Genomic DNA, 230,686 nt, shown 5'->3' with positions numbered 1-230,686 from the left:
CGAGTTCGCCGTGCCGGACGGGCCCGCGCGGGCCGTGCGGTTGCCCGTGGTGCTCGCGTGCGTGGCGGGGCTGTTCACCGTCGGGCAGCGGGAGGCACTGCGGCCCGTGGACGCCACGGAGGACCCGGCCAGGGACGCCTACACGCTGGCGGAGGCCCTCGCCGCCGAGTACCCGGACGACCCCGAGGTGCTCGGCCTGCGCGCCGTGTGCCGGCTCGGCCTGGCGCGGCGCCCCGGCCGCGTGCGCGACGGTGTGGCGCTCCCGCTCGACGAGGTGGACCGCACGGCCTGGGACCAGCGCCTGCTGCGTGCCGGCCTGGACGACGCCACGGCGGCGCTCACCCGGTCCTCCGCGCCGGGTTCGGTGCCGCCGGGCAGGTTCGCGCTCGAGGCGGCGATCTCCGGGGTCCACGCGACCGCGCCGGACGCCGTGGGCACGGACTGGCCGCGTCTCGCCCAGCTCTACGACGTGCTCCTGGCCGCCTGGCCGTCTCCAGCCACACGTGTCGCCCGGCTCGTGGTGCTCGGCCGGCTCGCGCTGCGCGACGGCGGCGACCTCGCGCCTGTCGAGCACGATCTCGAGGAGCTGGTAGCCGACGGTCCGCCGTACGCGGCCCGGGACGCGAGCCTCGCCCTGGCGGACCTGGCCCGCAGGTCCGGGCGCGCCGACGAGGCGGCGGGCCGGTACCGGGAGCTGCTCGACGTGGTGCCGGAGGGACCGCTGCGGGAGTTCTGCCGGCGGTACGCGGGATAGGGCGCTGGCCGCCGGCCTGCCTCATGGTCGACGCTCAGAACGGCGGTTCGGTCGGGGTGCTTGAACCCGCATCAGCGCCCGCAGCCGCCGCGCTGTCCTCCTTCGTCGAGTGCCGTCGGGGCGGACGCTTCCTGGACACCGACCGCAGCGTCAGGTCGTAGCTCGTGTCGGCATCGGCCGTCTCTGCCGCAGTTCCTTCGGTGGCATCGGCCTTGGCGGCGTCGGCCATGTCGATGTGGGTGTCCAGCACGGTCGGCGGGCGCGTGTGCACCCGGCCCGAGGGCGCGGTCCAGGTCGTGACGCCGGTGGTCGCCTCACGGACGACGCTCCAGCCGCCGTGCGTCTTCAGCAGGTGATGCCGCCGGCACAGGGGCTGGAGGTTGTCGGCACGCGTCTGCCCCGGGGTGCCCGGGGGCAGCGTCTCGGTGTCGAGGTCGTGGTCGAACGGCACGATGTGGTCCAGGTCGTCTTGGTCCGCAGGCTGCTCGCAGTGCGGGAACTCGCAGGTCCCGTCGCGCGCGACCACCGCCTGGCGCAGCACCTTGCCCGGCCGGTACGAGGTGGTCGAGTAGTCGGTGAGGATGCCGGTCAGCGGGTCGGTGACCAGGCGCTGCCAGGTGGCGTCGGCTGCGATCCGGCCGGCGAGATCCGCGGTGACGGGCCCGAAGCCCTCCAGCTCGCCGGGGGCGTCGTCCTGGCCCAGCAGGGCGCTGGCCGGCACCGTGACCCGCACCACGGGCCTGGTCGGCACCACGCGCACGATGGTCGGCCGCGCCGGGGCCCGCCCGCCGCAGGTGCAGCCGTGGGTGCCCGCGGCCTCGCTGGTCTCGTCGCTGCCCGCGCCATCGGCCGTCCGCAGCCGGCCCGTGACGATCCCCGTCAGGCAGTCTGCCCGCAGCTGGCCCAGGTCCCGCTCCTCGCCGGGCGTGCGCCGGAGCTGGTGGGCCAGGTCGTCGAGCACACCCCACACCGCCGCGGCGTCGACCGCAGGCAGGTAGGCCGACAGCCAGCCCATGTCGTCCCCGGCCCGGTCGATCTGCACCGAACGACGCGCCGCCGCGGCCTTGGCCGCTTCCTCGGCGCCGTGCCGCGACTTCGCGAACGCCAGCAGCTTCGACCGCAGCCAGCGCCACGTACGGAACGGTGCCTGGGGCAGGTACCGCGCGATCGCTTCCGCGCGCTCCTCGAGGGTGAGCTGCGAGGCGGACCGCAGCAGCGTGTGCGCCTTCTTCACGTCGATCCGCCCGGTCGTCAGGGCGCGGATCACGGAGGGATGGTCCACCCCGGACTCGCCGCGCACCACGACCTCGGACGCCTCCGTCCCGGTGACCACCAGCTCGCCCGTGACCTGCGCGACCAGCGAGCTGTGCGCCAGCGGGCTGTTCTCGCGGCTCGCCCGCTCGGCCACGGTCCGCGCCTGCAGGCCCGCGGCCCAGGACTGCAGCCGGCCGCACGCGATCATCAGGTCACCCAGGGCGGCGTCCGGGAGCTCCGCCAAGAGCTCCGCATCCGGGTCGGTGGCCTCGGCGACCACGTGCGCCAGCTTGATGCCGATCGCACCGGTCAGCGCGGCGCACAGGTGCTCCACCGGCCACAGCGCGACCGGTACGGCTTCGGACGGCCAGTCCGGCCCGCCCTCCAGCTCGTCCAGCCTGACCAGCTCGGCGAAGACGTCGTCGTCCAGGAGCGTGTAACTCATGCCCTCGTAGTTCTGCCCGTCGTCCATTCCACCAGCCCTTCGCCTCATGCACCACTTAACCTTGTCAAACCTGCGGATGCTCGTTCGACGGTAGCCGCCGCCACCGACATCCACCCGGTATCCACAGGTGTTTCTGCCTGCCTCGACCCCAAGAACCCCAGTTGCCTCGGCCCGTGTCGGTGTCCAGTGGTTGACTCCAGCACATGACCGACGACCAGCCCTACGAGTTCTCCACCGACCCGGCCCGCATCGACGCCGCCCGCGTGCACGAGCTCGTCGCCCGGCACACCTACTGGGCCAAGGACCGCCCACGCGAGGTGATGGACGCCGCGATCGCGGGTTCCCGGCCCTACGGCGTCTACCGCCGGGCCACGGGTGAGCAGGTCGGGTTCGCCCGCGTCGTGACCGACAGCGCGACGTTCGCGTGGCTCGCCGACGTCATCGTCGACCCGGGGCTGCGCGGGCAGGGCATCGGAAAGCTGCTGGTCGCGGGTGTGGTCGCGGAGCTCGACCAGCTCGGGCTGCGCCGCACGATCCTCGCGACCGCCGACGCGCACGGGCTGTACGAGCAGTTCGGCTGGACGGCGGTCACCGAGGAGTACAAATGGATGGAACGTCCCGGCGGCGCAGCGGGCGCACCGGCAGCCACATCCCACCCAGGAGCAGCCACATGAGCCTGTCCGTCGAGATCGGTGACCTCACCCGCGTGGAGGCCGACGCCGTGGTCAACGCCGCGAACTCGCTGCTGCTGGGCGGCGGCGGGGTCGACGGCGCGATCCACGCCGCCGCCGGGCCCCGCCTGCTGGAGGCCTGCCGGCGCCTGCGCAAGACCACGCACCCGGACGGCCTGGCGGTCGGCGACGCCGTGGCGACCCCCGCGTTCGACCTGCCCGCGTCCTGGGTGATCCACACGGTGGGGCCCAACCTGCACCGCGGCCAGGACGACCCGACCCTGCTCGCCTCCTGCTTCGCGCGGTCGCTCGACGTCGCCGCCGAGCTCGACGTGCGGTCGGTCGCGTTCCCAGCGGTGAGCGCGGGCGCCTTCGGCTGGCCCGTGTCCGACGTCGCGCGCATCGCCGTGGCGACCAGCCGGAGCTGGCTCGCCGAACACCCGGACGGCAGCCCCCGCGAGGTGCGGTTCGTGGTGATCGACGAGCGGGTGCAGCGCGCGTTCGACGACGTCCTCGACCGGTAGGGGGCCGGCGACGCCCGGCCTCGTCGTCAGCTAGTGAGCAGCTTGCCCAGCTCCTCCGGCGTCGCCGCGATCGCCGCCGCGCCCGCCTCCTCCAGCTCGCCCGGGGCCCCGTAGCCCCAGGCCACGCCGACGGTCGCCACACCGTGGTGGGCGGCGGCGTGCACGTCGTGCTCGCGGTCGCCCACCATCACGACCTGCCCCGCCCCGGCCCCGAGGGCCACCGCGTGCGCCAGCGCGCGCTCGACCACGACCTCCTTGCCCTGCACCAGGCCCGCGGACTCGGCCGCCGCGCCGTGGACGCCGTCGAGCCCGCCCTCCAGGTACTCCGCCAGCCCGAAGTGCTCCACGATCTGCTTCGCGTAGTGCTGTGGCTTCGCGGTCGCGACCAGGAGCGTCACCCCGGCGTCCCGCAGGGCCGCGAGCGCCTCCGGGATGCCGGGGAACACGGAGTTGCCGCCGATCATGCCGTGCACCTCGAAGTCGCGCCGGTAGGCGGTGATCACGGTGTCGGCGTCGGCCGGGGACAGGCCGATGCCGGTCATGCTGGCTCCGAGGGGCGGACCGACGAAGGTCCGCAGGACCTCCTCGGCCGGGACGGCGAACCCGGCGTCGGCGAAGCCGGTGCGCAGGGAGGCGATGATGCCGGGCGCGGAGTCGGTGAGGGTGCCGTCGAGGTCGAGCAGGACGTGCGTGATGGTGCGGGGCAGCGAGAGGGTCACGCGACGAGCGTGCCACAGGTTCAGTGGTGCCCCTGGTGCGCGTCCGCGCCCGGAGCGACGTCCGGCCCGGAGCCCCCGGCACCGGCACCGGCATCAGCACCCCCGTGATCCCCGTGCCCTGCCCCGCCGTCGTGCTGGGGCACCGTCCCCGCGTTCTCCCCCGGTTCGACGACGACGAACTGGCCCATCATCCCCTCGTCCTCGTGCAGCAGCATGTGGCAGTGGAACATGTAGGGCACGTCGGGGTCGGTGTAGTCCTCGAACCGCATGAGCAGCCGGTAGGTGCGGTTGGGCTCCAGGTACACGGTGTCCTTGGGCCCGGCGAGCTCGGGCGGGGGCGGGTCGCCGTCGACGGTCAGGACGCGGAACTGGACGTCGTGCACGTGGAAGGTGTGCGGCATGGGCACGATGCTGCGCACCTCCCACACCTCGGTGGCGTCCACGGTGGCGGTCTCGTCGATGCGGCCCATGTCCATGGTCCGGCCGTTGATGTGCCGGTCGTCGAGCTCGAACTCGCGTGTCACGGTGGCGTCGGCCTCGTGCAGGGCGTCGGCGGCCGCGTGGACCGACGGCTCCCACGCGGGCTCGGGCGACGGCGCCAGCCGGTCCGCCGCGCGTAGCTCCAGGACGTCGAAGTCGTCGTTGCCGCCCATCGCGAACGGGACGACGACGCCGCCGAGGTCGGCCTCGAACGAGTGCAGGCGCGTGGTCTCGCCGGGCTTCATCCGGACGACGACCTCGGCGCGCTCGCCGGGCGCGAGCCGCACCTGCTCGAGCCGGACGGGGGCGTCGAGGAGCCCGCCGTCGGTGGCGACCAGGTCCATGTCCCGGTCGGCGAAGCCGAGCTGGTAGGTGCGGGCGGTCGAACCGTTGAGCAGGCGCAGGCGCACCGCCTCGGTCGTCACCTCGTGGTACGCCCCCACGGTCCCGTTGGCCAGCACCGTCCCGCCGAGCGTGCCCGGCTCGCTGCCGTTGTCCGACAGCTCGAGCTGGCCGGCGTCGTCGAACACCTTGTCCTGCACGACGACGGGCACGTCGTCGACGCCGTACTCCTGTGGCAGGTCGGCGGCGCGGGACGCGTCGTCGTCGAGCAGGAACAGGCCCGCCAGGCCGCGGTAGACGTGCTTCTCCGTGGCGCCGTGGGGGTGCGGGTGGTACCAGAGGGTGGCGGCGGGCTGGTCGATCTGCCAGGTGGGCCGCCAGGTCTCGCCCGGCTCGACCTCCTGGTGCGGGCCGCCGTCCATGGCCGCGGGCAGGTGCATGCCGTGCCAGTGCACGCTGGTGGGCTCGTCGAGCTCGTTGGTGACCTCGACGGCGACGCGTTCGCCGCGCTCGGCGCGCAGGGTGGGGCCGAGGTAGGGGCCGTCGAAGCCCCAGGTGCGTGTCTCGACCCCGGGCAGGAACTCGGTGGTGCCCTCCTGGGCGGTCAGGGAGAAGACGCGTGTGCCGTCCACGACGCGCGACGGCGCCAGCGGCGGGATCGCGAGCTCGTTGGTGAACTCGACCTCGTCCACGGGGGTGACGGAGCCGGGCACCAGGGCGCAGCCCGCGAGCCCGAGCAGCAGGGCCAGCGCGCCCGCGGAGGCGGAGCCGATGACGTGACCGGGGCCGACGCGCCTCATCGGCCCGCCCCGCGCAGCCGCTGCACGCCGGCGGCCGCGACGCCCGCCAGGGCGCCCCACATCGTGTCGATCGCCAGGGCCGGGATCAGGGTCCATGCGGGCCCGCCGCCCGGGCCGAAGCCCGACAGCACCGGCACGAGCGTGCCGATCGCCACGGCGACCAGCCCGTGGGCCAGGCCGGTCAGGGTCAGGGTGAGCACGGGGCGGGGCACGCGGCCCAGCCCGACGACGCCGATCCAGACGGCGGCGGTGATGCCGATGATCGTCAGCGCGCGGGGTGCGCCGGTGCCGAGCGCGCCGGTCAGGCCGGTCAGCGGCCAGAGCAGCGCCAGGGCGGACAGGCCCGCGACGAGGGTCCACGGGACGGGGACGGGGCCGGCCGCGGGTCCCGGCGTCGGCCGGGCGGGAGGCTGTGGTGAGGTCATGCCCCGACGGTGCCCGCCGGCCCCACCCGGCCACATCGGCCCGGGATCGTCTCCTGGTGTCGCCTGGAGGCGACACCAACCCTGGACCCTGGTCTGATGCCTCAGGGTCGGGCCGTCCGTAGGGTGTCGGTGTGCCCGAGCAGAACGAGGTCCCGCACGCCGTGGACCCACGCGTCACCGACGTCGCCCTGGCGATCGCCATGGCCCTGGTGGTCGCCGTGGTGATCGCCGCCGACCCCGACGCGGCCCGGCACGCCGGGCCCGGCGCCTACCTGTTCGCGGCGGGGTTCGGGGCGCTGGTCCTGCTGCGGCGGCGGTTGCCGCGCACCGTGCTCGTGGTCACCGTGCTCGCGGTGTTCGCCTACTACACGTTCCAGTTCGCGCCGATCGGCATGGCGCTGCCCGCGGTCGCGGCCCTCTACTCGGCCGCGGAGATGGGCCGGACCGGCTGGGCGGTCGGCGGGGGCGCCGTCCTGGTCGCGGTCGCCACCTACTACCGGGTCACGGGCACGGCCGAGGAGTACCTGACGCCGTACGACCTGGTCACGAACCTCGCGCTGGTCGCGGCGGCGATCGCGCTGGGCGTCGCGGTGCGACTGTCCCGGGAGGCCCGGGCGCACCAGGCGCACGCCGCCGAGCAGCGGCTGCAGGCCGAGCGGCTGCGCATCGCCCGGGACCTGCACGACGTGGTGGGCCACAACCTGTCCGTGATCGCCCTGCACTCGGGTGTCGCGGCGGAGGCCGTGGGCCGGGACGACGACGCGGCCCGGGGCGCGCTGGAGCACGTGCGGCAGGCGACGTCGGGCACGCTGCACGAGCTGCGGTCCACGGTGCGGGTGCTCCGCGCGCCCGTGGGCGACGCCGCGAGCCCGGCCCCGACCGGCCTGGCCGGCGTCGAGGCCCTCGCGGCCTCCGCCCGCGCCACCGGGCTGGCCGTCGACGTGACGCTCGACGTGCCGGACGGCGTCCTGGACGGCGCGATCGACGCCGCCGCCTACCGGATCGCGCAGGAGTCCCTGACCAACACGCTGCGGCACGCCGCCGCCTCCCGGGTCGCGGTGTCCGCGCGGGTCGACGGCGACCGCCTCGCGGTCCGCGTGTCCGACGACGGCCGCGGGGCCGGTCCGTCGCCGGTGCCCGGCTCGGGGATCTCCGGGATGCGCGAGCGTGTCGCCCTGCTCGGCGGCACGCTGACCACGGGCGACGCCCCGGGCGGCGGGTTCGTGGTCGCCGCCGACCTGCCCCTGCGTCTGGAAGGCTGAGCGCCATGATCCGGATCGTGCTGGTGGACGACCAGGAGCTCGTGCGGGCGGGGCTGCGCGCGCTCGCCGAGAGCGAGGGCGACATCGCGGTGGTCGGCGAGGCCGCCGACGGGCAGGCGGGCGTGGCCCGGGTGCGGGAGCTGCGCCCCGACGTGGTGCTGATGGACATCCGGATGCCCCGGCTGGACGGCCTGGCCGCCACCCGGCAGATCGTCGCGGACCCCGCCCTGGCGGGCACGCGCGTGCTCGTGCTGACGACCTTCGACGAGGATGAGCACGTCTTCGAGGCCGTCCGGTCGGGCGCTTCCGGCTACCTGCTCAAGGACGTCGCGCCCGCCGAGCTGCGCCGCGCCGTCCGCGTCGTCGCGGCCGGCGACGCGCTGCTCGACCCGGCCGTGACCGCGACCGTGCTGCGCGCCGTCGCCGCGGCCCCGGCGCCCCGGGCCGGCGCCGACGACCGGCTGGCCGCGCTCACCGAGCGCGAGCGCGAGGTGCTCCAGCAGCTCGGCCGCGGGCTGACCAACGACGAGATCGCCGCCGAGCTCTACCTGAGCCCCGCCACCGCTCGCACCTACGTGAGCCGGCTGCTCGCCAAGCTCGGTGCGCGGGACCGGGCCGCCCTGGTGATCCTCGCGTACGAGACGGGCCTGGTCAGGACACCCTGACCAGGCCCGTCCGCACCTACCGGGACCTCAGAGCGCGCGCAGCCGCGGCAGCACGTCCTCGCTGAACTGCGTCAGGAACCGCTCCTGGTCGTGACCCGGCCCGTGCACCACGAGGTGGTTCAGCCCGGCGTCGACGTAGGGCTTGATCATCGCGACGGCCTCGTCGGGGTCGGACGCGACGATCCAGCGCTTGGCGACCTGCTCGATCGGCAGCTCGTCAGCGAGCTGCTCCATCTCGGTGGCCGAGGTGACGCTGTGCTTCTGCTCCGGCGTGAGCGACAGCGGCGCCCAGAACCGGGTGTTCTCCAGCGCGGCGGCGGGGTCGCGGTCGTAGGAGATCTTGATCTCGATCATCTTGTCGACGTCCGCGACGTCGCGCTCGGCCTTCCCGGCGCCCTCGGCCACGGCCGGCAGCAGCTTCTCCGTGTACAGGTCCATGCCCTTGCCGGACGTGCAGATGAAGCCGTCGCCCGCGCGCCCCGCGTACTTCGCCACGAGCGGCCCGCCGGCCGCGATGTACACGGGCACGGGATTCTCGGGCCGGTCGTAGATGTTGGCGCCGACCAGCTCGTAGTAGTCGCCCTTGAAGTCCACGGACTCCTCGGTCCACAGGGCCCGCATGAGCTGCACGGCCTCCCGCAGGCGCGCGAACCGCTCCTTGAACTCGGGCCACTCCATACCGGAGACGGCCGTCTCGTTGAGGGCTTCACCCGTGCCGACGCCCAGGATCACGCGGTTCTCGGTGAGCAGCGCGAGCGTCGCGAACTGCTGCGCGATCACCGCGGGGTTGTAGCGGAACGTAGGGGTGAGCACGCTCGTGCCGAGCTGGATGCGGGAGGTGCGCTCCCCCGCCGCGGCGAGCCAGGCGAGGGCCGACGGCGCGTGACCCCCCTCGTGCCGCCACGGCAGGAAGTGGTCGGAGACCATCGCGCTGTCCAGTCCCACCTCCTCGGCGCGTACGGCGAGCTCAACCAGCTCGCGCGGCCCGAACTGCTCGGCGGACGCCTTGTACCCGATCTTCAGAGTCACGGTTGTGACCCTACGCTCCATCGCCCGGGTGCGTGGGCAGGCGTCGCACAGATCACAGAACCGCTGGTCAGGAGCGGCGCATCGCCGTCGCGGCCCACCCGCCCGCGAGCGCGACGAGCACCACGAACACCCCCAGGACCAGCGGGGCCGGCAGGTACACGAGGCCGACGCCGACGGCGAGCACGGGGACCACCAGGCCCGCGTAGCCCACGAGGAAGACGAGCGCCAGGGCCTCGGCCCGCTCGCCGGGCGGCACCAGCGCCGCCGTCCGGCCCAGGGCGGACTTGAAGAGCAGCCCCGCCCCGCCGCCGGCGAGCAGGCCGCCCGTCAGGAAGAGCGCCGTGGAGGGCAGCACGACGCCGCCGAACAGGGCGGCCGGGCCCACGATCATCAGGACCGTCGCGGCGCGCAGCTGGCGGGCCGGCGCGACGGCCGCGACGACGGACTGCCCGAGCGCGCCCGCCAGGAACGGCGTGGCCGCCACGACGCCGGTGACGACCAGCGACGTCTGCCCCAGCTCGTCGTGCACGAACGACGCCGCGACCGAGCTGAACAGGCCGAACACGGCGAAGGCCGTGAACGCGCCGACGGCGTTGGCCACGAACGGGCGCCGGGCCTCGGGGCCGATCGCCACCCGCTGCGGGCGGTAGGGCCGCAGGCCCGGGCGGTGCAGCACCGTCTCGGGCACCAGCAGCGTGCCCACCAGGAGCAGCACCAGCACCCCGGCGAACACCGCGTACGGCAGCACCAGCGGCTCCGCCGACGGCTCGGCGATCAGCCCCGACAGGAGCGGGCCGAGCCCCAGGCCGCCCAGGTTGGCGACGGTCGCGACCACCGCGGCCCGGCCGGGCGCCGGACGGGACCGGCCACCGTCCAGCTCCGCGAGGTAGGCGGTGGCCGTCGCCGTCAGCGCGCCGATGCCGATGCCGGACACGAGCCGGGCCGTGACCAACCCAGCCAGGTCGTCGCGGGCCAGGAAGATCACCGCGGCCAGGAGCTCCAGCGCGGCGGCGAGCAGGACCAGCGGGCGCCGTCCGACCCGGTCGCTCAGGTGACCCACGAAGAAGAGGCTCGCCACGACGCCCACCGCGTAGGCGGCGAAGATCACCGTCACCGTGAACGGCCCGTACCCGTCGCGGGCCACGTACAGCGGGTAGAGCGGGGTCGGCACCGTAGAGAACGCCATGAGCAGCAGAAAGGTCAGACCGGTGACCCAGAACCCGGCGCCGTGGCGGCGCGGGCCGGCCGGGGTCGGTGCGGGCGGGGCGGGGTAGGTCTGCGTGTTCGTCACCCCAGCAGTCTGCGCCCGCCGCATTCATCAGGACAAGCGAATCATTGCGATGCTACCTATCGCTGTTCGCGATAACTCTGCGACGATGACCCCATGGACACCCGGCACCTGGAGTACTTCATCGCCGTCGCGGAGGAGGGCAGCTTCACGCGCGCCGCGCACCGGCTGCAGACCGTCCAGTCCGCCGTCTCGGCGGGCGTGCGCACGCTCGAACGGGAGGTGCACGCGACGCTCTTCGTGCGCTCGACCCGCCGGGTCGAGCTGTCCGACGCCGGCCGCGCGCTGCTGCCCGAGGCCCGGGCCGCCGTCGAGTCGCTGGACCGCGTCTACGACGTCGTGGCCGCCGCCGAGAGCGGCCTGCGGGGGCGGCTGCGCCTCGGGGTCTTCGCCAACTCCGACATGCTCGACATCCCGGCGCTGGCCGGGCGGTTCCACCAGCTCTACCCGGGCGTCGCGCTCAGCGTCGTCGCCTCGCCCACGGGCTCGACGGGCCTGGTCGACGACGTCCGGGCGGGCCGGCTCGACGTCGCGATCACCGGCCTGCCGGCCGAGGACCTGGCGGGCCTGCGCTCGCACGAGCTGCAGGCCGACGAGTTCGTCGCGGTGGTCCCGGAGACCCACGAACTGGCCGGGCGCGCGGTGCTCTCCCTGGAGGACCTCGTCGGCGAACCGTTCGTCGACGGCCCGCCCGGGTTCGGCAACCGCGTGATCATCGAGCGCGAGCTCGCCGCGCGCGGCCTGCGCCGGAGCGTCGTGGTCGAGAGCCCCGACATGAGCCTGGTGGCCGCGTTCGTCGCGGCCGGGCTCGGCGTCGCCGCGATCCCCCGCATGGTGCTGCGCCCCGCGCCCGGCGCCGTCGTCGTCCCCCTCGACGTCTCGCTCACGTTCTCCATGCGGTCCGTCAGCCGGCTGCGCGCCACCCGCCCCGTCGAGGCGGCGCTGGCCCTGCTGCACGGGGTCGCTAGGAGCCCGGGCCCGCGAGCGCCCGGTACGTCCGGCTCGTGAGCTCGTGGTCGAGGTGTGGCTCCAGCCACGCGCTGGTCTCCACCACGCGCGGCAGCGACACCCCGGTGGTGATCCCCAGCCCGTCGAGCATCCAGAGCAGGTCCTCCGTGGCGAGGTTGCCCGTGGCCGACTCCGCGTACGGGCACCCGCCCAGGCCCCCGGCCGACGTGTCGAACGTGGTCACGCCGTGCCGGAGCGCGGCGGCGACGTTGCCGAGCGCCTGCCCGTAGGTGTCGTGGGCGTGCAGGGCCAGCACGTCGTCGGGCAGGCCGGCGGCGTTCAGCGCGTCCAGGAGCGCGGTCACGTGCCCGGGCGTGCCGACGCCGATCGTGTCGCCGAGCGAGAGCTGTTCCGCGCCCAGGTCCATGAGCCGTTTGCCGGCCGTAACCACCTGGGAGATCGGCACGTCGCCCTCCCACGGGTCGCCGAAGCACATCGAGACGTACGCCCGCACGCGCATCCCCGCGGCGCGGGCCCGGGTCATGACCGGCTCGAACATCGCGTACTGCTCGTCGAGGGACCGGTTCAGGTTGCGGCGCGCGAACGAGTCGGTGGCGCTGGCGAACACCGCGATGTGCCGCAGGCCCAGGTCGTAGGCGCGCTCCAGGCCGCGCTCGTTGGGCACGAGCACCGGCAGGTCGCGGGCGCGGTCGCCGATCCGGTCCACCAGCGCCGCGAGCATGTCGGCGGCGTCGGCGAGCTGGGGTACCCAGCGCGGGTGCACCAGGCTCGTGGCCTCGACGTACGGCAGGCCGGCGTCGAGCAGGCGCTCGACCAGGTCCACCTTGACCGCGGTCGGCACCACGGCCTTCTCGTTCTGCAGCCCGTCCCGCGGCCCCACCTCGTAGACCGTCACGCGCTCGGGCAGGGCCGGGTCGCGCACCACCTGGGGACGGCGGTACTCGCGGGGCGACTCAGGCATCGGCTCAGGCATCGGCTCAGGCATCGGGCACCTCCAGCACGAACAGCACCTGCCGCGCCGCGACCTGCTCCCCCGCGGCCGCGCGCACGCGCACCACGCCGTCGGACGGCGCCACCAGCGCCAGCTCCATCTTCATCGCCTCCAGCACGCCGAGCGCCTGCCCGGCGGTCACGGTCTCGCCGTCGCGCACCTCGACGCGGGTCAGGGACCCGGGCATCGCGGCGACGACGACGCCGTCGGACAGGTCGGCCTCCGCGGCGCGGGAGCCCCCGGGCCGGGTGAACCGGAACGTGTGCCCGCGGGTGCTCACCTCGACCGAGCGCGGGCGCACGTCGACCACGAACCGGGCCGTGACGCCGTCGAGCTCCAGCAGCGCCAGGCCGCCGGAACCACCCGCCGCGCGGCACGACGTCGGCGGCTCACCGTCGCGCCGCACCTCGCCGCGGGCGGTGCTCACGCGCAGCACGACGTCGTCGAGCTCGACCCAGGTGTCGGCGGGCGGCCCGGCGAGCCGCCAGCCGTCGCCGCCGTCGCGCGCGGCGTCCGCGGCGACCGTCCAGGCCGCCGCGACGAGCGCGGGTCCCGGGTCCGGCGCGGGCAGGTCGTGCGTGTCGAGCCACGCGGTGTGCACCTCGCCGTCGCGGAACGCGCCGGAGTCCGCGAGCGCCCGCACGAACCCGGTGTTGGTCACGAGCCCGCCGATCGCGGTGTCGTCGAGGGCGTCGACGAGGGCCTGGCGGGCGGCCTCGCGGTCGGCGCCGCGGGTGATGATCTTGCCGACCATGGGGTCGTAGGCGGCGGGGACGACGGTGCCGTCCTCCAGCCCGGCCTCGACCCGGATGCCGGGCGAGCCGGGCCAGCGCACCCGGGTCGCGGTGCCGGCCTGCGGCAGGAACCCGCCGTAGGCGTCCTCGGCGTAGATCCGGGCCTCCATGGCGTGGCCGACGACGGCGACGTCGTCCTGCGTGAAGCCGAGCGGTTCGCCGGCGGCGACCAGGAGCTGCTGCTCGACGAGGTCGATGCGCTGCCCGCCCACGCGCACGACCTCCTCGGTGACGGGGTGCTCGACCTGGAGGCGGGTGTTCATCTCGAGGAACCAGGCGCCGTTGCCGGGTGTGGCTCCCTCCTCCACGAGGAACTCGGCGGTGCCGACCCCGGTGTAGCCGACCTCGCGGGCCAGGTCCACGGCCCACGTGTGCAGCCACTGCCGCAGCAGCGGGTCGAGTCCGGGGGCTGGCGCCTCCTCCAGCACCTTCTGGTGCCGGCGCTGGGCCGAGCAGTCGCGCTCGTGCAGGTGGAGGACGTTGCCGTGCTCGTCGGCGAGGACCTGGACCTCGACGTGCCGGCCGCGCTCGACGAACCGTTCGAGCAGCAGGGTGTCGTCGCCGAACGCGGCGGCGGCCTCGCGCCCGGCCGCCGCGATCGCCGGGGCGAGCTCGGACTCGGCGCGCACGATGCGCATGCCCTTGCCGCCGCCGCCCGCGGCGGCCTTGACCAGGAGCGGGAAGGACAGGTCTCCCTGCATGGCGAACCATCCACCGCCCCTGACGTTCCCGAGCGCGTGCAGCACCGGCACGCCGGCCTTGCGGGCGACCTGGTGGGCCGTGTCCTTGCGCGCCATGGCGTCCATCGCCTCGGGCGGCGGCCCCACCCAGGTGAGCCCGGCGCCGACGACGGCGCGTGCGAGCTCGGCCCGCTCGGACAGGAACCCGTACCCGGGGTGGACGGCGTCGGCGCCGCTCTCCTTGGCGGCGGCGAGCAGCGCGGGGATCGACAGGTAGGACTCCGCGGGCGGCGTCGGGCCGAGGCGGACGGCGACGTCGGCGGCACGGGTGTGCGGGGCGCCGGTGTCGGCGTCGGAGTGGACGGCGACGGTGCGCAGCCCGAGGCGGCGGGCGGTGCGGATGATCCGCAGGGCGATCTCGCCGCGGTTGGCGATCAGGAGGGTGTGCATCGTCATCACATCCGGAAGATGCCGTAGGAGGGCTCGGGGATCGGGGCGGCGGCCGTGGCGGCCAGCCCGAGGGCGAGGACGCGGCGGGTGTCGGCGGGGTCGATCACGCCGTCGTCCCACAGGCGCGCCGTGGCGTAGTAGGGGTTGCCCTGGGTCTCGTACTGGGCGCGGATCGGGGCCTTGAAGGTCTCGACGTCGGCGGCCGGCGCGTCGGCGAGGTCCTTGCGGACCGTGGCCAGCACGGACGCCGCCTGCTCGCCGCCCATCACCGAGATGCGGGCGCCGGGCCACATCCACAGGAACCGGGGGTCGTAGGCGCGGCCGCTCATGCCGTAGTTGCCGGCGCCGAACGAGCCGCCGAGCACCACGGTGAACCGGGGCACGGAGGTGCAGGCCACGGCGGTGACGAGCTTGGCGCCGTCCTTGGCGATGCCCCGGTGCTCGTACTCCTTGCCGACCATGAACCCGGCGATGTTCTGCAGGAACACCAGCGGGATGCGCCGCTGGTCGCAGAGCTGCACGAAGTGCGCGCCCTTGAGCGCCGACTCGGAGAACAGGATGCCGTTGTTGGCGACGATGCCGACCTGGTAGCCGTCGATCCGCGCGAAGCCGCAGACCAGCGTCTCGCCATAGCGGGCCTTGAACTCCTGGAGCTGCGAGCCGTCGACGATGCGGCGGATCACGTCGCGCACGTCGTACGGGGTGCGCGGGTCGGCGGGCACGTCGTAGAGCCCGTCGGGGTCCGCCTCGGGCTCCTCGGGCGGCACCCGGTCGAGCACCTGCGCGGGCGCCGGGGTCGTCGCGATGATCTCGCGCACGATGCGCAGGGCGTGGGCGTCGTCGTCGGCCAGGTGGTCGGCGACGCCGGAGGTGGTGGTGTGCACGACGCCGCCGCCCAGCTCCTCCGCGGTGACGACCTCGCCCGTGGCGGCCTGCACCAGGGGCGGCCCGCCGAGGAAGATCGTGCCCTGGTCGCGCACGATGACGGCCTCGTCGCTCATCGCGGGGACGTACGCGCCGCCCGCGGTGCACGAGCCCATGACGGCCGCGACCTGCGGGATGCCGCGGGCCGACAGGTTGGCCTGGTTGTAGAAGATGCGCCCGAAGTGCTCGCGGTCGGGGAACACCTCGTCCTGCATGGGCAGGTAGGCGCCGCCGGAGTCGACGAGGTAGACGCAGGGCAGGTGGTTCTCGGCCGCGATCTGCTGGGCGCGCAGGTGCTTCTTGACGGTGACCGGGTAGTACGTGCCGCCCTTGACGGTGGCGTCGTTGGCGACGACGACGCACTGCCGCCCGGCGATGCGCCCGATCCCGGTGACGATGCCCGCGCTGGGCACGGCCCACTCGCCCCCGTACATGTCGTAGGCCGCGAGCGCCCCGATCTCCAGGAAGGGGCTGCCGGGGTCGAGCAGGCGGTCGACCCGGTCACGGGCCAGCAGCTTGCCGCGCCCGGTGTGGCGGGCGCGCGCCTCGGGCGAACCGCCCTGGCGCACGCGCGCCACCCGTTCGCGCAGCTGCGCGGTCAGGGTGCGCAGATCCGGTCCAACGCCGACGTCGGTGGTCATGTGCCGCAGCATAGCCCGCCGGTTAATGATCGTTAACCCCTGGGGTTCGACGACGGCGCCCGACGGCGCGTCCCGGGTCAGCGGAAGCCGCGCCGGTAGTCGCCCGGGGCGACGCCGCACACCTGGCGGAACGTGTCGTAGAAGCTGCTCTGCGCGGTGAACCCCGCGGCGTGCGCGATCTCGGCGGCCGTGCGGTCCGAGGTGATCAGCAGCCGCTGCGCCTCCGCGACCCGGCACCGCGCGATGTACGCGCCGACCGTGGTGCCGACCACCCGCTTGAACAGCGTCATCGCGTGACTGGGGCTCAGGTGCACGGCGCGGGCCACGTCCGTCGCGGTGATCGGCGAGCGGTAGTGCTCCGCGACGAACTGCGCCATGGCCGTGGCGCGGGCGGCGGCGCCGGACAGGGACACCTCCGCGGCCTGGGGCCCCGGACCCGCGGTGCCGGCCGCGCCCGCGGGACCGGCCGGGCTGTCCAGCACCCGCCGCACGAACGCCTGGGCCTCCAGCATGACCACCGTGCGGTGCCCGCCGTCGAGGACGTCGTGGTGCCAGCTCGCGAACAGCGCGGCGACGTCGCGCACCAGCGCGGCCGCGGGCACCACGACGGGCCGGGCGCTCAGCAGCACCGCGACGTGCTCCGTGGGCAGCGCCCAGCGCAGCACCTCCGCGAGCGGGATGTGCACCCAGGACACGTCGGTCGGCGTCGTGCACGGGTGGACGAGCTGGTGCGGGGTGCCGCCCCAGAACAGTGCGACCTCCCCCGCCTCGACCCGCAGGCCGGAGCCCCCGAACAGGTACTCCAGCCGGCCGGTGTGCACCAGGTTGAGCTCCAGGTCGTCGTGCCGGTGCGGGCGCGCCATCACGGGCGGCACGCCGTGCCGCACCCACAGGGCGGCCTCGTCCAGCTCGACCTCGTCGTCCGCGAGCACCATCCGGGCAGCATAGGGGCCCGCCCCGCGCGGGCGCCGGTCGAAGGATCCCGGAGACGGCGGGCACGCAGCCGGAGGTCTCACCGGCATCCTCGGACCTAGCGTCGCCGCATGGCTCATTCACCGAAGATCACCATCATCGGCGCCGGCGGCTTCGTGTTCCCGTTCCGCCTCATCGGCGACCTGCTCAGCTTCCCCGCCCTGCAGGGGGCCACGCTCACGCTCATGGACCTCGACGCGGGCCGCCTCGACCGGGTGGCGGGCGCCGCCCGCGAGCTCGTGGACCACCACGGCCTGCCGACCGTCGTCGAGCAGACCACCGACCGGCGCGCGGCCCTGGCCGACGCCGACTTCGTGATCATCACGTTCCAGGTGGGCGGCGTGGAGTCCTACCGGCACGACGTCGAGATCCCGCGCCGGTACGGCGTCGACCAGACCGTCGGCGACACGGTCGGGCCGGGCGGCGTCTTCCGGTTCCTGCGCTCCGTGCGCGCCTACCAGGACATCGCCGCCGACGCCCTGGAGCTGTGCCCCGGCGCCCAGTTCATCAACTACGCCAACCCGATGGCCATGGCCACCGCGTACCTCAACGCGCTCGGCCTGAGCACGGTCGGCCTGTGCCACTCCGTGCAGGGCACCACCCGCATGCTCGCGCGCACGCTCGGCCTCCCGTACGACGAGGTGTCCTACCGCTGCGCCGGCATCAACCACCAGGCGTGGATCCTGGAGTTCCGGCACGGCGCCGAGGACGTCTACCCCCGCCTGCGTGAGGTGATGAAGGAGCGCCACCAGCGCGGCCGCGCGGCCGCGGACCTCCTGACCGACGACGGCGACCACTCCGACGCCGCGCTCGCCGCCAGCACCTACGAGGGCGGCAACGAGCAGGTGCGCACCACGCTGATGAACCACTTCGGGTACTTCGAGACCGAGTCCAGCCACCACGCCTCCGAGTACGTGCCGTGGTTCCGCAAGGACGACGCCACCACCAAGGAGTACATCCCGGAGCGCTGGGACTACTACGAGATCTGCGCCGCGCACGACGAGCAGGGCGACGTCGACGAGCAGCTCGAGCGGCTCAAGGCCGACCTGACGCCGTCCGTCGAGTACGGGGCGTCCATCGTCAACGCCGTCGTCACCGGGGTGCCCGCCGTCGTCTACGGCAACGTGCCGAACGCGGGGCGGGTCATCACCAACCTGCCCGACGACGCCTGCGTCGAGGTCGCCTGCCTCGTGGACGCCAACGGGGTGCAGCCCACCAGTCTCGGCGACCTGCCGCCGCAGCTCGCCGCGATCAACCGCACCAACGTCAACGTGCAGACCCTCGCCGTGCGCGCGGCGCTGACCGGCGACGTCGAGCACGTGCACCACGCCGTCGCGCTCGACCCGCTCACCTCCGCCCACTGCACGCTGGAGCAGATCCGCGCCATGACCGACGAGCTGCTCGCGGCCCACGCCGCCCTGCTGCCCGCCGCGCTCGCGCCCGCCGTCCCGGCGCACTGACCACCCGGTGGCCCCGGGCGACGGCGCCCGGGGCCACCGGCCCCCCACCGAGACATCAGCACCACCCTCGACGAAGAGGAGACGACATGCCGACCCATGGGCTGTCCCGCCGCGCGTTCATCGCGGTGGCGGGGATCAGCGTGGCGGGCGCGCTCGCGGCCTGCACCGGCGCCCCGACCGGGACCAAGCACCTGCGCCTGTCCTCGTGGAACATCCCGCTCGACCTGGAGTCCTACCAGGCGATCGCCGACGAGTTCGTGGCGAGCCACCCCGGCACCAGCGTCGCGGTCGAGGTGACCACCGGGCAGTTCCACCAGTGGTTCATCACGCGGCTCGCGGCCGACCTCGCGCCCGACATCATCCGCATCACGCCCCAGCAGATCGGCCGCTACGCCGCGAACGGCAGCCTGGTGGACCTCACGGGCGCCGTGCCCGCCGACTACCGGGACGACTACTCCGAGCCGTTCTGGGCGATCGGCGCCAAGGAGGACGGCCTGTTCGGCGTCTTCCAGCACACCGACAACTTCATCACCTACTACCACCGGGGCGTGCTGGACCAGATCGGCGTCCCGGCCCCGGCGTCGCTCGACGAGGCCTGGCACTGGGACGAGTTCCTCCAGATCGCCCGCGAGGCCCGCCGGGTGACGGGCGGCTACGGGTTCGGTTACGGCTGGAGCGGCCCGGAGACGGCGTACCGCTGGCTGCCGATCGTCTACCAGAACGGCGGCGCCTTTCTCGGTGAGGACGGCGAGACGCCCTCCATGGACAGCCCCGAGGCCATCGAGGCGCTGGCCTTCGGCCGCCGCTGGTACGCGGAGGGCCTCGTGTCGCCGGCGAACATGAGCAAGTCCGGCGGCGGGGCCGTGGCCCGCGACCTGTTCCTCACCGGGCAGATCGGGCTGATGCTCGACAACCCGGAGTCGATCGCCGCCCTCGACGAGGGCCTGCCCGACGAGTGGGGCACCGCGCCCATGATCCGCAACACCGGCGAGGCATCCGACCTGGGCGGCAACGCCCTGGCCGTCACGAGGTCCAGCAAGCACCCGGAGCTGGCCGCCGAGCTCGTCGCGCACATCACCAGCCGCGCCAACGTGGTCGAGTTCTGCCGGCGCGGCAACTGGCTGCCCGCCCGCTCCTCGCTCGACGCCGCCGACATCGGCTACGAACGGCACGCGGACACCATGCAGCAGTTCATCGACCAGGCCGGGACCATCCCGCTGTCGATGGTGCGGGCGGAGTCCGGCCGGTACTTCAGCTCGCTCAACTCGGTGTTCGCCGACTACCTCGACCTGTGCCTGCTCGGCGAGCTCACCCCGGCGCAGTCCGGCGCCCAGATGACGGAGGCGATGCGCAGTGTCACCACACGTTGAGTCCCCGCCGCGACGGCGCGCCCGCTGGGCGCCGTACGTCTTCGCCGGGCCCGCGGCCCTGCTGTTCCTGGCGTTCTCGCTGCTGCCCATCGTCATCGCGATCGCTCTGTCCTTCCAGGACACGGCCACGCTCGGCGACGGCGAGTGGGTCGGCACCGCGAACTACGAGACGATGCTGGGCGACCCCCTCCTGCGCACCGCGCTGTGGAACACGGTGCTCTTCACCGTCGGCACCGTGCCCACCGCGATGGCCATCGGCCTCGCGCTGGCGGTGGCCCTGAACCGGCCGCTGCCGGGCCGCGGCGTGCTGCGCGCCCTGTTCTTCGTGCCGATGGTCGCCGCCGGCGTCGTGGTCGGCGTCATCATGTCGTGGATCTTCAACCCCGACTACGGCGTGGCCAACAACGCGCTGGCCGCCCTGGGCCTCGGCGGCCTGCCGTGGCTGACGTCGCCGCGCACCGCGATGCTCACGCTCATCGTCGTGGTGGTCTGGACCCGGATCGGGTTCTGCATGGTGATCTACCTCGGGGCGCTCCAGTCGATCCCCGCGGAGCTGCGCGAGGCCGCCGCGATCGACGGCGCGAGCGGCTGGCAGCGGTTCCGGCGTCTGACGGTGCCGATGCTGGCGCCGACCACGTCGATCCTGCTCATCCTCAACGTCGTGTTCTCGCTCCAGGCCTTCGACGTCATCTACGTGATGACCGGCGGCGGGCCCGGGTTCTCGACCACCGTGCTCATCCAGTACGTGTTCCGGTCGGCGTTCGCCGACGCCCGCATGGGGTACGCGGCCGCGCTCGGCCTGCTCCTCGTGCTGATCCTGCTGGTGTTCACGCTGCTGCGGCAGCGGGCCACCAGGCGAGCGGAGGAGCTCCTGTGACCCGGACCAGCGAACGACGCACCCGGCGCTGGCTGCTCACCGCGGCCCTGACCGCCGTCGCCGCCCTCGTCGTGTTCCCGCTGTACTGGATGGTCGTCTCGGCGCTCACGCCGGGCGGCCAGTCGCAGAGCAGCGAGTTCTACCTGTGGCCCGACGCGCCGACCACGGACAACTTCACCGAGGTGTTCGCCCAGCAGCCCGTGTGGCAGTGGCTCGGCAACTCGTTCTTCGTCGCCTCCGTGGGCACCGCGCTGTCGGTGTGCGTGTCGCTCGGCGCCGGGTACGCGCTCGCCAAGTACCGGTTCCGCGGCCGCGGGCTGCTGTACGCGGCGTTCCTGGTGACGATCATGATCCCGATCCAGGTCACGCTCGTGCCCGCGTTCCTCGTGACGGCACGCCTCGGGCTGGTCGACTCGCCGTGGGCGGTGATCCTGCCGACGCTGTTCGACGTCGTCGGCATCTTCATCGCCCGGCAGTTCATGCTGGGGGTGCCCGACGCGCTCATCGAGGCGGCCCGGCTGGACGGCGCCGGGGAGCTGCGCACGTTCTTCCGCGTGGTGCTGCCGACCTGCTGGCCGCTGGTCGGCGTGCTCGTCATCCTCGGGTTCATGAACCGGTGGAACGACTTCCTGTGGCCGCTCGTGGTGCTGCAGGGCAACGAGAGCCTGACCGTGCCCGTCGGGCTGTCCACGCTGACCAACAACCCCGCGTTCACCTCCCCCTGGGGTGCGGTGATGGCGGTCGCGACCGTCGCCGTGGTGCCGCTGCTCGTGGTGTTCCTGGTGTTCCAGCGCACGTTCGTGCAGGGCATCGCCAGCACGGGGATCAAGTAGCCGCCGCCGACGGCCGCGCTCGTAGACTGCACCGGTGACCCCGCGCAGGCAGCAGATCCTGAGCACGGCAGCCGACCTGTTCGCCGCCCGTGGTTTCCACGGCGTCTCCATGGGCGACATCGGGGCGGCCGTCGGCATCTCCGGCCCGGCCCTCTACAAGCACTTCGCCAGCAAGGAGGACATCCTCGGGCAGTGCCTGCTGCACGCCTCCGACCAGCTCCTGGCCGGGGCACGCGAGCTGCTCCCCGACCCCGCGGCGGCCGACGGCGCGCTCGCCGCGCTGATCGACCGGCACGCCGACTTCGCGCTCGACAACCCCGCGCTCATCGTCATCCAGGAGCGCGAGTGGGGCGTCCTGGGCACGGAGGCCCGTGCCCAGGTGCGCAAGCACCAGCTCGCCTACATCGACGTCTGGACCGACGCGCTGCGCCCGCTGCGCCCCGACCTCGGCGGGACCGAGGCGCGGGCCGCCGTGCAGGCCGCCTTCGGCCTGCTCAACTCCACGCCGCACAGCGCCCGGATCGGGCGCGCCGCCATGCGGGCCCTGCTGACCCGCATGGCGCACGCCGCCCTGCTCGCTCCGGCGGAGCTCACTCCACCGGCAGACCCAGCCCCCGCGCGATGAGCATGCGCTGCAGCTCGGACGTGCCCTCGCCGATCTCCAGCACCTTCGCGTCCCGGTAGAACCGGGCGATCGGCCCGTCCTCCATGACGCCGTAGCCGCCGAAGACCTGCGCCGCGATGCGCGTGGCCGTCACCGCCGACTCCGTGGCGTAGAGCTTGGCGACCGAGGAGGCGCGCCGGAACTCGTCGAGCGGCGCCCCCGAGTCCTTCAGCGCCGCGGCCCGGTACGTGAGTGCCCGGCTGGCCTGGAGCATGACCTCGATGTCGGCGACCTGGAACGCCACGCCCTGCTTGCGCCCGATCGGGCCGCCGAACGTGGGGCGCACACCGGCGTGCTCCACCGTCAGGTCCAGCATGGCCTGGATGCAGCCGGTCGCGAGCGCCGCGACGGCCACGCGGCCGGTGTTGAGGCAGAGCATGAGCTGCTTGAAGCCGTTGCCCCGCTCCCCCAGCAGGTTCGCCTCGGGCACGCGCACGTTCTCGAAGCGCAGCGGGTGGGTGTCGCACGCGCGCCAGCTCATCTTGTCGTGCAGGGGCTCGACGACGAACCCCGGGGTGTCGTTGGGGACGATGATCGCGGACAGCTCCGGGCTGCCGTCCGGCCGGGTGCCGGTGCGCGCCGCGACGGTGCAGAGGCTGGTGATGGGCGTGCCGGAGTTGGTGATGAACTGCTTGGCGCCGTTGACCACCCACTGGCCGTCCGTCAGCTCGGCGGTGGTGGACATGGCGTTGGCGTCGCTGCCCGCGCCGGGTTCGGTCAGGCCGAACGAGCCGAGGGTCCGGCCGGCGATCAGGTCGGGCAGCCAGGTCTCCTTCTGCTCGTCGGTCCCGTACGCCAGCAGGCTGCCGACGCCGAGGCCGACGCCGGCCCCGAGCGTGATGCCGACGGACTGGTCCACGCGGCCGATCTCCTCGACGGCGATGCTGAGCCCGGTGAGCCCGAGGTCGGACCCTCCGTATTCCTCCGGGGCGGTCAGGCCGAACAGGCCCAGCTCCCCCATCTGGTGCACCACCTCGACGGGCAGGCGACATTCCCTGTCCCATCGGGCGATGTGGGGCGCGATCTCGCGGTCGGCGTAGTCACGTACCGCGTCCCGGAGCTTGGTGTGCTCCGGGTGCTCTGGTGAGGTATGCATGTTGCGCATGTCACAGAGGTTAACCACCATTAACCTCACAGCGCCAGGCCCCACCCGGAGGACTTCTCGATGACCGACCACAACCAGGTCACCTACGACGTCGTCGCGCCGTCGCGAAGCGACGCGCCGCCCGTCCCGCACGCCCGCATCACGCTCGACGCGCCCCGGCGGCGCAACGCCCTGTCCGCCGCCCTGCTCGACGGGCTGCGGGCCGCCCTCGACCGCGCCGCCCACGACGACGTGCACGCCGTCGTGCTGGCGGCCAGCGGCCCCGCGTTCTGCTCCGGCGCCGACCTCACCGAGGCCCTGGCCGACGGCATGACGGCGTCCGCGCGCCGCCTCGCCGACGTGCTGCGCGACCTCCTCGCCCTGCCCAAGCCCGTGGTCGCGCGGGTGCACGGGCCGGTCCGGGCGGGCGGGATCGGGCTCGTCGCCGCGTGCGACGTCGCGGTCAGCGCCGACCACATCACCTACGCCTTCACCGAGGCGCGCCTGGCGCTCGCGCCCGCCGTCATCTCGCTCGCCGTGCTGCCGCGGATGACGCCGCGGGCCGCGCAGCGCACGTTCCTCACGGGGGCGCAGTTCACCGCCGCCGAGGCGGCTGGGTGGGGGCTGGTGACGAGCGCGGTGCCGGCTGAGGCTCTCGACGCGGAGGTGAACGCCGTCCTCGACGGCCTGGCCGCCGCCGACCCTCAGGGGCTGGCCGCGACCAAGGAGCTGCTCAACGCGGACACGCTGGCGCGCTTCGACGCGCGCGTGGACGACGTCGTGACCTCGTCGGCGGACCTGTTCGCCTCGCCGCGGGCGCGGGCGGCGATGGAGAAGCTGCTGGCGCGCTGAGCCGCAGCACGGCGTCGGCTGCGACGGTGGGGGCCGCGACGGTGTTGGATGGGGGCGTGGCTACCCGGATCTCCCAGCGCAACGCACGCTTCCAGCAGCTGACGACCCTCGTGACGAACCGCAACAAGCGGCACCGCGCCGGCGAGTTCCTGGTGCAGGGCGTGCGGCCGATCAGCATGGCCGTCGAGCACGGCTGGGAGGTCCGCGCCCTGCTGTACGACGCCGAGCGCCGGCTCTCGCAGTGGGCCCGGGACCTGCTCGCGGCGCACCCGCACACCGAGCACGTCAAGATGGCGCCCGACCTGCTGGCCGAGCTCGCCGAGAAGGAGGACGCCGAGCTGCTCGCCGTGCTGGCGATGCGGCCCGACGACCTGGACCGCATCGAAGCCGGGCCCGACTTCCTCGGGGTCGTGTTCGACCGGCCCACGCAGCCGGGCAACATCGGCGCGATCGTGCGGTCGGCCGACGCGTTCGGTGCCCACGGCGTGATCACCACGGGGCACGCCGCCGACGCCTACGACCCCAAGTCTGTACGCGCCAGCACGGGATCGTTCTTCGCGACGCCGGTGGTGCGCTCGCCGTCCACGGCGGAGGTCATGGACTGGGTCGCCGAGCGCCGGGCCGCCGGGCTCCCCCTGATGGTCGTGGCCACGGACGAGCACGGCGACGCCGACGTCTCCGCCTACGACCTGACCCAGCCGGTGCTGCTGCTGGTCGGCAACGAGACGGCGGGCCTGACCCAGTCGTGGCGCGACGCGGCGGACGTGACGCTGAGCATCCCGATGACGGGATCGGCGAGCTCGCTCAACGCCGCGAACGCGGCCACGGTGATCCTCTACGAGGCGAGGCGCCAGCGCCTGGCGCGCTAGAGCTCGATCGAGAGCATGCGGCTGCCCGTCGTCTTCGTGTAGCCCAGGCTCGCGTACAGGCCGTGCGCCCCGCTCGGGTTCGCGGTGTCGACGTCGAGCGCGGCGTACTCCATGCCGTCGGCCGCGAAGGCCCGCATGCCCGCCGCGAGCGCCGCGAGCGCGGCCTTGCGGCCTCGGTAGGCGCGGCGCGCGCCGAGGATGTCCGTGTACCCGAACGAGTACCCGCGCACGGCGAAGTCCTCGGGGTAGTGGCCGGCGAGCTCGTAGCCCACCACGAGCGGTTCGCCGGCCCGCAGCGCGGCGGCGGTGTCGGGGTCGGTGTCGGGCGAGGCCAGCAGCGCGTCGACGTCGGGGGCGTCGTCGACCACGAGGAAGGACCACTGCGGCGCGAAGCCGGCGCGCTCGGCCCACTGGTCGCGGTTCTGCGGCTGGCTGCCCCAGTGGTCGCGGAACGCGTCGTTGTGCGCGAGGCGCGAGGCCTCGTCGAGCTCCTCGGACCAGGGCACGAGCCGCAGGGAGCCGGACAGCGGGACCTCGGGCACGGGCGCGGCGTCGGGCCCGGTCAGGGGGCGGGCCAGGTCGGAGTAGTAGCGGCGCACCGACATGCCGGCCCGCTCGTACAGGCGGATCTTGCCGGCCGGGCCGTTGTCCTCGGCGAACACGGCGATGCGGGCGGGCACGTCCTTGCCGGACTCCGCGAGCATCTGCCGGGCGCGGCCGATCGACCAGGCCAGCACCTCGCGGCCGATGCCCTCGCCGCGGCGGTCGGGGTGCACGCCGCCCCAGGTGAAGGCGCGCACGGTGGTGACGTCTCCGGGCGGGCCGGCGACGTAGCCCCAGGCCACGAGGGCGCCGTCGGCGTCGAAGCCGAGCAGGGAGTCGCGGGTCATGTCGCGCCAGGCGCCGTCGAAGATCTCCTCGAGCTCCTCGGCGGTCTCGAGGTAGGGCTCGGCGTCGGCGCGGGCGATGAGGTTGCGCAGGGCGAGCCACACGGGCACGTCCTCGCGCGTGGCGGGGCGCCAGGTGAGGTTGCCCGCGGTGGGCACGGTCACGGCCGCCGGGGCGGCGGCGCGGTCGGCGATCGGAGCGAGGGCGGCGGGCTCGTCGGTCTCGGTGCTCATGGTGCTTCCTTCAGGGTTCAGGTCGGGGTGTTCACAGCTCGATGGCGTACAGCGTGGAGCCGTCGCTCTTGGTGTAGCCCAGCCGGGCGTACAGCGCGGGGGCGCCGGTCGGGTTGTCGGTGTCGACGTCGAGCTCGGCGTGCTGCATGCCGTCGTCGGCGTAGACGCGCATGGCGTGGGTGAGCAGCGCGACGGCGATGCGGCGGCCGCGGTAGGCGCGGCGCACGCCCAGCAGCTCGGTGTAGCCGGCGGTGTAGCCCTGCGTCGCCCAGTCGTCCTCGTACCGCCCGGCCCGGTGCAGGCCGACGACGTAGGGCGTGCCGGGCGGCACGGTCAGGTCTCCGGGCTGCTCGTGCTCGGAGCCCGGGTAGCGCACCGACTCGTCGACCACGACGAACGACCAGTCCGGCGCGAACGAGCTGCGGTGCGCCCGCCAGGACTCGGGCGTGCGCGGCTGGCTGCCCCAGTGGTCCCGGAACGCGTCGTTGCGTGCCAGGCGGGTGGCGTCCTCCAGGGCGTCGGTCCACGGGACCAGGCGCAGCGGCGGCTCCAGCCCGACGGCGGGCACGGGCGCGGCGAGGTCGCGCAGCAGGTTGGCGTAGTAGCGCACGGGCTCGAACCCGCCGGCGCGCAGCAGGTCGCGCCGCTCGGGCGGGTCGGTGTCCATGAGGTCCACGGCGATCCGGGCGGGCAGCCCGGCCAGCCGCGGGTCGCCGTCGGAGGCCGCGAGCGCCTGCCGGGCGCGGCCCGTCGCCCAGGCGAGGAGCTGGGTGCCGATGCCCTGGCCGCGGCGGTCGGGGTGGACTCCGCCGACCAGGGTGGCCCGCAGCAGGTCGACGCCGTCGGTCGGGAAGCGCTCGACCCAGGCGTAGGCCAGCGGCGCGCCGTCCGCGTCCAGGCCGACGAGGGTGTCGGCGTCGGCGTCGAACACCGGGGCGTCGAAGCTCTCGGCGATCTCGTCGGCGGACGTGAACCAGTCGCGGCCGTCGGCCTCCTGGACGGCGCGCATCAGCACGGCCAGCGCGGGCACGTCGGCCCGCGTCCAGGGGCGCCAGGTGAGGCCGCCCGCGGTCGGGTGGGGCAGGACGGACGGCGCGGCCGCGCGGTCGCCGATGGTCGCGCGTACGGGTGGGGACATGCCGTCACGCTAGGCGACGGGAGTGCCGTGGGCCACGGGATTTACGCGCCGGCGCCCACCGGGACCAGGCGGGCGAGCTTGTCGGCGTCGGCGGACCCGGCGTCCGGGTGGTAGACGACGAGCATGAGGTCCTCGGCGCCGGCGATGCTCAGCCGTTCACGGTTGACGGTCAGGTCGCCGACCTCGGGGTGCGCGATGCGCAGCGGGGTGCCGCGCTGCCCGCGCACCTCGTGGCGCGCCCAGAGCTCGCGGAAGCGGCCGCTGGCCGCGGACAGCTCGCCGGTGAGCTCGACGAACCGGGGGTCGTCGACGTCGCTGCCTGCCGCCTGCCGCAGGCTGGCCACGAAGCACTCGGTGACGTTCGCCCACTCGGGGTACAGCGCCCGCACGGACGGGTCCAGGAACAGGTCGCGGAGCTGGTTGCCGCCGACGGCGAGGTGCGGGTCGATCGCGCGGGCCAGGTCGTTGGAGGCCAGCACGTCGAAGTACCTGCTCTCGATGAACGCGGGCTGCACCAGGGAGCCGAGGAGCTTGCGGGCGCCGTCGGGCACGGTCTGCGCGCGGGGCCGGGGCAAGCGGTGCCGGGGCGCCTCGGCGACCAGGGACAGCAGGTGGGCGAAGTGGTCGTCGTCGAGGCGGAGCACGCGCGCGAGGGACTCCAGGACCGCGACCGACGGGTGGCGGTCGCGGCCGCGCTCCAGCCTCAGGTAGTAGTCGGCACTGATGCCGGCCAGCATCGCGACCTCCTCGCGCCGCAGCCCGGGCACGCGCCGGCCGCCGGCGTCGGGCAGGCCCGCCTGCCGGGGCGTGACCAGCTCGCGCCGGGCCCGCAGGTAGGCGCCGAGCCGGTTGGCCGACGCGCGCCGAGGGGGTCCTGTCACTCCCCCGGCTCGGGAGGGTCCTGGCTGGTCGTGGTCGCCGCTCATAACGTTCCCAACGGCCCGCCCGGGCCACCTATTTCTGGAGGAACGCATGACCGTCACGCTGATCACCGGGGCCAACAAGGGCATCGGGTTCGAGACCGCCCGCCTGCTGCTGGCCGCGGGCCACGACGTCTGGATCGGCGCCCGCGACGCCGGGCGCGGGGCGAAGGCCGCCGCGGAGCTGGGCGCGCGGTTCGTCCAGCTCGACGTGACCGACGACGCCTCGGTCGCCGCCGCGCTGGCGACCGTCGACGCCGAGGCGGGCCGGCTCGACGTCCTGGTGCACAACGCGGGCATCCTGGACACGAACCTCGACGGCCCCACGGCACTGCGGTCGTTCGACACCAATGCCGTGGGCATCGTGCGCGTCACCGAGGCGGCGCTCCCCCTGCTGCGCCGGTCGGAGAGCCCCAACGTGGTGACGGTGTCCAGCAGCGCCGGGTCGTTCTGGGCGGTGACCAACCCCGAGCGGCCGGAGTTCGGCCTGCCGATCGCGCTGTACGCCGCGTCCAAGGCGGCGGCCACGATGCTGACCGTGCAGTACGCCAAGGCGCACCCCGGCATCCGGTTCAACGCCCTCGAGCCCGGCACGACGGCCACGGACATGACGGCGTCGTTCGGCATCGGCCGCACGCCCGCCGAGTCGGCCGCCGTCGTCGCGCGGCTGGCGACGCTCGGCGCGGACGGCCCGACCGGCACGCTCCAGGACGAGAACGGCACGCTGCCGTTCTAGGTCCCGGGGCGGCCGGCCGGTCCGGGCGCGGGCCGGCCGCGGGCCGGGGCGCGGCCTCAGGCGAGGTCCGCGAGCTCCTTCTCGAACCGCGTGCGCAGCGCCGCCTTCTCGGCGGGCGGCAGCCAGGACGCCTCGACGCCGGCCAGCGCCATCTGGCGCAGCCGCTCGTCCGGGACGGCGAGGTCGTCGGCGAGGATGCGGTACTCCCCCGCCAGCGTGGTGGGGAACATGCCCGGGTCGTCGGAGGCGGGGATCACGTTCAGCCCCGCCTCCAGCATCTTGGCGATGGAGGCCCGGCGCCACGGCTGCCACGAGCGGCGCGACGTCGTGGAGATCACCGTGAACGGCACCTGCTCGTCGCGCACCCGCGCCACCACGTCGTCGTCCTGCAGCACGAAGTAGCCGTGGTCGATGCGGTCGCAGCCGAGCACGTCCAGGCAGGTGATCGTGTTGACGGCGACCGGGGCGTGCTCGCTGGAGTGCGCGGTACGGCCCAGGCCCGCCTCGCCGGCGAGCCGGTAGGCGGCCGCGAACCGCTCGGGCGGACCCGCGGTCTCCAGGTTGTCCAGGCCGATGCCCGCCACGTACTCGTGCGGGTGGTCGACGACGGTGCGCACACGCTCCAGCGCATCCTCGCCTGAGCCGGACCGGTCGATCGCGGCGATGAGCCGGCCCGACATGCCGAAGTCGCGCTCCGCCATCCGGATGCCCTCGGCGTAGGCCTCGACCGAGCCGAGGTAGCCGAGGGACGCCAGGTGCTCGGGCACCGCGTCGAAGGAGACCTCGAGGTGGCGCGTCGCGCTCGTGCGGTGCGCCGCCTCGAACGCCTCGTACGTGATCCTGGTGAGGTCGTCCGCGTCGCGCAGCACCTGCGTGACCCAGCGGGAGGCCTGGAACAGCGAGTAGGAGACCTCGGGCTCGTCGGCGCTGCGGCCCTGCGGCACGGGGACGCGCGTGTCGCGGTACAGGTCCGGGTCCGGCGGCAGGGAGTTGATGTCGGCGAAGATGCGCTCGGGCTCGGCCGGCAGGTCGAGGCCCTCGCGCCGGGCCAGCTCCGCGAAGGTGCTGGCCCGGACCGTGCCGATGAGGTGGCAGTGCAGGTCGACCTTGGGCATGCGGTCGAGTGCGGTGCCGGTCGGTTCAGTGTTCGTGTCAGTGCTCGTCATGGTGTCGGGCCCGGTCAGCCGGCCGTCACCTCACGGGCGAACCGGTCCACCCACTCGCCGCGCGTGGGCACCAGCTCCGCCGGGTCGAGCGTCGCGTAGCCCGCGGCGACCGGGTCGGCCGCGATGTCGCCGACCACGGCCGAGATCGAGTCCGGCACCGTGGCGGAGGGGTTGACCGGCAGGTCGCCCACGAGCTCGGCGGACTTCGTCTGCGCCTCGGCCGACAGCAGGTAGTCGATGAACTGGTGCGCGCCGTCGGCGTTCGGGGCGCCCGCGGGGATCATGGCGCGGTTGGTGGCCATGTACCGGCCGGTGGCCGGCGGCGTCCACGCGAACGGCTCGCCCGAGGCGACCAGGTCGGTCGCGAAGCCGCTCAGGGAGTCGGCGGCGACGATCTCGCCCTGGGTGAGCAGGTTCGTCACCTCGGTGGAGGACGAGTAGAACTGCAGGATGCCCGGCGCCCAGCCGCCGATGGTGTCCAGCGAGGTGTCGATGTCGTACGGCCCGTCGCCGTACGTCTCCCCCACGCCCGAGATCATGAGCTGGCCGGCCGTGACCGAGATGTCGGGCAGCGCGAGGCTCCCGGCGTGCGCGGCGTCGCCGTACAGGTCCCAGTCGGCGGCCTCGTCGGCCGAAAGCGCCTCGGTCGAGTAGATGGTCCCGTTGAGCTGGTAGCTGTACGCGGGGCCCGCGTAGGAGTCCTCCAGCGCGAAGTCGGCGACCTCGTCGAGGGCGGGCACCTTGGCGGCGTCGACCTGCTGGAACAGGTCGGTCTCCTGGCCCAGCGCGGCGTAGTAGTCGGACAGCAGCATGACGTCGATGCCGGAGCTGTCGCCCGCCACCTGGAGCTGCGAGAGCCGGTCGGCGTTCGAGCCGGTCTCCACCTCGACCTTGATCCCGGTCTCGGCGGTGAACGGGTCGATCACGGCCTCCTGGAACTCCTCGACGCCGAACGGGAACGTGGACACGACGATGGTGTCCTCGGCCGCGGCGTCGTCCCCGGCGGAGCAGCCGGAGGCGAGCAGGGCGGTGGCCGCGAGGCCCGCGACGACGGCCGCGGAGCGGCGGGCGGTCGGGGCCGTGAGGCGGCGGACGGGCACGGCGTGGGTCATGAGATTCCTTCGGTTGCGGGTTCGGCGGTCAGCGGGGCCAGCCGCGCCGTGGGCGCGAGCAGGCGGACGCGGTCGCCGGCGGCCGGGGCCGGTCCGGCCCCGGCAGCGGTGTGGTCGGCACGGTGGTCGGCGACCAGGCGCACGGTGGTACCGGCCGGGTCGGTGGCCTCGCAGGTCACGAGCACGTCGACACCGCGGTAGGCGACGTCGCGCACGACGGCGTCCAGCACGACAGCGCCGTCGGCCTGCCCGTCCAGCGGGGTGTCCGCGGGGACGACGCACAGGTGCTCGGGGCGGACGGCGGCCTCGCGGCCGTCGGCCAGGGTCAGGAAGTTCTCGTAGCCGAGGAACTCGGCGACGAACCTGTCGGCCGGCGCGGGGAAGACGTCGCGCGGCGCGCCGGTCTGCACGACCTTGCCGGCACGCATCAGCACCATCTCGTCGGACATCTCCAGGGCCTCGTCCTGGTCGTGCGTGACGAGGACGACCGTGAGCCCGGTCTCCGACTGGATGCGGCGGATCTCGGCGCGCATCTGCACGCGCAGCCGCGCGTCCAGGTTGGACAGCGGCTCGTCCAGGAGCAGCAGGCGCGGGCGGATGGCGACGGCGCGGGCCAGCGCGACGCGCTGCTGCTGGCCGCCCGAGAGCTGCTTGGGCTTGCGGTCGCCCAGGTGCCCCAGGCCCACGAGCTCCAGCGCCTCGGCCGCCCGGCGGCGCCGCTCGGGCGCCGGCACCTTGCGCATGGTCAGGCCGTACGCCACGTTGTCCGCGACCGTGAGGTGCGGGAACAGCGCGTAGGACTGGAACACCATGCCCAGGTCGCGCTTCTCCGGCGGCGTGCGCGTGGCGTCCTGGCCGTCGATGAGGATGCGGCCCGACGTCGGCGTCGCGTACCCGGCGAGCATGCGCAGCGTGGTGGTCTTGCCGCAGCCGCTGGGGCCCAGCAGCGTGGTCAGGCGGCCGCGCGGGATGCGCAGGTCGATCGAGTCGACGGCGGTGAAGCTGCCGAACCGCTGGGAGACGCCGACGAGCTCGGCGGCGGGGGTGGTCATCGGTTGATCCCTCCGAAGATCTTGGCGAAGCCGACCGTGCGCTCGGCAACCACGGCGACGACGACCGTCGCGGCGAGCACGAGCGTGGAGGCGGCGGCCACCATCGGGTCGTAGCTCTGCTGGACGTAGTCGAGCATCGTGACGGGCAGCGTCCGGAAGTCGCGGGTCTGCAGCAGCAGCGACAGCGGCACGTTGTTGAACGAGGTGACGAAGCCGAGCAGCCCCGCCGAGATGAGGCCCGGCCGGAGCATCGGCAGGGTGACGGTGACGAACGCCCTCAGCGGCGAGGCGCCCAGGCCGCGGGCCGCCTCCTCCAGGGCCGGGTCGGCCAGCGCGAGCGACGCCCCGGTGACGCGGACGGCGTACGGCAGCAGCAGGGCGGTGTGACCCAGCAGCAGGGTGGTGAAGTTGTCCAGGTGCAGGCCGATCATGAGCTGCTGGTACAGCGCCAGGCCCACGACCAGCTCCGGCACCACGAGCGGCGAGAGGAACAGGCCCTCCAGCAGGCCCTTGCCGGGCAGCCTGCCGCGGTGGATCGCCAGCGTGACCGGCACGCCGAGCACCAGGGCCAGCGCCGTGGCCAGCACGGCGAGCTCCAGGCTGGAGACCACGGCCTCCATGAACGGCGAGTAGGCCAGCGCCTCGCCGAACCACTTCAGCGACAGCCCCTCGGGCGGGAAGCGCAGCGTGCTCCCGGCCGTGAACGCCGTGGCCACGACGAACAGGATGGGCACGATCATGATCACGTAGCCCGCGACGGCGAGCGTGCCCGCCACGGGGTGGCGCAGCTTCAGGCCCCGGCTCACGAGGTGGCTCCCTTCCGGCCCACCAGCGCCGAGATCCCGGAGACCAGGAAGACCAGCACCGTCATGACGATCGCGGTGGCCGACGCCGCGGCCCAGTCCACGGTGACGCTCGCGTAGGAGAAGAGCTGGGTCGACAGCATGCGCTGGCTGGACCCGCCCAGCAGGTACGGCGTCGTGTAGGCCGTCACCGAGCCCGCGAAGACGAGCGTGGCGGCGACCACGATGCCCGGCAGCGACAGCGGCACCAGGATGGTCCAGAAGGACCGCGTGCGGCTGGCGCCCAGGCCCCGGGCCGCCTCGTCGAGACCGGGATCGACCTGCGCGACGGCGGAGTAGCACGTGATGACCGCCAGCGGCAGGAAGAGCTGGACCAGGCCCAGCACGATCGCCAGCTCGGTGTACAGGAGCTGGGGCGCCTTCTCGACGATGCCCAGCCCGGTCAGGAGCTGGCCGATGACGCCGTTCGAGCCGAGCACCACGAGCCAGCCGAAGGTGCGCACCACGTTGCTCAGCAGCAGCGGGAAGATCGCCAGCGCGAGCAGCACGCCCGCCCAGCGGGACTGCGACCGGGCCAGCAGCGACGCGATCGGGAAGCCGAGCACCACGCACAGTGCGGTGACGATCAGGCCGATGCGCACGGTGCGCCAGATGATGCCGAGGTCGTAGGGGTCGGTCAGCATCGCGCCCATGCGCTCGATCACCTGGGCGAACGTCACGCCCGGCGGGGCGAAGAGCATCGCGACCGCCGGCAGCAGGAACCCGACGAGCAGGAAGGCCAGCCCCGGCAGGAGCAGCAGAAGTGTGGAACGTGCTCGCACGAGCCGTCTTTCGTTGATGGAACCGGTTCCATCGGACCCTAAGGCATACGCGCCCGTGCTCCCGCCCCGTCTCGTTAACTTCCTGTTACGAGGCCGGGCAGAGCGGGCGGAATCGGTTGCATCGGCCGTCTAGAGTGTCCCCACCGACAAAGGAGGTACGGTGCCTGATCTGTCCGACGTCGCCGCGGTGGCCGGCGTCTCGAAGGCGACCGCGTCGCGCGCGCTGAACGGGAGCGGCCTGGTGGCCGCCGAGACCGCCGTGCGCGTCACGGCGGCGGCCGCGCGGCTCGGCTACGTGCCCAACCGGGCGGCGCGCGAGCTCGCCCGCGGACGCACCGGCATCATCGCGATCGTGGTCCCCACCCTGGACAACACGTTCTTCACGCCGATCATCGCCGGGGCCCAGGCGCGCGCCGAGGAGGCGGGTCTCCAGCTCACCGTGGCCGTGCACGCCCTGGACTCCGCGAGCGCCGTGGAGCGCCTCGCCCGCCAGGTGGACGGGTTCCTGGTGGTGGCGCCGCGCGGCAGCGACACACTGGTGGCGAGCGCGGGCGCGGCCAAGCCCGCCGTGCTGGTCGACCGCGAGATCGACGGCATGACGTCCGTCGTGGCCGACACCGCCTCCGCCTTCGGCACCCTGACGTCCCGGCTCGCCGCCGAGGGTCACGAGCGCATCGTCTACGTGGGCGGGCCCGAGGGGTCGTGGCAGGACCGGCAGCGCACCGCCGCCGTGCGGGACGCCGCCCGCGCGGCCGGGGCGGAGCTGACCGTGCTCGGCCCCCGGCCGGCGACGTTCGTCGCGGGGGTCGAGGTGACGCCCGCCGTCGTCGAGACGGGCGCGACCGCCGTCGTCCCCTACGCGACGTCGATCGGGCTTGGCCTGCTGCTCGCGCTGGGCACGCGGGGCGTGGAGGTGCCGCGCGACCTGGTGGTGAGCACCGAGCCCACGGTCATCGAGGCGCTCGGCCTGGAGCACACCCCCGCCATCGACGTGGACGGCGAGGAGCTGGGCCGCACCGCGATGGACCTGCTGGCGCGGCAGCTCGACGGGCAGGACGAGCCCGGCCGCCAGGTGCGGCTGCCGGTGCCGGTCCGGGGCTGAGCGCTACCGGCTCGGCCGCGCCTGGAGGAGCCACAGGTACGTGTCCGCTTCCGCGTCGGTGACCGTGCGGGCGCGGATCGCGTCGTCCAGGGCGTCGCGCAGCTGCTCGTCGCAGCCGGGCAGCGACATGGTGCCGGGCATCGTGGGCCTTCCTCTCGCGGACGTGCTGAACCAGTCAAGCCCGTGACCTTGGGACAGGGTCAACGCCGACCTGCCGTGCGGGGTTCGCCGGACGTCCCGCGGGGCTTCGAGACCGTCGCGTCCAGGCTGTCCTCGGCCGCCAACGCGCTCATCCACGTGTACACCCAGCTCTACAGCCGGGACGCCCTGGCCGACCTGCGGCGCATGATCGAGGAGGCGCCGACCAGCAGCGGCATCGGCTTCGACGCCCTGCCCGTCGACGCGGACGAGGTCACGCGGCAGCGGGTCGTGGAGGAGCTCACCCCGGAGATCGTGCGCCAGCTGCGGCGCTACCCCTGGCTGACCGAACCAGGAGCGCACCTGTCCAAGAGCGAGCAGGTCACCCGGGAGATGTTCGCCGAGGCCGTCGTCGAGCTGTACAACCCGGCGCAGATCGACGTCCTGCGGCGAGCCAGCCTCGCCGCACGCGCGGAGCTGGACCGGGAGCCCGTCTCCGCCCCACCGGACTGACGGACTGACGGGCGCCCGACGCCTGTCCCTCCGCCGCCGCCACCCGCCGGGAAGAAGTCTTCGCAGCGAGGAGGGTAACGAGCAGGTAGCAGTGCTACGTCTCCGTTACCCCTCCAGCCGCGCAGGCTTCGCCCCCGCCCCGCGGCGGGTCAGTGGACCGAGAAGCCGCCGTCGACGAACAGCGAGTGGCCCGTGACGTAACCGGAGGCGGCGCTCGCGAGGAAGACGGCGGCGCCCGCGAAGTCCTCGGGCACGCCGTTGCGGCCCACGGTGGTGCGGGCGGCGAGTGCGGTGACCTTCTCGGCGTCGTCCTGCAGGTGCTGGTTCAGGGGCGTGAGGACGAAGCCGGGCACGAGGGTGTTGGCGGTGACGCCGCGCGCGGACCAGGCCTCGGACTGGGAGCGGGCGAGCGACTCGAGGGCGCCCTTCGAGACGCCGTAGACGCCGCTGTCGACGAACGAGCGGTGGGCCTGCTGCGAGCTGATGTGGATGAGCCGGCCGAAGCCGCGGGCCGCCATGCCGGGCGCGAACCGCTGCCCGAGCTGGAACGGCGCCTCCAGGTTGACGGTCATGGTGACCTCCCAGGTCTCCTGGTCGACCTGGCCGAGGTGGGGGCGCAGGTTGATGCCCGCGCTGTTGACGATGACGTCGGGCTCGCCCACCTCGGCGACCGCGTCGGCGGCGGCGCGGATGCCGGGACGCGTGGAGAGGTCGGCGACCACGGTCTCCACGGTGCAGCCGCGCTCGCGCAGGCCGGTCGCTACCCCGTCGAGGCGGTCGGCGCCGCGGGCCAGGAGCACGGTGCGCGCACCCGCCAGGGCGAGCGCCTCGGCGATGGCGCGGCCGATGCCGGAGCTGCCGCCGGTCACCACGGCGGTGCGGCCCTCCAGGGAGAACAGGGAGGCCAGGTAGTCGTGCGTCGTCATGCAGGGACGATACTCCCGCGGTATCGACGGCCGGGCACGCACGGCGTCGTCGTCGAACCAAGGCTTACGCTGCCCGGGTGACCGCACTCCCCGCCGCCCTGCCCGCGCTCGCCGAGCGCTCCGCCGCCCTGCTGGAGGCCATGCGCACGCGCGTGGTCGTGGCGGACGGCGCCATGGGCACGATGATCCAGGAGGCGAATCCCACCCTGGACGACTACCAGGGGCTGGAGGGCTGCAACGAGATCCTGACGGTCTCGCGGCCCGACCTGATCGCCGGGGTGCACGACGCGTTCCTCGAGGTGGGCGTCGACGCGATCGAGTCGAACACCTTCGGAGCCAACTGGTCGAACCTGTCGGACTACGGCATCGACGACCGCATCCGCGAGCTGGCCCGCGAGGGCGCCCGGATCGCGCGGGAGCGCGCCGACGCGTTCTCGACGCCGGACAAGCCGCGCTGGGTGCTGGGCTCGATGGGGCCGGGCACCAAGCTGCCGTCGCTGGGTCACACCACGTACGCACACCTGCGCGACACGTTCGCGGAGCAGGCCGCCGGGCTGATCGAGGGTGGCGCGGACGCGCTGCTGATCGAGACGAGCCAGGACCTGCTGCAGGCCAAGGCTGCGGTCACGGGCTGCCGGCAGGCGATGGCCGCGGCGTCGGAGGGCGGCGTCGGGCGGCGGGTGGCGATCATCGTGTCGGTGACGGTCGAGACCACCGGGACCATGCTGATGGGCTCGGAGATCGGCGCGGCGCTGGTGGCGCTGCAGGCCCTGGACATCGACGCGATCGGCATGAACTGCGCGACCGGCCCGGAGCAGATGAGCGAGCACCTGCGGCACCTGTCGCAGCACGCGCAGATGCCGGTGGCGTGCATGCCGAACGCGGGCCTGCCGGTGCTGGGTCCGCACGGCGCGTCCTACCCGCTGACGCCGCAGGAGCTCGCGGCGGCGCACACGCAGTTCGCGCGCGAGTTCGGCCTGGGCCTGGTGGGCGGCTGCTGCGGCACCACGCCGGAGCACATGCGGCTCGTGGTCGAGGCCGTGGGCGGGCAGCCCGTGGCCCCGCGCGAGCCGGCGCGGGAGAACGCCGTCGCCTCGCTGTACTCCGCGACGGACCTCCGCCAGGAGACGAGCTTCCTCGCGATCGGCGAGCGCACCAACGCGAACGGCTCCAAGGCGTTCCGCGAGGCGATGCTGGAGAGCCGTTGGGACGACGTCGTCGACATCGCCCGCGCCCAGACCCGCGACGGCGCGCACCTGCTGGACGTGTGCGTGGACTACGTGGGGCGCGACGGCGTCGCGGACGTGCGGGACGTCGTCTCCCGCCTCGCCTCCGCGAGCACGCTGCCGCTGGTGATCGACTCCACGGAGCCCGCCGTGATCCGCGCGGGCCTGGAGCTGCTGGGCGGCCGCGGCGTCGTCAACTCGGTCAACTTCGAGGACGGCGACGGGCCGGCGTCGCGGTTCGGCCGCATCATGCCGGCGGTCGTGGAGCACGGCGCCGCCGTCGTCGCCCTGACGATCGACGAGGAGGGGCAGGCGCGCACGGCCGACGGCAAGGTCGCCATCGCGTCCCGGCTCATCGACACGCTGGTGGGCGACTGGGGCATGCGGGTGGACGACATCATCGTCGACGCCCTGACGTTCCCCATCGCGACCGGCCAGGAGGAGACGCGGCGCGACGCCATCGAGACGATCGAGGCGATCCGGCGCATCAACCAGAAGTACCCCGGCGTGCACACCACGCTCGGCGTCTCCAACGTGTCGTTCGGCCTCAACCCGGCGGCGCGCGCGGTGCTGAACTCGGTGTTCCTGCACGAGGCGGTCGAGGCCGGGCTGGACTCGGCGATCGTGCACGCGGCGAAGATCCTGCCGCTGTCCTCCATCCCCGACGAGCAGCGGCAGACGGCGCTCGACCTGGTGTGGGACAAGCGCGAGTGGGACGCCGACGGCAACCTGACCTACGACCCGCTGTCCAAGCTGCTGGACCTGTTCGAGGGCGTGGACGCCGGGGCGATCCGGGACGCCCGCGCCGCGGAGCTGCTGGCGCTGCCCGTGGGCGAGCGGCTCGCGCGGCGCATCATCGACGGCGCCCGCAAGGGCCTGGAGCCCGACATCGAGGAGGCCCTGGGCTCCGGGATGAAGGCGCTGGACATCGTCAACGACCACCTGCTGGAGGGTATGAAGGTGGTGGGCGAGCTGTTCGGCAAGGGCGAGATGCAGCTCCCGTTCGTGCTCCAGTCGGCCGAGGTGATGAAGGCCGCCGTCGCGCTGCTGGAACCGCACATGGAGAAGATCGAGGGCTCCGGCTCCAAGGGCACGATCGTGCTGGCGACGGTGCGCGGCGACGTGCACGACATCGGCAAGAACCTCGTGGACATCATCCTGACGAACAACGGCTACACGGTGGTGAACATCGGCATCAAGCAGCCGGTGAGCGCCATGATCGACGCCGCGATCGAGCACGACGCCGACGTCATCGGCATGTCGGGGCTGCTCGTGAAGTCGACGGTGGTCATGAAGGAGAACCTGGAGGAGCTGGCCTCGCGCGGGTACGAGAAGCGCTGGCCGGTGCTGCTGGGCGGCGCCGCGCTGACGCGGACCTACGTCGAGGACGACCTCGCCGGCGCCTTCCCCGGAACGGTGCGGTACGCGAAGGACGCGTTCGAGGGGCTGCGGCTCATGGAGCCGCTGGTGCGGGTCGCGCGCGGGGCATCGCCGGACGACGTTGGCCTGCCGGCCCTGCGCAAGCGGCGGCACAACGTGGTCACGGTGACGCAGACGGCCCAGGAGGACCTGCCCGCCCGGTCAGACGTCGCGACCGACAACCCCGTGCCGGCCCCGCCGTTCTGGGGCACGCGCATCGTCAAGGGCGTCCAGCTTGCGGAGTACGCGGCGTTCCTGGACGAGCGGGCCACGTTCATGGGCCAGTGGGGCCTCAAGCCGGGCCGCTCGGCGGACGGCGCCTCGTACGAGGAGCTGGTGGAGACCGAGGGCCGCCCGCGGCTGGCGGAGTGGCTGGACCGCATCCGCACGGACCAGATCATGGACCCCACGGTGGTCTACGGGTACTTCCCGGTCTGGTCGGAGGGCGACGACGTCGTCGTCGCGCACCACGGCGACCTCGCCGGGATCGGGGCGCCCGACGGCGGGTCCGGCGGCGAGCCCGGCACCGAGCGGCTGCGGTTCCACTTCCCGCGGCAGCGCCGCGACCGGCACCTGTGCCTGGCCGACTTCGTGCGGCCGCGCTCGTGGGTCGAGGAGACGGGGCAGTTCGACGTGCTGCCGGTGCAGCTCGTGACGGTCGGTGACACGGTCTCGGCGCACACCGCGAAGCTGTTCGAGGCGAACAGGTACCGCGAGTACATGGAGCTGCACGGCCTCTCGGTGCAGCTCACGGAGGCGCTGGCGGAGTTCTGGCACGCGCGGGTGCGCTCCGAGCTCGGGTTCGCGTCCGAGGAGCCCAGCACCGTGGAGGGCATGTTCAAGCTGGAGTACCGCGGGGCGCGGATGTCGCTCGGCTACCCCGCCTGCCCCGACATGGAGGACCGGCACAAGGTCGTCGAGCTGCTGCGGCCCGAGCGGGTGGGCGTCACGCTGTCGGACGAGCTGCAGCTGCATCCCGAGCAGTCGACGGACGCGTTCGTGTTCCACCACCCGGAGGCGAAGTACTTCTCGGTGTGAGTCCCGGGGCGGCGGTCCGGCTCCGGAGCCGGTAGAGGCCGGTGGAGACCGTAGGACGTGCCGCCCCCGGTATCCGGCCAGGTGGCGCTACGGTACGAATGCCTGCCTGGCAGACGTCGACGCAGACGCCGACCCGAAACGGAGTTCCTGTGGCACGAGACACCGGCTTCCCCCGCCGTACCGGCGCACTGCTCGCCGTGACGGGGGTCGCAGCGGCGGTCCTGGCCGGGTGCGGCACCTCGCCCACCACCGGCGCGGCGGCCGACCTGTCCCCCGACGCCGTCTCCGCGGCGCTCCAGGAGGGCGGCGACCTGCTGGTCTGGGCCTGGGAGCCCACGCTGGAGCATGTCGTGGAGGACTTCGAGGCCGAGTACCCGAACGTGGACGTCGAGCTGGCGAACGTCGGCACGGGCAACGACCACTACGTGGTGCTGCAGAACGCGATCCGCGCGGGCTCGGGCGTACCCGACGTCGCGCAGGTCGAGTACTACGCCCTGCCACAGTTCTCCATCGCGGGGTCGCTCGCGGACCTCGCGCCGCTCGGCGCGCGAGACCTGGACGGCACCTACTCCCCCGGCACCTGGGAGGCCGTGACCGACGACGGCGCCGTGTACGGCCTGCCGATCGACTCCGGCCCGATGGCGCTGTTCTACAACGCGCGGACCTTCGAGGCGGCCGGCGCCAAGGTACCGGCGACGTGGGACGAGTTCGTCGAGACCGCACGGAAGATCCACGCGTACGACAGTGATACCTACCTCGTCGCGGACGACGGCAACGCCGGGTTCGCGACCTCGATGATCTGGCAGGCGGGTGGGTCGCCCTACACCGTCGACGGGACCACGGTGCGCGTCGACCTGACCGACGAGGGCTCCGCCAGGTTCGCCGGCATGTGGCAGCAGCTCCTGGACGACGACCTGGTGGCGAAGGTGCCGGAGTGGTCGGACGAGTGGTTCCAGCGGCTCGGCGACGGGACGATCGCCGCGCTGGTGACGGGGGCGTGGATGCCCGCGAACCTCGCGTCGGGCGCACCGGGGGCGGCCGGCGACTGGCGGGTGGCGCCCATGCCGCAGTGGACGAAGGGCGCGACCGCGACCGCGGAGAACGGCGGCTCCGCGCTGTCGGTGACCGAGGCCAGCACCCAGAAGGCGCTGGCCTACGGGTTCCTCCAGTACGCGAACGCCGGCGACGGGGTGCAGGTCCGGCTCGACCACGGGAACTTCCCGGCGACGACGGCGGACCTCACGAGCCCCGAGTTCCTGGCCATGGAGCCGAAGTACTTCGGCGGACAGCGGATCAACGAGGTGCTCTCCGCGTCCGCGACCGGCGTCGTTCCCGGCTGGCAGTACCTGCCGTACCAGGTCTACGCGAACAGCGTGTTCCCCGACACGGTCGGCCAGGCCTACACGGGCTCGACGACGCTCGCGGACAGCCTCACCGACTGGCAGGACTCGATCGTGAGGTACGGCAACGAGCAGGGCTTCACCGTCTCCGGCCCGTGAGCGCGCCGTCGGGCGACCGTTCGCACCTCACTGCGACGCGTCGCCGCCCACCGCGGCCTCCGCGACCGCGCCGCCGATCGACGCGACGGCCGCCACCAGGATGGCCTGGTTGACCGCCGCCGCGCCCCAGGTGCCCTCCCGCAGCTCACGGGCGCGCTCGGTCACCGCGCGCGACCTGCGGATCGCCGGGTGGAGCTCCGCGAGCGTCCCGCCGGCGGAGAGCACGGCCGTCAGGGCGGCGGTGCGCGAGTCGGGTGCCGCGCCGTCCTCGAGCACGGCGCGGACCCGTTCCAGCAGCGCCGCCTCGTACGGGAGGTCCTGCGCGGGCATCCTGGTCACCGGGATGATGCCCAGCATCTTGGACCGTTCCCTGGCCAGCATGCCCCGCTCCACCAGCCGGTGGCGCAGCTGCCCGTCCAGCTCCAGCCCGATGTCGACGAGGACCGTGTGCACGTGCCGGGGCCGCTTGGCCACCTGCCGCATCGCCTCGTCCAGGATCGTGTCGCCGAGCGCCTCACCCGCGACGGCGTGCACCCGCTTCCTGTGGTCGAGGTCGACCCGGCCCAGCAGCGCGAGCTCCATGAGCACTGCCCCGCCGAGCGTGTAGTGCAGGTTGGCCTCACCCTTCACCACACCCGACTCGTCGTCGAGCAGGAGCAGCATGAGGTCCTCGACGATCAGCAGCTCGGGGCGGATCTCCTGGTGCCTCGGTCGGCGCATCGGTCTCTCCTCGTTAGTCACGCACCCATGAGAGACCGTGCCCCTGGGGCAGAGTCAATCGCCCCGGGTCGCCGTGGCCTGCTGCTCGGCCGGCCGCCGCGTGCGGCGTCGTCGGACGCGACCCACCACGAACCAGACGAGGCCGGCGGCGACGGCCGCGACCACGATGTACTGCAGCACCGAGGCGTACGGGTCGACGGCGTGCCAGTTGGCCCCGAGCAGGTAGCCGGCGACGACGAAGATGCTGTTCCAGATCAGGCTCCCCGCGGCCGTGAGCACGGTGAAGACCGGCAGGCTCATGCGCTCGGTGCCCGCGGGGATCGAGATGAAGCTGCGGAACAGCGGGACCATCCGCCCGAAGAAGACCGCCTTGGTGCCGTGCCGCGCGAACCAGGCGGTCGTCCGGTCGATGTCCTCGACGTCGACGAGGGGGATCCGGGCGCCGATGGCGCGCATGCGGTCGTGGCCCAGCCACGCTCCGAGGCCGTAGAGCACCCAGGCGCCGGCGACGGAGCCGATGGTGGTCCAGATGATCGCGCCGGCGAGGGACAGGTCCCCGAGCCGCGCGGCGAAACCGGCCATCGGGAGGACGACCTCGCTGGGGATCGGCGGGAACAGGTTCTCGACGAAGATCGCCAGGCCGGCACCAGGGGCGCCGAGCGTCTCCATGAGTTCCACGGTCCACAGGGCGATGCCGTCGAGTTCAGGGGTGGGGTCAGCTGCGCTCACGTGCCGACCGTAGGTCCACGAACCTGAAGGGGAGATGAAGACGCCGGCCTCAGGCGCGTTCAGCACTCGTTCAGGGAACATCGGAGACGATGGGGCGTCCGGCCGGAGGAAAGGTGGTCCCATGCGTGTGCTCGTGGTCGACGACGAGGTGCGGTTCGCCGACGGCCTGCGCCGCGGCCTGGAGGCGGAGGGTTTCTCCGTGGACCTCGCCCACAACGGCACGGACGGCCTCTGGCGCGCACGCGAGGTGAGCTACGACGCGATCGTCCTGGACCTGATGATGCCGGGCATGAACGGCTACGCCGTCTGCCAGACGCTGCGCGACGAGGGCAACTGGACCCCGATCCTCATGCTCACGGCCAAGGACGGCGCCTGGGACCAGGTCGAGGGCCTGGACCTCGGCGCCGACGACTACGTCGTCAAGCCCACGGAGCACGTGGTGCTGCTCGCCCGGCTGCGCGCGCTGATCCGCCGGGGCCGGCCGGAGCGCCCCACCACCCTCGTCGTCGGCGACCTGCGCGTCGACCTCGCCACCCGCGAGGTGCACCGCGGCGCGGCGCCGGTGAAGCTGACCGCCCGGGAGTTCGCCGTCCTGGTCTTCCTGGCGCGGGAGGCCGGCACCGTACGGAGCAAGAGCGAGATCCTCGCCGCGGTCTGGGAGGACCAGTTCGAGGGCGACTCGAACATCGTCGAGGTCTACATCGGGCACCTGCGCGCCAAGCTGGACAAGCCGTTCGCGCTCGACACGATCCAGACCGTGCGCGGAGCCGGCTACCGGCTGATGCCCCATGCGGCGTGAGCCGGTGGGGCGGGACCCGCTACCCGGCGGCCGCCGGTTCTCGCTCCGCGTCCGGATCACCGCCTCGACCGTCGGGATCGTGCTGGCGGTGCTCGCCGTCGGCGGGTTCGCCGTCGTCACGCTGCTGGAGCGCTCGCTGGTCGGGTCGGAGGCGCAGACGGCCGAGGACCAGGCCCAGCAGTTCGCGCTGGACAGCGCGACGGCCGGGGAGCTGGCCAAGTTCGACGCCGACGAGGTGATCATCCAGCTCCAGCTCGACGGCGAGGTGGTCGGCGTCGCCGACGAGGACCTCAAGGACACCCTCCCGCTGCCCGTCTCCGACAGCGAGCGGATCGTGAGCGTGCTCGACGAGCGGTACCTGGTCCAGTCCGCCCCCGTCACCCTGGACGGCCGCGTGCACCACGTCGTCGTCGGCCGCTCCCTGGACACCGCCGACGAGGCGGTGCGCGCGGCGACCACGCTGATGGCCGTGGCGGTGCCCGCGGTCAGCGCCTTCGTCGCGCTGATGATCTGGATCGTCGTCGGACGCTCGCTGCAGCCCGTCGAGCGGATCCGGCGGGACGTGGAGTCCGCGGGCGACGACCTGACCCGCCGCATCGCACCGCCGGGCGGCACCGACGAGGTGTCGCTCCTGACCTCCACGATGAACAAGATGCTCGACAAGCTCGAGGCCGCGCAGCGCGCCCAGCGGCGGTTCGTCTCCGACGCCTCGCACGAGCTGCGGTCGCCGGTGGCCGCGATCCGCCAGCACACCCAGGTCGCGCTCCGGCACCCCGACACGACCGACCTGGGCACCCTGGCGGGCACCGTCGACGTCGAGGCGGCGCGCCTGCACGAGCTGATCGACGACCTGCTGCTCCTGGCCAGGCTCGACGAGGGGATGACGCGGAACCGGCGCGAGATCGACCTGGACGACGTCGTCCTGGCCGAGGCCGCGCGGCTGCGCACGCTGGGGATCGTGGTCGACACGACCCGGGTCGGCCCGGCCCGCGTGCTCGGGGACGAGGTGCTCCTCGTGCGCGCCGTCCGCAACGCCGCGGAGAACGCGCGGCGGCACGCCCGCACCCGCATCGACCTCACGCTCACCACGGCGGCGAGCCAGGTCGTGCTGTACGTCGACGACGACGGCGACGGCGTCCCGGAGCAGGACCGGGAGCGGATCTTCCACCGGTTCGAGCGCCGCGACGACGCCCGCAGCCGGGTCAGCGGCGGCTCCGGGCTCGGGCTCGCGATCGTGGCCGAGGCGGCACAGCACACCGGCGGGACCGCGGAGCTGTCGGACGCGCCCACGGGCGGGGCCCGGCTCGCGCTCCGGCTCCCCGAGCACCAGGACCGCTGAGATTCTTGCTGAACGTCTCTTCAGGTTCGTTCAGCCCCGGTTCATGGGCCGGTGCCCAGGATGTCCGCATGAGCGACTTCTGGACGGCGGTCCGGCCGGTCGGCGAGACAGTTCCCGGGGTCCCCCGGCACGCGCGGTCCGGTGAGCGGCAGCCGCGCCACGTGCGCAGCTGGCGCAGGGCGTTCGTGGTCCGCACCGTCACGATGAGCGTCGTCGGCACGCTGGCCTTCGGCACCGCGGCCGGGGCGACGGCGTACCACAACGCCGTCTCGCAGATCGACGTGCAGGACCTCGACGGCCTGGTGGCCGAGCAGGTCAAGCCGAAGGACCCGTCCGACCCGTTCAAGGACGAGCCCGTCAACCTGCTGCTGATGGGCACGGACATCCGGGACGGGTCGAACGCCGACATCGGGGGCGTGGTCGACGGCATGCGGTCCGACACCACGATGCTGGTGCACATCGCGGCCGACCGGCAGTGGATCGAGGTCGTGTCCATCCCCCGCGACTCCATGCTGGCCATCCCGGCGTGCGAGCTCCCGGACGGGTCGCGGAGCGCGCCGTACACGGGCCGGTTCAACTCGGCGTTCTCGACGGGCAGCGGCGGCGCTGCCGCTGACATGCGGTACGCGGCGGCCTGCACCATCAACACGGTCAACTCGCTGACGGGCGTCACGGTGTCCAACCACGCCGTGGTGAAGATGAACGGCGTGATCGACGTCGTCGACGCGCTCGGCGGCGTCCGGATGTGCCTGCCGGAGGCGCTGCACGGCGACCCCCGCTCCGCGCGGATCGACCTGGAGGCCGGGGAGAACCGGCTGGACGGGAAGACGGCGATCCAGTTCCTGCGGGTGCGCAAGGGCACGGGCCTGGGACTGGAGATGGGCAGCGACCTGGCGCGGATCGAGCGGCAGCAGATGTTCATCAACGCGACGATGCGGCAGATGCTCTCCGCGGAGACGCTGGCCGACCCCACCAGGACGTACCGGCTGATCAACGCGGCGCTGGGCTCGCTCAGCGCGGACCCGGCGATCGCGGACCCGGGGAACGTGGCGGGGCTGGCGTGGTCGTTGCGGCAGATCGAGAAGCGCAACATCGTCATGACGTCGGTCCCGGTCTACGACAACGCCGACGGCGCGACCGTGTCCTGGTCGCCGGAGACCTCCGAGATCTTCGACCGGCTCGCGGCCGACCAGCCGCCGGAGGACGTCACGCTGGAGACCCCGGAGCCGTCGGGCTCGCCGAGTGCGAGCGTCGGTGTGAGCGAGGGCGCGGGCGGCGGTGCGGGCGGCGAGGAAGCGGCGGCCGACGGCGACGCCGGCCCGCCGAGCGACGGGACGACCGACGACCAGCCCGCCGAGCCGCGGACCAGCCCGACCCCCGAGGAGCTGCCCGAGGGCATCTGCGCCTGACGACCCTGGTCTACGGCTTCTCGTTCTCGCCGAGAGTCTCGTCCTCGGCCGGGGCGGTGCCCCGCACCATCGCGAACACCGGGAAGAACGCCACACCGAGCGCGATGCCGATCGCGAGGTTGTCCAGCGTGATGCCGAGCGCCACCCCGATGCACAGGCCGACGGCGACACCGGCGCCCCAGCTCCAGCCGGTGGTCGTTCCGGCGTCGTCGCCGTCCTGGTCGTCCGGTCCGGTGGGTGCCATGTGCCCAACGTAGGCAGACAGGTGCGCCCGAGTCCTCCCCCCGAGGTCTGATCTTGCGCCGGCCCGTCCCCCTGGAGGCCTACAGCCCGTCCACTCGCCTGACCACGGCGTCGAGCGTCGGCCACGGGGCGCCCGCGCGCAGCACGCGCAGGAGCTCCTCGCCGAACTGCCTCCCCCGCGGGAACTGGTCGTCGACGTCCCACCGCCAGGCGGCGACCATCGCGAGGACGAGCTGCCGGCAGTCGTCGAGCAGCTCTTGATCGACCCCCGGGTAGTGCTCGGCGACCGCTTCGGCCATGTGGGCGAGGTCGAACTCGACGGGCCCGCGGCAGCAGGTCTCGAGGTCGATGAACAGCGGGCCGTGCTCCGTGACGAGCACGTTGCCCGGGTGCGGCTCGCCGTGCAGCAGCTGCTCGACGGCGCCGCGGTCGTCGATCGCCCGGCGCAGGCCGGCGAGCCTGCCGCCGAGGAGCGCGCGGTCGGCGTCGGCCAGCTCGGGCGAGCGGTCCGGGTCGGCGACGATCTCCTGCGCCTCCGTGATCCGGTCCGTGAAGCGCGGGCTCGGCAGGTCGACGGTGCGCATGCCGTCGTGCAGCAGCTTCAGCGCCTTGGCGACGTCGGCCGGTGACGGCTCGGGCGACACGGGCGCGTAGTAGGTCCACAGCGTCACGGCGAAGCCGTCGCGCACGTACACGCGCGGGTCCACCCGAGGTTCCAGCGCCGCCAGCGGGGCTCCCGCCGCGACGAGCCGCTGGGCGAGGTCGACCTCGAACTGCGCCACCTCCTGGCCCAGCGGGGCGACGCGGGCGAAGACGTCGCACGGCGTCAGCCGCAGCGCCAGCTTGTTGGAGTCGTGCAGGACGACGGCGTCGTCGGCCGGCAGGTCGAGGGATGTCGCGATCGAGGTCGCAGCAGCGATGGCGCGCGTGACGTCGGTGATCTCCACGGTCGCATCGTGGCACGGGCGGGCAAGGAGATTTCGCCCGGCATCGGTTCACGGCGGGCCGCCCGGCAAGACCTCACGCCACCTGGAACGATTGCCCGGTTCTGCACGCCGCCGCGAGAGGAGACGCATTGACCGGGTACGCCGTCGTGGACGTGGAGACGACCGGGTTGTTCCCGGGCGGGAGCGACCGGATCGCGGAGATCGCGATCGTCCAGGTCGACTCCGACGGCCAGATCGAGGGCACCTGGACCACGCTCGTCAATCCCGGGCGAGACCTCGGGCCGCAGCAGATCCACGGGATCAGCGCCTCCGACGCCCGCTACGCACCGGCGTTCGGCGACGTCGCAGGCATCGTCGCCGAGCTGCTGCGCGGACGCACGTTCGTGGCGCACAACGCCCAGTTCGACCGCCGGTTCGTCTGGCACGCGTTCGCCGAGGTCGGGTACGACGTCCCGCTCATCGCGCCCACCACCCTGTGCACGATGCGCACCGGCGCCCAGCTCTTCCCGACCGCCCCGCGTTCCCTGGCCGGTGCGTGCTTCCACCACGGCGTCACCCTCGACTCCGCGCACGAGGCCCTCTCCGACGCCCGCGCCGCGGCGGAGCTCCTGGGCATCTACCTGGCCCACGGTGCCCGCAACGTCGTCCCGGACTGGGACGATGTCGTCGAGCTCGCCGCGACCACTCCCTGGCCGATGATCCCCGTCACCGGGGCCGCGCCCGTCCGGCGGGGCGTCGCGACCGAGCGCGACGCCCACTTCCTCGCCCGGCTCGCCACGGCTTGCACCTCACCCGTCACCACGTGGGAGAAGGAGAAGTACCTCCAGCTGGTCGACCGCGCCCTGCTGGACCGGCACATCTCGGCCCGCGAGCACGACCAGCTCGCCGAGTTCTGCGCCCAGGTCGGGATCGGGCGGGCGGACGCCGAGGCCCTGCACCGCGAGTACCTCACCGGGCTCGCCGCGGTGGCCTGGACCGATGGCACGCTCGACCCGACCGAGGCGGCCGACTTCCTGGCCGTGGCCGGCATGCTCGACGTTTCCGAGGCCGACGCACAGGACATCCTCGAGTCCCCGCAGGGCGCAGACCCGAACGCTGGCAGCGCCTCCGCCACCGACCAGGGATCGAGCCGCTTCACGCTCGCCCCCGGCGACCTGGTCGTCTTCACCGGGGCGATGGACGAGCCGCGGGACGTATGGGAGCGCCGAGCCAGGGCGGCCGGACTCGTCCCGCATCCGGCCGTCACCAAGAAGGTCCGACTGGTCGTCGCGGCGGACCCGGACTCGATGTCCGGCAAGGCCCGCAAGGCCGAGTCCTACGGCATCACCGTGGTCGGCGAGACCGGGTTCGTACGCATCCTCGACAAGCTTGCGCGTTCCGCGCGCCCGGCCGCGGGAATTACGACGCCGTAAGGCGCTGGTTCGCGAGGAACCGCGCCTTCTTCTCCTTGTTCCCGCACGTGCCCATGTCGCACCACCGGCGCGACCGGCTCTGGCTGGTGTCGAAGAACGCCGCCTGACAGGTCGGCGAGGCGCACAGGGCCAGCTTGCCGTCCCGCTCCCCCGCGAGGATCCCGATCGCATCGGCGGCGATGACGCCCAGCGCGTCGTCGACGGCCGACGTCGCCGAGAGCCGCCATTCCCGATCGCCCTCAGGGCCGAGGACAGCGGAAGCACGGCCCCGGACACTGAAGTCGTTGATGACCCGAACGGCCGCAGCGGGAAGCACCTCCTGCCGCGCCCCCGCCGTCGCCGCCTCGTGGATCGCCTCCCGCAGCTCCCGCGCGCGTTCGAGCTGCGCGGCGGTACAGGACCGGACGGCGAGGCCGCTCACCGCCAGCCAGTCGGCGAGCCGGCCCGGCGTCGGGATGCGCTCCACGGGGTCACCGTGCCGTTCCGACAGCGTGCCCGTGAAACTCGTCGCGAGCACCTTGCCGAGGCGGAAGTCCGGGAACCGAGCGGTCATGGAACCACCTTAGCCGGTTGCGGCTGGTCGTGAACGGCTGCTAGAACCGTCTTAGCCGGTTCCCGCGAGCCCGAGCCGGCACCACCGACGAGGAGGTCCCATGACCAGCCAGCCAGGCGACGTGCAGCCGTTCGAAACCCGTGCGACCGACGCCGACCTCGACGACCTGCGCGCCCGGCTGGCCGCGGCTCGGCTGCCGGAGGCCGAGACGGTCCGCGGCTCCGCACCCGGCCCGAGCCGGTGGGACCAGGGCGTCCCCCTCACCGACCTCGTCGACGTCGCGGACTACTGGCGCACCGGGTACGACTGGCGACGCTTCGAGGCACGCCTCGACCGGATCGGCCAGTTCCGGACGACGATCGACGGCCTGGGCATCCACTTCCTGCACCGGCGTTCCCCGCGGGCCGACGCCACGCCGCTGGTCCTGACGCACGGCTGGCCGGGCAGCGTCGCCGAGTTCACGCACGTGGTCGACGAGCTGGCCGAGCCGGCCAACCCGGACGCGCCCGCGTTCCACGTCGTCGTCCCGTCACTGCCCGGGTTCGGCCACAGCGAGCGGCCGGCCACCACCGGGTGGGGCATCGAGAGGATCGCGGCCGCCTGGGTCGAGCTGATGGGACGGCTCGGCTACGACCGGTTCCTGGCCCACGGCGGCGACTGGGGCGGCGTCGTCACCACCATCCTCGGCGGCCGGTTCCCGGACCACGTCATCGGCATCCACACGACCGTCGCGCAGCCGCCGCCCGGTCTGACGACGGACGGGCTGACGGCGGCCGAGCGCACCTGGGTCGAGGAGTCCCGCGACTTCTGGGGCCGCCGCGCGGCGTACGCGAAGCAGCAGGCGGCCCGGCCGCAGACCATCGGCTACTCGCTCGTCGACTCACCGGTCGGGCTGCTCGCCTGGATCCTCGACAAGTTCGCCGAGTGGTCGGACACGACCGACAGCCCGTTCGAGACGATGTCCCGGGACAGCGTCCTGGACAACGTCACCCTGTACTGGCTCACGCGCACCGGCGCGTCGTCGGCCCGCATCTACGCCGAGAGCCACGCCTCCCTCGACCCCGACCTCCGGGTCGACGTCCCGACGGCGGTCACCACCTACCCCCACGACATCGAGCGGTGGCCCCGGCCCTGGGCCCAGGAGCGGTTCCGCCGGATCGTGCGGTGGCGGACGCCGGAGGCGGGCGGGCACTTCCCGTCCCTGGAGGTTCCGGAGTACTTCGTCCAGGACCTGCGCGAAGGCCTCGCGGCGGTGCAGCGGGGATGACGGCGGCCGTGCGGACGGGCGAGCCCCGTCCGCACGGCCCGCGATCAGCGCCCAGTCACAGAGAACGGCACCCGCAGCAGGTCCGCGTCCCGCGACGACCACCCGACCAGCAGCTCGAACCCACCCGGCTCGACGACGCGGTCGCCCGCCTGGTCCACGATCGTGCAGTCCGCGACCGGCAGGTCGAGGTCCACCACGACGCTCTCCCCGGGGGCGACGTCCACCTGCCGGTAGGCCTTGAGCTCCTTGTCGGTCCAGCTCACGGACGTCACCGTGTCACTGACGTAGACCTGCACCGTCTCGCGCGCCGGACGGGCGCCCGTGTTGGTCAGGGTCACGCGGGCATGGATCGTGTCGTCCGGGCCCAGCTCGGCGGACCGCAGCTCGAGGCCGGTGTACTCGACCGTGGTGTACGACATCCCCTCGCCGAACACGAACGCGGGCTCCTGCGTCAGGTCGGCGTACCGGTCCCCGTGCTGGCCGCGGAGCTGGTTGTAGTAGATGGGCTGCTGGCCCACGTGCCGGGCGAACGAGATCGGCAGGCGCCCGGACGGCTCGATCTGCCCGAGCAGCAGCTCGGCGACCGCCCGGCCGCCCTCCATGCCCGGGTTCGCCGTCCAGACCACGGCCGCGGCGTCCAGCGCGGACTGCGGCAGCACGAGCGGCTTGGACGCCATGACGACGACGACCAGCGGCGTCCCGGTCTCGGCCAGCGCGTCCAGCAGCGCGACCTGCCCGCCCACGAGCTCCAGCGTCGCGGTGGACCGGCCCTCGCCCACCAGCTCGACCTGGTCGCCGACGACGGCCACGACGTAGTCGGCGTCCCGCGCCTGCTCGACGGCCTGCGCGATCAGGGCCTCGTCGGGGTCGCGCGGGACGACCACCTTGGGCCGGGGCTGCCCGTCCGGGAAGGTCTCGCCCTCCGGGGGCGTCACCAGGGAGAGGATCTCGGCGCCGAGCGCGCTGGTCACCGTCCAGTCCTGCGGGGTCAGCTCGCGCAGCCCGTCCAGCACAGTCGTGATCATGTCGCGCGGGTGGCCGTCGGGCAGCCAGTCGGCCTGGCCCGAGCTGCCGGCCCAGTCGCCGAGCTGTGCCTGGGCGGCATCCGCCAGCGGCCCGACGACGGCGATGCGGCGGGGCCGGTCGGCGCCCGCCATCGGCAGCGTGCCGCCGACGTTGCGGAGCAGCACCAGGGACCGCCGCGCGAGGTCCAGGTTCACGGCCGCGTGCGCCGCGGACCCGATCAGGTTCGTCGCGCGCTCGGCGTCGGGCCGGCGCGGGTCCTCGAAGAGGCCGAGCTCGAACTTCAGCGTCAGGATGCGGGCCACGGCCCGGTCCAGGTCGGCCTCCTCCATCAGGCCGGCCGCGATGGCCTCCTGGGCGCCCTCGAAGAACTGCGGCGTGGTCATCACCATGTCGTTGCCGGCCCGCACGGCCGCGGCCGCGGCGTGGGCGTGGTCGGGCTGGATCTTCTGCTCCCAGACCATCCGGCCCACGTTGTCCCAGTCGGTGATCAGCGTGCCGGTGTAGCCCCACTCGCCGCGCAGCACGTCGTTCAGGAGCCAGTCGTTGATGGTGATCGGCACGCCGTCCATGGACTGGTAGCCCAGCATGAAGGTGGCGCAGCCCTCCTTGGCGACCCGCTCGAACGGCGGCAGGAACCAGGAGCGCAGCTTGCGCCGGGAGATGTCCGCCTCTGACGCGTCCCGCCCGCCCTGCGTCTCGGAGTACCCCGCGAAGTGCTTCGCGGTCGCCAGGATCGCCGTCGGGTCGGAGAGCCCAGAGCCCTGGTAGCCGCGCACCATGGCGGAGGCGAGCTCGCCGATCAGGTACGGGTCCTCGCCGAACGTCTCGTCCACCCGGCCCCAGCGCAGGTCGCGCGCGATGCAGAGCACCGGGCTGAATGTCCAGTGGACGCCGGTCGCGGCCGCCTCGACGGCGGTGACGCGGGCGGCCTGCTCGATCAGCTCCGGGTCCCAGGACGACGCCATGCCGAGCTGGGTCGGGAAGATCGTCGCGCCCTCGAAGAACGAGTGCCCGTGGATGCAGTCCTCGCCCACCAGCAGCGGGATGCGCAGGCGCGTCTGCTCGACCAGGTCGTGGGCCAGCTTCAGCCGGCTCGGCGAGGTGTGCAGGATCGACCCCACGTGCTTGCGCAGGATGTCGCCCTCGTAGTCGCCGCGGGCGTCGAGCTGGAGCATCTGCCCGACCTTCTCGGGCACCGTCATCCGGGACAGCAGGTCCGCGACCCGCTCCGGGACGGGCAGGCTCGGGTCGAGGTAGGCGGCGACGGCCGTCGCGGTGCGCTCGCTCATCGGACCGCCTCCCGTGCGTCGACGGTGAGGGTCCGCGGGGCCTTGTACGTCCACTCGCGGTCGGCGTCGGTGATCTCGCGCAGGATGCGGGCCGGCACCCCGCCGACGACGACCATCGGCGGCACGTTCGCGGTGACGACGGCACCGGCAGCGACAACTGAGCCGCGGCCGATCGTGACACCCGGCATGATCGAGACGTTGCTGCCGATCCACACGTCGTCCTCGATGACGACCGGGGCGGAGAACTGCTCGCCGTGGGGGCGGACGTCCGGGTGCACCGGGTGCCCGGTGGCGGTGATCGTGACGTGCGGGGCGAACATGACGCCGTTACCGATGGTGACCGGCCCGTCGTCCACCAGCGTCAGGCCCGTGTTCGCGTAGACCCCGTTGCCGACCGTGGTGTGCACGCCGTAGGCCACGAACAGCGGCGGCTCGAACCACGCCTGGTCGCCGAGCGAGCCGAAGAGCTCCTCCAGCACCCGGCGCCGGCCGGCCACGTCCCGCGGCTCGAGGCCGTTGAACTCCCGGGCGAGCTCCTTGCCGCGCACCCGGGACTCCTCCAGCGCCTCCAGGCCCGGACCGAAGTCCGTGTACAGCTCTTGGGCGTCGATCCGTCGCCGGACTTCCTGCTCGCGCTCGTCCACCACAGCTCACTCTCGCGTCGGCAGGCCCTCGTCCGGGGCCCGCGATTCTCTGGCGCCGTGCTCACGGCCGGCGCCCCGCGTGCGAGCGTACACACAAAACTTACAGGGCGGTAAGCGTTTGATCAGACGGTGGATGGTCGTGCCGGGCGGCCGCGCCAGGGCATGCTGTACCCATGCCGAAGACCCTGCCCACTGGCCCCACCGTGATCACCGACGACAGCGAGGTGCGCTTCGTCGCCGGGGCCGACCAGTTCGCGCTCAAGCTCAAGGACGGGCACCTGCACGTGCGCGCCATCGACACCAGCGGTGACGAGGCCCAGGTCGTCGTGATCCCGACGTCGCGCAGCACCCTCAACCTGGAGATCAAGCACGCGGGCGGCCACGGACCGGTGTCCGTCGAGGGGCCGACTGTGCGCTGAGCAGCCTGGCCCGGGCTCCGGCCCGGGCCGCACCGGTCAGTGCATGCGGCTCGCCCAGAAGCCCGGCGGGATCTCCTCGGTGGCGTCGGCCGGCAGCGTCCAGCCCGCCCCGAGGAGCCGGGCCCGCTCCTCGAACGTGATCGCGACGTCGTCCGGGTCGGCGGGTTCCGGAGCCCGGCCGTCGGGGGTGACGATCGACTCGACCCGCCAGTCCCTGCCGTCCCAGCGCAGGGTGCCGGCCTGGTGCGTCCAGCGGATGTCGACGTCGGAGGCGTCCTGCGCCTCGCCGTCGCCGCTCAGGCACGGCGCCCAGGTGGAGACGACCACCTCGGTGGGCACCCGCTCCGCGCCGTAGCTCCCCACCGAGACGACCTTGTAGGCACCGAACTCGTAGGCGCACCCGGTGAGCGCGTCCGCCCCCAGCCGGTCCTGCGCCTCCGCGGCCGCCTGGTCGGTCAGGCCGCTCGCGGCGTGCCCCTCGTCGGTGAAGATCCGCTCGGCGATCTGCGCCCGCTCCTGCGGCGTCCGGAACAGCGCCGCGTCGGCCGCGTTGCCGTAGGTCATCATGGCCGAGACCGCGCCGTCGACGCTCTGCGGGAAGCCGACGGGGACACCGGCGACGTCCTCGGTCGCACCGGCACCCTCCGCGGCCTCGCCCACGGGCAGGGCCGTCGGGACGTCGGTCGGTTCGAACACCGGGTCGAGCTCGTCCCCTCCGCGGAGGCCCAGCACGCCCACGACCGCGGCGATCAGCACGGCCCCGACCAGCCCGCCGATGATCCGGTTCCCCAGGCGCCGGTCGCGCCGCACCTGGGGATCGCCCCCGGGCAACGCGACCTCGTCCGCGGTGGCGGGCTCCGGGCGCGCCGTGTCCTCTTCGTGCGCAACAGGCATCGGGCTCCCCCTCGTCGAGACCTGGTGGACCGTAGGTTCGTGAGCAGGGCTCAGAATCGGCAGGGACAGCATAATCCCTGATCAGAGGGCTGTCGGCCGCACCACCGCCCCCGACGCCGCCGCCTTCTCGATCGCGCACAGCAGCCGCACGGTCTCGACGGCGTCGTCGATGCCGACGGGCACCGGCGTCGACGTCTCCAGCGCCTCGACGATGCCCGCCCACTGCGCCAGGTGCCCCGCGTGCCCGATCGCGAGCGGCTCGGCCGCGCCGCTCGCCGGCCCGCCCGCCGCCGGTGCAGGCACCCCCGGGACGTCCCAGCGCAGCACCTCCCCCTGCCCGAGCTCGACCGAGCCCCGGGAACCGAACAGCGAGATCGTCGCGGGGAACCCGGGCGGCGTCGCCGTCGTCGTGGTCACCACGCCGAGCGCACCCGAGGCGAACCGGAGGGTCGCCACGGTCGTGTCCTCGGCCTCGATCGCGTGCGCGAGGGTGCCGGACTGCGCCGTCACCGACTCGACCGGGCCGCACAGCCAGCGCAGCAGGTCCACGTTGTGCACCCCCTGGTTCATCAGGGACCCGCCGCCCTGGTCGGCCGCGGTGCGCCAGCCCGCCGCGCGGTAGTAGTCGTCGTCCCGGTGCCAGTGCACGTGCGTCATCGCGAGGCGCAGCTCCCCCAGCGCGCCGTCGTCGAGGGCCCGCTTGAGCGCGACGTGCTCGGCCTCCAGGCGGCGCTGGGCGATCATCGAGACGGATCGCCCGCGCTCGTGCGCGGCGCGCGCGACCCGCAGCGCGTCGTCGACGTCGAGCGCGAGCGGCTTCTCGACGACGACGTGCCGGCCGGCCTCCAGCGCCGCCAGCGCGAGCGCCGCGTGGGTGCCGCTCGGGGTGCAGATCGCCACGACGTCGACGTCGGGGTGGGCGATCACCTCGCCGGGTGCGAGGCGTACCGCCGGCAGGTCCGGCTTGCCCGGACCGGCCGGCGGGCGCGCCCGCCCGCTGTACGCGACGAGCCGCGCCCGCCCCCCGAGCTCAGCGAGGGCACGGGCGTGCATCGCGCCGATGCCGCCCATCCCGATGATCCCCACCCCGAGCGGAGCCTCCTCACTCGGGCGCATGGCTGGCGCCGAGCAGGTCGCGTAGCCGCTCGGCCGCCGCCGTGAACCGGGGGTCGGTCAGCGTCGGCCCGTACTCGCGGCGCTCCGGCAGCCCCGGTTCGAGGGTCTCCACGATGCGCCCGGGCCGCGGGCTCATGACGACGATCCGGCTGCCCAGGTACACCGCCTCCGGCACGGAGTGGGTCACCAGCACCACGGTGGTGCCGGTCTCGCGCCAGATGCGGTTCATCTCGATGTTCATCTGCTCGCGGGTCAGGGCGTCGAGCGCGCCGAACGGCTCGTCCATCAGCAGCACGCGGGGCTCGTGCAGCAGCGCGCGGCACAGCGCGACGCGCTGCTGCATGCCGCCGGAGAGCTCGTGCGGCAGGGCCTTCTCGAACCCGGTCAGGCCGGTGAGCTCGATCAGGTGGTCGGCGCGCTCCTCGGCGCGGCGCCGGTCCATGCCGCGCATCTCGGCCTGGAGCAGGATGTTCTTGCGCACGCCCCGCCACTCGAGCAGGGCCGAGCGCTGGAAGGCGAACCCGATCTCGCGCTGCGGCCCGGTGACCGCCCGCCCGTACAGGCGCACGTCGCCCTCGGTGGCGAGGGTCAGCCCGGCGATGATCTTGAGCAGCGTCGACTTGCCGCAGCCCGACGGCCCCGCGATCGTGACGAACTCCCCCGGCAGCACGGCCAGCGAGACGTCGTCGAGCGCCACGGTCTCCGAGCGCTTGGAGGTGAAGCGCCGGGTGAGGTGCGAGACCTCGATGATCGGTTCGACGTCGGCGGCCCGCGCTGACGCGCTGTGCTCGGTCGCGGGCCCGGTCGTGGCGGTCACATGCCCTCCCCGAAGGACGCGTCCCAGTACGCGTCCGGCGTCGGCTCGCCCTCGAACTCCGTGTTCTCGGTGAGGAACGTGAGCGTGTCGGTCCACTGCTGCTCGGTGTTCACGCCTGGCGCGGGGGCCTCCTCGAGGTTGAGCAGGCCGATCGTCGCCTCGAGCTGCGCCGCGAGCACCTCCTCGTCGGGCGCCTGCTCGGCGTCGGCGGCCATCGCGGCGACGGCGGCGTCCGGGTCCTCGGACGCCGCGAGGAACGACTTCGACGTCGCCCGCACCATCGCCTGGACCAGCTCGGGGTCGCCGTCGATCGTCGCCTCGTGCGCCAGCAGGCCGGTGCCCAGCATGTTCATGCCGAAGTCCGAGAACGGCAGGGCCGAGACCTCCTTGCCGGTCTGGTTCTCGATGGTCGCCGCCTGGTCGTGGTAGAAGCCCTGGATGGCGTCGACCTTGCCCTCGATCAGCGCGGCGATCTTGCCGGCGGCGTCCACGTTGACCACGGTCACGTCGTCCGGGTTCACGCCGTTGATCTCCAGCCACGCTGGGAACGTGCCGTACATGGCGTCGCCGGGCGTGCCGCCGACGGTCTTGCCCACGAGGTCGGCGGGCTCGGTGATGCCCTGGTCGTCGAAGAACTCGACGGAGCTGGGGCCGGTCTGCAGGAAGACGCCGACGCTGCGCACGGGCATGCCGGAGCTGATGCCGTTCGCCAGCGGCGGGGTGTCCGCCCACCCGAAGTCGGTGTTGCGCTGCGCGACCTGCTGCACGGTGTTGCCGGACCCGTTGCCCGGCTGGATCGTGAGGTCGATCCCCTCGTCCTCGAAGATGCCCTCCGCCACGCCGTAGTAGAACGGCGCGTGCTCGCCGTACGGCACCCAGTTGAGGGTCACGGTGACCTCGCTCAGGCCCTCGGCGTTCTGCTCGCCGAACCCGCCACCGGCGGTCTGCCCGCAGGCCGCGACCGTCGCGAGCGCGACGCCCGCCACGCCCAGCGACATCGTGATCCTGCCGCCACGCCTCTGCTTCGTTGCACCACGCATGGGAGAGCCTTTCTGGTCGTGCCGCCACGGTGACGGCGGGAACGCGGAAGAGAGCCGGTCCGGTCAGACGGTCGCGAGCGCGAGGTTGCCGCGCCGCGAGGCGTGCCACGGGATGAGGAGCCGTTCGAGCACCTCGACCAGCACGAACAGGACCACGCCGATGAGCGACATGAGGATCAGGTCGGCGAACAGCAGCGGTGCGTCGAGGTTGCCGCTGGCGAGCAGCAGCACGTACCCGAGGCCGCGGTCGGCGCCCACGAACTCGCCGACGACGGCGCCCACGACCGCCAGCGTGACCGCGACCTTGAGGCCGGACATGAGCTGCGGCAGGGCCCCGGGGAACCGGATCTTGCGGAAGGTCTTCCACCGGGAGGCGCCCATCGTCGCGGACATCTCCAGCAGCTCGGGGTCGACCGAGCGCAGCCCCGCGACGGCCGAGACGACGACCGGGAAGAAGGCGATGAGCACGGCCAGGACGATCTTCGGCGTCATGCCGAACCCGAACCAGACGACCAGGATCGGGGCGATCGCGATCTTGGGGATGACCTGCGCGAAGAGGATGAGCGGGTAGAGGGACTTCTCGGCGGTCCTGGAGTAGACCAGCAGCACGGCGGCCGCCACGCCGATCACGGCCGCGAGCACGAACCCGACGATCGTCTCCAGCGTGGTGACCCACGTGTGCTCCAGGAGCATCGGCCACTCGGCCGCCATGGTCTCCGCGACCGCGCCCGGGGAGGGCACGAGGTAGGCGGGGACCAGCTCGCGCCAGGCCACGAACCACCAGAGGGCGAACAGCGCGAGCAGCACGGCCGCCGGCCGCCACGAGTCCGCGAGCAGCGCGAGCGCCCGGCTCCCCGCCGTCGGCCCGCCGGAGGGCTGGGCCGGCGGCCGGGACCGGGGCGAGGACGGCGTCGTGGGACGGGCCTCCTGGGTGGTCACCATGGCGTGATCCTCCATAGTTCGCTCATTCCGTTTCGTCGCACGGGGTCGACGTCGACACCGTGGGGCAGCGGGTCAGGGCACACCGGACGTCGTCGTCCCGGAGGTGCCGGTCGGTAGAGCAGGTCAGCGGCTCCGGCCTGTGGAGCCGCTTTTCACGGGGGACACTATGAGCCCCACCAGGGCCGGACAACGAGTTGCCACTTGTTGCCCCGCCACCGCGAGCCCCCGGTGGCACGCGGTTGCCACCGGGACCGGGTCAGCCGTCGTGCGGGTCGGTTCCGGCGTCGTCCGCGACGGCCTCCAGGTCGACGGCGACGGAGCGGAAGCCCGCGGACCGCACGGCCCGCAGGACCTCGCCGCGCAGGGGCTCCGACGTCATGGTCGCGAGGTCGCGGTGCGGGGCCTCGAGCCGGGCGAGGTCGCCGTGGTGGCGCACGCGGATCTCCTCGAGGCCGAGGCGGCGCAGCTCGCTCTCGGCGGCCTCGACCTGGACGGCCTCGTCCGCCGGCTGGTCGCCGGGCTCGTCGTCGTCCCCGGGTGGCGGGCTCGTCCCTGATGCGGCGCGCATGGTCATGCGGTCATTCGAGGGTGCGGCACCAGGGCAGTCAAGGTGTTGCCACCTCTTGCCGGGCAGGCAAGGACCTGCCACGCCCGCGCGGGTCTGCGGCAATTGGTTGCCGTCGGCGGGCCGCGCGCCGTACGCTCCCCGCGCATGGGCGAAACTGCCGAAACAGGGAGCTCTCGGACCAGACCGACCATCTACGACGTCGCCAAGGCCGCCGGCGTCGCGCCCTCGACAGTCTCACGGGCGTTCTCCCGGCCGGGTCGTGTCAACGCTGACACGGCGGACCGGATCCGTCGCGTCGCCCACGAGCTCGGCTACCGGACGAGCCCGATCGGGCGCGCGATGCCCGACGGCCGGACGGCGCTGCTCGCGATCGTCGTGGCCGACCTGACCAACCCGTTCTTCTTCGAGATCATCCGCAGCGCCGAGAAGACCGCCATCGACGCGGGCTACACGCTGCTGGTGGTGGACGCGCACGAGTCCAGCGGGGCCGAGCGCCGGGCGCTGGAGCGCACCCTGCCCCTGGTGGAGGGCGTCGTGCTGGCCACCTCGCGGCTCTCGGACGCGGCGATCCGCGCGGTCGCCAAGCAGCGGCCGACCGTCGTGATGAACCGCGTGGTGGCGGACGTCCCGAGCGTCGTGACCGACAACGCCCAGGGGATGCGGCGCGCCGTCGAGCACCTGGCGGGCCTGGGGCACTCCCGGCTGACGTACCTGGCCGGGCCCGAGGCGTCGTGGGCGGACGGCATGCGCTGGCGCGCCTTCCGTGAGGCGACCCAGGAGCTGGGGCTGCGAGCGCGCCGGCTCGGCCCGTTCGCGCCCACGCTCGCGGGCGGGCTCTCGGCCGCCCAGGCGCTGACCACGCACTCCGCAACCGCGACCGTCGCCTACAACGACCTCGTCGCGATCGGCACGATGCGCGGGCTGACGCGGCTGGGGATCGAGGTGCCCCGCGACCTGAGCGTGGTCGGGTTCGACAACATCTTCGGCTCCGACTTCTGCACCCCGCCGCTGACGACGGTCGCCTCTCCCCTGCGCCACTTCGGCACGTTCGCCGTCCAGCGCCTGCTGAACCAGCTCCGCTCCCCGTCGGCGGGGCCGTCGGTCGCGACGTCCTCCGGCCTGTCGGCACCGGCGCTGCTGCCCGCCAAGCTCGTCGAGCGCGGTTCCACGTCCCGCCGCCCCTGACCCGTCGGGTACTGCCCCAGGGGCAACAAGTGGCAACTCGTTGTCCGGGGTCACCCCTGACCGCATAGTGACGTGGCGTACCCAGCCGTCGGCGCAACGACGCCGCCCTCGGCGGGCACGGTCCCCGGCAGGCAAGGTCCTCGATGGAGAGGCAAGGCCCATGGAACGTAGATCGACCCACCGCACCCTCGCCGCGATGCTCGGCGTGCTCGTGCTGCCGTTCACGGTGCTCCCGGCCGCGGCGCAAGCCTCGGCCCAGGCGGCCACCGACCCGACCCGGCCCCAGGAGCCCGGCGTCACGATGCGCGTCTTCGACGTCCAGGTCCCGCTGGAGGACTACTGCACGCTGAAGCCGGGCCAGACGCCGAACATCGACGAGCTGAAGCCGACGATCGACTGGCGCACGGCGGACGACTTCGGCCTCACCGACCGGTTCGTCACCGAGGTGACCGGCTTCCTGAACGTGCCGGACGCCGGCAGCTACGACTTCCGGGTCACCAGCGACGACGGAGCGCGCCTGCTGCTCGACGAGACCCTCGTCGTCGACCACCCGGGCAAGCACGGGGCGACGCCGAAGGACGGGTCGGTCGAGCTGGAGGCCGGGTACCACGCGCTGCGCATGGACCACTTCGACGGCGACTTCGGCCAGCAGCTCACGCTGGAGTGGCGCCCGCCGGGCGCGTCCGGCTTCGCGCTGGTGCCGAACTCGGTGCTGAGCACCGACGCCGAGGTCACCCGCGTCACCTCCCCGGGGCGCAAGGTCTGCGAGGGCGTCGACGAGGCGCCGGGCGACGGCCTGCCGCTGACCGAGGTGCACCCCGACTACACGCTGACGAACCTGCGCCCGGACGGCTTCGAGCCGCAGGTCACGGGCATGGACTGGCTGCCGGACGGGCGCATGGCCATCGCCACGTGGGGCGGCGACCGCGAGACGGTGCTCGGCGAGGTGTACCTGGTCGAGAACGTGACGGGCGACGGCGGCGCCGACGACGTCACGTACACCAAGATCGCCGAGGAGCTCGAGGAGCCGATGGGCCTCAAGGTGGTCGACGGCCGCATCTACGTCTCCGAGAAGCACGGCCTGACGGAGCTCGTGGACACCGACGGCGACGAGGTCACCGACGAGTACCGCGAGGTCGCGACCTGGCCGTTCGGCGGCAACTACCACGAGTTCGCGTTCGGCCTGCTGTACGAGGACGGCTACTTCTACGTCTCCACCGGCATCGCGATGGTGCCCGGCGGCGCGACGCGCGACCCGCAGCTCGTCGAGAACCGCGGCTCGGTGCTGAAGATCGACGAGGACACCGGCGAGGTCGAGTACCTCGCGGGCGGCCTGCGCACCCCGAACGGCCTCGGCTTCGGGACCGACGGCGGCATGTACGTCACCGACAACCAGGGCATGCACGTGCCGACGTCGAAGCTGGTGCGCGTGCAGGAGGGCGCGTTCTACAACCACTACACGAACCCGGACGGCCCGTACGACGACCAGCCGGTGACCGAGCCCGTGGTGTGGATGCCGCACGGTGAGATCTCCAACTCCCCGAGCAACCCCGTGATCCTCACCGAGGGTGTGTTCGAGGGCCAGATGGCGATCGGGGACGTGACCTACGGCGGCCTGCAGCGCGTCTACCTGGAGGACGTCGCAGGCCAGGAGCAAGGCGCCGTCTTCCGCATGACGCAGGGCCTGGAGTCGGGCGTGAGCCGGACGAGCGTCGGCCCGGACGGGTCGATCTACGTGGGCGGCATCGGCTGGTCGGGCAACTGGGGCCAGGCCGGCAAGCTCGGCTACGGCCTGCAGAAGCTCACCTTCGACGAGAACCGGGCGTTCGACATGCTCGAGATGCGCGCGATCGAGGGCGGCTTCGAGATCGAGTACACGCTGCCGCTGTCGGCCGAGACCGCCGAGGACCTGGCCGGGAAGTACGAGGCGGCGCAGTGGCGCTACGTCTCGACGCCGCAGTACGGCGGCCCCAAGGTCGACGAGGAGGACCTGGAGGTCACCTCGGCCACGCTGTCGGACGACCGCAAGACGGTGACCCTGATGATCGACGGGCTGAAGCCCGGCCGGGTCGTCAACGTGCACTCCCCGCGGCCGTTCGCGGCCGAGGGCGGCGCGGAGCTGTGGAGCACCGAGGCCTGGTACACGATGAACCGCCTGCCCGACGGTTCGACGCCGCCGCCCGTCTACGAGGCCGAGGCCGCCGACATCGCCGGCGGCGCGGGCTGGAACACCAACCACGCCGGGTACTCGGGCGCCGGGTTCGTGGACCGCAACTGGGAGCCGGGCGCGCGCACCACGTTCGCCGTCGAGGCCGGCGAGGCGGGCCCGCACGACCTGGCGCTGCGCTACGCGAACGGCCAGAACTCCGACCCCAGCCCGACGCCGCGGTCGATGAGCCTGTACGTCAACGGTGTCAAGCAGAAGCAGGTCTGGCTCGACAGCACCGTGAGCTGGTCCAACTGGCAGACGCAGACCGAGACGGTCGAGCTGCGCGAGGGCGCCAACACGATCGCGTACGTCCATGACGACGACGACCTGGGGCACGTGAACCTCGACAGCCTCACCGTCACGCCCAGCGAGCGCATCACCCTGTTCGACGGCGGCGACCTCGACGCGTTCGAGAAGGCGAGCGGCGGGCCCGCGACGTGGCCGGTCGCGGACGGCTCGATGGAGTCGTTCGGCGGCGACATCCGCACCAAGGAGAAGTTCGGCGACTTCCGGATGCACGCCGAGTGGTACCAGCCCCAGCACGCCGACGACGTCACCGGCCAGGCCCGCGGCAACAGCGGCGTCTACATCCAGGAGCGCTACGAGGTGCAGGTGCTGGAGTCCTTCGGCATCGACCCGCCGAAGAACAACGACGCCGGCTCGATCTACCTGAAGAAGGCCCCGGACGTGAACGCCGCGACCGAGATGGGCACGTGGCAGACGTACGACATCCAGTTCCGTGCCGCCCGGTTCGCCCCGGACGGGACCAAGACCGAGGACGCGCGCCTGTCCCTGTGGTGGAACGGGCAGCTCGTGCACGACGACGTTCCGATCGACGGCAAGACGGGCAACGGGAAGGCCGAGGGGCCGACGCCGGGCCACATCAAGCTGCAGGACCACGGCGACGCAGGCCTGAACCCGCGGTTCCGCAACGTCTGGATCGAACGTCTGACCGGGGAGGAGACCTCGCAGGCACTCGCGTCCAAGGTCTCGGCGCGGCTCGCCCCGCCGAGGGTGAAGGCGGGCCAGGAGGTGCGAGCCGAGGTCCGCGTGCCCGGCGCCAAGGGTAAGCCGGCCCCGACGGGGACCGTCCGGGTGACGGTCGGCGACACGTCGGTCAAGGCCACGCTGGGCCGCGGCCCGGCCCGGCTCGTCGTCCCGACGTCCGGCCTGGGGAAGGGAAAGCACCCGGTCACCGTGCAGTACCTCGGCGACCTGGTGTACGGACGGAGCACGACGACGGTCGACCTGACCGTCCGCTGACCAGGAGGGGTTCATCTGATGCGACGAACTGCCAGCACCACCACCCGCGCCCTGCGGCGCACCGCCAAGCCGTGGCTCGCCGCCGCCGTGGCCGCCACGCTGACCCTGCCGGTCCTGGCGCCGTGCGCGGCGGCGGCGGGGCCGGCGGGCGGGCCCGGCGGGGGCGCCGGAACCACCGCGTGCGCGTACGGCTACACCAGCGACGCCACGGTCTGGTTCGGCGCCGGCGCCGACTCCGGCGTGACCAACCACGAGACCCGGGCCGGCTGCACCGTGATGGACGAGATCATGGCCGACGCGCCGTTCGCGACGCACGGCAGGTTCGTCCGGACGGTCACCTCGGTGACCAAGGACCTCGTGCGCGAGCGGGTCCTCACCGCCCGCGAGCGCCGGGACATCCTGCGCGCCGCGGCCGCCTCGGAGGTGGGCAGGCCGCACCCGGTGACGGGCGAGCGGTCGGTCGACCTGTCCAGGATCGGCCTGGTGGGCTACACGGTCCGCGCGACCATGCCCACGGACGCCGAGGGGACCCTGGGCGCGCTCGCGGAGTGCGGCTTCCAGAACATCGAGCCGTCGGGCGCCGCCGGCAACTTCTACGGCTACACGGCCGCGGAGCTGGCGCCGCTCACGGACGAGGCGGGGCTGGAGGTGCCGTCGCTCGGCGTGAGCCTGTCGAACCTGCAGAACGACGTCGACCTGGTCGCCGCCGAGGCGCACGCGATCGGCGCGAAGTACGTGCGTATCTCGGGCTCCGGCTCGTGGACGCTCGCGGACTACTCCCGCACGGCGGCGATCCTCAACGAGGCGGGCGAGGCGCTGAGCGCGGAGGGCATCCGGGTCGCGTACCACAACCACGGGTACGAGTTCGAGACCGAGGAGGACGGCGTCACGGGCTACGACGTGCTGGTCCGGGAGACGAACCCCGCGTTCGTCACCATGGAGCTCGACGTGTACTGGGCGGCCAGCACGGAGACCGCCGCCACGGACCTGTTCGCGCGCTACCCGGGCCGGTTCGAGCTGCTGCACCTCAAGGACATCGCCGAGGACGGCTCGTTCGCCGACGTCGGCGCGGGCACCATCGACTTCGCCGAGATCTTCGCCACCGCGCCGCTCGCCGGCGTCCGCTACGGCTTCACGGAGAACGACCAGCCGTCGCCCGACGGCGTGACGTCCGCGTGCACCAGCCTCGGCTACCTCGCCGAGCTGCGCTACTGAGCCCTGCCCGCACCATCCGACCCAGCACGAGGGAGTGTTGATGTCCGCACCGCACCGCCGGGCACGCCGTCGGTTCCTGGGTGCGACGACCGGTCTGGTCGTCGCGCTCGGGGCCCTGGTCCCCGCCACCACAGCCGCCACCGCCCATCCGGGCTCCGACCACGGCGAGGCCGCCACGTTCGACAAGGTCCCGCTGGTCACGGAGGGTCTCGCCGACCCGTTCGAGCTCGACGTGGCCGACGACGGCCGCGTCGTCTACATCCAGCGCACCGGCCAGGTGGTGGTGCTGGACCAGGAGACGCTGCGCCAGACCACGGCCCTGGACCTCGACTACTCCCTGGACCTGCTGCAGCAGTCCGACGGCCTGCTGGGTCTGACCCTGGACCCCGACTTCGCCGAGAACGGGTGGCTGTACCTGCTCTGGAGCGACCCCGACGTCGCGAAGATGAACCTCTCGCGGTTCACGATGGGACCGGACGACACCATCGACCCGGCCTCCGAGAAGCGGCTGCTGGACTTCACCATCTGGCGGGGCGAGGGCCGCGCCAACTCGCACATGGCGGGCTCGCTCGCGATGGGTCCCGACGGCGACCTCTACGTCGCGACCGGCGACAACTCCGACCCGTTCGACCAGGCGGGCTACACCCCGATCGACGAGCGGGAGGGCCGCCGGGCCTGGGACGCGCAGGGCACGTCCGCGAACACGAACGACCTGCGCGGCAAGGTGCTGCGCATCACCCCGCAGGACGACGGCACGTACACGGTCCCGGACGGCAACCTGTTCGCGCCGGGCACCGAGGGCACCCGCCCGGAGATCTACGGCATGGGCTTCCGCAACCCGTTCCGGATCACCGTCGACCCCGGCACCGGGGCGGTGCTGATCGGGGACTACGGGCCCGACGCCCGCGTGGCCGACCCGCTGCGCGGCCCCGAGGGCCAGGTCGAGTTCATCCGGATGACGGAGCCGGGCAACCACGGCTGGCCGTACTGCCACGCCGACAACCAGCCGTACATCGACTACGACTTCGCCACGGGCGCCTCGGGCGAGCCGTTCGACTGCGCCAACCCGGTCAACGAGTCCCCCAACAACACGGGCCTGCGCGAGCTCCCGCCGTCGCAGGAGCCGCTCGTCTGGTACGGCTACGGGGTCTCCGAGGAGTTCCCGGAGCTGGGCTCCGGCGGCGCGGCCCCGATGGGCGGCCCGGTCTACCGGTTCGACCCGGAGCTGGACGTCAAGACCAAGTTCCCGGAGAGCTTTGACGGGCACTGGTTCGTGTCCGAGTACGCCCGCAACTTCTACAAGGTGCTCTCGCTCGACGAGACCACGGGTGAGCTCGCCTCGATCGACCCGTTCCTGGAGGGGGAGACGTTCGTCGCCCCGTTCGAGGCCGAGTTCGGCCCCGACGGCTCGCTCTACATCATCGACTTCGGCCTCGGCCGGGGCGCCGGCCGCGGGAGCACCAACACCGACGCGGGCATCTACCGCATCGACTACGCGGCCGACGGCCGCCGGCCGATCTCGCGGTTCACCGCCGACGTCGACTCCGGGCCGGAGCCGCTGACCGTCGCCTTCGACGGCGGCACCAGCGAGAGCCCTGACGGGCTCGACATCACCTACGAGTGGGACTTCGAGAACGACGGCACCGTCGACTCGACCGAGCCGAACCCCACCCACACCTACACCGAGCGAGGGCAGTTCAGCGCCCGCCTGACGGTCACGGACAGCGAGGGGTTCACCGGCGTCTCCGTGCAGAAGATCACGGCCGGCAACACCCGGCCGGACGTCTCCTTCGGGGCTCCGTTCCACGGCGGCTTCGCCGAGCTGGGCGACACGGTCGACTACGCCGTCGACGTCGACGACCCCGAGGACGGCTCCACCGAGGCCGGCACGATCGACTGCGAGCTGGTCACGGTGAACACCCAGCTGGGCCACGACACCCACGCGCACCCGCTGGACAACTACACCGGCTGCTCCGGGTCGGTGTTCCTCGACCCGGCGGACCACGGCGTCGGGCAGAACGTCTACCCCGTGCTCGGTGCCGGCTACGAGGACCTCGGATCCGGCGGCGTGCCCGCGCTGGCCGGCCAGGACGTCATCCACCTACAGGTACGCGACAAGGAGGCCGAGTTCTACGCCGACAGCTCCGGCGTCACCGTGGCGGACGGCGCCGACGCCCGGGGCGGGCGGCTCGTGACCGACGCCGACCACGGCGACTGGATCGCGTTCGGGCCGGTCGACCTGCGCGGCATCGACGCCCTGACGGTCGGCGCCGTCCGCGGCGCGGCCGGCGCGACCGTCGAGGTGCGGACCGGCAGCCCGACCGGGCGCAAGCTCGGCCAGGTCAAGGTCGACGCCGCCACGGCCGCCGGGCAGGTCGTCTCGCCGACGATCGACCTGCCGGACCAGCAGGGCGAGACCACGCTGTACCTCGTGGTCAAGAGCAAGCGGGAGCCGGCCGACGGCGCGAACCTCGGTCTCGACTGGCTCGTCTTCCACGGGCGCGGCGTCGCCGACGCCACGGCCCCGGTCGTGACGGCCGAGGCCGGGCGCGGGGGCGTCCGGGCGGGCGGCTCGGTCGACCTGTCCGGGTCCGCCGTGGCGCCCGAGGGGCGGGAGATCGTCTCCTACGAGTGGGACCTCGGTGACGGCACCACCGCGGACGGCGCGAGCGTCAGTCACGTCTACGAGGAGCCGGGGCGCTACACCGCCCGGCTGATCGCGACGGACGGCGAGGGCACCCGCGACTGGACGACCGTGCGGCTGACGGTCCGGGGCTAGCCGCCCGGAGGCAGGCCGGCCCGGACCACCGCGCGGTGGTCCGGGCCGGCCTGTCCCCGCACTACTCCGCGAGGATCTCCTGGCTGAGCGCATCCATCTCGGCGAAGACGTCGTCCTCGCGCTGCCCGGTGAAGTACCCCTCCATCAGCGGGCTGATCGCGGAGCCCATCTTCTGGCCGCCCGCGAACACCGGCGTCTCGAAGAGCGTCCCGTCGACGAACTGCTGGGTGTAGGGGGCGATGTCGATCCCCCGGTCGAGCAGGGCGGCCTGGGTCTTCTCCATGGACGAGTCGATCGACGGGAAGAAGGTGCCGTCGGCGCCCGCGACGTCCTGGCACTCGGGCGAGTTCATGTAGGCGATCCACTTGAACGCCGCCTCCGGGTGCTTGCTGCCCGCCCAGACCGAGTCCGCGTTCGAGTTGGACATCCCGGCGCGCTCGCCGTCCTCGCTCAGCACCGAGGGCGCGATCCCGACGTCGACCCCGTCGAGCGCGAAGAACGTCGTCGCGTACCAGGACCCGCCCGAGACCATGGCGACGCTGCCCGTGCCGAGCTGCTCGGCCGGGCCGAGCGTGGACTGCCCCTCGACCGGTGACAGGCCGCGCTCCCCGAGGCCGCGCAGGTACTTCGCCGTCCTCACGAAGCGCTCGTCCTCGTACCGGAACGTGGTGGGGAAGCTGTCCTTGTCGCCCAGCGTCCAGCCGGTGGTCGAGGCGAAGTTGGCCCAGGTGTCCTGCCCGTTGATGCCGTTGGACCCGAGGCTGTTGATGCCGTAGGTCGCCACGTCGTCCTTGTCGAAGCCCGGCTCGTCGCCGCGCACCCCGTTCGCGTCGACGGTCAGGCGCGCGACCACCTTCTCGAACGTGCCGCCGTCGTCGGGGTTCCAGGTCATGTTCTGCACGTCGTCCTCGGTGAGGCCGGCGTCGGCGATCTTGTCCTTGTCGTAGAAGAAGCCGACGGTCGCCCAGTCCTTCGGCAGGCCGTAGGTGGCGCCGTCGCTGTACGTCCAGGTGTCGACGCCGACCCCGAGCTGACCCGTGTCGTAGCCCGACTCCTCGATCAGGTCGTCCAGCGGCAGGAGCTGGCCCTGGTCCACGTACTCGGGGTAGTTGGACGTGTGGTTCATGAACGTGTCCGGGGCGTTGCCGGCCACGAAGCCCGCGGTGAGCTTGGTCCAGTAGTCGTCCCAGGCGTACTGCTGCACCTTGACCTCGATACCGGGGTTGGCCTGCTCGAACGGCTCGACGCACTTGCCCCACGACACCGCCTGCTTGTCGTCCCAGGTCCACCACTGGATGGTGCCGGTGGCGGCGTCGCCGTCCCCGGATCCTCCGGCGCCGCACGCCGAGAGGGCGAGCAGCGTCGCCGCGCCCCCGAGTGCGAGCAGGGTGCGTGCCGGTGTGCTGCTGCGGGACGACCGCGACGCGCGGGTGGCGCGGGTCCGGTGCCGATCGACGGTGATCATGGTCCATGACCGTAGGGTCGGCCGTCACCCCGCCGGAATGGGGAGTTCGGCGGAGCCGCCTGGACGATCCGACGGTCGCGGGCCGGCAGCTTCAGCAGGTCCGCCAGGGCCGTCCAGCGCGAAGACGCGCCCCTGCCACCTCGAGCGCATCAGCCGGTCGTGACCCGCGACGACGATCGCACCGGGCGCCCGCGCGAAGGCGTCCTCCAGCTCGTCGACGAGCGTCGGGGACAGGTGGTTGGTCGGCTCGTCCAGGAGCAGCAGGTGCGGCGGGCGGGCGAAGAGGAGCGCGAGCGCCAGGCGGCGGCGCTGGCCGACGGAAAGCTCGCCGACGGGCACGCCGGCCTCGCGGGGCGTCAGCAGCCCGAGCGCCGTCAGCGGCACCCGCTCGGCGGCGTGCTCCCCGACCGTGTCGAGATAGATCTGCTCGGCCGACCGGTCGGGGCGCTCGAACACGGTGTCCTGGGCGAGGTACGACACCGCTGCGTCCGGGTCCCGGCGGAGGTGCCCGGCGAACTCCACCTCACCGGCGATGACGCCGAGCAGGGTGGACTTCCCGGCACCGTTGGGGCCGGTGATCAGCAGCTTCTCCCCCGCTTCCACAGTGAGCCGCGGGACGCGGAGCCGGCCGGGAACCTCGATGTCGGACAGCTCGACGAGCGGCCCGTCGGACGCCGGCAGGGCGACGTCCGGCGCGGTCAGGCGCAGGGGCGGTGGTGGTGCCGCGACCTGCCGGAGCACGGCGTCCTCGAGCCGCCGCCGCGCGTCCCGCACCCGCCGCGCGACCTGGTTCTGCACCCGGCCGGCCCGGTGGCCGTAGCCCATCTTCTCCGAGTCGCGGCGGTCCCGGGCCGGCGCGAGGGCGGGGTCGGTGTCGACGACGATGCGGGCCAGGCGGTAGATCTCCTCCTGCTCCTCGCGATGGCGCTGCTCCCAGCGCTGCCGGGCCGCTCGCTTGTGCCCGATGTACGCCGAGTACCCGCCGCCGAACGCGACCGGACCGGCTGCGGCGGGGTCGAGATCGACCAGGCCCGTGCAGACGGCGTCGAGGAGGGCGCGGTCGTGGCTGGCGAGCACGAGGACGCCCGGGAACACGCGCAGCTGCTCCTCGAGGAACGCGACGGCGGCCTCGTCGAGGTGGTTGGTCGGCTCGTCGAGCACGAGCGCGGCGGGCTGCCGCAGGAGCAGCGCGGCGAGCGCCAGCCGGCCGCGCTGGCCGCCGGAGAGCGTGCGCAGGGGCCGGTCGGCGGGGACCGTGTCGAGCGTGAGCGAGCGCAGCACCCGCGCCGCGCGGCGGTCCGCCGCCCACGCGTCGACCCGCTGCGCCTCGGCGAGCCGCTCGGCGTAGGCCTCGGACGCGGCCGCGTGGCCGGGGTCGTCGGCCGGGACGCCGGCCAGGTGCTCGGCGGCGGCGTCGAGACGTTCGAGCGTCTCGCGCACCGTGCGCAGCGCGTCCGCGACCACCTCACCGAGGGTCGCGTCCGGTTCGAAGGGCAGCTCCTGCGCCAGGTACCCGACGTCGGCCGGCCGCTCGACCCGCCCGGAGTGCGGGTCGATCACCCCCGCCAGCAGCTTCAGCGCGGTGGACTTGCCGGTCCCGTTCTCCCCGATGATCCCCGTGCGCTGGCCGGGGCCGACCCGCAGGGAGACCCCGTCGAGGATGCGCCGCCCGCCGGCGAGGTAGGTGACCGCGTCCATCAGCAGGTGATCGTTCACGAACGGACCCTACTGGCCGTGACGTGGCCGCACGTCCCTGTGGACACCCCGCCCGTACCCGGCTAACGTTCCCGCCATGACGTCGCCCCGCATCTGCCTGGACTGGTGGCCCGCCGACTAGGCGGGCTCGCGACGCATCCACTCACACGTCCACGACCGCCTCGCCCGAGGCGGTCGTTTCGTGTTTTTCCACGAGACTCCCGGTCGAGGGCGAGCACCCCGAACCGAGAGGCTCCACATGTCCTTCCACCCTGGCTCGACCGGCCGGCACCCGCTCCTGGACCGGGTCCTGGCCTCCGACGGCTCGCTCCCCTTCGCGCTCCTGCGCCGCCACGGCGGCACCGAGGTCGAGGTGCTGACCGGCGACGTCGTCGACGCGGACCTGCTGCGCGACATCCCGCTCGACGGCGCGCCGGTGCTCGCCGTCGTCCCCTACCGCCAGGCCCGCGAGCGCGGCTTCACCGTGCGCGACGACGGCGCTCCCCTGCGCTGCCTCGTGGTTCGCGAAACGGAGCGGGTCCCGCTGTCGGACGCGCTCGCCGTGCTGCCGCCCGAGCCGGTGGCCGCCGAGCCCCTCGGCTTCGACACCCCCGACGACGAGTACGCGGGCATCGTGCGCCGCGTGATCGACGACGAGATCGGACAGGGCGCCGGCGCCAACTTCGTGGTGATGCGCAGCTTCGAGGCCCGCACGGACGCGGCGCCCGTGCCCACGCTGACCTCGTGGTTCCGGGCGCTGCTCACGCACGAGGTCGGCTCGTACTGGACGTTCGCGGTGCACGTCCCGGGGCCCGGCTCCGCCGTGTCCCTGGCGGGCGCCACGCCCGAGCGGCACCTGACCCTGCACGACGGCGTCGCCCGGATGAACCCGATCAGCGGCACCTACCGGCACCCGGCGTCGGGCCCCACGCGCGAGGGGGTGCTGGACTTCCTGCGCGACACCAAGGAGAACGAGGAGCTCTTCATGGTGGTCGACGAGGAGATGAAGATGATGAGCGCGCTCTGCCCGGACGGCGGGCGCATCGTGGGCCCGTACCTCAAGCAGATGGCCCGGCTCAGCCACACGGAGTACCTGCTGGAGGGCCGCACCACCGTCGACCCGCGCGACGCGCTGCGCCTGACGATGTTCGCGCCCACCGTGACCGGGTCGCCCATGGAGAACGCCTGCACGGTCATCGCCCGCCACGAGACGCGGCCGCGCGGCTACTACTCGGGGTTCCTCGCGCTCTTCGAGCCTGCCGACGGCGTGGCCGGCGAGGCCGGCCCGGCCGGCTACTCGCTCGACGCCCCCATCCTCATCCGCACCGCGTACCTGCACGACGGCGGCCGCGTGTCCGTGCCCGCCGGCGCGACCCTGGTGCGGCACTCCGTCCCCGAGCACGAGGTCGCCGAGACCCGGGCGAAGGCGGCGGGCGTGCTCGCCTCGCTCGGGCTGGTCCCGCGCGGCGCGGCGCCGGACGCCGTCGTCGACCTGAACGCGCAGGAGGGCGTCGCCGAGGCGCTGGCCGTCCGCAACGCCCAGCTCGCGGAGTTCTGGGTCCGGCCGCAGGACGCCGCCCCCGTCGCGGCCCCCGAGCCCTCGCCGCTGACCGGGCAGGACGTGCTCGTGATCGACCACGAGGACCAGTTCACGACCATGCTGGCCCACCAGCTGAACCACCTCGGCATGAACGCCCGCGTGGTGCGGTGGGACGCCGTCGACGACGTGCTCACGGACGACCTCGTCGTCCTCGGCCCGGGACCCGGCGACCCCCGCGACCAGGACGACCCGCGCATCGCCGCCATCACGCGCCGGATCCACGAACGGGTCACCGCGGGCCGCCCGCTGCTCGCGGTCTGCCTGAGCCACCAGGTGCTCGCGGGGCTGGCCGGCTTCCCGCTGTGCCCGCTGGCCGCGCCGCGCCAGGGCGTGCGGCTGGCCGCCGACGTGTTCGGCACCACCGCCGCCGTCGGCTACTACAACACCTTCGGCGCGCGGCTGACCACCGTCGACGCCGCCGACGCCGACAACCCCGTGGCCCGGCTCGCCCTGGAGCCGTCGGCCGACGACGACGGCGTGCTCACCGCGCTGCGCGGCCCGGGCGTGGCCTCGGTGCAGGGCCACCTGGAGTCGGTGCTGTCGTCCGACGGCATCGGCGTCCTCGAGGCGCAGGCCCGGCACGCCCTGGGGGTGATCGTGCGCTGACCTCAGCTCGCCGGGTCCCGCAGGGTCGACATCGCCTCCAGCAGGGTGTCGTGGATGTAGGTGAGCTCGGGCGAGGCCACGTCCCAGCTCTCGTCGGGCTGGTCCTGCTGGTCCTGCTCGTCGGGCGCGGCCGGCCGGTCCCAGACCGCCTCGCCGTGCTGCCACACCCACCAGAGGTTCGCGCTCGGGTCCTGGACGCGGGCGAACGTCGTGCCGAAGAAGTCCGTGGGACGCGTGACGAGCCGGGCGCCACGGGAGAGCGCGCGCTCGAGGGTCGCCTCGAGGTCGTCCACGTAGACCTGCAGCAGGCTCGGCGTGAACGGCCAGCCGGGCTTGCGCTCGGCCAGCATCACGGTCGTCGTGCCGAGGACCACCTCGCCCTGGAGCAGCAGTCCGTCGTCGTCGACCGTGCGGGCCTCGGGCCGCTCCGAGCCCCCGAAGACCTCGACGACGAACCGCATCAGCTCCTCGGCGTCGCGCGTGATGATGAACGGGTTGACCGTGGCGTAGCCCTCGGGGGCCGCGGGGATGGGCATCGTGCTCCTTGTGACCGGTGGGGTTGCGAAACCCCAGTCCAGCAGCGCCCGCGGGTCCCGGGCTTGAAGATTTCCGCCGTCATCGGCCGGCCAGGACGCGGGCGGGCGTCTGCCCGTGGAAGGCGCTCAGCGACCGGGTCAGGTGGGCCTGGTCGGCGAAGCCGCACCGCGCCGCGCACTCGGCGGGAGGCACGCCGCGCAGCAGCAGCTCGAAGGCCTCCCGGGCGCGGGCGAGCTGTGCGATCTGCTTGCCCGTCAGGCCGGTGGCGGCCCGCACCCGCCGCTGCCGGTGCCGCTCCGAGTACCCGGTGTTCTCCCCGGACAGCATCCGCCGCACGACGTCGTCCGAGTGCAGGAGACCGAGCTCGAGCAGCTGGTCGACGAACGCCTCGAGCTCGTCGTACTCCGGGAAGGCGACCCGGTGCCGCCCGATCGTGACGTGCCGGTCCTCGACGGTCAGCCGCTGCTCCCCGCCCAGCAGCAGCCGCTTGCTCACGCCGGGCACCACGACGTGCGCCTTGAGCTGCACGCCCCAGCTGTGCTCGCCGACGGTCGAGCTGATCCAGCGGTGCCCCAGGGCCGGACCGGCCAGGCCGGCGGCCTGCTCGCCGTCCGGCTGCCGGGCGAACCACAGGTCCCAGTACTCGACCGCGGGCGTGAGGTAGCGCTCGTCGCGGGTGGCGCGGGCCTGCCACACACACTCGACGTCCGGGGAGTCGGGATGCCGTTCCTCGTACATGCCGCTCTCCGTACCCGGAGCGTCGTGGGCATCGGCGGTCATGCCTGGAACCCTGCCACGTCGAGTGTCAGTGTCCAGTGGAAGCATCGGGACATGGAACAGATACAGCGTCTTCGACCCGAGGGGCTGGTCCACAGCCCCGCCTTCAGCCACGTCGCCGTGGTCCCGCCCGGCGCCACCACCATCTACGTCGGCGGGCAGAACTCCGTCGACGCCGACGGCACGCTCGTCGGCGCCGACGACGTGGCGGCCCAGGCCGCCCGCGCCCTGGAGAACGCGGGCGTCGCGCTCGCCGCCGCCGGCGCGACCTTCGCCGACGTCGTGCAGTGGACCGTCCTCTTCGTCGACGGCGTCGACCTCGCCGCGGCCTACGGTGCGATCGCGCCGGTGCTCGCGTCGGAGGAGCCGCCGCTGGTGCTCGGTGCGCGAGTCGCGGGGCTCGGGGTGCCGGGCGCGCTGATCGAGGTCAGCGCGGTGGCGGCGGTGGTGCGGTAGACCGGGGCTCCCCGCCGGTCAGTGCATGACCGCGAGCAGCGCCCCGACCCCCACGAACAGGCTGCCGAACACCCGGTTGACGACCCGCGACCCCTTCTCCCCCGACGTCAGGCGGCCGAGCCCGCGCGCCGTCGTCGCGAAGAAGAACCACATGACGACGACGTCGATGACCACCACGGTCGCGGCGAGCACCGCGTACTGGCCGAGCAGCGGGCGGTCCGGCTGGACGAACTGCGGGACGAACGCGAGGAAGAACACGACGGCCTTCGGGTTCATGAGGTTCACCAGGAGCCCGCGCCGGAACATCGACCCGGCGGGCTCGGGCAGCCGCACGCCGCCGTCGGCGTCCGCACCCGGACCGGTCCTGGCCAGGAACTGGCGCACGCCGAGGTAGACCAGGTAGGCGGCGCCGGCGTACCGGATGGTGTCGAAGAGCCAGGGCGTGCCCGCGACGAGCACGCCGACCCCCGCGGCGACGATCACGAGGTGCACGAGCAGCGCCGCCTGCTGCCCGAGGATCCCCCAGATCGACCGCGCCCAGCCGGACGTCATGGCGTTCGACATGGTGTTGATCGCGCCCGCGCCGGGCGTGAGGGAGATCAGGACGCCCGCACCGACCAGGGCGAGCCAGAGGGAGAGCGGCACGGCGGTCAGCCTACGGCCAGACCGGGCACTTCCGGCACAGACCCTTTAGCACAACGCTAATGATCCCGCGCTTTAAACACTAATATCCCCATTCACGTTGCACTGTCCGTGTCGTGTACTTAACGTATGTAACGCGAACACCGTTCGACTCACGGGAATCGTCCCGTGATCCCCATTTCATGAAAGGCATTCGCTCACATGAGCCTCGTCGACATCATCTCGAACCTGCTCGACAACCTGGGTCTGACCCTCGAGCAGATCCTGTGCCTGCTGGGCCTCTGATCTGGCGTAACACCGCCCGGGTCACCCGGTAGCGGTCGCTGGTACTCCTCCCCCAGCAGGCGAACGCCCCTCGCGGACCACCGCGAGGGGCGTTCGTTCTTCTGCGCTGCGCACAATTGGTTGCGTCAACGCATTCCTGGCCGTTCCGGCTGGACAATTCAGCGAGCCGAAGATAATGCAGGCCGAGCCATTTCAGCGACGGTAACGGCGCGACAGATATCAGGTCCCGAACGTCTCCAGCAGCGTCGACCGTTCCGCGTCGGTGAGGTTGGTCGCGACGAGCTTGCCGCGCATGCCGTGGAACCGCTCGCCCACCCGGTCGAGGTCGCCGTCCTGGGTCACCGCGAACAGCGCGGACGTGCCGACGGTGACCTGTTCCCGGATGGTCTCGAGCTGTTTCCGGTCGATGCCGACGGCCTCGGTGTGCTTGGCCAGGGCGCCGATCGCCGCGCCGGCGGCGGCGCCGATGACCGGCATGAAGAACAGGGTGCCGAGGAGCAGCCCCCAGAACGCGCCCCACCCGGTGCCGCGCCACTCGTTCTCGTGCGCCTGCTTGGTGGTCGGGGTCGCCTGTCCCTCGGGCCAGGCCACCACGGCGTGGTCGAGCACGGTGATCAGGCCCTCCGACGCCGCCTGCTTGAGGTTGGCGGCCGCCGCCTGGGCGCCGTCGGGATCGTCGAACTTCCAGACAGTGAACGTCGTCATGGTGATCTTCAGCCTTCCGGACGGACGAGCCCCCCGTCGTCCGATCGTCGCACCGGGGTGCACGCCCCGCTTGCCGAACCGCGCCGGTCACCCGGGGGCGAATCGTCAGCCGCCGTTCGGCCCCGCGTCACCCCTGCGCCAGCCTGCCCGGCCACGATGCCGACGTGGAAAACAAGCTCTCGCGCCGCTCCCTGCTCCAGGCGGCAGCGGCCGTACCGATCATCTCCGCGGCCTCCGCCGCGGCGGGCACGACGTCGGCGTCCGCCGCGCCGCTGTCCGCCACGCCCCAGGCCGGCCGGCCGGACGCCGCCGCCGCGCGGTTCACCATCGCCGTCCTGCCCGACACGCAGTACCTGCTGGACGACGGCGGCTCCGACGCCGAGCCGGTGCGGGCTACGCTGCGCCACCTGGTGCGCGAGCAGGCCCAGGACAACATCGTGTTCATGACCCAGCTCGGCGACGTGACCGAGCACGGCACGGCCACCGAGATGCGCGCCGCGAGCCGCGCGTTCGAGGCCGCCGGCCGCCTCCCGTACAGCGTGCTGGCCGGCAACCACGACGTCAGCGGCGACGACCAGCGCGGCGACTCGCCGTACCTGCGCACGTTCGGGCCGCAGCGCTTCTCCCGGATGGAGACCTACGGCGGCGCCTCCCCCGACGGCTACAACAGCTACCACGTGGTGCGCGGCGGCGGCCGGGAGTGGCTGGTCCTGGCCCTGGACTGGCGCCTGTCCGACGCCGGGCTGGCCTGGACGCAGGGCGTGCTGGACGACCACGCCGAGCTGCCCGCGATCCTGACCACGCACGACCTGGTCTGGGCCGAGGACGACGGCGCGGCCCACCTCTCCGACAACGGGCAGCGCCTCTGGGACCGCCTCATCAAGGGCAACGACCAGATCTTCCTCGCGCTCGGCGGGCACTACTGGCCGTCCGGCCGCACCACCCTGACCAACGACGCCGGCCACCCGGTGCACCTGCACATCACCAACTACCAGGACCGCTACTACGGCGGCGCCGGCATGGTGCGCTACTACGCGTTCGACCTGGCGCGCGGCGTGGTCGACGTCGAGACCTTCTCGCCCTGGCTGCTCGCCAAGGACGAGCCGACGCCGCTGGAGGCGGAGCACGTCGAGCTGAGCGGCGACGTGGACCGGTTCACCGTCGAGATCGACTTCGACGAGCGGTTCGCCGCGTTCGCGCCCCCGGTCCTGCCGGCGCCGCGTCCGCCGTCGGCCGTGATGCCGCGCGGGACCGTCGCGTACTGGCGGTTCGACGAGGCGGGCCTGGGCGCGGCGGGGTCGGACGGCGCCCCCGTGGCGCCCGGCACCGTGGCCCGCGACCTGAGCGGGAACGGCAACGACCTCACCTCGACGCTCCTGCACGCCAGCACCCCGGCCGCCCTCACCTGGTCCGCCGAGCACCACGACGACCAGCCGGCCCACGCGAGCCTGCGGTTCGACGGCGGCAAGGGGCCCGACCGGGGCGCCGTGCTGCACACCGGGCCGGACGCTCCGGTCAACACGATGAAGTTCGAGTCGGGCTACACGATCGAGACCTTCCTCAAGCTCCCGGAGCCCTTCGAGGGCGACCACTCCTGGATGGGCGTCCTGAGCTGGGAGGGCCGCGCGGGCGACGCCGGCAAGCAGGGTGGATGGTCCGAGGACGACGCACCGTGCAGCCTGAACGTCACGGGCGAGCGGTTCCTGCAGTTCGTCGTCTACCCGGTGCCGGTCGACGACGACCCGACCTCCTGGAGCCACGCGCTCCCGGTCGGCCGCTGGACGCACATCGCGATCGTCAACGACGGCCGGCACACCACGATGTACGTGGACGGCTCGAAGATCGCGCGCAACGCCTCCCTGGAGTCGCGCGGCATCTCCACGGTCGGCAAGCCGTTCGCCCTCGGCGGCACCCAGGGCGGCGGGAAGTTCGGGCAGGGCTTCTACGGCTCGATCGGCGACACCCGGATCGTCTCCCGGGCCCTGCGGCCCGACCAGTTCCTCACCGCCGTGAAGCGCTGAAACGCCGTCCGACCTGCGTAAACATCTCTCGGATTGTTTTCCGGGAGGCACAACCTTTCACCCGGCCGCTGCGTCGTAGGAGGTATGAGACACACACACGAGAAGGCACGTTCCATCGTCCTGACGGCCGGCCTCGTCGTCGGCCTCACGGCGGGGGCGACGACGGCCGCCGTCGCCGCCCCCGCACAGGTGGCGTGCTCCGCCGTCGCCAAGCACGCGCCGAGCCACGTGGCGGACCCGCCCGGCTGCGACCCGATCGGCATCCCGATCGAGCTGGGCGAGCCCACCGACGGCGCCACCGACACCTGGCAGTCCACCGAGACGGACGGCGTCGGCTACAAGCTCCCCGCCGACTGGACCGGTCGCGCGATCGTGGGCGACGGCGGCGCCGGCCACGAGTGGGAGTCGCCGGAGACCATCTACTCGGACGAGTTCGGCGACCTGCACTGGCGGGTCCTGATGCAGTCGCCCTTCATCGACCAGGAGATGCCCGACCCCGAGGAGCTGAACGAGCTCGGGTGGTACGCCTCGTACATCGACATCGACGGCGCCTCGGAGGCCGTTCTCACGGCCGCGCAGACCGACCACTGGGGTGCCCCGGGCGTCGAGACGATCGACTTCCAGGTCTTCGTCCAGTCCGAGGAGACCGGCGTGGTCAGCCGGTTCATGGGCGAGCTGCCCCCGGGCGAGGAGGGCCAGTTCCTGCTGGACAACTTCGTGCCGACGATCGAGCCCTGATCCTGGGGTGAGCTGAACCGAGGCGGGTCCCGGAACGGGGCCCGCCTCGGTCGTTCCCCGGCCCGTGCGTCAGCCGGCGAGGTGCTCCGCGAGCCGGTCGACGAAGGCGGCCTGGGCGCTGACGACGACGCGCCGCGCGTCGTCGGGTGCGAACCAGGCGACGCGGTCGATCTCGGGAACCTCGATCCGCTCGCCCGAACGCGGCGGCCACTCGATCTCGACCGTGTTGCTGCTGATCCGGGCCAGGTCGGGCCCAGGCCGCGGCCACTCGCGCGCCCACGCGAGCACCACCTTGCCGGACCGCTGCCGCACCTCGCCCAGGTCGACGTCGGGGGCCGACGGCGCCGGCAGGTCCAGCCCGAGCTCCTCGGCCGCCTCGCGCAATGCTGCGGCGTGGGGCTCCTCGCCGGGTTCGAGCTCACCCTTGAGGACCGTCCACGCACCGGCGTCCTTGCGGGCCCAGAACGGCCCGCCCATGTGGCCGAGCAGCACCTCGAGGCCGCCGTCGGGCAGCCGCCGGAAGGGCAGGAGGCCCGCGCTCGTCGTCGCCATGGGTCCCAGTCTGGGTGCTCGCGGCGTCGGCGCCACCCCGGCGCGGCTACGGTTCCGGGATGAGGACGATCACCGACCCCGCGGACCGTTTCGACATCCCGTTCACCGCCGACGAGAAGCAGACCCTGCTCGGGATCCTCGCGTTCCAGCGCGACACCCTGCGCTGGAAGTGCTCGGGGCTGAGCAGCGAGCTGCTCGCCTACCGGCACGCGCCGAGCACGCTCTCGCTCGGCGGTCTGCTCAAGCACCTCGCGGTGATCGAGGCGGCCTGGGTCAACGTGACGTTCGCGGGGACGGTCGAGACGCCGTCCTGGTACGTCCAGTACGAGGCGCAGCGGGAGCGCACCGACTGGACCTTCGCCACCGCCGTGGACGACTCGGCCGAACAGCTGCTGACCTGGCTCGACGAGGCGCAGCGGGTCACGGAGCGGGTCGTCGCCGAGGCGGAGCTCGACGCGATCGCCCAGGAGCCGTTCTGGGACGGCGAGCGGGCGACGCTGCGGTGGATCCTGCTGCATCTGGTGCAGGAGTACGCCCGGCACCTGGGGCATGCGGACCTGATCCGGGAGGCGATCGACGGGTCGGCGGGGATCTAGGGAGTTGGGCTCGGGAGGGTCGTGGTAGGGGGCGGCGGCGGTTGGGGTGGTGGTGCGGTCGCTGGTGCTGGCGCTGTCCCGGTGCCGTCGCTGGGGCTGGTGCGCCCTTACCTCGCATTGGCGCGCTTCAGGGCTTGTCCACAGGGCGAGCAGCCTGATTCTGCCATCGGCGGATCGGGCCGATTCAACGAGCGGTGCGTACGTGTGTGCCATATGTTGATGGCATGACGCGAACCGGTGGAGTGCCAGGACGAGCAGGCGAGCAGCCTGCTCGATCGGTGCTGCCCGGGAACGGGGCGAGGCGGCCTGCCGGGTCGGCGCTGACTGGCGGTGCCGAGCAGTCGGGTGCGTCCGATGTCGCCGGTGCGTCCGCGCCTGGCGGGGCCGTCGACGTGGCGGGCGTGCGGGCGGTACGGCTGGCCCTGGCAGAGATGATCTTGCCCGGAGCCACTGACACTCCTGCCGGTGTGCCTCGTGTGGTGCAGGCGGAGTGGGTGGACCTGCTCGGTGAACTCGAGGCCGTGAAGAACGCGATCACCGCTACCCAGGCGCGGCTGACGGTGGCGCTGGACGAGGCCACCCGCGCGGACGAGGCCCGGCAGAGCATCCGCGCCGAGCGGCGCGGGCGGGGTGTCCCCAACCAGGTCGGTGCCGCCCTTCGAGTGAGCCCGCACGCGGGTGCCGGGTTCGTATCCACCTCCCGGGTCTGGGTCACCCAGATGCCCCACACCTTCGCCGCACTGCAGGCCGGAGTGCTGTCCCAGTGGCGTGCCACCCTCCTGGTCCGCGAGACCTCCCACCTGTCACTGGAACACCGCGCCCTCATCGACGAGGAGATCTGCGGACCCGCACACCTGACCGAACTGACCCGGATGAGCACGAAGCGGCTGATCGCCCGGATCAAGGAACTCGCCGCCCAGCTCGACGTGCACGCCTGCGTGAAGCGCAACGCGAAGGCCGTGACGGAGCGGCGGGTCTCGATCCGCCCAGCACCCGACCTGATGGTCTACCTGACCGCCCTGGTCCCGATGGCGCAGGGCGTGCAGGCCTACGCCCAGCTCAAGGCAACCGCCGACGCCACGAAGGCCACGGGTGACGAGCGTGGGGTGGGTCAGATCATGGCCGACACCCTCATCGAACGCGTCACCACCCGTGAACCCGGCCACGCGAACGATGTCCCGGTCACGATCAACCTCCTGGTCTCGGACGACACTCTCCTCGCGGGCGGCAACCAGCCCGCCGTCGTGGTCGAGGGCGCACCGGTAGGTGCGGGCGTCGTGCCGGCCCCGGTCGCCCGGAACCTTGCCGCGCACGCGATCGACACGGACACGGCGTGGCTGCGCTCGATCTACGTCAACCCGCATGGTCGCCTTCTGGCCACGACGTCGACGTCGCGGTTCCACCCTCAGGGCCTGGCAAGCCTGCTGCGGGCCCGAGAGCAAGGCATCTGCGCCACCACCTGGTGCGACGCCCCGATCCGACACGCGGACCACGTCACGCCACACGCCGAGGGCGGCCCGACCAGTCTCGACAACGGTCAGGGCCTGTGTGCCCGGTGCAATCACGCGAAGCAGGCACCGGGCTGGGCACAGAAGGCCACTCACCTCAACGGCCTCCATGCCGTCGAGACGGTCACCCCGACGGGGCACACCTACGTCTCGGTCGCGCCTACGCCGCCGACACCCGCCAGGAGTGGCGACGCCGGTCGTTTCATCGAGGTGGTCCGCGGCACCAGTGCGCCCGCCGACCGCGACCCCTCGACGGCCAACGAGGCCAACGAGGCCAACCGTGGTCAGGACGCGACCCCAACCCGCGACCGGACCGCGACCCCACCCTGGACCCCGGCCGTCGGCATGACCGGTCCCGCACCCGGACGCGTCCCCCGCAGCCGCTACTCGATCGGCTGCCGGACCACCCCGGCCCACGGCGCGATCCCCTACCGACCGAGCCCGCCGCCTCGCCAACCACGCCCGACGCAGCAATCGCATCTGGCCCATCAACCGCTCAACCGGCCAGCCAACCGGACGCCCGGCCGAGCCCGCGCCCGATCAAGCCGGCCCGACCTCTCCTGGCCCCACCCCACCTGACCGCCGCAGCACCAAGACTCCGGCTGCCCGGTCACAGGAGGTCCAGCGACGTCCCGTACTCCGGCTCGACGACCCGCGTGCGCGGCGAGAGCCGGCGGATCTCCTCGGTGAGGTCGCGCATCCGGGTGCGAGTGGCGTCGCTGGCCTGCGGCGGGTCGGCCAGCGGCGTCTCGAAGTCGTCCCAGTGCACCAGGACCACCTGCTCGGGCTGGTCCAGCACGCTCAGGAGCCGTTCCGCGTAGCCGGCGGTCACGTCGGTGCTCGGCACGGGCAGCGCCACCGTGTCGACGCGCAGGCCTCGCAGCGCCTGGTCGTCGTAGTCGCTGCCACCGAGCAGCAGCACGGACCGCCCCTGCGGCGACCGCAGCAGGTAGGACAGGGTGTCGCCCTCGGGCAGGTCGGCGATCGTCCGCGGCCGGGCCGGCTTCTGCGTGCGGATGCCGGGGAACAGGAGCGCGCCGGTCGCGGTCCGGCTGTGCAGCGACGGCACGACCCGCACCACGAGGTCGCCCAGGTGCATCTCCTCGCCGCCGCGCACCACGGCGAGCTGCCCCTGCGGCACCCCCATGGCCAGGGCCAGGTGGTAGCCGGTCAGCGTGGTGAACACCATGGCGTCGCGGGTGCGGGCCAGGTGCGGCACGTCGGCGAAGTGGTCCCAGTGGGTGTGGGTCACCAGGATCGAGTCGACGGCGCCGTCCGCCGTGCCGGCCCTGCCCAGCGCGCGGTCGAGGGCGGCGGCGTCGACCCGCAGCCTGGCGGTCGCGGCGAACTTGCCCGCGGCGAGCCCGGTGTCGAACCGCGTCACGTACGGGTCGAGCAGGACGGTCGTGGCCGGCGTCCGGATCTTCCAGCCCGAGGTGCCGAGCCAGGCGAACGAGGCGAAGCCGCTCGGCGCGGCGGCCGGCCGGGTCCCGGACGCCGGGGCGGCGTCCGCCGCCAGCGCGTGGGTTCCGGCGACGCCGCCGAGCACGCCGAGGGCTGCGGTGCCGGCACTGGTCATGAGGGCACGGCGGCTGAGGCCCCGCGTCGGGGAGGTGGGTGTCGTCATGGCGCACACCCTGGACGGACGCCGTCGGGAGGGTCAAAGAGTCATGAGGACCCGGCCCGGGTCGTTCCCGATATGGCGGGCGGTTACCCTCCCGAGGTGGACCTGCTGCGGCACCTGGGCTTCTTCCGCGCCGTCGCCGACGTGCGCCACTTCGGCGACGCCGCCGCCGACCTCGGCATGACGCAGCCGCCCCTGTCGCAGGGCATCCGCCGCCTGGAGCGGCACCTCGGCGTGCGCCTGTTCGACCGGGACGCGCGCGGCGTGCGCATCACCGCCGCCGGGCAGCAGCTGCTGCCCGCCGCGCGCGACCTGCTCGACGCCGCCGACGACCTCGTGTCCGCCGCCCGCGACCTCGCCCTCCCCGAGCAGGTGCGCCTCGGCATCGCCGCCGACCTGGAGGACGCCGTGCCAGGGCTCCTGCGCGACCTCGCCGCCGGTGGGACGGCCGTGGCGCCGACCGTCGCGGGCAGCGTCGAGCTGGTCGACCTGCTGCGGGACGGGCTGCTCGACGTCGGTGTGGTGCGGCATCCTGGGGTGCACGACGGCCTGACGGCGGGCGAGGTGCTGGTGGTGCCGACGCGGCTGGTCGGCGCAGACAGCACCTCTCTGGGGCACATCACCCTCCCCGTCGCCGTCCCGCCGCGGCACCACCAGCCTCCGGCGCACGACCAGCTCGTGGACGCGCTGCGGCGAGCCGGGCACAGCGGCGCCGTCGTCGAGGCGCGGGACGCCGCCCAGCGCCGAGCACTGGTCGCGGCGGGGACGGCGGTGGGGCTGGTCCCCGTGGTGGACGGCGCGGCCGAGCCAGGATGCCCGCCGCTCCGGCTGCGCGTCGTGCTGCCGCACGTCACGCGGCGTCGGCCCGAGGTGGACCATGACGCGGTGGCCGCGGCGATCGCAGCGGGCCTGGGATGACACCCACCATCCCGGACACCGTCGCGACCCTCCGGGACATCGCCCGTGACGCCGGCGTCACGGCCCACGTCCACGCGACCCGGCTGACCGGCCCGGCCGGGACGACGTCGCTGGCCGACACCGAGCCGGTCGCGGTCGCCTCCCTCTACAAGCTGCCGCTCGCCCTGGTCTGGGCGGACCTCGTCGCCGAGGGCCGGCTCGCGGCGGACCAGCCGGTCCGCCTCGCCGCACCGAACCGGATGCCCGGCCCCACGGGCGTGGCGATGCTGCTCGACGACGTCACCCTGAGCACGCGCGACGCCGTCCGGCTGATGCTCGCCGTGTCCGACAACGCGTGCGGTGACGCCGTCCTGGACCTGGTGGGCCGCGACCGGGCGCACGCGCACCTGACCCGGCTCGGCCTCCCGGCGACCCTGGTCCGGCAGGGGTCCGCCGAGGAGACGCGCGCCGTCCTGCGGGACACCGGGACCGACGGCTGGGCCGCCGCCCAGCGCGTGCTCGCCGACCCCGACCGCGCCGCCGAGACCTCCCAGTACGACCCGGCCCTGGCGAGCGCGGCGACGGCGGCGCAGCTCGGGCAGGTGCTGCGCCTGCTGTGGTCGCGCCCGGGCCCGACCCACGACACCGTGCGCGACGCGCTGGCCCACCAGGCGTGGCGGCACCGGATAGGCAGCGGGTTCCCGCACGACGACGTCCTGCTGCTCGGCAAGACCGGGACCCTCGGCCGTCTGCGGCACGAGGCGGCGGTGGTCCGCTTCCCACACGAGCACCCGGTCGGCGTCGTGGTGCTGACCCGCGCGGCCCGGCCGGAGCGGCACCTGCCCCGGGTCGACGCCGCGATCGGCGAGCTGGCGCGGGTCGCGGTCGGACCGCTGCGGCTGGCCGACGACGAGTGACGGGCCGGTGCGGGACCATAGCCCCATGCCCTCCCCCGTCCGCCCCGGCCTGCCCGTCACCCCAGCCCTGACGATCCCCCGGGCCGAGCTCACCGAGCGGTTCTCCCGCGCCTCCGGACCGGGCGGCCAGGGCGTCAACACGACGGACTCCCGCGTGGAGCTGTCCTGGGACGTCGGCCGGTCCGCCCTCCTGAGCGACACCCAGCGCGCCCGGCTCACCGAGCGGCTGGCGGGCAGGCTCGTGGACGGCGTCCTGACCGTCGTCGCCTCGGAGAACCGGGAGCAGCGCCGCAACCGCGACGCCGCCGCCATGCGCCTGGCCGCGCTCGTCGCCGACGCGCTGGCGCCCGGCCCGAAGGCCCGCCGCGCCACGCGGGCCACCCGGGGCTCGCAGGAGCGGCGCCTGACCGCCAAGAAGCAGCGGTCGGACACCAAGCGGCTGCGCTCCTCCAAGCCCCGGCGCGAGGACTGACTCCCCCGCCGGGGCAACGATCAGCTCCGCTCCGCGTCCAGGCTCGCGTGGATCGCGTCGAGCTCCTCCCAGGCCACCTGCGGACGCTCCAGCCCCCGCTTCGCGAGGTAGGCCGCGGCCCGGGCGCGCAGGCCCCGCACGAACCGGAACGGCGTCAGCAGGCCCGCGGTCCGCACCCCGTCCACGACCCGCTCCGGACGGAACACCAGACCCCGCGGGCTCTCGGCGAGCTCGCCCAGCACGACGAGGCTCCGGTTCCCGGCCAGCAGCTCGTCGTGGCGGTGGAACAGCAGGCTCGCGGGACCCGGTCGTGCGTCGGTGCCGGGCACCAGCAGGCCGCCGTCGACGGCCTCGGGGACCACCCGGTCGAGGGTCGGCAGACCGGCGTCGTCCAGCCGGGCCAGGACCCCGCTCGTGAAGTCGCCCAGCTCCTTGGCGAACGGCGCGGGCAGGCCCGGCATCGCCGGGACCGAGAGCGGCCGGACGGCGTCCGCCAGCGGCTCCCGCGTCGTGACGGCGGCGGGCGTCACCGTGATGATGAGCCGCATGTAGTAGACGTCGAGCAGCCGGCGGGCGAGCCCGCCGGTCGACAGGGTGCGCGACGACGGCTGTGCCGCCGCGATCCGCCGCCACAGGTCGGCGTTGCGCGCGAACGAGGTCACGACCTCGTCCGGGCACTCGGCCTCACCCTGAAGCAGCACCTGCCCCGCCTGGTCGAGGCCGCTGCCCGTGGGGTCCGAGAAGAGCACGGCGACCCGCGGGTCCCGCCGCACGTTGAGGGCCTTCTGCGCGAACCCGATCGACGTCGACAGCACGAACGTCCCGGCGTCGGGCCGCCACACGCCCGAGACCGGCCACGCGACCGGGGTGCCGGACCGCGAGACGGTGGCCACCTCGCACGTGAGATAGGACGAGATGACGTCGGCTGCGCCCGGTGCGACCAGCTGGTCGTTCTGCATTGTTGATCTCCGTCTGAAAATGGGCCCTGACCAGGCCGCGGACAGAGTAGCGGGCTCGGGGCAACACGCGTGCCGGCTAACCCCGCGGCACCTGGATCCCGTACTGCGCGACCTTCCGGTACACCGTCGCCCGGCTCATGCCGAGCTCGTCCGCGGCAGCCTGCATCGACGTGCCGTGCCGGCTGAGCACGCGCACGATCTCGTCCCGCTCGAACGCCTCGATCCGTGACAGCCGGCGCGAGGTCCCGGACAGGATGCCGGGCGGCAGGTGCGCCACGTCGACGACGTCGGACCGGGCCGCCGCGAAGCGGACGGCGTCGGCCAGCCCGCGCACGTTGCCCGGCCACGGGTGGTTGCCGAGCGCGCGCTCGGCGGCGCGGGTGAACGTGATCTCGTGGCCGCGCAGCCGGCGCGCGACCTGGCGGGCCAGCGGGAGCACGTCGTCGGGCCGGTCGCGCAGCGGCGGCACCTCGACCACGGACCCGACCAGGGAGGCCAGCGGCGCGGGGATGCCCTCGAAGCTCTCGGCGGTGATCGCGAACCCGACGCGCCGGGCCGCGTCGTCGCCGCCCTGCGCGCGGGCGGCGAGCACCAGGTCGCGCAGCCGCTCGGCGGCCCACAGGGGCAGGGACTCGACCCCGCGGAGGATGACGGCGGTGTACGGCTTGTCGAGCTCGGGGGTCCAGAGGTCGAGCCAGGCGTCGATGTCCTGCGGCGCGGGCGCCCGGGCCGCCAGGATCCGGTCCCCCGGCCGGACCGACCGCTGGGCCTGGGCGAGCAGCGTGGCCCGGCCCGAACCGGGCTCGCCGACCGCCGCGACGACCCGCCCCTCGGCCACGCCCGAGCTCGGCCGCGCGAGCGCATCGGCCCACGGCGCGGACAGGCCGTCCAGGGTGCCGGCGCCCGGCTCCAGCCGGGGCTTCTCGATGCGGAACACCTCGCCGCGCGGCTGCGGCCGCGGGTGCTGCCCGCGGGACCGGGCGAGCATGAGGGCCGCCGTCGTCCCGGCCGCCGACTGCGCGAGCGCCAGCAGCAGGTCGTTCGACGTGTCCGACCAGGTGGTGAGGTTGACGGCGCCCTCAACCCGCCCGGTGAGCGGGTCGAGCACGGGCGCGGCGGCGCACGTGTAGGTGCACAGGCTCAGCGCGTAGTGCTGCTCGGCGCGCACCACGGTGGGCGCGCGGTCGGCGAGCGCCAGCCCGAGCCCGTTGGTGCCGGCCTCGCGCTCCGCGTACGAGAAGCCGGGCGCCAGGTGCACGGCGTCCAGGGCGCGCAGCAGGGAGCTGTCGCCGCTGAGCCGGTTGAGCACCAGGCCGTCGGCGTCGGTGAGCATCAGGCTGACCGGCTCGTCGACGAGGGTGCGGTGCAGGTTGGTCAGCACCTCCTGGCCGCACCGGTAGAACAGCGACTCGTCGTCGTAGGTGCCGGTGAACACGGGCTCGACGTCCTCCAGCGGGACGCCGTACTCCTCGCTGCGCTGCCAGGAGTCGAGCAGGCGCTGCGGCACGGACACGACGGGTGCGTCGTGCAGGCGTGCCCGCTCGGGCAGGTGCCCCTCGCGCATCCGAGCCTCCGTCGGTCCGTTCTGGCGTGCCGCCCACGGTACAGCCGCGCCCGCCGGGCCCGCCTGGCGACGTCGTCTCAGATTGAGACACCGGACCCCTGCCCGGCCGTCCGGGCCGGACGTACGTTCGGCGGAGCCGGTGTCGACGACGACACCGAGGGACGGAGGACCAGATGTACACCAAGGACGGCGAGCGCTACTTCATCGTCGACGCGCACATCGCCCTGTGGGACGCGCGGCCGGAGAACCAGCGCAACATCCACGGCAAGCAGTTCATCGACTGCTTCTACGACTACCACTCGAACCTGTCGCCGGACTCGGAGAAGTGGCCCTACGAGGAGTACCTCTACCAGGGCGGCGAGCGCCTGATGCGGGACGTGTTCGAGCACGGCTACGTGGACCACGCGATCTTCCAGCCGGCGCACCTGGGCGAGTTCTACGTCAACGGGTTCGGGCAGACCGAGGAGGCGTTCGCGCTCGCCCGGGCGAACCCGGAGCGGCTCACGTACAACCACCACTTCGACCCGCGCAACGGCGAGGCGGGCCTCGACCGGCTGCGGGCCGACGCCGAGCGGATGAACCTGAAGGGCGTGAAGCTCTACACGGCGGAGTGGCACGGCGAGTCGCGCGGCTACAAGCTCAGCGACCCGTGGGCGTACCGGTACTTCGAGGCGTGCCGCGAGCTGGGCATCACCAACATCCACGTGCACAAGGGCCCCACCATCCGGCCGCTGGACCGCGACGCGTTCGACGTGGCCGACATCGACCACGTGGCCTCCGACTTCACGGACCTGAACTTCGTCGTCGAGCACGTGGGCCTGCCGCGGCTGGAGGACTTCTGCTGGATCGCCACGCAGGAGCCGAACGTGCACGGCGGCCTGGCCGTGGCGATGCCGTTCATCCACACGCGGCCGCGCTACTTCGCGCAGATCATGGGCGAGCTCCTGTACTGGGTGGGCGAGGACCGCATCCAGTTCTCGTCCGACTACGCGCTGTGGACGCCGCGCTGGCTGGTCGAGGCATTCGTGGACTTCCAGATCCCGGACGACATGTCGGCGGAGTACGGCCCGATCACGACGGCGCAGAAGAAGAAGATCCTGGGCCTGAACGCCGCGAAGATGTACGGCATCGAGGTGCCGGAGGAGCTGCGGCTGCCCGACGCCGGCGAGCCCGCCGTCGGCCCGCGGGAGCCCGGACGCGCAGACCTGGCGGCGGCGCGATGAGCACGCTGACCCACGCCCCCGCCCCGACCGAGGCCGACGTACGCCGTGCGCTGGACGCCGTCCTGGACCCCGAGCTCGACCAGCCGGTCACGGACCTCGGGTTCGTGCGCTCGGTCGCGCTCGACGGCGGCCGCGTCGAGGTGCACCTGCGCCTGCCGACGTCGTTCTGCTCGCCGAACTTCGCCTACCTCATGGCCTCGGACAGCAAGGACGCCCTGGCCGCGCTGCCCGGCGTGACCCACGTGGTCGTCGAGCTCGACGACCACCACGACTCGGCGATCATCAACGCGGGCCTGGCCGCCGACGCCGGGTACCGGGGCACGTTCCGGCACGAGGCGGAGGAGGACCTCGACGAGCTGCGCGAGACGTTCCGCCGCAAGGCCCACACGGCGGCGATGGAGCGCGCGCTGACCGCGCTGCTCCGCGAGCGCCCGGACCTGCCGGAGGCCGAGCTGGCCGGGATCCACCTCTGGGACCTCCCCGGCGACGCCACGACGGCGGCGCTGCTGCGCCGGCGCGCGGCGGTCGGGCTGTCCAACGCCGCCGACGCGCTGGTGCTGGTGGACCACGACGGCGTCGGCTACGCGCCCGAGCAGGTGCCCCTCGCGCTGCGCCGGGCCCGGTCCACGCGTATCTCCGTGGACGGCAACGCCCACTTCTGCCGCGGGCTGCTGCGCACCCGCTACCCCGGGTCCGAGAAGGACCAGTCCCCCCTGAAGGAGCACACCCCATGAGCACGATGCGCGCCGTCCAGGTGGTCGGCTACCACCAGGACCTGGAGCTGACCGAGGTCGCGGTCCCCGAGCCCCGCGGGCCGTTCGACGTCGTCGTGAAGATCGGCGGGGCGGGGGTCTGCCGCACCGACCTGCACATCCTCGAGGGGCAGTGGGCCGAGAAGTCGCAGGTGGTGCTGCCGTACACGATCGGGCACGAGAACGCGGGGTGGGTGCACGCCGTCGGCAGCGCGGTGACGAACGTCGCCGAGGGCGACAAGGTGATCGTGCACCCGCTGATCACCTGCGGGCTGTGCCGGGCGTGCCGGTCGGGCGACGACGTGCACTGCGAGACCAGCGACTTCCCCGGCATCGACACGAACGGCGGGTACGCCGAGTACCTGCGCACCTCGGCGCGCAGCGTGGTGCGGATCGACGACTCGCTGGAGCCCGCCGACGTCGCCGCGCTCGCCGACGCGGGCCTGACGGCGTACCACGCCGCCGCGAAGGCGGCCCGGCGTCTGACCCCGCGCGACCGGTGCGTGGTGATCGGGGCCGGCGGCCTGGGGCACATCGGCATCCAGGTGCTCAAGGCGCTCACCCCGGCCGAGCTGATCGTCGTGGACCGCAACGCCGACGCGATCAAGCTCGCGCTCGAGATCGGCGCGGACCACGGCATCGTGGCCGACGGCGGGCACGTGGACGCGGTGCTCGCGCTGACCGGCGGGCACGGCGCCGAGGTGGTGGTCGACTTCGTCGGCGAGGGCGGGGCGACGTCCGAGGGGCTGCGGATGCTGCGCGAGGCCGGCGACTACCACGTGGTCGGATACGGCGAGAACATCGACGTGCCCACGATCGACGTGATCTCCAGCGAGATCAACATCGTCGGCAACCTCGTCGGCTCGTACAACGACCTGTGCGAGCTGATGGTGCTCGCCGCCCGCGGCGCGGTCACGCTGCACACGGCGAAGTACGCGCTCGACGACTTCCAGTCGGCCATCGACGACCTGGACGCGGGCCGGGTGCGCGGGCGGGCCATCCTGATCCCGTGAGCCTGGTCGCGTGAGACCCGTCGCCGCGGCCGCGCGTACGATCCGAAGCGATGACCCGCGACGAATCGTCCGCGCTGGCCGCGGCCCTGCAGACCGCCCTGCCCGACGGCGCCGTGCTCACCGGCGGCGCCGACGTCGAGCGCTACGCCCACGACGACGCCGAGTGGGCCGACTTCGCGACGCCGGCCGCGGTGGTGCTGGCCACGAGCCTGGACGACGTCGTCGCGACCGTCCGGATCGCCGGCGAGCACGGCGCCCCCGTGGTGCCGCGCGGCGCCGGGACGGGCCTGTCGGGCGGGGCGAACGCGATGGCCGGTGCCGTGGTGCTGTCGCTGGAGCGGATGACGCGCATCCGCGAGGTCAACGTGGCCGAGCGCTACGCCGTCGTCGAGGCCGGCGTGCTCAACGACGACCTGCGCCGGCACGTCGCCGGGCACGGCCTCTGGTACCCGCCGGACCCGGCGAGCCAGGCCATCTCGACGATCGGCGGCAACGTCGCCACCAACGCGGGCGGCCTGTGCTGCGTCAAGTACGGCGTCACGCGCGACTACGTGCTGGGCATGACCGTCGTGCTCGCCGACGGGTCGGTGGCCCGGCTCGGCCGCACCACCGCCAAGGGCGTGACCGGCTACGACCTGACCGGGCTGCTGGTCGGCTCCGAGGGCACGCTCGGCATCATCGTCGAGGTGACGCTCAAGCTGCGCCCGCTGGGCGGCCGCGAGGACCGCGCGATCGTCGGCTGGTTCCCCTCCCTGGCCGACGCCGGGACCGCGGTGGCCGCCGTCTCCGCCGCCGGCATCGTGCCCGCCGCGCTGGAGCTCATCGACAGCACCTGCCTGCGCGCCGTCGCCGACTGGCAGGAGTGGACGCTGCCCGAGGGCGCCGCCGCGCTGCTGCTGGCCAAGGTCGACGAGCCGGGAGCCGCGGGCGAGGCGCTCGCCGAGCGGGTCGCCGGCCTCTTCGAGAAGGCGGGCGGCACCCAGGTGGAGCGCGCCTTCGCGCCCGACGAGGTGGACCGGCTGTTCCTCGCCCGCCGCCTGGCCTACCCCGCGCTGGAGCGGCTCGGGCCCGTGCTCACCGAGGACGTCTGCGTGCCGCGCGGCGCCGTCCCGGAGATGCTGGGCCGCATCGAGCGCATCGCGCGCGACGCCGACGTCGTGATCGCGAACATCGCGCACGCCGGCGACGGCAACCTGCACCCGCTGATCATCGCGCCCGAGGGCAACGACGCCGCCAAGGCCCGCGCCAAGGCGGCCTTCGACCGGATCGTCGACGAGTGCCGGGCGCTGGGCGGCACGGTGACCGGCGAACACGGTGTCGGTCTGCTCAAGCTCCCGGGCGCGGCGGCCGAGCTGAGCCCCGCGGTGCTCGCGATGCACCGGGCGGTCAAGGACGCGCTGGACCCGCGGGGGCTGCTCAACCCGGGCAAGGCGTTCCCGGCGGCGGGCTGACCAACACCCCTGGCCCAAGGCGACAAATCACCCCTAAACTGACGTCCGCGTGGTTGAAACGTTGCAACGGAGCTCGCTTCTCACCCGATCGCAGCCGCCTGGAGGCGTCATGGCCCTGGACCGCAGAACGTTCCTGAAGACCGCCGGCGTCGCCTCGACGGCCGCGGTGCTCCCAGCAGGCCCCCGGCCGCACGACGCCGCCGGCGACGTCCGGCTGGCCGACCCGCTCGTCGAGAAGAAGACCGGCCCGCTCGGGATCGACGTCGATCGCCCCCGGTTCTCGTGGACGATCGAGTCCGGCCGGCGCGGCGTCGAGCAGGAGTCGTACCGGCTGCGGGTCAGCACCGGCGGTCCGCGCCCGCGCCAGGTGTGGGACAGCGGCGTCGTGCCGTCCCGCGAGTCCGCCAACGTCGAGTACGCCGGGCCCGCGCTGGCCCCCGCGACGGAGCACACCTGGCGGGTCGACGTCGTGACCAACCGCGGCCGGAGCACCACGACGTCGTCGTTCCGCACCGGGCTGTACGCCGACGCCGACTGGGCCGGGGCCGAGTGGATCGGCAACGAACGCGGCCCGGACCAGGTGACCGACCTGCGGTTCGACGGCGCCGCCTGGATGTGGGCCGCCGAGGGCGAGCTGCCCGGCCAGGACCGGGCGTTCCGGATCACGCGCCCCGCGCCCGCGGGCGCGGCGGCCACGAAGGCCGAGGTGCTGATCACCGCCGACGACGCGTTCACGCTCTGGGTGGACGGCGCCGAGGTGGGCGGCACCGAGCCCGCCGAGAACGGCTGGCAGTCGGCCTGCTTCTACGCGACCGACCTGTCCTGCGCCCCGGGCGGGGACACCGTGCTCGCGGTGCGGGGCGCCAACGACGCCGTGAGCGCCGGCGCCGTGCTCGCCGTCGTCCGCCTCACGTATTCGGACGGGACCACCGCGACCCTGACCAGCGGGAACCGCTGGAAGGCCGCCACCACGTTCGACGCCGACTTCGCCCGGCCGGACCTCGACGACTCCGCCTGGGAGCAGGCCGCCCAGATCGCGGCCTACGGCTCCGGACCCTGGGGCAGCGGGGTGCGCCTGCCGACGCCGGACCCGCTGCCGGCGCCGCTGCTGCGCAAGGAGCTCGAGGTCCGGGCGGGCCTGCGGCGCGCCACGCTCTACCTGGCCGCGGGCGGGTACGCGCACGTGTCGCTGAACGGCCGGCCCGCCGACGACCAGGTGCTCGCGCCGGGCTTCTCCGACTACGACGACACCGTGCAGTACACGGCCACGGACCTGACGCGCGGGCTGCAGCAGGGCCGCAACGCGCTGGGCGTCGAGCTCGGCCGCGGCTTCTACGGCATGACGGGCGGCAACGTGTGGCGGTGGGAGGCGCCGCCGTGGCACGACGAGCCGGTGGTCCGGGCGGTGCTGCACCTGGAGTACGCCGACGGCGTCGAGCGGGTGGTCACGGACGCGACCTGGCACCTGCACGCAGGCCCCACGGTGTTCGACGACCTCTACGGCGGCGAGACCTACGACGCGCGCCGCACCCTGCCGGGCTGGGACACGGCCGGGTTCGACGACGACGCGTGGGCCGCCGCCACCGTGGCCTCCGGCCCGCGCGGCACGCTGGTCAACCAGAGGCAGCAGCCGGTCAAGGTCATCGAGTCCCTGCCCGCCGTCGAGGTGACCGAGCCCGAGCCGGGCGTCTACGTGGTGCGGTTCCCGCGCGTGCTCGCGGGCTGGGTGCGGTACGCCGTCACGGGTCCGGCCGGGACCACGGTCCGGGCCGCGCACGGCGAGAAGCTGACCGCCGCCGGCCGCGTGAACCTGAGCAACAACGGCGGGTTCCAGGCCGGGTTCCAGACCGACCGGTTCACCCTGGCCGGCACCGGGCAGGCGGAGACGTGGGAGCCACGGTTCTCGTACAAGGGCTTCCAGTACGTCGAGGTCACCGGGTGGCCGCAGGACGGCCCGCCGCCGCTGGACGCGTTCACCGCGCAGGTGGTGCACACGGCCGCCGCGGAGACCGGCACGTTCGACAGCTCCAGCGAGGTCATGAACCGCACCCACCGGGCCGTCGTGGACACGCTGACCAACAACATCCACGGCATCCCGACCGACACGCCGATGTTCGAGAAGAACGGCTGGACCGGCGACGCCGCCGTCGGCGCGGAGATGTTCCTGCTGAACCTCGACGTGCACGAGCTGTTCGCCAAGTGGCTGCGCGACGTGCACGAGACCCGGGACGAACAGGGCCGGCCGCTGGTCATCGCGCCGAGCTCCGGCGACTGGGGCGAGTGGGGCGTGTGCCCGCCGTGGCACGCCGCCTACGTGATGATCCCCTGGTGGCTCTACCAGTACGGCGCCGACAAGCGCGTGCTCACCGAGTGCTACGACGGCATGAAGCGGTACGTCGACCTCGAGTTCGACCGGTCCGAAGGCGGCATCGTGCCCGACGCGCGGCTCGGCGACTGGGTCAGCCCGGAGGCGAGCCCCGCGGGCGGCAACGCGCCGGAGGACCTGCGGGTCTCCGCCACGGCATTCCTGTACTCGATGACCCTGTTCATGCGGCGCAGCGCCGGGTTCCTCGGCAAGTCCGCCGACGTCGAGCACTTCGCCCGGAACGCCGCCACGGTCAAGGCCGCGTTCAACGCCGAGTTCCTGGACGCCGGGGCCGGGTACTACCGGGGTGACGGCGACCGCGGGTACCGCCAGACGCACAACGTGCTCGCCGTCGAGTTCGGCCTGGTGCCCGACGCCGCCACGACCCGGCGGGTGGTCGACGGCATCGTGGCGGACGTGCGCGCCAAGGGGACCACCCTCAACACCGGCGTGCTGGGCACCAAGTGGCTGCTGCCGGTGCTGACCCGCCACGGGCACGCCGACGTCGCCTACGAGCTGGCCACCCAGACCCGGTACCCGAGCTGGGGCTACATGATCGAGCACGGCGCGACCTCCATGTGGGAGCACTGGTCGCTGGAGGCACGCTCGTACGGGCACTACTTCCTGGGCACCGTGGACGACTGGTTCTACCAGCACGTCGCCGGCATCCAGGCGTCGCCCGAGACGGGGTTCCGGGACATCACGATCGCCCCCGCGGTCACCCGGCACCTGGACCGGGCGGCGGCGTCGGTTCGGACGCCCTACGGCAGGGTGGCCAGCGAGTGGCGGCGCACGGGCGACCGGCTCCGCCTGGACGTGACCGTCCCCGTCGGGTCGACGGCGACGGTGCGGCTGCCCGCATCCGGGCCCGACGCCGTCACCGAGCAGGGCCGCCCGCTGGCGCACGTCGAGGGCGTCGCGGACGTCTCGGCCGAGGACGGCGTGGTGCTGGTGCGGGTCGGGTCCGGCCGGTACGAGTTCGTCGCCTAGTCGCTGCCGCCCCGGGCCTCGCTGTCCCTTGCCTCCTCGAACCACTCCGGCGGGGAGAACTGGGACAGCGAGAGCTCGGCGCCGAACGGGTCCCGGATCGCCGCCTCCTTGGTCCACTCGGTCTCCTGCCGCGCCAGGACGGTGGCGCCCGCCCGCTCCGCGGCGGCGGCGGACGCGTCCCGGTCGGCCACCGAGAAGGTCACGGACCAGTGCGCGGGGCCGTCGGCGCGCAGGATCCCGGCCGCGACGTCGGCGAACCCGTCCGGCGCGCCCTCCTGCCGCTCGTAGATGCCCGGGTCGAAGGTGCGGGCCAGGTGCTCGCCGTACCCGGGCACGCGCAGCATGCCGCCGCCGAGGTCCGCGTAGTGCTCCCAACCGAGCAGCGGGCCGTAGAAGCGCAGCGCGGCGTCCATGTCCGGCGTGTTCAGGTTGCTGAAGTTCCACGTGCCCGGGGCGTTGACGGACTGCGCGCCGGGGCGCGTGCCCGCCTGGACCAGCCGGCAGGTCGCGCCCTGCGGGTCGACGATCCGCGCCATCCGGCCGGCGGGCTCCCCCGGCGGCCCGACGTCCTCGGGCCCCGAGCTCACGATGCCGCCCAGCTCGACGACCCGGACGACGACGGCGTCGACGTCGTCCACCGCGATGTAGGTGTGCCACATGACCTCGCCGTCGAAGCCCGCCGACGGCGTCCCGATGGCGCCGACCGTGGTGGCGTCCGTGCCGTCGAGGGACGCGACGACGTAGCGCTCTGGGGCGCCAGGCGGCAGCATCTCGGTGTACCACCAGCCGAAGAGGTCGGCGTAGAAGGCGAGCGCCGCGTCGACGTCGTGCGCCTCCAGGTCGATCCAGCTCGGCACGCCGTGGGGGTAGGTGCGGGGCGGGGTGGTGGGTGTGTCAGCCATGACGTCCTCCAGGTCGGGTCCGCTACCCCCGATACTGCCTCCCGCCACTGACATCCGCTGCCGGGCGTCACCGGCCCCGGCGCGCCTCGATCCCGTCGAGCACCACGTCGAGCCCGTCGGCGAAGTCGTCGTCGTCGGCCGGTCCGCGCTCCCGGTAGGCCCGGTAGAGCGCCTGGAGCCGCGGGTACTGCTCCGCCGCGGCCTCGGCCGCCTCGAGCGCCTCGGTCCGGGACCGCTCGTCCCCGGCGACCCGCCGGGACGCGGCAGCCTCGGCGCCGGCCATGCCCGTGACGTAGGCCAGGACCGTGCCGAGTGCCTGGTCGGCCCGGACCAGGTCGAACCCGGCCGCCTCGAACAGCGCGAGCATCCGGTCGGACACGCGCATCAGGTGGGGCCCGCGGTAGGTCACGCCCACCTCGTCGAGGACCGAGGTGATCCACGGGTGGCGCAGGATCGCGGCCCGCAGGTTCGACGCGCAGGTGGTGACCGCGGCCCGCCAGCCCACCGGGTCCTCGACGTCCGGCACCACGATCTCCCCGTAGACCTCGTCGACCACCAGCTCCATCAGCTCGTCCTTGGTGGCGACGTGCCAGTACACGGCGGTCGCCGCCGCGCCCACGCGGGTGCCCAGGCGGCGCATGCTCAGCGCGTCGAGCCCCTCCTCGTCGAGCAGGGCCAGGGCCTCCGACACGATCTGGTCCAGGCTCAGCGCCGGCTCGCCCTTGCGGCGTCGGCCCGCGCGCGACCGTGGCGGTGCGGCTGCTTCGTCCGGCATACGTCCCCCTGCTCGATCCTCGGTGAGGTTCCCACCCTACGACAATTGGACAGCGTTCAGTTTAATTGTACGGTGTTCAATATGAACTTCGACCTCAGCCACTGGCAGACCCGGCTCGACCAGCTCGCGGCCACCCACCACGTCCCCGGTGCCACCCTCGCCGTCCTCACCGAGGGCGAGATCCACGAGCTGGCCACCGGCCGCCTCCACACCGGGACCGGCGTCGAGACCACCACCGACTCGCTGTTCCTGACCGGCTCGGTCGCCAAGGTCTACACGGCGACGGCGATCGCCCGGCTCGCCGACGAGGGGCTGCTCGACCTGGACGCCCCGGTCCGCGCGGTCCTGCCCGACTTCACCGTCGCCGACCCCGAGGCGTCCCGGACCGTCACGCCGCGCCAGCTCCTCTCCCACACCAGCGGCCTCACCTGCGACTTCAACTACGACGGCGGACGCGGCGACGACTGCCTCGAACGCTTCGTGGCGGCGGCCGCGACGGTCCCGCTCGACTGCCCGCCCGGCATGGTGTCGTACTCGAGCGTCGGCTACGTCGTGCTCGGCCGCATCATCGAGGTGCTCACCGGCACGACCTGGGACCAGGCCCTGAAGGACCTGCTGTTCGCACCGCTCGGGATGTCGCACTCGATGACCCTGCCCGAGGAGGCGCTCGCCTTCCGCACCGCCATGAGCCACCTCGGCGAGCCCGGCGCCTACCCGGAGCCGGCGCCGGCCTGGGACCTCATGCCGCGCGCCGCCGGACCGTACGGGCGGGTCATCACCAGCGCCGCCGACATGGTCCGCCTCGCCCGGATGCACCTCGACGGCGGTACCGCGCCCGACGGCGGCCGGGTCCTGTCGGCGCGAGCGGTCGAGGAGATGCAGCGCCGGGTCACCGGCGTCCCCGACAAGTGGACCGTGAGCGCCGACGGCTGGGGGCTCGGCTGGACGCTCTACGACTGGGACGGCGTCCCCGGGTTCGGCCACGACGGCGCCGCCATCGGCCAGTACGCCTACCTACGGGTGGTGCCGCACGCCGGCGTCGCCGTCTCGCTGCTGACCAACGGCGGAGGCGCCCGGCAGCTCTACGGCGACCTGCTCGCGGAGCTGCTCGCCGAGCTGGCCGGGGTCACCATGCCCGGAGCGTTCGAGCCCGCAGCCGAGCCGCCCGCCGTGGACCTCGCGCCCCACGCCGGCGTCTACCGCCGCGAGGGCGTCCGCATCACCATCTCCGAGCAGGACGGCGAGGGCCGGATCCGCTACGAGTTCGTGGACGACATGGCCGGGCTCTCCCCTGCGATCGAGGGGCGGCTCATCCCGCTGTCGGGCACCGTGTTCGCCGCCACCGGCGCAGGCCCGTCCTTCAGCGAGGGCTACATGCCCGTCGTGTTCGCGACCCTCCCCGACGGGAACGCCTGCTGCTACATCGGCATGCGGTGCGCACCGAGGATCGCCGCGTGACCGGCATCGGTAGGGTGCGCGCATGGCAGACCTGGCAAGCGTCACCTGGCCGCCCGAGCCGATCCGCACCGAGCGGCTGGTGCTGCGCGAGCCCGGGGCCCACGACCGCGCCGCCGTCATCGAGCTGAACGCGTCCCCCGAGGTGGGCGCGTACATCGGCGGCGCGCGCCCTCGCGACGAGCTGGAGGCCGAGATCCCGGCCGTGCCCAAGGGGCGGCCGGGCCAGTTCGTCGTCGACCTGGACGGGGCGATGGTCGGGGTGATCACGCTCGAGAGCCGCGACGGCGAGCACCAGAAGCTGCGAGCCGCCGGGAAGATCGAGCTGGGCTACCTGTTCCTGCCGCAGGTGTGGGGCCGGGGCTACGCCGCCGAGGCGTGCGCGGCCGCGCTCGACTGGCTCTCGGGCGTACTCCCGGGCGAGCCCGTGGTGCTGACCACGCAGACCGCCAACGTGCGCTCGGTGCGCCTCGCGACGCGGCTGGGCTTCGTCGAGACGGCGCGGTTCGAGGCGTACGGCGCCGAGCAGTGGTTCGGCGTGCGGGCGCCGGGGGCGGACGGCGCGGGCCGGTCACCCCGATGACGGAGTGACGCGACCTCAGCGCTATTCCGCGATGTCGGCCTGCGGGAGGCCCTGGGCCGCGCGTGCCCGATCCACGATCTCCTGCACGACAGCCGCCTTGCGCGCGGTGTAGTCCGGACCGTCGGATGCCAGCTGCGCCGCCCTCCTCTTGACGTCGAGATAGCGCTCCGCGTCCTGCTGGTGAGTCAGCAGCCAGTCGCGGAACAACCGCTGATGGCAACCCGCCCACTGCTCGACGACGAAGAAGTGGGCGATGTGGGTGCGCCGAGGTCCCTGCTGCTTGACGAGGACCAGATGGGACCGCGGACCACGCGCGATCCGCAGCCAACCCCGTGCAGCCAGCTCGTCGAGACGCGCACGGACCTCGGCGAGCGAGCCGACACGAACGGCCAAGTCGATGATCGGCTTGGCTGCCATCCCCGGGATCGCGGTGGAGCCGATGTGCTCCACCTCCCAGGACGGCTCGACGTCGAGAAGCTCGGCGGCCGCGCGCGTATAGAGCTCGGGCCACCTGTGGTCGTACTCCTCGAGCATCAGTTCACACGTCCCTGCAGGTGCCGCTCGACGTCGGCCAGCAGGAGCGCGCACCGGGCGACCGTCGGCGGGCTGTCGCCGAGCCGCTCCCGGTCCAGCACCTCGCGGACCGTGACGACCGAGCCCGGCGGGAACTGCTGCCAGGTGAGGTCGATCGCGACCGTGTCCGACCCGACCGGCAGCTCGCTCCAGAAGTGCACCTCGTCCCGCGCCGGGGTGCGCACGACGCCCTTGACGATCTCGCTCGCGGGCAAGAAGAGCTGCACCACGCGCGTCGTCGGATAGCACTGGCCGAGCGCCGGGTTGCCCGGCTCCCAGACGCCGCCGTAGGAGGTGCGCGGACTCCACGAGGCCTCCAGCGCCTCGCGCAGGGCGATCAGGTCGACGGCGCGGTGAATCGGCACGTCGGCCATGGTGGCACAGCCCTCGCACCGCCGGCCGAAAAGTCGATTGCGTGGCCCGACGGCGGGCGGGTAGCGTCTGCGGTGATCGTGTACCGACCGCAGGAGGTGAGACCCGTGAACGCAGTGACCGCACCGGGTGCTCCCCCGCAGTCCACGATCCCGACGGCGATCTAGTCGCCACGGGAGCGCCACACCGGCAATCGCGAAAGGCGACTCCCATGAACACCACACCCTCTTCTGCTGTGCCCCGTACCCGCGCGCTCGTCCTCGGGGGCGGCGGGACGACCGGCAACGCCTGGCTGATCGGCGTCGTCGCCGGCCTGTACGACGCCGGCGTCGACGTGACCGCCGCCGACCTGACCCTCGGGACGTCGGCCGGGTCGACCACGGCGGCCCAGCTCGGCGGGGCTACTCCCGCCGAGCTGTACGCCGCCGTCCTCGCCGCACCGGCCCCGGCCCCGGCCGGCGCCAGGCCGACCCAGGATCCCGCCCGTGTCCGGGCAGCCGCCGAACAGATGGAACGCACCCGCCGGATCGTCGAGGGCGCCACCGACGTGGCCGACATGCGCCGCCGCCTGGGCGCGGCGGCCCTCGACCTGCCCGGCACGTCGGACGACACGGTGCAGGCACAGTGGCGCGCCACCGTCGCCGCCCGCCTGCCCGGCCAGGACTGGCCGGACCGGGCGATCGTCCTCACGGCCGTCGACGCCCGCACCGGCGAACCCGTGCTGTTCGACCGGCACAGCGGCGTCGACCTGGCGGACGCCGTCGCGGCGAGCTGCTCCAGCGGCTTCGCCTACCGCATCGGCGAGCGCCGGTACATCGACGGCGGCTACCGGGCCAACGCCGAGAACGCCGACCTGGCGGCCGGGTACGCGCGAGTGCTCGTGCTGTCCCCGTTCGGCGGCCGCACGCGGGCGCCCGCCGACTGGGGGCTCGACCTCGCCACGCAGGTGAGCGCGCTGCGGGCCGGAGGCAGCCGGGTCGAGACGGTCTTCCCGGGCGACGCCGCCGAGCTCATGTCCGGCGCCGGCGCGATGGACTACTCGCGGCGTCCGGCCGTGGCGCAGGCGGGCTACGAGCAGGGGAAGTCCCTCGCCGGCCCGGTGGGCGAGCTCTGGCGCTGAGCTAGGGCGCCGACCGCCCGCGGTGCCGCCGCACCGCGGCGCGGTTGGCGCAGCGCACCGAGCAGTAGCGCTGCCGGCCGTTGCGGGTCACGTCGACCACGACGTTCGTGCAGGGCTCCGACGCGCAGCGTGCCAGGCGGTGCATGCCGCGCGTGACGAGGTGGAGCGAGGTGCCCACGCTGATCACGGCCCGCAGCACCGCGGACAGCACCTGGTTCTCGTCGCGGTAGTGCAGGTGCCAGCCCTCGCCGTCGTGGTCGGTCAGGCGCGGGTAGGCCGCCACGGCGGCCATCTGGGCGTTCAGCAGCGCGGCGCGCTGCTCGGGGTCCGGCGTGTCCACGACGCGCAGCCAGTCGTCGATGGCCTGGCGGGCGTGCGCGTGGTCGGCCGGCTCCTCGCGGAACTCCATCGTCATGCCGAACTCGCGGGTGCGGGCCTCGATCCCCGCCCGGTCGTCCGGCCAGTCGTTGGCCAGGGACGCGGCGAGCAGCACGGCGTACTCGCCGTAAGGGTTGAGATGCACAAGACCATTACAGCATCGTGGGCGCCATGACGACGACAGAACACTCGTGGACGACGGACTCACGCCACCCCACCTCGGACGGCTGGGTGCTCTACGTGCGGTGCACGGGGTGCGGGGCGCGCCGCGTCGACCTGCAGGCCCGTGCGGACGCGCCGCCGGCCGCCCTCAGCAGGGCGGTCGGCGGCGCGACGACGGCGCCTACCGGCGCACGACCAGCCGGTCGACGTTGATGCCCGTGCCGGACGGCGACCCGCTGCCCAGGCCCGACGCCACCAACGTCAGCGTGTGCTCACCGGGCTCCAGGTCCGGGCTGGTCCAGATGAGCTGGTTGCCCACCCGCGTGCGGCCGTAGAAGTCGGCGGTGCCGACCTCGACGCCGTCGATCAGCACCGTCGCCAGGCCCTGGTTGGAGGCGCGCAGCCCGTACAGGTCCACCGACGAGCCCGAGAACCGGAAGTCCACCGCGTCGCCGGTCACCGTCGTCGACGTCACCGAGGAGTGGTACAGCCCGGTCCGGTTGATGCAGCCCGGGCAGCTCAGCCAGCCGTCGCCGCGGTACTCGAGGCGGCCCAGGCCGGTGCCCTCGCTCTGGTCGTCCACGGAGCTGGTCCCGCTGCCGCCGGGCGCGACGTCGACCCGGTCCACGGAGACCCAGCCGTCCCGGCCGGCCGAGGAACGGCCCGAGGCCACCTCGAACCGCAGGGTGTGCGGGCCGTCGGTCAGCACCGGCGTGCGCCACTCGACCTCGCCGAGGTCGCCGTAGGGCAGCACCACGGGCTCGTTGCCGTCGACCGACACCCGCGCGCTGCCGCCCCGCGGGCCGGCGACGCCGGTGAGCGTGGCCTGCGTGCCGTCGAACGTGACCGTGAACGCGTCGCCGCGGTCGCGGCTCGCGCTCACGGTGCCGCCGACGGCGTCGCGCAGCTGCCGGGCGGTCACCGCGTCGCAGCGGCCACCGTGCCGGGAGTCGTGCCCCGAGCCGACCGAGCAGTGCGCCCACCCGTCCCCCTCGTAGGCGATCGTCGCGGACTCGCCCGGGGCGCCGGTGTCGGCGTCGTCGATCGTCGCGACCGGGCGCAGCGGGTCGACGCGCAGGTCGGCGAACTGCACCGGCGCGTAGTCGCCCGAGAGCCCGACCATGCCGGACACCCAGGTGCCGTCGGTGACCTCGCCGACCCGCTCGCCGTCGATCGTCGCCGTGATCACGTCGCCCTCGAAGGACAGCGCGAGGTCGTGCCAGCCCGCGGCGTCGTCCCCGGAACCGGCGTCGCCCGCGAGCGCGCCGCTCGCCAGCTCCAGCCAGGCCTTCCCGCCGGGCTCGCCCCGACCGACCGACCAGGTGCCGTCAGCGGCCAGGCTGAGCCCGTAGCCGCCCGGGACCGGTGCCATCGCGTCGTTGGAGACGCGGCCGAGCACCTCGGCGGTGCCGTCGGCCGGCACGTAGGCCTGGACGCCGACGGTGTAGTCGGACCAGTTCAGGTCGCCCAGGATCCCGGCCGGCTTCTTCCACGCCGCCCACGAGATCGCGGGCAGCGGCGAGACCTGCGTCAGGCACGTGCCGCGGCGTCCGCCCTCGCACGGCCGCTCCTCGTAGGCGCCCTCCATCTGGGAGAAGTACGGCGTCTGCCCGCTGGGGCCGCCGTCGGCGAGGCTGTTCGCGTACGGGAAGGGGAACGCGGACTCGTGGCTGCCCTCCGCGTCGCCGAGGCCCTTGCCCCTGGTGGTCGTCACGGTGACGACGGCGTTCGCGGGGACGGTCACGGACCAGGTGCCGTCGGCGGAGCGCCGCGGGTCGGCCTCGCGCACGAGCCGGTCGTCCGCCGTCGACTGCCACACGTGCAGGTCGCGCGCCTTGAGCCCGCCCGCGACCGACAGCGTGACCGTGCGCGGCGCGGCCGCCCCGATGGTCTCGATCACGGTGCTCCAGTCGCCGCCGTCGGGCGCCGCGCGCGTGACGAAGCTGCCCTGCGCGGTGTCCGTGACGTCGAGGTAGCCCGAGGAGGTGTCGAGGTACCGCCAGCCCGGCTCGGCGAACTGCGTGGTCTGCGCGACCGCCCAGACGGCCGACTGCACCTGGTACGCCCCCGACCACGGCGTGTTGGCCCGCATCAGGCCCGCGTCGGAGATGCTCAGGCCGTCGTAGTAGCTGGTGAGCAGGTTCCAGAAGGTGACGCCGGTGATGCGTCCCTCCAGGTAGGCGTGGTTGACGAGCGAGGGCACCGACGCGGACGAGCCGCCCGCGCCCCACTCGGCCGACCACGGCCCGCCCTCCGAGATCCACAGCGGCTTGCCCAGGGCCTGGGCCGCCGCGGAGCTGGGCCCGCGCGAGTAGTGGTTGCCCAGCAGGTCGACGGCGTCGAACAGCTCGGGGTCGTCGGCCATGTCGACGGCGATGGGCCACTCCCCGCGGCGCGCCGCCTCGTCCGAGGCGATGATCCGCACGTCCGCGTACCCGGCCGCGTCGAGCGCCGCGCGGTAGTCCTTGACCCACTGGGACTCGTACTCGCGCTCGTTGCGGATGCCCACGTTGTCGATGGTCAGCCCGTGCCCGGCGGCGCAGTCGAGCCAGTCGACGAAGTACTCGATCGTGTCGTGGGAGTAGTACTCGCCGTCACCGAGCCAGCCGGGCGCGCCCCAGGCGAGCGCACCCAGTGTGATGTCCGGGTTGCGCTTGACCGCCTCCCGCATGAGCCACCACTCGTAGCCCGCGTCGCAGCTGACCTCGCCCCGCACGTGCGCGTGGCTCGACTCCGAGCCGTCGGTCGTGTTGGTGTCGCCGCCGATCTCGACCTTGAGCATCTCCAGCGACGCCCCGTAGCCGGGCTTGAACAGGTAGTCGAGGACCTCGGCCCGCTCCTCGCGCGGGTAGTCCAGGAGCAGCCGCGACGTGGCGCCGCCCCCGGAGATCGCCCCGATGCCGTCGTACGTGCGACCCTCGCTCGCGCCGTCGACGGCGATGGTCGCCGCGCCGTCGACGGGCGTGCCGACGGCACCGTCGGCAGGCGTGCCGGCGACCGCCGAGGCGCCGCCCACCAGCGCCCCGGCGGTGAGCAGCGCTCCCGCCAGGACCGACGCCGTCAGGCGGCGCCGTCGTCGGCCCCGTTCGGGTGGGCCCGAGCGTTCGGGCGTGTGTGTACCGCGCATGCTGGTTGCTCCTTGGTGTTCGTGCAGATGGTGCTGGTGGGCAGGTAGGCGGGTGGGCTACAGGCACGCCTCGGTGCGGCCGGCGCCCACGGTGGTCTGGCGCGGCGCGCCCCGCTCCGGCAGGAACGTCAGGCGCACCCGCGAGTCGGCGTTCACCTCGAAGCAGGCGCGCTGCCCGGTCGCCACGAAGTCGCGCACCACGACCCGGCCGCCGACGGCGCGGAACACCTGGCGGCCGTCCTGGCGCAGCTCGGTGCGGTCGGGGCTCACCGTCGCGGCGTAGGTGCTGCCGCCCACGCGGACGTCGTCCACGGTGTTGCGGCCCGTCAGCACGAGCGAGCCGAAGGTGACCGAGCCGGGTGTGCCCCACGGGTCCTCGGCGACCAGCTCGTGCACCGCCATCAGCGGCATCACGTTGGACCACGTGTAGTAGCGCCAGGCGCTGTCCACAGCGGAGCCGTTGATCACCTGGCCGGGCTCGGGGTCGAAGTACTCGGGGAACTGCTTGTCGCGGTCCCAGGTGTCGAGCCACATGTCCGTGCTCTTCTCGGCGAGCTCGCCCGCCGCCTGGTCGAGGCCGTACCGCTTGAGCCCGTCGTAGACGGTCGCGTTCATGGGCGGCCAGACGGCGCCGCGCCACTGCTCGCAGGAGTTCTCCTGGTTCCAGCCCACGTAGTAGGTGTAGGACGCCGACGCGTTGGGCGCCTCCAGGCCGTTGGCGCAGTACTCGGCGTCGTCCCGGCTGATGCTCGGCACGGCGTACTCGCCCCAGAACTTCTCCGGGTCCAGGAGGTTCTCGCGCACCGTCCGGCGGGCCCGCTCGTCGGTCGCCACCCCGCCGAACAGCGGGTAGAAGATCGTGGGCGTGACCACCTCGCCCCAGCGGCCGTCGAGGTGCCGGTCGAGGTACATGCCCTGCTCCTCGTTCCACAGGGTCTCGTTGACGGCGCGCCGCACGTCGTCGAACAGCGCCCGGTAGCGGCGCGCGTCGTCGTCGCGGCCCAGGGCGTCGGCGAGCTCGGCCATGGTCTGCGCCATCAGCGCGTAGTAGGAGGTCAGCGCGACGTCGGTGAGGTCGGTGTTGTCGCGCTCGTCGCCGCTGCCGCCCTCCTTGGCGATGCGCTCGGCCGACCAGTACACGGGCAGGTCGTCCAGGCCGAGGTGGTTGCCCACCTTGCTCGGGTCCGCGTCGTAGGGCGCCTCCAGGAGCCCGTCGCCGTTGACGTCCCACTCGGGCAGCTTCTCGATGAAAGCCGCGAGCGAGGGGTAGGCCTCGCGCACCAGGTCGATGTCGCCCGTGGAACCGTAGATCCGCTTGACGGCGTAGGCGTGCATGGGCCCGGCGTGCAGCTGGTCGTAGCGGGGCCCGCCGGTGTCGAAGAGGTCGCGCTCGTGCTCCCGGGCCAGCTCGGGGTCCACGGTGAGCGCGACGACGGCGTCCCACGCGGAGTCCCAGCCGGTGAAGATCGTGTCGTTCTCGGCGCCGCCCCGGCCCCAGCCCCACACGAGGAACCGCTGGCGGAACCGCTCGTCGTAGTTGGCGTTGAGCGCGATGGCGCTGCGCATGGCCGTGGCCGAGCGGCCGGCCGGGCCGCTGCCGCTCAGGGTGCCGACGTCGGCCTGGGCCCGGGCGCGGGCGATGGCGGCGAGGATCTGGCCGTGGCCGGCGCTGGTCGCGGTGCTGGTCGCGGCGTCGTCGGAGACGGTCGAGGTGAAGGTGATCGTCTCGTTCCGGTCGAGCGTGTAGCGCAGCGCGGCGGCGGCGGAGCCCGGCGCGGCGTCGTCGCCCTGCATGCCCGCGACCAGGTCGGAGATCGAGGCGTAGGACGCCCCGGCGTCGGCCCGGCGCGTGGGGGTGAGCGCGAAGTGGCCGGTCACGTCCGGGTCGTCGAGCCCCGGGCTGGACGCGCGGATGCCGCCGTCGGTGACGCGGTAGCTGCTCGGCTCACCCCACGGGGGCGCCGCCTCGAGGAACATCGTGGTGTCGTCCTGCAGGGCGGTGACGGCGCCGACCAGCGTGTTGGGGGCCGTGCGCGCGAACCTTATGACGATCGTCTGCTTGTCGCGCTGCGTCTGCTCGTACCGCGCCTCGAGGCTCGGGAGCTGCTCGCGGGCCTGGTCCACCTGCTCCGGCGACCAGTCGTCGCGGTGGGCGAGGATCTCGCGCAGCGCGCCCAGGCGGTCGGGCGTGATCGTCCGGTCGTCGCTGCTGATCCGCACCTCGTAGTACGAGCCGTCGACGGTGACGGGGCCGACGTCAGCGACGTGGGCCAGCAGGCCCTGGTTCTCGCGGATCAGCTTGCCGGCCGAGGTCAGGAGGTTCACGCGCAGGGCGAACCGGCTCTCGCCCTCCCCCACGTACAGCGCGCCGTTGTCGTCGCGCTCGACGTGGCCGGGGAGCGCGAAAGGGCGCTCGATCTCGCTGGTGCCGTGGCTGCTGCCCCTGCTGTCGGTGCTGTCGGTACGCGCGTCGGGGACGCCGCCCGCGGGAACCATCGACGCCGCGACGACGGCCGCCGCGATGCCGAGGACGAGGGGGCTCCGGCGCACTGCCCGGATCACGCCGCTGTGATCGGTCATGGCTGCTCCTTCATTGTGAGCGCTAACATGCCTGGCCGACACAGACTAGTAAGATGTATGACGAATGACAAGGTCGCTCGTTGCGACCGTCCGCTACGCCCGGGCGAACAGCTCCGGCCGCTCCGCCTGGATGTGCGTGATGTCCTGCAGCACCACGCGCAGGTGCTCACGGAGCCGCGCGACGGCCGCGGCGACGTCGCCCAGGTCGAGGGCGTCAACCACGCTCTCGTGCTGCTCGATGAGGCCGGTCATCTTGCCACCCTCGGGCAGCGAGAGCCGGCGGGCGCGGTCCATCTGCGCCTTCGCGGACGCCACGATGCGCCACGCGGACTCGTGCCCGCAGGCGCGCATGAGCCGCAGGTGGAACTCCTCGTCGAGGTCGAAGAACGCGGCGGCGTCCTCGGCGTGCTCCGCCTCGTGCTGCCGCACGATCAGCGCGCGCAGCTCGGCGACGTCGCCCGCGGTGACCAGCGCGCCGCCCTGCTCCAGCGACGAGCACTCGATGGCCTCGCGCACGAACTGGGCCGAGACGACGTCCTCGTAGCGGATGGGCCCCACGAAGCTGCCGCGCTGCGGGAACACCTCCACGAGCCCCTCCTCGGCGAGCAGGATCAGGCTCTCGCGCACGGGGGTGCGGCTGACGCCGAGGCGCGAGCCGATCTCGGCCTCCGACAGCGGCTCGCCGGGAGCCAGCTCCAGCCCGATGATCTGCCGGCGGAGCCAGGTGTGGACCAGGCGGCGGGTGTTCTCCCCGCGGACCCGGGCGGTGGTCAGGAGTGGCGGCGTCGACATGCCCTGATTCTGCCGTAGATCCGCGATCGTGTTCTAGCGCACTAGTATGCTAGCGTCCCGGGGTGATCCACTGCGAGGAGGCAGCATGAGCGGCACCCCGGCCGGCACGGTCGACCCGAAGACGCTGCGAAAGACCGTCGGCGCGTCCGTCATCGGCACCATCGCCGAGTACTACGACTTCTTCATCTACGGCACGGCCTCGGCCCTGGTGTTCAACCAGATCTTCTTCCCCGAGGCCGACCCGCTGGTCGGGACGCTCGCCGCGTTCTCGACGTACGCCGTCGGCTTCTTCGCCCGGCCGCTCGGCGGGCTGGTCTGGGGCCACATCGGTGACCGGCTGGGCCGCAAGAAGGCGCTCGTGTTCACCCTGCTGCTCACCGGGCTCGGTACCTTCGCCGTCGGCCTGATGCCCACCTACGAGCAGATCGGCATGTGGGCGGCCGTCATCCTCGTGGTGGTGCGGCTCATCCAGGGCTTCGGCGTCGGCGGCGAGCAGGGCGGCGCCGTCCTGCTCACGGCCGAGGCGTCGCCGCAGAAGCGGCGCGGCTTCTACGCGAGCTTCGTGCAGCTCGGCTCCCCCGTGGCCTACCTGATCCCGACGGCGCTGTTCGCGGGCCTGCAGCAGTGGATGGACGAGGACGCGTTCCTCGCCTGGGGCTGGCGCGTGCCGTTCCTGCTGTCGATCGTCGTGGTCGCCGTCGGCCTGTACATCCGCTCGAAGGTCGACGAGTCCGAGACCTTCAAGGCCGCGCGCGAGCGCAAGGCCGAGTCGCACGCCCCGCTGCGCCAGCTCTTCGGCCAGCGCCGTCGCGAGGTGGTGGGCGGGTTCTTCGCCAAGTTCGTCGAGGCCGCGATGTTCCCCTTCTACACGATCTTCCTGGTCGCGTACGCGGACAACAACGGCTACAGCTCCGGCCTGGTGCTGGAGGCGGTCATCATCGCGATCCTGGTCGAGATCGTCATGATCCCGGTCTGGGGGCACATCACCGACCGCATCGGACGCCGCCCGGTGTTCCTGACGCTGGCCGTGCTGAACCTGCTGCTCATCGTGCCCGCGTTCCTCGCGGTGCAGACGGAGAACCTCGCGGTGATCACGGCGCTGCTCGTGGTCGGCCTGGGACTCGGCCACTCGGGCACGTACGCGCCGCAGGCATCGTTCTTCCCCGAGCTCTTCGACTCCTCGGTGCGCTACTCGGGCGTCTCGGTGGTGTGGCAGTTCGGCGCCATGGTCGCCTCGGGCCCGTTCACCGTGGTCGCCACGGCACTGCTGGTCGCGGCCGACGGCGGCTTCTGGCTGGTGGCCGGGTACACGGCGCTGCTCGTGGTGTGCTCGATCGTCGCGCTCGTCATGCTGCCCGAGACGGCGCCCGCGCGGCGCGGCGGCGTGGAGTACGCGAGCTGGCCGGCGCTGGGTGGCGGTGTTCCGGCGCACGGCGCTGCGCCGGTCGACGGCGGCACGCCGGCCGCGGCGAAGCAGGACTGACGACACGCCGCGCGGACGTCGCCCCGGAGACGGGGTGGCGTCCGCGTCGCCGTGTCAGACGTGGTTGGCGCGGACCGGGGCCGCGGGGGCGGACGGCGCCCGGGTCAGTACCTTGACGACGTCGTCGATCCCTGCGGACGCACGGTCCGCGTGCCGCCACGCCGGGTACCGGACCGCCGCCTGCTCGGTCAGCACCCGGTGGATCGTGACCGCCTGCCACCCGAGGTACCGGACGGCGGACGTGACGTGGCCCCGGATCTTGAGCTGTCCGACGGCGACGGCGACCGCGGTCTGCGCGGCCGCGGTGACGAGGTGCTCGTCTTCCTCGGGGCCGGCCGCCCACTCCCGGGCCACGGCTGAGTCGGCCGACCAGAGCCCGTCGGGCACCCCGAAGCCGTCCAGGCTGTCGGCGAGCAACGCCGGGACATCGTCGTCGGACCCGCCCGCCAGGTACCACTCCGCGAGCGCCCCGAGGGTGTCGTGTCCGTGGTCGTTGCCGAAGGGCGCGAACTCGTCGGCGCCGTCGTAGAACGACCACGGCGCCAGCGCGACGAACGCGGGGTGGCTCGTCTCGGGAGCGAGCCCGTCGTCGTCGGAGTCCACGTAGATACCGCGCGCCTGCCAGAGTGCCGGGTCTCGCATGGTCAGGAAGCGTAGCGACCGCCTCTGACACCGGCGGCCCACTCGGGAAGTGCCTCGCGGTGGCCGAGCCACGCGGTCGGCACCCCCACGACGCCGTCGGACTCCCCCACGCCCGTGTAGGCGCCGACGATCCCGCCCACGATCGCGGCCGTCGTGTCGACGTCGCCGCCCGCCGCGATGCAGGCTTTGATGGCCGCCGGGTAGTCGGTCAGCCGGGTGGCCGCCGCCCACAGGCAGAACGGCACCGTGTCCTGCGCGGAGACGCGTGCCCCGTTGCCGAGGCGCCAGGCAGCCTCCTCGACAGACGCGTCGAGCAGGTCGCGGGCGAGGGTGATGCCCTGGGCCGTCGCCCCGGGCAGGAGGTACGGCTCGACGCTGTCGAGCACGTCCTTCGGCTCCGGGCGAATGCGGTCGACGGAGGCCCACGCCACGAAGGCTGTCGCGACCGCGACGACGACGCCACCGGCGATCCCCTCCGCGTGCGCGTGGGTGACCTCGGAGGCGCGGATCGCCTGCTCGGCGGCCCGGTCCAGGTCTCCCGCGAAGTACGCGCCCAGCGGCGCGACCCGCATCGCGGCGCCGTTGCCGTAGGACCCGGCGGGGAACGCCGCGACGGTGGCCCGCTGCCAGGGCACGGCGTCGCGGATCTGGTGCAGCACCTGCACGGCGCCGGCCCCGTAGCCCCGGTACGGGTCGCAGCGCTCGGCGAAGGCCCGGGCGATCCGGTCCTGCTCGATCCCACCGTGCTCGACCAGCTCGGCGGCCACGGTGCAGGCCATGTCGGTGTCGTCGGTCCACGGCCACTCGCCGTCGGGCAGGACGCCGTTGTCGAGCAGCATGACGGGGTCGTTCGCCGGGACGAAGTACTGGGCGCCGAGCGCGTCACCGACCGAGAGGCCGGTCAGGCTGTCGGCGCACAGGGCGATGCGGGATTCGAGGTCAGAGGGGCGGGGCACAGGCAAATCCTGTCAGAGGCTCCGGCTACGGTGCGTCGCTTCCACAGCCACCCTCACTCGACGAACCGCTCCACCGACTCCACGCGGTAGACGGCGTCCGCCGGGACGTCCTCGAAGAAGTCGACGGCGACCTTCTCCTCCTTGCCGGGGCCGAGCTTCTCGACGAACACCGGGCCCCGGTCGTAGGACTTCTTGCCGTCCTTGCTCTCGGCGACCAGTGTGGCGCTGTACGTGAACACCTGGGTCCCGCTGTTGGTCACCGTGACCGGGACCGTGATCCAGCCGGGCTGCTTGGTCTCGGCCGAACCGACCGCGAGGTCCTCGCCCAGGTCCGCGAAGCCGACGTCCTCGAACTTCGAGATGGTCAGCGCCGGGACGGTCACGGTGCCGCCGAGGTCGGTCCTGAGCTCGAACGAGCCGGTCACCACGGCGTGGATCCGCAGCAGGTCGCCGGTCTCCACGCCGTCGAGCATCACCTCCGGCCCGATGACGACGGCCGGGTCCTCGAGCTCCCGCTCGGTGCCCGGCTGGTCCACCCCGAGGCCGCCGAGGAACCGGTCGGTGCCCGTGGTGCTGTCGAACCTCGCGACCTCCGCGAAGACCACGACGGCCTGGCCCTCGGCCTTGCCGGGGTGCTCGACGACGGACTTCCACTGGGCCGCGTCGACCTCGACGAAGTCGGCAGGAGGAGCAGGCGTGGTCTCGCCCTCCGGCGCGGCCGTGCTCCGGTCCACGATCGCCTTCGCCGCGTCGGACACGAACGTGGACGCCGCCATCGCGACGAACACGCCGAGCACCACGCCGACCACCGACAGGACGATGCCGGCGATCGCGGCCCCGCGGCCGGTCGGCGGGTCGGTGCGGCGCGACCGGGCCAGGCCCACGAACCCGAGAATGATGCCGAGGATCGACGGCACGAAGAGGAGGCTGAGGAACAGCGACGTGATGCCGAGCACGAGGCTCGTCGTCGCGTGCGGGTTGACCTGCGCGGCCGGCACACCGGCCGGACCGTACGGGGACGGCACCACCGACGGCGGCGTCGGCCCCGGAGCCGCGGACGACGGCGGGGGCAGCGGCAGGGTCTCCGACGTCGCCGGTTCGGACACGGTGAATCTCAGGTCCTGGGTCCGCTCGGACTCCCGCTCGCCCACCGTGGTCCTCCGTCGCCGTGCCTCGTCGTGCGCGTCGCCGGTTCCCCCTCGGCCCGAGCGGCGTGCGCTCTCTTGGAAGGGAATCGTACGGGTCGAGAGCGGACAAGTTGCCGAAAAAGCTCGAACAAGGACATTGCCACCCGGGTGAACTCCCGGGTCACGTGCGCACGTCGAGCTCCCCCACCACCTCGCCCAGCAGCTCGCCAACGGGCCGGAACCCGCACCGCAGGTAGAACTGCTCAGGGCTGCTGGCGTGGGTGGCGTCCCACAGGACCGTGATCCGGTCGACGCCGCGACGGCGCGCCTCTGCGGCGACCTGCTCGACGGCGAACCGTCCCACGCCCCGCCCGCGGGCCGCCGTCGCGACGTTGAGCCGCCAGATACCGGCGCGGAAGGCGGGCTCGGGCTCCTCCGGGCTCCAGCTCGCCATGACGAAGCCCACGACCGCGCCGTCGTCGGTCACCGCTCTGGGCCAGGCGGTCGGGTGCACGTAGGCCTCGGCGACCGACCAGGCCGTGGGCGCGACCGGCTCGTCGTCGCCGGCCTGCGGCGGCAGGCGCAGCACATCACCGAGGTTGTCGGCGCTCAGCTCTTCCAGGCTCAGGACCATGGCACCGAAGGTACGCGGCGCCACTGACACGACGCGGGGTACCGGCAGCACGCACCGGTACCCCGCGTCGTCGTCCGCACTACTGGCCGGTGAAGACGAACTGCGAACCGGGCTCCTTCTCGACGTCCCCCTCACCGGAGTTGGTGACGGTCACGTTCGAGAGGATCGCGTTGCCGCGGGCGCCGCCCATCGCGAGGATGCCGGAGCCGTTGTTGGACTTGTCGATCCGGACGTTCGTGATGCGGACGTCGGGCATGTTGCCGCCGCCGTTCTTGAACTGGATGCCGTCGTACGTGGAGTCGACGATGTCCGTGTCCCGGATGGTGACGCCGGTGATGTCGTGGGTCTGCGGGAAGATCGTGATCGCCCCGAACTCCTGGTCCTCGTTCCAGAACGCCCCGCCCGTGCGGTACAGGCCGTTGTTGGCGATCAGCGTGGTCCCCGAGAACGGCAGCGGGTCGTGGTCGGTCGCCAGCATGATGCCGGGGTAGTTCATCGTGTCGTAGACCAGGTTGTTCTCGATGGAGTTGTCGTAGCCGCCGTAGATCGCGATGCCGTTGGCGCGCCACGGGAGCTGGACGGTGTTGTTGCGGAACGCGTTGTCGTGGCCGATGTCGACGTTGCGGTCCTTGACGTACGGGTTGGCCCAGACGGCCAGCGCGTCGTCGCCGGTGTTGCGGAAGGTCGAGTTGAAGACCAGCGAGTTGCGCGTCCCGTTGCTGAAGTTGATGCCGTCCGCGTAGGTGTTGCGGATGCGCATCCCGGAGAACTCGACGCCGTCGCCGGGGCCCCACAGCTCGGGGATGTTGGTGTAGTCGCGCCCGACCCAGACGCCGACGTTCGCGTGCTCGATCCACACGTTGGTGATCTTCGTGTCCTGGCCGAAGCGCCCGTTGAGGCCGACGCCGCCCTCCTCCTGCCCGTTGTTGCCGCGGATGTCGCCGGAGCCGAAGATCGCGATGTCGGAGATCTGGACGTTGTCGTCGATGTCGAACCCGAAGTTGCCCTCGTGCGGGTGGTTGATGACGCCCGGGGCGAGGTGGGGCTTGATCAGGCTGTAGAGCTGCGAGTGCCACATGCCCGCGCCGCGGATGGTGACGTCGCTGATGCCCACCTGGTTGTGCGTGCCACGGTTGAGCGGGTCGTCGGTGAGGATCTTCTTCTCCTGGCGCCACTGGCCGGCCGGGATCCACACGCAGTCGATCTCGCCCTCCTGGTTGGCGGTGACGGCGGCCTGGATGGCGGCCGTGTCCTCCAGCCCGTCGTTCGGGACGGCGCCGTACTCGGTGATGGACGTGCACTGCGCGGGCTTGGAGGTGGGCGGCGCGACCTGCTCGAGCTCGACCAGGTCGATGATGTAGAAGGCCGCGTCGTCGCCGGAGTCGCGCTGCAGCTTGAACACCGTGCCGGCCGGGAACGACCGGTTCAGCAGGGCGTGGGACTCGTCGAACAGGCGGCGGGCATCGCCGCCCGGGGTGTTGACGAGACCCTCGGGCTGGTCCGTGGTCCCGTACAGCCACGAGTGCTTCGAGGAGAGCGTCAGCTTCTGCACGAACTGGCCGTCCGCGTAGAGGCTGATCGTCTTCTCCTGTCCCCCGCCGCCGGCGGAGTCGGGGATGGAGTTGCGGACGACGATCGAGTTGGTCTGGTTGGTGGACGTGAACTGCACGTACTGGCCGGTGCTGTTCAGCCGCACCGACTCGCGGCCCGACGACTCCGTGGCGAAGTTGGTGTGCCCGAACGTGCGCAGCGGGTCGGTCTGCAGGAGCGTGCCGGTGTGCTGCCCGTCCTCGGCCTCGTAGGTCGTGTACGGCACGGCGGCGCCGCGCCCCACGGTCACCGACAGCGTGCCGGTGTTGTTGTCCTCGTTCGTCTCGTCGACGACGTCGGTCGCGTCGGCCGTGGCGGTCACGGTGACGCCGCCGTTGGTCGCGGTCCACGACCCGCTCGGCGTGACGGTGACGGTCCCGCCCGCCGGGACGGCCGGCGTCGTGCCGTTCAGGGTGGTGGAGCCGGCCACGACGCGCGTGACCGAACCGGCCGCCGCGGCCTGGTTGCCGCGGTTGCGCACCTGGACGCTGAACGACACGGCCGAGCCGACGGCGGGGTTGGCCGGGTTCGAGGACACGGAGACGACCTCCAGGTCCGGCCCGGGCGCCTCCCCGACCACGAGCTTGGCGGACGCCGTGAACGCGTTGTCGGTCTCGTTCTGCTCGGCCACGGCGTTTCCGGGGTCGACGACGGCGCCCACGGTGTACTCGCCCGCGGGCTTGGTGCCGGCCGCGACCGTCACCTGGGCGGTCGCGCCCGGCTGGAGCGCGGCGACGTTCGCCGAGCCCGCCGTGCTGCCGCCGATCTTCCCGTCCAGCGTCGTGGCCGCCGAGGCCCGGTCGCCCGTGTTCTTCACGGTCGCCGTGAGCGTCAGGGGCGTGGTCGCCGTCGGCGAGGCCGGGGACGCCGTCACCGCCGTGACCGTGAGGTTCGGGTTGGGCGCCGGGGCGCCGTAGACCTCCAGCTCGGCGACCTGCCCGTTGCCCGCCCCGGTGTTGGCGGTGAAGCGCAGACGGACGTCGGTGACGGTGCCGGTCACGGGAACGTCCACGAGGTTGCCGCTCCCAGGCGCGAAGGCGTACCCGGCGGACGCCTTGAGCTCCTGCCACGCACCGGTGCCGGAACGTCCCCAGACCGAGAAGGTCTGTGTGCGCGCGCCCCAGGCGCCGTCCGGGTTCACGCGCACCCGCACGCTGCTGACCTGCGTGGGCGCGGCCAGGGAGACGTCAAGCGTGGACGGGTACTGCCCGCCGGCGCCCTCCCAGTACGTACCGGTCTGCCCGTCCACCGCGTTGGCGGCGACGTAGGTCCACTCGGTCGACGACGCGGCCGCGGGGCGGTCCTTCGCGTAGTTGGTGCCGGTCGGGTCGGTGGGATCGGTGGGGTCCGGCGGGTCGGTCGGGTCCGGGTCGCCCGTGGGCGTGCCCCAGACCTGCAGCTCGGAGACCTGGCCGTTGCCCGCGCCGGTGTTGGAGCTGAACGCGAGGCGCACCTCGTCGGCCTCCCCGTCCAGCGGGACCTCGACGGTGTTGCCGCTCGCCGGGTCGAACGAGTAGGCGGCCGACGCCTTGAGCGTGCGGAACGACGACTCGCCGTCGGACCGGCCGAGCACGCTGAACGTCTGCGTGCGCGGCGACCACGCGGCGGGCGGCGGCAGCTTCACGACGACGCGCTCGACGTCGGCCTCCTGCCCGAGGTCGACCGTGAGGTGCGCCGGGTACTGGCCGCCCGCGCCCTCCCAGTAGGACGAGACGTTCCCGTCGTTCGCGTTGCCCGCGACGTACGTCTGCGTCACGGACGACGCCGTGATCGGCTTGCCGAAGGCGAGGTTGGTGGCGTCCGCGGCGTGCGCGACGACGGCCAGTCCGAACGGCGCGACGAGCGCCAGCGCGGCGCCCGTCACGACCGTGTGCTTCCAGGGGATTCTCATGAACGTCCTCGTTCTCCCGCCGGGGCGGGCTCGGTCACCCGCGGGCGTCGTCGCCCGACGCCGGCGCGCCCGCCGTGGCGCGCGTCGACGTCCTGGGTGGATCGGGTCGGCGCCACCGAGGCAGCCGTGGAAAACTGCCGAACCGGAGGCGAGAGTGCAGAGTTGCAGTACGTGCACTGCTTTGTGCTCGTCGTCTGTCAATTTCTTGCAGTCTTGCGGTTCGGATATTACGAGGGCGAATCCTGGGGCGTCAAGAGTCCCCACTCGGTCTGCGGGGGCGGGCACGGGCGCAGGTGCACCGGCGGGGCGGTAGGCAGGGGCCGAGCTCAGCCGCCGGGGAGCGGCCCCCCAAAAAATCCCCCGCTCCCGCACTGGTGCCCCGCACCCGCCGGGCGGACCGTGGGGGGATGGATACCAGCCCGGATGCCCCCACGGCCGAGGCCGTCGCCGAACGTCTCTTCGGCGCCGTGCTCGGCACCGTGGACCTGATGTCGACCTTCCTGGGCGACCGCCTGGGCTGGTACCGCTCGCTGGCCGACGACGGCCCCGCTACCGCGCCCCAGCTCGCCGAGCGCACCGGCACCGATGCCCGGTACGCGCGCGAGTGGCTGGAGCAGCAGACCGTCACCGGCCTGCTGCACCTCGACTCCGACGGCGCCGCCGACGAGCGCGTCTTCAGCATCCCGGCGGCCACCGCGGAGGTCATGACCGACCAGCACAGCCTCAGCTTCCTGGCGCCCGTCGGCCGGATGTTCGGCGCCGTCGGCCCCGCTCTTCCCCGGCTGCTCGACGCGTACCGCACCGGCGCCGGGATCAGCTGGGCCGAGCTCGGCGACCACGCACGCGAGGGGCAGGCGGACGCGAACCGGCCGTGGTTCGAGCACCGGCTGGCCGACGCGCTCGCCGGCGTCACCGACCTGCACGAGCGACTCGCGCGCCCTGGGGCGCAGATCCTGGACGTCGGCTCCGGCGGCGGCTGGTCCAGCATCGCGCTCGGCAGGGCCTACCCCGACGCCGCGGTGCACGGGATCGACATCGACGCGCCGTCGGTCGCGATGGCCGCCGCGAACGCCCGGACGGCCCACGTCGACGACCGGGTCCGGTTCTCGCACGGGGACGCCGCCGAGCTCCCGGCCGAGCTCTACGACGCGGCCTTCGCCTTCGAGTGCGTCCACGACATGCCCCGGCCCGTCGACGTCCTCGCCGCCGTCCGGAGGTCGCTCGCGCCCGGCGCCCCGCTGGTCGTGATGGACGAGGCCGTCGCCGAGACGTTCGCACCCGACGGCGACGAGCTCGAGCGGCTGATGTACGGCTTCAGCCTCTTCGTGTGCCTGCCCGACGGCCGCTCCAGCCTGCCGAGCGCGGCCACCGGGACGGTCATGCGCCCCGACCGCCTGCGGGAGTACGCCCAGGCCGCAGGATTCGAGACGGTCGAGGTGCTGCCGATCAGCGACTTCGGTTTCTTCCGCTTCTACCGGCTCACCTGAGCGCTCTCGCTCGGCCCAGGGTCCTCGGCGGCGGCGTCCGGCACCCGGAACGTCACCGTCCGCACCGGGTTGTCGAACTCCGTGGTGCGCAGCGACACCTGCACCTCCCACTCCCCCGTGGTCGGCAGCACGACGTCGCCCGCGTACACGCCCGGCCCGAGCGAGCTGAGCGAGAGCTCCCCGAGCTCCACCTCGTCGGACGCCAGGCTCATCCGCGGGGCCTCGAAGCCCTCCGCGGGCTCCCCCGCCGCGTCGGTCATCTCGATCGTGAGCGTGGCGGGCCCCACGGCGACGGGGTCCAGGGTGATCCGCGCCGCGATGTCGTCCAGCTTCACCGACTCGGTGGCGCTCTCCCCGCGGTCCTCGGCCGCGACCGCCGACGCCGTCTCCGGGCTCCGGTCCACCAGGAAGCCGGTGACCGCCAGCACGACGACCAGCACGCCCGCCTCCGCGAGCGCCGTCCGGACCAGCGGCGTGGCCGACGCCGAACGGTCGGTGCGGGCGGGCGCCGTGCGGCCGCGGGAGACCGCACCGCTGCGGGACGCCTTGCGGCCGCGGGGCGGAGGCGGGCGGGTGGGCTCGGGCTGCGCCGCCGCCGTCCGGAACCTCGGTAGCAGCGCGTACCGGTTCCACGCGGCGATGCCGATCGCGACCAGGGCGGCGAGCACCTTGACCAGCAGCAGGGCGCCGTAGCCGGAGTCGAGCAGGGCCGCCCAGCTCCCGGAGATCCGCCACGCCAGCACGGTCCCCGCGACCACCAGCACCGCGAGCAGCCCGGCCGCCCAGGTGGAGAACGCGCCGAGCACGACGGCGCCGTGCTCGCCGCGCGCGAGGTCGCCGAGCACCAGGGCGATCGCCACCAGGCCGCCCAGCCAGAGGGACCCGGCGGCCAGGTGCAGCACGTCCCCGCCGAGCACGAGCGCCTCGGGTGTCGCGGCCCGCGTGTGCCCGGTGAACGCGGGCGCGGTGACCGCCAGCGCGCAGCCGGCCAGCACCAGCACGGTCCGTCCCCGGCCGGGGGCGGACGCCGGGAGCGCGCACACGGCCAGGGCGAGTCCCGCGACGACGGCGGCCGGCACCGCGTACTCGGTGGCCGCGAGCGCCGTCCAGGTGTCGCCGTCGGCGAGCGCGGAGGCCGGGAGGCCGAGCTGGTAGAGCGCGACCAGCGGCACGGCGGCCGCCCAGCCGAGCGCGCCGACGCCGGCCGCCACGCGGGCGACGGGCCGCAGCCGGGCCCGCGAGCGGTCGGCGGCCGGGTCGCGCGGGAGGAACAGCACCGCGAAGGCGGCCAGCCCGGCGGCCAGGAGCAGGCCCACGTAGCCGACGCCGCGGACCACGCCGAGCAGGGCGGGTGCCTCGGTCCCGGCGTCGGCGCCGGTCCCGGGCACGTCGACGACGTCGCTGGGCGCGCCGACCGCGAAGCTCAGCGAGCCGCCGATCGGGTGCCCGTCCTCGGACACGAGCCGCCACACGACCACGAGGGTGCCGTCGGCGACCTCCTCGTCGAGGTCGACGAGGAGCCGTGACGCGCGGACCGTGGCCGTGGAGGCCACCTCGGTGCCCGTCGCGTCGAACACCTTGATGCCCGCGGGCACGCCGATCACGGACTCGTTGAACGTGAACGTGACCCGCTCGGGCGCGGTCTCCAGCACCGCGCCCTGGGCCGGGTCGGTGCTGACGAGGGTGGCGTGGGCCGAGGCGCTGCCCGCCGGGCCCACCAGGAGGGCGGCCAGGACGGTGAGCAGGAGCAGCCAGCCCCCGGCGCGGCGGCCGGCGTCGGCGAGGCTCATGAGTTCCGGCGCCGGCGGAGCAGGACGACGCCGCCCGCCAGCGCGCCCGCGACCAGCAGGGCGGCCGCGCCGTAGGTGACCAGGGGGTTGCGGCCGGAGTCGGCGGCAGCGGGCGCGGCGTCGGCGGGTGCGGCCTCGGCGGCGTCGTCAGCTCCTGCTTCGGCATGCTCGGCGACCGCACTGGCTTCGGCCAGAGGCTCGGCCTCGGCCTCGTCTCCACCCTTCCCCTCCGTCACGACCAGCACCGGCGCCGGCCGCTCCAGGTCGTCGTGCCCCTCCGCGTGCTCGGCGACCTCGGTCCAGGCGGCCTCGCCCACCTCGCACCGCTGGACGACCGGGAAGACGAGGGTCGCCCCGTCGTCGTCGGGCAGGCGCACGGAGAAGGCGACCTCGGCGTGCTCGCCGTCCGGCAGCGGGGTGTCCGTGCTGTAGGTGAGGGCGTCCGCGGCCTGGTCGACCGCCCAGCGGTCCGTGCCGGAGGCGCGCACCTCGGTGACCCCCTCCGGCATCCGGATGGTGATCGCGGTGGTCGCGGACTCGGCGCAGCCGTGCGGGATCTCGACCCGGAGCTCGGCCGTGGCGCCCGCCGCGGTGGTGGACGGCGTGATGGTCACGTGGGCCGAGGCCGGCACGGTCGCCAGCGCCACCAGGCCGGCGGCGGCGAGTCCGGACAGGGTGGCGCGCCGGACGGCGGTCTTGCGATTCATGGCGACTCCATCGTCGAGTTGGCGATACCAAATCAGCCCGCCGAACCACTGTCAAGAGTGTGAACTGAGGGCCCGAAACCGTGGACGTTCACCCACCGCACCGCGTACGGTGGTTCACGTCACTGAACCAAGGTCGCTCCCGTGAACTGAGTCCCGGCGGAGCGGCCGCCACCGGAGGGAAGCCATGCCCAACATCACCGTCGAGCTGCTGCGCGGCCGTACCGTCGAGCAGCGTCGTGACTTCGCCAAGGCCGTGGCCGACAGCGCGGTCGAGATCCTGGGCGCCCGCCGCCAGGACGTCCGCATGGTCTTCAGCGAGATCACGCCCGACATCGTCGCCAACGGCGGCGTGCTCGCCAGCGAGGACGACAGCCGGGCGGGCGTCGTCGCCACGTTCGCGGAGGACTGACAGCCAGCTCTTTCGAGGTTCGGGCCGGGCCCGGAGGATCCGTCCTCCGGGCCCGGCCTTCTCTACCTCACCGCCTACTTCACCCTGACCGTCACCCTGGTCTCGGCCGCGAGCGCGAGCTCGCTGCCGAGGTAGGACGCCGTGAGCGTCAGGTCCTTCCCCTTGGGCTGGTTCACCTCGAAGCGGGCGAGCCCGTCCTTGATGTCCCCGGTCAGCGTCTGGCCGTCCTTGACCGCGATGCGCACCTGCCCCGTCACCGGGACCTCGTGCGCGGCCGTGAACGACACGTCGACGACGACCTTCTTGGCCTTGCCCTTCTTCGCCTCGATCTCCATGGTCGGCACCACCTTGTCGACCACGACCCGCACCTTGGAGGACGCGGGCTTGTGGTCGGCGTCGCCCCCGTACCGCAGGGTGAGGTCGTACACGCCCGGGCGGACCGTGTTGGCCGGCAGGACGAGGGTCGCCCGTCCGTCCGCGACCGTGCCGCTCGCCAGCGCCGTGGTGCCGTTGCTCAGCTCGACCGTGCCCGTGGCCGTGTCCGGGGACACCGCCACCGAGACCGTGCCGGCCGTGCCGTAGGTGATCGGCAGGGCGACGCCCGCCACGGCCGTCACCTTGGGCGACTTCACCGTGATGGCCACCGTGGCCGGCGCGGACGTCGCCGTGCCGTCGGAGGCCTTGTAGGTGAACACGTCCTTGCCGGAGAACCCGTCGTCGGAGACGTAGGTGAACGAGCCGTCCGCCTCCAGGGTGACCCGGCCGTTGGCCGGCTGCGTCACCGCGGTGGCGGTGAGCACGTTGCCGTCCTCGTCGGTGTCGTTGGCCAGGACGCCTGGCGCCGGGAGCGTCAGGGGCTGGCCGCCCACTGCCGCGTAGGCGTCGTTGCCGGCCACCGGCGCGGTGTTGACCGGCGGCTGCTCCCCCTCCTCGACGGTGATGGTCACCGTCGTCGCCGCGGACTGCGCGGCGCCGTCGGAGGCCTGGTAGGTGAAAGTGTCCGTGCCGAAGAACCCGCTGTCCGGCGTGTAGGTGAAGGACCCGTTCCCGTTGAGCACGACGTCGCCGTGGGCCGGCTGCGTGAGCCCGGTCGCGGTCAGGTCGTCCCCGTCGAGGTCGGTGTCGTTGGCCAGGACCCCCGGCGCCGCCACCGTCAGGGGCTCGTCCTCGACGGTGCCGTAGGCGTCGGCGGCGCCCACCGGGGCCGTGTTGGCCGCGGTGCCGGCGTGCAGGTCACCGACCTGCTCGGCGGTGAGCTCGTAACCGAACATCCGGAAGTCGTCGACCAGGCCGTCCCAGCGGGCGTCGGGCCAGCTGGTACCGCCGATGAGGTTGGCCGTCGTCTGCCCGCCCACGCCGACGTCACCGATGGTGACGGTGAAGTCGTCGCGCGTGGCCTGGAGCTCGCCGTCGAAGTAGATCTTCCCGACCGAGCCGCTCTGGGTGAACACGACGTGCGTCCACTCGTTCAGCGGCAGGTCGTTGCCCTGGCCCAGCACCAGACGTTCCTGGGCGCTGCCCGGGGTCCCCGGCGCCTTGAAGGTCGCCGCGAAGCCGGTGGCGCCGCTCGTCTGGGTGTTGGACTGGAGCAGGAAGAACGTGTCGGTGCTGCTGCCGATCTGCAGCAGCGGCACCCACGTGGGCAGGGCGTCCGGCCGGGCCCAGATGGAGACGCTGAACTCGTCCTCCATCCCCGCCTCGATGTTGTCCGGCAGCCTGACCTGGTTGCCCGTGCCCGACGCGCCGCCGGGCAGGTTGACCGCCGAGCCGAACCGTCCGGCCGGGTTCCAGCCCGCCGACCCGCCGAGGGTGGCCGCCCCGACCGAGCTGTCCAGCCCGGTGTTGGCCGCCGTGGTGCCCTGACCCTCGTCGAACCTGTAGTGGATCGGCGTGCCCGTACCGGGCGGCGGCCGCTCGACCGTGTGCTCCACGGTCCGTGCGGAGTCGCGCCACCCGTCGTCGGCCACGAAGCGGACCTGCACCTCGTGGTCGCCCGGCGAGAGCGCCACGTCCGTGAACCGCACCGCGCCGTCGGCCAGGTCGACCTGCCCGCCCACGCGGGCGCCGTCGACCCACAGCTCCGCGACGCCCGTGGGCGCCGCGCCGGTCTCGTCCTCGACCGTGGCCGAGACGTCGACCGGCTCGCCGAACGGCGACGGAGAGCCCGGCTCGACCGCGACCGTGGTGGTCGTGGCGAGCGCGCTGCCGTCGGCGTACAGGGCCTCGATGTCGGCGTCGCCGAGCGCCGAGGTGTAGACCCGGACGTCGTCCATCAGGCCGTCGTAGGCCGGGTCCGGGAATCCGTTGCGGCCCAGCCAGTTGTTCGCCGTCGGACCGACGTCGGTCATGTCGATCGTCAGGTCGTTGCGCGACGCGACGGCCTCGCCGTTGAGGTAGAGCGTGCCGGTCGCACCCTGGCGGGTGAACGCGACGTGGTTCCACTCGTCGACGGCCACGTCCCGGGTGGGCGTGGCGTAGACCCGCTCCTCCAGGGCCGCACCCTTGGCCTTGAACGTCGCGGCCAGACCCGTGCCGCCGGCGGCGGCGTTGGTCTGCATCTGGATCTGGAAGAAGCTGCCCGCCCCCGCCAGCCCGTCACCGATGTGGAACAGACCGGTCCAGCCCGTCCGCACGTCGGGACGCACCCAGAACGAGGTGGTGAAGGCCTCCTCGCCCTGCAGCAGGTTGTCGGGCAGGTCCACCGCGTTGGCGTTGCTGCCGCCGGCCAGGTCGAGCGCGTCGCCGAAGACGCCGTTCTCGCTCCACCCGGTCGTCCCCGTGAGCGCCGCGGCGCCCACCGAGTCGTCCGTGCCGGTGTTCGCGGCCCGCGTGCCGGTGCCCTCCTCGAACTCGTAGTGCACGGGGACGTCGCCGGCTCCGGGGTCGGAGCCCACGATCACTAGGTCGTCGATCATGACGCCCGCGCCGGAGTCCCCGGCCGCGAGGGTCAGGTCCTGCGACCGGGCCCCGGCGGTGAAGGTGCCGACGTACGTGCCGAACTTGCTCTGCGACGACAGGTTCGACCCCGCCGACAGCGTGGTGGACAGGTCACCGACCGAGAGGTCCGCCGTGCCCGGGGCGGTGCCGGCGGACCGGCTGTCGCGGGCGTAGCGCAGCGAGACGCGGTACTCGCGGCCCGGGTCGAGACCCTTGACCGTGCGTGTCAGGTCGCCCTCGGTGCCGACGGCGAGGTGGTAGCCCGTCAGGCCGAGACCGCCCTGGCTCGAGGCCGCCGCGCGGACGAGCTGGACGTCGCCGTCCACCTCCCACGGGGACATCCGGCCGTTGCCGGGCGCCACGTCGACGACGGCCGGCGGGTTGGCGGAGCGCCACTCGGCCGGCAGGCGCGGGTACTCGATCTGGTCGACCAGGTGCGGGGCCCGGGCGTCCATCGCGACCTCGGGGTCGATCTGGACGATGTCGGCCACCGAGGGCGTGCCGTCCTCGTCGAAGACGAAGAGCATGTACGCGCCGGGCGGGGCATAGGTGCCGTCGACCGGGGTCTCGATGGTCAGGTCGTCGCCCGACTGGGCGAACGCCAGGTCCTGGAAGTTCTGGTCGTTGTTGAACCCGTGCGTCACGGAGCCGTTGCGGACCAGGGTGACGCGCGAGACCTCGCCGTCGGCCTGGACGCCGAACGTGCCGTCGTAGCCGACCTTCTTCGGCACGCCCGTGACCGCGGGGCGGACCGCCGGCTCGTCGCCGTCGAACAGGTACGCCGGCGAGTAGAACTCGACGTCCGTGTAGTTGCGCGGGCCCGGCGTGCCGCCGCCGCCCACCATCACGCGGCCGTCCGGCAGGAGCAGCGCGGTCGAGTGGTACAGGCGGGCGTGCTCGTACGGCACGTCGATCGTGGTCCACTCGCCCGTCTCCGGGTCCCAGATCTCGGCCGTGGTGACGTAGCCGCCGTTGCCGTTGTTGTCCCGGGAGCCGCCGGTGACGATCACGTCGCCGTCGGGCAGCACCGTGGACGTGGCCCAGTGCCGGGCGTACTGCATCGGCTCCGTCTTCTCGACCACGGGCGCGTCCGTGCCGCCCGTGATGTCCACGGTGAAGCCGGCGCGGGCGCCGTCCGGACCGCCGCCGTTGGCCCACCAGCCACCGCCGACCTGCAGGATCTTGCCGGGGCGGTACATGGTCGCCGTCGACGTGGCGCCGACCGGGTTGCCGAGGCCGCCCTGGTTGGCGACGTCCGCCGGCAGGGTGCCCCGCAGGGTCACCTCGCCGTCACCGGACGGGTCGAGCTCGTACATCTGGGTGCCGGTGATGTTGAAGACGTTGCCGTTGCCCGGCGCGACGAACGCGCGCGGGTACCACCAGCGGTTCTCGTCGGGCCCGTTGCCGTTCCCGCCGTCGCCGTACGCGGCCGCGCTCGTGGCGCCCTCCAGCAGCTTCCAGGAGCTGCCCTCGTCCGGGGTGTAGAGCTCCGGCGTCAGGACGCCGGGGCCGCCCGGGCCGCCCTTGAGGCTGCCGCCCTGCACCACGACGGAGCCGTCGGGCAGGGTGGTGCCCGTCGGGTACCAGCGCGGGTAGTTCATCGGGGCCTCGTTGCGCAGGCCCTGGTTGGTCGTGTAGCTCGTGACGCCGATGGCGGCGTCGTTGGGCGCGTTGCCGCCCAGGCCGTCGTCACCGCCGACCGTCATCGTGGCGCGCCGGTGCGGCATCTGCACCTGCATCGAGCAGAACAGGTCGGTGTACGTCGAGTTCGTCACGATGCCGTCGTTCACGTTCGCGGCCGTGCGCTCCTCGGTCGGGTCCCAGACGTCGATCTCCATCTGGCCGCCCTGCACGACGCACGAGTTGCCGCCGAAGTCGTAGGGCGTGTTGTCGGTGCAGCCCGACGACACGCTGCCGAACGACTGCACCTTGCCGTCGGACGTCAGCGCCGCGTTGATCGGCACCAGCGGCCAGGGCGTGACCCCGCTCCAGGCGCCGTTCTCCGCCTTGTCCGGCGGCGAGCAGTCGGCCGGGAGCAGGCCCGCGGTGTAGGCCAGGCCGTTCTTCATCTGGGTGCGGATCGGGGCCTCGGCGTACGCCGTGCCCTCGTGCCCCATCCCGGAGTACCACGACCGGCCCTCGTCGATCTCCTGGCACCAGGTGATCGGGTGGTTCGTGCCGTTGTTGCCCCCGCCGTACGACGACTCGTCGGCGTTGAGCAGGGTGCGCACGTTGGGCGCCGGGTTGACCACCCAGTCGTACCACTCGTCGCTGCGGGTGAACTCGGTCGGCAGGCCCTGGGTCAGCGGGTGCGAGGTGTCCTTGACGACCACGCGGCCCGGGCGGACCGCCGGGTTCTCGGGGTGGCCCTCGGACACCGCGCCCACGAGCCGGGCGTAGAACGGGTTGACGTCGTGCTCGCTCTGCCCGACCGACCAGCCGGCGTAGTGCAGGCCGAGGTACCCGCCGCCACCGCGGATGTACCCCTCCAGCGCGGCGCGCTGGTCCACGTTGAACAGCACGCCACCGGTCTGGGCGAAGGCGACCGTGTCCTTGGTCGCGAGGTTCGCCGTGGTGAACGCCGCGGGGTCGTCCGTCTCCTGGATCTCGACCGGCTGGTCGTACTCGACGCCCAGGTCCGTGACGAGGTCGCGGACGGCCTGGCGGGCCTGGACGTGCGACGCGTGGAAGTTGGACTTGTAGAAGAGCAGGACGCGCAGCACGCCGTCGTCGACGGACCCGGCCGCGGCCGGCGCGGCAGGGGTCGGCGCGGCCTGGGCGACGCCGCCCATGAGCGGCGCGGCCACCCCCAGGGCGACCAGCATGGCCGCCAGTCGTATCGGGGCCCGGGTCAGACGACGCGCGTCGCGCCGCCGGTCAGGTCTGCGGAACAGGTTCATCTTTGATCCCTTTTCGCACGTGGTGGATGGACATGAGGGCAGGCCGGGACGGCCGATCCCCGCACGGGGTCGGCCGCCCCGGAGCTGCACTCCGGTGGTGCGTCTTGCGTTCAGTGCCCCCTGAACATGTGGTGCCCCCTGAGCCTCAGCGCTCTCGGGGCCTGGTCAGCGCAGCTCGGCGATCACCGTCTTGAGCTCCGTGTAGTCGTCCAGGCCGAACGAGCCCAGCTCGCGGCCCCAGCCGGACTGCTTGAAGCCGCCCCGCGGGAGGGTGACGTCGTCGGCGTGCCAGGTGTTGAGCCAGACCGTGCCGGCGCGCAGGCGGCCGCCCACGCGGTGGGCGGTGCCGAGGTCCTTGGACCAGACGCCGGCGGCCAGGCCGTAGACGGTGTTGTTCGCCGCGGCGACGACCTCGTCCTCGGTGTCGAACGGGATGGCGGTGATGACGGGCCCGAAGATCTCGTCGGTCTGCACGGCCATCTGCTCGGTGACGTCGGTGATGAGGGTCGGCGAGAAGAAGTAGCCGCGGTCGGCGGCCGGGTCGGGGCTGCCCGCCGCGATCGTGGCGCCGTCGGCCACCGCGCCGCGCACGTAGCCCATGACCTTCTCGTGCTGCTCCTGCGAGACCAGCGGGCCCATGGTGGTGGCCGGGTCGAACGCGTCGCCCACCTTGATGGCCTTGGCCGCCGCGGCGACGCCCTCGATGACCTGGTCGAACACCTCGCGCTGGACGTACAGGCGCGAGCCGTTGACGCAGCACTGGCCCTCGTTGAAGTAGCCGGCCAGCGCGGCGCCGGCGATCGCGGCGTCCAGGTCGGCGTCGGCGAAGATGATGTTGGGCGCCTTGCCGCCCAGCTCCAGCGACACCTTCTTGAGGTTCCGCGAGGCGCCCGCGGCGATCTTCTTGCCCACCTCGGTGCTGCCGGTGAAGGCAACCTTGTCGACGCCCGCGTGGTCCACCAGGGCGGCACCCGCGTCGCCGAACCCGGGCAGCACGTTGACGACACCGGCCGGGACGCCGGCCTCCAGCAGCAGCTCGCCGAGCCGCAGCGCGGTGAGCGGGGTCTGCTCGGCGGGCTTGAGCACCACGGTGTTGCCCGCGGTGATCGACGGGATGATCTTGAAGGCGGCCATGGTCAGCGGGAAGTTCCACGGCACGATGCCCGCGACGACGCCGATGGCCTCGCGCCGCGTGTACGCGTGGAAGTCGCGGCCCGGCACCGACATCGGGATGGTGGTGCCCTCCATCTTGGTGGCCCACCCGGCGAAGTACCGGAACAGCTCGGCGGCCACGCCGACGTCGCCGCGCGCGGACGCGACGCTCTTTCCGTTGTCGAGCGACTCGAGCTGCGCGAACTCCTCGGCGCGCTCGTCGATCATGTCGCCGATGCGCCACAGCAGGTGGGAGCGGTCGCGCGGCGTCATCCTCGACCACGGCGAACCGTGCTCGAAGGCGTTCCGGGCGGCGGTGACGGCCCGGTCGGCGTCGATCGCGGAGGCCTGGGCCACCTGGACGAGGACCTCCTCGGTCGCGGGATTCACCGTCGCGAAGGTCTGGCCGTCCTTGGCGTCCACCCACTCGCCGTCGATCAGGAGCTGCTTGGGCGAGGAGAGGAACTTCGAGACGGCGGGCAGGAGAAGGGAGTTCTCGGACATGGGGAACCTTCCGTGGTGTCGGGGTCCGGGTATCGGGCGTCGGGATCGGACGGCGGCTGGGTGGTTGCCGGGGCTACTTGATGATCAGCACCTTCGATCGGTCCAGGGTGAGCGCGACGGCGGCGACGATGATCGCCCCGTACAGGATCTGCTCGTAGGCCGACGGGACGCCGACGATCGGCAGCCCCACGCGCAGCAGGGTCACCACGAGCGCCCCGGCGAGGCTGCGCCACAGCGAGCCGTGGCCGCCGGTGATGGCGGTGCCGCCCACCACGATGGCCGCCACCGCGGGGAGCAGCAGGTTGTCCGCCATGGTCGGGCTGCCGCTGAAGTTGCGGGAGACCAGCATGACGGCGGCCAGGCCCGCGCAGGCACCCGAGAGGGTGAACGCGCCGATCTTGACCAGGTCGACGGGCGCGCCGCCCAGGCGGGCGGCGGACTCCGAGTAGCCGGTGGCCCGCACCCAGCTCTCCAGCGGGGTGAGCTTCAGCACGAGGGAGACGACAGCGACGAGCACCAGCGCGACGACGAACGCCATCGGCAGCACGCCCGCGACGTAGAGCGTGAGCCACTTGGTGGAGTCCCGGTCGGACAGCGGGATCGGGCCGGCGTCCGAGATCACCAGGGCGATCGCGGCGAAGATGCTCATGCCGCCGAGGGTGACGATGAACGACGGGATGCGCAGCAGCACGTGGACCACGCCCTGCAGCGCCCCGATCGCGCCGGTCGCCGCGATGATCGCGAGGGTGGTGGCCCCGCCGAGGTCGGGCAGCCACAGCGCGAAGAACACGGTGGCCAGCGAGCAGAGCGCGGCGATCGACAGGTCGATGCCGCCGCACAGGACCACCACGGTGGCGCCGGCCGCGAGCACGATGAGCGGGGCGGCGGTCCGGACCGCCGCCGTGAGGCTGCTCAGGGTGAGGAAGCCGGGGTCGGCGATGGTCAGCGCCGCCAGCAGCACGACGAGCGCGATGACCGGCATGAACGACGTGAGCCGCTGGCCCACGGTGGGCCGGTGGACGACCGGCGCGTCGGGGGCCGGCTGGGCGAGGACGGGGGTGGACATGCTCAGACCATCTCCTTGACGAGGTCGAGCGGGGTGGGCTTGCCCCCCGCGGGGGCCGCGACCTCCTTGGTCGCGCGGCCGTCGCTCATCACGATGATGCGGTCGGACATGCCGATCGCCTCCTCCAGGCTGTCGGCCAGCAGCACGGTGGCCACTCCGCTGTTGGCGAGCTCCCGCATCAGCCGGTAGACCTCCGAGCGCGCCCCGATGTCGAGGCCACGGGTCGGGTGGTCGAGCAGCAGCAGGCGCACGTCGCCGGCCACCAGCCAGCGCGCGAGGACCACCTTCTGCTGGTTGCCGCCCGACAGCCGCTGGATCGCGGTGCCCCGGTGCGGGGTGCGGATCGAGAGCCGCTCGATCCACCCGTCCACGAGCGACGCCTGCTTGCGCGGGCGCACCACGGGCCCGCTGCAGCGGGCCTGCTGCTTGGTCAGGGTCATGTTGTCGGCCACCGACATCGGCCCGACCATGCCCTCGGTCTTGCGCTCGGCCGGCACGTAGCCGACGCCGGCGGCGCAGGCCGCGCGGGTGCCGGACAGCTCCAGCTTCTTGCCGTCGAGCACCACCTCGCCCGCCGTCGTGGGCTCGGCGCCGAAGAGCGCCCGGCACACGTCCTCGCGGCCGGAGCCGTGCACGCCGACGATGCCGACGATCTCCCCGGCGTGCACGTCGAGGTCGACGTCGCGGAAGGTCTTGCCGGACAGGCCGCGCACCTCGAGGCGGGGCCGGCGGGGCTCGTCGGACCGCTCGGCGGCGCTGTCGTGGTAGTGGTCGTCGGCCCCGGTCGAGCCGATCATCATGCGGTGCAGCTCGGCCGGCGCCGCACCCTCGGCGGGCACCTCGCCCACCGACTGGCCGCCGCGCAGCACGGCGACCCGGTCGCAGACGTCGAGCACCTCGTCGAGCCGGTGGGAGACGAAGACGACGGACGCGAACTCGCGCAGCCGGCGCACCTGGGTGAAGAGAGTGTCGATCTCCTTGGACTCCAGCACCGAGGTGGGCTCGTCGAGGATGATCACCGGCGGGTGCGAGGTGCGCTCCTCGATCCGCAGCACCTTGGCGATCTCGACCATCTGCCGGTCGGCGAAGCTCAGGGTGTCGGTGCGCGCGAGCGGGTCGATGTGCGACCCGATCTTGTCGAGCTGCTCCTGCGCGAGCGCGCGCATGGTGCGCCAGCGGTAGACCCCGCGGCGCACGCCCGGGCCCTCGCTGCCGAGCACGATGTTCTCGGCGGCGGTCAGGTTGGGCACCAGCGACTGCTCCTGGAACACCATGCCGATGCCGTGGTCGGCGGCGTCCATGATGCTGCGCAGCCTGACCTTCTCGCCGCGCACCCAGATCTCGCCGGCGTCGGGCCGGACCAGGCCGACCAGCGCCTTGAGCAGCGTGGACTTGCCGGCGCCGTTCTCGCCGGCCAGGCCGAGCACCTCGTGCTGGCGCACGACCAGGTCGACGCCGTCGAGCGCCTTGACGCCCGGGTAGTGCTTGACCAGGCCGCGCACCTCGAGGGCGGCCGGGGACCCCGGCGCGCGCGGCCCGGGGTCGGTCTGCAGGTCGGTTGTCACTTGGTCACCTGGTTCCTACGACGCTGTGGGATGACGGCGGCCGCGACGGCCGCGACGACGATGAGGCCCTGGACCCCGCCCTGCCAGTACGGGCTGACGCCGACCTGGACCAGGCCGTTGGTCAGCACCGTCACGAGCAGCACGCCGACCGTGGACTGCAGGATGCCGCCCCGGCCGCCGATGAGCAGGGTGCCGCCGACGACGGCGGCCGTGATGGCGGAGAAGTCGAAGCCCCGCCCCGCCTGGACCAGGCCGGCGCCGAGCTGGCTGGTGACCATCACGCCGGCCAGCCCGTAGAACGCGCCGGCCATGGTGAAGACCGCCACCTTGTAGGGCGCGACCCGCACGCCGGACAGGGCCAGCACCTCCTCGGCGCCGCCGATCGCGAACGCGTACCGGCCCAGGCGGGTGTAGCGCTGGACCAGCCAGGCCGCGATCACGCAGGCCAGGGCGATCCAGGTGAGCCGGGCCAGCCCGAGGAACCGCTCGACGGCCCAGCCCTCCAGCATCGCGTCGGAGATGTTGGGCTGGACGCCCGCGAACATGAGGGTGGCCACGCCCAGGCCGACGGCGGAGACGCCGAGGGTGGCCATGAACGAGGGCACCTTCAGCACCACCAGCGCGAGCCCACTGAGACAGCCGAGGGCTGCCGCGACGAGCACGGCGACGAGGACGCCGACCAGGCCGAGGTCGTTGTCGTTGCGGTTGTTGGCGACCAGCAGGGCGACCGTGATCGCGGAGGCGCCCATGATGCCGGGCGCGGACAGGTCGATCGACCCCATCATCAGCACGAAGCTGATGCCGCAGGTCACGACCGCGAGGACGGCCGCGGCGTCCAGCACGTTCTGTACGTTCGAGAACGTCCGGAAGCCGGGGCTCATGGCCGCGAAGACACCGAAGAGCACGACGAGCGCGATCGGTGGACCCGCGTCCATGAGGGACACCCCCCGCCGAGGCCGGGGGCGCTGCGCGTGCACGACGTCGGTGTCGGCTTCGGCGGGGGATGTCGTCATGGTCACGACATCGCGCCCTGCGAGCGGCTGAAGAGGTTGTCGCAGGCGAAGTCGGCCTCGTCGGTCTCCGGGGAGACGAAGTCGGCGACGTTGTCCTGCTCGATGAGGAACTGCTCCGCGTACCAGGCGCGGTCCTCGTCGGCGATGTCCTCGGCGGCGAGCTCGCCGGTGGCCACGCAGTAGCCGATGGCCAGGCCGATGCCGCCCTGCCACGGGCCGTCGCTGGAGACGGTGGCGGTCATGGTGCCGTCCTCGATCGCGGTGAGCGCGTCGGGCACGGCGTCGATGCCGACCACGGCGACGTCGTCGCGACCGGCCTGCTGGAGCGCCTCCAGCGCGCCGAGCGCCATGTCGTCGTTGGCGGCCCAGATGCCCTTGATGTCGTCACCGTGCTTGGTGAGCAGCGTCTTGGTCACCTCGAGCGCCTCGGCGCGGGAGAAGTTGGCGGTCTGGTCGTCGAGCAGCTCGACGTCCGGGTTGGCGGCCAGCGACTCCTCGAGCCCGGCGAACCGGTCCTTGGCGGCGCCGGTGTCCAGGATGCCCTGGAGGGCCACGATGCCGCCGGAGCCGCCGATGGCCTCCGACAGCGCGTCGCCGATCTGCTTGCCCGACTCCACGCCGTTGTAGGTGAGGTGGGACAGCCAGTAGTCGTAGTCGGTGACGTTCAGGTCGGCCGGCTTGTTCCACTGGGTGACGAGGTAGGCGCCCGCCGCCTCGGCACCCTCGACGATGGGCGGGGTGTCCGAGTCGCCGTTGGGCAGGATGTTCATGACCAGGCAGTCGGTGTCGCCGGCGAGGAGCTGGCTGATCTGCTCCTGCTGGCGGGTCGAGTCGCCGTCGTACGTGAGCCGCTCCTGCGTGAGGCCGACCTGCTCGGCGAAGGCGTCGCCGCCGTCGAGCCACGAGGCCTCGTAGGGGTTGGACTCGTTGCGGACCTGACCCACGAGGGTCACGTCCTCGGGGGCGCAGCCTTCGGCCGCGGCGGTCTCGCCGCCGCCTCCGGCAGCGGTTTCGGTACAGCCCGTGAGCGCGGCGGCCACCAGGGTGACGCCGACGACGGCGGCCGTGTGTCGAGAGGTGAACTTCATTGTCTATCCTCGATTTCGTTCGGTGCCGGGGTCCGGCTCTGTGATGCGGAACTGCTGTGGGTCAACGCGCCAGCCAGCCGCCGTCCACGGCCAGCACGTGGCCGTTGACGTAGTCGGCGGCGGGCGAGCTGAGGAAGACGGCCGCTCCGGCGATGTCCTCGGCGGTACCCCAGCGGCCGGCCGGGATGCGTTCGAGGATGGAGCGGGAGCGGTCCGCGTCCTCGCGGAGCGCCGTGGTGTTGTCGGTGACCATGTAGCCCGGGGCGATGGCGTTGACCTGGACGCCGTGCGGCCCCCACTCGTTGGCCAGCGCCTTGGTCACCCCGGCGACGCCGTGCTTGCTCGCGGCGTACGACACCACCCGCAGGCCGCCCTGGAAGGACAGCAGGCTGGCGATGCTGACGACCTTGCCGTGGCCACGTTCGACCATCGGCCGGCCGAGCTGCTGGGTGAGGAAGAAGAGCCCGTTCAGGTTGACGTCGAGCACCCGCTGCCAGGCCTCGCGGCCCACGTCCACGGAGTCCTCGCGGTCGATGACGCCGGCGTTGTTGACCAGGACGTCGATCTGTCGCGAGCCGGCCAGCTCCGTGCCGACCCGCTCGACGGCGTCCAGGTCGCTCACGTCCAGGTCGACGACGTCGGCCTTGCCGCCCTGCGCGAGCACCAGGTCACGCGTGGCGTCCTGGTTGCCGGGCCGGCCGATCAGCACGACGTCGGCCCCCGCGCGGGACAGCCCGAGCGCGACCGCCTGGCCGAGGCCGCGGCCCGCGCCGGTCACCGCGGCGCACCGGCCGGTCAGGTCGAAGGGCGAGGTCGTCACAGGTCGTCCACCGCCACGGGGCTGAGGTCGGTGTAGACGTTGTTCTCGCCGGCCATGGCCCAGATGAACGCGTACGAGCCCGTGCCGGCCCCGGCGTGGATGGACCACGGCGGGGAGATGACGGCCTCGCGGTTGCGGAGCACCAGGTGGCGGGTCTCGCCGGGCTTGCCCATGAAGTGGAAGACGCGGTCGCTCTCGTCGAGGTCGACGTAGCAGTAGATCTCGGTGCGGCGGTCGTGCAGGTGCGGCGGGAACGTGTTCCACACCGAGCCGCCGGCGATGACCGTGACCCCGAACTGGAGCTGGGCGGACTTGACGTCCTGACCCCAGACGTACCGGAAGAGGTTGCGCTCGTTGGCCGCCTCGGCCGAGCCGAGCGCGACCGGCTCCACCTCGCTGTGGCGCAGCGCCTGGGTCGGGTAGGCGGTGTGCGCCGGCGCGGACACGAAGTAGTAGGCGGCGTCGGCGCCGACGAAGGTGACCTCGCTCCCCCGGCCGACGAACAGGCCGTCGAGGTGCTCCAGCTCGAACTTCTCGCCGTCGACGACGACGTGGCCCGCGCCGCCCACGTTGATGACGCCGAGCTCGCGGCCCTCGAGGTGGCTGTCGGTGCCGAGCACGTCGGTCCAGGCCGGGAGGCCGACCTCGCCGTCGGCCGGGACGGCCCCGCCGACGAGCAGCCGGTCGTCGTGGGTGTACGTGCCCCGGACCTCGCCGCTGACGAAGAGGTCCCCGACGAGGAAGCTCTCCCGCAGGTCCGCGGTGGTTGCCGTCTCCGCGCTGCCGGGAGATGTGGAGTATCGAACCTGGATCACGTAGCTGCCCCTCGGTCGGTCTGGCGAATCGCGTTCGTCTGTGAACTGCGTTCGTCTATGTGAACTGGTCCGAAGATAGACGTGACCCGGGCCACGGGTCAAGGGCCGGAACCCTGTCCATGTATGCGAACTCGCGGTACTGTCGTATTCACCCCCGGGGTCAGTTGCCCGGGTGCCCACGGAGAGACCCGGCAGGACCAGAGGAGAGCGTTGATGCAGCTGCAGAAGGAGTTCCAGACGACCGGCACCACGGAGACCGGTCCGGTCAAGTCGGCGGCGCGCGCCCTGGACCTGCTCGACGACATCGCCGCGAACGGCCCCGGAACCCAGCTGCAGCTCTCGACGCGCCTCAGCATCCCCAAGAGCAGCCTGCACGCGCTGCTGCGCACCATGACCGACCGGGGCTGGCTGCAGACCGACCCGACCGGCACCGTCTACCAGCTGGGCATCCACTCCCTCGTGGTCAGCTCCGCCTACCTCGACGGCGACCCCGTGCTGGCCCGCGCCACGGCCGTGCTCGACGAGGTGGCCGCCGCCACGCAGGAGACGGTGCACCTGGGCCGCCTCGACGGCGCCGACGTCATCTACACGGCCAAGCGCGAGTCGGTGCACCCGCTGCGCATGCACTCCGCCGTCGGGCGCCGGCTCCCGGCGTACGCCACGTCGCTGGGGCGCGCCCTGCTCGCCGAGATGCCGGCCGAGTCCCGGGGCGACCTGGTGCCCGAGTCGATCGCCGCGATCACGCCGAACACCACCACCGACAAGGACGCCGTGCTGGAGATCATCGACCGCGCGGCCTACCAGGGCTACGCGACCGAGAGCGAGGAGTCGTGCATGGGCGTGCGCTGCTTCGGCGTGGCGCTCCCGTTCAGCAACCACGCCGTGGACGCCATGAGCGTCGCGGTGCCGATCAGCCGTCTCGGCGACGGACGGGAGGACCTCATCATCGAGACCCTGCTCAGCGTCCGGTCCCGGCTGGCGGCGGTGCAGGGCAACAGCATGGTGCGCTGAGCGGGTGCGGAGCGCGGGCCTAGGCTGACCTCGTGGCGCTGGCGATCTGCCTGCTGTTCGACAGGCCGACCGAGCGGGTCCTGCGACGGCTGTGGCAGCGGCTCGAGGACCAGGGCGTGCCCACCCTCGCCACGCACACCCACCGCCGGCACCTGCCGCACCTGTCCCTGGCGGTGCTGCGCTCCTGGGACCTGGACAAGGTGCGCGCCGCCGTCGAGGCCCTGCCCGACGCCGGGCCGACGCCGGTGCGGTTCGACGCCGTCGCCGCGTTCCGGCGCGGCCGGATGAGCCTCGTCCCGGCGGTCACGAGCGTGCTCGCGGCGCGCCAGGAGCGGGTGGTCGAAGCGCTGGGAGCCTCCGACGAGGAGCTGCACAAGCACTACGTGCCCGGCGTCTGGACGCCGCACGTCACCGTGGCGACGCGCGCCCGGCTGGAGCAGACGCCGCTGGTGCTGGAGGCGGTCTACGAGATCGTCCCGCTGACGGGCACGCTGAACCGGGCCGCCCTGGTCGACGCGGGCACGGGCCTCGCGTACCCGCTGAGCAACGTCCCCTGATGCTCAGGACAATTGAGATCGGTCGGTTCGTCGTCCTTGTCAGAACACCCCTGTCACGACCGCCCCGGGGTCAGGACGTCGACGCCGTCCAGGGTGAACGTGCCGCTGACCACCCGGACCGTGACCGTGTGCTGCCGGTTGCCCAGGCCGCGCAGCCAGTACGACGTCTCGCGCGTGCCCACCGGCCCGACCTGCACGGTCCGCGGGGCGGCGCCGTCGACGCTCACCTCCAGGGTCGCGGCGGCCGTCGCGCCGAACAGGTTGATCCCGGTGCCCCGGAACGGCACGGTCACCGACCGGCTCGCCGCGAGCACGTGCTGCGTGCGGTTGAAGTGGGCGTAGCCCGCCTGCGTGAAGGTGAACCCGTCCGGGTAGGTCAGACGCGGGTCGGCGTCGTCGATCTTCTCCGAGGCCCAGGCCTGGCCCCGCACCGGGGTGACCGCCAGGTTGTCGTACTGCGTGTTGTAGAACCCGCTGGTCAGGGCGATGCGGCCGGCCAGCACCGGGTTCGCGGACGTGTCCGTGTACCGGGTCAGGCGCACGCCGTCGAGCGTCGCGGTGACGACGTTCTCGCGCGCCTCGACCGCGAGCCTGTGCCACGCGCCGCCGTCGAACCCGGCCACCGCGCCGGAGGCCACGACCTGGTCGAGCTTGCGGAGCTGCCAGCGGCCGTCCTCGTGCACGCGGACGGCGTAGGTGGCCTGGTCGCCGCCGCGCGCGTACGTCTGCCGCACGCCGAGGCCGGCGAAGTTCTCCAGGCTCGCGTCGCGGTCCACGTCGTCGAGCCGGAAGTCCACGGCCGCGGTGTAGTCGGCCCACCGGTGGTCGCCGAGCACGGTCGACGGCGACGCCGTCTGCAGCACGTCCTGCCGCCCGTTGCCCCACACGTTCCAGGTGAACCCGCGGTTGCCCGCGTTGATCTGCTGCTGGAGCACGTGGCCACGCTTCCGGTCACCGCGGACCACCTCGAAGGCGCCGTCCTGGTCCGCCGTGTAGCGCGGCGTGCCGCCGCGGCGCTCCAGATAGGTCATCCGCTCGCCGCCGACCCGGGTGACCGGGTACTCGTCGTACTCGAAGTCGTCGCGGTACGGCAGCGGGAGGATCGTGTCGGCCGTGTCGGGCGCGAGCTCCCCCGGCACGTACTCGTCCGTGGTGCCGGACACGCCGTGCGCGAGCGTCGACAGCGTCAGGATCGAGTAGGCCGGCACCTTGACGCGGTAGACGGCGTGCTCGACGCCGTCGATCGTCTCCGTGCGGACCGGCTCGTAGACGCCCGTGTTCTGGAAGTAGTTCGCGTCGTACGCCTGGCCGGCGTCCGGCCCGCGCGTCTCCCACGCGTACAGCGGCCGGTCGGCCGGACCCAGGTCGGCCACCTTGACCTCGAAGTACCGGTCCGTGCGGGTGTTGTTCGCGTGCACCTGCGACCACTGGGTCTCGCCGTCGGCACTGCCGCCGCCGTCGGCACTGCCCTCGCCGTCGGCGGACGCAGGTGTGCGGGCCGTGAGCACGGTGCGGGTCGAGCTGTCGACGTTGGTGCCGCCGTCGCCCTTGGTGCCGTCGCCGCCCGTGGCGCCCTCGACGTACTCCCAGCCCTCGCCGACGAACTGGTGGAAGTGCCGCACGGCGACCAGGCCGACGTCGCCCTCCCAGTAGCCCGACCACGGGTCGGAGGCGCGGACCAGGTGCTTCGGCGAGTACTGCGTGCCCTCGTACATGGCGCTGACCGCGGGCTGGAACAGGAACGTGGTCATGTGCGCGGGGTCGGCGCCCGCGCCGCTCCAGCGGTAGGCGTTGATGAACCGGTCCGCGATGTCGGCAGCCGAGACCGTGCCCCCGACGCCGCCCCGGGACGGGTCCGCGGCGAGGCGGTACTGCGGGTCGATCATGGGGGCCACGCCCTCGGAGTACAGGATCTCCTTGCCGAACTCCTTGTTCAGCCGGGTCACGTTGGGGCCGCCCACGATGTCGTAGTGGTAGCCGAGGGCGTCGATCTGTTCCAGGGCCGCCGGGTCGGCCAGGATGCGGGCGGCGACGGCGTCGCCCTCGCGGTACGAGTCCAGCGCCACGATCTTGATCTTCGAGTAGTCGTAGCGGGCGTCCGGCGCGGCGGCGTCCCGCTCCAGCCACTGCGCGAACTGGACCGTCCACGCCAGCTCGGACGCCTGGTACGTGCTGCCCCGGACCTCGTTCTGCGACGGGCTCATCCAGTCGAACTCGACGCCGAAGGTGTCGTACGCGGCGTCGATCGTCTCCTTGTACCACTGGTACCGCTTCACGGGGTCGTTCCCGGTCCAGGACGGCTCGCCCCAGCGCAGCGCCTCGGTCTCGATGTCCGGGTTGATCGACAGCGCGTCGGCGATGAAGTGGAAGCCCGCCCCGCGCAGCACGTTCGCGGGCTCGTCGGCGCTGCGCTTCGTGGCCGGCTCCGCGCCCGACGACGAGTTGCTGTCCGCGCCGAGCTCCACCTTGATGTGCTTGAGCCCCGCGCCCGTCTCGGGGTCGAAGAGCATCCGCATGATGCGCCAGTACGCCTCGGGCTGCTCCTCCTTGTAGTCGAGCAGCAGGTTGGAGGTGTTGTTGCAGGACACCGACCCGAACCCGCCGAACGTGTTGAACGCGGTCCCGTCGGCGCCGCGCTGCACGTCGTCGCCGTCGACCAGGAGCTCGCGCCAGTCGATGCTCGGGTCGTCCAGCCGGAGCACCGGCAGGGCCGGCTGGGAACCTGTGGTCGACGACGACGACGTCGCGGTCACGTCGCGCGGTGCGCTCGCGCTCGCGCTGGGGGCCAGGAGGCCGCCCGCGGCGAGGACGAGGACCGCGGCGACCGCGGTGCTCCTGGTGGTGAACCTGGCCGTGCGGCGGTGGGGTCGTGGCATGGGGCACTCTCCGTCGTCGTTGACTGGACCGGGCACACGGGGCGACGATCAGCGATGATCGTTCATGATCGCTTTGCGCGACCACTCCCCGCTCTGCTGAGGCCGAACGTAGGCCGGAGCGCCCGGCGAGGTCAACATTCTGATCGATAGTGATCGAATGCCGAAGGGCACCCCGCCGGGCACTGTCGCTACCGCCCGATCCCGTCCAGCTCGGCGAGGTCGTCCGCGCCGAGCTCCACGCCCGCACCGGCCACGTTCTCCCGGAGGTGCGCGACCGACGACGTGCCCGGGATCAGCAGCACGTTGGGGGACCGTCGGAGCAGCCACGCCAGCGCCACCGCGATCGTCGTCGTGCCCAGCCGGGCGGCGACGGCGGACAGCGCCTCGGACTGCAGCGGACTGAACCCGCCGAGCGGGAACCAGGGCACATAGGCGATGCTGTCGGCGGCGAGCCGGTCGATCAGCTCGTCGTCGTCACGGTGGGCGAGGTTGTACATGTTCTGCACGCTCACCACCGGTGCGATGCTCCGGGCCTCCGCGACCTGACGCGCGGTCACGTTGCTCAGGCCCAGTTGCCGGACCAGCCCTTCCTGCTGGAGCGCGGCCATCGTCTCGAAAGCCTCCGCGAGCGAGCCCTCCCTGCGGCCCGACCCGTCGCCGAGGCGCAGGTGGACCAGGTCCAGCGCGTCGAGGCCGAGGGTCTCCAGGTCGTCGTCGATCTGCCGCCGCAGCTGGTCGGGCCGGCGCTCGACGGGCCAGCCACCCTGTTCGTCGCGAGAGGCGCCGGCCTTCGTGACGACGTGCAGCGTGTCGGGATAAGGGTGCAGGGCCTCACGGATGAGCTCGTTCGTGACTCGTGGCCCGTAGGCGCCGGCGGTGTCGAGGTGCGTGATGCCCAGGTCGACGGCCTCGCGCAGCACGGCGAGGGCGCCGTCCCGGTCGGCAGGGGGACCCAGCACCCCGGGACCGGCAAGCTGCATGGCGCCGTAGCCGAAGCGGGTGACGGTCAGGTCGCCCAGGGTCCAGGTGCCGCCGGGCAGGGTGGGAGCGATGGTGCTCAAGGTCGTGGCCTCTCGTCGGTGGAGGTCGCGGACGACGGCGGGTGCCCGGCCGTCCGGCCTCCGACGTCGATCGTGCGACCGCCGTCGCGGCGACGTCCAAGACCGGTTCGATCAGGGCTGATACCCCACCGGTATCACCGATCCCGTGACGCCCGATGCCGTGGCGGCCGATGCTGCCGCGCCCGATACCGTGGACCGATGGACGGACTGGAGACCCGCGAGCTGAGGTACTTCGTCGCGGTGGCGGAGGAGCTGCACTTCGGCCGGGCCGCGGAACGCCTGAACATGGCCCAACCGCCGTTGTCACGGGCCGTCCAGCAGCTCGAGCGACGCCTCGGCGTCGTACTCCTGGACCGGGACCGCCGGGGTGTCTCGCTCACGGCCGCCGGGTCGGCCATGCTGACCGAGGCGCGGCTCGCCCTCGACGCGGTGGACGCCGTCGTCCGCCGGACCCGGCGCGCGGCGGCGCCGGAGCCTGGGCTCGTCCTGACCACGAAGGCGGGCTCGTCGCACGAGCTGCTCAAGCGGCTGCTCGACTCGTACGCGGCGCGGCCGGGTGCCGTGGAGGTGGACGTGCTGCTCTGCGAGATCGGCGGGCAGGGTCAGCTCCTGCGCAACGGCAGCGCGGACGTCGCGATCGTGCACGCCCCGTTCGACGTGCTGACGGGCCTGGACACCGTGGAGATCGTGACCGAGGGCCAGGTGGCGATCGTGCCCGCCGCGCACCCGCTCGCGCAGCGCGCCAGCCTGACCATGGCCGAGGTGAGCGACGTACCCGGCCTGCCGATCGCGCGCTGGCCGCAGCACGACGGCACCTACCCGCCCGGCCCCGGGCCCGAGGTCCGCAGCCAGTCCCAGCTCGCGCAGCTCGTCGCCCTCGGTCGCACGCTGCTGGTCATCCCGGGCTCCAGCCGGGCCTGGCAGTGGCCCGAGCACGTGGCGGTGCCCGTCGTCGACGCACCCGACGTGACGACGCTGCTCGCCTGGCCGGCGGGTGTCCGGTCGGCGGCGCTGGACGACCTCGTGGAGACCGCGACGCGGCTGGCCGCGAGCGCGATGTCCTGACCGGGCTCCCGTCCGCGAGCGTCTCAGCAGCTCCCGTGCAGCTCGTCGTCCCACCAGCCGAGCACCCGCGCCGCGTGGAACGTGAGCCACTTCGACGGCTGCCCCGCGTCGACGTCGACCTCGAACCACACCCGGCCGGGGTGGCGCCGGCCCTGCAGCCAGGTGCCGTCCGGCTGCCGCTGCGAGCGCACCAGCTCGACGGCCTCGGCCACGCGCGGGTCGGGCGGCGTGTCGCGCAGCAGCGAGGCCGCGCGGAAGTAGTCGGTGGCGGTGAGCACGTCGTAGAACGCGCGGAACGGGTAGGCGAGGCGGAACACCCAGTCGGCGAGGGGCTCGCCGGTGGTCAGCCGGTGGATGAGGTGCCGCTCCAGCAGGTACTCCTCGGCCCGCCGCTGCGCCTCGCGGACGGCGTCCGTGCCGCCGGTCGCCTCCTCGTGGGCGAGCAGGCCCTTGAGCGAGTTGAGCGTGGACCGCACCGAGGCGCGCGTCGAGCCCTCGACCCACTCGCAGTTCCAGCCGCCCTCGGCCATCTGGTGGGCGACGAACCAGTCGGCGACGCCCGCGACGTCCGCCCCGAGCCAGAGGCCGTTGGCGAGCGTGAACCCGTTGATGCAGGCGTCGACCTCGCCGCCCCAGTAGGGCAGGTCGTCGTACTCCCACCGGGCGTTGGCGGCGATCAGGGCGGCGGTGTCCCGCTCGCGGAGCACCGCGGGGTCCAGGCCCCACTCGCGCAGGGTGTTGAGCGACCACGTGGTGGCGGTCCACGGCTGCCCCGCGCCGGGCTGCGCCTCCGGGCCGTCGAAGTCGAAGCCCGCCGGGAAGAACGCACCGCCGGCCCAGGTGCCGGCCTCGTCCTGCAGCGCGAGCAGGCGGGCCCCGAACCCCTCGGTCGCGATGCGGGCCCGCGTGGCCTGCCAGACGTCGGCGGGCGCGCGCAGCAGGTCCTTCTCTACCTGCCAGCGCAGGGCCGGGTCGCTGTCGAGCAGCCACGCCGCCACGTCGTCGGACACGGGTACGGAGGCCATACGCCCGAGCGTAGGACGCACGGCCCGCCCGTTCCACGCAAGTGGCGGGTGACCCACCGCCCGGCGTTGCGACGCGATGGGCCGCGGCATACGTTCGACGGGACCTGCTGACCCGGGAGGCACCGCCCGAGCAGCGCGAACGCCGATCGGCCAGGGGGCGCACCCATGACGAACGTTGCCGAGACCATCGTCGAGATCATCGAGGACGCGGGGGTCGAGCGGGTCTACGGCCTGCCGGGTGACTCGCTGAACGGGTTCACCGACGCGATCCGCCGCACCGACAAGGTGGCCTGGCAGCACGTGCGGCACGAGGAGGCGGCGGCGTTCGCGGCGGCGGCCGAGGCCGCGCTGACCGGGGAGCTGACCGTGTGCGCGGGTAGCTGCGGGCCCGGCAACCTGCACCTGGTCAACGGCCTGTACGACGCCAACCGGAGCCGGGTGCCGGTGCTCGCGATCGCCGCGCACATCCCGGCGACCGAGATCGGCAGCACGTACTTCCAGGAGACCCACCCGCAGGAGCTGTTCCGCGAGTGCAGCGTCTACACCGAGCTGGTGAGCCTGCCCGAGCAGCTCCCCCGCGTGCTCGAGATCGCGATGCGCACCGCCGTCGAGAAGCGCGGCGTCGCCGTCGTCGTCGTGCCGGGCGAGATCTTCCTGGCCGACAACGTGGGCCGCAAGAAGTCCGCGCCGATCCGGGCCACGCAGCCCGTGATGCGCCCCGGCGAGCACGAGCTCGGGATCGCGGCGCAGATCCTGAACGAGGCCAAGCGGGTGACCATCCTGGGCGGCGCCGGCACCGAGGGCGCCCACCGGCAGGTGCTGCAGATCGCCGAGAAGCTCAAGGCGCCGATCGTGCACGCGATGCGCGGCAAGGAGTTCCTGGAGTACGACAACCCGTACGACGTCGGCATGACGGGCCTGCTCGGCTTCGCCTCCGGCTACCGCGCCATGGAGAGCTGCGACGCGCTGCTCATGCTCGGCACCGACTTCCCGTACCCGCAGTTCTACCCGTCCAAGGCGCAGGTGGTGCAGGTCGACGTGCGCGGCGAGCAGCTCGGCCGGCGCACGCCGATCGACCTGGGCCTGGTGGGCGACGTCGGCGACACCATCGAGGCCCTGCTGCCGCGGCTGGACGACAAGAGCAGCCGCCGGCACCTCGACTCCTCGATCAAGCACTACACGCGGGCCCGCAAGAGCCTCGACGAGCTGGCCGACAACGACCGCAACCGCGAGCCGATCCACCCGCAGTACGTCGCGCGGCTGGTCAGCGAGCTGGCGAGCGACGACGCCGTGTTCATCCCCGACGTCGGCTCCCCCGTCGTGTGGGCCGCGCGCTACCTGACGATGAACGGCCGGCGTCGGCTCATCGGCTCGTTCAACCACGGCACGATGGCCAACGCGCTGCCGCACGCCATCGGCGCCCAGTCCGCGTTCCCGGACCGGCAGGTGGTCGCGCTGGCGGGCGACGGCGGCCTCGGCATGCTGCTGGGCGAGCTGCTCACCCTGCGGCAGAACAAGCTGCCCGTGAAGGTCGTGGTGTTCAACAACTCGTCGCTGAACTTCGTCGAGGTCGAGATGAAGGCCGCGGGGTTCGTGAACTACGGCACCGAGCTCGACAACCCGAACTTCGCCGACGTCGCGAACGCGATGGGCATCCACGGCCGCCGGGTGGAGCAGCCCGACGACCTGGAGGGCGCCCTGCGCGAGGCGTTCGAGCACGACGGCCCGGCGCTGGTCGACGTCGTCACGGCGCGCCAGGAGCTGTCCGTCCCGCCGGCGGTCAACGCCCAGCAGGTCAAGGGCTTCACGCTCTACGCGATCCGCACCATCATGTCGGGGCGCGGCGACGAGCTGGTCGACCTCGCGGACACGAACGTGTTCCGCCGTCTTTTCGACTGACGAAGCATCACCTCCCCGCATCACCCGCTCGGATATGGACAAAGCGGGCATCACGACAAAGACTGGGCCACTGACTGGTCCCGCAACAGGTCGTTTGTTTCGTCGTGAGGAGTGCTCGTGGAGACGCTGGTCCTGGATGCCACCGGCAGGGCGCCGCTGGAAGAGGTAGCGCGGCTGCGGGAGCGGGGACCCGTCACCCGGGTCGCGCTGCCCGGCGGGGTGGAGGCGTTGGCCGTGACCGACCTGGCCCTGCTGCGCCCGATGCTCGTGGACCCCAGAATCTCCAAGGACGCCCGGCAGCACTGGGTGGCGCTGCTCGACGGCGACATCACGCCGCAGTGGCCGCTGTACACGTGGGTGACCGGCCGGTCGATGTTCAACGCGTACGGCACCGAGCACCGCGCCATGCGCAGGGTGGCGGCGCGGTCGTTCACGGCGCGCCGGACCCGAGCGATGGAGCCGCGCGTCGCGGCGGCCACCACCGCGGCGCTGGAGGCCCTGGCCGACGCCGGCAAGGGCGGCGCCGAGGTGGACCTGCGCGAGATCTTCGCCGCGACGATCCCGGTCGAGGTGATCTGCGACCTGCTCGGCGTGCCGGACGACCAGCGCGCGGACATGCGCCGGTGCGCGGACACCCTGATCAACACCGGGGCGTCGCGCGAGGCCCAGGGCGCCGCCCAGCTCGAGCTGCGCTCCATGCTGGCGGCGCTCGTCCACGACAAGCGGGAGCGGCCGGGCGAGGACCTGATCAGCACGGTCGCGGCCGAGCTGCCCGACGACGAGGCCGTCTCGACCGCGAACCTCATGCTCGTGGCCGGCCACGAGACCACCGTGAACCTGCTGGCTTCCGCCATCGAGCTGCTGCTGACCCACCCGGACGTGCTGGCCGCCGTCCGCTCGGGCGAGGTGACCTGGTCGGCCGTGGTCGACGAGACGCTGCGCGTGGCGCCCCCGGTGATCTACATCCCGCTGCGGTTCGCGGTCGAGGACCTCGAGCTCGGCGGCGTGCCGATCGCCAAGGGCGACCCGATCATCGCCGTGTTCGGCGCCCCGGGGCGCGACGCGGCCGTGCACGCCGAGCCCGCGGTCTTCGACCCGGCGCGGGCCGACCACACGCACCTCGCCTTCGGCGCCGGCGCGCACCACTGCGTGGGCGAGCCGCTGGCCCGGCTGGAGGCCGAGACCGCCCTGCGCGCGCTCTTCGAGCGCTTCCCCGGCCTGCGGCTCGTCGAGCCCGACGGCGACCACGGGCAGGTGCCCGGGTTCGTCGCCAACGGGCCGGTGCGGCTGCCCGCGGTGCTGGGCTAGCTAGCCGCGCCCGGGCCGCCGGCCGCGGGGTCAGTGCCTGCCGCGGGATCCCCTCAGCGGAACGCCCCGCGGTCGGTGGCCCGCTGCCAGGTCACCGGGAGCTTCTCCGCGTGCCGCACCCACGGCGAGGCCGCCGCGGGCAGGCTGCTCTCGGGCACGGTGAGCTGCACGTCCCGGTGCCGCAGCAGGTGGTCGACGGCGGTCCGGGCGATCAGCCGGGCCAGCCGCGGCGCCGGGCAGGCGTGCGGACCGGTGCCCCAGGACAGGTGGGAGCGGTTGTCCACCTCGTCCCACAGGTCGTCGGTGTGCACGGCGGGGTCGGCGTTCGCCGCGGCGATCGCCAGCACCAGCGCGTCGCCCTTGCGGATCGAGCGCCCGCCCAGCTGCACGTCGTTGCGGGCGTAGCGCAGCGCCGGGGACTGGGCGATGGGCGAGCGGCGCCACAGCACCTGGTCGAGCGTGCCGTCCAGCGTGAGCCGGCCGCCCGACATCCGGGCCGACAGCTCCCGGTCCGCCAGGAGCTGGTGCAGCGTCTGGGTGATCCAGGCCGTCAGGAAGATCGCCGCCGCGCTCACGGGCACGATCGCGCTGGTGGCGATCTCGCCGTCGTGCGCGAAGTTGGGGTGGCCGACCAGGTGCCCGATGAGGTCCTGCCCGCCGTCCTGCCGGCGCTGGCCGATGTGCTCCATGACGATCGCGGCCGTGGACGCCTGGGCCTTGGCGACCTGCTCGCCGTCGCCGCTGACCACGGCGGCGGAGTCGGCCATGAGCCGCGCCCCCGTCTCCAGGTCGAACCCGAGCGTCGTGGTCATCGCGAGGAACCCGACGGGCCGGCTGTACACCTTCACGAGGTCGCCGCTCCCGGAGTCGCCCATCCGCTCGATGACGCGCTCGCACATGTACCGCGTCTGGTCCCGCACGGCGCGCTCGTCGAGCGCGGCCAGCGCGTCGTCGAGCGGCGCGCGCAGCCGCTCGCGCTCGGGGCCGTCGTGGTAGAACGACGTCGGGCGCGGCGCGGGCGGGGCGAACGTGCCGATCGCGGTGCCGGCGGGCAGCAGGTTCTCGCGGTTCCAGCGCCAGTTCGCCGCGTTCCGGCTGTAGTCCACCTCGGAGCGCATCACGTGACAGTTCTCCGCGTGCCCCAGCACCAGCCAGGCCGGGACCACGACGTCGTCCTTGCGCTCGATCTCGACCGGCGCCACCTCCCCCCACTGCGCGCGCAGGCGCGCGTAGTGCGCCTGCGGGTCGGGGCTGCTGGTGATCTCCGTGAGCGACGTCAGCCCCCTGTGCTCCTCCAGCGTGGCGACGTGGCGGGCGGTCTGCGGATTCATGGGGGTCATCCGACCATGACCGTCGGGTGGTGCGGAAGGGCCGGCATTTCTCATCTCGAACACTTTCATCTCCTGGGGCCGGAGGCGGAGCGTGCTGGCGTTCCTGCTGGTCAGGGGCTTTGTGGTACAGCGAGTTCGGCGCCGTCGCGTACCGCGAGCGCCAGCGTGTCCCACGGGTCGAGACGGGATCCGGCCGCGCGGCCGTCGGCCAGGCCGTCGTCACCGAGCGCGTCGCGGACGGCGGCCTCGACCGCGGCGAGCTCGGCGGCGTCGTCCGGGTCGGGGACCTGGCCGAGGTCCGCGAAGGCGCGCTCCGCGAGGCCGAGCAGGCGGGCGGCGCGGGGCAGGTCGCCGTCGGCCACGGCCAGGGCGGCGGCCCCGACGTAGGCGTAGGGGACGAAGTCCCGGTAGTCCCCGGCGACGATGCGGGCGCGGCTGGTCGCGAACCGCTCGCGCGCCGCCGTCCGCTCGCCGAGGCCCAGCTCGGTGAAGGCGAGGTTGTGCAGCTCGGAGGTGACGGTGTCGGCGTTGCCGAGGGCCTCGTTGAGCTCGATGCTCTCCTGGTAGAGCACGCGGGCGCGGGGCAGGTCGCCCGCCATGCGGGTCACGCCGGCCAGGACGTGCCGCGGGCGCTCCTCCAGGGCGCGGTCACCGGTCTTGATCGCGGCGGCCAGCGCGGCCGACGCGATCCGCGCCGCCTCGTCGAGGTCGCCGGCGCGGATCGCGAGCCGGGACCTCATGTACAGCGCCTCGACGAGGGCGGGCTGGTCGTCGGCCGCGCGGGCCCGCTCGGTCTCGTCGCGGGCCAGGCGCGCGACGGCGTCGTCGTCCCCGCGCCGGAACGCGGCGCGTGCAGTCTCGCTGAACGTCATGGGTAGGGCCTCCTCGTGACAGAGGGGAGCCTAGCGGGGCGGGCCGGCCGGGCGGGCGCGGCCCCCTCGCTTTCGAGGCCTAAGTTTCTCGTCTTTGGAGACGTCCAAAGACGAGAAACTTAGGCCTCGAAGGTGAGTCGGGCGGGTGACGCCGGGGGAAGGCTCACCCCTCGTCGACGAAGTGGTTGTCGTGCTCCGCGTGCAGCCGCTCCATGTCCGCCTCCCCGGCGGTGGCGAGCTGGGCGAAGTAGTCCTCGCGCCGCACGCCCGGCGCGAGCACCATGAGCACGGTGGCGGGCTCGTCGCGATCCTTGCGGAGCCCGTGCACGGATCCGCGCGCGGAGAACGCGGTGTCGCCGGGGCCCAGGGCGCGCCACGTGGCGCCGTCGAAGAAGTCGACCTGGCCCTCCTCGACCACGAACGTCTCGCTGAACGTGGTGTGGAAGTGCGGCGCCGGCCCCCGGCTGGAGGGCGCGAGGCGCCAGCGGTACAGGCTCAGGGTCCCGTCGGTGTCCCCCGGGCTCGCGAGGACCTCGATCGTGGAGCCGCTGGCGCCGAGGCGGATGAGTCGGGATGCGGTGTGCTCTGCCGTTTGCTGTGTCATGCCCCGAGTCTCGGCAGCGGGCACGTCCGGCCGCGCTCGATTCGGCCGTGGCCGAACAGTCTGGTCCCACCTGCGGCGACAACCCAGAATGAGGCGGTGATCCATTACCGGCTGGGCGCAGGCGCCACCGGCGTGCGGTGGGCGATGTCGCCGGTGCACGAGGTGGTCAGCCTCGCCCGGCTCCTGACCGAGCCCCGCCGGCACCCGGTCTTCCACCCGTGGCTGCGCCGTCGCCGGCAGCGCCTGGCGGGTCTGGACCTGTCGGCCCTGACGGTCTTCATGGCGGACGGCGCCTACCGGCCCGACTTCCTGGACCCGACGCCGCCGACCAGCGAGCCGAGCTTCGACGAGGGCATGGCCACCCTGCTCGCCGCCCCGGTCGAGCAGGTGCACGCCGAGCTCGTCGACGCCACGGCCCGTCTCGAACCCGCGGCCCGCCGCCGGCTGCTCGACGACCCTGCACGCACCCGGGCCGACGCCGCCGCCGCGGTGCGCCGGCTCTGGCGGGCGGCCGTCGAACCCGAGTGGCCGTCCATGCGGCAGGCCCTGCGCGCCGAGCTGCTGGACCGCGCCGTGCAGGTCAACCGCGAGGGTCTGCGCGCCGTGCTCCCCCGGCTGCACCCGTCCGTGACCAGCGATGGCGACACCGTGACCGTCCGGTCCGCCGTCGACGTCGCGACCGACTGCCCGGACGGCCTGATCCTGGTGCCGTCCCTGTTCATCACCGACCGCGTGCAGTGCACGACGTCGGACCACTGGTCCCCCGCGATCTGCTACCCGGCCACGGGTCGCTACCTCTGGTCGGCGCCCGCCACCCCGCGGTCGCTCGACCGGCTGCTCGGGGCCACCCGGGCCCGGATCCTGGCCGCGCTGACCACGCCGCTGCAGACCACCGTGGTGGCCCACCTGGTGAACGTCACGAACCCGACCGCCAGCGAGCACCTGACCGTCCTGCGCGATGCCGGCCTGATCGACAGCAGCCGCGCCGGCCGGACGGTCACCCACGAGCTGACCGCGGCGGGCCGGGCGGTCCTGGACGCGGCACCGCCGCCCCGCTAGCGTCGTGGCCGGACCACACCGCACAGGGGGCACGTGATGGCCGAGGGGACCGTGACGGCGTACGACGCCGAGGCCGGGTGGGGCGTCGTCGTGCCGGACGACGGCGGGCCGCGCCTGCGCGTCCACCAGGTCGAGGTCCTGACGCACGGCGCCCAGGTCCTGGAGCGCGGCGAGCGGGTCTCCTACGCGGTCGGGCAGGACGACGACGGTCCGGTCGCGACCGCCGTCACCCCGCTGGGGCCGATCCTGACCGAGGAGGAGCTGACGCGGCGCGGGCTCGTACCGGAGCCCGAGCCGCCTGCCACAGACCGGGCCGGCGCAGCCCCGGCCGGCAACGACCCAGCCAGCGCGGTCCCGACCGGCGCCGACCCAGCCGGCGCGATCCCGACGAAGCGGCTCCTCGCCGAGCCGCCCGAGCCGGCCAAGTTCCCCACCCCGGTCCGCGTCGTGATCGGGCTCGTCGGCCTCGCGGCCCTGCCCTGCCTGGTGATCGGCGTGATCCAGGTCGCGAACGGGCACGAGGAGTGGCTACCCCTGCTGATCAGCGGCGTGATCATGCTCCTGGTCCTGGAGCGCATCCCGCACGAGCGGTGGTGAGCGGGCGCGCCGCACCCGCGGGCGCCGTCAGGCGAGCGGCCGGTGGTCCTCGCTCGCCAGCCAGTCGTCGAAGGTGATCCGAGCCTCGATCCGGTCCGGACCGCCGCGCAGCGCCCCCGAGGCCAGCCCCCGGGTGTAGGTCAGGGGGAGGGTGACCTCCCAGACCCGGCGGCGGACGCCCTCGTACGCGAGCTGCCGCCGGGCGAGGTCGGCGAGCTGCTCGTCCCGCGGGCCGACGAAATCCGTGGCGCGCCCCACGGGACCGCCCTCCGCGACCGCGACGAGGTGCTCCCCCACCTCGCGCGCGGCGACCGGCCGCATGGGCGCGGTGGGCATGACGGCCACCGGACCCTTCTGGCTGGACAGGAGCCGGCCCACGTACTCGTGGAACTGCCCCGCCCGCGCGATCGTGTACGGCACCTGGCCGGCCCGCACGGCGCGCTCCTGGGCGACCTTGCCCGCGTAGTACGACGCGTCCATGCCGTCGATGCCCACGATGGACAGGGCCACGTGGTGGCCCACCCCGTTCGCCTGCCCGGCGGCGAGCAGGTGGTGCGTCGCGGCCTCGAAGAACCGGCGCGACGTACGCGCGAAGAACGTCGTCGTGTTGGTGACGTCGACGACGGTGTCCACGTCGCGCAGCGCCGCCGTCAGCCCGTGTCCCGTGGTGACGTCCACGCCGTCCGCCCGCGAGAGCACCACCACGTCGTGCCCGCGCTCGCGCGCCGCCCGAGCGGTATGCCTGCCGACCGCTCCCGTCCCGCCTGCGACTGCGATCCTCATCGGTCTTCCTCCGGTCCGTCCTCATTGTGTCGCGGCGGGGGCGGGCCCGCCCGCGCTCGCCGCCACGACCTGAACACCGGTCTGACGACGCGGCCGTCCCGGATGTGAGGTCGCCCGGTGCTCACACAGTGCTCACACACCGCGGGGCTGCGTCGTCAGGGTGATGATGAACGAGAACGAGACAGGACGAGGACCGGCCGTGGACGACGAGAAGGACACCGGGCAGCACGACGATCCGGACACCGGGCTGGACGGCGTGTTCGCCGAGCGCCGCCGTCTGCTCTCGCTCGCGTACCGGATGACGGGCACCCTCGCCGACGCCGAGGACATCGTGCAGGAGACCTACCTGCGCTGGTACCGGCTGGAGGAGGCCGAGCGCAGGGCGATCGACAACCCCGCCGGGTGGCTGACGCGCGTGGCGAGCCGCATCGCCCTCGACCTGCTGGCCTCGGCTCGCCGACGCCGGGAGCGGTACATCGGCCAGTGGCTGCCCGAGCCGCTGCCCGCCGACCTGTTCGACGGCACCGCCGACCCGCTGGACCGGGTGACCCTCGACGACGCCGTGAGCACCGCGCTGCTGGTGGTCCTGGAGGCGATGACGCCCGCGCAGCGCGTCGCGTTCGTGCTGCACGACGTCTTCGCCGTGCCGTTCGACGAGATCGCTGAGATCGTCGGGCGGACGCCGGCCGCCGTCCGCCAGCTCGCCGCGACCGGACGCCGCCAGGTCCGCGAGAACCGCACCGCCGCCGTGCCGCGCGACGAGCACGACCGCACGGTCCGGGCCTTCCTGCACGCTGCGCAGGCGGGCGACATGCGGCAGCTCATGCGCGTGCTGGCGCCCGACGTCGAGCTGCGCACCGACGCCAACGGGCTCGTCACGGCAGCGCTCAACGTGATCGAGGGCCCCGAGCGCGTCGCACGGCTGGTGCTCGGCGTCGACGCCAAGATGCCGGAGCTGACGCACCACCTGGAACCCACCGCCGACGGTCTGGGCGTGGTGCTGCGCACCGGCGACCAGGTGGCCGGCGTGATGACGCTCCGCGTCGAGCAGGAGCTGGTCACCGACGTGTGGATCATGCTCAACCCCGCCAAGCTCACCCACTGGCTCCCGATCCCCGGGACGGACGAAGGACGTGACGATGACTGACCCCGCGGCCCCTGTGCCGACCCCCGCGGCGACCGCGACCCGCCCGGTGGGCGGTGTGCAGTACGGCGCCCTCGTCGCGACGGTGGTCATCGTCGGCTTCGTGGGCGCGTGGTCCTACTTCCTGCCGCAGGCGTACTACGACCACTTCCCGTCCGTGCTCGGCGAGTGGGTCTCCAAGGACGGACCGTACAACGAGCACCTGGTCCGCGACCACGGCGCCATGTACCTCGCGCTGGGCGCAGCGAGCCTGTACGGGCTGATCCGGCCCTCCCAGGTCGGCTGCCGGCTGCTGGGCATCGCGTGGACCGTGTTCGGGATCCTGCACTTCGCCTACCACGTCACGCACCTCGGCCACCTGCCCCCGGACGAGGCGGTGGGCCAGGTCGTGGTGCTCGCCGTCGCGATCGTGCTGGCGGTCATGCTGCTGATCCCGGGCAGAACAGCGGCACCGGCCGCCGGGCCGCCGCCCGGCGGGGAAAGCCCTACCCGGACGGGGAGGTAACGCAGGCGTAGCAGTGCTACGTCTCCGTTACCCGCTGCCGGGAGGTCAGGCCAGGTGCCAGACCTCCTGCATGTCGCGCCAGCCCTCGCCGGGCGCGGCGTCCTCGCCGAAGGCGGTCTGGCACGGGTCGGTGTGCGTCCACCACTCCTGGGTCACCGGGTCCTGCGCGATCCGGGCCATGTCGGCCTCGTGGTCGTCGCCGGTGTACTCGTAGTACGCGAACAGCGTGTTCTCCAGCACGAAGATCGTGTAGTTGTGCACGTTGCACGCCTGGAGGGTCGCCTCGACCTGCGGCCAGACGGCGGCGTGCAGGCGCAGGTACTCCTCGCGCTTCTCCGGGACCACGTCGACCACGAGACCATGTCGTTCCACGGACCCGGACGCTATCAGAGGCCCACGACGCGGCTGGTCAGAGCCCGATCCGGCGCGGCTCGCCACCCAGCAGGCCGGCCCGTTCGTCGGCGAGGGTCACGGCCAGCAGCTCCGGCAGGCCGCGCGGCCCGAACAGGACGTCGTCGCCCGCGGCGGCCAGCTCGGCCGGCGTCCACCACCGCGCGTCGACGATCCCCTCGGCGTCCGGGTGGCCCGGCGTGCCCGGTGCGAGGCCCGACGTCGGCTCGAACCGCTCGGTGCGCACGAGGTAGAAGTCCTCGTGCACCCCGGCGAAACCGGGCCGCGGCATCCCCGGCGGGTAGGCGACCTCCCGGGTCCACACGGGCGCGAGCGGCCGCTCGTCCGGCACGACCAGCCCCACCTCCTCGAAGAGCTCGCGGCGCAGCGCCTCCTCGACGGTCTCGCCGGGGTCGACGCCGCCGCCGGGCCCGATCCAGACGGTGCCCACCTGGTCGATCGCGTGCGCGACGAGCAGGACGCTGTCCTCCGCGTCGACGACGAGACCACGGCACTGACGGCGGAACGGGAGAGAAGGCATCCGGGGACCGTACCGCGGGGCGCCGAGCTCGGACAGGATCAGGTGCCGGGCGTCGCCCCGGCCGGCAGCTCCCCACCAACCGTTGCCCCGACCTGCCGCGGCCCCGCCGCGAGCCGCCGCCGGTACGCGGCCGGGCTGACGCCGAACGCCCGCGTGAACGCCGTGCTCAGCGCGAATCCGCTGGAGTAGCCGACCCGCTGGGCCACGGCGTCGAGCGTGCGGGCGCGGTCGGTGAGCAGGTCCCGGGCCAGGGCGAGCCGCCAGCTCGTCAGGTACCGCAGCGGCGGCGTGCCGACCAGCTCGGTGAACCGCGCGGCGAGGGTCGCGCGGGAGACCGCGGCCCGCCGGGCCAGGTCGGCGACGGTCCAGGCACGCTCGGGCTCGGCGTGCATCGCGCGTAAGGCGGCGCTGACCGCCGGGTCGCCGATCCCGCCCACCCAGGAGGGCCGCGCCGGCGGGTGCGCGGCGGTCCACGCGCGGATCGACTCGATGGTCACCACGTCCACGAGCCGGTCGAGCACCACGCTCTGCCCCAGGCCGTCGTTCGCCATCTCGCGCACCAGGTGGCCCACGAGCGCGGGGTCGAGCCCGCCCGCCGGCACGACGCCGGCGTCGGGCAGGATCTCGGTGACGAACCGCCCGACGCTGCCGACGTCGGCGTAGCTGGCGACGATCATCGTGTCGGGGCCGTCGGGGTCGTTGCCCCAGTGCCGCAGCCCGTGCGCGAGGGCCAGGTCGAGCGGGGCGCCGTCGGGCGTGACGCAGCGCTGGCCCGGCTCGATGACCGCGACCGTGGCGCTGCCGGCGGCGTCGGCCACGCGGTAGGGCAGCGGGCCGCGCACCAGGGCGACGTCGCCCTCCCGGAGGTCGTGCACGGTGTCGCCGGCCTCCAGCCGGCAGCCGCCCGAGGTGACGATCACAACGGTGAGCGCGGACTCGTCCTCGACCCGGACGGCCCAGGGGGCGCGCATCGACATCAGGAGCGTGAAGGCGCCCTCCGCCTGCGGGTGCGCCAGGAGCTGCGACAACGGGTCCATACGCCAACTCTAGACGCTTGAACATGCAGAGCAGATCCTGGGCTATTCAGCGTCCAGCGTTCCGGCGTTTCGATGTACCCATGACCACTTCACAGACCACCGCACCGATCCTCGTCACCGGCGGCACGGGCCGCACCGGCCGCCGCGTCGCCGACCGGCTCCGCGCCCAGGGCCGCCCGGTCCGCATCGCCTCCCGTGGCGGAGCGGTCCCGTTCGACTGGCACGACGACGCCGGCTGGGATGCCGCCCTCGCCGGCACGGTCGCCGTCTACCTCTGCTACTCCCCCGACCTCGCCCTGCCCGGCGCCGACGCCGTCGTCGACGCGTTCACCGCCCGGGCCGTGCGGCACGGCGTCGAGCGGATCGTCCTGCTGTCCGGCCGCGGGGAGGACGGCGCCCGCGCCTGCGAGGACATCGCCCTGGCCGCGGCGCCCGCCACCACGGTGGTGCGCTGCTCCTGGTTCCAGGAGAACTTCAGCGAGCACTTCCTGCTCGACGGCGTGCTGGACGGCCGCATCGCCGTGCCCGCCGACCAGGTGCGCGAGCCGTTCGTCAGCCTGGAGGACGTCGCCGACGTCGCGGCCCTCGCCCTGACCAGCGACGCCCACGCCGGCGAGGTGCTGGAGCTCACCGGCCCGGAGGCGCTGACCTTCACGCAGGTGGCGCGCCTCCTGAGCGACGCGACGGGCCGCCCGGTCGAGCACGTAGCGCTCACCCCGGACGACTTCGTCGCCGAGCTGACCGCCGCCGGCGTGCACCCCGACGAGGCCGCCGGGCTCGCCTGGCTCTTCCAGGAGGTGCTCGACGGGCGCAACACGGCCACCACGGACACCGTCGAGCGGGTCCTGGGCCGGGCGGCCACCCCGTTCGAGGCCTTCGCCAAGAACGCGGCGGCGGCCGGGGCGTGGGTCCCGCGGGCCTGACGGCCGGCCCGCGCGTTAGTGGTGGTGCCCGCCGCCTCCGCCCGGCACCACCGGGGTCGCCCCGGGGCGGGTCCACTGCGGGGTCGGCCGGCTGGTCGGCCCCCAGGTGGCCTCGCCGTCGGCGTCGGTGGCCCAGTACCAGCAGGACGTCTGGCCGGCGGGCCAGCCGTCCGGCACGTCCTCCCAGGCCTCACCCCGCCCGTACGGCGTCATGTCGAGCAGGCCGAAGATCCCGGCCGCCGGCTCGTTGCCCCGGCCCGTGGTGCGGTAGGTGAGGTACACGCGGTCGCCGTCGCGCAGGAAGCAGGCGATGTGTCCCATGTCCACGCCGACGGGCGCCGCCAGGCCGCGCACCGAGTACCAGGGCTCGGTGTAGCCCATGAAGCGCAGGAACGGGACGACCTCGGCCCAGGGCCCCTCGGTGAGCATCGCGAACGACACCCCGCGCGCCCGCAGGTACGGGGCGGCCTGCTGGACGTGCCAGGCGTTCAGGGTGCAGCCCGGGCACTGCCCGCTCACCGGGTCGCCGTCGTGCCACATGTGCTGGTAGACGACGAGCTCGTCGCGGCCCTCGAACAGGTCGACGAACGGCACCGGGCCGTCAGGGCCGACCACCTCGACGCTGCCGTCGAGCTCCGTCATCGGCAGCCGGCGGCGGGCGGCCGCGAGCGCGTCGCCCGCGCGGGTGTGCGCCTTCTCCAGGGCCAGCAGCTCGTCCCGGGCCGCCTGCCAGGCGTCCCGGTCGACGACGGGCGGGCGGGCGGGGGCGGTGCTGGTCGGGGTGCCGGTCGTGAGGTCGGTCGGGCTGGAGGTCGTCTCGGTCATCGTCTGCTCCTGCGTGTCGGGAGGGGTGCGGCACAGGTACCGACGATGACCGGGCTCCCGACTCATCGCTGTCGAGGTCAGCGCTGGTCCCGCACAGCAGCGGCAGGTTGGTGAGACCAGCCCAGAGGTACTCGATATCCACCCGGGCCGAACCCTCCCGCCCGGGGTGTGTTGCTCTGCGTAGACAATGTCCACGCAGAGCAACACACCCCGCAGACCAACGTTCTCCCCGGGGCGGTAACCCACCAGCCGGCCGGCCCGGCCTCCCAGCCCAACCGGCCAACCCAGATGACTCAAGCCCGCTCAGCCCTTCGGCTCGGCCCGGCGCTCGGCCGCCGCGGCGCGGCTCGTGCTCAGGTGCTCCTGCGCGAGCCGCGCCGCGGCCTCGGCGTCGCGATCCCGGACGGCGTCCAGCAGCGCGCGGTGCTCGTCAGCGATGGCGGCGAGGTCGGAGTGCTGGGCAAGCAGCCAGCGCACCCGGCTCGCGGTGACGGCGTGCAGCTCGGCGAGCACCGGGTTGCCGGACGCCGCGACGACCGCCTCGTGGAAGTCCGCCGCCGCCCGCCGCGCCGCCGGGCCGTCGCCGCGCGCGGCGGCGTCGGCCTCCCGCTCCCAGGCGCGGGTCAGCGCCGCGAGCTGCTCCGGGGTGCGCCGCTGCGCGGCGAGCCGGAACTGCACCGGGTCGGTCGCCTCGCGCACCTCCTGCAGGTGCGCGACGTCGGCGTCGGTGAACTCCCGCACAACGGCCCACGTGCGCGGCCGCGGCGTGACCAGGCCCTCCGCGACGAGCGCGCGCAGCGCGTCCCGCACCGGGATGCGGCTCACGCCCAGCTCCGCCGCGAGGTCCCGCTCGACCAGCCGGCTGCCCGGCGCGCGCGTCCCGTCCACGATCTGCTCGCGGACCGCGCTCGCGACCCGCACCGACTCGGGCTCGAAGTCGACGGACGCCCCGGAGACGGGCTCAGCCGAGGGCTCTGTCGAGGGCGCGTTCATGGCGCCATCCTGCCAGTTCCATAAATGGGATACCATTTTTGGATGACCTCCCCCGTCCGACGCCACGCACCGTTCCGGCGGGCGCTCGGCACCGGCGCGGCCGCCCTCGTCGCGGGCCTGCTCCTGGCCGGGTGCGGACCGGCGGCCCCGGCGGCGGCCCCAGGTGCGACGACCGCGGGGGCTCCGTCCCCGAAGGCAACGCCACCGGCACCGTCCGCGACACCCGCGCCGACGCCGTCCGCCTCCCCCGAGGACACAGCCGCGACCGACGAGCAGCTCCTCCTGGTCACCCAGGCCGACCGCGACACGATCGCCCTGGTCGACCCCCGCGAGCGCACAGGCTCAGCCGACAGCCCCACCGACAGCCCTGCCGTCCTCGACGAGATCACCGTCGGCGCCGCCCCCTGGGACGTCGCGGTCCACGCGGAGACCGGCCGCGCCTTCGTCTCGACGGCGGAGGGCGTCGCGGTGGTGGACCTCGCCACGCGCGAGCGCACCGACCTGGTCGGCTACGAGCACGGCCCCGCCCGGGTCGCCTACGGCGAGTACCGCCCCGGCGGGCTGGGCCTCGCGGTCTCCCCCGACGGCGCCACCGTGTACGTCGCGGTGAGCACCGGCGAGGAGGCGTTCCTGGAGCAGATCGACGTGGCCGACGGCGACGTCGTGCGCTCGGTCCCGGTCGGCCGGCGGCCCTTCGACGTGCTGGTCGGCGACGACGGCCGCGAGGTCTACACGATCGACCACGACGGGTTCACCGTCACCGTCGTGGACGCCGGGACGTTCGACGCGCACGCGATCGAGGTCGCCCCGTTCGGCACCGAGGGCGGCCTCGCGTCCTTCGAGAAGCCGCACTACGCGGTGCTCGACGCGGACGGCAACCTGCTGCTGCCCTACCAGGGCCGCGCGCTCGCCCGCGTCGACCCCGCCACCGGCGAGGTGACCACCACCGGCCTCGACGCCGACACCCACCAGCACGGCGTCGCCCGCGCGGACGACGGCACGCTCGTCGTCGCCGGCAACGGCCCGTTCGGCAACGCGGACAGCGGCGCGAGCATCGAGGTCGTCTCCCCCGCGGGCGACTCGACCGTGCTCCCGACCGACCGGCGGCACGAGACCGTGGCGGTCTGGCAGCACGACGGCGCCGCGTTCGGCGTCCTGGCCGGCGGCTACACGCAGGACGGCGCCTGGGACGGCCTGACCGTCCTCCCGCTCGCGGCCGCCCTCGACGGCACCGACGAGTCGTACGAGATCCGCGTGCCCGGCCGGCCGCAGGCGGTCGTGCCGGTCACGCTCCCCGAACCCGAGACCAGCTCCGTGGAAGGAAACCCATGACCGCCACCACCACACCCGCCACCACCGTCACCGTCCTGCGCGACGTGCGCCCCTGGGGCGGCGAGCGCAGCGACCTGCACGTCGCGGACGGCGTGATCACCGCCGTCGTCGCGCACGACCCGAACGCGCACGCGAGCACGACCCGCACGCCCGGCACCACGGACCCCGGCGTCGTCGACGGTGGCGGCCTGCTCGCCCTCCCGGGCCTGGTCAACGCGCACGCCCACGTGGACAAGTCCTGGTGGGGCAAGCCGTGGGTGAGCTACGGCGGCGAGCCGGGCACGCAGGGCCGCATCGCGCACGAGCGTGCGCACCGCGACGAGCTCGGCATCCCCGGCGTCGACGTGACGCTCGCCGTGCTGCGCGAGTCGGTCCGCACGGGCACCACCGCCGTCCGCTCGCACGTGGACGTCGACCTCGGCGTCGGGCTGCGCGGCATCGAGGTGGTGCGCGAGGCCGTGGCCGCGCTGGGCGGCGCGGTGCACGCCGAGATCGTGGCGTTCCCGCAGGACGGCGTGCTGCGCCGCCCGGGCGTGCTCGACCTGCTCGACCAGGCGGCGGCCGCGGGCGCCGAGCACATCGGCGGCCTGGACCCGGCCTCGATCGACCGCGACCCCGTGGGCCAGCTCGACGGCCTGTTCGCGATCGCGGAGCGGCACGGCGTGGGCATCGACGTGCACCTGCACGACGGCGGCGAGCTCGGCGCGTTCCAGATCGAGCTGATGATCGACCGCACCCTGCGCACCGGCCTGCAGGGCAAGGTGAACGTGGCGCACGGCTTCGCCGTCGGCCAGCTCGCCGGCTCCCGCCAGGCCGACCTGGTCGCCGCGATGGGCGAGGCGGGCATCACCATGTCGACGGTCGCGCCGATCGGTGCCGCTCCCCTGCCGCTGCACGCGCTGCGCGCCGCCGGGGTGCCCGTCGGCCTGGGCACGGACGGCATCCGCGACCTGTGGTCGCCCTACGGCACCGGCGACCTGCTCACGCTGACCACGCAGCTCGCCCGGCTGTCCGGCTTCCGCTACGACGAGGACCTGGTCACCGCGGCCCGGATCGCCTCGGCCGACGCCGCCCGGTTCGTCGGGCGCGAGGTGCACGACCTGGTCGTGGGCGCGCCCGCCGACGTCGTGCTGGTCGACGCCGAGAACGTGCCCGACGCCGTCGTCCGCGCCCCGCGCCGCGCGCTGGTCGTGGCCGCCGGCCGCGTCGTCGCGAGGGACGGCGAGCTCCTGGTCTGAGCTCGGCAGCTCCACCCGATCCCGCGGGGCGAACTGCCGAGCTGCACGCAACCTGCCGAACTGAACGAAAAGCACATTGATCCAACCATTCAGCCGTGGGTCACGGTCAGCGCCTTGACCTGGCAGCACACTCGTCCGTAGATTGCAGGCATTTCATCGGATGTTTGCGAGGGAGCGGCATGGCCACGATCACCGGAGTGCGCGTCGAGGACGTGCGGTTCCCGACGTCGGTCACCGCCGACGGTTCCGACGCGATGAACAAGGACGCCGACTACTCGGCGGCGTACGTCGTGCTGGAGACCGACGCGACGGACCCCGGCGCTGACCCGGCCGGATCGGGCGCCCCGCTGGGCGGATACGGCCTGACGTTCACGATCGGGCGCGGCAACGACATCGTGGCCGAGGCCGCGCGCCAGCAGGCCGCCGCGCTCGTCGGCCGCGACGTCGACGAGATCGCCGCGGACATGGGCGCGCTCTACCGGGACCTGACCGCCGACAGCCAGCTCCGCTGGCTCGGGCCGGAGAAGGGCGTGGTGCACCTGTCGCTGGCCGCCGTGCTCAACGCGGTCTGGGACCTGGTGGCCCGCCGCGCGGGCAAGCCGCTGTGGCGGCTGCTGGTGGACATGACGCCGGAGGAGCTGGTCGACGTCGCCGACCTGCACTACCTCTCGGACGCCCTGACCCGCGAGGAGGCCCTGGCGATCCTGCGGGAGCGCGCGGGCACCCGGCAGGAGCGCCTGGACCACCTGGAGCGCACCGGCTACCCCGTGTACACGACGTCGGCCGGCTGGCTCGGCTACAGCGACGACAAGCTGCGGCGGCTGTGCCAGGAGGCCGTCGACGCCGGGTACCAGCACGTCAAGCTCAAGGTCGGCGCGAACCTGGCCGAGGACGTGCGCCGGCTGACCATCGCGCGCGAGGTGCTGGGCCCCGACCGGAACCTGATGATCGACGCCAACCAGGTGTGGGACGTGCCGCAGGCCATCGAGTGGATGCGCGCCCTGGCGCCGTTCGACCCGCTGTGGATCGAGGAGCCCACCTCGCCCGACGACATCCTGGGGCACGCCGCGGTGCGCCGCGCCGTCGCGCCGATCGGCGTCGCCACGGGCGAGCACTGCCACAACCGGGTGATGTTCAAGCAGCTCATGCAGGCCGAGGCGATCGACTACTGCCAGCTCGACACCGGGCGGCTGGCCAGCATCAACGAGATCGTCGCCGTGCTGCTGCTCGCCGCCAAGTTCGGCGTGCCGGTGTGCCCGCACGCGGGCGGCGTCGGCCTGTGCGAGATGGTGCAGCACGTCTCCGTGCTGGACTACGTGGCGATCGGCGGCGACCTGACCGGCCGCGTGACCGAGTACGTGGACCACCTGCACGAGCACTTCACCGACCCGTGCGTCGTCGCCGACCGGGGCGCGGGCACGGCGTACGTGCTGCCGGCGCTGCCGGGGTACTCCACGCAGATGTACGAGGAGTCGATCGACCGGTTCCGGTTCCCGCAGGGGACGTACTGGGCCGGCCGCACTTCGGTGGGCGATGCTCCTGTGCGCGATACTTCCGAGCATGTCCCGCACTGACGAGGTCGTCGACGGCATCCGCAGGATGATCCTCGACGGCAGGCTCCGCCCCGGCGACCGCCTGCCCGTCGAGAAGGACCTGGCCGACGAGCTCCAGGTCTCCCGCGGCTCGCTGCGCGAGGGGGTCCGGGCGCTGTCCATCCTCGGCGTGCTGCACACCCGGCAGGGCGACGGCACCTACGTGACCAGCCTCGACCCCGGCCGGCTGCTGTCCCCCATGGCGCTCGTGCTCGACCTGCAGGACGAGGGCGCCATGCCCGCGTTCCACAGCGTGCGCCGCGTGCTGGAGACCGAGGCCGCGGGGCTGGCGGCCACGCGCATGACCGACGAGGCGCTGGCCGAGGCCCGCGCCGTCCTGGACCAGGTCGCCGAGGTGCGGGTCGGCACGGAGGTGGACCACGACCGGTTCATCGAGGTCGACATCGCGTTCCACCGCGTGATCGCCGCGCACAGCGGCAACCCCGTGCTGGAGGCGCTCATCGAGTCGTTCGCGGGCCGCACCCTGCGGGCGCGCCTGTGGCGTGTGCTGCACGCCGAAGGTATCGAGGCGCGCACGCACGGCGAGCACGAGGCCATCTGGCGCGCGCTCGCCGCGCGTGACCCCGAGGCGGCCCGGATCCGGATGGCGGCCCACCTCCTGGGCGTCGAGGACTGGCTGCCGAAGCCGGAGAACCTGGACGACGACGCCTGAGCTACTCGTACAGCACCTACTCGTACAGGACCGCGGCGATCTCCTCGTCGTCGATGTTGGTCTCGTCGTACCAGTAGAAGCCGGAGTCGATGACGGGCTCGACCTCCTCGCCGTCGATCGCGGCGACGGCGGCCTTCACCGTCTCGTAGCCCATCTTGATCGGGTCCTGCGTGATCGCCCCGGCCATCAGGCCGTCGCGGATCGCGTCGGTCTGTGCCTTGCCCGAGTCGAAGCCGATCACGGTCAGCTCACCAGCCCGGCCGGACTCCTGCACGGCCTTGACGACGCCGATCGCCGACCCCTCGTTCGTGCCGTAGATGCCCTTGAGGTCGGGGTGCGCCTGCATGATCGCCTTGGCGGCGTCGGCGGACTTGAGCTGGTCGCCCGCGGCGTACTGCGTGTCGACGATCTCGATGTCCGGCGCGTTCTCCGCGATGTACTGCGTGAACCCCTCGACGCGCTGCTGCCCGGTCTGCGACGTCTGGTCGTGCCCGACGATCGCGATCTTGCCGCTGCCCACCAGCTCGGCCATGTGCTTGGCCGCCTCGGCCGACGCCGCGAGGTTGTCGGTGGACACCGTGGTCACCGGCACGTCCGAGTCGACGCCCGAGTCGAACGCGATGACCGGGATCCCGCGCGACTGCGCGTCCGTCATCATCGGGATCGACGCCTCGGAGTCCAGCGCCGCGTAGCCGATCGCGTCCGGGCTCTTGTCCAGGGCCGTCTGCAGCATGGTGAGCTGCTTCTCGACCTCCGTCTCCGTCTCGGGTCCCTCGAAGGTGACCTCGACGTCGAGCTCGGCCGCGGCGTCGTCGGCGCCCTGCTTGACCGCCTGCCAGAACTGGTGCTGGAAGCCCTTGGAGACCAGGGCGACGTACGGCTTGTCGCCCGTCCCGGGGGCCGCGCCGCCCGAGCCCGAGGAGCACGCCCCGAGGGCGAGGACGAGGGCGGTCACGGAGGCGGTGGCGGCGAGCGCCACCAGGCGCCTGCGTGGTGTGCTGCTGTTCATCCGGGTCCAGCTCCTTCGATGGTCGGTGAGAACTGTGGTCGGTGAGAACTGTGGTCGGTCGGTCGGTCGGTCAGGCTTCCTTGCCGCGCCGCAGCATGTCGGCGTACACGGCGAGCACGATCACGATCCCGACGGCGACCTTCTGCCACTCCTGTGGGATCGACATGATCCGCAGGCCGTTGGTCAGCGTCGCCATGATCAGCGCGCCGATCACGGTGCCGAGGATCGTCGCCTTGCCGCCGCGCAGCGAGGTGCCGCCGATGACGACGGCGGCGATGGCCTCCAGCTCGTACCCGAGCCCGAGCCCGGGCTGCGCGGAGTTGAGCCGGGACGCCATGACGACGCCGGCCAGGCCGGTGAACAGCCCGGCGACGACGTAGATGACCACCTTCCAGCGCCGCACGTCGACACCGGAGATCGCGGTGGCCTCCTCGTTGGAGCCGATGGACAGCGCGTAGCGCCCGGTGAGCGTCTTGCTCAGCGTCACGCCCGCGAGCACGGCGGCCACGAAGAAGATCAGGACGGCGTTGGGCAGCCCCGGCAGCAGCTCGCCGCCGGCGAGCTGGCCGAACCCGGCGACGTCGCTGAAGTAGATGGGCTTGGTGCCCGAGATGACCAGCGAGAGCCCCTGCGCCACCATCATCATCGCGAGGGTCGCGATGAACGGCGGCAGCCGCAGGTAGGCGACGTTCAGGCCGTTGAGCAGGCCGATCAGCGCCCCGATCGCGAGCCCGCCCAGCACCCCGACCACGAGCGGCAGGCCGAGGTTGGCCAGGAAGACGCCGGTCATCACCGAGCACAGCGTCATGCCGGTGCCCACGGACAGGTCGATGCCGCCCGTCGCGATGACGAGCGTGGCTCCCAGCGCCATGATCCCGGTGACGGCCGTGGCCAGCAGGATGCCCTTCACGTTGGCCCAGTCCAGGAAGTACGGGCTGGCCACCGAGAAGAACACGAAGATGACCACCAGCCCGCCGAAGGCGAGGAGCTGCTGGAGCTGCTGCCGGTTCCCGAACGAGATGGTGCGTCGCGGGGCCGTGGTTGTGCCTGACGTCGTCATCGTGCGTCTCCAGTCATTCCGGGTCTCCGGTCGTGACGAGCGAGCGGTCCGCACCGAACCGCGTCGCGAGCTCCATGATCTGGTGCTGGTCGGCGTCGGCGTTGGCGAGCGTCCCGGTGACCCGGCCCTCGCACATGACGACGATCCGGTCGGCCAGCCGCAGCACCTCCGGCAGCTCCGACGAGATGACGATGATCGACTTGCCCTGCGCGGCCAGCGCCGTGAGCAGCGTGTAGATCTCGTCCTTGGCGCCGACGTCGATGCCGCGCGTCGGCTCGTCGACGATCAGCACGTCGCAGTCCCGCACCAGCCACTTGGCCAGCACCACCTTCTGCTGGTTGCCGCCCGACAGGTTCTTGGTGCGCTGGGCGACCGACGGCGTCCGGATCGAGAGCCGGTCCACCATCTCCTTGGCGACGTGGCGCCCGTCGGCGTCGCGCACGAACCCGCCGCGCGTCAGCCCCGGCAGCGAGGACAGCATCACGTTGCGCACCACGTCCTGGTCGAGCAGCAGGCCGTAGCGCTTCCGGTCTTCCGAGAGGTAGCCGATCCCGTGGCGGACGGCGTCGGCGGGGCTGCGGACGGTGACCGGCCGGCCGTTCACCTCGACGACGCCGGTCGACCGGTCCGCCCCGATGATCGCCCGCGCCACCTCGGTGCGGCCGGCGCCCATCAGGCCCGCGAAGCCCAGGATCTCGCCGCGGCGCAGCTCGAAGGACACGTCCTTGAGCAGCGCGCGGGTGCTGAGCCCGCGGACGGCGAGCACGGTGTCATGTCCTGAGCCGTCGCGTCCCGAGCCGCCGTCGGAAGCCCCGGGATCCGGCGGCCCCGGCCGCACCCCCGTCTCGAGCTGCCGCCCCACCATCGCGGCGATGACCTCCCGCGTCTCGGTGGTCGCCGTCGGCAGCGTGTCCACGTACCGGCCGTCCCGCAGCACCGTGATCCGGTCGGAGATCTCCTTGATCTCCTCCATCCGGTGCGAGACGTAGATGACGCCGGTGCGCGGCGAGACGAAGTCGCGCACGATCCGGAAGAGCGTCGCCACCTCGGTCTCAGTGAGCGCCGCCGTCGGCTCGTCCATGATCAGCACCCGCGCGTCGAACGACAGCGCCTTGGCGATCTCGACCATCTGCTGGCCCGCGACGCTCAGGTGGGACACGGGCTGGCGCGGGTCCAGCGGGATGCCGAGCCGCTCGAACAGCGCGGCGGCGCGCCGCTCCAGCTCGTCGTCGCGGATCAGGCCCGCGCGCCGGGGCTCGCGGCCGATGAAGATGTTCTGCGCGACCGTCAGGTCGGGCATCAGGTGGAACTCCTGGTGGATCACGCTGATGCCGAGCTCGTTGGCCTGGCGCGGCCCGGCGGGGCTCATCGGCGCGCCGTCGAGCTCCATGGTCCCGGCGTCGGGCCGGTAGATGCCGGAGAGCAGCTTGAGGAGCGTCGACTTGCCCGCCCCGTTCTCGCCCACCAGCGCGAGCACCTCGCCGGGCCGCAGGTCGAGGTGGACGTCGTCGAGCGCGCGGACCCCGGGGAAGGACTTGCTGATCCCCGTGGCACGGAGAAGTGCGGGGCCGTCCGTCACGTGAGCTCCCTTGCGTACGTGCGACACAGATCCAACCTCAGGCATCCAACGTCTGACGTTCAACTTCTGGCATTCAACCGCAGACATCAGATGCATCTCAAGGCCCTACGGCAGATTCCCTGCGAATTTGCCTCATTCAGCCCATGAGGGAGGAGATAGATCGGACGTTTGGCGTGCGGCAGCCCGACGTCGGCACCGTCAGCCCGACGTCGGCGCCTCAGCCCGACGTCGGCACCGCCTCCGGCGCGAGCAGCCCGGCGTCCGCGAGCGCCTGCCACAGCTCCCCCGGCACCGCGACGGCGGCCCGCTCCGCGGCCTGCACCGCGTGCTCGGGCGCGCCGAGCCCCACGACGGTGCTCACCACTGCCGGGTGGGTACGCACGTAGGCGAGCGCCGCCTGCGGCAGGGTGACGCCGTGGTCCTCGCACACCGCGGCGATCCGGCGGGCGCGTTCCAGCGGGCCGGCGGCGACGGGCGCGTAGTCGTAGGTCGCGTCCGACGGCGGCCGGTCCTGCGCCAGCAGCCCCGAGTTGTAGACGGCGGCCGCGACGACGGCGACGCCACGCTCGGCCGCGGCGGGCAGCAGGTCGGCCAGCGCGGGCTGCTCCAGGAGCGTGAACCGTCCGGCGCACATGACGACGTCGACGTCGGTCTCGCGCACGAACCGGGTCAGCATGGCGGACTGGTTCATGCCCGCGCCGATCGCGCCGACCACGCCCTGGTCGCGCAGCTCGACGAGCGCGGGCAGGGCCTCGTGGGCCGCCTGCGCCCAGTGCTCGTCGGGGTCGTGCAGGTAGGCGACGTCGATCCGGTCCAGTCCGGTGCGCTCCAGGCTGGCCTCGACGGAGGCGAGCACGCCGTCGCGGGAGAAGTCCCAGACCCGGCGTGCGGCGGCGGGCACGTCGAACATCTCGGGGTCCCGCCGGTCGGCGGTCTCGGGCGAGTCGACCAGCAGTCGTCCGACCTTGGTGGAGATCACGAGCTCGTCGCGGGGCCGGGTGCGCAGGTACGCGCCGAGGCGGCGCTCGGACAGGCCGAGGCCGTAGTGGGGCGCGGTGTCGAAGTACCGGATGCCGGCGTCCCACGCGGCCTGGAACGTGGCGTGCGCCTCGTCGTCCGTGGTCGCGCGGTACAGGTTGCCGGCGGGGGCGGCGCCCAGGCCGAGCGTGGTGAGCCGGACCCCGGTGGCGCGCACCTCGGTGGTCGGCATGGTGGTCTGCATGCGGTGTCCTCTTCGACGAGCGGGCGACATCGCCGGCGACGTCGTCGGCGAAACATCAGATGTATAGCACCGAACGACCCTCGGGTGGAACGGCGCCTGCTGGACCGACCTGGGCGCAAGGGCCCCGCTGCGCGGCCCCGGTACGCTCGCCGCGTGACGGCACTGTGGTGGACGGAGTCCGGACCGAGCGATGCCCCCGTGGTGCTGCTGCTGCACGGCGGCGGAACGGGCGCCTGGATGTGGCGCGACCAGGTGCCCGCCCTGCGCGAGCGGTACCGCGTGATCACGCCGGACCTGCCCGGCCACGACCACAGCGCCGGGGTGCCGTTCGGCTCCCCGGGCGAGATCGTCGCGGACCTCGCGGGCCTGCTCCGCGAGGTCGCGCCGGTTCCCGCTGGGACAGCCGGCGTCCCCGGAACCACCGTGGTCGGCTTCTCGTTCGGCGCCCAGCTCGCCCTCTCGCTCGCCGCCGCGCACCCCGACCTGGTCGCGCGCGCCGTCGTCGTCAGTGCGTTGACCGAACCGATGCCGTTGCCCTTCCTGAGCGCAGGACTGGTCCGCGCGGCGGCTCCGCTCGGCGGGCAGCGCTGGTTCGCGCGCCTCCAGGCGAAGGCCCTGTACGTCGACGACGCGATGTTCGACGACTACCTCCGCACCGCCCGGTCGCTCTCGGCGGCGGACCTGGTCGCGATGACGTCGGCCAACGCGGCATTCCGCATCCCCGAGACGTGGGCGCGGTTTCCCGGCGAGGCGCTGCTGCTGGCCGGCGCCGCCGAACCGCGCGCCCTCGTGCGCGGGATGCGCGAGCTGCACCGCCGGCTGCCGTCGTCGGAGCTCGAGGTGGTCCCGGGCGCCGGGCACGGGCTGCCGCTCCAGCACGCGGCCTGGTTCACGCGGCGGCTCTCGGACTGGCTCGCGCGAGGCCGGTCCCCGCGAGGCACAATGCAGGATGACCACTGACGAGAACCCCCCGGTCGACGTCAAGCCCCGCTCCCGTCAGGTGACGGACGGCCTCGAGGCCACCGCGTCGCGCGGCATGCTCCGCGCCGTCGGGCTGGGCGACGACGACTTCGCCAAGCCGCAGATCGGCGTCGCGAGCTCCTGGAACGAGATCACGCCCTGCAACCTGTCGCTGGACCGCCTGGCCAAGGCCTCCAAGGAGGGGGTGCACGCCGCGGGCGGCTACCCGCTGGAGTTCGGCACCATCTCCGTCTCGGACGGGATCTCCATGGGCCACGAGGGCATGCACTTCTCGCTCGTGTCCCGCGAGGTCATCGCCGACTCCGTGGAGACCGTGATGCAGGCCGAGCGGCTCGACGGCTCGGTGCTCCTGGCCGGCTGCGACAAGTCGCTGCCCGGCATGCTGATGGCGGCCGCCCGCCTGGACCTGTCCAGCGTGTTCCTCTACGCCGGCTCGATCATGCCCGGCTGGGTCAAGCTGACCGACGGCACCGAGAAGCAGGTCACGATCATCGACGCCTTCGAGGCGGTCGGCGCGTGCTCCCGCGGGCTGATGAGCCAGGAGGACGTCGACCGCATCGAGCGCGCGATCTGCCCCGGCGAGGGCGCGTGCGGCGGCATGTACACGGCCAACACGATGGCGTCGGCCGCCGAGGCGCTCGGCATGTCGCTGCCCGGTTCGGCAGCCCCGCCCGCGGCAGACCGCCGTCGTGACACGTGGGCGCACCGGTCCGGCGAGGCCGTGGTGAACCTGCTGCGCAAGGGCATCACGGCGCGCGACATCCTGACCAAGGAGGCGTTCGAGAACGCGATCGCCGTCGTCATGGCGTTCGGCGGGTCCACCAACGCGGTGCTGCACCTGCTCGCCATCGCGCACGAGGCCGAGGTGGAGCTCACCCTCGACGACTTCTCCCGCGTGGCCGACCGCGTGCCGCACCTGGGCGACCTCAAGCCGTTCGGGCAGTACGTGATGAACGACGTCGACCGCATCGGCGGCGTGCCCGTGGTGATGAAGGCGCTGCTCGACGCCGGGCTGCTGCACGGCGACGCCCTGACCGTCACCGGCCGCACCATGGCCGAGAACCTCGCCGACATCGCGCCGCCCGACCCGGACGGCAAGATCCTGCGCGCCATGGACAACCCGATCCACCGCACCGGCGGCATCACGATCCTGAACGGGTCGCTGGCGCCGGGTGGCGCCGTCGTGAAGTCGGCCGGCTTCGACTCCGACGTCTTCGAGGGCACTGCCCGCGTGTTCGAGCGCGAGCGTGGTGCGCTCGACGCCCTGGAGGACGGCACGATCCAGGCCGGCGACGTCGTCGTCATCCGCTACGAGGGGCCCAAGGGCGGGCCGGGCATGCGCGAGATGCTCGCCATCACCGGCGCCATCAAGGGCGCGGGCCTCGGCAAGGACGTGCTGCTCATCACCGACGGCCGGTTCTCCGGCGGCACCACCGGCCTGTGCGTGGGGCACATCGCGCCCGAGGCCGTCGACGCCGGACCCATCGCCTTCGTGCGCGACGGCGACCGCATCCGCCTCGACGTCGCGAACAAGACGCTCGACCTGCTGGTCGACCCGGCCGAGCTCGAGTCGCGGACGACGGGCTGGGCGCCCCTGCCGCACTCCTACCAGCGGGGCGTGCTGGCCAAGTACACGAAGCTGGTGCAGTCGGCGTCGAAGGGCGCTGTGCTGGAGTGACCGTGCTGGGGTAGACAAGCCCACACTGCGGACCAGGTCGTTGCCGAAGGTAACTATCTGGCACGATGGCGATGTGACGAGCGGCGGCGGTTCAGGCGGTCCCGGTTCAGGCAGTCCCGGTTCGGATGGTTCCGGGGACGACCGGGACTTCCGCTTTCGTGACATCGCCGTCGTCGCCTACCTGCCCTCCGTCGTGAGCTCGATCGGCCACGGCGCGGTGATGCCCGTCCTGGCGATCCACGCCGGCAACCTGGGCGCGGCCACGGCGATGGCGGCGTTCGTCGTCGCCCTGCTGGGGATCGGGCAGCTCGCCAACTCGCTGCCCTCGGGCGCGCTCGTGGCGCGGCTCGGCGAGCGCCGCACCCTGGTGATCGCCGGCCTGGTCGACGCCGTGGCGATGATCGTCGCGTTCCTGGTGCCCTCGGTCTGGCTGCTGTGCGTCTGCGTGTTCGTGAGCGGTATGAGCTGGACGGCGTTCCTGCTGGCACGGCAAGGGTTCCTGATCGACGCGGTGCCGCTCAGCCACCGGGCGCGCGGGATGGCGCTGCTGGGCGGGTCGATGCGCCTGGGCATCCTGATCGGCCCGCTGCTGGGCGCGCTGCTGATCCACCTGTTCGGGGTGCGCTCGGTCTTCCTGCTCGCGGCCTGCGCGTCGGTCGCCTCGGCGCTGATCGTGCTCCGCATGCCCGACTTCGGCCGGGTGCGCCGGGGCACGGTGCCGCTCCCCGTGCGCTCGGTGCTGTGGGAGCACCGCCGCACCCTGCTCACCCTCGGTGTGGCCGTGATCATCATCGGCGCGTCGCGGTCCGTGCGCACCGGCCTGCTGCCCCTGTGGGCCGACCACGTGCACATCTCCGCCGCGGTGGTCTCGCTGCTGTTCGCGGTCGCGGCCACCATCGACATCCTGCTCACCCTGCCCGGCGGCTGGCTGCTGGACACCAAGGGCCGGCGGGTGGTGGCCGTCCCGGTGGTCGTGGCCGTCGGCGTCGGCTGCCTGCTGCTCCCCCTGGCCGACTCCGCGCTCACCGTCGGCGCGGTGATGGCGCTCATCGCGCTGGGCAACGGGCTCGGGTCGGGCATCGTGATGACGCTCGGCGCCGACGTCGCGCCCGAGGAGGGCCGCGCCCAGTTCCTCGGCGGCTGGCGGCTCTGCGGCGACATCGGCAACACCGGCGGGCCGCTGCTCGTCTCGGCAGTCGCGGCGATCGCGCCGCTGGCCGCCGCGCCCGTGCTCATCGGCGTGCTGGCCCTGCTCGGCGCGATCTGGGTGGGCCACTGGACCGGCCGCGCCGACAAGGACCGGCGCGCCGGGGGCGGCGCGCCCGCGTAGCCCGGTCTCGCTCCCAGGACGAATACCGGGCGGAACGACGGCGCCCGTGCCACGGTGAGACCGTGACAGCGCCGCCGGAACCCCTCGACGCAGCCGTCGACGCCGCCGTCGATGCCCTCTACACCCAGCCGCTCGACGGTTTCGTCGCCGCCCGCGACGCCGCCGCCCGCCTGGCCGCCGACGCCGGTGACGCCGTCGGCGCGCAGCGGATCAAGCGCCTGCCCAAGCCGTCGGTCGCGGCCTGGGTGATCAACCACGTGGTCCGCGAGCGGCCCGACGACGTCGCGGCGCTGACCGCCGTCGGCGACGAGCTGCGGGCCGCGACGCAGGACCGGGACCGCGCCCGCATCCGGGCGCTGGACCACCTGCGCAAGGAACGCACCGAGGCCCTGGTCGGCGCGGTGCGGCAGGCCGGAGAGGTCGACGGGCGGCCGGTGTCGGCCGCCGTCCTGGACCGCCTCACCGAGACGCTGACCGCCGCGGTCATGGACGCCGACGCCGGCGCGGCCGTGCGGGCCGGCCGCCTGGCCCGCGGGCTGCAGCACGCCGGGTTCGGCATCGTGGACGAGCTCGGCGAGGAGGCTGACCTCGTGGCGCTGCGGCCCGCGGCGACGTCGGAAGCGCCGGCGAAGCCGGCGAAGGAACAGCCGGAGCAAGAACAGCCGGAACAGGAACAGCCGCCCGGGCAGGAACAGCCGGAGGACACCGCCGACGCCGCCGAACGGGCCGTCGAGGAGACCTCCGCGCAGGTGGACCGCCTGGAGGAGCGCCGCGACGACGTCGCCGACCGCCTCCGCACGGCCGAGGCCGCCGCAGACGACGCGCAGGACGAGGCGGCCCGCCTGGACGACGAGATCACACGGCTGACCGAGGAGCGCGACGCGGCGCACCGTACGCTCGACGAGGCCCGGACCGCCGCGGACGCGGCCCGCGCGGACCTCGCCGCCGTCGAGCAGGAGCTGGGCGACGCCGAGGACCGCGCCGCCCAGGCCCGCCGTCGTCGTCGGGCGGCACGCGGGAAGTGAGTGCGCGGCTAGCCGCCCGGCCCTGCCATCGGGGGCGCGGGGATCATCGGAGGTGCGGGGACGGGGCGAGACGACGCACCGGAGCACCCCGGCAGGTCCTGCATGGCGCCGTGCTGCCGCAGCACCGCGATCACCGCGCGGCGGCTGGTGAGCCGCCGGATCCCGGCGGCCGCCTCCTCGTCGAGCCGGTCGAGCAGGTCCGCGGCGGCGTCGGGATCGTCGAGCACCTCCGGGAGCTCCGCGAGGGGCACACCGAGCTCGGTCAGCCGGATGATCCGCAGCAGCCGCGCGAGGTGCCGCACGTCGTACTCGCGGTAGTCGTTCGGCGAACGGCCGGGCTCCTCGATGAGCCCGATCTGGTGGTAGTGCCGCAGGGTACGGATCGTGACGCCGGCGAGTGCCGCCAGCTCGCTGGTACGCATCGCCCACTCCTCGTGTCGAGGTCCGGTCGCATAGGCAGTGCCCCCCGACCGACCGTACTGCGGGGCAGGCCGGGCTCAAGCGCGACGCGACGACGGGATGCGCACCGGACTCGCTGGTTCACCCAGCACCGGCCTCGTCTGCCCCTCCGCAGGGGGCCCCACACTGCGGAGGGGTTTGCACGGCAGCCTTCGTCCCAGACACGAGTGCTACCAATTGCAACGTATCAGCCCGAAATTAACCCCGAGCGCTGGAATGCGACGAACGTCCGCAATGCGCCAGGTGAAATGACCATTCGGATTACGCCCGTTTCTACCCGTGGATTTCGCATCGCGAACCCCCTCACCCGGCCGCGGCCGCAACACGGCCGGCGGGCAGCGCCGTGACCAGGCGTTCTACCGTCTCCTCCGCGGACGAGCCCTGCCCGACGACGATCTCGTGCTCCACGCCCAGCCGGTCGTCGAGGGTGAACCAGCCGGCCATCTGCTCGGGCGTGAAATCGGCGGACTGCGGCCGGGTGGCGTGCCGCCGCACCGTCTCGTCAAAGGGCACGTCGAGGTACGCGCACACCGTCGTTCCGGCGTGGTCGGCGACCAGGCCGGTGAGCATCGGGCCGTAGTGGTCCATGGCGAGGATGCCCTCCAGCACCACGGAGTAGCCGGTGTCGAGCGCGTGCCGCACCACGGTGTCGATCATCGCGATGTTGGCCCCGCCAGGCACGTCCTTCTCCCACATCAGCACGCGGCGCAGGTAGTCCTGCTGCACGAGCGCCGTCCCGCGGCCCATCCGACGGCGCAGCGCCGCCGCGACCGTGGACTTGCCCGCCCCGGAGGGACCGCGCACGACGACGAGGCAGGTCTGCCGGCTCCCGGTCACGGCCGGATCAAGCCTTGCTGCCGCTGAGCGCGAGCGTGCCACCGAGCCCGATCATCATGCCGCCGCCGGTGGCGCGGACCGCGGCGAGCCGGCGCGGCGACGACGCGAACCACGAGCGGGCGGCGCCGGCCAGCAGCGCCCAGATGCTGTCGAAGACCAGCGCGACCAGCGTGAAGACCAGGCCGAGCACCATCATCTGCAGCGGCACCTGCCCGGCACGCACGTCCACGAACTGGGGCAGCGCCGCGACGAAGAACACGATCGTCTTCGGGTTGGTCACGCCCACCACGAAGCCCTGGCGCAGGATCGCCCAGTGCGACGACGTCCGGCGCCCGGCAAGCGCTGCCGGCCCGGCCCCGGCCGGCTCGGCGCCGTCACGACGGTGCCGGATCGCCTGGACGCCCAGGTAGACCAGGTAGGCGGCGCCGAGCAGCTTGATGACCGTGAACACCACGATCGACTCGGCCACGACCGTGCCGACGCCGAGCGCGACGGCGGCGACCAGCGGCAGCGCGCCGAGCTCGTTGCCGAGCACGCTCAGCAGCCCGCCGGGGCGGCCGAGCGAGAGCGAGCGCCCGACGACGAACAGGACGCTCGGCCCGGGAATCACGATGAGGATCACGGACGCCACCACGAAGGCGACGAGGGTCTCGAAGGCCGGCATGGGGTCACTCTATTCCCCGCTCGTGTGCACCCCTTCGAGCTGGTCGGCCCGGCGCACGTGCCGGGTGACCCACGGTCCGAGCAGCGCGAGCACCGCCGCGAAACCGAGCGCGACCAGGCCGATGCCGCCGAAGTAGGCGGTGTCGGACGCCCCCTCGGTGGCCTGCACGAGCTGCGCCGTGATGGCCTGCCCGGCGGCGGGCGCGAGGAACCACAGCGCCATCGCCTGCCCCTGGTAGGCACGCGGCGCGAGCAGCGTGGTCGCGGCCAGGCCCACCGGCGAGAGGCACAGCTCGCCGAGCGTCTGGATCACGTACACGACCGCCAGCACCCAGCCGGGCGTCAGGTTGTCGCCCGCCATGGCGGACGCCGCCGCCAGCACCAGGAACGAGAGGGCCGCGAGCGCCAGGCCGATCGCGAACTTGTACGGCGTCGGCGGGCGGTCCTTGGTGCGGACCCAGAGCCAGGCGAACACCGGGGCCAGGATGATGATCGAGGCGGGGTTGATCGACTGGAAGAACTCGGGGCTCACGGTGAACCCGAGCACCTCGCGCGAGGTGCGGTCGGCCGCGAAGGTGGCGAGCGTGGTCGCGGCCTGCTCGAAGATCATGAAGAAGAGCATCGCGGCCACGAACAGCGGGATGTACGCGACCAGGCGGGGTCGTTCGGCGTCGGTCACGCGCGGCGAGCGGTACATGGTGATGAAGAACGCGATCGGGGCGAGGAACGCGATGTAGCTGAGGGCGTCGATCAGGGCGTGCACGCCCCAGCCGCCGGCCACGAGCACGGCGATGAGGTACACCACGACGACGGCGCCGAAGATGATCGCGAACATGCGCACCAGCGCCGGCCGCTCGCCCGGCTGCACGGGGTTGGGCACGATGTCGCCCGCGCCCTGCAGGTTCTTGCGGCCCAGCACGAAGAACACGAGCGCGATGCCCATGCCGATCGCGGCCACGGAGAACGCGGCGTGGTAGCCCCAGACGGCGCGCACCGCGCCGACGATGATCGGCGAGAAGAACGAGCCGATGTTGATCCCCATGTAGAAGATCGAGAACGCCGACTCGCGCCGTGGGTCCTGCCGGTTGTACAGCGCGCCCACCATGGACGACACGTTCGGCTTGAGCAGGCCGGTGCCGAGGGCGACGAGCACGATGCCGAAGTAGGAGAACCCGGCGGCGGGGATCGAGAGGCACACGTGCCCGGCGGCGATGATGATGCCGCCGTAGAGCGTGGAGCGCCGGGCGCCGATCATCCGGTCGGCGAGCCAGCCGCCCACCACGGACAGCAGGTAGACGCCGGTGCCGTAGATCGAGACGACGGCCTCGCCGAGCGTCTGGTCCAGGCCGAGGCCGCCGTTGGCGATCGTGTCGGTCAGGTAGTAGACCAGGATCGCGCGCATGCCGTAGTAGCTGAACCGCTCCCACAGCTCCGTCGTGAACAGCGTCATCAGGCCCAGGGGATGCCCGAAGAACCGGCGGTCGCCCGCCAGCGCGGCGGGCGGTGTCTGGTCCGGTCCGGTTCCTGACGGCGGTGTCGCCGAGCCTGTGCTCATCACCCGATCGTCGGTGCGTTACGGGCGGGGCGCACGTCGGGCGGGAAAGTCTGCGCGGGCTCCGCGGTGGGAGCGCCGGCAGACCACCGGCCCGCTAGCGCGGCCGGCTCCAGAGCATCCGCCCGACGACCCGCCGGCGGACCACCACGCCGACGTGCGCGGCCAGCGCCGCGAAGAAGCACAGGTGCGCCGCGATGTGCAGCGGCAGGAGGTCGGTGCTGCCCACGACCAGCGCGATGCCGGTCGCGGGGACCACGAAGAGCATCGCGAGCAGGATCCGCTCGGCCCAGTGCATGATCCTGCGGTCCGTGCCGGTGAGCCGCGGGTCCCAGGGCGGCAGCGTCGTCGTCCGGCGCCACACGAGCCGCAGCACGCCGACGGCGATGATCCCGAGGCCCAGCAGCACGTGCCAGCCGGGGAGCGCGAGCCCGCCACCGCCCAGCCCGCCATCCGCGCCACCGCCCGACCAGAGGTCCGACCAGGCGGAAGCCACGGCCTCGTCGGCGTCCTGCTCCCGCAGGTCCTGCGCCCGCTCGCAGCTCTCCTCGAGCTGGTCGAGCCGCTCCTCCTCGGCGTCGGTGGTGTCGCCGCCGCTGCGGTCCTCCCCCGGCGGGTCGCAGTCGACGGCGGAGGCGCTGTCGCCTCCATCTACCCGTCCGTCGCCCCCGTCGTCGTCCATCGCGTAGCCGACGGCGAACTGGGTCACCAGCAGCGCGACCGTCACCCAGTGCAGGACCTTCGTCACGATGCCGTAGCCGTGCTCGCCGTTGCGCCACCTCATGCGGCTACCTCAGCTCACGCCGGTGACGCTGTCCAGTCCTCGGTCCCCGGTCGCGGAGAAACGTGCGCGGTACTGGCTGGGCGAGGCACCCAGGCGGGCCACGAAGCGGCGGCGCATCGTCTCGGGGCTCCCGAATCCGGCGGCGCCGGCCGCCGCGGTGACGGGGTGACCCGCGTCGAGCAGGGCGCGGGCGCGGTCCAGTCGTACGTCCTCGACGAACCGCGCCGGCGAGGTGCCGAGCTCGGCGGCGAACAGGCGCGCAAGATGTCGGGGCGAGACACCGGCGACGGAGGCGAGGGACGTCGCCGTGTGGTCGAGCGCCGGCTGCGCCGCCACCAGGTCGACCACCTCCCGCAGCACGGAGGAACGGGGCGCGCGCAGCTCGAGCGGGGCGGAGAACTGCGACTGGCCCCCGGGCCGGCGCATGAACATCACCAGGTTGCGCGCCACGTCCCGCGCGAGCTCGGGGCCGTGGTCCTGCTCGACGAGCGCGAGTGCCAGGTCCATGCCGGCCGAGACCCCCGCGGAGGTGAACACCCCGCGGTCCTCGACGAACAGGGCGTCGAGCTGCACGGAGACGTCCGGGTAGGCCCGCGCGAGCAGCGGGCCGTGCCGCCAGTGGGTCGTGGCACGGCGCCCGTCGAGGACACCGGCCGCGGCCAGGACGAACGACCCGGTGCAGATCGACACCAGCCGCCGCGTCCGGGGCCGCATCGCGCGGACGGCATCGACCAGCTCTCGCGGGACCGGCCGGCGGACGAGGTCGTCACCGCCCGCGACGACGACCGTGTCCACCTCCCCCAGTCCGGCCACCGCCGTGTCGACGGGCAGGCGGGCACCGATCGACGTGCGCACGAACTCGCCCGTCGCCGAGGCATAGCTGAGCCGGTACGCCGCCCCGAAGGTGTTGGCCTCGGCGAGGACCTCGGCCGGACCGGTGACGTCGAGCATCTTGACGCCGTCGAACACGACGAACACGATGCTCCGCTCTATCGCCATGCGGCCCACTCCCTCCCCCGCCGCGGGCCGGACGGCGCCGCCGTCACACTCAAGCACGTCGACGGGCGGTGATCACTCGGGCCAGTCGTTGTCCTGGATGATCCGGACGAAGTCCTGCCGCCGGAACGACGGGTCGAAGTGCGCCAGCACGTCGTCGTTCATGGTGCCGAACGTCGTGTCGGGCCGGCCGGCCATGCCCTCGTAGAAGGCCCGCAGGATGCGGTTCTTGAAGTCCGGCCGCGGGTGGGCGGCGACCGTCTCGTCGCGCTGCCAGGGCGCGATCTCGCCGAGGTCGAGGCCGAGCACGTCGGTCTCCACGCCCAGGGTCACGACGGCGACCTCGGGCGCGAGCAGGTGCGGCACCTCCGGCGTCGTGTGCAGGGCGACCGCGAGCCAGACGGCCCGCGCCTCGTCCGCCGAGCGACCGTGGTCGCGCAGGAACGCCGACGCCGCCTCGGCGCCGTCGATCTCGAACCGGCGGTCCTGGGTGCCGTACGCCGCCGTCAGGCCGAGGTCGTGGAACATCGCCCCGACATAGGCGAGCTCGGGATCGACGGCCAGGCCGCGGGCGGCCGCCTTGAGCATCCCCCACACGAAGACCCGGCTGGAGTGGTGGAACACGAGGTCGTCGGCGGCGTCCCGCACCAGGGCGGTCGCGTCCCGGACGAGGTCGGTGTCCGGGACGGTGATCCCGGCGATGGTCTCCGGCACGGGGGGCTCCTCTGTCGATGCTTGTGTCGATGCTTGTGCTCGGTGCACCTGTCCACAGTCCCCGACGGAGCACTGCCCGCACCCCGTCCGGCCGGACGGGTACCCCACAGATCCGGACACGGCCGGGCCGTCGGCGCGAGCCGGCCCGACCCGCGCTCCCTAGGCTGGGCCGCATGACGACTCGCCCCTACCGGTCGGCCCTGCGCGAGCAGGCGGCGGCCTCCACGCGCGCCGCGATCCTGGACGCGGCCGAGGAGCTCTTCGCGCAGGACGGCTACGCCCGCGTGACGATCGGCCGCATCGCGCAGGCCGCCGGCGTGGCCCCGAACACCGTGTACGTGGCGTTCGGCAACAAGGTCGGCCTCGTGCGCGGGCTCACGGAGCGGGCCTCGGGCGAGGACAGCATCCAGGAGACCCTCGCGGCCATCGAGGCGTCGGACGACGCCGGCGCGATCGTCGACCTGACGGTGCGCAGCACCGGCGACATCGTCCACGGGCACCGGCGGCTCATGACCGTGCTGATCGCCAACGCGGCGGCGGACCCCGAGATCGGCGCGACCTTCGAGGGGACCGAGCGGCTGCTCCGCGAGCGGTTCGGCCTCATCACGGGGCGGCTCGCGACGCTGGGCGCGCTGCGCCCGGACCTGACCGTCGACCGGGCGACCGACCTGCTGGCCTACTACCTGAGCCCCGAGTCCTGGCTGCGGCTGGGCGCCCTCGGCTGGGACCCGGACGCCAGCCGGGCATGGCTGCGGGGGCAGCTCGGGCTCGCTTTGCTCGGACGATATTCAGAGTAGTCCTACACTAATCAATGTGCGCATACTCTTCTCAAGCACCCCTGCCCACGGGCACCTGCTGCCCCTGCTCCCCCTCGCCCGCGCGTTCCGCGACCGCGGCGACCAGGTCGCCGTCCTGACCGCGGGGGCCTTCGCCCCGCTGCTCGACGCCGAGGGCATCGAGCTGGCCGCCGCCGGGCCCACCGCCGACGTCCTGTTCGCGGAGTCCGGCCGCCGGACCGGCGTCGACGCCGCCGCGGACCCCCGCCCGGAGGCCGTCGCGGACTTCTTCGCCGGCACCCGCGTGGACCTCACCGCCGACGACGCCGTGGCCGCCGCCCGGGCGTTCGCCCCCGACCTGATCGTGGCCGAGGCCCTGGACTTCGTCGGCCCGCTCGTGGCCGCCGCACTGGGTGTCCCCTACGCGACGATGGCGTTCGGACCGGCGATCCCCGCCGAGTTCACCGACGGCATGCACGCCCTGGTGGCGAGCCGCTACGCCGACCGCGGCCTCGCCGTCGTCCCGGCCCGGTGGCACCTCGACCCGTGCCCCGACCTGCTCCAGCCGCCGGGCTGGCAGTCGCCCGCCAACCGCGTCCCGGTCCGGCCGGAACCCCACCGGGGTCCGGGAAGCGCGCCGGGCACTGTGGTGGGTACCGAGGCGGGCACCGGGACCGAGGCGGGAACCGGGACGCGCAGCGAGCGCCCCCGGGTGCTCGTCACGTTCGGCACGCACTTCTCGGACCCGGCGACCCTGACCCCGATCCTCGCCGAGCTGCGCACCGTCGGCGTGGACCTCGTCGTCACGCTCGGCCTCACGGCGACCGCCGCGGACTACGAGCTGCCCGGCAGCGCTGGAACGGACGTGGCCGGAGACGTCACGTTCGCGCCCTTCACCCCCCTCGCGGACCTGCTGCAGGACGTCGACCTCGTCGTCACCCACGGCGGCGCCGGTACGACCCTGGGAGTCCTGTCGCGCGGCCTCCCGCTCGTCGTCGTCCCGCAGGGCGCCGACCAGTTCCTCCAGGCGGCCGTGGTCAGCGCGACCGGCACGGGCATCGCGGTGCAGCCGGGCCCGGACGTCCCGGAGTCGGTGGCCAAGGCGGTCGTGACCCTCCGCACCGACCCGAGCTACGCCGAGGCCGCGGGCAAGGTGGCTGCCCAGGTCGCGACCATCCCGACGCCGTCCGAGGTGGCGACCCACCTGGCCGAGCTTCTCTCCTGATCCAGCCCTGGCCTGACCCGGCTCTGTCCTGATCCAGCCCTGGCCTGACCAAGCTCCGTCCTGATCCAGCGCTCGACCCAGCACGCTCGTCGAGCGCTGGGTCAGGACGGCGCCGGTCCCGTCGAGCCCCGCCAGATGATGGTGTTCAGCGGCCCGTCCGACGCCGCCTCGGCCCCGCGGGCGGTCTCCGCGCCCGGCTGGAGCGTCGCGACCAGCCGCGCCATCGCCGCCCGGCCGAGCTTGCGGTGGTCGACCCGGACCGTGGTCAGCGTGGGCTCGAGGTACGCCCCGAGCTGGTTGTTGTCCCAGCCGGTCACGCTGAGGTCGCCCGGGATGGTCCAGCCGCGTTCGCGGGCGCCGAGCACCACGCCGGCCGCGCCGACGTCGCTCGCGGCGACGACGGCGGTCGGGTGACCCTCCTCCGGCAGGGAGAGCACGGCCGCGCGTGCGCCCTCGGCCGACCAGTCGCTCTCCAGCACCAGCGCGGGACCCAGCCCGAGCCGTTCGACCGTGGCGACGAAGACGTCGCGGCGTCCGCGCGCGGAGGCGTAGTCGAGCGCGCCGGTCACGTGCGCGAACCGGCGATGGCCCAGCTCGGCCAGGCGCACCACGAGGTCCTCGACCGGTGAGCCGTCTGCGAGCTCGCCCACGCCGCGGAACTTGTCGTCGTAGTCCGCGGACACGACGATCGCGGCCCGCTCGGGGAACCGCCCGCCGGAGCCAGGGGGCAGCGGCGCGAGCGCGAGCACGCCCTCGACCTGCCCGGAGTCGGCGAGCTCGAGGACCCGCTCGAACCGGTCGGCCGGCGATCCCTCCACGCTGAACGCCTCGACGGTGTACCCGTGCTCGTGGGCCACCTCCATCACGCCGCTCAGGATCTGCGGCGGACCGTACGTGGCGACCGCCGGCAGCAGCACCGCGACCCGGCCGCTGCGCCGGGTGCGCATGGACCGCGCGGTCAGGTTGGGCCGGTAGTCGAGCTCCTCGACGGCCTGCCGTACCCGCGCCACCGTTTCGGGCCGCATCTTCGCGTCGTTGCGCAGGTAGCGCGAGACGGTCTGGTGGGAGACGCCGGCGGCCTTGGCGACCTCCCAGATCGTCGCGCGGCGTCGCCCCGTCGAGCTGCTGGTCGAGCCGTCCGCCGGGCTGTCCGTCGAGCTGCGCGTCGAGCTGTCGTTCACCATGCCCCATCCTCGCTGATCATCAGGGCCCTCCGGACACCGCCCGGTGAGAGACCCTTGCGAAGTGATCGATCACCTCCTAGCCTAACCCGCGAACGGTGATCGATCACTCTGCAACGGAGCAGCCGTGGAACAACGATGTACCAGGCCCCCTGCCGTAGTCCACGGCACGGGACCTGCAGCACGCGACAACCAGCAGCGCGTGACGACCAGCACCACCCGGACCCCGTCCGGCAGGTCGTCCGCGCCCGGGGCACGCCCCGGGCCGCCTGCCCGATCACCGAGGAGCATCACGATGCCCGAGCCCTTGCCGAAGGCTCTGCCGGAGAGCGCACGCACAGTGCCCAGCGCGCCAGGGACCGCAGCATGACCGCGGTCGAAGAACCCCGCACAGGACGCGCGGGCACACTGCGCCCGAAGTCAGGTGGCCGAGGCTCCGGCAGCCGGACGCCGTCCGGCACCGGCCCCCAGCCCGTCCGTCGCCGGCAGTCGTGGTGGCAGCGGCTGGTGCGCGACCGCGCCGTCCTGCTCCTGGCGCTGCCCGGCATGGCGGTCATCATCGTCTTCCAGTACCTGGCGCTCGGCGGCAACGTCATCGCGTTCCAGGACTACCAGCCGTACCTCGGCATCGGGCGCAGCCTGTGGGTCGGGTTCGAGAACTTCCAGATCCTGTTCTCGGGCGACCCGGAGTTCCTGAGCGCGCTGCGCAACACGCTGGTCATCACCCTGCTGCAGACGGTGTTCGTCTTCCCGGCGCCGATCATCCTGGCGCTGCTGCTGCACAGCCTGGTGTCCAACCGGGTGCGGCAGATCGTGCAGTCGGTGCTCTACCTGCCGCACTTCCTGTCCTGGGTGATCGTCGTCGCCGTCTTCCAGCAGGTGCTCGGCGGGGCCGGGCTGCTCAACAACTTCCTGCGGTCGCACGGGTGGGAACCCATCGACATCATCGGCAACTCCGACGCGTTCTACGCGCTGATCACGTCCCAGGTGATCTGGAAGGACACCGGGTGGGCCACCATCCTGTTCCTCGCGGTGCTCGCCGGCATCGACAAGTCGCTGTACGAGGCCTCGGCCGTCGACGGCGCCTCCCGCTGGCGCCAGACCTGGCACATCACGCTGCCGGGCATGCGGCCGATCATCATCATGCTGCTCATCCTCAAGCTCGGTGACTCCCTGAGCGTCGGCTTCGAGCAGCTCATCCTCCAGCAGCAGGCGGTGGGCCTCGGCGTGTCCGACGTGCTGGACACCTACGTCTACAACCAGGGCGTCCTGGGCGGGTTCTGGGGCGTCGCGGCCGCCGTCGGACTCGTCAAGGGCCTGATCGGGCTGGCCCTGGTCCTCGTCGCCAACAAGACCGCCCACGCCTTCGGCGAGGAAGGGGTGTACCGAGCATGAGCGCGACCACCACCGCGAGGACCTCCACTGCGAGAAGGCCCCGCACGACGGGGCCGGACGGCGGCAAGCGCCCCCGCACCCGCCCCGTGATCGACGGCGTGGCCATGCCCGGCCCGTTCGAGCGCACGGTCAAGGGCGTGGTGCTGACCATCGCCTGCGCCCTGGTGATCCTGCCGTTCGTCGGCATCATCTCCACCAGCCTGGCCACGCCCGAGCAGGTCACGGAGGCAGGCGGCTTCGTGCTGCTGCCCACGGGGATCGACCTGAGCGCCTACCAGATGATCTTCGCCGGCGGCGTGGTCACGCAGGCGCTCTGGATCAGCATCCTGGTCACCGCGATCGGCACCACGCTGAGCCTGGCCCTGACCACCACGCTCGGCTGGGCGCTGAGCCGCAAGGGCGCGTTCGGCGTGCGGGCGATGCTGCTCGTGGTGCTGATCAGCCTGCTCTTCAACCCCGGGATCATCCCCAGCTACCTCGTGGTCCAGCGGCTCGGCCTGCTGGACACGCTGTGGGCGCTGATCATCCCGACGTCGGTCTCCGCGTTCAACGTGGTGGTCGTGCGGGCGTTCTTCGTGCAGCTCCCGAACGAGGTCATCGACGCCGCCCGGATCGACGGCGCCACCGAATGGCAGCTCTTCTGGCGCATCGGCCTGCCGCTGTCCAAGCCCGTGCTCGCCGTCGTCGGCCTGTTCTACGGCGTCGGCTACTGGAACGCGTTCTTCAACGCGCTGCTCTACATGTCGGACGCGAGCAAGTGGCCCCTGCAGCTCGTGCTGCGCACCTACGTGGTGGACGGCGCCCAGCTCGGCTCGCAGGACCTCGGCATCGACGCCGCCGCCCTGCCGCCCCAGACGTCCCTGCAGATGGCGATCCTCGTGGTCTCCATCGTGCCGGTGCTGCTGGTCTACCCGTTCCTGCAGCGCCACTTCGCCAAGGGCATGCTCACCGGCGCCGTCAAGGGCTGACCCCGTCTTCTGTCCCGCTTTTTACCCCGCTCGATGAGGAGTAGTCATGAACCGTTTGCTCACGGAGACCACCATCAGCCGCCGGAGCCTGCTGATGGGCGGCATGGGCCTCGGCGCCTTCGCCGTGCTCGGCCTCGCCGGCTGCAGCAACGAGGGCCGCGGCGGCGGTGCCCTGACCGGCAACGCCACCGTCGCCCTACCCACGTACGTCCCGTACGACGGCGTGCCGATGGACATCAAGGGCACCGACGGCGTGCCCGACACGATGCTCAAGTACCCCGCCAACCCCAAGAAGGTGACCAGCGGCCAGCCCGGCGACGGCGAGGACGTCGGCATCTTCGGGATGACCAACACGCCGGTGCCGCCGGGAGCCGACAAGAACGCCTACTGGCAGGAGCTGCACGAGCGGCTCGGGTTCGCCCTGACGATCGCGCTCACGCCGGCAGGCGACTTCTCCGACCGGTTCCAGACGACGGTGGCCGGTGACCGGCTGCCGGACATCTTCGAGATGTTCCCCGGCGACGTCCCCGGCCTGCCCAGCCTGCTGGAGGAGCGCGCCACCGACCTGACCGAGTACCTCTCGGGCGACGCCGTGAAGAAGTACCCGTTCCTGGCGAACATCCCGACCGAGAGCTGGCAGTCCTGCGTCTTCAATGGCAAGATCTTCGCCGTGCCGGTCCCCCGCGGCCCGGCGCAGAGCGGTGTGTTCTACGCGCGCCAGGACTGGTTCGAGGCCGAGGGCATCGACCCGAACGTGACCTCCGCCGAGGAGTTCTACGACCTGTGCAAGGAGCTCTCGGGCGGCAACACCTGGGCGCTCGGGCGCGTGCCGCTGGGGCACATCCGGCAGATGTTCGAGATCCCGAACGGCTGGTCCGAGGACGGCGGCAAGCTCACCAGCGCGAACCTGCACGAGCGCCAGCAGGAGGCCCTGGAGCTCGGGCGGCGCCTCGTCGCCGACGGCTTCGTGCACCCGGACGGCGTCCCCGCCACCCAGCCACAGCGCAAGACCTGGCTCGTGAACGGCACCATCCGGATGCTCGACGACACGTTCAGCGCCTGGCCCGACTTCTCGAACTACCCGATCGACGAGAACTTCCGGCTCGCCGTCGCGGCGCCCCCGCTCGCCGAGGGCGGCGGCACCGCGGGCATCCACCTTGGTGCGCCCGTGCAGAACATCACGTCGATCAGCAAGAAGTCCGCGGGCCGCGTCGAGGCGCTGCTCGACGTGATCAACTACCTCGCCGCCCCGTTCGGCTCCGAGGAGCACCTGTTCCGGACCTACGGCGTCGAGGGCGTGCACCACGAGCTCGACGGGACCGACCCGGTGCTCACCGACAAGGGCCGCACCGAGATCCAGCTCGGGCTCAAGTACGTGGTCGAGGGCCCCTGGGTCAACTTCCAGGCCGGCGACCCCGACGTCGCGCAGGCCGAGCACGACGCGCAGGCCGCCGTCGTGCCGACCGCCGTGGCCAACCCGGTGCAGGGCCTGTTCAGCGAAACGGCCAGCCGCAAGGGCGGCCAGATCGGCGAGAAGCTCGCCTCCGTGGAGTCGGACATCCTGGCCGGTCGCAAGCCGGTCACCGCCTGGGCCGACGGCGCCAAGGCGTGGGCCAAGGGCGGCGGCGACAAGATCCGCGACGAGTACCAGACGGCACTGGCGGAGCGCCAGGGCTGAGCTGACCCGGGGCCGTCGAACGTAGGTTTCGGCGGCGCATGGACGCTCATGCGCCGACGAAACCTACGTTCGACCGCACTCGGCCGCACTCGGCCACGGTGGGCCGGGCTGGGCCGGGCTCAGTCGTGGGTCGGGCGGGGGTTGCGGCGGGCCGCGTAGAGGCGGTTGCCCTCCGGGCCGGTCCACTCCAGGCGGACGACGCCGGCCACCGCCGCGTCGCCCACGCGCGCCGGGTCGGCCCAGTAGCCGGCCGCCGGGTTGCGGAAGAACGTCGCCCACGGCCGACCGTGGTGGTCGAGGAAGAAGTTGTTGTGCCCCGCGCCCACCCCCGCGGTCCAGCGCTCGGAGTACGGCCCCTCGAACCGGTCGGCGACGGCGACGACGGCGTCGTACTGGTACTGCACCCGCCCGGCGCCCGGGTTGTCGTAGGCGTTGCGCGTGGTCCCGTCCGGGTTGGTCGACGTGCGGTCCCAGGCCGCGTGCACCAGGAAGTACTTGCCGCCGTGCTTGAACACGTAGGCGCCCTCCAGGTACGGCTCGGGCGTGTACGGCGTCTGCCGGAACAGCGGCAGGTTCGTGGTGGGGACGATGTCCTCCATGTCGTCCTGGAACGGCGCGTAGAGGTGGTTGTGCAGCACCAGCCAGGCCTCGTCGTCCTCGGTGTAGATGCTGCCGTCGATGTGGTGGTAGGCGCCCGGGGCGATGAACGCCGGGCCGCCGATGAAGGGGTCGCCGAACGGCTTGTCCACGTTGCCCTCGGCCAGCCGGTACGGGCCCTCGGGGCCGCCCTCGCTGATCAGCAGGAACGAGCCGACCTTGGTCGAGTGGTCGCCCATGCAGGCCACGATGTACCAGGTGCCGCGGAAGTAGTGCACCTCCGGGGCCCAGACGTTGCCGCGCTTGCCGAACTGACCCTGGCCGCCGTCGCGGTCGTCCCAGTACTCCTGCCACGGCGCGACGACGGTGCGGCCGGGGCGGTTCTCCCCCACGAACTCCGGCGACCAGACCTTGCCCTTCTCGGCGCCCTGCGTGCTGCTCTGCCCGCCACCCTGCCCCGAGTCTGGCCGGATAGCCGTCGTGTCGGCCAGCCGCCACGGCCCGCGCAGCGACGGGGCCACCCACAGGAAGATGCCGTCGTTCCACGGCCCGGCCGCCGGAAGCCCCGGGACGCGCGTGGTACCCGTGGCGACGTAGACGGGCTTGCCGTCGACGACGAAGCAGTTCACGTAGGTGTCCCGGATCCAGACCCGGCCGAGCTCCTCGTCCCGCGGGCGCAGCTCCAGCGGCAGGACGAACGAGTTGTCATCGCGCGGCCAGAGGTCCGTGCGGGTGTCCGCGAGTCCGTAGGGCTCGGGGTCGGGCCAGTTGATGGGGTGGCGGCCGTGCGCTGTGCTGCCGGCTGTGCTGTCCGCTGTCGCTTCCGCTGCCTCACCGGCTGTCGCGCCGGCTGGTCCCCCGCCGGAGGCCGCGCCTGCCGCTCGCCCCTGCGCCGCGGCCGACGCGGCAGGCCCGGCGAGCCCCGCCACGAGGGAGCCGGCGACCCCGGCGGCACCCGCCAGGACCGCCCGCCGGTCGACGGGAGATCCGTTCGCTGGACCTGTCATGGGCACGCCCTCCGTTCCGTGCGCGGCGACGTCGCCGCGCGTCCGACGCGACGCTAACCGGCGAAATTCCGCCGCTCAAGACGCGACAGAAAGGTGCGGTCGGGGCCGGTCGGGGCTGGTACTGGGCTCGGCGGGACTGGTCCTGGTCCGGGTCGGCGGGACGCAGGTCCGGGTCGGCGAGACGCAGGTCCGGGTCGGCGAGACTCTGGTCCGGGTCGGCGAGACTCTGGTCCGGGTCGGCGAGACTCTGGTCCGGGTTCTGGTCCTGGTCCTGGTCCTGGGCCTGGGCCTGGTCTGCCTGGCGGCTGGCCGACTGGCCGACTCGCCGACCGGCCGGCCGACCGACCGGCCGACCGGCCGACCGGCCGACCGGCGACTATGCCGCCCGGTCCTTCACGACCCAGTCCGCCAGCGCCGACAGCGGGACCAGCAGCTCGCGGCCGCGCTCGGTGAGGTCGTACTCGACCCCGGGCGGCACGGTGGGAAAGACGGTCCGGGCGACCAGTCCGTCGTCCTCCAGCGCGCGGAGGGTGCGGGTCAGCATCCGCTGGCTGATGCCGTCGACGCGCCGGTGGAGCTCGTTGAACCGGTGCGCGCGCTCGGCGAGCAGCATCAGGACGAGCAGCGTCCACTTGTCGCCGAGCATCCGCACCGCGTGCGTGACAGGGCACGCCTCGTAGTCCGCGGCCGGAACCCGGCCCGGCATCAGCCCGCCGACGGCGGCGGCGACCATGTGCGCGTCCGGGTGAGAAACGTTGGGGCGGCGCGCGTCGGGGTGGGGCACACCGGTGTTCCCATCTGACATGAAAGTGCCTTCTTCCGAGAGGTCCGCGGGGCCATGAGGATCGATGTCGTCACCGTACTGACCCCGAACGACCAAGGAGAGAAGATTGAGCACCTCCCCCACGCTGCTGGTCCTGGGCGCCGGACCCGGGCTCGGCATGTCGGTCGCCCGACGGTTCGGCAAGGAGGGCTACCAGGTCGGCCTGGTCTCCCGCAGTGCAGACCGGCACCCGGGCTACCTCAACGACCTGCGCACGAGCGGCGTCCGCGCCACGGCAGTCGCCGCCGACGTCCGCGCGCCCGGCGAGCTGCGCCGCGCGACCGACGAGATCCGCGCCGAGCTCGGCCCCATCGACGTCGTCTACCACGGACCGGGCGCGGACAACCCGGCGGCCGCCCCGATCGGCATCCTGGAGGCGGGTCCGGACGACGTGCGCGCCGCGGCGGCCCAGGTCGTGGACCCCGCCGTCGAGCTCGCGGGCCTGGTCCTGCCCGACATGCGCGAACGCGGCAGCGGCGCCATCGTCTACGTCTCCGGACTCAGCGCGGTCGTGCCGCTGCCGTTCCTCGGCCCCTTCGCGCCGGCCTCCGCTGCCCTCCGCACCTACGCCCTGACCCTCGCCGAGGCCGCCGCCCCCGACGGCGTCCACGTGGGCTCGCTGGTGATCGGCGGGCTCATCGACCGCGGCGACATCCACCGGTTGCTGACGGCTGGTCATGGGCACGCCGGTGGAGATCGCGCTGTTGATGCTGATGACGACGACAACCTCGTGGGGACGCCTGGCTCCGACCTGCCCCCAGGGGCGGTGCTGGACCCCGACGACCTCGCCGACTCCGTCTGGCGTCTCGCGACCGGCGCGGAGCGCGAGGTGGTGGCGAACGCGATGGGCTTGTAGGTCACGGCCACCAACCGACGGCGGAGGACGAGGAGCACGGTCGCGCCGCGCCATGGGCGCGACCGTGCCATCTGACCGGCTGGCAGCACCCTCAGTTGTCGTGGCAGCGGGTGCGGCCGGTCGGGCCGCGTCCGGTTCGGCCCTGACCGGACCGGTCCGCACCTTTCCAGTGCGGTCCGGTCGGGTCCGGTCAGGTCCGGTCGGTCGGGCCGTGGTGGTCATGCGGCTGCGGCCGGTGGTGTGCCCGTCGGGTTGTCGGGCAGGCCGTAGCCCGGGGCCGGCTCCAGGGGTTCGGGCAGACCGATCCGGCGGCCGCGGGCGTCGGTGAACACCCACCCCGTCTCCAGCAGCACCCCCACCGTCGTGGTCGTGGTGGTGGGTTTGCCGGCCCAGTGCATCGTGATGCCCCGGGAATCGACCAGCTGATGATGAAACCAGCACAACAACGCACTGTTCGACACCGACGTGCCCCCACCATCGCCCCAGTGCGTGACCGCGTGATGCACCTCGCACCGCGACGGCGGCTGATCACACCCCGGGAACACACAATGCCCATCACGAGCGATCACCGCACGACGCATCTGCCCCGACACCGTCCGCTGCGCCCGCCCCACATCCAGGACCGCACCATCGGGACCGAACACGACCCGCGTCACCGCACTGTCACACGCCAACCTGCGCAGCAACCCGCGCGGGATCCGGCCACCGGACTCGGTGAACACCGCACCACCCGAACCCAACAGACCAGGCGCGACAACCGAACCAGCACCAGCACCAGCACCAGCACCAGCACCAGCACCAGCACCAGCACCAGCACCAGCACCAGGGATGCTCGACCCACCGAGCACCCCCGGCCAACCCGTGGTCCCAGTGGAAGGCGCCGTACCTGTCGCGCCCGCAGGCGTCACCGAACCCGGCCTGGAGCCGCCGGCGCTCGACGCACCAGGCCCACCCACCCAGGCACCCTTCCCGGGGCGGCCCGACCGAGTTCTCCTCTCCGGGGTGGCCTGCCCGCAGGTCAGGCACAAACCGTCCCGGGTCCGCGTGACCTGGGTGACCAGCTCCGACCAGGACACCGTCACGTTCAGGTGCGGTGGGATCGCCGCGCCCGGTGAGACCAGGTTCGCGTCCAGGGTCAGGCGCGCCAGGTCCGCCAGGCCCTGCGCCCGACGCTGCCCCGGGGTCCGGTCCTCCCCGGCGGCCGGGGCACCGATCAGTGCCGTGACCGCGGTGGAGAGCAGCAGGCCGTGCTCATCGGTCAGGAAGCCCGCGACGTGGTAACCGCCCAGGGTCTTGGACACGTCCAGGAACTCGCCCCGGGCGGCCTTGTCGTCCTGCACGTCGTCGGTGTCCGGGTCGGTCACGGTCGCGAACCGGCGGGCCACGACCCGGAACTGGTCCGCGTTCAACACACCCGCCTCGCGCAGGACCAGGCCCTCACCGGTGACCAGGGTCCCGTCCGTGATCGCGGTCTCCAGCACGCTCGTGATCGTCTCGCGGGTGCGGGTGCCGTCCGGGTCATCAGCAGGGTCGGGCAGATCCACCGGCACGGTGTGGACGAACTGTTCCGGGGTGGTGGTCTCCCCCGTGCGGGTGTCGACCAGCCACGCCAGGGCGTCCTGACGGGTGGGGCTGGTGGGGGCGACCTCGCTCATCACGCGGGCGTGGTCCACGCCCAGGGTGCCCGCGACCAGACGCTCACGCGTCACGGGCAACGCCTGAGCAAGGCGGCGGGCGGTCGCCACGTCCCTACGGGCCGTGGCCGCGGCGATGCCCTCGCGCAGGCGTAGCCAGGACGTGAAGGTGCGGGACATGCCGCCGGTACGCCAGGAGCCGTCGTCCTCGATCCGGGGCAGCACCGTGAAACGCACACCCTCAAGACGGCCGGTCACCTGACGGACCCTCGTGTGAGCCTGCATCAACCTCGCGACCGACGGGGCACCCCAACCATCCAGGACCTCCGGAGCGACCAGATCAGCCAGCTCCCCGACCGCAGCCTCGATCCGGTCCAACACGGTCTCCAGCGACGCCCCACCAGAACCACCAGCACCACCAGGAGCAGCACCGGCACCGCCTCCGGCGGCACCAGAACCTCCAGCCCTGCCGCCCCCACCAGCCGGGGGCACGCCCTCCGGACCCGCTCCGTTCGTGGACTCCATCGATGCCACCCCCTGCCCTCGTCGTTCGCCTGACACCATTGTCTCGAACATTCATACGTATCGCGAGGGACATTTGAAATCTGTGGATAACCCTTGGCGCGCCGGTGAATGGTTGCCGACGGCATCGGGTGCGGCGCAGACCACGGCCCGTGCCGCGAGCGCAGCCACTCCCGCCGCGCTCGGTTACGAGCCGGGCGAGCCGAGTGGTCCGGCCCAGCGGCAGCCCTCATCGAGCGAACGTCGGCACCGCCGCACAGCCACGCGGCCACACAGCCACGCGGCTGCACGACTACACAATCGCGCGACTACACAACCGCGCATTCGCATCGTCATGCACCAGCACAGCGACCTGTCCCGCCCCAGGGGCACCGCTCGACCAACACCGCCCGAGCAGACACCGCCCAGGAGCAGCTCAGATGCCGGCCTTCTCGCTCCCCCGCAGGATCGACGTCATCTTCTTGCCGCGGGCCACCTCGTCGACCAGCTTGTCCATGTAGCGGATCTGCTGCATCAGCGGGTTCTCGATGTCCTCGACCCGGTAGCCGCAGATGACGCCCTTGATCAGGGACACGTTCGGGTTCATCGCCGGGGCCTCGGCGAAGAAGGTCTCCATGTCGACCTCGCTGTCGAGGACACGGCGCAGCCCCGCGTCGTCGTAGCCCGTGAGCCAGGTGATGACCTGGTCCAGCTCGGCGGTGGTGTGGCCCTTTCGCTCCACCTTCTGCACGTACATGACGTAGATGCTGGCGAAGCTCATGGCGAAGATCCGGTGTCGTGCCATGCTGCGACCATAGCGGAAGCCTCTGACATCACCCCGGGACGACATCACCCCGGGACGCCAGCAGGGCCGCTAGCCGAGCTCGATGACGATCCCCGTCAGATCGTGCAGCACGCTCGCCGCCCCGGCCGCGACCGCCTCGCGCGCAATGACGGGCGTGACGGCGTTCGGGCGGACGGCGTCGTTGCCCAGGCCGGTTCCCCGGAACTCCGCGCCCGGCCAGACGACGGCGGTCACGTTGTGCGTCGGCTCGGGCAGCTGCGCGCCGACCAGCAGGAAGTCGGTCTCCAGGTACTGCGCGGTGATCAGGGAGAAGACGTCCACGACGCCGTCGCCGACGCCGACGACGAGGTCCGACGCGGCGGCCACGGCCTCGTCGATGCGCTGCTCGACCTCGTCGTCGTCGCGGGCAGGCAGCACGGTCAGGTCCGCGCCGTGGGTCTCGGCGTAGTGCTCGACGGCGCCCGTCAGGGTCGCGGTCGACGCGTCGTCACCGCGGGCGACGACGACGATCGAGAACCCGGCGGGCGCGGCGACGTCGTCCCAGGTGCCGGGCGTAGGGCGCACGGTCGCCTCGGGCGCGGGCTGGTGGCTGGACCCGACGAACCGCGCGGCGAAGCCGGTCAGGGGCGCCGGGCTCGCGCCGTCGTGGGGGGTGGCCGCGTGCGGCACTGCCCCGCCGCACGCGGCGAGGGTGAGCGCGACGGCGGCCGCGGTGAGCGGCGCCAGGACGCCCGCCTTGAACCTGTTCGGACGGGCGGCTTCGGCAACCGCCGCGGGCCGCCTCACGGCGCGACCGTCTCGGCGGGCTTCGCGCCGGAATCCTCGGCCTCCGGTCCAGGCTTCGGTCCAGGCTCCGGTTCAGGCTTCGGTTCGGCGTCCGGCTCGGCCCCCGAGTCAGTCCCCGCCTCAGTCCCCGGCCCGGTCTCGGCCGCCGCGGACGAAGCACCAGTACCCGCCGCCTGCTCCGCCAGCGCCTTCGCGACGGCGGCCTGCACGCGGGCGTCCTCGCGCTGGCCGCGGGTCCGGCGGCGGCGCACGATAACGACGACGGCGGCGGCCAGCAGCACCACGATCGCGAGCGGCAGCCACGGCACGGCCGCGCCCGTCGCGTGCGCCTCGACGGGCGCCACACCCGGGGTCGCGCCGGCGACGTCGGGCAGCTGGGCGACGAGCACGATGTCGGTGCTCATCCAGAAGAGGGGCGCGACGCCGTCGACCGGGACGGAGACCGGCCAGGTCTCGCCGGGCAGCAGCTCCGGCAGGTCGTCGGCGGCGCCGTGCGCGGCGAACCAGCCGAACGGGCCGGCGACGGTCACGTCCTGGTTCGCGGCGAGCCGCACGTTGCCGTCGTTGCGGACCGTGTAGGTGACGGTCGCGTCGCCGGGCCCGAACGGGTTGAGGGTCTGGTGGTACTCGACGTGCGGGTCGGTGACGGTCAGGCTCGGTTCGAGGTCGCCAGCGACCCGCAGGTACACGCGGATGCCGGAGCGGGTCTCGTAGTCGAGCCCCGCCTCGTCGGCGGTCACGGTGCGCGAGGTGAGGATCGCCCCGGCGTAGTCGCCGGGCGTGGCGTAGTCGGGCACGCGGAGGGTGAAGGGGACGTCGGCGCTCTCGCCGGGCTCGAGACGCACCCGGTCGACGCCGGGCTCGAGCCAGGCGCCGACGTTCACGGAGCCCGTCTCGCCGGAGTTCTCCGCGTAAGAGCTCTCCGCGTCAGCGTTCTGCTCGTCCCGCGTCAGGACGTCGAGCTGGCCCGCGGTGGTCGTGTAGCCGTCCGCGGCGTAGACGTCGAGGCTCAGCGTCCCCTCGCCGTGGTTGGTGACCACGAGCTCGTCGGACACCGTCGCGCCGGGGTCGATGGTGTAGCGGAAGTTCTCCCGGTCGGTCCCCTGGTCGTTGGTCGCGGTGCGCACGCCCCAGGTCACGTCGTCGGTCGGCGCGCCGGCAAGGGCGGCGGTAGGAGCCGCGGCAGAAGCTACGGCGGCCGGTCCGGCGAGCGCCGTCCCGAGGGTGACGGCCAGGGCCGCGAGCGCGGCGGAGGTCCGGACGGCGGCGCTGGCCGCGAACCGGGCCCTGACGGAACGTCGTGCGTTCGCGCGGATGACGGGCATGGAACTTCCTTCGGGAGCACAGAACGACAGGGAGCACAGAACGACTGGGAGTACAGAACGACGGGCACAACACAGCCCGGACGGGCGACGTCCCTCATGAGGACGCCGCCCGCCCGGATCGGGTCAGCTCAGCGCGGTCAGCGTGAGCGTGGCCCGGTAGGTCCCGTCGGTGACGTCGACGGGGATCTTGAGGTCGAGGTCGGCGCCGAAGAGCGCCGAGCCCGTGGTGTGGCCGGCGCCGGCGCGGCCGAGGGTCGCGGACTGCGACAGACCCGGTCCGCCGTCCAGCCCGGTCGCGACCGGTGCGCCGGCGACGGAGCCGCCGCCCGCCTCGATCACGTCGGGCGTCCAGCCGAGGTACTTGCCGGAGAACGACTGGTCCTTGGACGTGAAGTCGCCCACCTGGGCCGAGAGCGACCACTGCGGGCCGCCGCGGCGGGTGTCGGTCACCCGGATCGGGTTGATCGCGCCCTCGGCGGCGTAGTGGTCGCCGGCGGCCTCGGCGGTGCCGAGGTCGACCAGCGTGTTGGCGCCGTCGATGCTCCAGACGAACTCGCCCGGAGCGCCCTGCGGCACCACGACCTGCAGCTTCTGCGTGTTCGGGTCGACCGGCTTCGCGATGGTCACCTGGTCCACGACCGAGTTCACGGGGCGGTCGGCGTCCTTGGCCTCGGAGCGGACGGTCCGCACCGAGATCGCGTCGTCGGACACCTCGACCGCCGTGTAGTTGCGCACGTTCTCCTGGTTGAAGGCGGAGAGCCACCAGGAGCCGGCCGCGTTGGCCGAGTAGTACTTCGAGCCGGAGGCCGAGTTGGCGGTCACGTACAGCACGCCGCCGGGGCCTGGGGTGAGGATGTCGGCGCCCGCCTCCTCGGCGGGGTCGGCCTTCTCGCCGTTGCGGATCAGGTACGAGCGGGCGTAGGTGTGGTCGTGGCCCTGGAGCACCAGGTCGATGCCGAGCTCGGAGAACAGCGTGGGCCACGTGTTGCGGCGGTCGATCACGTCGCTGTCGGTGGCGTGCGGGCCCACCGAGTAGATCGAGTGGTGGAAGGAGACGACCTTCCACTTCGCCTCGTCGCCGTGCTCGGCCACGACCTCGCGCACGAAGCGCTCGTGCGACGCGTAGTCGCGGCTGTTGGAGTTGAGGTTGAGGAAGAGCACGTCGTTGTAGACGAACCAGTAGTCGCCGCCCGAGCTGGTGCCCGAGCCGGGGCCGGCCGTCTCGTCGAGGTTCGGCGTGTTGAAGTGCTGGCGGTACGCCTTGTTGCCGACGTCGTGGTTGCCGTTGTTGGCGACGAACGGGATCTGGCGCAGGTGGTCCGTCGAGAGGAAGGACTCGTACTGCGCCTCGCTGCTCGCGGACTCGACCTGGTCACCGGCGGAGAAGAGCATCTCGGCGTCCGGGTAGGCGGCGGTGGCGACGTCGAGCGTGTCGACCCAGCCCTCCGTGTCGCGCGACACGTTGCCCGACGAGCCGAGCTGCGGGTCGCCGAAGAACAGGAAGTCGAAGTCGCCGTCGAAGGCCTGCGTGCGGAACGTGTAGACCGCGGACCAGGCGCCCTCGGCGCCCGCCCCGCCCTCGGTACCGTCCCGGCCCGCCGTACCGACCCGGTAGGAGTACGCGGTGTTCTCCTCCAGCCCGGTGAACGTCGCGTGGCGATAGAACTCGCCGCTCGACGACGGGCCGCCCGTGGCGGCGACGCTGACGGCGTCGTCCGGGAAGACGCCGCCCACGACCTCGCCCGCGGGGGCGATCTGGGCCACCTGCTCGGTGTCCTGGTCGGAGTACCAGGCGAGGTTGCGCTCCGCCTGGGTCGCCCCGATGCCGAGCACGAGGTCGGTCACCGTGGTGGTGGGCTCCTCCTCGGGCGTCTCGACGGGCACCAGCGACGCGAGGTCGAGGTAGACGTCGGAGCTGCTCGCGCGGTCGTTGTACAGGCCGACGGCCAGCGTGTTCACACCGGCCTTCAGGACGTCGGCCGGCACGCTGAACTTCTGGTTCACCGGGTTGCCGGCGCTGGCGCCGGCGTAGGTGAGGTTCTTCTGCGCGTCCGGGACGGCCTCGACGCGCTCGTCGACGAAGCCGGCCACCTTGGTGCCGTTGACGAACACCTGCACGGCGTCGTCGAACGTGATCTCGCCGCGCAGCGAGGCGATACCCGCGAGCTGGTCGGCCGTGACGTCGAACGTGGTGCGCAGGTGGTAGGTCGGGATCGCGACCTTGGTCGCGGCGGCCGGGTCGACGTAGTGGTCGAGCACCGTGGTCACGGGGAAGCCCGAGCCGAGGTCCGGCGTCGCCGAGCCGTTCTTCGCGCCGAACGGTCCGGTGGCGCGCTTCCAGCCCGAGTCGTCGAACCCAGCGTAGGTCCAGGTGAGCCGGTCGGCGTTGCCCGCGGCCGGGTCGGTGTTGTCGTCCGAGTACGTCCAGGTGGTCGTGTCGCCCAGGAACGTCTCGGGCAGGTCGGCCGCGCCCGCCGACGTCGCCGCGTACGTCAGGCCGCCGGCGACGACGGAGACGAGCCCCACCGCCGCGACGGCTGAACGGCCCCAGCGGCGCGGGCGCGCAGCCGGGACGTGGTCATTCGCTTGCATGAGTCCTCCAGTGAAGGGAGCGCCGAGCGGCGCCGGACCGACACTTGCCCCGGCAGACGAATCGGTCCCGACGGCGGAGTGAGCGGCAGGTGAACATGCGGCGTGACGTGGGGTGATCTTTCACGCCGGAGGTAACCAGCTCAGCCCAGGCCCAGCAGCCGCTGCACGAACCAGAACAGCCCGACCAGCGCGACGCCGGAGGCGACGACGACGCCGGCCCACAGCGCGACGCGCGGGGCCCGGCCGCGCAGCAGGGTCAGCAGCGGGAAGACGACGGCGATGATCCCGAGCTGCACTGCCTCGATCCCGATGTTGAACACGAGGAGCGACCACAGCAGCGTCCAGGAGAACGGCTCGTCGATGCCGAGCGCCCCGGCGAACCCGAGGCCGTGGACCAGGCCGAAGGCGAAGACGGTGCCGAGGCGGAACCAGTCGGCACGATCCAGCCCGGCACGATCCAGCCGGAGCCGTCCCGCACGGCCCGGCTCCAGCGCACCCTCCAGCCCCTGCGGACCCCACGCGCCTCGCCGCCGCAGCCCCCACACGTGCCAGGCCGCCACCACGGCGATCGAGAGCGCGATGACCGGCTCGACCACGACCCCCGGGGCGCTGACGACGCCGAGCGCGGCCAGCATGAACGTCACCGAGTGCGCCAGGGTGAACGACGTCGCGGCGAGCACGACGTCGCGCAGCCGCCGGGAGCCCACGATGAGCGCGAGCAGGAACAGCAGGTGGTCCGGGCCGAGCAGCAGGTGCTCCGCGCCCAGCACGAAGAAGTGGCCCATGCGCTCGTACCAGTGCTCGACGGTCGAGAAGGACGGCGTGTGCTGGGTGAGCGCCGCGCTGCCCGCGGCGCCGTCGAGCTCGTAGTCGAGGATCGTCGTCGTGCCGGTCACGTAGCCCTCGTCGTCGCCGAAGAGGGTGCTGCGCACCTCGTAGTCGACGGGCTCGCCCTCGCCGTCGGCCCCACCAGCAGTGCCGGAGCCAGAGACGGCGGAACCAGAGACGCCGCACGCGTGGTCCAGCACCAGCACCGCGTACGGCACGCCGTCCCGCTCGGTGACCTCGAACTCACCGGACTGCTCCGGCGCGCAGACCGCGCCGTCGGCCGTGACCTCGAACCGGTCGGTCACGTAGCCGAGCACCGTGTCGGCGTGGGCCGCGAGCGCCGTCGGCTCGTCGCCGGTCTCCCAGACGGCCATGCCCTCGTCGAAGAAGCCGCGGTCGTCCTGGTACTCGGCGGCGGAGACGACGAGCAGGTCGTACTCGAGGCCGAGCTCGGTGCGTACGACGCCGGGCTCGGGGGTCGACGCGTCGGCGTAGACGGTGGAGGTGAAGCCGTGCGCTCCCGCCGGGGCGGCGAGGGCGGGCAGGACGAGGAGCGAGAGGAGCGCGGTCAGCGTGGAGGCTGCCGCGACTGTCGGAGAGCGACGCACGCGGGGCACCATCCACCACCGGGATGAACGGTCCGCGAACGGGCGGCGAACCGGGACCGGACAGCCGGTCCCGGTTCGCCGCCCGGCAGCACTACAGCGTCGGCACCAGCACCGTCATCAGCTCTCCGGACCCCAGGTGCACCAGCGCCTTGCCGGGCGTGACCTGGGTCGAGACCGCGGAGCGCGGGAGGCTCGCGCCGACGAGGTCGCCGTCGAACCGGTCCTGCGGGCTGAGCAGCGCGCCGCGCCGGCTCTTCTTGACGTCGACCTGCCAGCCGGAGAACCCGCTGGCCACCTCGGAGGCGTCGCCGCCGAGGATCAGGCCGCGCCGGTTGTCCGCGGCCGTGCGCAGGTAGGCGCGCAGCCAGGTCTTGGCGGGGGCGTCGGCCACGAGCTCGGCGTCGTCCACGACCAGCACGACCGGCTGGCCGTCCGGGTCGAGGTGCGGCTTGAGGTCGTCCTCGGTGATCTCCGTACCGGTCAGGACGGCGCGCACGCCCTCGCGGCCCTCGAGGTCGCGCAGCAGGCTGGGGCGCGGCGCGAGGATGACCACCTGGGTGCCGCCGCGCAGCAGCGACTCGGTCATCACGGTCAGCATCGTGGACCGGCCCGACTTGGCCGGGCCGCCCACCAGGAACGCGGGCGCGTCCCCGGCCAGGTCCATGCCGAACGCCGTCAGATCGTCGCCGCCGACGCCGAGCAGCGCCCACATCGGCTGCGCGGCCTCGGGACCGACGTACTGGTAGGCGGCGTCGACCGTGATCGTGGACGGCAGGTCGTCCACGCGGAACGGCCCGGTGCCGGGCACCACGTCCTCCCGCTCGCGGATCGCCGCCGCCATGACACGGGCGGCGCTGGTCTGGGCGCGGCCGGCCGGGTCGTCGCCGAGGATCGCGACCTGCACCTCCATGCCGCTGCCCGACCGGAACGCGCGGCCCGGCTGGATCTCCTCGGGCAGCTTCTTGTGGTCGATGCCGACCATGCCGTAGTCGAACCGGTCGGTCAGCCGCAGCACGAGCGCGTCGTCGGTCAGCACGCTCATCCGGCTGGAGAGCAGGCTGCGGTCGCCGGCCACCATGAGGTGGATGCCGGCGCTCGCGCCGTCGCGCAGCAGCTCCTGGACGATCTCGACGAGCTTGCCGCTGTCGACCTCGCCGTAGGTGCTCATGAAGCTCTCCCACCGGTCGATCAGCACGAGCACGCGCGGCAGGCGGGTGCCCGGCTCGGCGAGCTCACGCTGCTCGGTGACGCTGGCGAAGTTCCCGGCGGCGAGCACCTGCTGACGCCGGCCGAGCTCGGCCTGCAGCCGCGTGAGCAGCCGCTTGGCCCGCTCGGCCTGCCCCCGCTGCACGACGGCGCCGGTGTGCGGCAGCTCGTTGAGCACGGTCAGCGCGCCGTTGCCGCAGTCGATCGCGTACAGGTGCAGGTCGGCCACGGACATCCCGGAGGCCGCGGCGAACGCGCTGGTGCGCAGCGTCGTCGACCGGCCGCTGCCCGGGGCGCCCACCACGTAGCGGTGCCCGAACTCGTCGAGGTCGATGACGGCGGGCCCCTGGCGCTGGTCGGACGGCGAGTCCTCCACGGCCCAGGCGAACTGGGACTGCACGCTCGGCTGCACGATGTTCCCGAACGGGAGCAGGTCCGGCAGGGCGGGCAGCCACGGCCGCCTCGGGTCGGCCCAGCCGCCGAGGCGCGCGGTCTCGCGCAGCGTCTCGACCAGGGCCGCGAGGTCGGTCTCGACGTCCTCCTGCCGCTTCACGCGTGGCCGTACGGGCGCCGGGGCGCCGAGGTCGGCCACAGGGATCCGGGCCACGAACGGCGCCTCGACCTGCCCGACGTCGGACAGCGACAGGCGCCGTCCGCCCACGCGGGCCGACTGGAACGGGACCAGGGACGAGTGCCCGAGGCGCGCGTAGGCGCGTCCGGGCTGCGTCTTGGCGATCTCCGCGGCCTCGTTCGCGTCGATGACGTCCTTGGACTCGCTCTTGTCCGTCATGCGCAGGGCGATGCGCAGGTTGGTGTTGGCGCGGATCTCCGGGGAGATGACGCCGGACGGGCGCTGCGTGGCCAGGATCAGGTGGATGCCGAGCGAGCGGCCCCGCTGGGCGATGTTGACCAGGCCGGTGACGAAGTCGGGCAGCTCGCGCACCATGGAGGCGAACTCGTCGATGACGATCATCAGGCGCGGCAGCGTGGGGCCCACGTACCCGCGGCCCTGCACGTCGAGGTAGTCCTCCAGGTCCTTCGCGCCGGCGGCCGCCAGCACGTGCTCCCGGAAGGTGAGCTCGGCGCGCAGCGAGTCGAGCGCGCGCTCCACGAGGTGCGTGTCGAGGTCCGTGACCATGCCGACCGTGTGGGGCAGCTGCTCACACTGGCTGAACGCCGCGCCACCCTTGTAGTCGACGAGCACGAAGTTCATGGTCTCGGGGGTGTTCACCACGGCGAGCGAGGCGACCACGGTCTGCAGGAACTCGGACTTGCCGGAACCGGTGGTGCCACCCACCAGGGCGTGCGGCCCGTCGCGCACCATGTCGAGCACGAACGGCCCGTCCAGGGAGACGCCGACGACGGCGGCCGTGCTGCCCTTGCCGGTGCTGGAGATCATCCGCCACCGGGCGACCATCTGGTCGGCGCCGACCTCCTCGATGTCGAGCACCTCCACGAGGCGCGCCGAGTCGGGGATCAGGCCCTCGCCCTCGGTGGCGGTCACGTCGTGCACGGCCGCGACGGCGCGTGCCACGGGCTCGTACCAGTCGTCGTTCACCTCGTCGACCAGGATGGTGCGCAGGTCGTCGGCGTCCTGCCGGCGCAGCGTCATGCCGCCGTCCACGCGGGCGAGCGCCACGACCGTGCACTCCTCCGGCAGCATCTGCTCGTCGCCGTCCAGGCACACGACGCTCACACCGACGCCGGGGCCGTCCCGCAGGATCGAGACGACGCCGGGCAGCGCGCGCAGGCGCCGGGCGCCGTCGAGCACGACGACGACCTGCGGGCCGGACATGACCTTGCCGCTCGCGCCCTCCATCGCGGCACGACGCTGCGTGATCAGGGAGTTCACCTCGGCGACGCGGGCCGCGAGCGTGTCCGTCGTCGTGCCGATCAGGGCGACGGCCTCCTGCCCGAACGCCGGGCGGACGTGCGGCAGCCAGGCCGCCCAGGCCCACTCCTGCACGTGCTCGGAGCTGGTCAGCACGTAGACCTGCACGTCACGCGGGCTCTGCAGCACGCCGAGCTGGCCCACCATCCAGCGGGCCCGGCGACGCGGCCAGTCCCCCGGACCCGCCAGGCCGACGACGCCGGCCTCCTTGAGCGGCACCGTGACCGGCACGGACCGCACGGTCGCGCGGGTCTTGCGGCGGTGCTCCGGCTCGGCGCTGTCCTCGACCTCGACGCGGCTGGTCGCGTCCGCGAGGCCGAGCCGCACCGTGAGGTGGTCGCTGTCGGTGCTGCGGCGCTCCCACAGGCGGCGCGTCGGCGTCGTGGCGATCAGCCGCAGCTCGGCGGCCCCCGGGCTGGAGACCCGGCGCCGGTGCTGCTCGCGCCGCACCGCCTCCAGCACCTCCTCCTCCAGCCCCGCCCGCTCCTCGGCGTGCTGCTTGAGGCGCTCCTTGTGCGTGATCGTGCCGTTGCGCTTGGACATCCACCAGTTGCCCCAGCCCATCAGCGGCGAGGCCAGCGCGAACATCAGGTAGTACGGCGACTGGAACGCGAACGCCATCACGATGCCCAGCACCGCGGGCATCGCCATGCCGAGCCACGGCAGCGGGTTCCGGGCGGGCGCCACCGGCTCGCTCGGCAGCCGGAAGTGCGTGGGCGGCATCGGCGGCAGCAGCCGCGGCGGCCGGTTGTAGTCCAGGTGCCCCGGCTCGGTCGCGGGCCGCAGGTCGGCGTCGGGCCGCGTGGCCGGCTGCACCGTCAGCACGCTCGGGCCGATCCGGAGCTGCGTGCCCGCGGGCCACGGCTCGTCGTCCTCGCCCAGCGGGTCCTCGGACCGGTCCAGGTGCACCAGCCGGCCGGCCGAGCGCGGGTCCGGCATCCGCCGCACCCGCACCGCGCTGTCCAGCCCGACGACGACGGCGACCGCCGCCAGCCCACCCTCGCGCGGCTCGTCCACGCGGACGCGGCCGTCGGGGCCCACCTGCAGGATCGACTCGCCCACGCCGAGGCGGGCCACGGCCCCGGTGCCCGTGCCGCCCGTGACGCACAGGTCGACCGGGCCGCCCGAGACGCCGTTGCCGGCGTCGGGCTCGCCGAAGCTGACGACGGCACCGTCCCGGATCCCCGAGTCGGCGACGAGCAGCTCGGTGCTCCCGCCGAGGGCGTCCCGGAGCTGGCCGTTGAGACCGCCGGCGCCGCCGGTGCCGTGCACGGACCGGTCCTGCACCCCGTGCCCGTGCACGGCGCGGCCGTCCACGTACATCGTGCTGCCGCGCGGCGCGCCCAGCTCGGCGGCCAGCCGCTCGGCCAGGTCCGCCGCCTTGGTGCGCTCGTCCAGGTCCAGGGACAGGAGCGTCTCGCGCGCGCCGTGGCGCGCGGTGATCAGAGCGTGCATGTCATTCGCCTCCCCGCCGCACGGCGGTCTGCTCGTCGAAGCGCACGTCGGGCAGGAACCCGCTGCGCAGCCAGCCGTCGTCGCCGGCGGTGAACCGCCACTTCGCCGACGGGGACTGGCCCAGGACGATCACCACCCAGGTGAACTCCGGGCTCGCGAACTTCGCCGCGAGCTGGTCCTGCTGCGCCGTCGAGGGCGCCTGCGACAGCACCAGCACGCCGCCGTCGCCGACCTCGAGCTCGGGCAGCACCTGCTCGATGCCGGACAGGTGCTCCACCTGCTCGGGCCGCGGGAGGCCGTTGCCCACCATGACCACGCGCGGGTCGTTCGACCACGGGTTGCCCGTCAGCTCACCGAGCCAGCGGCGCAGCACCTCGTGCCGCACGCGGGTGGGGCCGTCCAGGCTGATCACGCCGCGGGCCACGGAGAAGTCGACGAGCACGCGGCCCGTCTCCCCCATGCCGAGGTTGACCAGGCGGGCGAACCGGGTGGTCGGGCTCTCCGACGCGGCGCCCGACTGCAGCTTGGCCAGCGGCGCGGACCAGCTCTGCCCGTCCTCGCTCACCTGCCAGGGCTCCGGGGCCGGCGAGGCCGGGTTGGTCAGGCGCAGCCGCATCGAGCTGCCCTCGATGAACACCCCGGTCGTGCCGGGCACCTCCAGGCCGTCCCGCTCGCAGGCCGCCATGAGCACCCGCAGCGCGCGGTCGACCGTCCACGCCGCCGACGTGTCGGTGCGCAGCAGGCTGTCGTCGAACGGCTCGGCCTGCTTGCGGCGCTTCAGGAGCCACGCGACCAGCAGACCCAGGAGCCCGATCACCACTACCCCACCGGCGACCGGGAGGATCACCGGCCACGGCACCACCACGGCCGCCCGCTCGGCGGTCCCGGCCACCTCGTCGGTCGGCGTCGGGCTCGGCTCGAGCGAGGGCACGGCCGACGGCGAGGGGGACGGCCCCTCGTACCCGGGCAGCGGGCCGAACTTCAGGCCCTTGCCCTGCGCGTCCTTCGGCATGCGCAGCACCCAGCCGGGCGTCAGCGTCCTCGGGTCGGTGAGGTACTCGCCGTCGGGCTGACGGTGTCCCTCGGTCAGCGCCGCGATCTCCGGCCAGCGCTCCCGGTCGCCCAGGAACCGCTCGGAGATGTCGTTGAGCTTCTCGAACGTGCCGTCCGGCGTCTCCCGGACCACGTAGTACAGGACCGACCCGGGCGGGCCGCTGCGGCTCGGCACCGGGGTCGGCGTCGGCGTGGGCGACGGCGAGGCCACGGCCTTGGGCGTGACGCTCACCTGGGGCTTCGGCTTCTTCGGGGTCGGGGTGGGCGACGGCGTGGGCTTCGGCGCGCCGTAGACACGCATCTCCCAGATCGAGTTGCCCGCCGTGCCGCTGCGCGCCCCGGAGTACATGCGCACGTACCGGGCCTCGCCGAGGATGTTCATGACGTCGTTGCCGCCGTCACCCGCGCCCACCCAGTGCGTCTCCCAGGACTCGCCGTCGGTCGACAGCTCGATCCGGTAGTCCGTGGCGTACGAGACCTCCCAGTCGATCTCGACGCGGTTGACGGTCGTGACGCGCCCCAGGTCGATCCGGAGCCACTGGGGGTCGCTGAAGGCGCTCGACCAGCGCGTGTTGGGGTTGCCGTCCACGGCCTGGCGCGCGGGGAACTCGGGCTTCTCCAGGGACGACGCCACGGCGGGCTGGCCCTGCGAGATCAGTACGGGGTCGTCCTGTGCCTGCGCCGGGACGGGCCCGGCGAGCGTCAGGAGCATCGTCGTCATCAGAGCCGCCGCGACGGAAAGGCGCGTGACCCTCATCGGTCGCTCACTCACCGGCCCGTCGCACCGCCGTCTGCTCCGTGTAGCGGACGTCGGGCAGGAAGCCGCTGCGCAGCCAGCCGTCCTCGCCGGCCGTGATGCGCCACTTGGCCGACGTCGACTCGCCCAGCACGATGACCACCCAGCTGAACCGCGGGTCCGAGAACCGGGCCGCGAGCAGGTCCTGCTGTGCCACCGACGGCGCCTGGGAGAGCACCAGCACACCGCCGGCGCCGATCTCCAGCTCGGGGATGACCTGCTCGATCGCCGTCAGGTGCTCGACCTGCTCCGGCTGCGGCAGGCCGTTGCCGACCATGACGACGCGCGGGTCGTTCGACCACGGGTTGCCCGTCAGCTCGCCCAGCCAGCGGCGCAGCACCTCGTGCCGGGCGCGGGTGGGTCCGTCCAGGCTGATCACGCCACGGGCGCGGGCGAAGTCCACCAGCACGCGGCCGGTCTCGGCCACGCCGATCGTGACCAGGCGCGAGAAGCGCGCGGTCGAGGCCTCGCTCGCGGGGGCGGCCTGCAGGCGCGCCAGGGGTGCCGACCAGCTCTGGCCGTCCTCGTTGGCCACGAACGGCTCGGGCGCCGGGGAGACCGGCTCGGCCAGCCGCAGGCGCATCGCGCCGCCCTCGATGAAGACGCCGGTGACACCCGGCACGTCCACGCCGTCCCGCTCGCAGGCCGCGAGCAGCACGCGCAGGGCCCGGTCCACCATCCAGGAGGCCGACGTGTCGGTGCGCAGCAGGCTGTCGTCGAACGGCTCCGGGCGGTTGCTGCGCGCGCGGCGCACGACGTAGACCACCACGAGCACCAGGGCCGCGGCGATGACCGTGAGGCCGACGCCGATCAGGACGGGCTCCAGCCAGGAACCACCGTCGCCGGCCTGGTCGCCCGCCGCCTCCTCGGTGCCCTCGCCGGCAGCCGGAGCGCTCGCCTCGGGCGACGCGCTCGGGCCCGGGAGCGGGCCGTTCTGCAGGCCCTCGCCCTTCGCGTCCTCCGGCATCTGGAGCACCCAGCCGACCGTGACGACCGCCGGGTCGGTGAGCTTGCCGCCGTCGGGCTGCGTGCGGCCCTTGTTCAGCTCGAAGATCTCCGAGTTCCGCTCGCCGTCGCCCAGGAACCGCTCGGCGATCATGTAGAGGTACTCGGGCTCGCCCTCGGGCGTCTCACCGATCACGTAGTACGGGACCGACGGCGCGGCCGGCTCCTCGGCCGGGGCGCTCGCCTCACCGGCGCCCTCCGCCGGGCCGGTCGGCAGGACGCCGACCTCGAGGCCCTCGCCCTCGGCGTCGTCAGGCATCTGCAGGACCCAGCCCGGCAGCAGCACGGTCTCGTCGGTCAGGGCGTCGCCGTCGGGCTGCGTGCGGCCCTCGTTGAGCGCGAAGATCTCCTTGTACCGGTTGCCGTCGCCGAGGAACCGCTGGGCGATGTCGAACAGGAACTCCTGCTCGCCCTCCGGCTTGGCCGGCACCACGTAGTACTTGACCTTCTCGCCGTCCTTCGTGTCCGTGGCGAGGGTGGTACCAAGATCCGTGACGATGCTGGTGACCTGGGCGTTCGACGGCAGAGCTGTCGATGGCAGAGCGGTCGCGACGAGGAGGGCCCCCGCCGCGGTCGTGGACAGGATCGCCGCGGCCAGGGCGGCGGCGATGCGGTGGGGGTGCTGCACGGTTGCTCCGTCTTCAGATGTGTGGCGTCAGTCGGGATGTGGTGCGCCGGCCGGGCGTTCCGGGCTCACGCGGAGCCGGGGACGCTCCGCTCCGGCAGGTTCATGATGTTGGTGCCGACGCCGGCCCAGCGGAACGTCGTCATCACGGCGTCGAAGAAGAAGACCAGCGCCTCGGCCAGGCGCTCGGTGTTGTGGTTGTTCCAGACCGTGCTGAACGACAGGACCAGCCACTCGCCGTCGACCTCGTCGCGGGAGACCGCGTAGAGCACCTGGCGGGTGGAGAGCTCCGGCCAGTCCTCGTCGCGCTTCATCTTGTGCTCGGTGTGCACCACGCGGACGCCGGGGCGGCCGTCGAGCTCGACCAGCTCGCTCTCCTCGTAGCCGTCGCCGAGGATGCTGGTGACGATCTGCAGCGGGTCGGTGCCCGCGTCGCTGACGACCTCGATCTCGGCGATCGAGGCGGGGATGTGCACGCCCTCCATCGGCTCGGTCGGCAGGTAGACGGCGCCGGTCCCGGCATCGCGCGCGGCGGCGAGGTTCTTGTGGAGCTCGTCCCGCAGCATGTGCCGGTACGGCTCGGCCCGGTCGCGGGGCAGCGAGTCGGGCAGCGCGCGGGCGACGACCTCCTCGATCGCCGCGTCCAGCTCGCGCTGCTGCCCCTCCCCCGTCGGGAACCGCGCCCAGCCGGGCGGCAGGAGGAGGACCCAGGCGTCGGTCGGCTTGCCGGCGCGCCCCGGGTTCGTGCCCGGGTTCGCGGGCTGCTGGTCGGTCATGTTCCGCTCCGAGTCTGTTCGCCCCGAGTGATCCGGACGGCGGGCAGCAGCTCGTCCAGCGCCGCCCCCACCGCCTCGGCGATGATGATGTCCTGCGTACGCCACAGCAGCACGGTGTCGACCACGGCGTCCGCGTGCTCGGTGCGCCGGCCGAGGCCGACGCTCAGCCACACCTCGGCGTTGTCCGGGTCGAGCTCCGTCCGGGTGACCCGGATGCCGTCGCCGTCGGGCAGGTCGAGGTACTCGATGTTCGGCGGGTTCACGGGGTTGCCGCCCGTGGCGCCCAGCACCTGCATGAGGGTGTCGTCCTCGGCGCCGGGCTCGCTGAGCGCGACGCTGACCAGCACGGGCACCGGGCCGCGGTCCTGGAGGCCGACCAGCGCGGCGACCCGCGCGTCGGGCGCGACCTGGTCGGCGAACGCCACGAGGTTCGTCACCGACTCGGCGACGTTCCGGTGCATCAGCTCCCGGTCGGCGTCCGAGACGGGCACGCCCAGGTCGATCATCTGGTCCATCGTGGGCTCGACCGAGGCGAGCACCGCCGCGACGACCTGGTCGTGCCACTCGCGCACGACCTCGGCCGGGTCCGCGCTGGACGGCACCGCCGTCCAGCCCTCCACCTCGTCGATGGTCCACGCCCAGTCCCGGCCGGCGGCCGTGACCGTGCCCTCCGCCGCACCGGGTGCGCTGCTCTCGCTCACTAGATCGGCTCCCCGGCTCCGGTCGTGATGTGGTTGTACTCCCAGTCGGTCGTGCCGGTGAAGTTCTCCCGGAGGTCGTCACCGAACGACGACGCCGGCACGCCGGTGCTCCACGCGCCCGAGACGAAGCCGGTGAACCAGCTGCCGGAGCCCAGGACGTACACCCACGGCTTGACGAAGCCGCCGGTGATCCCGGTGATCTTCAGGCCGTCGAGGGCGGCGTTGATCGCGCCGAGCTGCTTGATGCCGCCGATGCCGATGGCCCCGGTGAACGAGGGGATCTTCCACGCGCCCGGGTTGATCTTCAGCAGGTTCTGGAGCTTGGACAGGCTCGTCAGGTTCTCGCTGATCTTGAGCCCGCCGGACAGCACGCGGTTCAGCGCGAACGCGCTGAACGGGCCGTCGATGTTGTTCCGGAAGACCGCCATGCGCTCCGCGATCCGCGACAGGTCGTTCATCCGGATCGCCGTGGCCGACTGGGACGCGGCCTTCGAGGCCTTGACGGCGGCGCCGATCACCTTGGCGACGGCGAGGCCGGCGACGGCGGTGATCACGCCGATGGCGCCCCAGACCACGCCCATCCAGCTCTCCTCGCCGGTGGCGGCGAGCACGATGGAGCCGAGCAGGCCCACCACCGCGACGCCGAGCGCCACCCAGGCGAGCACACCGAGTCCTGGGATGATCATCGCCAGCACCGCGAGCGCCATGCCGATCCAGCCCAGGATCTCGACGAGGCCCTTGAGGAACTTCATGAAGTTGTGGCGGAGCTTCTCCTGCCACGTGTGGTTCAGGCCGTCCTCGCCCCAGTTCTCCTTGATCTTGGTCGCGGCCGCCGAGGCGGCCGTGTCCAGGGCGGTCATGGCGTTGCGGGCCTTGGTCTTGGCCGCCTCCAGCTCACCGTTCGCGGTCGAGATCTTGTCCGCGCGGTTCTGGGACTCGTTCTTCTGCTCGGTGGTCAGGGGCGGCGCGTCGTCCGGCCGGTCCTCGTTCACCGGGTCGGGCAGGCCCTCGGCGCCCTTGCGGGCGGCGGCCGCGTCCTCGGCCATCGTCAGGGCCTTGCCCGTCTCCGAGCGCGCCGTCTCCAGCTCCGGGCGGTACGCCACGAGCGCGGCGTGCACGTCCTCGTAGCGGCCGGCGGCCTTGCCCAGCGCCTCGTGGCTCTCCCGTGCGCGCTTGCGCATGGCGTCGGCGGCCTCGCCCTTGAGCAGGGTCTCGTCGCCGTCGCCGATCTTCTTGAGGAGCGCCGCCTGCGTGGTCATCATCTCGGTGATCTCTTTGTAGTGCTTGATCACCGCGTCCAGACCGGACGCCTCGGCCGGCACAGGGTCGTCGTCGTAGTCCAGCAGATGCCACTCACCCACGCGGGCGGCGCTCATCCAGTCTCCTCAGGGTCGCGCTGGTCGGTTGTGTCTTCGGGTCGTGCCGGGGTCAGCCCTACTTGTCGGGCGTCAGCGACTTCTCCAGCTCGATCTCGGTGTCGTTCCAGGTCTCCGCGGCCGTCTCCATCTTTCCCTGGAGGTCCTTGAGGTTGTCCTGGAGCTTCTCCCGCTTGACCCACCAGCTTTCGACGAAGTCGCCCATGGCGTTCTTCACCGTCTTGTGACCCCAGATATCGCCGCCGTCCCAGAGCTCTTTCATGTTCTCGAGCTCGTTGAGGACCGACTTCAGCTGCTCCGCAGCGTCGTCGACGGCGATGGAGGTGACGACGAGGTCAGCCATCCGACGACTACTTGTTCAGCGCGTTGGCGAGTTCCTCGTCGGTCTTGCGCAGCGCCTCGGCGGCCTGCTTGAGGTACTCGCCGATGCCGTTGAGACCCTCCATGACCTGCTTGCCACCCTTGTCGAGCTCCTTGTAGGACTCGTCGAAGCGCTTGGAGGACTTGTCCGTGACATAGCCGTCCTGAACCAGGTTGTCGACCATCGACCGCAGCTGGTCCAGCTTGTGCTGCATGTCGTCGGCCTCCTGCTTCATGCGCTGGGAAGCGTCCTCCATCTGCTGGAAGGTCACATTGATGTTGGCCATGATCGGTCCTCTCGGGTTGCCTCGTGGAAAACAGGGCGATCGTACATGAACCGGACACCCCCGGGGTGAATCTACGGGTGATCCCTCACACCGATCCCGGGACCCTTCGTTCGGGCAGGTGTACGGGGTCCGCACCGGGGCCGCGCCAGCGGAACGTGGCCATCACCGCGTCGAAGAACTCGACCAGGGTCTCGGCCAGCCGCTCGGTGCCCCGGCTGCTCCAGCTGGTGCTGAAGGTGAGGACCAGCCAGTCGCCGTCGTCCGCGTCCCGCGAGACGACGTACACGACCTGACGCGTGGAGACCGTCGGGCGGTCGCCCTCACGGTGCACATCGTGCACCGTGTTCGTCAGCCGCGCACCCGGACGTCCGTCCAGGTCGACGGGCCCGCTCACCGTGTAGCCGGTGCCCAGCACGTCCGCCGCGACCACGGCCGGGTCCGCCCTCCGGTCCCCCAGGATCTCCGTCTCGGTGATCGACGCCGGCACGGCCATCCCCGCGACGGGTTCGGTCGGGAGGTAGACGACGCCGGGGGTCCCGGCGCCCACGAAGGTGGCGCGGAGGGAGTCCCGGAGCGCCGGGGCCTGGTCCGGCAGCGCGCCGGCGACGACGTGCTCGATCGCGTCGTCAAGCTCGTCCTTGCGCTCCGGGCCCGTGGGGAACCGCGCCCAGCCCGGTGGCAGCAGGAAGGCCCACACGTCGGTGGGCTTCCGACCCGGCTGCGCCCCGGGCACGGCCTCGGGCACGACGCCGGTCATGCCGCGGTCCGGACGACGTGCACCGCGGGCAGGAGCTCGTCGAGCAGCTCCAGCATCGCGGCGCCGAGCATCAGGTCCTGGGACCGCCACACGAGCACGGTGTCCACCACGACGTCGTCGTGCTCGGTGCGCCGGCCGAGGCCGATGCTGAGCCAGCCACCCCCGGAGAACCCGCCGACGTCGAGGCGGGTCACCCGCACCCCGTCGCCGTCGGGCAGGTCGGGGTACTCGACGGTCGGCGGGCTGACCGGGTTGCCGCCGGTAGCGCCGAGCGCGGCCAGCAGGCCGTCGTCCGGGTCGGCCGGGTCGCTCGCGCCCACGGCGACGAGCACCGGCACCGGGCCGCGGCCCAGCACGCCGAGCGCCGCGACGACCCGGTGGCCGTCGGCCGCCATCCCGTCGGCGAACGCCCGCAGGTTGGCCACGGACTCCGCGGCGGCCCGGTCGAGCGCGGCGCGCCCGGCGTCGTCGAGCTCGATGGGCTCGGCGGGCTCGACGACGCCGGGCGCGGGGTGCTCGGGGTGCTCGACGGACTTGGCGGGTGCCGTCGGCTCGTCGTCCTCGGCCGGGAGGCCGAGGGCGTCGGCGTCGTACTGCGTCCGGAGCGACGCCCGCACCGCGCCGAGTGCCTCCCGCTCCCAGGCCGCGACGTCCTCGGCGCCCTCGGTGGCGAGCGCCGGGACCACGATCCAGTTGTCCGGCGGCTCGACCCGCCAGGTCCAGCCGGGCAGGCCGGGTGCGGGCACCGTGCCCGGCGTTGTCGGCGTCCCCGGTGCGGTCGGCGTGCCCGGCGTCGTCGGCGTAACCGGCGTGCTCGGCGTACCCGCTGTGCTCGGTGTGGTCATAGGACCGGGTTCTCCCCGTAGAGGCCGCTGTAGTCGGCGTCCCGCCAGCCGTCGAGGCTCCAGCGCGGGTCCGTCGGGTTGAAGTTGGACGGGTTGATCAGGCTGAACGGCCGCATGGCCCACCCGAAGGTGTACGAGATCGGGCCGATGTACATCCAGGGCTTGATCGTGAAGCCGGTGACGCCGATCTGGCCGAGCGCCGAGGTGATCTTCTGCACGTCCTTGATGTCGCTGATGCCGATCAGGCGGTCCCAGCGCCAGGTGCCGCCGCCGAGGCGGTCCATGAGCCGGCTGAGGTCCGTGGCGAAGTACTTCGGGTTGGTGAAGACCTGCCACCAGCCTGGCGAGACGCTGGTCTTGCCCGCGAAGTCCTGCCAGCCGCGCAGGTTCCGGCCCAGCGGTCCCAGCGTGATCGTGAGGTCGTTGATCCGGCGGGTCAGCTCCGGGCTGCGGCCGATGTCGACCATCCTGCGCAGCCACTCGCGGTCGCGGAGCAGGAACTGGAGCTGCCGGTTCTGGGTGCCGAAGGAACCGGCGCCCTTGGCCAGCAGCGAGGCCTGGATGCCCTTGAGGGAGCTCGCCATCTTCGCGGCCACGCCGATCAGGCCGAGGCTGAGCACGCCGATGATGACGCTGAGCCAGCTCCCCTCCCCCTGGATCGCCAGGATGAAGCTGGCCGCCACCGAGACCACGGTGGCCACCACGCTCAGCAGCGTCAGCACGTTCAGCCCGGGTATCAGGATGCTCAGCACCGCCAGCGCCATCCCGATGTACATCAGGATCTCGATCAGCTTCTTGAGGAACTTGTTCAGCTTGTGCAGGAACGCTTCCCAGCCGCTGTGGTGCAGGCCGTCGTCGGCCCAGTTCTCGCGGATCTTGTTCGCCGCGGCGGTGGCCGCGGCGTCGAACCGGACCATGGCGGCGCGTGCCTTGGCCTTTGCCGCCTCCAGGTCACCCTTGGCCTCGTTGATCTTGCCGGTGCGGCTCTCCGACTCCCGCTTCTCCTTGTCGGTCAGCGGCGGGGCGTCGTCCGGCCGGTCGGCGTTCACCGGGTCGGGCAGCCCCTCGGCACCCCGCTGGGCGGCGGCCGCGTCCTGGGCCGCCGTCAGGGCGAGGGCCGTCTCCGAGCGCGCGTACTCCAGCTCGGGCCGGAAGGTCTTCAGCGCGTCCCGGATGTCGTCGTACCGGCCGGACGCCTTGTTCAGCGCCTCCGCACTCTCCCGGGAGCGCTTGCGCATCGCGTCGGCGGCCTTGCCCTTGAGCAGGGTCTCGTCGCCGTCGCCGATCTTCTTGAGCAGCTTGGCCTGCGTGGACATCGCCAGCGCGATGTCCTCGTAGTGCTTGATCACCGGGTCCAGCCCGGCCACGTCGGCCGGGACGGGGTCGGAGTCGTAGTCGAGCAGATGCCATTCCCCGGCCCGGGTGTCGCCCATCGTCGTCCTCCTACTGCTCGTCGAACGACGCCGCGAGCTCGATCTCCAGGTTGTTCCACTGCTCCGCGGCCTGCTCCATCTTCTTCTGCAGGTCCGAGAGGTTGGTGGTCAGCTTTTCCCGCTTGACCCACCAGTCCTCGACGAAGTCGTCCATGGCCTTCTTGACGGTGTCGTGACCCCAGACGGTGCCGTCCTCCCACAGCTTTCCCATGTTCTTGAACTCGTCGACGATCGCCGCCAGCTGCGTGGCGGCGTCGTCGACGGCGACCGACGTGACTACCAGGTCGGCCATGGGACTACTTGTTCAGGGCGTTCGCGAGCTCTTCGTCGGTCTTGCGGAGCGCCTCGGCGGCCTGCTTGAGGTACTCGCCGATGCCGTTGAGACCCTCCATGACCTGCTTGCCACCCTTGTCGAGCTCCTTGTAGGACTCGTCGAAGCGCTTGGAGGACTTGTCCGTCACGTAGCCGTCCTGAACCAGGTTGTCGACCATCGACCGCAGCTGGTCCAGCTTGTGCTGCATGTCGTCCGCCTCCTGCTTCATGCGCTGGGAAGCGTCCTCCATCTGCTGGAAGGTCACATTGATGTTGGCCATGACAGAACCCCTCGCTCGTCAGTTGCTGGTGCGTTGGACGACTCACGTACGACTCACGTACGCAGTAATCGTGATCAACCGGACTAACCGGACGGCGACGCTCGCGTGAACAGCCGGGAAACGGCACGCGGCGCAGCGACGACGGGCCCGGGGATCACCCCGGGCCCGTCGCATCTTGGTCAAAATGTGCCCCTCACCTGGGGCTTTGCTATCTCAGCAGTGCCCCAGGAAGGGCCGGTCCTCGAACCTCCGGTCGAGGAACGCGATGACGCCGGGCGCCCCGGTCACCATCGTCGAGACGTGCTCGCCGAGGTGCCACTCCCACTGGACCTCCGCGCCCGCCGCGCAGTACTCGTCCCGCAGGGCGCGCGCCTGGCCCGGGGCGACGATCTCGTCGAGCGTGCCGTGGAAGAGCCGGATCGGGACGTCGGGCGGGTTGGCGCCGAGCCGGTTCTCGTCCAGCCTCGCCTGCCACTGCGGCGACCGCAGCGGGTTCGTCGTCGTGAACATGCCGATGTCCTGGAACGCGTGCGGCAGCGTGGCCTCGACGCACGCGTCCTTCTCGCGCTCGTAGGTCTCGCGGCCGCGTTCGTTCAGGTAGGACTCGAGGTCCAGCTCCGGGTAGGCGGCGTCGAGCCCGTAGGCCGCGAACAGGAGGAACCCGAACCCGACCTTCCCGTCGAGCCCGTCGGCGACCTCGGTCAGGTCGGCGGGCACGCCGCCCGCCGCGACGCCGACCAGGTCCAGCTCGGGCGCGTACTCGGGCTGGAGCTCGCCCGCCCACATCGCGCCCCCGCCGCCCTGCGAGTACCCGGAGAACGCGACCTTGCCGCCGGCCTCCAGCCCCGCGGCCTCGAGGTTCGTCGCGGCCCGCACCATGTCGATGACGGTGCGCCCCTCGGACTGGCCCACCACGTAGGTGTGCCCGCCCGGGGTGCCGAGCCCCTCGTAGTCGGTCACCACCACGGCCCAGCCGGCCAGCAGCATCGGCTCGATGAACGGCCGCTCGTAGTCGAGCCAGCGCGACGGCGCGCACGTGTCGCCGACGCCGCGCGTACCGCTCGCCACGGAGACGATCGGCCGCGGACCCTCACCCCGCCACGGCGTGGTCGGCACCAGCACCCGGCCGGTCACCGGGATGTCCTGCCCGGTCGCGTTGGTCGAGTGGTACATCACCAGGTAGTTGCGGGCGGTGAGCTGCCGGGGCTCCTCGCGCCACCGCACGATCGCGCCGTCCGCGCCGTCCGGGAGCGGGGTGGGTGGGGTGTAGAAGTCGTCGAGCGGCACGGCCCGGTTGGGGATCACGGGGACGTCGGGGACGTCGGAGGGGCTGGAGGGGCTGGTGGTGCTCGGGGCCGGGGCGGGCTGGTCGGCCTGAGCGAAGAGGTCGGCGGGGGCGGGTGACTCGTCCGCCGAGGCCGGGACGGCGGCCACCGCAGGAAGGGCCAGCACGGTCAGGGCGGCGACGACCGCGGCCCAGCGGAGCCTGGCCCGGCGACGGCCGGGGTCGGGTGCTGCGAATGACACCCGGTTCGGCGCGGCGGGCGGCCCGGAAACCGGCGGCGCGAGCGGGTCGGCGGGCGGGCCTGCTGGCGGGACACCGGACGGCTCGGCTGGCGAGGGCGAGGGCGCGGACGAGGCGTGCGAGTCGTTGACGAGCGGCATCGGATCTCCTCGGTGAGGTCCTCGGGCGCTCGGCATTGAGCGACCGGGCCCGCGGGCGGGCCGTTACTGACTCTAACCGCAATAGTGCTGGCAGGACAGGCCCACTCGACTTCAGCCCACTCGACTTCGGCCCACTCGACTTCGGCCCACTCGACTTCGGCCCAATGACTTCGGCCCAATGACTTCGGCCCAATGACTTCGGCCCAATGACTTCGGCCGGTTGTCATGAGACCGGTCAGTTGACTGACCGGTCTCATGACAACCGGCCGAAGTCGGTGGCTGTCTCGCGCGGGGCGGGCAGCTAGCCCTTGGCCGGGGCCAGGGCCGAGGCTGCGCTCTTCTCGGCGCGCTCCACCAGGTCCGCGACCAGGGCGGCCAGCGGGACCAGGACCAGGTTGCCCAGCAGCATGGTGCGCAGGAACGGCAGCCCGGCGACGTAGCTCGCGAGCAGGCCGTCGAGGGTCGACGGGTACATCCCGTCCAGCAGCCACACGCCGAAGTTGGTCCAGGCGAAGAACCACAGCGAGCCGACGACGCCCACGCCCAGCGCCGCCGCGTACCGGCCGGGCCCGCGCAGGTGCCGCGCGAGGATCGCGCCGACGCCCACCACGGCCCACGCCGACCAGGTGAACCACATGATCTGCGTGTTGCCGAGCACCGCGTCGCTCACCGCGACCACGGCGAACGGCACCACGGCCGCCCACCGGTTGCGCAGCAGGAGCACGGCGAGGAAGGTCGCCGCGGTCGCGATCTCGAGGTTCGGCGGCGCGCCGAGGCCGGGCGCGACCAGCCGCCACACCACCGCGGCGGCCAGCACGAGCACCACGGTCGCCGGACGCCACCAGCGGTGCGCCAGCTCCCGGACGGTCAGGTCACGAGCGGCCCGGTCACCGTGCAGGTCGGGCGCGGCAGGGTCGGCGCCGCTCCGGCTCGCACCGGGGCGGGCGCCGTCGTCCGACGGGCTCAGAACGTGTCGATCGTCCACGTGATCTCCTGACCGTCCTCGGTCTCCAGGGATCCCGCGCCCACCTGCGCGGGTTCGCCGTCCACGGACAGCGACCAGAACTCGTTCTTCGAGTCGTCGGCGGCGCGGCCGTTGATCGCCGTGACGAAGGCGTTCTCGCCCTCGCCGGTGACCTCCGCCGACGGGTCGGCCTCGAGCAGCAGCTCCAGGGCGGTCGCGCCCGTGCGGCCGGGGTAGCTCAGGGTGTCCGCTGCGGCCGACGCCGACGGGGCGGCCGTCTCGGCGTCCGACTGCTGGCTCAGCGTCGCGGAGACCATGGTCTCCGGCTCCGCGGTCGTACCGCCGCAGGCGCCGAGCAGGCCGGCGACGAGAAGAGCGGTGGCCGCGGCGGCGACTGCCGTCAGCGGGCGGCGAGAGGTCTTGTTCACGCCGGTCAGTCTAGGTCGGGGCACGCGGCACGGCGCCGCCGTCTCAGGCGGCGGGCGGCCGGCGCTCCGACCGCCTCAGGCGTCGATCCGGGACCGGTCCAGCTCGGCCGCGCCGTTGATGAGGAACTCCTTGCGGGGCGCCACGTCGGTGCCCATGAGCAGCTCGAACGCGCGCTCGGCCGCCTCGGCGTGCTCGGCGGTGACGCGGCGCAGCGTGCGGTGCCGCGGGTCCATGGTGGTCTCCGCGAGCTGGTCGGCGTCCATCTCGCCCAGACCCTTGTAGCGCTGGATGTCCGGCTTGTAGCGCCGGCCCGCCTTGTCGAGCTTCCGGAGCGTGACGCCCAGCTCGGCCTCGGAGTAGGTGTAGATGTACTCGTTCTTGCGCCGGCCGCTGCCGATCACCTCGACCCGGTGCAGCGGCGGGACGGCCGCGAACACGCGCCCGGCCTCCACCATCGGCTTCATGTACCGGTAGAACAGCGTCAGCAGCAGCGTGCGGATGTGCGCGCCGTCGACGTCGGCGTCGGTCATCATGATGATCTTGCCGTAGCGGGCGGCCTCGATGTCGAAGGACCGGCCGGAGCCCGCCCCGAGCACCTGGATGATCGCGGCGCACTCGGCGTTGCGCAGCATGTCGCTGATCGACGCCTTCTGGACGTTCAGGATCTTGCCGCGGATCGGCAGCAGCGCCTGGAAGTCGCTGGACCGCGCCAGCTTGGCGGTGCCGAGCGCGCTGTCGCCCTCGACGATGAACAGCTCGGAGCGCTCCACGTCGTTCGAGCGGCAGTCCGCGAGCTTGGCCGGCAGGGAGGAGGTCTCCAGCGCGTTCTTGCGGCGCGAGATCTCCTTCTGCTTGCGGGCCGTGATGCGCGCGCGCATCTCGGCGACGATCTTGTCCAGGAGCAGCGAGGCCTGCGTCTTCTCGTCGCGCTTGGTGGAGCTCAGGAGGGCCTGGATCTCCTTCTCGACGACGCGGGAGACGATCTGGCGCACCGGTCCGGTGCCCAGCACCTCCTTGGTCTGGCCCTCGAACTGCGGCTCCGCCAGACGCACGGTGACCACGGCCGTGAGGCCCGCGAGCGCGTCGTCCTTCTCGATGCGCTCCGCGCCGTCCTTGGTGGAGACCTTGAGCTTGCGTGCGTTGGCCTCGACGTTCTTGCGGATCACCTTGAGCAGGCCCTGCTCGAAGCCCGTCAGGTGCGTGCCGCCCTTGGGGGTCGAGATGATGTTGACGAACGAGCGCACCTCGGTGTCGTAGCCCGTGCCCCAGCGCAGCGCGATGTCGACCTCGCACTCGCGCTGCACCTCGCGCGGCGACATGTGGCCGCGCTCGTCCAGCACCGGAACCGTCTCGGTGAAGTTGCCCGAGCCGCGCAGCACCCAGGTCGCCGTGACGGGGGTGTCGGGGGCCAGGAACTCGACGAAGTCCGCGGCACCGCCGGTGTGCTTGAACGACTCCTCGTGGGGTCCGTTCTCGCCCGGGGTGCCGGGCAGGCCGCGCTCGTCGCGCACGACGATCTCCAGGCCCGGCACCAGGAACGTGGTCTGCCGGACGCGGGTGACCAGCTCGTCGTAGCTGAATACCGCGGACTTGGGGAAGATCTGGCGGTCGGCCCAGTAGCGCACGCGCGTGCCGGTGCGGCCGCGCGCGACCTTGCCGACGACGGCGAGCTCGGAGTGGTCCACGAAGGGCTGGAACGTGGCGTCCGGGCTGGGCCCCGACGCCGGGTCGGAGAACATGCCGGGCTCACCGCGGTGGAAGGTCATCCGGTGCGTCTTGCCGCCGCGGTCCACCTCGACGTCGAGGCGCGAGGACAGCGCGTTCACGACGGAGGCGCCGACGCCGTGCAGACCACCGGACGCCTGGTAGGAGCCGCCGCCGAACTTACCGCCCGCGTGCAGCTTGGTGTAGACCACCTCGACGCCGCTCAGCCCGGTCTTGGGCTCGATGTCGACCGGGATGCCACGGCCGTCGTCGGACACCGTGACCGAGGTGTCGGCGTGCAGCACGACACCGATCTTCGTGGCGTGGCCGCCCAGGGCCTCGTCGACGGAGTTGTCGATGACTTCCCAGAGGCAGTGCATCAGGCCACGGGAGTCGGTGGTCCCGATGTACATTCCGGGACGCTTACGGACCGCCTCGAGACCCTCGAGGACGGACAGGTGGCGAGCGGTGTACGACTCGGACGTTGCGGTCACGGCGACAGCGTAGACGAGGTCACCGACAACCTACGTCAGGCGCCCCGGGAGAACGCTGGAACAACCGACCGAACGGCTGTGTGACAGCAAGATTCACCCGATGACAGAAATTACCCTTTCAGCGCAATTGGGGGCGGAAGGGGACCAAGACTGTGAGCCACGCCGCTATGCTCGCAGCGAACCGCCCACCCGGGCCGGCATGAACCGCGCGAGCGAATGGTTGGATGGAGATGTGACGACCTTGACGACCGAACCGCTCACCGCCCTCGACCGCTGCGACCGCTGCGGCGCGCAGGCCTACGTGCGCGTCGTTCTGCCCGTGGGCGAGCTGCTCTTCTGCGGCCACCACGCGCGCGCACACGCGTCCGCCTACGCGGACGTCGCCACCCATGTCCAGGACGAGACCGACCGGCTCCACGCGGAGCACGGCCAGGCCTGACACCCAGGCCGGACGACCACCGGACCACAAACGCCGACAGACCGACGCCGGCGGTGAGCCACCCCGAAGGGTGACCCACCGCCGGCGTTCTCATACCCGGGCCAAGACCCGGACCAGAACCGGACCAGAACCGACCGAGAACCCGGCCGGCCCCGTCAGCCCGCCGCGAGCTCCGCCACCTCGGCGGCCGACAGCGCCCGGTCGAAGACCCGGACGTCGTCGACGTCGCCGCGCAGGTGGTCCACCTCGTTCCCGCCGTACTGGCCGCGGCCGATCACCAGCGGCCCCTGCGTCTCGGGTGCGGTGCAGACGTCCTTCGTGGCGACCCGCTCGCCGTCCACGTAGAGCGACAGCTCCCCCGTGGCGGCGTCGCGCACACCGGTCAGGTGGTACCAGCGGCCGGGCTCCGGCTTCTCGGGTGACAGCGCCCGTGCCCCCACGAAGCTCATGGCCCAGCGCTCGTCCTGCCCCGAGTACTGCAGGAAGAACGCGCTGTTCGCGCCGGTGTCCTGGCTGACCACGGTCTGGAAGCCGCCATCGGCCACGTCCAGCCTGGCCCACGCCGAGACGCTGTAGGAACCATCGGTGCGCACCAGGGTCTGCCCCGTGTCGGCCTCGCCCGCGCCGTCGAACGACAGGGCGCCGCCGGCCACGCCGTCCGCCCAGGTGGTTCCGGTCAGGGTCGCGTCGGCGTCGCCGACGCCGTCCGCGGCCACGGTGCCGGAGCCCTCGTCGAAGCCCCAGGCGTGCACGCCGGCCAGGCCGGGCGTCCCGGGGCCGACGACGGGCGGCTCGGCGCCCGACCCGTCCGCGCCCGCGATGACGGCGTCGTTGACCTCCCGGACCTGGCCGAAGTCCATCTTCTCGACCTGCCGGTCGTAGGTGAAGAAGCCGTTGACCTCGTGCTCCACGTCGGTGATCTGCGTGTAGATCGACCCGCTGATGCCGCACTGCTGCGCCGACGTGAGCACGTCCCGCGTGTTCTCGACGTAGCGCCGGGTGAGCGTGGCGACGTCGGGCGCCATCTCGTAGGCGTGGCCGTCCTCGAACCACATGTGCCCGTCGACCTCCAGGCCGAACCCGCCGTGCTCGCCGTCGATCGACGCCCGGGTGGCGTCCGGCACCGGCTGGGCCGGGCCCACGTACTGGTGCCAGTCGATGATGTCGCCCGCGCCGCTGTCCCCCAGCGAGTCGCAGCAGTTGACGCCGGAGTGCGCGTTCACGAGCCGGGTCGGGTCCTGCGCCTTGACCTCGCGCGCGATCCGCCCGGTCGCCTCCTGGGACCACTCGCCCCAGCCCTCGTTGAACGGGATCCAGCCGATCACCGAGGTCCAGCTCTTGTTCTGGTCGACCATCTCGTGCAGCTCGCGCTCGAAGCGCTCCTGCGCCTCGACCGGCGGGCGGCCCGTCTTCATCGACGGCATGTCCTGCCAGACCAGCAGGCCGAGGCGGTCGGCGTGGTAGAACCAGCGGTCCGGCTCGACCTTGATGTGCTTGCGCACCGTGTTGAAGCCCAGCTCCTTGTGCTGCTCCAGGTCGAACGCGAGCGCCTCGTCCGTGGGGGCGGTGTAGATGCCGTCCGGCCAGTAGCCCTGGTCGAGCGTGGACAGCAGGAACACGACCTCACCGTTGAGGGTGACGCGGTTGCGCCCGTCCTCGCCCGGCGCGATGCCGATCTCGCGCATGCCGACGTACGAGCCGACGGTGTCGACCACCTTGCCGCGCGCGTCGCGGACGCGGACCTCGAGGTCGTAGAGGTACGGGTCGTCGGGCGTCCAGAGGTGGGCGCCCGGCACGCGCACGGAGAGCTCGTCACCGACGGCCCCGGCGGCGCGGGCCGCGAGCTTGCCCTTCTTGCCGGCCGCGGCCTCCTGGCGGACGACGACCTCCGCCGTGCCACCGTCGGCCGCCGCGCTGCCCTCGACGGTCAGTGCGATGGTGCTCGTGTCGACGTCGGTGGTCATGTCCAGCCGCGTGGCGTGCGCCGCCGCGACGGGCTCCATCCAGACGGTCTGCCAGATGCCGGACGCGCCCTCGTAGAAGATGCCGCGGTCCGGGACGTTGCGCTGCTTGCCGACGGGCTGCCAGGTGTCGTCGGTCCGGTCGGTGACGCCGACCAGCACCTCCTGCGGTCCCGACGCCGTCAGCGCGTCGGTGACGTCCGCGGAGAACCGGCCGTAGCCGCCCTCGTGGTGGGCCACCTCCTGCCCGTTGACCCACACCGTCGCGGTGTGGTCCACGGCGCCGAAGTTCAGCACGGTCCGCTGGCCGCCGGTGCGCCAGGACGCCGGGACCTCGACCGTGCGGCGGTACCACATGTGGTCCTCGTGCCGGTCGATGCCCGACAGCTCCGACTCCGTCGGGTACGGGACCAGGATCTCCTCGGCGAGCGTCTGCCCGAACGGCGGTGCCTCGCCCTCGGTCGCGCCCGCGAACTCCCACAGGCCGTTCAGGTTCTCCCAGCGGTCCCGGACCAGCTGCGGGCGCGGGTACTCCGGCAGCGCGTTCTCAGGCGTGACGTCCTCGGTCCAGGGCGTCGGCAGGTGGGCGTTCGTGACGGGCCAGGCGGCCTGGCCGGTGGCCGACGGCGTCGCCGCCGGCGCCGAGGTCCCCGGCACGACGGCGAGCACGGCGCCCGTGGCGAGGGCCAGCACGGCGGCGCCCAGCCGCCGTCGGCGGGCCGAGGGTCTGGGCGAAGGGCTCGCCGGGTGGCGGACTGTTTGGCGCGCTGACTGGCGGGCTGACTGAGCGTTGGGCGGGGTGCGGTGCGACCTTGCTAGCGACATCGGCGTCACCTTCCTGGTCCCGGAACACGGTAGGCATCACGTCAGGCAACACAGCAGGCATCACAGCAGGCATCGTTGCCAGGGGCTACCGTAACGTCCGGGCGCGGCACAGCCTAGGGTGTATTCAGGATATTTCCATTGAATTCATCCCCCACTTGACTGCGCGTCCAGCCCGCCCGGCCTCACTTCCGTGCGGTCACCGTGTCCGCCCAGGACCCGCGGAGCCCGAGCTCGGTGCGCCAGCCCTCCGCGGTCTTGGTGAGCGTGCGGGTGCCACCCGTGGTGGAGACCGCCTGCATCGTCTTGATCTGTCCGCTGGAGTAGCGCGCGGTGACCTTGACGGAGCGGACCCACGAGAGCTTGAAGACGCTCCTGGCCTTCGCCTGGGTCAGGACGCCGGTCCACGACACGTACGGGTTGCCCGGCGCCTGCCGGGAGTACGGGTCGGTGACGTGCCGGAGATGCGACTGGGCCGCCGTCCCGAACGCGTCCTGGTTGTTGGTGGTGCCGGAGAAGCTGCCCCCGCGGCCCGACGACGCGAAGTACGGCGTCTCGGCGATGCCGTCCGACGCGTTGCGCACCACCGTGACCGTGCCGGCGGCGTCCTGCCGGGTGGCGTCCACGGCCGCGCGCCAGGTGGCGCCCGACGCGCCACCCTCCTTCTTCCAGCCGGTGTAGTTCTGGCTGCGGGTGTCGTCGTAGAGGTGGCAGTCGCACGAGGCCTTCAGGCCCGCGGTCTTGGCGAGGATGGCGTAGTTCCGCGCGACGACGGCCTGCGCCTGCAGGGCCGCCGCTCCCCCGTAGCCGCTCGTGCCCCACAGCGAGGCCATCTCGTCGAGCCCGTAGAGGTACTCGTCGTTGATGACCACCTGGTTGACCACGTTCGGCAGCGTGCCGGGGCTGGTGATCCGCAGGCGGCCGTGACGGTAGGTGCCCTGCGCGCCGGACACGCTGACCGTCCCGGCGACGCCTTCAGGTTCCAGGTACTCGGTGCCCGTCCACTCGAGGTAGAGGGTCGGGCGGGCGCCGAACTTCTGCCGCACGATGCCGTTCTCGGTGATCCGCGAGGTCACGCCCGACGTCGTCCGGGCGATCGAGATCCTGCGGGCCGACGTGCCGGTGGCGAGCTGCGCCCCGGCGCCGTCCAGGAGCCGCCAGGACCCGGCGGACAGGCTCAGGGTCGTGGTGGCGGGGTCGCCCGAGCTGCCGAGCACCTGCACGTCGATCGAGGTGCGGGGGTTGTTGGCGGTGCTCACGGTCGCGCCCGGGTAGTAGTAGCCCAGGATCTGCGCGGCGGAGCTGCCCCCGCGTGCCATCTGGTAGGCACCCCACTGCGCCATGCCCACGCCGTGGCCGTAGCCCGAGCCGGCGATCGCCCACGAGCCCGGCACGACGGTGACGGTGAGCGTCGAGCTCGTCGCCTTCGTGGTCTTGAAGCGGTACTTCGTCGTGGCGGACGGCTTGACCGCCGTCGACGCCTTGCCCGAAAGGTTCGTCGTCACGGTCTTGACCTGGACCCACGCACCGTTGCTGTACCGCTGCAGGTTCACCTTGACCCGCTTCTGCGCCCTGCCGTTGTAGCGGTAGACCGCCGTGAGGGTCTTCGAGACGGTCGCCGTGGTCGTCGTCGTGCCGGACGCGCTGAGCGTGTAGCCGGCCGCCGCCGCGGGCACCGTGGTCAGGCCGACGGCGAGGAGGGAGGCGAGGACGGCCGCGATCACCCGGGCGAGAACTGCTGCGGGAGCGGCGCTGTTCGAAGGGGACACATCGGGCACGCTCCCACACGACGACGCCGGGCGGGTGTGCTTCCGAAGAAGATCACCCGCCCGGCGTCGGTGGTGCTCGTCCTGACCCCCACTCGAGTCCGGACGGTTCGTGCTGGTGAGTCGAGGGTCAGTCGAGGTAGTCCCGCAGCACCTGCGACCGCGAGGGGTGGCGCAGCTTCGACATCGTCTTGGACTCGATCTGGCGGATGCGCTCACGCGTCACGCCGTAGACCTTGCCGATCTCGTCGAGCGTCTTGGGCTGGCCGTCCTGCAGACCGAACCGCATGGAGACCACGCCGGCCTCGCGCTCCGAGAGGGTGTCGAGCACCTGGTGCAGCTGCTCCTGGAGCAGCGTGAACGACACGGCGTCCGCGGGGACGACGGCCTCGGAGTCCTCGATGAGGTCACCGAACTCGCTGTCGCCGTCCTCACCGAGCGGGGTGCTCAGCGAGATCGGCTCGCGGCCGTACTTCTGGACCTCGACCACCTTCTCGGGGGTCATGTCCAGCTCCTTGGCCAGCTCCTCCGGCGTGGGCTCGCGGCCCAGGTCCTGGAGCATCTGGCGCTGGACGCGGGCCAGCTTGTTGATGACCTCGACCATGTGCACCGGGATGCGGATGGTGCGGGCCTGGTCGGCCATGGCACGCGTGATCGCCTGCCGGATCCACCAGGTTGCGTAGGTCGAGAACTTGTAGCCCTTGGTGTAGTCGAACTTCTCGACCGCACGGATCAGACCGAGGTTGCCCTCCTGGATCAGGTCCAGGAACAGCATGCCGCGGCCCGTGTAGCGCTTGGCCAGCGAGACCACGAGGCGGAGGTTGGCCTCCAGCAGGTGGTTCTTGGCCCGCTTGCCGTCGTGCGCGATCCACTTGAGGTCGCGCTCGAAGCGGCGCTGGTCCTTGTCGTTCCGGTCGAAGTCGGTGGTCGCGAGACGCTCCTCCGCGAACAGGCCGGCCTCGATGCGCTTCGCGAGCTCGACCTCCTGCTCCGCGTTCAGCAGCGCGACCTTACCGATCTGCTTCAGGTAGTCCTTGACCGGGTCTGCGGTCGCACCGGCCGTGACGACCTGCTGCGCTGGCGCATCGTCGTCGTCCCGGTCGGAGACGACGAAGCCGGAGCTCTCGTCGCCCTCCTTGACCGTCTTGCCGCCACGGCCACGAGTCGTCTTGGTGACGGTCTCGGGACCTGAGTCGGTCTCGTCCTCGGGGTCCTCGACGGCGACGCCGTCGGGCTCGATGTTGTCGTACTTCGACTTGCCCCGAGCGGCAGGCTTCTTCGCGCCGGCCTTGCCCGCCGGCTTCTTGCGCGTGCTCGTCGTCGCCTCGTCATCGTCATCGTCGACGTCGTCGAAGTCGAGATCGACGTCGTCGGGCATGTCGTCGTCCTTCGGCTTCGCCGTGGAGCGCGCCGGGGCCGACTTCTTGGCGGTCGTGGTCTTCGCCGCCGTCGCCCGGGTGCGCCGGGCCGGCTTCGCGGAGGCCTCCGCCTCGTCTGCGGGCGCCTTGGCGGCGACCGCGGTGGACCGGGTGGCCGATGCGGCGGCCACCTTGGTCACGGTGGGGAGCCCCACCTGCACACCGGCGTTGGCCAGTGCGCGCAGCACCGCCTTCAGCCGCTTGGCGTCACCGACCTGTGCCGTCTCGCATGCACGCCGGAAGTTCTCGGCGTCGACCGAGCCGTCGGCGGCACCGCGAGCGAGGAGCTCCTGCAAGGCAGGATGCTCGAACTCACGGGGCAGGTTGTCGCGTGCAGGGACAGGAGCGATGTCCTGGGGGGCTTTCAGCGGAGTGGGCGCCACAAACCGACCTTTCGGCATTCGAGGGGGCGGTGTACTGCCGGCGGGGCCGTCACTGGACCTTCTTCTTCCGCCGGCGAACATATATATTGTACCGTCGGCCTCCCTGTACCCCGCGACGAACGCGGTGATATGGGCAAAGTCAGTGCGAAGTCACGTCGGGCGGGACCACCCCGCGGGGTTTCTGATTTCGCGTGCCCAGAGTCAACGAACCGGGTGCCCGCACCATTCCCGATCTGGCGAAGATCCGGCGAACTTGCCCCGGACCAGGCGCGGGACGACGGCCGGATCGGACCCCGTCAGAGCCCCAGAACGGTCCCGGGCCGGAGCCGACGCCGGGATGACGGGCCGCACGTCAAGGCGAGGCATGGCCGGAGCACAGGTGGGGCATGGCCGAGGCTCAGGCTCGGCTCTTCAGGCTGAGCTCGGGCCGGGGTTGGGGGCAGGGTTGGGGCCGGGCTCAGGTGTGGGCGTGATGCGGCAGGCCGGGCCCAGACCGTGAACTCAGTCCGTGAGCCCGGACCATGAGGCCCAGACCGTGAGCCCAGACCGTGAGCCCAGACCGTGAGCTCAGACCTTGACGGCCAGCACGGGGCACGGGGCCTCGACGAGGATCCGCTGCGCGCCCGCGCCGAGGATGAGCTTGCCGACTGGGCTGCGCCGGCGCAGGCCGATCACGATGAGCTCCGCGCCGGTGCTGGTGGCGGTGCGGATCAGGTCCTCGGCGAGGTCGCCGGTGCCTTCCTCGACGCGCAGGTCGACGCCGGCCGCCGCGCCGCTGGCCAGCTCGTCGAGCTCGGCCCGGCACTCGTCGACGGGACGCTTCCCGCTCGTGACGACGACCAGCGGGGCCTTGCGCTCCCTGGCCTCGGTGACGGCGGTGCTCAGGGCCTCCTGGCCCTCGGGCGTGGCGAGGTGTCCGACGACGATCGTCATGTCAGCCGACGCTACCCCACACCACGCCCGGGTCCGTGCCGCACACGGCAGGCGGACCGCACCCGGGGCGACCGGTCCGGGTCGGTTCACCCGGTGAGATCACCCGACGCGCTCACCCGGACCGGCTCACCCCGCGAGATCACCCGGTGTTCACCCGTGAACGCCCGCGAGCGCCGCCGGCCGGGCTCGCCGGGCCGGGCTCACCCGGCTGGGCTCAGCCCGTAGCCATCGCGCCCGGTTCCGTCGCCGCGCCCGGTTCCGTCGCCGCGCCCAGTTCCGTCGCCGCGCCCGGCTGAGCGGCGGTGCCGGCTCCGCCGTGGAACAGGGTCCGCTCCCGACGCACCCAGCCCGGCGGGACTCCCCCGACGACAGCGCTGCGGAGCAGGAGCGCGAGGCGGTAGTCGGGGTCCACCCCGAGCGCGTCCGACACCCGCTCGACCGCCAGCCCGCCGTCGCCGTGCCACCACGCGATGAGCGCCAGCAGCAGGTACGCCGGGGCCCGCCGGTTGCGAGGAACGTGCCGGACGACGGCCTCCAGCACCCTCCGGGCCGGCTGGGTGCGGTCCTGGTCCGGCGGGATGCCCCGCTCCGGGTCGACGATCTGGGCCATGACGGCTCCCGTGGCGAGGTCGGTGTCGCCGTCCGCCTCACGCCGCGCGGTGCGCAGGGCCGCCTGCTCGGTGCCCGGCACGAGGCTGAGCAGCACCGCGTCCCGGACGGGTACGTCCGCGAGCGCCGCGCCGATCTTGCCGAGGTCCACCGGGGACAGCGGCACGGGCTGCCCCGGCTCCGCGTGCGCCACGGCCCGCACCGCCGAGCGCCACAGGCCCAGGCTCTGCGCGCCCCAGTCGGCGAGCTCCCGCTGCGTCTGCTCGGCCCGGGCCGCGGCGGACCTGGCACCGGTGCGGGCGGCACGCCGGGCGGTCGTCCGCGCCGCGCTCCGGGCCGCCTCGCGAGCGGCGCTCCCACCCGGCTGCGGGGCCGGCACTGCGACGTCGAGGGGACCGCCGCCGTCCGGGAACCGGGTGCGGTGCCGCAGGCGCCGGTAGGTGTCGGTCCAGCGCGCGGCCGCGCGGCGCGCCTGCGTGCGGGCGGCCTCCGGCGCGGGGCGCAGCGTGTACCGCTCCTCACGGGTGCCTGCCACGGTGCGGCCCTCCAGCACCATGTGGGCGGCCACGCGGCTGCCCTTGAGCACGGCGAGCGGGCGGCCCTCCGGCGGGCAGCACAGCGGGTCCTGGCAGTCGAGCGCGCGGAAGCCCGTGGGCGCCACGAGCCAGACCTCGGTGCCCGGCAGCCGCCGGTCGATCCGGGCCCGGAGCACGTCCGCGGCCCGGCGTGCGGCCCCGCTCGGCGCGGCGGTGTCGGTCGCCGTGTAGAGCACCACCACGGCCCGGTCCGCGCCGTCGGCCACCAGGTGGTCGGTGAGCCAGCGGGCGGTGGCTCCGCCGTCGGGCCCGGCCGGGTCGCCGGGCCGGCGCAGCCGGAGGTCGGCGAGGTCGACCCGGGCCACGAGCCCGACACGCTGCCGCGGGCCCGTCAGGCTCACCACCACGACGGACTCGACGGGCTCGAAGCCGAGCCGGTAGGGGATGTAGGCCAGGAGATCCTCCGGCCCGGCAACGCGGATCACGCGGGCGTTCGACACCGCCGGGGCGCGTCCGCGGTCCGGGACGACGGTGCCCGGCGAGGTGCTGCTCCTGGGGGTCGTCCGCTCGGGGACGTCTCGCGCGGAGAAGTCACGGGCTGTGCGGTCACGGGCAGAGGGACCAGTGTCGGGAAAGCTGTCGGGGAGGCCGCCGTCGGGCAGGCCGCTGTCGGAGTTCGGCTGGAGGTCGGGGTTCATGTCGTCGATCCCAGCCCGCCGGCGAACCGCGGGCGCGCCCAGGAGGGCCGTGTGGACAACGGGATTCCTGTGGTCGCGCTCCCCGCCGCGAGGTCCCGTCAGGAGGGTCCGTCTCAAGGTCCGTCGCAAGGGTCCGACGCGAGATCCGACACGAAGATCTCGACCCCGCCGGATCCGCCTGCATCACCGCACGCTGTCGCCGCCCCGCCCGGTACGGCTACGGTGTGCGCGTGTCCCGATTCGCCACAGTCCGCCGGACGGCCGCGCTCGCCGCCGCCGTGGGCCTGGCGTTCGCGACCGCGGGCTGCGGGGACGAGACCGGCGCCGCGACCGAGCAGGCCGGCGCGGGCAGCACCGCGACGGGCACGCCCGGGCCGAGCGCGGCCGCGTCGGGCGGGCCGACCGAGCTGCCGACCTTCGACCCCTCGTCCGCGGTGGCCACCTACGCGCAGGGCTTCCCGCCCGACCTGTTCCCCGTGCCCGAGGACGCCACGCTGCTGGCGTCGTCGGCCCAGCCCGTGGCCGCGGCCAAGGGCTCGAAGACCAAGAGCGTCCCGATGACGCAGGTCACGCTGAACCTGTCGTCGAGCCTCCCCACGGAACGGGTGGTCGGGCAGGCCAGGAAGATCTTGACCCGGCAGGGCTTCAAGCAGATCTCGGCGCCGGACGCGAGCGGCCTCACCGCGCAGACCGCGTTCGTGCGGATCACGAAGACCAAGTCCGGCGAGGTGCAGGAGTCGCTCGTGGTCGGCGTGCTCGACGATGGCGAGCGGCGGCTCTGCTCGATCAGCGGCACCGTCCGAACCCCATAGGCTGGTCCCGTGCCAGCCTCACCTGCCCGTACCAGTGCCCTGAGCCCCGCAGCCCTCGTCGACGCCGAGCACCTGCGCGCCGACGTCGACGCCGCGGTGACCGCCCACCTCGCCCGGCTGACGGCCGAGGTCGGGGCGATCAGCCCGAGCGCGGAGGCGATGGTCGAGGAGGCCGCCGGGCTGCTGATGGGCGGCAAGCGCCTGCGGTCCGCGTTCTGCTACTGGTCGTTCCGGGCGCACGGCGGCTCCGCCGACCCGGCCGACCCCGCACGGATCGCGACCGTCCGAGTGGGCGCCGCGCTCGAGCTCTTCCAGGCCGCAGCCCTGCTGCACGACGACGTGATGGACAACTCCGACACCCGCCGCGGCCGCCCCACCGCGCACCGGGCGTTCGCAGCGAAGCACGTGGGCGCGGCCTGGTCCGGCGAGCCGGTCCGGTTCGGCGACTCCGCCGCGATCCTGATCGGCGACCTCGTGCTGCTGGCCGCCCAGCGGGAGCTGTCGGCCGCGCTCGAGGCCCTGCCGGCGCCCGTCGCCGCCGCGACCCGCGCCCGCTTCGACGCGATGCAGAGCGAGGTCGTGGTGGGCCAGTACCTCGACGTGCTGGTCCAGGCCGAGCCGTGGGGCCAGGACCCCGCCGCCGACGAGGAGCGCGCCCGCGACGTGCTGCGCGCCAAGACCGCCAGCTACTCGGTGGCCGCGCCGCTCGCGCTCGGCGCGCTGCTGGCCGGC

Annotated in this window: 196 protein-coding genes (2 of these 196 running past the window's edge); 75 read left to right on the top strand and 121 right to left on the bottom strand. The window is 73.0% G+C overall.

What is annotated here, in order from left to right:
* Nucleotides 1-754 carry the 3' portion of a DUF6596 domain-containing protein gene (locus H291_RS0108290; RefSeq protein WP_020014521.1) on the top strand. It extends 482 nt beyond the left edge of the window, so only the last 754 of its 1,236 coding nucleotides appear in the window; its start codon lies beyond the left edge, outside the window; its stop codon occupies nt 752-754.
* A 34-nt stretch (nt 755-788) separates the two neighbouring features.
* Here H291_RS0108290 and H291_RS32375 read toward each other — a convergent pair whose 3' ends face one another.
* A complete protein-coding gene (locus tag H291_RS32375; protein WP_020014520.1) occupies nt 789-2,480 on the bottom strand; it encodes an HNH endonuclease signature motif containing protein in 1,692 nt (563 codons plus the stop codon).
* Nucleotides 2,481-2,656: 176 nt separating this feature from the next.
* Here H291_RS32375 and H291_RS0108280 point away from each other — a divergent pair, with 176 nt between their 5' ends.
* Complete coding sequence (locus H291_RS0108280; protein WP_020014519.1) at nt 2,657-3,127, top strand: GNAT family N-acetyltransferase; 471 nt, start codon at nt 2,657-2,659, stop codon at nt 3,125-3,127.
* A complete protein-coding gene (locus H291_RS0108275) occupies nt 3,124-3,648 on the top strand; it encodes an O-acetyl-ADP-ribose deacetylase (RefSeq protein WP_020014518.1) in 525 nt (174 codons plus the stop codon). The genes H291_RS0108280 and H291_RS0108275 overlap by 4 nt, the downstream gene beginning before the upstream one ends.
* 26 nt (nt 3,649-3,674) lie before the next feature.
* Here the strand turns inward: H291_RS0108275 and H291_RS0108270 are convergent, their stop codons facing one another.
* Genes H291_RS0108270 through H291_RS0108260 form a run of 3 tightly spaced genes read right to left on the bottom strand, consistent with a single transcriptional unit; the run spans nt 3,675 to nt 6,414 of the window.
* Entirely contained in the window at nt 3,675-4,367 is a 693-nt protein-coding gene (locus H291_RS0108270; protein ID WP_020014517.1) for an HAD hydrolase-like protein, read from the bottom strand.
* A gap of 20 nt (nt 4,368-4,387) precedes the next feature.
* Complete coding sequence (locus H291_RS0108265) at nt 4,388-5,989, bottom strand: multicopper oxidase family protein (RefSeq protein WP_020014516.1); 1,602 nt, start codon at nt 5,987-5,989, stop codon at nt 4,388-4,390.
* Nucleotides 5,986-6,414 carry a hypothetical protein gene (locus H291_RS0108260; RefSeq protein WP_020014515.1) on the bottom strand — a complete coding sequence of 143 codons (429 nt, stop codon included), beginning with the start codon at nt 6,412-6,414 and terminating at the stop codon, nt 5,986-5,988. Before H291_RS0108260 ends, H291_RS0108265 begins: the two co-directional genes overlap by 4 nt.
* Nucleotides 6,415-6,545: 131 nt before the next feature.
* Here H291_RS0108260 and H291_RS0108255 point away from each other — a divergent pair, with 131 nt between their 5' ends.
* Entirely contained in the window at nt 6,546-7,676 is a 1,131-nt protein-coding gene (locus H291_RS0108255; protein WP_020014514.1) for a sensor histidine kinase, read from the top strand.
* Nucleotides 7,677-7,681: 5 nt separating this feature from the next.
* Nucleotides 7,682-8,341 (top strand): response regulator transcription factor, encoded by a 660-nt coding sequence (locus H291_RS0108250; RefSeq protein ID WP_020014513.1) that lies wholly within the window; start codon nt 7,682-7,684, stop codon nt 8,339-8,341.
* A gap of 27 nt (nt 8,342-8,368) precedes the next feature.
* On the opposite strand, the gene fgd is transcribed toward H291_RS0108250, so the two are convergent.
* On the bottom strand, nt 8,369-9,370 hold the full coding sequence (gene fgd, locus H291_RS0108245) for a glucose-6-phosphate dehydrogenase (coenzyme-F420) (protein WP_020014512.1): 1,002 nt from the start codon (nt 9,368-9,370) through the stop codon (nt 8,369-8,371).
* Nucleotides 9,371-9,437: 67 nt separating this feature from the next.
* Nucleotides 9,438-10,661: an MFS transporter gene (locus H291_RS29155; RefSeq protein ID WP_020014511.1), complete on the bottom strand. Its 1,224-nt coding sequence runs from the start codon at nt 10,659-10,661 to the stop codon at nt 9,438-9,440.
* Nucleotides 10,662-10,754: 93 nt separating this feature from the next.
* Between H291_RS29155 and H291_RS0108235 the strand changes: the two genes are divergently transcribed.
* Nucleotides 10,755-11,666, top strand: a complete 912-nt coding sequence (locus tag H291_RS0108235) for a LysR family transcriptional regulator (protein ID WP_020014510.1) — start codon at nt 10,755-10,757, stop codon at nt 11,664-11,666.
* Here H291_RS0108235 and H291_RS0108230 read toward each other — a convergent pair.
* From H291_RS0108230 to H291_RS0108215, 4 genes are all read right to left on the bottom strand, one after another.
* A complete protein-coding gene (locus H291_RS0108230) occupies nt 11,623-12,588 on the bottom strand; it encodes a hydroxymethylglutaryl-CoA lyase (protein WP_020014509.1) in 966 nt (321 codons plus the stop codon). The genes H291_RS0108235 and H291_RS0108230 overlap by 44 nt on opposite strands.
* Before the next feature lie 16 nt (nt 12,589-12,604).
* Nucleotides 12,605-14,548 carry an acetyl/propionyl/methylcrotonyl-CoA carboxylase subunit alpha gene (locus tag H291_RS0108225; protein WP_020014508.1) on the bottom strand — a complete coding sequence of 648 codons (1,944 nt, stop codon included), beginning with the start codon at nt 14,546-14,548 and terminating at the stop codon, nt 12,605-12,607.
* Nucleotides 14,548-16,107, bottom strand: a complete 1,560-nt coding sequence (locus H291_RS0108220; RefSeq protein WP_026365533.1) for a carboxyl transferase domain-containing protein — start codon at nt 16,105-16,107, stop codon at nt 14,548-14,550. The genes H291_RS0108225 and H291_RS0108220 overlap by 1 nt, the downstream gene beginning before the upstream one ends.
* Before the next feature lie 77 nt (nt 16,108-16,184).
* Nucleotides 16,185-17,042: a helix-turn-helix domain-containing protein gene (locus tag H291_RS0108215; protein ID WP_033325814.1), complete on the bottom strand. Its 858-nt coding sequence runs from the start codon at nt 17,040-17,042 to the stop codon at nt 16,185-16,187.
* Nucleotides 17,043-17,150: 108 nt separating this feature from the next.
* Here H291_RS0108215 and melA point away from each other — a divergent pair, with 108 nt between their 5' ends.
* The 5 genes from melA to H291_RS0108190 all read left to right on the top strand — a co-directional run bounded on the left by melA (nt 17,151) and on the right by H291_RS0108190 (nt 22,244).
* On the top strand, nt 17,151-18,539 hold the full coding sequence (gene melA, locus H291_RS0108210; protein ID WP_020014505.1) for an alpha-galactosidase: 1,389 nt from the start codon (nt 17,151-17,153) through the stop codon (nt 18,537-18,539).
* Between the two features lie 86 nt (nt 18,540-18,625).
* Complete coding sequence (locus tag H291_RS0108205; protein WP_020014504.1) at nt 18,626-19,909, top strand: ABC transporter substrate-binding protein; 1,284 nt, start codon at nt 18,626-18,628, stop codon at nt 19,907-19,909.
* The gene (locus H291_RS0108200) at nt 19,893-20,786 is read left to right on the top strand and encodes a carbohydrate ABC transporter permease (RefSeq protein WP_020014503.1); all 894 of its coding nucleotides are present in this window, start codon (nt 19,893-19,895) and stop codon (nt 20,784-20,786) included. The genes H291_RS0108205 and H291_RS0108200 overlap by 17 nt, the downstream gene beginning before the upstream one ends.
* Nucleotides 20,783-21,619: a carbohydrate ABC transporter permease gene (locus tag H291_RS0108195; protein WP_020014502.1), complete on the top strand. Its 837-nt coding sequence runs from the start codon at nt 20,783-20,785 to the stop codon at nt 21,617-21,619. The genes H291_RS0108200 and H291_RS0108195 overlap by 4 nt, the downstream gene beginning before the upstream one ends.
* 34 nt (nt 21,620-21,653) lie before the next feature.
* Nucleotides 21,654-22,244: a TetR/AcrR family transcriptional regulator gene (locus tag H291_RS0108190; protein ID WP_020014501.1), complete on the top strand. Its 591-nt coding sequence runs from the start codon at nt 21,654-21,656 to the stop codon at nt 22,242-22,244.
* Here the strand turns inward: H291_RS0108190 and H291_RS0108185 are convergent.
* Complete coding sequence (locus H291_RS0108185; protein ID WP_232216006.1) at nt 22,210-23,388, bottom strand: acyl-CoA dehydrogenase family protein; 1,179 nt, start codon at nt 23,386-23,388, stop codon at nt 22,210-22,212. The two genes, H291_RS0108190 and H291_RS0108185, sit on opposite strands and share 35 nt — an antisense overlap.
* A 60-nt stretch (nt 23,389-23,448) precedes the next feature.
* Here H291_RS0108185 and H291_RS0108180 point away from each other — a divergent pair, with 60 nt between their 5' ends.
* Nucleotides 23,449-24,219, top strand: coding sequence for an enoyl-CoA hydratase-related protein (locus H291_RS0108180; protein WP_020014499.1), 771 nt, complete (start codon nt 23,449-23,451; stop codon nt 24,217-24,219).
* Between the two features lie 56 nt (nt 24,220-24,275).
* Nucleotides 24,276-25,088 (top strand): TrmH family RNA methyltransferase, encoded by an 813-nt coding sequence (locus H291_RS0108175; RefSeq protein ID WP_020014498.1) that lies wholly within the window; start codon nt 24,276-24,278, stop codon nt 25,086-25,088.
* Here the strand turns inward: H291_RS0108175 and H291_RS0108170 are convergent.
* Genes H291_RS0108170 through H291_RS0108160 form a run of 3 tightly spaced genes read right to left on the bottom strand, consistent with a single transcriptional unit; the run spans nt 25,085 to nt 28,228 of the window.
* On the bottom strand, nt 25,085-26,209 hold the full coding sequence (locus tag H291_RS0108170) for a GNAT family N-acetyltransferase (protein ID WP_020014497.1): 1,125 nt from the start codon (nt 26,207-26,209) through the stop codon (nt 25,085-25,087). The two genes, H291_RS0108175 and H291_RS0108170, sit on opposite strands and share 4 nt — an antisense overlap.
* A 31-nt stretch (nt 26,210-26,240) precedes the next feature.
* The gene (locus tag H291_RS0108165) at nt 26,241-27,347 is read right to left on the bottom strand and encodes a GNAT family N-acetyltransferase (RefSeq protein WP_020014496.1); all 1,107 of its coding nucleotides are present in this window, start codon (nt 27,345-27,347) and stop codon (nt 26,241-26,243) included.
* A 41-nt stretch (nt 27,348-27,388) separates the two neighbouring features.
* The gene (locus H291_RS0108160) at nt 27,389-28,228 is read right to left on the bottom strand and encodes a helix-turn-helix domain-containing protein (protein ID WP_020014495.1); all 840 of its coding nucleotides are present in this window, start codon (nt 28,226-28,228) and stop codon (nt 27,389-27,391) included.
* A 91-nt stretch (nt 28,229-28,319) separates the two neighbouring features.
* Here H291_RS0108160 and H291_RS0108155 point away from each other — a divergent pair, with 91 nt between their 5' ends.
* Entirely contained in the window at nt 28,320-29,003 is a 684-nt protein-coding gene (locus H291_RS0108155) for an SDR family NAD(P)-dependent oxidoreductase (protein WP_020014494.1), read from the top strand.
* Nucleotides 29,004-29,059: 56 nt separating this feature from the next.
* Here the strand turns inward: H291_RS0108155 and H291_RS0108150 are convergent, their stop codons facing one another.
* The 5 genes from H291_RS0108150 to H291_RS0108130 form a co-directional block, all read right to left on the bottom strand.
* Nucleotides 29,060-30,118 carry an adenosine deaminase family protein gene (locus H291_RS0108150; RefSeq protein ID WP_020014493.1) on the bottom strand — a complete coding sequence of 353 codons (1,059 nt, stop codon included), beginning with the start codon at nt 30,116-30,118 and terminating at the stop codon, nt 29,060-29,062.
* Between the two features lie 65 nt (nt 30,119-30,183).
* Entirely contained in the window at nt 30,184-31,281 is a 1,098-nt protein-coding gene (locus tag H291_RS0108145) for an extracellular solute-binding protein (protein WP_020014492.1), read from the bottom strand.
* On the bottom strand, nt 31,278-32,333 hold the full coding sequence (locus H291_RS0108140) for an ABC transporter ATP-binding protein (RefSeq protein ID WP_020014491.1): 1,056 nt from the start codon (nt 32,331-32,333) through the stop codon (nt 31,278-31,280). Before H291_RS0108140 ends, H291_RS0108145 begins: the two co-directional genes overlap by 4 nt.
* Nucleotides 32,330-33,139: an ABC transporter permease gene (locus H291_RS0108135; RefSeq protein WP_020014490.1), complete on the bottom strand. Its 810-nt coding sequence runs from the start codon at nt 33,137-33,139 to the stop codon at nt 32,330-32,332. Before H291_RS0108135 ends, H291_RS0108140 begins: the two co-directional genes overlap by 4 nt.
* On the bottom strand, nt 33,136-33,957 hold the full coding sequence (locus H291_RS0108130) for an ABC transporter permease (RefSeq protein WP_020014489.1): 822 nt from the start codon (nt 33,955-33,957) through the stop codon (nt 33,136-33,138). Before H291_RS0108130 ends, H291_RS0108135 begins: the two co-directional genes overlap by 4 nt.
* Before the next feature lie 160 nt (nt 33,958-34,117).
* On the opposite strand from H291_RS0108130, the gene H291_RS0108125 reads away from it, so the two are divergent.
* Entirely contained in the window at nt 34,118-35,059 is a 942-nt protein-coding gene (locus H291_RS0108125; protein ID WP_020014488.1) for a LacI family DNA-binding transcriptional regulator, read from the top strand.
* A gap of 3 nt (nt 35,060-35,062) precedes the next feature.
* Here H291_RS0108125 and H291_RS33700 read toward each other — a convergent pair whose 3' ends face one another.
* Nucleotides 35,063-35,200, bottom strand: a complete 138-nt coding sequence (locus tag H291_RS33700; RefSeq protein WP_020014487.1) for a hypothetical protein — start codon at nt 35,198-35,200, stop codon at nt 35,063-35,065.
* 75 nt (nt 35,201-35,275) lie between these two features.
* On the opposite strand from H291_RS33700, the gene H291_RS29150 reads away from it, so the two are divergent.
* A complete protein-coding gene (locus H291_RS29150) occupies nt 35,276-35,710 on the top strand; it encodes a hypothetical protein (RefSeq protein WP_020014486.1) in 435 nt (144 codons plus the stop codon).
* A 149-nt stretch (nt 35,711-35,859) separates the two neighbouring features.
* On the opposite strand, the gene H291_RS0108110 is transcribed toward H291_RS29150, so the two are convergent.
* Nucleotides 35,860-36,636 (bottom strand): SDR family NAD(P)-dependent oxidoreductase, encoded by a 777-nt coding sequence (locus H291_RS0108110; protein ID WP_020014485.1) that lies wholly within the window; start codon nt 36,634-36,636, stop codon nt 35,860-35,862.
* 140 nt (nt 36,637-36,776) lie between these two features.
* On the opposite strand from H291_RS0108110, the gene metH reads away from it, so the two are divergent.
* Both metH and H291_RS0108100 read left to right on the top strand, forming a co-directional pair.
* The gene (gene metH / locus H291_RS0108105) at nt 36,777-40,319 is read left to right on the top strand and encodes a methionine synthase (protein ID WP_084468078.1); all 3,543 of its coding nucleotides are present in this window, start codon (nt 36,777-36,779) and stop codon (nt 40,317-40,319) included.
* Between the two features lie 149 nt (nt 40,320-40,468).
* Nucleotides 40,469-41,818, top strand: coding sequence for an ABC transporter substrate-binding protein (locus H291_RS0108100; RefSeq protein ID WP_020014483.1), 1,350 nt, complete (start codon nt 40,469-40,471; stop codon nt 41,816-41,818).
* A gap of 27 nt (nt 41,819-41,845) precedes the next feature.
* Here H291_RS0108100 and H291_RS0108095 read toward each other — a convergent pair whose 3' ends face one another.
* Nucleotides 41,846-42,538: a GOLPH3/VPS74 family protein gene (locus H291_RS0108095; protein WP_020014482.1), complete on the bottom strand. Its 693-nt coding sequence runs from the start codon at nt 42,536-42,538 to the stop codon at nt 41,846-41,848.
* 54 nt (nt 42,539-42,592) lie between these two features.
* Entirely contained in the window at nt 42,593-43,207 is a 615-nt protein-coding gene (locus H291_RS0108090) for a DedA family protein (RefSeq protein WP_020014481.1), read from the bottom strand.
* Nucleotides 43,208-43,388: 181 nt separating this feature from the next.
* Here H291_RS0108090 and H291_RS0108085 point away from each other — a divergent pair, with 181 nt between their 5' ends.
* The 3 genes from H291_RS0108085 (at nt 43,389) to H291_RS29145 (ending at nt 46,814) form a co-directional block, all read left to right on the top strand.
* The gene (locus tag H291_RS0108085; RefSeq protein WP_020014480.1) at nt 43,389-44,066 is read left to right on the top strand and encodes a response regulator transcription factor; all 678 of its coding nucleotides are present in this window, start codon (nt 43,389-43,391) and stop codon (nt 44,064-44,066) included.
* Nucleotides 44,056-45,405, top strand: a complete 1,350-nt coding sequence (locus H291_RS0108080; RefSeq protein ID WP_020014479.1) for a sensor histidine kinase — start codon at nt 44,056-44,058, stop codon at nt 45,403-45,405. The genes H291_RS0108085 and H291_RS0108080 overlap by 11 nt, the downstream gene beginning before the upstream one ends.
* Nucleotides 45,406-45,473: 68 nt before the next feature.
* Nucleotides 45,474-46,814 (top strand): LCP family protein, encoded by a 1,341-nt coding sequence (locus tag H291_RS29145; protein WP_020014478.1) that lies wholly within the window; start codon nt 45,474-45,476, stop codon nt 46,812-46,814.
* Nucleotides 46,815-46,824: 10 nt separating this feature from the next.
* Here the strand turns inward: H291_RS29145 and H291_RS29140 are convergent, their stop codons facing one another.
* On the bottom strand, nt 46,825-47,058 hold the full coding sequence (locus H291_RS29140) for a hypothetical protein (protein ID WP_020014477.1): 234 nt from the start codon (nt 47,056-47,058) through the stop codon (nt 46,825-46,827).
* A gap of 79 nt (nt 47,059-47,137) precedes the next feature.
* The gene (locus H291_RS0108065) at nt 47,138-48,004 is read right to left on the bottom strand and encodes a phosphotransferase (protein WP_020014476.1); all 867 of its coding nucleotides are present in this window, start codon (nt 48,002-48,004) and stop codon (nt 47,138-47,140) included.
* Between the two features lie 128 nt (nt 48,005-48,132).
* Between H291_RS0108065 and H291_RS0108060 the strand changes: the two genes are divergently transcribed.
* Complete coding sequence (locus tag H291_RS0108060) at nt 48,133-49,416, top strand: exonuclease domain-containing protein (RefSeq protein WP_020014475.1); 1,284 nt, start codon at nt 48,133-48,135, stop codon at nt 49,414-49,416.
* Here H291_RS0108060 and H291_RS0108055 read toward each other — a convergent pair.
* Nucleotides 49,403-49,969: a CGNR zinc finger domain-containing protein gene (locus tag H291_RS0108055; protein ID WP_020014474.1), complete on the bottom strand. Its 567-nt coding sequence runs from the start codon at nt 49,967-49,969 to the stop codon at nt 49,403-49,405. The genes H291_RS0108060 and H291_RS0108055 overlap by 14 nt on opposite strands.
* Nucleotides 49,970-50,069: 100 nt before the next feature.
* Between H291_RS0108055 and H291_RS0108050 the strand changes: the two genes are divergently transcribed.
* On the top strand, nt 50,070-51,236 hold the full coding sequence (locus H291_RS0108050; protein ID WP_020014473.1) for an epoxide hydrolase family protein: 1,167 nt from the start codon (nt 50,070-50,072) through the stop codon (nt 51,234-51,236).
* 44 nt (nt 51,237-51,280) lie between these two features.
* Here H291_RS0108050 and H291_RS0108045 read toward each other — a convergent pair whose 3' ends face one another.
* Together H291_RS0108045 and H291_RS0108040 are read right to left on the bottom strand one after the other, a co-directional pair.
* A complete protein-coding gene (locus tag H291_RS0108045; protein ID WP_020014472.1) occupies nt 51,281-53,551 on the bottom strand; it encodes a glycoside hydrolase family 3 N-terminal domain-containing protein in 2,271 nt (756 codons plus the stop codon).
* Nucleotides 53,548-54,195, bottom strand: a complete 648-nt coding sequence (locus H291_RS0108040; protein ID WP_157236771.1) for a sugar O-acetyltransferase — start codon at nt 54,193-54,195, stop codon at nt 53,548-53,550. The genes H291_RS0108045 and H291_RS0108040 overlap by 4 nt, the downstream gene beginning before the upstream one ends.
* A gap of 173 nt (nt 54,196-54,368) precedes the next feature.
* On the opposite strand from H291_RS0108040, the gene H291_RS0108035 reads away from it, so the two are divergent.
* The gene (locus H291_RS0108035) at nt 54,369-54,614 is read left to right on the top strand and encodes a hypothetical protein (RefSeq protein WP_020014470.1); all 246 of its coding nucleotides are present in this window, start codon (nt 54,369-54,371) and stop codon (nt 54,612-54,614) included.
* A gap of 36 nt (nt 54,615-54,650) precedes the next feature.
* On the opposite strand, the gene H291_RS0108030 is transcribed toward H291_RS0108035, so the two are convergent.
* The 6 genes from H291_RS0108030 to H291_RS0108005 all read right to left on the bottom strand — a co-directional run bounded on the left by H291_RS0108030 (nt 54,651) and on the right by H291_RS0108005 (nt 59,997).
* The gene (locus tag H291_RS0108030; protein WP_020014469.1) at nt 54,651-55,508 is read right to left on the bottom strand and encodes a hypothetical protein; all 858 of its coding nucleotides are present in this window, start codon (nt 55,506-55,508) and stop codon (nt 54,651-54,653) included.
* Between the two features lie 81 nt (nt 55,509-55,589).
* On the bottom strand, nt 55,590-56,624 hold the full coding sequence (locus H291_RS0108025) for a Gfo/Idh/MocA family protein (RefSeq protein WP_033325809.1): 1,035 nt from the start codon (nt 56,622-56,624) through the stop codon (nt 55,590-55,592).
* Entirely contained in the window at nt 56,611-57,441 is an 831-nt protein-coding gene (locus H291_RS0108020) for an ABC transporter ATP-binding protein (protein ID WP_020014467.1), read from the bottom strand. Before H291_RS0108020 ends, H291_RS0108025 begins: the two co-directional genes overlap by 14 nt.
* Nucleotides 57,438-58,481: an ABC transporter substrate-binding protein gene (locus H291_RS0108015; protein ID WP_232216005.1), complete on the bottom strand. Its 1,044-nt coding sequence runs from the start codon at nt 58,479-58,481 to the stop codon at nt 57,438-57,440. The genes H291_RS0108020 and H291_RS0108015 overlap by 4 nt, the downstream gene beginning before the upstream one ends.
* Before the next feature lie 63 nt (nt 58,482-58,544).
* The gene (locus tag H291_RS0108010) at nt 58,545-59,423 is read right to left on the bottom strand and encodes an ABC transporter permease (protein ID WP_020014465.1); all 879 of its coding nucleotides are present in this window, start codon (nt 59,421-59,423) and stop codon (nt 58,545-58,547) included.
* A gap of 256 nt (nt 59,424-59,679) precedes the next feature.
* Nucleotides 59,680-59,997: a hypothetical protein gene (locus tag H291_RS0108005; RefSeq protein ID WP_020014464.1), complete on the bottom strand. Its 318-nt coding sequence runs from the start codon at nt 59,995-59,997 to the stop codon at nt 59,680-59,682.
* A 138-nt stretch (nt 59,998-60,135) separates the two neighbouring features.
* On the opposite strand from H291_RS0108005, the gene H291_RS0108000 reads away from it, so the two are divergent.
* From H291_RS0108000 to H291_RS0107985, 4 genes are all read left to right on the top strand, one after another.
* On the top strand, nt 60,136-61,176 hold the full coding sequence (locus tag H291_RS0108000) for a LacI family DNA-binding transcriptional regulator (RefSeq protein ID WP_033325806.1): 1,041 nt from the start codon (nt 60,136-60,138) through the stop codon (nt 61,174-61,176).
* 160 nt (nt 61,177-61,336) lie between these two features.
* On the top strand, nt 61,337-64,648 hold the full coding sequence (locus H291_RS0107995; RefSeq protein WP_157236770.1) for a family 16 glycoside hydrolase: 3,312 nt from the start codon (nt 61,337-61,339) through the stop codon (nt 64,646-64,648).
* A gap of 18 nt (nt 64,649-64,666) precedes the next feature.
* Nucleotides 64,667-65,863, top strand: a complete 1,197-nt coding sequence (locus H291_RS29135; RefSeq protein WP_020014461.1) for a sugar phosphate isomerase/epimerase family protein — start codon at nt 64,667-64,669, stop codon at nt 65,861-65,863.
* A gap of 40 nt (nt 65,864-65,903) precedes the next feature.
* Nucleotides 65,904-68,642: a PKD domain-containing protein gene (locus H291_RS0107985; RefSeq protein WP_020014460.1), complete on the top strand. Its 2,739-nt coding sequence runs from the start codon at nt 65,904-65,906 to the stop codon at nt 68,640-68,642.
* A 61-nt stretch (nt 68,643-68,703) separates the two neighbouring features.
* On the opposite strand, the gene H291_RS0107980 is transcribed toward H291_RS0107985, so the two are convergent.
* Nucleotides 68,704-70,107: an ABC transporter substrate-binding protein gene (locus tag H291_RS0107980; RefSeq protein WP_020014459.1), complete on the bottom strand. Its 1,404-nt coding sequence runs from the start codon at nt 70,105-70,107 to the stop codon at nt 68,704-68,706.
* 24 nt (nt 70,108-70,131) lie between these two features.
* Nucleotides 70,132-71,823 (bottom strand): ABC-F family ATP-binding cassette domain-containing protein, encoded by a 1,692-nt coding sequence (locus H291_RS0107975; protein WP_269637066.1) that lies wholly within the window; start codon nt 71,821-71,823, stop codon nt 70,132-70,134.
* Nucleotides 71,824-72,061: 238 nt separating this feature from the next.
* Here H291_RS0107975 and H291_RS0107970 point away from each other — a divergent pair, with 238 nt between their 5' ends.
* A complete protein-coding gene (locus H291_RS0107970; RefSeq protein ID WP_020014457.1) occupies nt 72,062-74,008 on the top strand; it encodes a chorismate-binding protein in 1,947 nt (648 codons plus the stop codon).
* A gap of 2 nt (nt 74,009-74,010) precedes the next feature.
* On the opposite strand, the gene H291_RS0107965 is transcribed toward H291_RS0107970, so the two are convergent.
* Together H291_RS0107965 and H291_RS0107960 are read right to left on the bottom strand one after the other, a co-directional pair.
* A complete protein-coding gene (locus tag H291_RS0107965; RefSeq protein WP_020014456.1) occupies nt 74,011-74,544 on the bottom strand; it encodes a VOC family protein in 534 nt (177 codons plus the stop codon).
* 79 nt (nt 74,545-74,623) lie between these two features.
* Nucleotides 74,624-75,325 (bottom strand): AraC family transcriptional regulator, encoded by a 702-nt coding sequence (locus H291_RS0107960; protein ID WP_020014455.1) that lies wholly within the window; start codon nt 75,323-75,325, stop codon nt 74,624-74,626.
* A 51-nt stretch (nt 75,326-75,376) separates the two neighbouring features.
* Between H291_RS0107960 and H291_RS0107955 the strand changes: the two genes are divergently transcribed.
* Nucleotides 75,377-75,778: a RidA family protein gene (locus tag H291_RS0107955; RefSeq protein ID WP_026365522.1), complete on the top strand. Its 402-nt coding sequence runs from the start codon at nt 75,377-75,379 to the stop codon at nt 75,776-75,778.
* A gap of 18 nt (nt 75,779-75,796) precedes the next feature.
* On the opposite strand, the gene H291_RS0107950 is transcribed toward H291_RS0107955, so the two are convergent.
* Both H291_RS0107950 and H291_RS0107940 read right to left on the bottom strand, forming a co-directional pair.
* Nucleotides 75,797-76,423, bottom strand: a complete 627-nt coding sequence (locus tag H291_RS0107950) for a LysE family transporter (RefSeq protein ID WP_020014453.1) — start codon at nt 76,421-76,423, stop codon at nt 75,797-75,799.
* 501 nt (nt 76,424-76,924) lie between these two features.
* Nucleotides 76,925-77,410, bottom strand: a complete 486-nt coding sequence (locus tag H291_RS0107940) for a DUF1269 domain-containing protein (protein WP_020014452.1) — start codon at nt 77,408-77,410, stop codon at nt 76,925-76,927.
* 164 nt (nt 77,411-77,574) lie between these two features.
* Between H291_RS0107940 and H291_RS0107935 the strand changes: the two genes are divergently transcribed.
* Nucleotides 77,575-79,431, top strand: a complete 1,857-nt coding sequence (locus H291_RS0107935; RefSeq protein WP_020014451.1) for a LamG-like jellyroll fold domain-containing protein — start codon at nt 77,575-77,577, stop codon at nt 79,429-79,431.
* An 84-nt stretch (nt 79,432-79,515) separates the two neighbouring features.
* Complete coding sequence (locus tag H291_RS0107930) at nt 79,516-80,169, top strand: hypothetical protein (RefSeq protein ID WP_020014450.1); 654 nt, start codon at nt 79,516-79,518, stop codon at nt 80,167-80,169.
* 69 nt (nt 80,170-80,238) lie between these two features.
* Here H291_RS0107930 and H291_RS0107925 read toward each other — a convergent pair whose 3' ends face one another.
* A complete protein-coding gene (locus H291_RS0107925; RefSeq protein WP_020014449.1) occupies nt 80,239-80,721 on the bottom strand; it encodes an NUDIX domain-containing protein in 483 nt (160 codons plus the stop codon).
* A 59-nt stretch (nt 80,722-80,780) separates the two neighbouring features.
* Between H291_RS0107925 and H291_RS0107920 the strand changes: the two genes are divergently transcribed.
* Together H291_RS0107920 and H291_RS29130 are read left to right on the top strand one after the other, a co-directional pair.
* Entirely contained in the window at nt 80,781-81,317 is a 537-nt protein-coding gene (locus tag H291_RS0107920) for a DinB family protein (protein ID WP_020014448.1), read from the top strand.
* 431 nt (nt 81,318-81,748) lie between these two features.
* A complete protein-coding gene (locus H291_RS29130; RefSeq protein WP_084468075.1) occupies nt 81,749-83,404 on the top strand; it encodes an HNH endonuclease in 1,656 nt (551 codons plus the stop codon).
* A 31-nt stretch (nt 83,405-83,435) separates the two neighbouring features.
* On the opposite strand, the gene H291_RS0107910 is transcribed toward H291_RS29130, so the two are convergent.
* Nucleotides 83,436-84,452: an MBL fold metallo-hydrolase gene (locus H291_RS0107910; RefSeq protein WP_026365520.1), complete on the bottom strand. Its 1,017-nt coding sequence runs from the start codon at nt 84,450-84,452 to the stop codon at nt 83,436-83,438.
* 96 nt (nt 84,453-84,548) lie between these two features.
* Between H291_RS0107910 and H291_RS0107905 the strand changes: the two genes are divergently transcribed.
* Genes H291_RS0107905 through arfB form a run of 3 tightly spaced genes read left to right on the top strand, consistent with a single transcriptional unit; the run spans nt 84,549 to nt 86,735 of the window.
* A complete protein-coding gene (locus tag H291_RS0107905; protein ID WP_033326365.1) occupies nt 84,549-85,367 on the top strand; it encodes a LysR family transcriptional regulator in 819 nt (272 codons plus the stop codon).
* Complete coding sequence (locus H291_RS0107900) at nt 85,364-86,263, top strand: serine hydrolase (RefSeq protein WP_020014444.1); 900 nt, start codon at nt 85,364-85,366, stop codon at nt 86,261-86,263. Before H291_RS0107905 ends, H291_RS0107900 begins: the two co-directional genes overlap by 4 nt.
* 25 nt (nt 86,264-86,288) lie before the next feature.
* Complete coding sequence (gene arfB / locus H291_RS0107895; protein ID WP_020014443.1) at nt 86,289-86,735, top strand: alternative ribosome rescue aminoacyl-tRNA hydrolase ArfB; 447 nt, start codon at nt 86,289-86,291, stop codon at nt 86,733-86,735.
* A gap of 20 nt (nt 86,736-86,755) precedes the next feature.
* On the opposite strand, the gene H291_RS0107890 is transcribed toward arfB, so the two are convergent.
* Together H291_RS0107890 and H291_RS0107885 are read right to left on the bottom strand one after the other, a co-directional pair.
* Nucleotides 86,756-87,694, bottom strand: a complete 939-nt coding sequence (locus H291_RS0107890; RefSeq protein ID WP_020014442.1) for a pyridoxamine 5'-phosphate oxidase family protein — start codon at nt 87,692-87,694, stop codon at nt 86,756-86,758.
* A gap of 76 nt (nt 87,695-87,770) precedes the next feature.
* Complete coding sequence (locus H291_RS0107885; protein WP_020014441.1) at nt 87,771-89,258, bottom strand: helix-turn-helix domain-containing protein; 1,488 nt, start codon at nt 89,256-89,258, stop codon at nt 87,771-87,773.
* 173 nt (nt 89,259-89,431) lie between these two features.
* On the opposite strand from H291_RS0107885, the gene H291_RS0107880 reads away from it, so the two are divergent.
* The 5 genes from H291_RS0107880 to H291_RS29125 all read left to right on the top strand — a co-directional run bounded on the left by H291_RS0107880 (nt 89,432) and on the right by H291_RS29125 (nt 97,052).
* Nucleotides 89,432-90,481 carry an amidohydrolase family protein gene (locus H291_RS0107880; protein ID WP_020014440.1) on the top strand — a complete coding sequence of 350 codons (1,050 nt, stop codon included), beginning with the start codon at nt 89,432-89,434 and terminating at the stop codon, nt 90,479-90,481.
* A complete protein-coding gene (locus H291_RS0107875; RefSeq protein ID WP_020014439.1) occupies nt 90,478-91,215 on the top strand; it encodes an iron-sulfur cluster assembly protein in 738 nt (245 codons plus the stop codon). Before H291_RS0107880 ends, H291_RS0107875 begins: the two co-directional genes overlap by 4 nt.
* Complete coding sequence (locus H291_RS0107870; protein WP_020014438.1) at nt 91,212-92,246, top strand: NAD(P)-dependent alcohol dehydrogenase; 1,035 nt, start codon at nt 91,212-91,214, stop codon at nt 92,244-92,246. Before H291_RS0107875 ends, H291_RS0107870 begins: the two co-directional genes overlap by 4 nt.
* A gap of 50 nt (nt 92,247-92,296) precedes the next feature.
* Nucleotides 92,297-93,697, top strand: coding sequence for an FAD-binding oxidoreductase (locus H291_RS0107865; protein WP_020014437.1), 1,401 nt, complete (start codon nt 92,297-92,299; stop codon nt 93,695-93,697).
* A 109-nt stretch (nt 93,698-93,806) separates the two neighbouring features.
* Nucleotides 93,807-97,052: an alpha-L-rhamnosidase gene (locus tag H291_RS29125; RefSeq protein WP_020014436.1), complete on the top strand. Its 3,246-nt coding sequence runs from the start codon at nt 93,807-93,809 to the stop codon at nt 97,050-97,052.
* Here the strand turns inward: H291_RS29125 and H291_RS0107855 are convergent.
* Both H291_RS0107855 and H291_RS0107850 read right to left on the bottom strand, forming a co-directional pair.
* The gene (locus H291_RS0107855; RefSeq protein WP_020014435.1) at nt 97,049-97,954 is read right to left on the bottom strand and encodes a VOC family protein; all 906 of its coding nucleotides are present in this window, start codon (nt 97,952-97,954) and stop codon (nt 97,049-97,051) included. The genes H291_RS29125 and H291_RS0107855 overlap by 4 nt on opposite strands.
* Nucleotides 97,955-98,021: 67 nt before the next feature.
* Nucleotides 98,022-98,729, bottom strand: a complete 708-nt coding sequence (locus H291_RS0107850; RefSeq protein ID WP_020014434.1) for a TetR/AcrR family transcriptional regulator — start codon at nt 98,727-98,729, stop codon at nt 98,022-98,024.
* Between the two features lie 81 nt (nt 98,730-98,810).
* On the opposite strand from H291_RS0107850, the gene H291_RS0107845 reads away from it, so the two are divergent.
* Together H291_RS0107845 and H291_RS0107840 are read left to right on the top strand one after the other, a co-directional pair.
* Nucleotides 98,811-100,187, top strand: a complete 1,377-nt coding sequence (locus tag H291_RS0107845; RefSeq protein WP_020014433.1) for a serine hydrolase domain-containing protein — start codon at nt 98,811-98,813, stop codon at nt 100,185-100,187.
* Between the two features lie 22 nt (nt 100,188-100,209).
* Entirely contained in the window at nt 100,210-100,767 is a 558-nt protein-coding gene (locus tag H291_RS0107840; protein WP_020014432.1) for a GNAT family N-acetyltransferase, read from the top strand.
* Between the two features lie 21 nt (nt 100,768-100,788).
* Here the strand turns inward: H291_RS0107840 and H291_RS29120 are convergent, their stop codons facing one another.
* Together H291_RS29120 and H291_RS0107830 are read right to left on the bottom strand one after the other, a co-directional pair.
* Complete coding sequence (locus H291_RS29120; RefSeq protein ID WP_020014431.1) at nt 100,789-101,301, bottom strand: GrpB family protein; 513 nt, start codon at nt 101,299-101,301, stop codon at nt 100,789-100,791.
* Complete coding sequence (locus tag H291_RS0107830; protein WP_020014430.1) at nt 101,301-101,714, bottom strand: YunG family protein; 414 nt, start codon at nt 101,712-101,714, stop codon at nt 101,301-101,303. The genes H291_RS29120 and H291_RS0107830 overlap by 1 nt, the downstream gene beginning before the upstream one ends.
* Nucleotides 101,715-101,923: 209 nt before the next feature.
* On the opposite strand from H291_RS0107830, the gene H291_RS0107825 reads away from it, so the two are divergent.
* A complete protein-coding gene (locus H291_RS0107825) occupies nt 101,924-102,832 on the top strand; it encodes a patatin-like phospholipase family protein (protein WP_051109395.1) in 909 nt (302 codons plus the stop codon).
* Between the two features lies 1 nt (nt 102,833).
* Here H291_RS0107825 and H291_RS0107820 read toward each other — a convergent pair whose 3' ends face one another.
* The 4 genes from H291_RS0107820 to H291_RS29110 all read right to left on the bottom strand — a co-directional run bounded on the left by H291_RS0107820 (nt 102,834) and on the right by H291_RS29110 (nt 109,871).
* Nucleotides 102,834-103,355: a CGNR zinc finger domain-containing protein gene (locus H291_RS0107820; RefSeq protein ID WP_020014428.1), complete on the bottom strand. Its 522-nt coding sequence runs from the start codon at nt 103,353-103,355 to the stop codon at nt 102,834-102,836.
* A 198-nt stretch (nt 103,356-103,553) separates the two neighbouring features.
* Nucleotides 103,554-106,499 carry a hypothetical protein gene (locus H291_RS29115; protein WP_020014427.1) on the bottom strand — a complete coding sequence of 982 codons (2,946 nt, stop codon included), beginning with the start codon at nt 106,497-106,499 and terminating at the stop codon, nt 103,554-103,556.
* Nucleotides 106,500-106,556: 57 nt separating this feature from the next.
* Nucleotides 106,557-109,079, bottom strand: a complete 2,523-nt coding sequence (locus tag H291_RS0107810; RefSeq protein ID WP_020014426.1) for an amylo-alpha-1,6-glucosidase — start codon at nt 109,077-109,079, stop codon at nt 106,557-106,559.
* Between the two features lie 93 nt (nt 109,080-109,172).
* On the bottom strand, nt 109,173-109,871 hold the full coding sequence (locus H291_RS29110; RefSeq protein ID WP_020014425.1) for a GntR family transcriptional regulator: 699 nt from the start codon (nt 109,869-109,871) through the stop codon (nt 109,173-109,175).
* An 85-nt stretch (nt 109,872-109,956) separates the two neighbouring features.
* On the opposite strand from H291_RS29110, the gene H291_RS0107800 reads away from it, so the two are divergent.
* The gene (locus tag H291_RS0107800; RefSeq protein ID WP_020014424.1) at nt 109,957-111,354 is read left to right on the top strand and encodes an MFS transporter; all 1,398 of its coding nucleotides are present in this window, start codon (nt 109,957-109,959) and stop codon (nt 111,352-111,354) included.
* A gap of 54 nt (nt 111,355-111,408) precedes the next feature.
* On the opposite strand, the gene H291_RS32370 is transcribed toward H291_RS0107800, so the two are convergent.
* The 5 genes from H291_RS32370 to H291_RS0107775 all read right to left on the bottom strand — a co-directional run bounded on the left by H291_RS32370 (nt 111,409) and on the right by H291_RS0107775 (nt 118,194).
* The gene (locus H291_RS32370) at nt 111,409-111,996 is read right to left on the bottom strand and encodes a hypothetical protein (RefSeq protein WP_051109394.1); all 588 of its coding nucleotides are present in this window, start codon (nt 111,994-111,996) and stop codon (nt 111,409-111,411) included.
* Between the two features lie 2 nt (nt 111,997-111,998).
* Nucleotides 111,999-112,952, bottom strand: coding sequence for an ADP-ribosylglycohydrolase family protein (locus tag H291_RS0107790; protein WP_020014422.1), 954 nt, complete (start codon nt 112,950-112,952; stop codon nt 111,999-112,001).
* Nucleotides 112,953-113,005: 53 nt separating this feature from the next.
* Nucleotides 113,006-114,103, bottom strand: coding sequence for a DUF4190 domain-containing protein (locus tag H291_RS32365; protein ID WP_020014421.1), 1,098 nt, complete (start codon nt 114,101-114,103; stop codon nt 113,006-113,008).
* 157 nt (nt 114,104-114,260) lie between these two features.
* Nucleotides 114,261-114,713 (bottom strand): GNAT family N-acetyltransferase, encoded by a 453-nt coding sequence (locus tag H291_RS0107780; protein WP_020014420.1) that lies wholly within the window; start codon nt 114,711-114,713, stop codon nt 114,261-114,263.
* Between the two features lie 79 nt (nt 114,714-114,792).
* The gene (locus H291_RS0107775; protein ID WP_026365515.1) at nt 114,793-118,194 is read right to left on the bottom strand and encodes a CARDB domain-containing protein; all 3,402 of its coding nucleotides are present in this window, start codon (nt 118,192-118,194) and stop codon (nt 114,793-114,795) included.
* A 407-nt stretch (nt 118,195-118,601) separates the two neighbouring features.
* On the opposite strand from H291_RS0107775, the gene H291_RS0107770 reads away from it, so the two are divergent.
* A complete protein-coding gene (locus tag H291_RS0107770) occupies nt 118,602-119,681 on the top strand; it encodes a class I SAM-dependent methyltransferase (protein WP_020014418.1) in 1,080 nt (359 codons plus the stop codon).
* On the opposite strand, the gene H291_RS29095 is transcribed toward H291_RS0107770, so the two are convergent.
* Entirely contained in the window at nt 119,666-121,471 is a 1,806-nt protein-coding gene (locus H291_RS29095; protein ID WP_020014417.1) for a copper resistance CopC/CopD family protein, read from the bottom strand. The two genes, H291_RS0107770 and H291_RS29095, sit on opposite strands and share 16 nt — an antisense overlap.
* Nucleotides 121,468-122,178 (bottom strand): YcnI family copper-binding membrane protein, encoded by a 711-nt coding sequence (locus tag H291_RS32360; RefSeq protein ID WP_020014416.1) that lies wholly within the window; start codon nt 122,176-122,178, stop codon nt 121,468-121,470. Before H291_RS32360 ends, H291_RS29095 begins: the two co-directional genes overlap by 4 nt.
* A 184-nt stretch (nt 122,179-122,362) precedes the next feature.
* Between H291_RS32360 and H291_RS0107755 the strand changes: the two genes are divergently transcribed.
* A complete protein-coding gene (locus H291_RS0107755) occupies nt 122,363-122,587 on the top strand; it encodes a tautomerase family protein (RefSeq protein WP_020014415.1) in 225 nt (74 codons plus the stop codon).
* A gap of 74 nt (nt 122,588-122,661) precedes the next feature.
* Here the strand turns inward: H291_RS0107755 and H291_RS0107750 are convergent, their stop codons facing one another.
* The 8 genes from H291_RS0107750 to kduI all read right to left on the bottom strand — a co-directional run bounded on the left by H291_RS0107750 (nt 122,662) and on the right by kduI (nt 136,447).
* A complete protein-coding gene (locus tag H291_RS0107750) occupies nt 122,662-128,424 on the bottom strand; it encodes a LamG-like jellyroll fold domain-containing protein (RefSeq protein ID WP_157236768.1) in 5,763 nt (1,920 codons plus the stop codon).
* A gap of 165 nt (nt 128,425-128,589) precedes the next feature.
* Nucleotides 128,590-130,080, bottom strand: a complete 1,491-nt coding sequence (locus H291_RS0107745) for an aldehyde dehydrogenase family protein (protein ID WP_020014413.1) — start codon at nt 130,078-130,080, stop codon at nt 128,590-128,592.
* A gap of 73 nt (nt 130,081-130,153) precedes the next feature.
* A complete protein-coding gene (locus H291_RS0107740) occupies nt 130,154-131,146 on the bottom strand; it encodes an ABC transporter permease (protein ID WP_020014412.1) in 993 nt (330 codons plus the stop codon).
* A gap of 2 nt (nt 131,147-131,148) precedes the next feature.
* Complete coding sequence (locus H291_RS0107735; RefSeq protein ID WP_020014411.1) at nt 131,149-132,711, bottom strand: sugar ABC transporter ATP-binding protein; 1,563 nt, start codon at nt 132,709-132,711, stop codon at nt 131,149-131,151.
* Nucleotides 132,708-133,646 carry an ABC transporter permease gene (locus tag H291_RS0107730; protein ID WP_033326343.1) on the bottom strand — a complete coding sequence of 313 codons (939 nt, stop codon included), beginning with the start codon at nt 133,644-133,646 and terminating at the stop codon, nt 132,708-132,710. The genes H291_RS0107735 and H291_RS0107730 overlap by 4 nt, the downstream gene beginning before the upstream one ends.
* Nucleotides 133,647-133,726: 80 nt before the next feature.
* Nucleotides 133,727-134,812: a sugar ABC transporter substrate-binding protein gene (locus H291_RS0107725; protein ID WP_020014409.1), complete on the bottom strand. Its 1,086-nt coding sequence runs from the start codon at nt 134,810-134,812 to the stop codon at nt 133,727-133,729.
* 61 nt (nt 134,813-134,873) lie between these two features.
* Complete coding sequence (kduD, locus tag H291_RS0107720) at nt 134,874-135,632, bottom strand: 2-dehydro-3-deoxy-D-gluconate 5-dehydrogenase KduD (protein ID WP_020014408.1); 759 nt, start codon at nt 135,630-135,632, stop codon at nt 134,874-134,876.
* On the bottom strand, nt 135,629-136,447 hold the full coding sequence (gene kduI, locus H291_RS0107715; RefSeq protein ID WP_020014407.1) for a 5-dehydro-4-deoxy-D-glucuronate isomerase: 819 nt from the start codon (nt 136,445-136,447) through the stop codon (nt 135,629-135,631). The genes kduD and kduI overlap by 4 nt, the downstream gene beginning before the upstream one ends.
* A 213-nt stretch (nt 136,448-136,660) precedes the next feature.
* Here kduI and H291_RS0107710 point away from each other — a divergent pair, with 213 nt between their 5' ends.
* Both H291_RS0107710 and H291_RS0107705 read left to right on the top strand, forming a co-directional pair.
* Entirely contained in the window at nt 136,661-137,458 is a 798-nt protein-coding gene (locus H291_RS0107710) for an IclR family transcriptional regulator (RefSeq protein ID WP_020014406.1), read from the top strand.
* Nucleotides 137,459-137,490: 32 nt separating this feature from the next.
* A complete protein-coding gene (locus H291_RS0107705) occupies nt 137,491-138,015 on the top strand; it encodes a 2'-5' RNA ligase family protein (protein ID WP_020014405.1) in 525 nt (174 codons plus the stop codon).
* A 53-nt stretch (nt 138,016-138,068) separates the two neighbouring features.
* Here H291_RS0107705 and H291_RS29085 read toward each other — a convergent pair whose 3' ends face one another.
* Together H291_RS29085 and H291_RS0107695 are read right to left on the bottom strand one after the other, a co-directional pair.
* Entirely contained in the window at nt 138,069-140,891 is a 2,823-nt protein-coding gene (locus H291_RS29085) for a hypothetical protein (protein ID WP_020014404.1), read from the bottom strand.
* 188 nt (nt 140,892-141,079) lie between these two features.
* Nucleotides 141,080-141,943, bottom strand: a complete 864-nt coding sequence (locus H291_RS0107695) for an oxidoreductase (RefSeq protein ID WP_269637103.1) — start codon at nt 141,941-141,943, stop codon at nt 141,080-141,082.
* Between the two features lie 207 nt (nt 141,944-142,150).
* On the opposite strand from H291_RS0107695, the gene H291_RS0107690 reads away from it, so the two are divergent.
* The gene (locus tag H291_RS0107690) at nt 142,151-143,017 is read left to right on the top strand and encodes a LysR family transcriptional regulator (RefSeq protein ID WP_020014402.1); all 867 of its coding nucleotides are present in this window, start codon (nt 142,151-142,153) and stop codon (nt 143,015-143,017) included.
* 23 nt (nt 143,018-143,040) lie between these two features.
* On the opposite strand, the gene H291_RS0107685 is transcribed toward H291_RS0107690, so the two are convergent.
* Nucleotides 143,041-144,042 (bottom strand): hypothetical protein, encoded by a 1,002-nt coding sequence (locus H291_RS0107685; protein WP_020014401.1) that lies wholly within the window; start codon nt 144,040-144,042, stop codon nt 143,041-143,043.
* Between the two features lie 165 nt (nt 144,043-144,207).
* On the opposite strand from H291_RS0107685, the gene poxB reads away from it, so the two are divergent.
* Entirely contained in the window at nt 144,208-145,941 is a 1,734-nt protein-coding gene (gene poxB / locus H291_RS0107680) for a ubiquinone-dependent pyruvate dehydrogenase (RefSeq protein ID WP_020014400.1), read from the top strand.
* A 117-nt stretch (nt 145,942-146,058) separates the two neighbouring features.
* A complete protein-coding gene (locus H291_RS0107675; RefSeq protein WP_020014399.1) occupies nt 146,059-147,249 on the top strand; it encodes a cytochrome P450 family protein in 1,191 nt (396 codons plus the stop codon).
* A gap of 53 nt (nt 147,250-147,302) precedes the next feature.
* On the opposite strand, the gene H291_RS0107670 is transcribed toward H291_RS0107675, so the two are convergent.
* The 3 genes from H291_RS0107670 to H291_RS0107660 form a co-directional block, all read right to left on the bottom strand.
* On the bottom strand, nt 147,303-148,580 hold the full coding sequence (locus H291_RS0107670; protein ID WP_020014398.1) for a cytochrome P450: 1,278 nt from the start codon (nt 148,578-148,580) through the stop codon (nt 147,303-147,305).
* 110 nt (nt 148,581-148,690) lie between these two features.
* Nucleotides 148,691-149,452, bottom strand: coding sequence for a hypothetical protein (locus tag H291_RS0107665; protein ID WP_020014397.1), 762 nt, complete (start codon nt 149,450-149,452; stop codon nt 148,691-148,693).
* Between the two features lie 163 nt (nt 149,453-149,615).
* Nucleotides 149,616-150,056, bottom strand: a complete 441-nt coding sequence (locus H291_RS0107660; RefSeq protein ID WP_020014396.1) for a cupin domain-containing protein — start codon at nt 150,054-150,056, stop codon at nt 149,616-149,618.
* A gap of 96 nt (nt 150,057-150,152) precedes the next feature.
* On the opposite strand from H291_RS0107660, the gene H291_RS0107655 reads away from it, so the two are divergent.
* Both H291_RS0107655 and H291_RS32355 read left to right on the top strand, forming a co-directional pair.
* Nucleotides 150,153-151,115 carry a DUF5937 family protein gene (locus tag H291_RS0107655; RefSeq protein WP_020014395.1) on the top strand — a complete coding sequence of 321 codons (963 nt, stop codon included), beginning with the start codon at nt 150,153-150,155 and terminating at the stop codon, nt 151,113-151,115.
* Nucleotides 151,116-151,151: 36 nt separating this feature from the next.
* Nucleotides 151,152-151,712, top strand: a complete 561-nt coding sequence (locus H291_RS32355; protein WP_020014394.1) for a cold-shock protein — start codon at nt 151,152-151,154, stop codon at nt 151,710-151,712.
* A gap of 27 nt (nt 151,713-151,739) precedes the next feature.
* Here the strand turns inward: H291_RS32355 and H291_RS0107645 are convergent, their stop codons facing one another.
* Nucleotides 151,740-152,495 carry an SDR family oxidoreductase gene (locus tag H291_RS0107645; RefSeq protein ID WP_026365511.1) on the bottom strand — a complete coding sequence of 252 codons (756 nt, stop codon included), beginning with the start codon at nt 152,493-152,495 and terminating at the stop codon, nt 151,740-151,742.
* Between the two features lie 199 nt (nt 152,496-152,694).
* Here H291_RS0107645 and sigJ point away from each other — a divergent pair, with 199 nt between their 5' ends.
* The gene (gene sigJ, locus H291_RS0107640) at nt 152,695-153,642 is read left to right on the top strand and encodes an RNA polymerase sigma factor SigJ (protein ID WP_020014392.1); all 948 of its coding nucleotides are present in this window, start codon (nt 152,695-152,697) and stop codon (nt 153,640-153,642) included.
* Nucleotides 153,635-154,144: a hypothetical protein gene (locus H291_RS29075; protein WP_198012427.1), complete on the top strand. Its 510-nt coding sequence runs from the start codon at nt 153,635-153,637 to the stop codon at nt 154,142-154,144. The genes sigJ and H291_RS29075 overlap by 8 nt, the downstream gene beginning before the upstream one ends.
* A 45-nt stretch (nt 154,145-154,189) precedes the next feature.
* Here H291_RS29075 and H291_RS0107630 read toward each other — a convergent pair whose 3' ends face one another.
* The 3 genes from H291_RS0107630 to H291_RS0107620 are packed head-to-tail and all read right to left on the bottom strand — an operon-like array spanning nt 154,190 to nt 156,112.
* Nucleotides 154,190-154,516: an L-rhamnose mutarotase gene (locus H291_RS0107630; protein WP_026365509.1), complete on the bottom strand. Its 327-nt coding sequence runs from the start codon at nt 154,514-154,516 to the stop codon at nt 154,190-154,192.
* A gap of 37 nt (nt 154,517-154,553) precedes the next feature.
* The gene (locus H291_RS32350) at nt 154,554-155,075 is read right to left on the bottom strand and encodes an NUDIX hydrolase (protein WP_020014389.1); all 522 of its coding nucleotides are present in this window, start codon (nt 155,073-155,075) and stop codon (nt 154,554-154,556) included.
* Nucleotides 155,076-155,113: 38 nt separating this feature from the next.
* Nucleotides 155,114-156,112, bottom strand: a complete 999-nt coding sequence (locus H291_RS0107620; protein WP_020014388.1) for an AraC family transcriptional regulator — start codon at nt 156,110-156,112, stop codon at nt 155,114-155,116.
* A gap of 80 nt (nt 156,113-156,192) precedes the next feature.
* On the opposite strand from H291_RS0107620, the gene H291_RS0107615 reads away from it, so the two are divergent.
* Entirely contained in the window at nt 156,193-157,035 is an 843-nt protein-coding gene (locus H291_RS0107615; protein WP_020014387.1) for a hypothetical protein, read from the top strand.
* Between the two features lie 15 nt (nt 157,036-157,050).
* On the opposite strand, the gene H291_RS0107610 is transcribed toward H291_RS0107615, so the two are convergent.
* Both H291_RS0107610 and H291_RS0107605 read right to left on the bottom strand, forming a co-directional pair.
* Entirely contained in the window at nt 157,051-157,860 is an 810-nt protein-coding gene (locus H291_RS0107610; RefSeq protein WP_020014386.1) for a DUF899 family protein, read from the bottom strand.
* A 303-nt stretch (nt 157,861-158,163) separates the two neighbouring features.
* A complete protein-coding gene (locus H291_RS0107605) occupies nt 158,164-158,853 on the bottom strand; it encodes a GntR family transcriptional regulator (RefSeq protein WP_020014385.1) in 690 nt (229 codons plus the stop codon).
* A 42-nt stretch (nt 158,854-158,895) separates the two neighbouring features.
* Here H291_RS0107605 and H291_RS29065 point away from each other — a divergent pair, with 42 nt between their 5' ends.
* The 4 genes from H291_RS29065 to H291_RS0107585 all read left to right on the top strand — a co-directional run bounded on the left by H291_RS29065 (nt 158,896) and on the right by H291_RS0107585 (nt 163,688).
* The gene (locus H291_RS29065) at nt 158,896-160,185 is read left to right on the top strand and encodes a YncE family protein (RefSeq protein ID WP_020014384.1); all 1,290 of its coding nucleotides are present in this window, start codon (nt 158,896-158,898) and stop codon (nt 160,183-160,185) included.
* Nucleotides 160,182-161,423 carry an amidohydrolase gene (locus H291_RS0107595; RefSeq protein WP_020014383.1) on the top strand — a complete coding sequence of 414 codons (1,242 nt, stop codon included), beginning with the start codon at nt 160,182-160,184 and terminating at the stop codon, nt 161,421-161,423. The genes H291_RS29065 and H291_RS0107595 overlap by 4 nt, the downstream gene beginning before the upstream one ends.
* A gap of 179 nt (nt 161,424-161,602) precedes the next feature.
* Nucleotides 161,603-162,997 (top strand): enolase C-terminal domain-like protein, encoded by a 1,395-nt coding sequence (locus tag H291_RS0107590; protein ID WP_020014382.1) that lies wholly within the window; start codon nt 161,603-161,605, stop codon nt 162,995-162,997.
* Nucleotides 162,984-163,688, top strand: a complete 705-nt coding sequence (locus H291_RS0107585) for a FadR/GntR family transcriptional regulator (protein ID WP_020014381.1) — start codon at nt 162,984-162,986, stop codon at nt 163,686-163,688. Before H291_RS0107590 ends, H291_RS0107585 begins: the two co-directional genes overlap by 14 nt.
* Before the next feature lie 16 nt (nt 163,689-163,704).
* Here the strand turns inward: H291_RS0107585 and H291_RS0107580 are convergent, their stop codons facing one another.
* The 4 genes from H291_RS0107580 to H291_RS0107565 all read right to left on the bottom strand — a co-directional run bounded on the left by H291_RS0107580 (nt 163,705) and on the right by H291_RS0107565 (nt 168,558).
* Nucleotides 163,705-164,697, bottom strand: coding sequence for an ABC transporter substrate-binding protein (locus H291_RS0107580; RefSeq protein WP_051109392.1), 993 nt, complete (start codon nt 164,695-164,697; stop codon nt 163,705-163,707).
* A 70-nt stretch (nt 164,698-164,767) separates the two neighbouring features.
* A complete protein-coding gene (locus H291_RS0107575) occupies nt 164,768-165,757 on the bottom strand; it encodes an ABC transporter permease (RefSeq protein WP_020014379.1) in 990 nt (329 codons plus the stop codon).
* Between the two features lie 13 nt (nt 165,758-165,770).
* A complete protein-coding gene (locus tag H291_RS0107570; RefSeq protein WP_020014378.1) occupies nt 165,771-167,336 on the bottom strand; it encodes a sugar ABC transporter ATP-binding protein in 1,566 nt (521 codons plus the stop codon).
* A gap of 217 nt (nt 167,337-167,553) precedes the next feature.
* Nucleotides 167,554-168,558 (bottom strand): aldo/keto reductase, encoded by a 1,005-nt coding sequence (locus H291_RS0107565; RefSeq protein ID WP_020014377.1) that lies wholly within the window; start codon nt 168,556-168,558, stop codon nt 167,554-167,556.
* 153 nt (nt 168,559-168,711) lie between these two features.
* Here H291_RS0107565 and H291_RS0107560 point away from each other — a divergent pair, with 153 nt between their 5' ends.
* From H291_RS0107560 to H291_RS0107545, 4 genes are all read left to right on the top strand, one after another.
* On the top strand, nt 168,712-169,518 hold the full coding sequence (locus H291_RS0107560) for an alpha/beta fold hydrolase (protein ID WP_198012425.1): 807 nt from the start codon (nt 168,712-168,714) through the stop codon (nt 169,516-169,518).
* Nucleotides 169,508-171,217, top strand: a complete 1,710-nt coding sequence (gene ilvD, locus H291_RS0107555; RefSeq protein ID WP_020014375.1) for a dihydroxy-acid dehydratase — start codon at nt 169,508-169,510, stop codon at nt 171,215-171,217. Before H291_RS0107560 ends, ilvD begins: the two co-directional genes overlap by 11 nt.
* A 193-nt stretch (nt 171,218-171,410) precedes the next feature.
* Entirely contained in the window at nt 171,411-172,547 is a 1,137-nt protein-coding gene (locus H291_RS0107550; RefSeq protein WP_232216004.1) for an MFS transporter, read from the top strand.
* 62 nt (nt 172,548-172,609) lie between these two features.
* Nucleotides 172,610-173,572, top strand: coding sequence for a hypothetical protein (locus H291_RS0107545; RefSeq protein ID WP_020014373.1), 963 nt, complete (start codon nt 172,610-172,612; stop codon nt 173,570-173,572).
* A gap of 8 nt (nt 173,573-173,580) precedes the next feature.
* Here the strand turns inward: H291_RS0107545 and H291_RS29060 are convergent, their stop codons facing one another.
* From H291_RS29060 to H291_RS0107510, 7 genes are all read right to left on the bottom strand, one after another.
* A complete protein-coding gene (locus H291_RS29060) occupies nt 173,581-173,994 on the bottom strand; it encodes a MerR family transcriptional regulator (protein WP_020014372.1) in 414 nt (137 codons plus the stop codon).
* Nucleotides 173,995-174,334: 340 nt separating this feature from the next.
* Complete coding sequence (locus H291_RS0107535; protein ID WP_020014371.1) at nt 174,335-174,868, bottom strand: AAA family ATPase; 534 nt, start codon at nt 174,866-174,868, stop codon at nt 174,335-174,337.
* Between the two features lie 7 nt (nt 174,869-174,875).
* Nucleotides 174,876-175,532, bottom strand: a complete 657-nt coding sequence (locus H291_RS0107530) for a LysE family translocator (protein WP_020014370.1) — start codon at nt 175,530-175,532, stop codon at nt 174,876-174,878.
* Nucleotides 175,533-175,541: 9 nt separating this feature from the next.
* Entirely contained in the window at nt 175,542-177,086 is a 1,545-nt protein-coding gene (locus H291_RS0107525; protein WP_020014369.1) for a peptide MFS transporter, read from the bottom strand.
* 94 nt (nt 177,087-177,180) lie between these two features.
* Nucleotides 177,181-177,867: a cytochrome b gene (locus tag H291_RS0107520; protein WP_020014368.1), complete on the bottom strand. Its 687-nt coding sequence runs from the start codon at nt 177,865-177,867 to the stop codon at nt 177,181-177,183.
* Between the two features lie 9 nt (nt 177,868-177,876).
* Nucleotides 177,877-178,866 (bottom strand): GlxA family transcriptional regulator, encoded by a 990-nt coding sequence (locus H291_RS29055; protein ID WP_020014367.1) that lies wholly within the window; start codon nt 178,864-178,866, stop codon nt 177,877-177,879.
* A gap of 72 nt (nt 178,867-178,938) precedes the next feature.
* On the bottom strand, nt 178,939-179,577 hold the full coding sequence (locus H291_RS0107510) for an HD domain-containing protein (RefSeq protein ID WP_020014366.1): 639 nt from the start codon (nt 179,575-179,577) through the stop codon (nt 178,939-178,941).
* Nucleotides 179,578-179,750: 173 nt separating this feature from the next.
* Here H291_RS0107510 and H291_RS0107505 point away from each other — a divergent pair, with 173 nt between their 5' ends.
* Together H291_RS0107505 and H291_RS0107500 are read left to right on the top strand one after the other, a co-directional pair.
* Nucleotides 179,751-180,374 carry a TetR/AcrR family transcriptional regulator gene (locus H291_RS0107505; protein ID WP_020014365.1) on the top strand — a complete coding sequence of 208 codons (624 nt, stop codon included), beginning with the start codon at nt 179,751-179,753 and terminating at the stop codon, nt 180,372-180,374.
* A gap of 16 nt (nt 180,375-180,390) precedes the next feature.
* A complete protein-coding gene (locus H291_RS0107500) occupies nt 180,391-181,578 on the top strand; it encodes a glycosyltransferase (protein ID WP_020014364.1) in 1,188 nt (395 codons plus the stop codon).
* Nucleotides 181,579-181,679: 101 nt separating this feature from the next.
* Here the strand turns inward: H291_RS0107500 and H291_RS0107495 are convergent, their stop codons facing one another.
* Nucleotides 181,680-182,762, bottom strand: a complete 1,083-nt coding sequence (locus H291_RS0107495) for a LacI family DNA-binding transcriptional regulator (protein ID WP_020014363.1) — start codon at nt 182,760-182,762, stop codon at nt 181,680-181,682.
* A 363-nt stretch (nt 182,763-183,125) separates the two neighbouring features.
* Here H291_RS0107495 and H291_RS0107490 point away from each other — a divergent pair, with 363 nt between their 5' ends.
* Genes H291_RS0107490 through H291_RS0107480 form a run of 3 tightly spaced genes read left to right on the top strand, consistent with a single transcriptional unit; the run spans nt 183,126 to nt 186,800 of the window.
* Nucleotides 183,126-184,154 (top strand): ABC transporter permease, encoded by a 1,029-nt coding sequence (locus H291_RS0107490; RefSeq protein WP_198012424.1) that lies wholly within the window; start codon nt 183,126-183,128, stop codon nt 184,152-184,154.
* Nucleotides 184,151-185,122 carry a carbohydrate ABC transporter permease gene (locus H291_RS0107485; RefSeq protein WP_084467810.1) on the top strand — a complete coding sequence of 324 codons (972 nt, stop codon included), beginning with the start codon at nt 184,151-184,153 and terminating at the stop codon, nt 185,120-185,122. The genes H291_RS0107490 and H291_RS0107485 overlap by 4 nt, the downstream gene beginning before the upstream one ends.
* A 46-nt stretch (nt 185,123-185,168) precedes the next feature.
* Nucleotides 185,169-186,800 carry a hypothetical protein gene (locus H291_RS0107480; RefSeq protein ID WP_020014360.1) on the top strand — a complete coding sequence of 544 codons (1,632 nt, stop codon included), beginning with the start codon at nt 185,169-185,171 and terminating at the stop codon, nt 186,798-186,800.
* A gap of 119 nt (nt 186,801-186,919) precedes the next feature.
* On the opposite strand, the gene H291_RS0107475 is transcribed toward H291_RS0107480, so the two are convergent.
* Both H291_RS0107475 and H291_RS34850 read right to left on the bottom strand, forming a co-directional pair.
* Nucleotides 186,920-188,404: a family 43 glycosylhydrolase gene (locus tag H291_RS0107475; protein ID WP_020014359.1), complete on the bottom strand. Its 1,485-nt coding sequence runs from the start codon at nt 188,402-188,404 to the stop codon at nt 186,920-186,922.
* Nucleotides 188,405-188,780: 376 nt separating this feature from the next.
* The gene (locus H291_RS34850) at nt 188,781-189,209 is read right to left on the bottom strand and encodes a winged helix-turn-helix transcriptional regulator (RefSeq protein ID WP_332256631.1); all 429 of its coding nucleotides are present in this window, start codon (nt 189,207-189,209) and stop codon (nt 188,781-188,783) included.
* A gap of 85 nt (nt 189,210-189,294) precedes the next feature.
* On the opposite strand from H291_RS34850, the gene H291_RS0107465 reads away from it, so the two are divergent.
* Nucleotides 189,295-190,083, top strand: a complete 789-nt coding sequence (locus tag H291_RS0107465) for an SDR family NAD(P)-dependent oxidoreductase (RefSeq protein ID WP_020014357.1) — start codon at nt 189,295-189,297, stop codon at nt 190,081-190,083.
* Between the two features lie 218 nt (nt 190,084-190,301).
* Here the strand turns inward: H291_RS0107465 and H291_RS0107460 are convergent, their stop codons facing one another.
* From H291_RS0107460 to H291_RS0107350, 23 genes are all read right to left on the bottom strand, one after another.
* Nucleotides 190,302-192,002 (bottom strand): HNH endonuclease signature motif containing protein, encoded by a 1,701-nt coding sequence (locus H291_RS0107460; RefSeq protein WP_157236767.1) that lies wholly within the window; start codon nt 192,000-192,002, stop codon nt 190,302-190,304.
* Between the two features lie 652 nt (nt 192,003-192,654).
* Nucleotides 192,655-193,023, bottom strand: a complete 369-nt coding sequence (locus H291_RS0107455) for a DUF2200 domain-containing protein (protein WP_026365507.1) — start codon at nt 193,021-193,023, stop codon at nt 192,655-192,657.
* A gap of 69 nt (nt 193,024-193,092) precedes the next feature.
* Nucleotides 193,093-193,809, bottom strand: a complete 717-nt coding sequence (locus tag H291_RS0107450) for a BMP family ABC transporter substrate-binding protein (RefSeq protein ID WP_020014354.1) — start codon at nt 193,807-193,809, stop codon at nt 193,093-193,095.
* Nucleotides 193,806-195,134, bottom strand: a complete 1,329-nt coding sequence (locus H291_RS29050; protein ID WP_020014353.1) for a WxL protein peptidoglycan domain-containing protein — start codon at nt 195,132-195,134, stop codon at nt 193,806-193,808. The genes H291_RS0107450 and H291_RS29050 overlap by 4 nt, the downstream gene beginning before the upstream one ends.
* Before the next feature lie 123 nt (nt 195,135-195,257).
* Nucleotides 195,258-197,726, bottom strand: coding sequence for an FN3 domain-containing metallophosphoesterase family protein (locus H291_RS29045; protein WP_084467807.1), 2,469 nt, complete (start codon nt 197,724-197,726; stop codon nt 195,258-195,260).
* Nucleotides 197,727-197,866: 140 nt separating this feature from the next.
* Nucleotides 197,867-199,162 (bottom strand): HupE/UreJ family protein, encoded by a 1,296-nt coding sequence (locus tag H291_RS0107435; protein WP_232216003.1) that lies wholly within the window; start codon nt 199,160-199,162, stop codon nt 197,867-197,869.
* Nucleotides 199,163-199,253: 91 nt separating this feature from the next.
* The gene (locus tag H291_RS0107430) at nt 199,254-203,714 is read right to left on the bottom strand and encodes an FtsK/SpoIIIE domain-containing protein (protein ID WP_020014350.1); all 4,461 of its coding nucleotides are present in this window, start codon (nt 203,712-203,714) and stop codon (nt 199,254-199,256) included.
* A 1-nt stretch (nt 203,715) separates the two neighbouring features.
* Nucleotides 203,716-205,488, bottom strand: a complete 1,773-nt coding sequence (locus H291_RS32345) for a discoidin domain-containing protein (protein ID WP_020014349.1) — start codon at nt 205,486-205,488, stop codon at nt 203,716-203,718.
* 43 nt (nt 205,489-205,531) lie between these two features.
* A complete protein-coding gene (locus tag H291_RS0107420) occupies nt 205,532-207,196 on the bottom strand; it encodes a LysM peptidoglycan-binding domain-containing protein (RefSeq protein ID WP_020014348.1) in 1,665 nt (554 codons plus the stop codon).
* 65 nt (nt 207,197-207,261) lie between these two features.
* Nucleotides 207,262-207,969, bottom strand: a complete 708-nt coding sequence (locus H291_RS0107415) for a hypothetical protein (RefSeq protein WP_020014347.1) — start codon at nt 207,967-207,969, stop codon at nt 207,262-207,264.
* On the bottom strand, nt 207,966-208,670 hold the full coding sequence (locus tag H291_RS0107410) for a hypothetical protein (protein WP_020014346.1): 705 nt from the start codon (nt 208,668-208,670) through the stop codon (nt 207,966-207,968). Before H291_RS0107410 ends, H291_RS0107415 begins: the two co-directional genes overlap by 4 nt.
* Complete coding sequence (locus tag H291_RS0107405) at nt 208,670-210,046, bottom strand: hypothetical protein (protein ID WP_020014345.1); 1,377 nt, start codon at nt 210,044-210,046, stop codon at nt 208,670-208,672. The genes H291_RS0107410 and H291_RS0107405 overlap by 1 nt, the downstream gene beginning before the upstream one ends.
* Nucleotides 210,047-210,104: 58 nt before the next feature.
* Nucleotides 210,105-210,389, bottom strand: coding sequence for a hypothetical protein (locus H291_RS0107400; protein WP_020014344.1), 285 nt, complete (start codon nt 210,387-210,389; stop codon nt 210,105-210,107).
* Between the two features lie 7 nt (nt 210,390-210,396).
* Entirely contained in the window at nt 210,397-210,693 is a 297-nt protein-coding gene (locus H291_RS0107395) for a WXG100 family type VII secretion target (RefSeq protein WP_020014340.1), read from the bottom strand.
* Nucleotides 210,694-210,778: 85 nt separating this feature from the next.
* The gene (locus tag H291_RS0107390; RefSeq protein WP_020014343.1) at nt 210,779-211,450 is read right to left on the bottom strand and encodes a hypothetical protein; all 672 of its coding nucleotides are present in this window, start codon (nt 211,448-211,450) and stop codon (nt 210,779-210,781) included.
* Nucleotides 211,447-212,295 carry a hypothetical protein gene (locus H291_RS0107385; RefSeq protein ID WP_198012422.1) on the bottom strand — a complete coding sequence of 283 codons (849 nt, stop codon included), beginning with the start codon at nt 212,293-212,295 and terminating at the stop codon, nt 211,447-211,449. The genes H291_RS0107390 and H291_RS0107385 overlap by 4 nt, the downstream gene beginning before the upstream one ends.
* Nucleotides 212,292-213,728, bottom strand: a complete 1,437-nt coding sequence (locus H291_RS34120; protein ID WP_026365504.1) for a hypothetical protein — start codon at nt 213,726-213,728, stop codon at nt 212,292-212,294. Before H291_RS34120 ends, H291_RS0107385 begins: the two co-directional genes overlap by 4 nt.
* A 10-nt stretch (nt 213,729-213,738) precedes the next feature.
* Entirely contained in the window at nt 213,739-214,020 is a 282-nt protein-coding gene (locus H291_RS0107375) for a hypothetical protein (protein ID WP_020014341.1), read from the bottom strand.
* Nucleotides 214,021-214,024: 4 nt separating this feature from the next.
* Complete coding sequence (locus H291_RS0107370; protein ID WP_020014340.1) at nt 214,025-214,321, bottom strand: WXG100 family type VII secretion target; 297 nt, start codon at nt 214,319-214,321, stop codon at nt 214,025-214,027.
* A 213-nt stretch (nt 214,322-214,534) separates the two neighbouring features.
* Entirely contained in the window at nt 214,535-215,848 is a 1,314-nt protein-coding gene (locus H291_RS29035) for a lipase family protein (protein WP_157236764.1), read from the bottom strand.
* A gap of 439 nt (nt 215,849-216,287) precedes the next feature.
* Nucleotides 216,288-216,971, bottom strand: a complete 684-nt coding sequence (locus tag H291_RS0107360) for a DUF6580 family putative transport protein (protein ID WP_020014338.1) — start codon at nt 216,969-216,971, stop codon at nt 216,288-216,290.
* Complete coding sequence (locus tag H291_RS0107355) at nt 216,950-217,378, bottom strand: DUF4430 domain-containing protein (RefSeq protein WP_020014337.1); 429 nt, start codon at nt 217,376-217,378, stop codon at nt 216,950-216,952. The genes H291_RS0107360 and H291_RS0107355 overlap by 22 nt, the downstream gene beginning before the upstream one ends.
* Nucleotides 217,379-217,453: 75 nt before the next feature.
* Complete coding sequence (locus H291_RS0107350) at nt 217,454-219,577, bottom strand: DNA gyrase/topoisomerase IV subunit B (protein WP_026365503.1); 2,124 nt, start codon at nt 219,575-219,577, stop codon at nt 217,454-217,456.
* A gap of 232 nt (nt 219,578-219,809) precedes the next feature.
* Between H291_RS0107350 and H291_RS0107345 the strand changes: the two genes are divergently transcribed.
* Nucleotides 219,810-220,016 carry a DUF7455 domain-containing protein gene (locus H291_RS0107345; RefSeq protein WP_020014335.1) on the top strand — a complete coding sequence of 69 codons (207 nt, stop codon included), beginning with the start codon at nt 219,810-219,812 and terminating at the stop codon, nt 220,014-220,016.
* Nucleotides 220,017-220,171: 155 nt separating this feature from the next.
* Here H291_RS0107345 and H291_RS0107340 read toward each other — a convergent pair whose 3' ends face one another.
* From H291_RS0107340 to H291_RS0107320, 5 genes are all read right to left on the bottom strand, one after another.
* A complete protein-coding gene (locus tag H291_RS0107340) occupies nt 220,172-222,670 on the bottom strand; it encodes a LamG-like jellyroll fold domain-containing protein (protein WP_020014334.1) in 2,499 nt (832 codons plus the stop codon).
* 314 nt (nt 222,671-222,984) lie between these two features.
* Entirely contained in the window at nt 222,985-224,568 is a 1,584-nt protein-coding gene (locus tag H291_RS0107335) for a SpoIID/LytB domain-containing protein (protein WP_157236763.1), read from the bottom strand.
* 127 nt (nt 224,569-224,695) lie between these two features.
* The gene (locus tag H291_RS0107330; RefSeq protein WP_084467803.1) at nt 224,696-226,384 is read right to left on the bottom strand and encodes an RNA polymerase sigma factor; all 1,689 of its coding nucleotides are present in this window, start codon (nt 226,382-226,384) and stop codon (nt 224,696-224,698) included.
* A gap of 549 nt (nt 226,385-226,933) precedes the next feature.
* Nucleotides 226,934-227,299: a universal stress protein gene (locus H291_RS0107325; RefSeq protein WP_020014331.1), complete on the bottom strand. Its 366-nt coding sequence runs from the start codon at nt 227,297-227,299 to the stop codon at nt 226,934-226,936.
* A 214-nt stretch (nt 227,300-227,513) separates the two neighbouring features.
* Nucleotides 227,514-229,142: a DUF4192 domain-containing protein gene (locus H291_RS0107320; protein ID WP_020014330.1), complete on the bottom strand. Its 1,629-nt coding sequence runs from the start codon at nt 229,140-229,142 to the stop codon at nt 227,514-227,516.
* Nucleotides 229,143-229,372: 230 nt separating this feature from the next.
* Here H291_RS0107320 and H291_RS0107315 point away from each other — a divergent pair, with 230 nt between their 5' ends.
* Nucleotides 229,373-229,954 carry a hypothetical protein gene (locus H291_RS0107315; RefSeq protein WP_020014329.1) on the top strand — a complete coding sequence of 194 codons (582 nt, stop codon included), beginning with the start codon at nt 229,373-229,375 and terminating at the stop codon, nt 229,952-229,954.
* A gap of 9 nt (nt 229,955-229,963) precedes the next feature.
* Nucleotides 229,964-230,686: the 5' portion of a polyprenyl synthetase family protein gene (locus H291_RS0107310; protein WP_020014328.1), read on the top strand. 426 nt of this gene lie beyond the right edge of the window; the window shows 723 of its 1,149 coding nt (coding positions 1-723); its start codon is at nt 229,964-229,966; the stop codon falls past the right edge of the window.

The organism is Promicromonospora sukumoe 327MFSha3.1 (assembly GCF_000385135.1).
GTDB lineage: Bacteria > Actinomycetota > Actinomycetes > Actinomycetales > Cellulomonadaceae > Promicromonospora > Promicromonospora sukumoe_B.
Note: the sequence above shows the minus strand (reverse complement) of the source record. Positions and strands in the feature narration are given on the sequence as shown.

Bases quoted from the DNA above. Each gene is read 5' to 3' on its own strand.
- H291_RS29075 (WP_198012427.1), top strand. From the start codon at position 153,635: ATGACTGACCCCGCGGCCCCTGTGCCGACCCCCGCGGCGACCGCGACC.
- H291_RS32360 (WP_020014416.1), bottom strand. From the start codon at position 122,178: ATGAATCGCAAGACCGCCGTCCGGCGCGCCACCCTGTCCGGACTCGCC.
- H291_RS0107855 (WP_020014435.1), bottom strand. From the start codon at position 97,954: ATGGCTGACACACCCACCACCCCGCCCCGCACCTACCCCCACGGCGTG.
- H291_RS0107825 (WP_051109395.1), top strand. From the start codon at position 101,924: ATGAACACCACACCCTCTTCTGCTGTGCCCCGTACCCGCGCGCTCGTC.
- H291_RS0107890 (WP_020014442.1), bottom strand. From the start codon at position 87,694: ATGCAGAACGACCAGCTGGTCGCACCGGGCGCAGCCGACGTCATCTCG.
- H291_RS0107520 (WP_020014368.1), bottom strand. From the start codon at position 177,867: ATGAGGTGGCGCAACGGCGAGCACGGCTACGGCATCGTGACGAAGGTC.
- H291_RS0108185 (WP_232216006.1), bottom strand. From the start codon at position 23,388: ATGCGCAACATGCATACCTCACCAGAGCACCCGGAGCACACCAAGCTC.
- H291_RS0107460 (WP_157236767.1), bottom strand. From the start codon at position 192,002: ATGCAGGCTCACACGAGGGTCCGTCAGGTGACCGGCCGTCTTGAGGGT.
- H291_RS0107330 (WP_084467803.1), bottom strand. From the start codon at position 226,384: ATGCCGAAAGGTCGGTTTGTGGCGCCCACTCCGCTGAAAGCCCCCCAG.
- H291_RS29120 (WP_020014431.1), bottom strand. From the start codon at position 101,301: ATGCTCGAGGAGTACGACCACAGGTGGCCCGAGCTCTATACGCGCGCG.
- H291_RS0107590 (WP_020014382.1), top strand. From the start codon at position 161,603: ATGGCCACGATCACCGGAGTGCGCGTCGAGGACGTGCGGTTCCCGACG.
- H291_RS0107875 (WP_020014439.1), top strand. From the start codon at position 90,478: ATGAGCACGCTGACCCACGCCCCCGCCCCGACCGAGGCCGACGTACGC.
- H291_RS32350 (WP_020014389.1), bottom strand. From the start codon at position 155,075: ATGCCTTCTCTCCCGTTCCGCCGTCAGTGCCGTGGTCTCGTCGTCGAC.
- H291_RS29095 (WP_020014417.1), bottom strand. From the start codon at position 121,471: ATGAGCCTCGCCGACGCCGGCCGCCGCGCCGGGGGCTGGCTGCTCCTG.
- H291_RS0107495 (WP_020014363.1), bottom strand. From the start codon at position 182,762: ATGGTGAACGACAGCTCGACGCGCAGCTCGACGGACAGCCCGGCGGAC.
- H291_RS0108250 (WP_020014513.1), top strand. From the start codon at position 7,682: ATGATCCGGATCGTGCTGGTGGACGACCAGGAGCTCGTGCGGGCGGGG.
- H291_RS0107940 (WP_020014452.1), bottom strand. From the start codon at position 77,410: ATGACGACGTTCACTGTCTGGAAGTTCGACGATCCCGACGGCGCCCAG.
- H291_RS29115 (WP_020014427.1), bottom strand. From the start codon at position 106,499: ATGCGCGGTACACACACGCCCGAACGCTCGGGCCCACCCGAACGGGGC.
- H291_RS32375 (WP_020014520.1), bottom strand. From the start codon at position 2,480: ATGGACGACGGGCAGAACTACGAGGGCATGAGTTACACGCTCCTGGAC.
- H291_RS0107880 (WP_020014440.1), top strand. From the start codon at position 89,432: ATGTACACCAAGGACGGCGAGCGCTACTTCATCGTCGACGCGCACATC.
- H291_RS0107670 (WP_020014398.1), bottom strand. From the start codon at position 148,580: ATGAATCCGCAGACCGCCCGCCACGTCGCCACGCTGGAGGAGCACAGG.
- H291_RS0108215 (WP_033325814.1), bottom strand. From the start codon at position 17,042: ATGGTGCTCGCGGACGACGAGGTCGAGCTGGACGAGGCCGCCCTGTGG.
- H291_RS0107620 (WP_020014388.1), bottom strand. From the start codon at position 156,112: ATGGACCCGTTGTCGCAGCTCCTGGCGCACCCGCAGGCGGAGGGCGCC.
- arfB (WP_020014443.1), top strand. From the start codon at position 86,289: ATGCCCTCCCCCGTCCGCCCCGGCCTGCCCGTCACCCCAGCCCTGACG.
- H291_RS0108010 (WP_020014465.1), bottom strand. From the start codon at position 59,423: ATGGTGACCACCCAGGAGGCCCGTCCCACGACGCCGTCCTCGCCCCGG.
- H291_RS0107490 (WP_198012424.1), top strand. From the start codon at position 183,126: ATGACCGCGGTCGAAGAACCCCGCACAGGACGCGCGGGCACACTGCGC.
- H291_RS0107320 (WP_020014330.1), bottom strand. From the start codon at position 229,142: ATGAACCCCGACCTCCAGCCGAACTCCGACAGCGGCCTGCCCGACGGC.
- H291_RS0107750 (WP_157236768.1), bottom strand. From the start codon at position 128,424: ATGAACCTGTTCCGCAGACCTGACCGGCGGCGCGACGCGCGTCGTCTG.
- H291_RS0108165 (WP_020014496.1), bottom strand. From the start codon at position 27,347: ATGTCCCCACCCGTACGCGCGACCATCGGCGACCGCGCGGCCGCGCCG.
- H291_RS0108155 (WP_020014494.1), top strand. From the start codon at position 28,320: ATGACCGTCACGCTGATCACCGGGGCCAACAAGGGCATCGGGTTCGAG.
- H291_RS29125 (WP_020014436.1), top strand. From the start codon at position 93,807: ATGGCCCTGGACCGCAGAACGTTCCTGAAGACCGCCGGCGTCGCCTCG.
- H291_RS0108095 (WP_020014482.1), bottom strand. From the start codon at position 42,538: ATGCGCCGACCGAGGCACCAGGAGATCCGCCCCGAGCTGCTGATCGTC.
- H291_RS29060 (WP_020014372.1), bottom strand. From the start codon at position 173,994: ATGCGTACCAGCGAGCTGGCGGCACTCGCCGGCGTCACGATCCGTACC.
- H291_RS0108260 (WP_020014515.1), bottom strand. From the start codon at position 6,414: ATGACCTCACCACAGCCTCCCGCCCGGCCGACGCCGGGACCCGCGGCC.
- ilvD (WP_020014375.1), top strand. From the start codon at position 169,508: ATGACCACTGACGAGAACCCCCCGGTCGACGTCAAGCCCCGCTCCCGT.
- H291_RS33700 (WP_020014487.1), bottom strand. From the start codon at position 35,200: ATGCCCGGCACCATGTCGCTGCCCGGCTGCGACGAGCAGCTGCGCGAC.
- H291_RS32345 (WP_020014349.1), bottom strand. From the start codon at position 205,488: ATGACGACGATGCTCCTGACGCTCGCCGGGCCCGTCCCGGCGCAGGCA.
- H291_RS32355 (WP_020014394.1), top strand. From the start codon at position 151,152: ATGGCCGAGGGGACCGTGACGGCGTACGACGCCGAGGCCGGGTGGGGC.
- H291_RS0107850 (WP_020014434.1), bottom strand. From the start codon at position 98,729: ATGCCGGACGAAGCAGCCGCACCGCCACGGTCGCGCGCGGGCCGACGC.
- H291_RS0107980 (WP_020014459.1), bottom strand. From the start codon at position 70,107: ATGATCACCGTCGATCGGCACCGGACCCGCGCCACCCGCGCGTCGCGG.
- H291_RS0107575 (WP_020014379.1), bottom strand. From the start codon at position 165,757: ATGACGACGTCAGGCACAACCACGGCCCCGCGACGCACCATCTCGTTC.
- H291_RS29130 (WP_084468075.1), top strand. From the start codon at position 81,749: ATGATCTTGCCCGGAGCCACTGACACTCCTGCCGGTGTGCCTCGTGTG.
- poxB (WP_020014400.1), top strand. From the start codon at position 144,208: ATGACGAACGTTGCCGAGACCATCGTCGAGATCATCGAGGACGCGGGG.
- H291_RS0107530 (WP_020014370.1), bottom strand. From the start codon at position 175,532: ATGCCGGCCTTCGAGACCCTCGTCGCCTTCGTGGTGGCGTCCGTGATC.
- H291_RS0108110 (WP_020014485.1), bottom strand. From the start codon at position 36,636: ATGACGACGCACGACTACCTGGCCTCCCTGTTCTCCCTGGAGGGCCGC.
- H291_RS0107385 (WP_198012422.1), bottom strand. From the start codon at position 212,295: ATGACCACACCGAGCACAGCGGGTACGCCGAGCACGCCGGTTACGCCG.
- H291_RS0108140 (WP_020014491.1), bottom strand. From the start codon at position 32,333: ATGACCACCCCCGCCGCCGAGCTCGTCGGCGTCTCCCAGCGGTTCGGC.
- H291_RS0108030 (WP_020014469.1), bottom strand. From the start codon at position 55,508: ATGCCTGTTGCGCACGAAGAGGACACGGCGCGCCCGGAGCCCGCCACC.
- H291_RS0107885 (WP_020014441.1), bottom strand. From the start codon at position 89,258: ATGCGCGAGGGGCACCTGCCCGAGCGGGCACGCCTGCACGACGCACCC.
- H291_RS0107605 (WP_020014385.1), bottom strand. From the start codon at position 158,853: ATGAACGCGCCCTCGACAGAGCCCTCGGCTGAGCCCGTCTCCGGGGCG.
- H291_RS29055 (WP_020014367.1), bottom strand. From the start codon at position 178,866: ATGGCGATAGAGCGGAGCATCGTGTTCGTCGTGTTCGACGGCGTCAAG.
- H291_RS0107585 (WP_020014381.1), top strand. From the start codon at position 162,984: ATGTCCCGCACTGACGAGGTCGTCGACGGCATCCGCAGGATGATCCTC.
- H291_RS0108005 (WP_020014464.1), bottom strand. From the start codon at position 59,997: ATGACCATGCGCGCCGCATCAGGGACGAGCCCGCCACCCGGGGACGAC.
- H291_RS0107415 (WP_020014347.1), bottom strand. From the start codon at position 207,969: ATGACCGACCAGCAGCCCGCGAACCCGGGCACGAACCCGGGGCGCGCC.
- H291_RS0107390 (WP_020014343.1), bottom strand. From the start codon at position 211,450: ATGACCGGCGTCGTGCCCGAGGCCGTGCCCGGGGCGCAGCCGGGTCGG.
- H291_RS0107995 (WP_157236770.1), top strand. From the start codon at position 61,337: ATGGAACGTAGATCGACCCACCGCACCCTCGCCGCGATGCTCGGCGTG.
- H291_RS0108145 (WP_020014492.1), bottom strand. From the start codon at position 31,281: ATGACCCACGCCGTGCCCGTCCGCCGCCTCACGGCCCCGACCGCCCGC.
- H291_RS0107615 (WP_020014387.1), top strand. From the start codon at position 156,193: ATGACCACTTCACAGACCACCGCACCGATCCTCGTCACCGGCGGCACG.
- H291_RS29050 (WP_020014353.1), bottom strand. From the start codon at position 195,134: ATGCCCGTCATCCGCGCGAACGCACGACGTTCCGTCAGGGCCCGGTTC.
- H291_RS0108150 (WP_020014493.1), bottom strand. From the start codon at position 30,118: ATGCCCAAGGTCGACCTGCACTGCCACCTCATCGGCACGGTCCGGGCC.
- H291_RS34120 (WP_026365504.1), bottom strand. From the start codon at position 213,728: ATGGGCGACACCCGGGCCGGGGAATGGCATCTGCTCGACTACGACTCC.
- H291_RS0108055 (WP_020014474.1), bottom strand. From the start codon at position 49,969: ATGACCGCTCGGTTCCCGGACTTCCGCCTCGGCAAGGTGCTCGCGACG.
- H291_RS29110 (WP_020014425.1), bottom strand. From the start codon at position 109,871: ATGTCGACGCCGCCACTCCTGACCACCGCCCGGGTCCGCGGGGAGAAC.
- H291_RS0108090 (WP_020014481.1), bottom strand. From the start codon at position 43,207: ATGGAGACGCTCGGCGCCCCTGGTGCCGGCCTGGCGATCTTCGTCGAG.
- H291_RS0107580 (WP_051109392.1), bottom strand. From the start codon at position 164,697: ATGAACAGCAGCACACCACGCAGGCGCCTGGTGGCGCTCGCCGCCACC.
- H291_RS0107900 (WP_020014444.1), top strand. From the start codon at position 85,364: ATGACACCCACCATCCCGGACACCGTCGCGACCCTCCGGGACATCGCC.
- H291_RS0107930 (WP_020014450.1), top strand. From the start codon at position 79,516: ATGAGACACACACACGAGAAGGCACGTTCCATCGTCCTGACGGCCGGC.
- H291_RS0107925 (WP_020014449.1), bottom strand. From the start codon at position 80,721: ATGGCGACGACGAGCGCGGGCCTCCTGCCCTTCCGGCGGCTGCCCGAC.
- H291_RS0107920 (WP_020014448.1), top strand. From the start codon at position 80,781: ATGAGGACGATCACCGACCCCGCGGACCGTTTCGACATCCCGTTCACC.
- H291_RS0108035 (WP_020014470.1), top strand. From the start codon at position 54,369: ATGCCGAAGACCCTGCCCACTGGCCCCACCGTGATCACCGACGACAGC.
- H291_RS0107395 (WP_020014340.1), bottom strand. From the start codon at position 210,693: ATGGCCAACATCAATGTGACCTTCCAGCAGATGGAGGACGCTTCCCAG.
- H291_RS0107595 (WP_020014383.1), top strand. From the start codon at position 160,182: ATGACCGCCACCACCACACCCGCCACCACCGTCACCGTCCTGCGCGAC.
- H291_RS0108275 (WP_020014518.1), top strand. From the start codon at position 3,124: ATGAGCCTGTCCGTCGAGATCGGTGACCTCACCCGCGTGGAGGCCGAC.
- H291_RS0107665 (WP_020014397.1), bottom strand. From the start codon at position 149,452: ATGACGTTCAGCGAGACTGCACGCGCCGCGTTCCGGCGCGGGGACGAC.
- H291_RS0107845 (WP_020014433.1), top strand. From the start codon at position 98,811: ATGAACTTCGACCTCAGCCACTGGCAGACCCGGCTCGACCAGCTCGCG.
- H291_RS0107725 (WP_020014409.1), bottom strand. From the start codon at position 134,812: ATGAAGTTCACCTCTCGACACACGGCCGCCGTCGTCGGCGTCACCCTG.
- H291_RS0107755 (WP_020014415.1), top strand. From the start codon at position 122,363: ATGCCCAACATCACCGTCGAGCTGCTGCGCGGCCGTACCGTCGAGCAG.
- H291_RS0107710 (WP_020014406.1), top strand. From the start codon at position 136,661: ATGCAGCTGCAGAAGGAGTTCCAGACGACCGGCACCACGGAGACCGGT.
- H291_RS0107910 (WP_026365520.1), bottom strand. From the start codon at position 84,452: ATGACGACACCCACCTCCCCGACGCGGGGCCTCAGCCGCCGTGCCCTC.
- H291_RS0107525 (WP_020014369.1), bottom strand. From the start codon at position 177,086: ATGAGCACAGGCTCGGCGACACCGCCGTCAGGAACCGGACCGGACCAG.
- H291_RS29145 (WP_020014478.1), top strand. From the start codon at position 45,474: ATGAGCGACTTCTGGACGGCGGTCCGGCCGGTCGGCGAGACAGTTCCC.
- H291_RS0107870 (WP_020014438.1), top strand. From the start codon at position 91,212: ATGAGCACGATGCGCGCCGTCCAGGTGGTCGGCTACCACCAGGACCTG.
- H291_RS0108045 (WP_020014472.1), bottom strand. From the start codon at position 53,551: ATGAGCGAGCGCACCGCGACGGCCGTCGCCGCCTACCTCGACCCGAGC.
- H291_RS0108230 (WP_020014509.1), bottom strand. From the start codon at position 12,588: ATGCCTGAGTCGCCCCGCGAGTACCGCCGTCCCCAGGTGGTGCGCGAC.
- H291_RS0107770 (WP_020014418.1), top strand. From the start codon at position 118,602: ATGGATACCAGCCCGGATGCCCCCACGGCCGAGGCCGTCGCCGAACGT.
- H291_RS0107810 (WP_020014426.1), bottom strand. From the start codon at position 109,079: ATGACCGATCACAGCGGCGTGATCCGGGCAGTGCGCCGGAGCCCCCTC.
- H291_RS0107455 (WP_026365507.1), bottom strand. From the start codon at position 193,023: ATGGCACGACACCGGATCTTCGCCATGAGCTTCGCCAGCATCTACGTC.
- H291_RS0107775 (WP_026365515.1), bottom strand. From the start codon at position 118,194: ATGAGAATCCCCTGGAAGCACACGGTCGTGACGGGCGCCGCGCTGGCG.
- H291_RS29065 (WP_020014384.1), top strand. From the start codon at position 158,896: ATGACCTCCCCCGTCCGACGCCACGCACCGTTCCGGCGGGCGCTCGGC.
- metH (WP_084468078.1), top strand. From the start codon at position 36,777: ATGCGCACGCGCGTGGTCGTGGCGGACGGCGCCATGGGCACGATGATC.
- H291_RS29045 (WP_084467807.1), bottom strand. From the start codon at position 197,726: ATGCAAGCGAATGACCACGTCCCGGCTGCGCGCCCGCGCCGCTGGGGC.
- melA (WP_020014505.1), top strand. From the start codon at position 17,151: ATGGCTCATTCACCGAAGATCACCATCATCGGCGCCGGCGGCTTCGTG.
- H291_RS0108085 (WP_020014480.1), top strand. From the start codon at position 43,389: ATGCGTGTGCTCGTGGTCGACGACGAGGTGCGGTTCGCCGACGGCCTG.
- H291_RS0107645 (WP_026365511.1), bottom strand. From the start codon at position 152,495: ATGAGGATCGCAGTCGCAGGCGGGACGGGAGCGGTCGGCAGGCATACC.
- H291_RS0107430 (WP_020014350.1), bottom strand. From the start codon at position 203,714: ATGCACGCTCTGATCACCGCGCGCCACGGCGCGCGCGAGACGCTCCTG.
- H291_RS0107730 (WP_033326343.1), bottom strand. From the start codon at position 133,646: ATGGACGCGGGTCCACCGATCGCGCTCGTCGTGCTCTTCGGTGTCTTC.
- H291_RS0107800 (WP_020014424.1), top strand. From the start codon at position 109,957: ATGAGCGGCACCCCGGCCGGCACGGTCGACCCGAAGACGCTGCGAAAG.
- H291_RS0108220 (WP_026365533.1), bottom strand. From the start codon at position 16,107: ATGACCACCGACGTCGGCGTTGGACCGGATCTGCGCACCCTGACCGCG.
- H291_RS0108265 (WP_020014516.1), bottom strand. From the start codon at position 5,989: ATGAGGCGCGTCGGCCCCGGTCACGTCATCGGCTCCGCCTCCGCGGGC.
- H291_RS0107475 (WP_020014359.1), bottom strand. From the start codon at position 188,404: ATGACAGGTCCAGCGAACGGATCTCCCGTCGACCGGCGGGCGGTCCTG.
- H291_RS0107375 (WP_020014341.1), bottom strand. From the start codon at position 214,020: ATGGCCGACCTGGTAGTCACGTCGGTCGCCGTCGACGACGCCGCCACG.
- H291_RS0107740 (WP_020014412.1), bottom strand. From the start codon at position 131,146: ATGTCCACCCCCGTCCTCGCCCAGCCGGCCCCCGACGCGCCGGTCGTC.
- H291_RS0108280 (WP_020014519.1), top strand. From the start codon at position 2,657: ATGACCGACGACCAGCCCTACGAGTTCTCCACCGACCCGGCCCGCATC.
- H291_RS0107370 (WP_020014340.1), bottom strand. From the start codon at position 214,321: ATGGCCAACATCAATGTGACCTTCCAGCAGATGGAGGACGCTTCCCAG.
- H291_RS0108050 (WP_020014473.1), top strand. From the start codon at position 50,070: ATGACCAGCCAGCCAGGCGACGTGCAGCCGTTCGAAACCCGTGCGACC.
- H291_RS0107965 (WP_020014456.1), bottom strand. From the start codon at position 74,544: ATGCCCATCCCCGCGGCCCCCGAGGGCTACGCCACGGTCAACCCGTTC.
- H291_RS0107405 (WP_020014345.1), bottom strand. From the start codon at position 210,046: ATGAGCGCCGCCCGCGTGGGTGAGTGGCATCTGCTGGACTACGACGAC.
- H291_RS0107685 (WP_020014401.1), bottom strand. From the start codon at position 144,042: ATGGCCTCCGTACCCGTGTCCGACGACGTGGCGGCGTGGCTGCTCGAC.
- H291_RS0108080 (WP_020014479.1), top strand. From the start codon at position 44,056: ATGCGGCGTGAGCCGGTGGGGCGGGACCCGCTACCCGGCGGCCGCCGG.
- H291_RS0107565 (WP_020014377.1), bottom strand. From the start codon at position 168,558: ATGCAGACCACCATGCCGACCACCGAGGTGCGCGCCACCGGGGTCCGG.
- H291_RS0107400 (WP_020014344.1), bottom strand. From the start codon at position 210,389: ATGGCTGACCTCGTCGTCACCTCCATCGCCGTCGACGACGCTGCGGAG.
- H291_RS34850 (WP_332256631.1), bottom strand. From the start codon at position 189,209: ATGTCAGATGGGAACACCGGTGTGCCCCACCCCGACGCGCGCCGCCCC.
- H291_RS0107970 (WP_020014457.1), top strand. From the start codon at position 72,062: ATGTCCTTCCACCCTGGCTCGACCGGCCGGCACCCGCTCCTGGACCGG.
- H291_RS29135 (WP_020014461.1), top strand. From the start codon at position 64,667: ATGCGACGAACTGCCAGCACCACCACCCGCGCCCTGCGGCGCACCGCC.
- H291_RS0107480 (WP_020014360.1), top strand. From the start codon at position 185,169: ATGAACCGTTTGCTCACGGAGACCACCATCAGCCGCCGGAGCCTGCTG.
- H291_RS0107780 (WP_020014420.1), bottom strand. From the start codon at position 114,713: ATGGTCCTGAGCCTGGAAGAGCTGAGCGCCGACAACCTCGGTGATGTG.
- H291_RS0108225 (WP_020014508.1), bottom strand. From the start codon at position 14,548: ATGACGATGCACACCCTCCTGATCGCCAACCGCGGCGAGATCGCCCTG.
- H291_RS0108000 (WP_033325806.1), top strand. From the start codon at position 60,136: ATGGGCGAAACTGCCGAAACAGGGAGCTCTCGGACCAGACCGACCATC.
- H291_RS0107690 (WP_020014402.1), top strand. From the start codon at position 142,151: ATGGACGGACTGGAGACCCGCGAGCTGAGGTACTTCGTCGCGGTGGCG.
- H291_RS0107985 (WP_020014460.1), top strand. From the start codon at position 65,904: ATGTCCGCACCGCACCGCCGGGCACGCCGTCGGTTCCTGGGTGCGACG.
- H291_RS0107610 (WP_020014386.1), bottom strand. From the start codon at position 157,860: ATGACCGAGACGACCTCCAGCCCGACCGACCTCACGACCGGCACCCCG.
- H291_RS29140 (WP_020014477.1), bottom strand. From the start codon at position 47,058: ATGGCACCCACCGGACCGGACGACCAGGACGGCGACGACGCCGGAACG.
- H291_RS0107485 (WP_084467810.1), top strand. From the start codon at position 184,151: ATGAGCGCGACCACCACCGCGAGGACCTCCACTGCGAGAAGGCCCCGC.
- H291_RS32370 (WP_051109394.1), bottom strand. From the start codon at position 111,996: ATGCGAGACCCGGCACTCTGGCAGGCGCGCGGTATCTACGTGGACTCC.
- H291_RS0107865 (WP_020014437.1), top strand. From the start codon at position 92,297: ATGACCCGCGACGAATCGTCCGCGCTGGCCGCGGCCCTGCAGACCGCC.
- H291_RS0108205 (WP_020014504.1), top strand. From the start codon at position 18,626: ATGCCGACCCATGGGCTGTCCCGCCGCGCGTTCATCGCGGTGGCGGGG.
- H291_RS0107660 (WP_020014396.1), bottom strand. From the start codon at position 150,056: ATGACACAGCAAACGGCAGAGCACACCGCATCCCGACTCATCCGCCTC.
- H291_RS0107505 (WP_020014365.1), top strand. From the start codon at position 179,751: ATGACGACTCGCCCCTACCGGTCGGCCCTGCGCGAGCAGGCGGCGGCC.
- H291_RS0108170 (WP_020014497.1), bottom strand. From the start codon at position 26,209: ATGAGCACCGAGACCGACGAGCCCGCCGCCCTCGCTCCGATCGCCGAC.
- H291_RS0108180 (WP_020014499.1), top strand. From the start codon at position 23,449: ATGACCGACCACAACCAGGTCACCTACGACGTCGTCGCGCCGTCGCGA.
- H291_RS0107325 (WP_020014331.1), bottom strand. From the start codon at position 227,299: ATGACGATCGTCGTCGGACACCTCGCCACGCCCGAGGGCCAGGAGGCC.
- H291_RS0108025 (WP_033325809.1), bottom strand. From the start codon at position 56,624: ATGCGCCCGAGTGAGGAGGCTCCGCTCGGGGTGGGGATCATCGGGATG.
- H291_RS0107840 (WP_020014432.1), top strand. From the start codon at position 100,210: ATGGCAGACCTGGCAAGCGTCACCTGGCCGCCCGAGCCGATCCGCACC.
- H291_RS0107830 (WP_020014430.1), bottom strand. From the start codon at position 101,714: ATGGCCGACGTGCCGATTCACCGCGCCGTCGACCTGATCGCCCTGCGC.
- H291_RS0107960 (WP_020014455.1), bottom strand. From the start codon at position 75,325: ATGACCGCCGATGCCCACGACGCTCCGGGTACGGAGAGCGGCATGTAC.
- H291_RS0107955 (WP_026365522.1), top strand. From the start codon at position 75,377: ATGGAACAGATACAGCGTCTTCGACCCGAGGGGCTGGTCCACAGCCCC.
- H291_RS29085 (WP_020014404.1), bottom strand. From the start codon at position 140,891: ATGCCACGACCCCACCGCCGCACGGCCAGGTTCACCACCAGGAGCACC.
- H291_RS0107745 (WP_020014413.1), bottom strand. From the start codon at position 130,080: ATGTCCGAGAACTCCCTTCTCCTGCCCGCCGTCTCGAAGTTCCTCTCC.
- H291_RS0108015 (WP_232216005.1), bottom strand. From the start codon at position 58,481: ATGCGTGGTGCAACGAAGCAGAGGCGTGGCGGCAGGATCACGATGTCG.
- H291_RS0108235 (WP_020014510.1), top strand. From the start codon at position 10,755: ATGGACACCCGGCACCTGGAGTACTTCATCGCCGTCGCGGAGGAGGGC.